The sequence below is a fragment of the Pleurocapsa sp. PCC 7319 genome (assembly GCF_000332195.1).
GTDB lineage: Bacteria > Cyanobacteriota > Cyanobacteriia > Cyanobacteriales > Xenococcaceae > Waterburya.
The window spans coordinates 806,964-1,037,649 of sequence record NZ_KB235922.1 but is presented as its reverse complement, the minus strand read 5'-3'; the positions used below and the strand labels follow the sequence as shown (position 1 = coordinate 1,037,649).

Annotated in this window: 188 protein-coding genes, 2 tRNA genes and 3 pseudogenes (1 of these 193 running past the window's edge); 97 read left to right on the top strand and 96 right to left on the bottom strand. The window is 39.2% G+C overall.

Translation table 11 applies throughout. The annotated features are described in order from the left end of the window. Both PLEUR7319_RS0108770 and PLEUR7319_RS0108765 read right to left on the bottom strand, forming a co-directional pair. On the bottom strand, positions 1-407 hold the beginning of the coding sequence (locus tag PLEUR7319_RS0108770) for an RNA-guided endonuclease TnpB family protein (protein ID WP_019504847.1). It extends 769 nt beyond the left edge of the window; 407 of the gene's 1,176 nt are visible here — the first part of the coding sequence; its start codon is at positions 405-407; its stop codon lies off the left edge, out of view. Positions 408-573: 166 nt separating this feature from the next. After that, positions 574-825 (bottom strand): hypothetical protein, encoded by a 252-nt coding sequence (locus PLEUR7319_RS0108765; protein ID WP_019504846.1) that lies wholly within the window; start codon positions 823-825, stop codon positions 574-576. 291 nt (positions 826-1,116) lie between these two features. On the opposite strand from PLEUR7319_RS0108765, the gene larB reads away from it, so the two are divergent. After that, the gene (gene larB / locus PLEUR7319_RS0108760) at positions 1,117-1,905 is read left to right on the top strand and encodes a nickel pincer cofactor biosynthesis protein LarB (protein ID WP_019504845.1); all 789 of its coding nucleotides are present in this window, start codon (positions 1,117-1,119) and stop codon (positions 1,903-1,905) included. Between the two features lie 854 nt (positions 1,906-2,759). Here larB and PLEUR7319_RS0108750 read toward each other — a convergent pair. Beyond that, on the bottom strand, positions 2,760-3,524 hold the full coding sequence (locus PLEUR7319_RS0108750; RefSeq protein WP_019504843.1) for an SDR family NAD(P)-dependent oxidoreductase: 765 nt from the start codon (positions 3,522-3,524) through the stop codon (positions 2,760-2,762). Positions 3,525-3,644: 120 nt separating this feature from the next. Between PLEUR7319_RS0108750 and PLEUR7319_RS0108745 the strand changes: the two genes are divergently transcribed. Continuing rightward, a complete protein-coding gene (locus PLEUR7319_RS0108745; RefSeq protein WP_019504842.1) occupies positions 3,645-4,400 on the top strand; it encodes an HAD family hydrolase in 756 nt (251 codons plus the stop codon). Between the two features lie 128 nt (positions 4,401-4,528). On the opposite strand, the gene PLEUR7319_RS0108740 is transcribed toward PLEUR7319_RS0108745, so the two are convergent. Continuing rightward, a complete protein-coding gene (locus tag PLEUR7319_RS0108740; protein ID WP_019504841.1) occupies positions 4,529-5,416 on the bottom strand; it encodes a zinc metalloprotease HtpX in 888 nt (295 codons plus the stop codon). 228 nt (positions 5,417-5,644) lie between these two features. Here PLEUR7319_RS0108740 and PLEUR7319_RS0108735 point away from each other — a divergent pair. Continuing rightward, a tRNA-Val gene (locus tag PLEUR7319_RS0108735) sits at positions 5,645-5,716 on the top strand. A gap of 462 nt (positions 5,717-6,178) precedes the next feature. Here PLEUR7319_RS0108735 and PLEUR7319_RS34665 read toward each other — a convergent pair. From PLEUR7319_RS34665 to PLEUR7319_RS34660, 3 genes and pseudogenes are all read right to left on the bottom strand, one after another. Then, positions 6,179-9,832, bottom strand: a complete 3,654-nt coding sequence (locus PLEUR7319_RS34665) for a hypothetical protein (RefSeq protein WP_019504840.1) — start codon at positions 9,830-9,832, stop codon at positions 6,179-6,181. Positions 9,833-9,901: 69 nt separating this feature from the next. Next, positions 9,902-12,295, bottom strand: a complete 2,394-nt coding sequence (locus tag PLEUR7319_RS39975) for a bifunctional serine/threonine-protein kinase/ABC transporter substrate-binding protein (RefSeq protein ID WP_019504839.1) — start codon at positions 12,293-12,295, stop codon at positions 9,902-9,904. Between the two features lie 233 nt (positions 12,296-12,528). Continuing rightward, positions 12,529-13,530 (bottom strand): annotated as a pseudogene (locus tag PLEUR7319_RS34660) (RNA-guided endonuclease InsQ/TnpB family protein); the annotation flags it as partial. Positions 13,531-13,586: 56 nt separating this feature from the next. On the opposite strand from PLEUR7319_RS34660, the gene tnpA (PLEUR7319_RS39245) reads away from it, so the two are divergent. Beyond that, positions 13,587-14,075 (top strand): IS200/IS605 family transposase, encoded by a 489-nt coding sequence (gene tnpA, locus PLEUR7319_RS39245; protein WP_019504823.1) that lies wholly within the window; start codon positions 13,587-13,589, stop codon positions 14,073-14,075. Here the strand turns inward: tnpA (PLEUR7319_RS39245) and PLEUR7319_RS34655 are convergent. The 3 genes from PLEUR7319_RS34655 to PLEUR7319_RS0108705 all read right to left on the bottom strand — a co-directional run bounded on the left by PLEUR7319_RS34655 (position 14,007) and on the right by PLEUR7319_RS0108705 (position 17,339). Next, positions 14,007-15,326: a glycosyltransferase gene (locus tag PLEUR7319_RS34655; protein WP_019504837.1), complete on the bottom strand. Its 1,320-nt coding sequence runs from the start codon at positions 15,324-15,326 to the stop codon at positions 14,007-14,009. The two genes, tnpA (PLEUR7319_RS39245) and PLEUR7319_RS34655, sit on opposite strands and share 69 nt — an antisense overlap. Before the next feature lie 144 nt (positions 15,327-15,470). Beyond that, positions 15,471-16,106 carry a GNAT family N-acetyltransferase gene (locus PLEUR7319_RS0108710; RefSeq protein ID WP_019504836.1) on the bottom strand — a complete coding sequence of 212 codons (636 nt, stop codon included), beginning with the start codon at positions 16,104-16,106 and terminating at the stop codon, positions 15,471-15,473. Positions 16,107-16,190: 84 nt separating this feature from the next. Beyond that, the gene (locus PLEUR7319_RS0108705; protein WP_019504835.1) at positions 16,191-17,339 is read right to left on the bottom strand and encodes a helix-turn-helix transcriptional regulator; all 1,149 of its coding nucleotides are present in this window, start codon (positions 17,337-17,339) and stop codon (positions 16,191-16,193) included. A gap of 162 nt (positions 17,340-17,501) precedes the next feature. On the opposite strand from PLEUR7319_RS0108705, the gene PLEUR7319_RS0108700 reads away from it, so the two are divergent. Then, positions 17,502-18,167 (top strand): DJ-1/PfpI family protein, encoded by a 666-nt coding sequence (locus PLEUR7319_RS0108700; RefSeq protein WP_019504834.1) that lies wholly within the window; start codon positions 17,502-17,504, stop codon positions 18,165-18,167. A gap of 10 nt (positions 18,168-18,177) precedes the next feature. Then, positions 18,178-18,594, top strand: coding sequence for a DUF6220 domain-containing protein (locus tag PLEUR7319_RS0108695; RefSeq protein WP_019504833.1), 417 nt, complete (start codon positions 18,178-18,180; stop codon positions 18,592-18,594). Between the two features lie 158 nt (positions 18,595-18,752). Here PLEUR7319_RS0108695 and PLEUR7319_RS0108690 read toward each other — a convergent pair whose 3' ends face one another. Beyond that, positions 18,753-20,240 (bottom strand): amidase, encoded by a 1,488-nt coding sequence (locus PLEUR7319_RS0108690; protein ID WP_019504832.1) that lies wholly within the window; start codon positions 20,238-20,240, stop codon positions 18,753-18,755. A gap of 40 nt (positions 20,241-20,280) precedes the next feature. Continuing rightward, positions 20,281-21,753 (bottom strand): amidase, encoded by a 1,473-nt coding sequence (locus PLEUR7319_RS0108685; RefSeq protein ID WP_019504831.1) that lies wholly within the window; start codon positions 21,751-21,753, stop codon positions 20,281-20,283. 80 nt (positions 21,754-21,833) lie between these two features. Between PLEUR7319_RS0108685 and PLEUR7319_RS0108680 the strand changes: the two genes are divergently transcribed. Genes PLEUR7319_RS0108680 through mtnA form a run of 3 tightly spaced genes read left to right on the top strand, consistent with a single transcriptional unit; the run spans position 21,834 to position 24,434 of the window. Next, on the top strand, positions 21,834-22,745 hold the full coding sequence (locus PLEUR7319_RS0108680; RefSeq protein WP_019504830.1) for an aminoglycoside phosphotransferase family protein: 912 nt from the start codon (positions 21,834-21,836) through the stop codon (positions 22,743-22,745). A gap of 24 nt (positions 22,746-22,769) precedes the next feature. Beyond that, complete coding sequence (locus PLEUR7319_RS0108675; RefSeq protein WP_019504829.1) at positions 22,770-23,357, top strand: TetR/AcrR family transcriptional regulator; 588 nt, start codon at positions 22,770-22,772, stop codon at positions 23,355-23,357. A gap of 18 nt (positions 23,358-23,375) precedes the next feature. Further along, positions 23,376-24,434, top strand: coding sequence for an S-methyl-5-thioribose-1-phosphate isomerase (mtnA, locus tag PLEUR7319_RS0108670; RefSeq protein WP_019504828.1), 1,059 nt, complete (start codon positions 23,376-23,378; stop codon positions 24,432-24,434). A 136-nt stretch (positions 24,435-24,570) separates the two neighbouring features. On the opposite strand, the gene PLEUR7319_RS0108665 is transcribed toward mtnA, so the two are convergent. After that, complete coding sequence (locus PLEUR7319_RS0108665; RefSeq protein WP_019504827.1) at positions 24,571-25,932, bottom strand: mechanosensitive ion channel family protein; 1,362 nt, start codon at positions 25,930-25,932, stop codon at positions 24,571-24,573. 283 nt (positions 25,933-26,215) lie between these two features. Here PLEUR7319_RS0108665 and PLEUR7319_RS0108660 point away from each other — a divergent pair, with 283 nt between their 5' ends. Continuing rightward, a complete protein-coding gene (locus PLEUR7319_RS0108660; protein WP_019504826.1) occupies positions 26,216-27,679 on the top strand; it encodes a GMC family oxidoreductase in 1,464 nt (487 codons plus the stop codon). A 275-nt stretch (positions 27,680-27,954) separates the two neighbouring features. Here PLEUR7319_RS0108660 and PLEUR7319_RS0108655 read toward each other — a convergent pair whose 3' ends face one another. Both PLEUR7319_RS0108655 and PLEUR7319_RS0108650 read right to left on the bottom strand, forming a co-directional pair. Next, positions 27,955-28,146, bottom strand: a complete 192-nt coding sequence (locus tag PLEUR7319_RS0108655) for a hypothetical protein (protein WP_019504825.1) — start codon at positions 28,144-28,146, stop codon at positions 27,955-27,957. A gap of 26 nt (positions 28,147-28,172) precedes the next feature. Continuing rightward, the gene (locus PLEUR7319_RS0108650) at positions 28,173-29,564 is read right to left on the bottom strand and encodes an RNA-guided endonuclease TnpB family protein (protein ID WP_026102398.1); all 1,392 of its coding nucleotides are present in this window, start codon (positions 29,562-29,564) and stop codon (positions 28,173-28,175) included. Between the two features lie 56 nt (positions 29,565-29,620). Here PLEUR7319_RS0108650 and tnpA (PLEUR7319_RS39240) point away from each other — a divergent pair, with 56 nt between their 5' ends. After that, positions 29,621-30,109 carry an IS200/IS605 family transposase gene (tnpA, locus tag PLEUR7319_RS39240; RefSeq protein WP_019504823.1) on the top strand — a complete coding sequence of 163 codons (489 nt, stop codon included), beginning with the start codon at positions 29,621-29,623 and terminating at the stop codon, positions 30,107-30,109. Here the strand turns inward: tnpA (PLEUR7319_RS39240) and PLEUR7319_RS34650 are convergent. Both PLEUR7319_RS34650 and PLEUR7319_RS34645 read right to left on the bottom strand, forming a co-directional pair. Beyond that, positions 30,041-30,616, bottom strand: coding sequence for a peptidylprolyl isomerase (locus PLEUR7319_RS34650; RefSeq protein WP_051044414.1), 576 nt, complete (start codon positions 30,614-30,616; stop codon positions 30,041-30,043). The genes tnpA (PLEUR7319_RS39240) and PLEUR7319_RS34650 overlap by 69 nt on opposite strands. 168 nt (positions 30,617-30,784) lie before the next feature. Beyond that, positions 30,785-31,606: a hypothetical protein gene (locus tag PLEUR7319_RS34645; protein ID WP_019504821.1), complete on the bottom strand. Its 822-nt coding sequence runs from the start codon at positions 31,604-31,606 to the stop codon at positions 30,785-30,787. Positions 31,607-32,127: 521 nt separating this feature from the next. On the opposite strand from PLEUR7319_RS34645, the gene PLEUR7319_RS0108630 reads away from it, so the two are divergent. Together PLEUR7319_RS0108630 and PLEUR7319_RS43090 are read left to right on the top strand one after the other, a co-directional pair. Next, positions 32,128-33,303: an RNA-guided endonuclease TnpB family protein gene (locus tag PLEUR7319_RS0108630; RefSeq protein WP_019504819.1), complete on the top strand. Its 1,176-nt coding sequence runs from the start codon at positions 32,128-32,130 to the stop codon at positions 33,301-33,303. A gap of 661 nt (positions 33,304-33,964) precedes the next feature. Further along, positions 33,965-34,087, top strand: a complete 123-nt coding sequence (locus tag PLEUR7319_RS43090) for a hypothetical protein (protein ID WP_256380629.1) — start codon at positions 33,965-33,967, stop codon at positions 34,085-34,087. Between the two features lie 114 nt (positions 34,088-34,201). Here PLEUR7319_RS43090 and PLEUR7319_RS41960 read toward each other — a convergent pair whose 3' ends face one another. The 3 genes from PLEUR7319_RS41960 to PLEUR7319_RS0108610 form a co-directional block, all read right to left on the bottom strand. Then, entirely contained in the window at positions 34,202-34,417 is a 216-nt protein-coding gene (locus PLEUR7319_RS41960) for a hypothetical protein (protein WP_019504817.1), read from the bottom strand. A 102-nt stretch (positions 34,418-34,519) separates the two neighbouring features. Continuing rightward, the gene (locus PLEUR7319_RS41955; protein WP_202804224.1) at positions 34,520-34,783 is read right to left on the bottom strand and encodes a hypothetical protein; all 264 of its coding nucleotides are present in this window, start codon (positions 34,781-34,783) and stop codon (positions 34,520-34,522) included. Positions 34,784-34,916: 133 nt separating this feature from the next. Beyond that, positions 34,917-36,323: an aspartate ammonia-lyase gene (locus tag PLEUR7319_RS0108610; protein ID WP_019504815.1), complete on the bottom strand. Its 1,407-nt coding sequence runs from the start codon at positions 36,321-36,323 to the stop codon at positions 34,917-34,919. 333 nt (positions 36,324-36,656) lie between these two features. Here PLEUR7319_RS0108610 and PLEUR7319_RS34640 point away from each other — a divergent pair, with 333 nt between their 5' ends. Both PLEUR7319_RS34640 and PLEUR7319_RS37930 read left to right on the top strand, forming a co-directional pair. Next, positions 36,657-37,832, top strand: a complete 1,176-nt coding sequence (locus PLEUR7319_RS34640; protein ID WP_019504814.1) for an ATP-binding protein — start codon at positions 36,657-36,659, stop codon at positions 37,830-37,832. A gap of 382 nt (positions 37,833-38,214) precedes the next feature. Further along, entirely contained in the window at positions 38,215-38,964 is a 750-nt protein-coding gene (locus tag PLEUR7319_RS37930; protein WP_019504813.1) for a response regulator transcription factor, read from the top strand. A gap of 7 nt (positions 38,965-38,971) precedes the next feature. On the opposite strand, the gene PLEUR7319_RS0108595 is transcribed toward PLEUR7319_RS37930, so the two are convergent. Continuing rightward, a complete protein-coding gene (locus PLEUR7319_RS0108595; RefSeq protein ID WP_019504812.1) occupies positions 38,972-40,693 on the bottom strand; it encodes a TrkA family potassium uptake protein in 1,722 nt (573 codons plus the stop codon). A 308-nt stretch (positions 40,694-41,001) separates the two neighbouring features. Between PLEUR7319_RS0108595 and PLEUR7319_RS0108590 the strand changes: the two genes are divergently transcribed. Then, positions 41,002-41,454, top strand: a complete 453-nt coding sequence (locus PLEUR7319_RS0108590; RefSeq protein WP_019504811.1) for a hypothetical protein — start codon at positions 41,002-41,004, stop codon at positions 41,452-41,454. A gap of 23 nt (positions 41,455-41,477) precedes the next feature. Here the strand turns inward: PLEUR7319_RS0108590 and PLEUR7319_RS0108585 are convergent, their stop codons facing one another. From PLEUR7319_RS0108585 to PLEUR7319_RS0108575, 3 genes are all read right to left on the bottom strand, one after another. Then, on the bottom strand, positions 41,478-42,263 hold the full coding sequence (locus tag PLEUR7319_RS0108585; RefSeq protein WP_019504810.1) for an HAD family hydrolase: 786 nt from the start codon (positions 42,261-42,263) through the stop codon (positions 41,478-41,480). Between the two features lie 223 nt (positions 42,264-42,486). Next, positions 42,487-43,317, bottom strand: coding sequence for an SDR family oxidoreductase (locus PLEUR7319_RS0108580; protein WP_019504809.1), 831 nt, complete (start codon positions 43,315-43,317; stop codon positions 42,487-42,489). A 27-nt stretch (positions 43,318-43,344) separates the two neighbouring features. Continuing rightward, positions 43,345-43,920 carry a hypothetical protein gene (locus tag PLEUR7319_RS0108575; protein WP_019504808.1) on the bottom strand — a complete coding sequence of 192 codons (576 nt, stop codon included), beginning with the start codon at positions 43,918-43,920 and terminating at the stop codon, positions 43,345-43,347. A 164-nt stretch (positions 43,921-44,084) separates the two neighbouring features. Here PLEUR7319_RS0108575 and PLEUR7319_RS0108570 point away from each other — a divergent pair, with 164 nt between their 5' ends. From PLEUR7319_RS0108570 to PLEUR7319_RS0108555, 3 genes are all read left to right on the top strand, one after another. After that, the gene (locus tag PLEUR7319_RS0108570) at positions 44,085-45,416 is read left to right on the top strand and encodes a recombinase family protein (RefSeq protein ID WP_019504807.1); all 1,332 of its coding nucleotides are present in this window, start codon (positions 44,085-44,087) and stop codon (positions 45,414-45,416) included. A gap of 465 nt (positions 45,417-45,881) precedes the next feature. Beyond that, positions 45,882-46,679, top strand: a complete 798-nt coding sequence (locus PLEUR7319_RS0108565) for a histidine phosphatase family protein (RefSeq protein ID WP_019504806.1) — start codon at positions 45,882-45,884, stop codon at positions 46,677-46,679. A 369-nt stretch (positions 46,680-47,048) separates the two neighbouring features. Further along, positions 47,049-48,713 (top strand): iron uptake porin, encoded by a 1,665-nt coding sequence (locus PLEUR7319_RS0108555; RefSeq protein ID WP_019504805.1) that lies wholly within the window; start codon positions 47,049-47,051, stop codon positions 48,711-48,713. Between the two features lie 329 nt (positions 48,714-49,042). Here PLEUR7319_RS0108555 and PLEUR7319_RS0108550 read toward each other — a convergent pair whose 3' ends face one another. The 3 genes from PLEUR7319_RS0108550 to PLEUR7319_RS0108540 form a co-directional block, all read right to left on the bottom strand. Continuing rightward, positions 49,043-49,447, bottom strand: a complete 405-nt coding sequence (locus tag PLEUR7319_RS0108550; protein ID WP_019504804.1) for a DUF2294 domain-containing protein — start codon at positions 49,445-49,447, stop codon at positions 49,043-49,045. Between the two features lie 417 nt (positions 49,448-49,864). Continuing rightward, positions 49,865-50,602: a hypothetical protein gene (locus PLEUR7319_RS0108545; RefSeq protein WP_019504803.1), complete on the bottom strand. Its 738-nt coding sequence runs from the start codon at positions 50,600-50,602 to the stop codon at positions 49,865-49,867. Between the two features lie 85 nt (positions 50,603-50,687). Further along, positions 50,688-56,459 carry a translocation/assembly module TamB domain-containing protein gene (locus PLEUR7319_RS0108540; RefSeq protein WP_019504802.1) on the bottom strand — a complete coding sequence of 1,924 codons (5,772 nt, stop codon included), beginning with the start codon at positions 56,457-56,459 and terminating at the stop codon, positions 50,688-50,690. 365 nt (positions 56,460-56,824) lie between these two features. On the opposite strand from PLEUR7319_RS0108540, the gene gloA reads away from it, so the two are divergent. Beyond that, positions 56,825-57,247, top strand: coding sequence for a lactoylglutathione lyase (gene gloA, locus PLEUR7319_RS0108535; protein WP_026102397.1), 423 nt, complete (start codon positions 56,825-56,827; stop codon positions 57,245-57,247). Between the two features lie 216 nt (positions 57,248-57,463). Here the strand turns inward: gloA and PLEUR7319_RS34630 are convergent, their stop codons facing one another. From PLEUR7319_RS34630 to tig, 5 genes are all read right to left on the bottom strand, one after another. Further along, positions 57,464-57,646 carry a hypothetical protein gene (locus PLEUR7319_RS34630; RefSeq protein WP_019504800.1) on the bottom strand — a complete coding sequence of 61 codons (183 nt, stop codon included), beginning with the start codon at positions 57,644-57,646 and terminating at the stop codon, positions 57,464-57,466. 174 nt (positions 57,647-57,820) lie between these two features. After that, positions 57,821-58,777 (bottom strand): PhoH family protein, encoded by a 957-nt coding sequence (locus PLEUR7319_RS0108525; RefSeq protein WP_019504799.1) that lies wholly within the window; start codon positions 58,775-58,777, stop codon positions 57,821-57,823. 143 nt (positions 58,778-58,920) lie between these two features. Next, positions 58,921-60,261: an ATP-dependent protease ATP-binding subunit ClpX gene (gene clpX / locus PLEUR7319_RS0108520; protein WP_019504798.1), complete on the bottom strand. Its 1,341-nt coding sequence runs from the start codon at positions 60,259-60,261 to the stop codon at positions 58,921-58,923. 26 nt (positions 60,262-60,287) lie between these two features. Beyond that, entirely contained in the window at positions 60,288-60,968 is a 681-nt protein-coding gene (gene clpP / locus PLEUR7319_RS0108515; RefSeq protein ID WP_019504797.1) for an ATP-dependent Clp endopeptidase proteolytic subunit ClpP, read from the bottom strand. A 230-nt stretch (positions 60,969-61,198) separates the two neighbouring features. Continuing rightward, positions 61,199-62,608 carry a trigger factor gene (gene tig, locus PLEUR7319_RS0108510; protein ID WP_019504796.1) on the bottom strand — a complete coding sequence of 470 codons (1,410 nt, stop codon included), beginning with the start codon at positions 62,606-62,608 and terminating at the stop codon, positions 61,199-61,201. A gap of 639 nt (positions 62,609-63,247) precedes the next feature. On the opposite strand from tig, the gene PLEUR7319_RS0108505 reads away from it, so the two are divergent. The 3 genes from PLEUR7319_RS0108505 to PLEUR7319_RS0108495 all read left to right on the top strand — a co-directional run bounded on the left by PLEUR7319_RS0108505 (position 63,248) and on the right by PLEUR7319_RS0108495 (position 67,362). Further along, a complete protein-coding gene (locus PLEUR7319_RS0108505) occupies positions 63,248-64,291 on the top strand; it encodes an aspartate-semialdehyde dehydrogenase (RefSeq protein ID WP_019504795.1) in 1,044 nt (347 codons plus the stop codon). Between the two features lie 50 nt (positions 64,292-64,341). Beyond that, positions 64,342-65,232, top strand: coding sequence for a 4-hydroxy-tetrahydrodipicolinate synthase (gene dapA / locus PLEUR7319_RS0108500; protein ID WP_019504794.1), 891 nt, complete (start codon positions 64,342-64,344; stop codon positions 65,230-65,232). A 345-nt stretch (positions 65,233-65,577) separates the two neighbouring features. Next, positions 65,578-67,362 (top strand): ribonuclease J, encoded by a 1,785-nt coding sequence (locus PLEUR7319_RS0108495; RefSeq protein WP_019504793.1) that lies wholly within the window; start codon positions 65,578-65,580, stop codon positions 67,360-67,362. Between the two features lie 178 nt (positions 67,363-67,540). Here the strand turns inward: PLEUR7319_RS0108495 and PLEUR7319_RS0108490 are convergent, their stop codons facing one another. The 5 genes from PLEUR7319_RS0108490 to PLEUR7319_RS0108470 all read right to left on the bottom strand — a co-directional run bounded on the left by PLEUR7319_RS0108490 (position 67,541) and on the right by PLEUR7319_RS0108470 (position 78,981). Further along, positions 67,541-68,110, bottom strand: coding sequence for an HD domain-containing protein (locus PLEUR7319_RS0108490; protein WP_019504792.1), 570 nt, complete (start codon positions 68,108-68,110; stop codon positions 67,541-67,543). Positions 68,111-68,123: 13 nt separating this feature from the next. Then, complete coding sequence (locus PLEUR7319_RS0108485; protein WP_019504791.1) at positions 68,124-68,372, bottom strand: hypothetical protein; 249 nt, start codon at positions 68,370-68,372, stop codon at positions 68,124-68,126. A 15-nt stretch (positions 68,373-68,387) separates the two neighbouring features. After that, entirely contained in the window at positions 68,388-69,125 is a 738-nt protein-coding gene (locus PLEUR7319_RS34625) for a hypothetical protein (protein ID WP_019504790.1), read from the bottom strand. 113 nt (positions 69,126-69,238) lie between these two features. Then, on the bottom strand, positions 69,239-71,194 hold the full coding sequence (locus tag PLEUR7319_RS34620) for a mechanosensitive ion channel domain-containing protein (RefSeq protein WP_019504789.1): 1,956 nt from the start codon (positions 71,192-71,194) through the stop codon (positions 69,239-69,241). A gap of 125 nt (positions 71,195-71,319) precedes the next feature. Beyond that, complete coding sequence (locus PLEUR7319_RS0108470; protein WP_237743540.1) at positions 71,320-78,981, bottom strand: type I polyketide synthase; 7,662 nt, start codon at positions 78,979-78,981, stop codon at positions 71,320-71,322. Between the two features lie 165 nt (positions 78,982-79,146). Between PLEUR7319_RS0108470 and PLEUR7319_RS37925 the strand changes: the two genes are divergently transcribed. From PLEUR7319_RS37925 to PLEUR7319_RS0108450, 4 genes are all read left to right on the top strand, one after another. Next, positions 79,147-80,976, top strand: coding sequence for a glycosyltransferase family 39 protein (locus tag PLEUR7319_RS37925; RefSeq protein WP_019504787.1), 1,830 nt, complete (start codon positions 79,147-79,149; stop codon positions 80,974-80,976). A 201-nt stretch (positions 80,977-81,177) separates the two neighbouring features. Next, the gene (locus PLEUR7319_RS0108460; RefSeq protein WP_019504786.1) at positions 81,178-81,840 is read left to right on the top strand and encodes an NAD(P)H-dependent oxidoreductase; all 663 of its coding nucleotides are present in this window, start codon (positions 81,178-81,180) and stop codon (positions 81,838-81,840) included. Positions 81,841-82,053: 213 nt separating this feature from the next. Further along, positions 82,054-83,145 carry a class I SAM-dependent methyltransferase gene (locus tag PLEUR7319_RS0108455; protein WP_019504785.1) on the top strand — a complete coding sequence of 364 codons (1,092 nt, stop codon included), beginning with the start codon at positions 82,054-82,056 and terminating at the stop codon, positions 83,143-83,145. 259 nt (positions 83,146-83,404) lie between these two features. Continuing rightward, positions 83,405-83,791, top strand: a complete 387-nt coding sequence (locus PLEUR7319_RS0108450; RefSeq protein WP_026102396.1) for a hypothetical protein — start codon at positions 83,405-83,407, stop codon at positions 83,789-83,791. 11 nt (positions 83,792-83,802) lie between these two features. On the opposite strand, the gene PLEUR7319_RS0108445 is transcribed toward PLEUR7319_RS0108450, so the two are convergent. Continuing rightward, positions 83,803-84,246, bottom strand: a complete 444-nt coding sequence (locus PLEUR7319_RS0108445; RefSeq protein ID WP_026102395.1) for a hypothetical protein — start codon at positions 84,244-84,246, stop codon at positions 83,803-83,805. Positions 84,247-84,795: 549 nt separating this feature from the next. Between PLEUR7319_RS0108445 and PLEUR7319_RS0108440 the strand changes: the two genes are divergently transcribed. The 11 genes from PLEUR7319_RS0108440 to PLEUR7319_RS0108390 all read left to right on the top strand — a co-directional run bounded on the left by PLEUR7319_RS0108440 (position 84,796) and on the right by PLEUR7319_RS0108390 (position 99,926). Continuing rightward, a complete protein-coding gene (locus PLEUR7319_RS0108440) occupies positions 84,796-86,988 on the top strand; it encodes a polysaccharide biosynthesis tyrosine autokinase (protein ID WP_019504782.1) in 2,193 nt (730 codons plus the stop codon). Between the two features lie 82 nt (positions 86,989-87,070). Further along, entirely contained in the window at positions 87,071-88,747 is a 1,677-nt protein-coding gene (locus PLEUR7319_RS0108435) for an alkaline phosphatase family protein (protein ID WP_019504781.1), read from the top strand. A gap of 134 nt (positions 88,748-88,881) precedes the next feature. After that, positions 88,882-89,874: a glycosyltransferase family 2 protein gene (locus PLEUR7319_RS0108430; protein ID WP_019504780.1), complete on the top strand. Its 993-nt coding sequence runs from the start codon at positions 88,882-88,884 to the stop codon at positions 89,872-89,874. A gap of 156 nt (positions 89,875-90,030) precedes the next feature. Beyond that, entirely contained in the window at positions 90,031-91,302 is a 1,272-nt protein-coding gene (locus tag PLEUR7319_RS0108425) for an O-antigen ligase (RefSeq protein ID WP_019504779.1), read from the top strand. A gap of 36 nt (positions 91,303-91,338) precedes the next feature. Continuing rightward, positions 91,339-92,613 (top strand): lipopolysaccharide biosynthesis protein, encoded by a 1,275-nt coding sequence (locus PLEUR7319_RS0108420; RefSeq protein ID WP_019504778.1) that lies wholly within the window; start codon positions 91,339-91,341, stop codon positions 92,611-92,613. Positions 92,614-92,823: 210 nt separating this feature from the next. Next, positions 92,824-94,662: a carbamoyltransferase gene (locus tag PLEUR7319_RS0108415; RefSeq protein WP_019504777.1), complete on the top strand. Its 1,839-nt coding sequence runs from the start codon at positions 92,824-92,826 to the stop codon at positions 94,660-94,662. A 9-nt stretch (positions 94,663-94,671) separates the two neighbouring features. Beyond that, a complete protein-coding gene (locus PLEUR7319_RS0108410; protein WP_026102393.1) occupies positions 94,672-95,079 on the top strand; it encodes an SxtJ family membrane protein in 408 nt (135 codons plus the stop codon). Further along, a complete protein-coding gene (locus tag PLEUR7319_RS41585) occupies positions 95,079-95,243 on the top strand; it encodes a DUF5989 family protein (RefSeq protein ID WP_019504775.1) in 165 nt (54 codons plus the stop codon). Before PLEUR7319_RS0108410 ends, PLEUR7319_RS41585 begins: the two co-directional genes overlap by 1 nt. A gap of 165 nt (positions 95,244-95,408) precedes the next feature. Continuing rightward, complete coding sequence (locus PLEUR7319_RS0108400) at positions 95,409-96,581, top strand: hypothetical protein (protein WP_019504774.1); 1,173 nt, start codon at positions 95,409-95,411, stop codon at positions 96,579-96,581. A gap of 601 nt (positions 96,582-97,182) precedes the next feature. Further along, complete coding sequence (locus PLEUR7319_RS0108395) at positions 97,183-98,766, top strand: MBOAT family protein (RefSeq protein ID WP_019504773.1); 1,584 nt, start codon at positions 97,183-97,185, stop codon at positions 98,764-98,766. A gap of 47 nt (positions 98,767-98,813) precedes the next feature. After that, positions 98,814-99,926, top strand: a complete 1,113-nt coding sequence (locus PLEUR7319_RS0108390) for a hypothetical protein (protein WP_019504772.1) — start codon at positions 98,814-98,816, stop codon at positions 99,924-99,926. A gap of 218 nt (positions 99,927-100,144) precedes the next feature. Here PLEUR7319_RS0108390 and PLEUR7319_RS0108385 read toward each other — a convergent pair whose 3' ends face one another. From PLEUR7319_RS0108385 to PLEUR7319_RS0108375, 3 genes are read right to left on the bottom strand one after another with little or no spacing between them, the layout of a single operon-like run. Continuing rightward, positions 100,145-100,579 (bottom strand): ferredoxin, encoded by a 435-nt coding sequence (locus tag PLEUR7319_RS0108385; protein ID WP_019504771.1) that lies wholly within the window; start codon positions 100,577-100,579, stop codon positions 100,145-100,147. Continuing rightward, on the bottom strand, positions 100,579-100,965 hold the full coding sequence (locus PLEUR7319_RS0108380; RefSeq protein WP_019504770.1) for a DUF1257 domain-containing protein: 387 nt from the start codon (positions 100,963-100,965) through the stop codon (positions 100,579-100,581). The genes PLEUR7319_RS0108385 and PLEUR7319_RS0108380 overlap by 1 nt, the downstream gene beginning before the upstream one ends. Before the next feature lie 60 nt (positions 100,966-101,025). Further along, positions 101,026-101,235, bottom strand: coding sequence for a DUF2997 domain-containing protein (locus PLEUR7319_RS0108375; protein WP_019504769.1), 210 nt, complete (start codon positions 101,233-101,235; stop codon positions 101,026-101,028). Positions 101,236-101,612: 377 nt separating this feature from the next. Between PLEUR7319_RS0108375 and PLEUR7319_RS0108370 the strand changes: the two genes are divergently transcribed. Further along, entirely contained in the window at positions 101,613-102,614 is a 1,002-nt protein-coding gene (locus tag PLEUR7319_RS0108370) for a hypothetical protein (protein WP_019504768.1), read from the top strand. A gap of 424 nt (positions 102,615-103,038) precedes the next feature. Here PLEUR7319_RS0108370 and PLEUR7319_RS34610 read toward each other — a convergent pair whose 3' ends face one another. Beyond that, positions 103,039-103,572: a hypothetical protein gene (locus tag PLEUR7319_RS34610; protein WP_019504767.1), complete on the bottom strand. Its 534-nt coding sequence runs from the start codon at positions 103,570-103,572 to the stop codon at positions 103,039-103,041. 775 nt (positions 103,573-104,347) lie between these two features. Between PLEUR7319_RS34610 and PLEUR7319_RS0108360 the strand changes: the two genes are divergently transcribed. The 3 genes from PLEUR7319_RS0108360 (at position 104,348) to PLEUR7319_RS0108345 (ending at position 110,488) form a co-directional block, all read left to right on the top strand. Then, positions 104,348-107,497 carry an ABC transporter transmembrane domain-containing protein gene (locus PLEUR7319_RS0108360; RefSeq protein WP_019504766.1) on the top strand — a complete coding sequence of 1,050 codons (3,150 nt, stop codon included), beginning with the start codon at positions 104,348-104,350 and terminating at the stop codon, positions 107,495-107,497. A 747-nt stretch (positions 107,498-108,244) separates the two neighbouring features. Beyond that, positions 108,245-109,915, top strand: coding sequence for an HlyD family efflux transporter periplasmic adaptor subunit (locus PLEUR7319_RS0108350; protein ID WP_019504764.1), 1,671 nt, complete (start codon positions 108,245-108,247; stop codon positions 109,913-109,915). 162 nt (positions 109,916-110,077) lie between these two features. After that, a complete protein-coding gene (locus PLEUR7319_RS0108345) occupies positions 110,078-110,488 on the top strand; it encodes a HetP family heterocyst commitment protein (RefSeq protein WP_019504763.1) in 411 nt (136 codons plus the stop codon). 75 nt (positions 110,489-110,563) lie between these two features. Here the strand turns inward: PLEUR7319_RS0108345 and PLEUR7319_RS0108340 are convergent, their stop codons facing one another. Next, positions 110,564-111,331 carry a peptidylprolyl isomerase gene (locus PLEUR7319_RS0108340; protein ID WP_144054273.1) on the bottom strand — a complete coding sequence of 256 codons (768 nt, stop codon included), beginning with the start codon at positions 111,329-111,331 and terminating at the stop codon, positions 110,564-110,566. A 663-nt stretch (positions 111,332-111,994) separates the two neighbouring features. Here PLEUR7319_RS0108340 and PLEUR7319_RS0108335 point away from each other — a divergent pair. The 8 genes from PLEUR7319_RS0108335 to purT all read left to right on the top strand — a co-directional run bounded on the left by PLEUR7319_RS0108335 (position 111,995) and on the right by purT (position 127,417). Continuing rightward, the gene (locus PLEUR7319_RS0108335; protein WP_144054272.1) at positions 111,995-112,294 is read left to right on the top strand and encodes a hypothetical protein; all 300 of its coding nucleotides are present in this window, start codon (positions 111,995-111,997) and stop codon (positions 112,292-112,294) included. A gap of 389 nt (positions 112,295-112,683) precedes the next feature. Continuing rightward, positions 112,684-113,454 carry a calcium-binding protein gene (locus PLEUR7319_RS34605; RefSeq protein WP_019504760.1) on the top strand — a complete coding sequence of 257 codons (771 nt, stop codon included), beginning with the start codon at positions 112,684-112,686 and terminating at the stop codon, positions 113,452-113,454. A gap of 129 nt (positions 113,455-113,583) precedes the next feature. Then, the gene (locus PLEUR7319_RS37920) at positions 113,584-118,422 is read left to right on the top strand and encodes a tetratricopeptide repeat protein (protein WP_019504759.1); all 4,839 of its coding nucleotides are present in this window, start codon (positions 113,584-113,586) and stop codon (positions 118,420-118,422) included. 23 nt (positions 118,423-118,445) lie between these two features. Then, entirely contained in the window at positions 118,446-119,771 is a 1,326-nt protein-coding gene (locus tag PLEUR7319_RS0108315; protein WP_019504758.1) for a hypothetical protein, read from the top strand. A 64-nt stretch (positions 119,772-119,835) separates the two neighbouring features. After that, on the top strand, positions 119,836-121,401 hold the full coding sequence (locus tag PLEUR7319_RS43280) for a tetratricopeptide repeat protein (protein ID WP_019504757.1): 1,566 nt from the start codon (positions 119,836-119,838) through the stop codon (positions 121,399-121,401). Positions 121,402-121,443: 42 nt separating this feature from the next. Next, on the top strand, positions 121,444-123,369 hold the full coding sequence (locus tag PLEUR7319_RS0108305) for a tetratricopeptide repeat protein (RefSeq protein ID WP_019504756.1): 1,926 nt from the start codon (positions 121,444-121,446) through the stop codon (positions 123,367-123,369). A 130-nt stretch (positions 123,370-123,499) separates the two neighbouring features. Then, positions 123,500-125,920 (top strand): NB-ARC domain-containing protein, encoded by a 2,421-nt coding sequence (locus PLEUR7319_RS0108300; RefSeq protein ID WP_019504755.1) that lies wholly within the window; start codon positions 123,500-123,502, stop codon positions 125,918-125,920. 330 nt (positions 125,921-126,250) lie between these two features. After that, positions 126,251-127,417 (top strand): formate-dependent phosphoribosylglycinamide formyltransferase, encoded by a 1,167-nt coding sequence (purT, locus tag PLEUR7319_RS0108295; protein WP_019504754.1) that lies wholly within the window; start codon positions 126,251-126,253, stop codon positions 127,415-127,417. A gap of 14 nt (positions 127,418-127,431) precedes the next feature. Here the strand turns inward: purT and PLEUR7319_RS0108290 are convergent, their stop codons facing one another. Next, entirely contained in the window at positions 127,432-128,598 is a 1,167-nt protein-coding gene (locus PLEUR7319_RS0108290) for an SGNH/GDSL hydrolase family protein (protein ID WP_019504753.1), read from the bottom strand. A gap of 114 nt (positions 128,599-128,712) precedes the next feature. Between PLEUR7319_RS0108290 and PLEUR7319_RS0108285 the strand changes: the two genes are divergently transcribed. Both PLEUR7319_RS0108285 and PLEUR7319_RS0108280 read left to right on the top strand, forming a co-directional pair. Further along, the gene (locus tag PLEUR7319_RS0108285; protein WP_019504752.1) at positions 128,713-128,979 is read left to right on the top strand and encodes a YciI family protein; all 267 of its coding nucleotides are present in this window, start codon (positions 128,713-128,715) and stop codon (positions 128,977-128,979) included. A 216-nt stretch (positions 128,980-129,195) separates the two neighbouring features. Then, entirely contained in the window at positions 129,196-129,729 is a 534-nt protein-coding gene (locus tag PLEUR7319_RS0108280; RefSeq protein ID WP_019504751.1) for a hypothetical protein, read from the top strand. Between the two features lie 23 nt (positions 129,730-129,752). Here PLEUR7319_RS0108280 and panD read toward each other — a convergent pair whose 3' ends face one another. From panD to PLEUR7319_RS0108265, 3 genes are all read right to left on the bottom strand, one after another. Next, positions 129,753-130,172, bottom strand: coding sequence for an aspartate 1-decarboxylase (panD, locus tag PLEUR7319_RS0108275; protein ID WP_019504750.1), 420 nt, complete (start codon positions 130,170-130,172; stop codon positions 129,753-129,755). A 53-nt stretch (positions 130,173-130,225) separates the two neighbouring features. Further along, the gene (locus PLEUR7319_RS0108270; RefSeq protein ID WP_019504749.1) at positions 130,226-131,404 is read right to left on the bottom strand and encodes a pyridoxal phosphate-dependent aminotransferase; all 1,179 of its coding nucleotides are present in this window, start codon (positions 131,402-131,404) and stop codon (positions 130,226-130,228) included. A 397-nt stretch (positions 131,405-131,801) separates the two neighbouring features. Further along, positions 131,802-133,160, bottom strand: a complete 1,359-nt coding sequence (locus PLEUR7319_RS0108265) for an NB-ARC domain-containing protein (protein WP_019504748.1) — start codon at positions 133,158-133,160, stop codon at positions 131,802-131,804. 651 nt (positions 133,161-133,811) lie between these two features. Here PLEUR7319_RS0108265 and hpnH point away from each other — a divergent pair. Further along, on the top strand, positions 133,812-134,828 hold the full coding sequence (gene hpnH / locus PLEUR7319_RS0108260) for an adenosyl-hopene transferase HpnH (protein ID WP_019504747.1): 1,017 nt from the start codon (positions 133,812-133,814) through the stop codon (positions 134,826-134,828). Between the two features lie 76 nt (positions 134,829-134,904). Here hpnH and PLEUR7319_RS0108255 read toward each other — a convergent pair whose 3' ends face one another. Next, a complete protein-coding gene (locus tag PLEUR7319_RS0108255) occupies positions 134,905-135,294 on the bottom strand; it encodes a RidA family protein (RefSeq protein ID WP_019504746.1) in 390 nt (129 codons plus the stop codon). A 251-nt stretch (positions 135,295-135,545) separates the two neighbouring features. Here PLEUR7319_RS0108255 and miaB point away from each other — a divergent pair, with 251 nt between their 5' ends. Beyond that, complete coding sequence (gene miaB, locus PLEUR7319_RS0108250; RefSeq protein ID WP_026102390.1) at positions 135,546-136,907, top strand: tRNA (N6-isopentenyl adenosine(37)-C2)-methylthiotransferase MiaB; 1,362 nt, start codon at positions 135,546-135,548, stop codon at positions 136,905-136,907. Positions 136,908-136,981: 74 nt separating this feature from the next. Here miaB and PLEUR7319_RS0108245 read toward each other — a convergent pair whose 3' ends face one another. Together PLEUR7319_RS0108245 and aspS are read right to left on the bottom strand one after the other, a co-directional pair. After that, positions 136,982-137,539 (bottom strand): DUF3727 domain-containing protein, encoded by a 558-nt coding sequence (locus PLEUR7319_RS0108245; protein WP_019504744.1) that lies wholly within the window; start codon positions 137,537-137,539, stop codon positions 136,982-136,984. 237 nt (positions 137,540-137,776) lie between these two features. Beyond that, entirely contained in the window at positions 137,777-139,573 is a 1,797-nt protein-coding gene (gene aspS / locus PLEUR7319_RS0108240) for an aspartate--tRNA ligase (RefSeq protein ID WP_019504743.1), read from the bottom strand. A gap of 255 nt (positions 139,574-139,828) precedes the next feature. On the opposite strand from aspS, the gene PLEUR7319_RS0108235 reads away from it, so the two are divergent. Both PLEUR7319_RS0108235 and PLEUR7319_RS0108230 read left to right on the top strand, forming a co-directional pair. Next, on the top strand, positions 139,829-140,449 hold the full coding sequence (locus PLEUR7319_RS0108235; protein WP_019504742.1) for a YdcF family protein: 621 nt from the start codon (positions 139,829-139,831) through the stop codon (positions 140,447-140,449). A 101-nt stretch (positions 140,450-140,550) separates the two neighbouring features. After that, complete coding sequence (locus PLEUR7319_RS0108230; RefSeq protein ID WP_019504741.1) at positions 140,551-141,123, top strand: hypothetical protein; 573 nt, start codon at positions 140,551-140,553, stop codon at positions 141,121-141,123. On the opposite strand, the gene PLEUR7319_RS0108225 is transcribed toward PLEUR7319_RS0108230, so the two are convergent. Then, the gene (locus PLEUR7319_RS0108225; RefSeq protein WP_019504740.1) at positions 141,120-141,575 is read right to left on the bottom strand and encodes an ABA4-like family protein; all 456 of its coding nucleotides are present in this window, start codon (positions 141,573-141,575) and stop codon (positions 141,120-141,122) included. The two genes, PLEUR7319_RS0108230 and PLEUR7319_RS0108225, sit on opposite strands and share 4 nt — an antisense overlap. Before the next feature lie 344 nt (positions 141,576-141,919). On the opposite strand from PLEUR7319_RS0108225, the gene PLEUR7319_RS0108220 reads away from it, so the two are divergent. Beyond that, positions 141,920-142,501, top strand: a complete 582-nt coding sequence (locus PLEUR7319_RS0108220) for an Npun_F5749 family FMN-dependent PPOX-type flavoprotein (RefSeq protein WP_019504739.1) — start codon at positions 141,920-141,922, stop codon at positions 142,499-142,501. Between the two features lie 53 nt (positions 142,502-142,554). Here PLEUR7319_RS0108220 and PLEUR7319_RS0108215 read toward each other — a convergent pair whose 3' ends face one another. Next, on the bottom strand, positions 142,555-143,664 hold the full coding sequence (locus tag PLEUR7319_RS0108215) for an ATP-grasp domain-containing protein (protein WP_019504738.1): 1,110 nt from the start codon (positions 143,662-143,664) through the stop codon (positions 142,555-142,557). 135 nt (positions 143,665-143,799) lie between these two features. Here PLEUR7319_RS0108215 and PLEUR7319_RS0108210 point away from each other — a divergent pair, with 135 nt between their 5' ends. Together PLEUR7319_RS0108210 and PLEUR7319_RS0108205 are read left to right on the top strand one after the other, a co-directional pair. After that, positions 143,800-144,246, top strand: coding sequence for a YraN family protein (locus tag PLEUR7319_RS0108210; RefSeq protein WP_019504737.1), 447 nt, complete (start codon positions 143,800-143,802; stop codon positions 144,244-144,246). Between the two features lie 782 nt (positions 144,247-145,028). Further along, positions 145,029-145,274: a helix-turn-helix transcriptional regulator gene (locus tag PLEUR7319_RS0108205; RefSeq protein ID WP_019504736.1), complete on the top strand. Its 246-nt coding sequence runs from the start codon at positions 145,029-145,031 to the stop codon at positions 145,272-145,274. Positions 145,275-145,360: 86 nt separating this feature from the next. Here PLEUR7319_RS0108205 and PLEUR7319_RS0108200 read toward each other — a convergent pair whose 3' ends face one another. Continuing rightward, complete coding sequence (locus PLEUR7319_RS0108200) at positions 145,361-145,753, bottom strand: hypothetical protein (protein WP_019504735.1); 393 nt, start codon at positions 145,751-145,753, stop codon at positions 145,361-145,363. A 126-nt stretch (positions 145,754-145,879) separates the two neighbouring features. Between PLEUR7319_RS0108200 and PLEUR7319_RS0108195 the strand changes: the two genes are divergently transcribed. Then, positions 145,880-147,532 carry an IS1182 family transposase gene (locus PLEUR7319_RS0108195; RefSeq protein ID WP_019504734.1) on the top strand — a complete coding sequence of 551 codons (1,653 nt, stop codon included), beginning with the start codon at positions 145,880-145,882 and terminating at the stop codon, positions 147,530-147,532. A 50-nt stretch (positions 147,533-147,582) separates the two neighbouring features. Here PLEUR7319_RS0108195 and PLEUR7319_RS0108190 read toward each other — a convergent pair whose 3' ends face one another. Both PLEUR7319_RS0108190 and PLEUR7319_RS34585 read right to left on the bottom strand, forming a co-directional pair. Beyond that, positions 147,583-147,945 (bottom strand): hypothetical protein, encoded by a 363-nt coding sequence (locus PLEUR7319_RS0108190; protein WP_019504733.1) that lies wholly within the window; start codon positions 147,943-147,945, stop codon positions 147,583-147,585. Between the two features lie 6 nt (positions 147,946-147,951). Then, positions 147,952-148,752, bottom strand: coding sequence for a tryptophanase (locus PLEUR7319_RS34585; protein ID WP_083892459.1), 801 nt, complete (start codon positions 148,750-148,752; stop codon positions 147,952-147,954). 314 nt (positions 148,753-149,066) lie between these two features. Here PLEUR7319_RS34585 and nblA point away from each other — a divergent pair, with 314 nt between their 5' ends. After that, positions 149,067-149,261 carry a phycobilisome degradation protein NblA gene (gene nblA, locus PLEUR7319_RS0108180; protein WP_026102389.1) on the top strand — a complete coding sequence of 65 codons (195 nt, stop codon included), beginning with the start codon at positions 149,067-149,069 and terminating at the stop codon, positions 149,259-149,261. 46 nt (positions 149,262-149,307) lie between these two features. Here nblA and PLEUR7319_RS0108175 read toward each other — a convergent pair whose 3' ends face one another. The 4 genes and pseudogenes from PLEUR7319_RS0108175 to PLEUR7319_RS39225 all read right to left on the bottom strand — a co-directional run. Then, positions 149,308-151,368: an AMP-binding protein gene (locus PLEUR7319_RS0108175; protein WP_019504730.1), complete on the bottom strand. Its 2,061-nt coding sequence runs from the start codon at positions 151,366-151,368 to the stop codon at positions 149,308-149,310. A 543-nt stretch (positions 151,369-151,911) separates the two neighbouring features. After that, positions 151,912-152,268, bottom strand: a complete 357-nt coding sequence (locus PLEUR7319_RS0108170) for an NAD(P)H-quinone oxidoreductase subunit M (protein ID WP_019504729.1) — start codon at positions 152,266-152,268, stop codon at positions 151,912-151,914. Between the two features lie 93 nt (positions 152,269-152,361). Beyond that, a complete protein-coding gene (locus tag PLEUR7319_RS0108165; RefSeq protein WP_019504728.1) occupies positions 152,362-152,871 on the bottom strand; it encodes an inorganic diphosphatase in 510 nt (169 codons plus the stop codon). 178 nt (positions 152,872-153,049) lie between these two features. Continuing rightward, positions 153,050-153,148: pseudogene (locus PLEUR7319_RS39225) on the bottom strand (DOPA 4,5-dioxygenase family protein); the annotation flags it as partial. A 285-nt stretch (positions 153,149-153,433) separates the two neighbouring features. On the opposite strand from PLEUR7319_RS39225, the gene PLEUR7319_RS0108160 reads away from it, so the two are divergent. The 6 genes from PLEUR7319_RS0108160 (at position 153,434) to PLEUR7319_RS0108135 (ending at position 157,336) form a co-directional block, all read left to right on the top strand. Continuing rightward, positions 153,434-153,820, top strand: coding sequence for a hypothetical protein (locus PLEUR7319_RS0108160; RefSeq protein WP_019504727.1), 387 nt, complete (start codon positions 153,434-153,436; stop codon positions 153,818-153,820). Positions 153,821-153,982: 162 nt separating this feature from the next. Next, positions 153,983-154,483, top strand: a complete 501-nt coding sequence (locus tag PLEUR7319_RS0108155; protein ID WP_019504726.1) for a molybdenum cofactor biosynthesis protein MoaE — start codon at positions 153,983-153,985, stop codon at positions 154,481-154,483. Positions 154,484-154,667: 184 nt separating this feature from the next. Next, positions 154,668-155,951 (top strand): RNA-guided endonuclease TnpB family protein, encoded by a 1,284-nt coding sequence (locus PLEUR7319_RS0108150; RefSeq protein WP_051044412.1) that lies wholly within the window; start codon positions 154,668-154,670, stop codon positions 155,949-155,951. A 203-nt stretch (positions 155,952-156,154) separates the two neighbouring features. Next, the gene (locus PLEUR7319_RS0108145; RefSeq protein ID WP_019504724.1) at positions 156,155-156,643 is read left to right on the top strand and encodes a DUF29 family protein; all 489 of its coding nucleotides are present in this window, start codon (positions 156,155-156,157) and stop codon (positions 156,641-156,643) included. A gap of 106 nt (positions 156,644-156,749) precedes the next feature. After that, positions 156,750-156,986: a DUF433 domain-containing protein gene (locus tag PLEUR7319_RS0108140; protein WP_019504723.1), complete on the top strand. Its 237-nt coding sequence runs from the start codon at positions 156,750-156,752 to the stop codon at positions 156,984-156,986. Beyond that, complete coding sequence (locus PLEUR7319_RS0108135; protein ID WP_019504722.1) at positions 156,983-157,336, top strand: DUF5615 family PIN-like protein; 354 nt, start codon at positions 156,983-156,985, stop codon at positions 157,334-157,336. Before PLEUR7319_RS0108140 ends, PLEUR7319_RS0108135 begins: the two co-directional genes overlap by 4 nt. A gap of 45 nt (positions 157,337-157,381) precedes the next feature. Here PLEUR7319_RS0108135 and PLEUR7319_RS43085 read toward each other — a convergent pair whose 3' ends face one another. Together PLEUR7319_RS43085 and PLEUR7319_RS34580 are read right to left on the bottom strand one after the other, a co-directional pair. Then, positions 157,382-157,504, bottom strand: coding sequence for a hypothetical protein (locus tag PLEUR7319_RS43085; protein WP_256380628.1), 123 nt, complete (start codon positions 157,502-157,504; stop codon positions 157,382-157,384). Then, positions 157,485-157,895, bottom strand: coding sequence for a protein phosphatase 2C domain-containing protein (locus PLEUR7319_RS34580; protein ID WP_019504721.1), 411 nt, complete (start codon positions 157,893-157,895; stop codon positions 157,485-157,487). The genes PLEUR7319_RS43085 and PLEUR7319_RS34580 overlap by 20 nt, the downstream gene beginning before the upstream one ends. 81 nt (positions 157,896-157,976) lie before the next feature. Between PLEUR7319_RS34580 and PLEUR7319_RS0108125 the strand changes: the two genes are divergently transcribed. Further along, entirely contained in the window at positions 157,977-158,846 is an 870-nt protein-coding gene (locus tag PLEUR7319_RS0108125) for a dienelactone hydrolase family protein (protein ID WP_019504720.1), read from the top strand. 56 nt (positions 158,847-158,902) lie between these two features. On the opposite strand, the gene PLEUR7319_RS0108120 is transcribed toward PLEUR7319_RS0108125, so the two are convergent. The 3 genes from PLEUR7319_RS0108120 to PLEUR7319_RS39220 form a co-directional block, all read right to left on the bottom strand. Next, complete coding sequence (locus tag PLEUR7319_RS0108120; protein ID WP_026102387.1) at positions 158,903-159,802, bottom strand: UTP--glucose-1-phosphate uridylyltransferase; 900 nt, start codon at positions 159,800-159,802, stop codon at positions 158,903-158,905. Positions 159,803-160,006: 204 nt separating this feature from the next. Then, entirely contained in the window at positions 160,007-160,957 is a 951-nt protein-coding gene (locus PLEUR7319_RS0108115) for an isoaspartyl peptidase/L-asparaginase (RefSeq protein WP_019504718.1), read from the bottom strand. A gap of 44 nt (positions 160,958-161,001) precedes the next feature. Further along, complete coding sequence (locus tag PLEUR7319_RS39220; RefSeq protein WP_071592907.1) at positions 161,002-161,154, bottom strand: DUF2256 domain-containing protein; 153 nt, start codon at positions 161,152-161,154, stop codon at positions 161,002-161,004. Positions 161,155-161,237: 83 nt separating this feature from the next. On the opposite strand from PLEUR7319_RS39220, the gene PLEUR7319_RS0108110 reads away from it, so the two are divergent. Genes PLEUR7319_RS0108110 through PLEUR7319_RS0108100 form a run of 3 tightly spaced genes read left to right on the top strand, consistent with a single transcriptional unit; the run spans position 161,238 to position 164,296 of the window. Further along, on the top strand, positions 161,238-162,023 hold the full coding sequence (locus PLEUR7319_RS0108110; RefSeq protein ID WP_019504717.1) for an RNA methyltransferase: 786 nt from the start codon (positions 161,238-161,240) through the stop codon (positions 162,021-162,023). A 46-nt stretch (positions 162,024-162,069) separates the two neighbouring features. Beyond that, positions 162,070-163,389 carry a serine hydrolase gene (locus PLEUR7319_RS34575; protein WP_019504716.1) on the top strand — a complete coding sequence of 440 codons (1,320 nt, stop codon included), beginning with the start codon at positions 162,070-162,072 and terminating at the stop codon, positions 163,387-163,389. Further along, positions 163,382-164,296, top strand: coding sequence for an aspartoacylase (locus tag PLEUR7319_RS0108100; protein WP_019504715.1), 915 nt, complete (start codon positions 163,382-163,384; stop codon positions 164,294-164,296). The genes PLEUR7319_RS34575 and PLEUR7319_RS0108100 overlap by 8 nt, the downstream gene beginning before the upstream one ends. A gap of 114 nt (positions 164,297-164,410) precedes the next feature. Here the strand turns inward: PLEUR7319_RS0108100 and PLEUR7319_RS0108095 are convergent, their stop codons facing one another. Further along, complete coding sequence (locus tag PLEUR7319_RS0108095) at positions 164,411-165,736, bottom strand: PhoH family protein (protein WP_019504714.1); 1,326 nt, start codon at positions 165,734-165,736, stop codon at positions 164,411-164,413. A 411-nt stretch (positions 165,737-166,147) separates the two neighbouring features. On the opposite strand from PLEUR7319_RS0108095, the gene PLEUR7319_RS0108090 reads away from it, so the two are divergent. Beyond that, positions 166,148-168,412, top strand: coding sequence for an alkaline phosphatase D family protein (locus PLEUR7319_RS0108090; protein WP_019504713.1), 2,265 nt, complete (start codon positions 166,148-166,150; stop codon positions 168,410-168,412). A gap of 269 nt (positions 168,413-168,681) precedes the next feature. On the opposite strand, the gene PLEUR7319_RS40565 is transcribed toward PLEUR7319_RS0108090, so the two are convergent. Next, entirely contained in the window at positions 168,682-168,882 is a 201-nt protein-coding gene (locus tag PLEUR7319_RS40565) for an ArsR family transcriptional regulator (RefSeq protein WP_144054270.1), read from the bottom strand. 142 nt (positions 168,883-169,024) lie between these two features. Between PLEUR7319_RS40565 and PLEUR7319_RS0108085 the strand changes: the two genes are divergently transcribed. Continuing rightward, positions 169,025-169,097, top strand: a tRNA-Phe gene (locus tag PLEUR7319_RS0108085). A gap of 174 nt (positions 169,098-169,271) precedes the next feature. Beyond that, positions 169,272-170,426, top strand: a complete 1,155-nt coding sequence (locus PLEUR7319_RS0108080; protein ID WP_019504712.1) for a site-specific integrase — start codon at positions 169,272-169,274, stop codon at positions 170,424-170,426. 334 nt (positions 170,427-170,760) lie between these two features. Here the strand turns inward: PLEUR7319_RS0108080 and dnaB are convergent, their stop codons facing one another. The 3 genes from dnaB to xisR form a co-directional block, all read right to left on the bottom strand. Further along, positions 170,761-172,116: a replicative DNA helicase gene (dnaB, locus tag PLEUR7319_RS0108075; RefSeq protein WP_019504711.1), complete on the bottom strand. Its 1,356-nt coding sequence runs from the start codon at positions 172,114-172,116 to the stop codon at positions 170,761-170,763. Next, the gene (locus PLEUR7319_RS0108070) at positions 172,113-173,102 is read right to left on the bottom strand and encodes a MarR family transcriptional regulator (RefSeq protein ID WP_019504710.1); all 990 of its coding nucleotides are present in this window, start codon (positions 173,100-173,102) and stop codon (positions 172,113-172,115) included. Before PLEUR7319_RS0108070 ends, dnaB begins: the two co-directional genes overlap by 4 nt. 117 nt (positions 173,103-173,219) lie before the next feature. After that, complete coding sequence (gene xisR, locus PLEUR7319_RS0108065) at positions 173,220-173,519, bottom strand: excisionase family protein (protein WP_019504709.1); 300 nt, start codon at positions 173,517-173,519, stop codon at positions 173,220-173,222. A gap of 367 nt (positions 173,520-173,886) precedes the next feature. On the opposite strand from xisR, the gene PLEUR7319_RS0108060 reads away from it, so the two are divergent. Next, positions 173,887-175,473: a pentapeptide repeat-containing protein gene (locus PLEUR7319_RS0108060; protein ID WP_019504708.1), complete on the top strand. Its 1,587-nt coding sequence runs from the start codon at positions 173,887-173,889 to the stop codon at positions 175,471-175,473. Positions 175,474-175,638: 165 nt separating this feature from the next. On the opposite strand, the gene PLEUR7319_RS34570 is transcribed toward PLEUR7319_RS0108060, so the two are convergent. The 3 genes from PLEUR7319_RS34570 to mobF all read right to left on the bottom strand — a co-directional run bounded on the left by PLEUR7319_RS34570 (position 175,639) and on the right by mobF (position 180,125). Further along, a complete protein-coding gene (locus PLEUR7319_RS34570; RefSeq protein ID WP_019504707.1) occupies positions 175,639-177,216 on the bottom strand; it encodes a type IV secretion system DNA-binding domain-containing protein in 1,578 nt (525 codons plus the stop codon). Further along, complete coding sequence (locus PLEUR7319_RS37915; protein ID WP_256380657.1) at positions 177,216-178,934, bottom strand: AAA family ATPase; 1,719 nt, start codon at positions 178,932-178,934, stop codon at positions 177,216-177,218. The genes PLEUR7319_RS34570 and PLEUR7319_RS37915 overlap by 1 nt, the downstream gene beginning before the upstream one ends. A gap of 375 nt (positions 178,935-179,309) precedes the next feature. Next, complete coding sequence (gene mobF / locus PLEUR7319_RS37910) at positions 179,310-180,125, bottom strand: MobF family relaxase (protein WP_019504705.1); 816 nt, start codon at positions 180,123-180,125, stop codon at positions 179,310-179,312. A gap of 322 nt (positions 180,126-180,447) precedes the next feature. Between mobF and PLEUR7319_RS0108040 the strand changes: the two genes are divergently transcribed. Genes PLEUR7319_RS0108040 through PLEUR7319_RS0108030 form a run of 3 tightly spaced genes read left to right on the top strand, consistent with a single transcriptional unit; the run spans position 180,448 to position 182,187 of the window. Beyond that, complete coding sequence (locus tag PLEUR7319_RS0108040) at positions 180,448-180,837, top strand: hypothetical protein (protein ID WP_019504704.1); 390 nt, start codon at positions 180,448-180,450, stop codon at positions 180,835-180,837. A gap of 10 nt (positions 180,838-180,847) precedes the next feature. After that, positions 180,848-181,606: a hypothetical protein gene (locus PLEUR7319_RS0108035; RefSeq protein ID WP_019504703.1), complete on the top strand. Its 759-nt coding sequence runs from the start codon at positions 180,848-180,850 to the stop codon at positions 181,604-181,606. After that, positions 181,603-182,187, top strand: a complete 585-nt coding sequence (locus tag PLEUR7319_RS0108030; protein WP_019504702.1) for a hypothetical protein — start codon at positions 181,603-181,605, stop codon at positions 182,185-182,187. The genes PLEUR7319_RS0108035 and PLEUR7319_RS0108030 overlap by 4 nt, the downstream gene beginning before the upstream one ends. Here the strand turns inward: PLEUR7319_RS0108030 and PLEUR7319_RS0108025 are convergent. Both PLEUR7319_RS0108025 and PLEUR7319_RS0108020 read right to left on the bottom strand, forming a co-directional pair. Then, on the bottom strand, positions 182,149-185,367 hold the full coding sequence (locus tag PLEUR7319_RS0108025; RefSeq protein WP_019504701.1) for a helicase-related protein: 3,219 nt from the start codon (positions 185,365-185,367) through the stop codon (positions 182,149-182,151). The two genes, PLEUR7319_RS0108030 and PLEUR7319_RS0108025, sit on opposite strands and share 39 nt — an antisense overlap. 138 nt (positions 185,368-185,505) lie before the next feature. Beyond that, entirely contained in the window at positions 185,506-186,192 is a 687-nt protein-coding gene (locus tag PLEUR7319_RS0108020; protein ID WP_019504700.1) for a hypothetical protein, read from the bottom strand. A gap of 10 nt (positions 186,193-186,202) precedes the next feature. On the opposite strand from PLEUR7319_RS0108020, the gene PLEUR7319_RS0108015 reads away from it, so the two are divergent. Next, complete coding sequence (locus PLEUR7319_RS0108015; RefSeq protein WP_019504699.1) at positions 186,203-186,388, top strand: hypothetical protein; 186 nt, start codon at positions 186,203-186,205, stop codon at positions 186,386-186,388. A 17-nt stretch (positions 186,389-186,405) separates the two neighbouring features. On the opposite strand, the gene PLEUR7319_RS0108010 is transcribed toward PLEUR7319_RS0108015, so the two are convergent. From PLEUR7319_RS0108010 to PLEUR7319_RS0108000, 3 genes are all read right to left on the bottom strand, one after another. Continuing rightward, on the bottom strand, positions 186,406-186,969 hold the full coding sequence (locus PLEUR7319_RS0108010; RefSeq protein ID WP_019504698.1) for a PIN domain-containing protein: 564 nt from the start codon (positions 186,967-186,969) through the stop codon (positions 186,406-186,408). Between the two features lie 3 nt (positions 186,970-186,972). Beyond that, on the bottom strand, positions 186,973-187,446 hold the full coding sequence (locus PLEUR7319_RS0108005) for an excisionase family DNA-binding protein (RefSeq protein WP_019504697.1): 474 nt from the start codon (positions 187,444-187,446) through the stop codon (positions 186,973-186,975). Positions 187,447-187,549: 103 nt separating this feature from the next. Then, the gene (locus PLEUR7319_RS0108000; protein WP_026102384.1) at positions 187,550-190,327 is read right to left on the bottom strand and encodes a DUF1156 domain-containing protein; all 2,778 of its coding nucleotides are present in this window, start codon (positions 190,325-190,327) and stop codon (positions 187,550-187,552) included. 49 nt (positions 190,328-190,376) lie between these two features. On the opposite strand from PLEUR7319_RS0108000, the gene PLEUR7319_RS0107995 reads away from it, so the two are divergent. From PLEUR7319_RS0107995 to PLEUR7319_RS0107980, 4 genes are read left to right on the top strand one after another with little or no spacing between them, the layout of a single operon-like run. Beyond that, entirely contained in the window at positions 190,377-190,643 is a 267-nt protein-coding gene (locus tag PLEUR7319_RS0107995; protein ID WP_019504695.1) for a hypothetical protein, read from the top strand. 3 nt (positions 190,644-190,646) lie between these two features. Beyond that, a complete protein-coding gene (locus PLEUR7319_RS0107990; RefSeq protein WP_019504694.1) occupies positions 190,647-191,000 on the top strand; it encodes a type II toxin-antitoxin system PemK/MazF family toxin in 354 nt (117 codons plus the stop codon). A 33-nt stretch (positions 191,001-191,033) separates the two neighbouring features. Beyond that, the gene (locus PLEUR7319_RS41950; RefSeq protein WP_019504693.1) at positions 191,034-191,420 is read left to right on the top strand and encodes a hypothetical protein; all 387 of its coding nucleotides are present in this window, start codon (positions 191,034-191,036) and stop codon (positions 191,418-191,420) included. Next, positions 191,417-191,884: a hypothetical protein gene (locus tag PLEUR7319_RS0107980; protein WP_019504692.1), complete on the top strand. Its 468-nt coding sequence runs from the start codon at positions 191,417-191,419 to the stop codon at positions 191,882-191,884. Before PLEUR7319_RS41950 ends, PLEUR7319_RS0107980 begins: the two co-directional genes overlap by 4 nt. Positions 191,885-191,886: 2 nt before the next feature. Here the strand turns inward: PLEUR7319_RS0107980 and PLEUR7319_RS0107975 are convergent, their stop codons facing one another. The 3 genes from PLEUR7319_RS0107975 to PLEUR7319_RS0107960 form a co-directional block, all read right to left on the bottom strand. After that, entirely contained in the window at positions 191,887-192,315 is a 429-nt protein-coding gene (locus PLEUR7319_RS0107975) for a hypothetical protein (RefSeq protein ID WP_019504691.1), read from the bottom strand. Next, positions 192,315-195,563 (bottom strand): ATP-binding protein, encoded by a 3,249-nt coding sequence (locus PLEUR7319_RS0107970; protein WP_019504690.1) that lies wholly within the window; start codon positions 195,561-195,563, stop codon positions 192,315-192,317. Before PLEUR7319_RS0107970 ends, PLEUR7319_RS0107975 begins: the two co-directional genes overlap by 1 nt. 151 nt (positions 195,564-195,714) lie before the next feature. Continuing rightward, positions 195,715-195,924, bottom strand: a complete 210-nt coding sequence (locus PLEUR7319_RS0107960; protein WP_019504689.1) for a hypothetical protein — start codon at positions 195,922-195,924, stop codon at positions 195,715-195,717. Between the two features lie 464 nt (positions 195,925-196,388). On the opposite strand from PLEUR7319_RS0107960, the gene PLEUR7319_RS43440 reads away from it, so the two are divergent. Continuing rightward, entirely contained in the window at positions 196,389-196,529 is a 141-nt protein-coding gene (locus tag PLEUR7319_RS43440) for an Arm DNA-binding domain-containing protein (RefSeq protein WP_144054269.1), read from the top strand. 89 nt (positions 196,530-196,618) lie between these two features. On the opposite strand, the gene PLEUR7319_RS0107955 is transcribed toward PLEUR7319_RS43440, so the two are convergent. From PLEUR7319_RS0107955 to PLEUR7319_RS0107920, 8 genes are all read right to left on the bottom strand, one after another. Further along, a complete protein-coding gene (locus PLEUR7319_RS0107955) occupies positions 196,619-198,352 on the bottom strand; it encodes a lipoxygenase family protein (protein ID WP_019504688.1) in 1,734 nt (577 codons plus the stop codon). Between the two features lie 301 nt (positions 198,353-198,653). Further along, entirely contained in the window at positions 198,654-199,556 is a 903-nt protein-coding gene (locus PLEUR7319_RS0107950) for a 3-hydroxyacyl-CoA dehydrogenase (protein WP_019504687.1), read from the bottom strand. Between the two features lie 326 nt (positions 199,557-199,882). Then, on the bottom strand, positions 199,883-200,833 hold the full coding sequence (locus tag PLEUR7319_RS0107945) for a 3-hydroxyacyl-CoA dehydrogenase (protein WP_019504686.1): 951 nt from the start codon (positions 200,831-200,833) through the stop codon (positions 199,883-199,885). 142 nt (positions 200,834-200,975) lie between these two features. Continuing rightward, positions 200,976-202,283, bottom strand: coding sequence for an NAD(P)/FAD-dependent oxidoreductase (locus tag PLEUR7319_RS0107940; RefSeq protein WP_019504685.1), 1,308 nt, complete (start codon positions 202,281-202,283; stop codon positions 200,976-200,978). A 271-nt stretch (positions 202,284-202,554) separates the two neighbouring features. Continuing rightward, positions 202,555-204,003: a hypothetical protein gene (locus tag PLEUR7319_RS0107935; protein ID WP_019504684.1), complete on the bottom strand. Its 1,449-nt coding sequence runs from the start codon at positions 204,001-204,003 to the stop codon at positions 202,555-202,557. 572 nt (positions 204,004-204,575) lie between these two features. Beyond that, positions 204,576-205,571: a catalase gene (locus tag PLEUR7319_RS0107930; RefSeq protein ID WP_019504683.1), complete on the bottom strand. Its 996-nt coding sequence runs from the start codon at positions 205,569-205,571 to the stop codon at positions 204,576-204,578. 436 nt (positions 205,572-206,007) lie between these two features. Continuing rightward, positions 206,008-207,183: an RNA-guided endonuclease TnpB family protein gene (locus tag PLEUR7319_RS0107925; RefSeq protein ID WP_019504682.1), complete on the bottom strand. Its 1,176-nt coding sequence runs from the start codon at positions 207,181-207,183 to the stop codon at positions 206,008-206,010. A 42-nt stretch (positions 207,184-207,225) separates the two neighbouring features. Next, a complete protein-coding gene (locus PLEUR7319_RS0107920) occupies positions 207,226-209,040 on the bottom strand; it encodes a cytochrome c biogenesis protein ResB (protein ID WP_019504681.1) in 1,815 nt (604 codons plus the stop codon). Positions 209,041-209,843: 803 nt separating this feature from the next. Between PLEUR7319_RS0107920 and PLEUR7319_RS0107910 the strand changes: the two genes are divergently transcribed. The 8 genes from PLEUR7319_RS0107910 to PLEUR7319_RS0107875 all read left to right on the top strand — a co-directional run bounded on the left by PLEUR7319_RS0107910 (position 209,844) and on the right by PLEUR7319_RS0107875 (position 217,231). After that, positions 209,844-210,926: a globin family protein gene (locus PLEUR7319_RS0107910; protein WP_019504679.1), complete on the top strand. Its 1,083-nt coding sequence runs from the start codon at positions 209,844-209,846 to the stop codon at positions 210,924-210,926. 9 nt (positions 210,927-210,935) lie between these two features. Next, on the top strand, positions 210,936-211,583 hold the full coding sequence (locus PLEUR7319_RS0107905; RefSeq protein WP_026102382.1) for a cytochrome c3 family protein: 648 nt from the start codon (positions 210,936-210,938) through the stop codon (positions 211,581-211,583). Then, positions 211,580-212,413: a cytochrome c3 family protein gene (locus tag PLEUR7319_RS0107900; protein ID WP_237743537.1), complete on the top strand. Its 834-nt coding sequence runs from the start codon at positions 211,580-211,582 to the stop codon at positions 212,411-212,413. The genes PLEUR7319_RS0107905 and PLEUR7319_RS0107900 overlap by 4 nt, the downstream gene beginning before the upstream one ends. Before the next feature lie 92 nt (positions 212,414-212,505). Beyond that, a complete protein-coding gene (locus tag PLEUR7319_RS0107895; protein WP_019504678.1) occupies positions 212,506-213,162 on the top strand; it encodes a DUF3365 domain-containing protein in 657 nt (218 codons plus the stop codon). 164 nt (positions 213,163-213,326) lie between these two features. Further along, positions 213,327-213,941 (top strand): hypothetical protein, encoded by a 615-nt coding sequence (locus tag PLEUR7319_RS0107890; protein ID WP_019504677.1) that lies wholly within the window; start codon positions 213,327-213,329, stop codon positions 213,939-213,941. A gap of 27 nt (positions 213,942-213,968) precedes the next feature. After that, the gene (locus tag PLEUR7319_RS0107885; protein ID WP_019504676.1) at positions 213,969-214,520 is read left to right on the top strand and encodes a globin family protein; all 552 of its coding nucleotides are present in this window, start codon (positions 213,969-213,971) and stop codon (positions 214,518-214,520) included. A gap of 49 nt (positions 214,521-214,569) precedes the next feature. Next, positions 214,570-215,493: a pentapeptide repeat-containing protein gene (locus tag PLEUR7319_RS0107880; RefSeq protein ID WP_019504675.1), complete on the top strand. Its 924-nt coding sequence runs from the start codon at positions 214,570-214,572 to the stop codon at positions 215,491-215,493. Then, on the top strand, positions 215,483-217,231 hold the full coding sequence (locus PLEUR7319_RS0107875; protein ID WP_019504674.1) for a cytochrome c biogenesis protein: 1,749 nt from the start codon (positions 215,483-215,485) through the stop codon (positions 217,229-217,231). Before PLEUR7319_RS0107880 ends, PLEUR7319_RS0107875 begins: the two co-directional genes overlap by 11 nt. A gap of 292 nt (positions 217,232-217,523) precedes the next feature. Here PLEUR7319_RS0107875 and PLEUR7319_RS0107870 read toward each other — a convergent pair whose 3' ends face one another. Further along, on the bottom strand, positions 217,524-219,317 hold the full coding sequence (locus tag PLEUR7319_RS0107870) for a sodium:solute symporter family protein (protein WP_019504672.1): 1,794 nt from the start codon (positions 219,315-219,317) through the stop codon (positions 217,524-217,526). A 358-nt stretch (positions 219,318-219,675) separates the two neighbouring features. Between PLEUR7319_RS0107870 and PLEUR7319_RS0107865 the strand changes: the two genes are divergently transcribed. After that, positions 219,676-220,860, top strand: coding sequence for a serine/threonine-protein kinase (locus PLEUR7319_RS0107865; RefSeq protein WP_019504671.1), 1,185 nt, complete (start codon positions 219,676-219,678; stop codon positions 220,858-220,860). A 42-nt stretch (positions 220,861-220,902) separates the two neighbouring features. On the opposite strand, the gene PLEUR7319_RS0107860 is transcribed toward PLEUR7319_RS0107865, so the two are convergent. Both PLEUR7319_RS0107860 and PLEUR7319_RS0107855 read right to left on the bottom strand, forming a co-directional pair. Continuing rightward, a complete protein-coding gene (locus tag PLEUR7319_RS0107860) occupies positions 220,903-221,574 on the bottom strand; it encodes a class I SAM-dependent methyltransferase (RefSeq protein WP_019504670.1) in 672 nt (223 codons plus the stop codon). A gap of 244 nt (positions 221,575-221,818) precedes the next feature. Beyond that, the gene (locus tag PLEUR7319_RS0107855; protein WP_019504669.1) at positions 221,819-222,082 is read right to left on the bottom strand and encodes a hypothetical protein; all 264 of its coding nucleotides are present in this window, start codon (positions 222,080-222,082) and stop codon (positions 221,819-221,821) included. 383 nt (positions 222,083-222,465) lie between these two features. Here PLEUR7319_RS0107855 and PLEUR7319_RS43435 point away from each other — a divergent pair. Beyond that, a pseudogene (locus PLEUR7319_RS43435) lies at positions 222,466-222,597 on the top strand (RNA-guided endonuclease TnpB family protein); the annotation flags it as partial. A 121-nt stretch (positions 222,598-222,718) separates the two neighbouring features. Here the strand turns inward: PLEUR7319_RS43435 and PLEUR7319_RS0107845 are convergent. Next, positions 222,719-223,612: a DUF3365 domain-containing protein gene (locus PLEUR7319_RS0107845; RefSeq protein WP_019504667.1), complete on the bottom strand. Its 894-nt coding sequence runs from the start codon at positions 223,610-223,612 to the stop codon at positions 222,719-222,721. 221 nt (positions 223,613-223,833) lie between these two features. Here PLEUR7319_RS0107845 and PLEUR7319_RS0107840 point away from each other — a divergent pair, with 221 nt between their 5' ends. After that, the gene (locus PLEUR7319_RS0107840; protein WP_019504666.1) at positions 223,834-224,679 is read left to right on the top strand and encodes a phosphate/phosphite/phosphonate ABC transporter substrate-binding protein; all 846 of its coding nucleotides are present in this window, start codon (positions 223,834-223,836) and stop codon (positions 224,677-224,679) included. 9 nt (positions 224,680-224,688) lie between these two features. Here the strand turns inward: PLEUR7319_RS0107840 and PLEUR7319_RS0107835 are convergent, their stop codons facing one another. After that, positions 224,689-225,342, bottom strand: coding sequence for an L-threonylcarbamoyladenylate synthase (locus PLEUR7319_RS0107835; protein WP_019504665.1), 654 nt, complete (start codon positions 225,340-225,342; stop codon positions 224,689-224,691). A gap of 118 nt (positions 225,343-225,460) precedes the next feature. On the opposite strand from PLEUR7319_RS0107835, the gene larC reads away from it, so the two are divergent. Then, complete coding sequence (gene larC / locus PLEUR7319_RS0107830) at positions 225,461-226,702, top strand: nickel pincer cofactor biosynthesis protein LarC (RefSeq protein WP_019504664.1); 1,242 nt, start codon at positions 225,461-225,463, stop codon at positions 226,700-226,702. A 55-nt stretch (positions 226,703-226,757) separates the two neighbouring features. After that, entirely contained in the window at positions 226,758-227,102 is a 345-nt protein-coding gene (locus PLEUR7319_RS0107825; RefSeq protein ID WP_019504663.1) for a DUF779 domain-containing protein, read from the top strand. 76 nt (positions 227,103-227,178) lie between these two features. Here PLEUR7319_RS0107825 and PLEUR7319_RS0107820 read toward each other — a convergent pair whose 3' ends face one another. Genes PLEUR7319_RS0107820 through PLEUR7319_RS0107810 form a run of 3 tightly spaced genes read right to left on the bottom strand, consistent with a single transcriptional unit; the run spans position 227,179 to position 230,621 of the window. Then, positions 227,179-228,435, bottom strand: coding sequence for a threonine ammonia-lyase (locus tag PLEUR7319_RS0107820; RefSeq protein WP_036798778.1), 1,257 nt, complete (start codon positions 228,433-228,435; stop codon positions 227,179-227,181). 1 nt (position 228,436) lies between these two features. Beyond that, positions 228,437-229,624, bottom strand: coding sequence for a glycine C-acetyltransferase (kbl, locus tag PLEUR7319_RS0107815; protein ID WP_019504661.1), 1,188 nt, complete (start codon positions 229,622-229,624; stop codon positions 228,437-228,439). A 16-nt stretch (positions 229,625-229,640) separates the two neighbouring features. Further along, positions 229,641-230,621, bottom strand: a complete 981-nt coding sequence (locus PLEUR7319_RS0107810; RefSeq protein ID WP_019504660.1) for an NAD-dependent epimerase/dehydratase family protein — start codon at positions 230,619-230,621, stop codon at positions 229,641-229,643. Positions 230,622-230,686: the final 65 nt, after the last annotated feature.

The window sequence follows — 230,686 nt, the reverse complement described above, 5'->3', positions numbered from 1 at the left end:
GGTTGAGATATCTTGGCTTCAACTAATTTGAGTTTAGGAAATTTGATGTATCCATCTAGCACTTTTACATTCTGAGGATAGCTGATAGATTGCTTATTCCCTTTGGCTTTGAACCGAGGAAATCTACCTCTGCCCTCAAAAAAATTGATAAAAGCATTAGATAAATTAAGTGCTACTACTTGAAGACACTGAGAATAGGGTTCACTTAGCCATTCAAACTCTTTTTTCAAGCCTGGTAAGAGCGACTGTATGGCACCACGACTCAAACCTTTTCCTGTCTCTTGATATGTTTTTTGAGTAAGAGCAAGACTATAGTTCCAATACCAACGAGCGCAACCAAAGCTTTGTGCTAAGTGCCGTTTCTGTTCGCTATTGGGATATAGTCTCACTTTTACTGCTTTAAGCATTATCAGAAGAAAATGAATCTGATAAAAATATAACACATTACGCCTATGTGTCGCTAACTGTTGAACCTTTTAGGGCTAAGTTGTACAGTTCGTTCTCATCCCCCAGTTACTACGTCGAACAGGGGGATTTCTCACTCACACGTTAAATCCAATTCCTAAATCTGGATTAAGAATACATACAAAATTGACTATTATCAATAATTGCTTCTCCGTGATCGGGAACCCAAGCCACCCATGACGATTCGGATTCCTTACACAGAATCAATGCTTCATCATGACTATAGGGATTGGGCAATTTGAGTAGTTTTACCCAGGTATTGGGCAAATGTAGCTCAATTGCTGTATCAAGAGATAAATTGGATTTTACCGAACACCACTGAGGAGTTGTGGAGTTAGAATCTAGAATTGTGTTGCTCATTTTTCTTTTAGGGTTAAGGTGATTAAAATACCCTTCGACAAGATGCTAGATACTTATCTCATAAAATTGCTATTAATGTTATGTTTCTATCCGTCGTATCTTTATCTTTGCCTCCCACAATAATTCACTAGCTAGTTTGAAACGAAACAGCACTTGTTGATGGGCAGTTTTTATATTTATGTATCAAGAATGACAAAAAATATACTTTCTGTATCTAAAGTTACAAAAAAACACTTTTCCCGTCAAGGAAATGTTTGAGAAATTTACACCGAGAAATAAATCTAGATACTTATGACTCAACCCGAAGCACTACAGAATCTGCTCCAGGCGATCGCAAATGGCGAAATTAGCCCCGAAACTGCTTTGGAGAAACTTAAACACTTACCTTTTGAACCTGTAGACGAATTTGCCAAAATAGATCATCATCGAAGACTAAGAACAGGCTTCCCAGAAGTTATTTGGGGAGCAGATAAAACTCCCGAACAAATTATCAAGATCATAACTGCTATGAGACAAGGTGACACAGTAGTTATGGCAACTCGTATCGAAGCAGAAGTTTATCAGCAACTTAAGATTGCCATTCCCGATTTAAAGTATTATCCGACTGCCCGTATCTGCGCCTTATCTGCACCTGAAGCTCCAACCCAAATCGGAACTATTTCTATTCTCACTGCGGGTACTGCCGATATTCCCGTTGCCGAAGAAGCAGCGATTACTGCCGAATTGTCTGGGTTTGCCGTCACTCGCCTCTGGGATGTAGGAGTAGCAGGAATACATCGTCTGCTCAGTCATCGACATGTTGTTAATGATGCAGATGTTTTAATTGTAGTGGCAGGTATGGAAGGGGCATTACCCAGCGTGGTGGCAGGTATGGCAGATTGTCCAGTTATTGGAGTACCCACTAGTATTGGCTATGGAGCAAGCTTTAGTGGAGTTGCACCATTGCTAACTATGCTTAATTCTTGTGCTGCGGGTATTGGAGTCGTCAATATTGACAATGGCTTTGGAGCAGCAATCCTTGCTGGACAGATATTACGTACTGCCAAAAAAATTGGTGCTGTTAGTGATGCAAATAGTTAATTAGATAAAAATCGATAGTGAATCAGCAAAGTGTGGCACTACTTAAGAAACTAGTATGCACATATTGTGAAGTCACTACCAACCCAGCATGCTGTATCTAAATCAGACCTTCTTGCTTCGCCCCACCTTGAGTTAATTCCATTGGTGGTGAGTCCCCTTACCTCCGCAATGCCTGGTTGAATAATAGATACGCTGATTGACGACCTCCCAACAATAAGACCAGATGGTGACTTAATAGAAAAACTGCCATTTCCACCAAATTGTCTAAAGATACAATTTCCCCTAAACTGAATTTCCCTTGAGGCACCTTTAATAACACAAAATGCATCAGCTCCTAGAGCAGACTTCTGTGTTTGTGTCATGATTGACACTGCAATCATAGTAAATAGAAACTTTTTAATCATTACGATGTTGTCCAAGTAATACATTTAAACTCTAACGACCCCATCCTAGCCGATTGACCTCAAAAACCGACACTCGTAACGAAATAATCGCTGATTTCTGCTTTTTTCTACTAGTTTCAATAAATAAGTCCCAACATCTCTGCTAGGACTCTGCTTTTTATACTCGTTTTTATATTCTCCGATTATCCACTACTCAACATGCTGAAGCAGCGATCTCAAGCCGATATTCTCTGTAATGACGATCACTCTCAATGATGATCTGGGTGATGATCGCTGAGCAACAGTCAGAATAGCCCCAATACTTCTCGTTTAAGAATTTTATTTAGGAACTGGAAAAATCTGGAGTTGGGGAATTGGAGAACTGGGGAATTAATTATCTCCCTAAAAAAGAAGTATTGAGAGCAGCCAGAAGTTACATTGCGAGGGAGAACCCGAAGGGAGAACTTAAGTCTACCAAGGTAACTTACTGCCATCCCAAGCAAAAAACTCTCCACTATCTTTCATCTCTAAATTGGATATTACTTTTGATAAGAGATTAACTGTATGTTCCACAGGAAAAAGTTTACCGGGAGGAACATTTTTTTGAAATGGTTGAGAAAGTCTGGTGTCGGTAGTGCCTGGATGTAGAGCGACCACAATAGTTTTAGGGCATCGGCGACTATATTCGATCGCCGTAGTTTTAAGAAACATATTTAATGCTGCTTTAGAAGCCCGATAGCCATACCATCCCCCAAGACGATTATCGCCAATACTACCAACTTTAGCGGAGATACTGGCAAAAATACTGCGATCGCTCTTTTTAAATAGGGGCATCAGATGTTTAGCGAGTAGAACTGCGCCAATACTATTAACCTGGAAGGAATAAATTAAGTTTTCTGATTTGATCTGTCTGAGGCTTTTTTCGGGATTCAAATTGCCTTCGTGGAGAACGCCAACACAATAAATAGCCAGATGTATTTGCTTTACAGATTCTTGGATTTGCTTGATTCCAGCGATAATCTGAGATTCGTCAGTGATATCAACTTGTAAACATTCTAAGCGATCGCGATGCTGCTCTTGTAAAGTTAGTAATTCAACAGCACTTGACTGATTACGATAAGTAGCGAAAATACGCTGAAAATTATCTTTTTGGAGCAAGGCTCGAACAAACCCTAACCCAATCCCCTGACTTGCCCCCACTACCAAAGCATTGGCATGATTAATTTCTGCTAACACGTGTTTATACTATATTTTTGCTAGATCGTACTCCAGTTATAAATTGTAAACGATTGTAAATTATGATTGGTTAAAGTTTAGTCTCCATAGTTTTATTTTTCAGCATTAAAAATCAAGATCATGAATCAATTACAGGCTTTAATCTTTGATGTAGACGGTACTCTTGCCAATACTGAAAGAGATGGACATCGAGTAGCTTTTAATAGTGCTTTTGAAGAGGCAGGATTAGATTGGCAGTGGTCGGTAGATTTTTATGGTGAATTACTGACAGTATCAGGGGGAAAAGAAAGGCTCAAATATTATCTTCGCCAATATCAGCCTAACTTTGAAACTAGCAAAGATACTACTGATTTTGTCGCCTATTTACATAAACTTAAGACCAAACATTACTTACAACTCCTCCGTAGTGGTTCAATCCAGCTTCGTCCAGGAGCAAAAAGATTAATTGAATCAGCGAGAGACGCAGGTGTTCGGCTGGCGATCGCCACTACCACTTCTTTTCCGAACGTTGTTGCTTTACTAGAGAAATATCTCGATCTAGATTGGTTTGAAGTTATTGCTGCTGGGGATATAGTGGCATTCAAAAAGCCAGCACCTGATATTTATGATTATGTTCTGGAGAAGATGAAACTTCCTGCGAGCAACTTTTTGGTATTAGAAGATTCTGATAATGGCTTAGAAGCAGCTATCAAAGCGGGACTTAAAACTATTATTACGGTCAATAACTACACCGAAAAACAGGATTTTAGTCAGGCAGCTTTAGTAGTAAGCGATCTGGGAGAGCCTGACCAACCTTGTAAAGTTATTCAGGGTAATTTTGATGGTGATTATTTAGATATTGCCAATTTGCGATCGCTAATGAATAACTATTTTTAAACCGAACTCGCGTCAAGTTAGCTTGAATATAATCGATGATTTTCTTTAGCGTGGGCGATGAATTTTAAAAAAATTCTATCCTAAAATTAAGATACAAAAACAGATCCCTTGAAAGGGCTGCTCTTAAATTAGTTCAAGGTCATAGTAGTATAATTTTTTTGTTGTTTAGCTATTTCTTGTAGTTGACTCACACGATCTTCAGTTAGGGGATGGGTACGAAATAGAGATTGTAAACTACTTGTCGAGAAAGGATTCATGATTAATACTGGTTCAAAAGCGGGGTTCCCATTCATCGGTACTTGTTTTCCCACGGATTCTAGCTTCTGTAAAGCACTAGCTAAAGCTAAAGGATTACCAGTAATTTCAGCAGCACCACGATCAGCGGAGAATTCACGAGTGCGGGAAATAGCCATCTGAATGATCGATGCAGAGATGGGAGCAAGAACAACTAATATCAATACTCCAATAGGATTACCACCCTGACGATTATCTCGGCTAACAGGACCATATAATGCACCGAAAGTTAACATTCTACCGAGAAATGTTATCGCACCACCTAAAGTACCAGCTACAGCTTGAGTTAACGTATCACGGTTTTTGATATGGGTTAATTCGTGAGCAATTACTCCTGCTAATTCATCTTTGTCTAGTATTTGCATAATCCCTTGGGTTACTGCTACGGTAGCATGGTTGGGATCTCTACCAGTAGCAAAAGCATTAGGAGTTTGAGTAGGAACAACAAATAATTTTGGCATGGGCAAATCAGCTTTCTTGGTTAAATTTGCTACCATGTCGTACAATTCTGATGCATCATCGCGACTGATGGGTTGTGCTCGGTAAGCAGCAAGTGCTGCTTTATCAGAATAAAACCAAGAGCCAAAACTACTTATTGCTGCAAAGATCAGACCTATAATTGCCCCTTGTTCATTACCAGTTGCCCAGTATCCACCCAGAACTAATATCCCACTCAGTAGTCCTAAAAGAGCTGCTGTTTTGATTTGATTACCTCTGTACATATAAATTTATCGGAATTCACTATCGTAAAAGTTTTTTGATGATGGGATACATTAAATATCAGCCAAAAAAGAAATACATCTAGCTAAAGCAATATTTTGTTTGCTCGAACAATAAATGACTGGATATTTGCACAAAAAGCTAAAAGACTGCTATACTTACTGAGTACTAATTTAGGATATATAATTGGTTGGCTTTGTAGATGTTATCCAGAATTAGGTAGTGAACTTGGGCGATTAGCTCAGCGGTAGAGCGCCTGCCTTACAAGCAGGATGCCACTGGTTCAAATCCAGTATCGCCCATAATCTTCAGAAATCTAGGTTTCAGATTTTTGAAGCGATTTAGGAATAAAGTATTCTCTTATATGCTACCCCAAAAATGCCCCAAGTTAGTCGTCTAGCTTTAGGGTATATCTTGTAGAAATGTAAACTAAGCTGCATCTCTACCTGCGGTATCGCGGGTGGCATCTCTATTTGAGCAAGTGGCCCCACCTTTTTCCAGATTTAATATCCTGAACCGTACTTTTAGAAATATTAAACTCTCCTCGTTCGCGTACTAGCTCATCAGAAAAAATATTCAGAACTAATCAAAACTAAAAGGCAAGAAATAATGGTAATTCTGATACATGGTTTTGTTCGTAGCGATTAGCTCTGCCAGTGCGCGAAGCGCAATCGCCTGAATTGACAAATTAAACTTGACATTCAAGAGAACCTAGCTCCGCATTCCGCGCCTTTTCCCAGATACAGTCAATCATTTTGATGGCTTTACCGAGAAGTATTAAGTAGGGATGGGGAGCGAAATTTCTCTGTCAATTTACTTGAGTCTAAACCGGAAACAGGTGAAGCAGTGGTCATAATTTTGGTTCGACTTTGAGATTTCCAATATTGATACTTGAGCAGAGGAAAAGAAGCTACTTTTTGCGCCAACGCCCAGAAAAAAACATAACTAGCTAGCAACCTTTCAAAAGCCCCAAAACAGGATTCTCTCAATGTTTCAATTTGCTCTTTTTGCTCCGCCACAGCAAGATTTCTAAAGTAGATGGAGTCATTATTGCTGCCTAAAAGTAGGGCATTGTGAAAACCTTTACGGGCGATCGCCGGATTATGTCCCATCACCATAATTTCTGGTCCAACATTAATATTTCTCACTCCGTTAGCATGTTTTCCAGTCATTAGCACCGCATTTTCTGCTGCTTGCAGTTGTTGACTACGCCTACCATCGGGTACACCTAACCAGATTAAAGTACCTCGTACGATTCGATGTCCAAAAGTGTGCAGAAAATGATTCTGAGGATTACCTTCGTGTACGTCTATTGAGGCAATGCCATAGCTAAGGGAAAAGAGTTTACTGACATAGGATTGTAATAACTGGTTGACCCAAGACACATCACCAATTACCAGAGTTCTTTTACCCATTCGTGCGAGAAGTTGCCTACCTTGAAAATAACGTATTAATAAAGTCCACAGCCAGGGACCAAAAATATAAATGGCAATATCGGTAATAGTTACCATAGGTGCAGTTAATTCCCATAAACTCTGGGGTAAATTAGCCACAGCCAAAATTATTGCCCATAATGTCTTGACCAAAGGAATGGTGTCACCGACAGGAATTACTGCTCCTACCGTTATCAACACATATAAAGCGTGAATTGCCCAGGCTAGGGGAGTTTCAGTAACATGAAGTCCCCAATAGCGACCGCCTTGAATCAGTTTTTGCCTAATTGTAGATTTAATCGGTTCTCCTTGGGTATTAATGCCCATAATCTGGATGACATTTTTATGCAGAAAATCTTCCTTGATCATGGCTAAAACCATCAAACTTTCCTGGGTTAAGGTCATGCCAAAAGGCTCCGAACGCGGAAAATTCTTCCTCATCTGCTTGGCAAGATACAACAGGAGTTCTGTTAAAGTTTGATTGGCAGCAGCAACTGAAACAGTCCCAGATTCCGCTGTCCTCCGACCACTACCATTGACAAAAATCCGATGATTTTTATTCTTGGAGTTATCAAAAAAAGGGGAAGAAGCAATTGCCGTAAGTCCACCATTACCCTGAGTAGAATTCATAAAACTGCTCAACTCCCCGGTGAGAATAAATAGTTCGCCGATCATCCCTTGACGGCACAAATGGTCAAAGGTATTAATTACCTGTATGGTAGAAAAAGTTTGACCAGACTGAGTTATAGCTAGTACTAAAGAGTCTTTACCTACATAGAGTTGACTAAAGTCTTGACTTAGCTGCTGTAAAACTTCATTTGCAGACAAAGTGACCACATTCAAAAAGGGAAAAATAGTCTTTAAATCCTGAGCAAATCTTTCTCCTAGCCAGAGACTATTTTCTTCCCCAGTAATTAATAAATCGACAGTTGATAGTCGTCTTATCTGACTGATTAATCCGGCATGAAACATCATTCGTTGTCTTCCCTCGAAGCGTTGTACTTTTTCCGTGAGGAGATATGCCATATAATTGGCACTCTGACGATTGAGAGAAGCTGGATTTTGCCATGAAGTTTTAATGTCATTTAGGACGCGGGGAATTGAGCGGATATCGTTGGCAATAGGATCTGGAGAGCTAGAATCGGCGAACTGAATATGTGGTAAATGGGGATGATCTGCCATCGGTATCCATCTATCTTGTAATTCTGAGCCTATCAATTCCTTGTGTTTACTCATTGAGTAGACATTGATATCTACAGCACTGACTTTGGCAATTTCTCCTTCTTTTTGATTTAGATCTAGACGGAAAGACTGAGAAGTTCCTAATAAAACTCGATCTACGGCTACGGGTTCGGAAGCATAAACCATATAACCTTGCTGCCAATTAAAACCAATGGTTATGGGCTGCCCTTTAGCACTGAGAATTAATTGTGAATCTTCTAGGGTAGAAACTGTAACCAAACCGAAACTACCTTGAGCCTTGGACATGAATATTTGAGTGGCACGATATAAATCGTTTTGGACAAAAGCTTTGATTGCAACTTGAATAAAAGCTACTCTTTGTTGCCTGGACCATTGTGCCATTGATTTGACTTTAGCGGTCGCGTATAAAAGATTTTTCTCTAGATAACTTAAGTATTTGGGATAAGAGAGGAAATCAGTTTCGTCAAACCATAATCCTTCTTGAGAGAAAACATTCTCAAAGATTTTTGTCCAACTAGTTAGCTCTTCGATAGAAGGTGCCGTATTAGGTGCATCGGGAGAGGGTTCTTGTCCGCCAAAGGCTGACTCAATTGAAGTTGCGATCGCCTGTTGATAAGCCAGTCGTAGCGAAGGAAACCACATTCCTTTAGTCACTAACAAATCCATCATCCCGGCAATCTTGGGAGAATCTCCTTGAGTAGCGTTGGGGGTATGCAAAACTCGCTCTAACCATAAACCTAACCTAGCAATATCAATCTCTTGACCAAATATTTTCCAACTGTCAAAATCACCATTGTGAGTGATGCAGTGATGGACATTTTTAGTTTTACAGCTCCATTCTCTATCTGTAAACTGCCACACTGCTTCATCTCTTGCCCCCATCCATTCATGCCAATGGGTTTCTAGTTCAGAAGGGGGAGAACCACTGGTACCATAGCGATAATGCCATATTCCCATTGTCGATGATTCTGAAGGTTTGATCCCAGAAGCAAGCGCTTTTTTTCGTATAGGTGCAAAGGCTGCTTCTAGAGATTTAGTTAAATTACCCCTTTTTTTATTAACGATCTTTTTACCGACAAAAACAGGCTGCTCGCCATCACTCGCCATCACTAGCCCACCTCCAGCTTGCTCGCCACGAATTTCGGTTTCCCGTCCCATTTTTTGAGCCATTTCTAGCATTCTGGCAGGTAATAGTCGATCGCCATCATCGGGTTGGCGTTGGACGATAAAGCCAAAGTTACCACAATAAAAGGAATCTGCTACTCCTGTTATAAATGCATCTATGTCTGAAAGAGAAGATATAGCAATTATGAGATTGGTAACGATTAAGGTTTGGCTGACAATATTACTGGGAGCAAAAACCAGAATAATCGTAACCAGTAACAGATTGCCTAATATTCCTCCCACAGCTTTGATTTGTATACCTTTTTTCGTAGAACCTACTCCTAGCCAAAGAACAGATTGAGACTCTAGCCAGGGAATAAATATTCCCTTAAAAGGAAATAAGGACTTGATCGCATCAGCTAGACTTCGATGTTCGAGAATGTTGGTTAAATTAAGAACTGATAATTGCTGATCAACTAAGGCGATCGCTATACTATGCCCTAGTCCATGAATTAAAATTCCACTATTCCAAATAAATCTAAGTATCAGGGTATAAAAGAGCCACAATAAACATGTAACAGATACTGACTGAGTTTCTATGGTGCTAGCAACGAGCGAAAAAGCGATCGCCTCTGGAATTATATTTGCGAATCTTGATAACCAAACAAACTTTTGCATTTGTTTCTCCCAATCTAAATATTTTTCTCGAAATGAATCTAAAAACTGAAAACTAAAAACTAAAAACTGCTAATCAATCGGTACAAATTCGTAACCAAAATTGTTATTACTGGACTGAATTTTTACTAGCTGAATATTACTTAAGCGATCGCCTGAAGGTAGAAAGCTAACTTGACTATTAGCACCAGCAGTAGAAAAGTCAGAATCAGAAAGTGTCTTTTGGATACTGATGCGAGTAGGATTGGGACTGCGATCAATAGCAGTAATCAAAGCTAGGGCTGCATCGTAAGCCATTGCTGTGCGCCAGTTAACTGCTCCTCCCCAAAGTTGGCGAGCATCTTGAACAAACTCAGTATCAGGATTACTTTTGATATGCCAGGGAATTGCCAACACCATATCTTCGGCAAATTCTCCTGCGATCTGCAAAGTTTTAGGAGTATATACATCATCACCACCCAGCAAGGTGAGCTGTTGACGATTAACTTGAACCACCTGTAAAGCCTTGTCGAGAGTGCCAGTATTAGCAGCCAGCATAATTACTTCTGCACCTTCAGCCACTGCTTGCTGAAAGCTGTTGGCAGCATTAAAATTGGCATCAGACAGATCGAAGGTATTAACCACTCTTCCTCCACCAAGAGCAACCGCAGCGTCAAACTCAGATTTGAGAGACTCACTATAGTTGCTTTGAGAATTGTAAAAGACCGCCACATTTTTCTGCTGAAGATTCTCCAACATATATTCTGCTAAACCTCTTCCTGCAAGATAATCACTCGGAACAGTCCGAAATAAATAAGGACTGAGATTAGATAGCTTGACTGAAGTACTAATCGGCGAAATTGCTACTAATTGATCAGCTTGATAAATTTTGGTGGTAGCTAAAGTCACATCACTGGCATAATGACCAACTACCCCTAAAATTTCTCGATCTTGACTTAGGGTTTTAGCTATCTGTTGGGCTATCTCTGGATCATTATCGTCATTAATAATTTGGACTTTTAGAGGAATACCATCAATTCCACCGGCTTGATTTACTCGCTCTTGAGCTTGAGCCACACCCCGTAAAATTTCTTGGGCTGCATTGACATCACTACCAATCGGAATAGAGACAGCAATGCTATAAGATTTTTCTTGACCGATGCGAGAGTTATTGAGATAAATTAGAGCTTCAGGGTCATTAGCAACAGTTTCTAAAGATGCTAAAAGTGAAGACTCAGCGCGCTCATAATCACCTTGTACAAAACTTGCTACAGCCATTTGTTTCTCAGGCGTACTTGTTTGAGAAATTAAAATCTTTTCTCCCTGACTAAATCGCGTTTGTAGTTGGGAGTCTACCCGAACAGAATTATCTAAATTGGAAACCGCAGGAGCAACAAGATCTAAGTCTTGTAATTTTAAACACAACAATCCTCCTAAAAGTAAAACTGTAGCTAAAGAGCCAAAAAAAACCGGTTTGGAGATTGCAGCAGGCATAATATATATTTTGCTTGGTGGTTTTTGCTTGAATAAGTTAGAGACAGCTTTGTTTCTGACGGAGGGGACAGCAGTCTTAGTAAGTTCTATTCGTTTTTGAGTAGGAGTTTCAACTGAGATAGAGTCCAGGATTTGACTGACTTCGACAGCACTACCAAAGCGATCGCTAGGATTGGGAGAGAGCATAGTAGTTAAAATCCACTCCAACTTAGGACTAAGAGTCACTTCTTCTTGCCAATTCCACCGATAACCATTGAGATCAATTAATTGTTTTGGTTCTTTTCCTGTCAGCAGCACTACCGCAGTTGCTGCTAAAGCATATAAATCACTATGAGCAAAGACAATACCTCGTTCAATTTGCTCTGGTGGAGCATATCCCGTCTTGCCTATAGCCGTGCCGACTAGGGACTGTAATTCTAATTGAGTCTTGTTTTCCACTTCTTTAATACAGCCAAAGTCAATCAAGACTGTTAGTTCATCTGCGCTACGTAAAATTAAATTATCAGGAGAAATATCGCGGTGAATCACTCCCATCGAGTGGATATATTCTAGAATAGGTAGAACTTGTCTCAATAATTGACTGATTTTAGCTTCACTAAATTTCTTTCCTTCATTAAGACGATTGTTTAACAGGTCATGATAAGTTTGACCCTCAACATAATCCTGTACGAGGAATAATCTCTCCTCCTTATTCTCGTGCTTATAACGAAATAATTGACGAAATTGAGGGATTTGATCATGTTGCAACCGATAGAGAACACCAGCTTCTCTAGCAAACAACTCTTGCGCTTTTTCTAGGGCAAACGTTCCTTTAAGTTGCGGTGCAAACTCTTTTAGCATGCAGCGTTCTTTAAAACGATTAATATCTTCTGCCAAGTAAGTACGGCTAAAGCCTCCACGACCCAACTGATGTAAAATTCGATAGCGGGATTGTAAAATATCCCCCGAATTGAGCAGCGTTGATCTAGCTCTCGGTTGCTCCGTATCTCTCATTTTCTTTTACCTGTTAATGATTATTTTGAAGGTGAGATAGTGCATGATGGTGCTCAATTGCTGGTTAGCTCTTTCAAAACTGTCTTAATCTTAGGGATTTAACCACATACAAACATCTGAAAAACGTCTCGAATTTACATTCTACGAAAGTGATAAAGACTCTCTAACTTTCGCTGACTTATTGAGTATTTTCCCCTATGACTAAAGTTGTCTTTCTCTATCTGTAATCACACTGACTGTCCATTAGGTAAAAACTTACCCGTCTCATCAGTTTTAACTTTATTCCTCCGACTCAACCCAGCAAGATTGAGTTGTTCATGAAAGAAAACTTTTTTGCCAGTATTAAGGAGAGCCTGGGCAGTATTGTAGGCATGATCTTTTCTAGCTCTCGCTATTTGCTGATGTAGCTTGGCTTCGCGCTTCGCCAGCTTACGACGAGATTTACTACCTCGTTTTTTTGTAGATTTACGCGCCTGAATCTTGGCTAGTTTGCCTTGAGATTTCCGAAATGACTTAAGACTAGGTAATTTAACGCCTTCGCTCGTAGCCAAATAGTCATTTTCATGAAGAACAGCGTCCATGCCCAATGAGTTATCCCAAGTAGGAGTAATATCGGGCTGGAAATCAGGAACAGAATCGTCTTGTAATCTTAGGTTGATGTACCAACCATCGACTTTCTTGATTACCTGAGCTTGCTTTAATGTTGCACCATCAACCAGTTGTCTATGATGTCGCACCTTGACCATACCTATTTTTGGCAAATTAATATGCAGCCATTTACCACCAACAGAGCAAGAATGAAGCTTTACCCCGCTCATAACCATCGATCTGAAACGTACGCTTGTTTTGAATCTTGGTTTGCCCGAACGCTTACCGTTTTTGTCTCCCGATACGAAACGACTGAAAGCTAGTTTCACCCGTTTGCACACCTCTTGCAGAGTCTGTGAGGGAACAGAATTGAAGTCCAACAATTCACCACTCCAGCCAACAGAAACCAAATCTTTTTTGATTATTGGTAGCTGCTTTTTTTGCCCATAATATTCAGGTTTTTCTTTTAACTGTGGCAAATGACAGATTAATGGGCATCGGTCAGTGTAGCTACGATTCTTCGACCACCAATCAAACCTTTCTCTCAGTTGGCGGTTGTACCAGTACCGACAGATACGAAGCCAGTCATTAAGGACAAGCTTTTGTTCTGTAGTTGGTCTTAGTCGGTACTGGTAGTTGTATAGCAAAATTAGAGTTGTTTATTTTGATACACTGATATTAACATATTTATCTCCACCTATTCATGAAGAAAGATTTTGTATCAAGAGGGCGTTCTGTATCTGATTTAAAAGCTCATTTAGTTTTAACAACCAAATACAGACGTAAAGTTTTGACTGCGCCAATGATAGATAGGCTTCATGAAATCTGGGAATCTTTGTTGGATAAATTTGACGGCAAAATCGTTGAGTTCAACGCAGAGAGTGACCACGCACACTTGCTTTTTCAATACCACCCAGAAATACAATTAAGCAAACTGGTTAATAGCCTTAAAAGTATTTCTAGTCGTAAGCTGAGGCAAGAATTTTTACCAGAACTAGAGAAAACATACTATAAAAAGAAAGTGGTTTGGAATAGTAGCTACTTTCTCGCGTCATGTGGTGGAGTTACTATTTCAACACTGAGAAAATATATAGAAAATCAAGATTCTCCTATAGCTAGTCTATTACTGGCGATTCATCCCACACTCATTGCTGTCGTAATAGAGATGTGGGGCTTCTCGCCAACTAGCTAAATATTCATTAATTACTTTGACTGCATTATCAACACCATTTTCTGAGCGAATTTCTTGACCCAAATAGTTGGCGCGATCGCGTAGAGTCTCCTGGGCGATCGCCAGATCAATTGCTGCTGATAAATTTTCTACAGTTAGTTTTTTTCGTTCTATTGGTTCTGTACCCACACCTAAATCTGCTACTCTGTGTCCCCAAAAAGGTTGGTCAGAAAAAAATGGCACAATAATTGTCGGTACACCAGCTTTTAAGCCCGACGCAGTAGTTCCCGCACCACCGTGATGCACCAACGCAGTACATCTGGGAAACAACCAGTCATGAGGCACAGAATCTATTTTGAAGATACTGTCAGGCAAATCTATATTACTAATTCCTCCCCACCCAGTTGAAATAACGCCTCTTTGGTTCGTTTTTTCTAGCGCAGCTATAGCGATTTTTGTTGTAGCTTCTGGATCGCGATTACTCATGCTGCCGAAGCCAATATAGACTGGAGGAGAACCTGCACCAAGAAAATTGATTAAATCGTCTGGTGGTGTCCAATCTGTTGCAGAGTTTAAAAACCAATAACCCGTAACATAATCATCTTTACGCCCATTTTGGGGTTTTGGTAAAACATAATTACTATAAGCATAGAGAAAAGGAACTTTTTGCTTTCTCATACTCAAGAAAGGCGATCGCCACAACGATCGCGATGGCATACTTAAATTAGACTCTAGCCATTGATTAACGGGTTTTTTGTATATCTGCCAAAAAATTATTAAAGATAGAGGATAACTAAGATAATTAAATAAGCCTCCTTGAGATTTACCCGAACCCATCGATACGGGGTATTTCGTTGTTGAAGAAAGCGGCGTAAAACTAGCTAAAAAATAGGGAATGTCTAGCTTGTACGCTAAATCATAAGTCCAAAACAATATACTATGAGCAATAATGGCATCTGTAGATTGACAAACTTGCCATATATCCGACATTAAACTGTCGACAAAGGGACTCATAGAATCGCTCAACAAACGGATAAACTTAATCGGATTACTGCCAGATTCCAGCATTTTTTGACCTTCTTCTGATTCAATAAATCCTTGAGGATCTCCTACTATCTCCGCAAAGTCAAAACCATAACTCCTAATCCAAGATTCAAAGATAGCATGAGTCACTATGGTAACTGTATGACCTATCTGCTTTAGACCTAAACCCAATGCTATGAAAGGTTGAACGTCACCACGAGTGCCGACAGTTAAGATAGTGATTTTCATCTCAATCTTTAGAATAATGGGCTGATTCTCGACTTTAACATTCTAATTGTTTGTAATGGATGGATGCTGAAAATCGCCAGCTACTTAGTTAATCTTTTCGGCAATCCGAAAGCTACCCGTGGGCGTAATCGCAATCTTGTCTTCCTAGCTGTTGACAGTATCTCGCTTCAAATTCCAAAATGAGGGTACATCTTTTGCAACTTGACTTTTTCTAATGATTTCAAAACCATTTTTTTGATAAAACTTTACTGCTTGCTCGGTAAACGTTACCAAATAACATGGTAATTTCTCATCACTAGCTTGATCGAGAATTGGTTTAAGTAAAGCGCTACCAACACCTTGTCCTTGATAGCTAGGATTGACAAACATTAAAGCTAAATACCAGTGAGACTGAGTTCCCATATCTCGCTGATGATTATCTTCAGTAATTTCTAAAAAAGATAGCCAGCGTCCAAGTTTGTTCCAACCACAGTAAAAAGGCAACAAGTATAAACGTAGCTGCATAATTAGCTGTAACCCTTGTATTCCTGTAAAAGAAGATTTTTCTGGTGGTAGCCAAGCTGCAATACCTTTAAGATCGGGTGTGGTGTAAATATGACCGTACTCATAGCAATACTCTAAGCCTTTTTCAGCCAGCCAAGTTAAAGCCTTCAAGCGTGATTGTCGATCTTCGGGTGTGAGATAGCCAAATACGGGATCATCTGCAAATGCCTGTGCTGAAATTGTACTAGCTTGTTCAATTTGCGATCGCTCTAAGCGAACTACTTGATTGTTGTTCATTTTGTAAATAGCTACTGCTAAAGTTTTACCTCCTCAGTATCTAAAATGTTTCCATTAATAGTATTTAAACTTCTTGCTGTATTTTTACAAGTTTTTGCTGCCTGTCAAAAATTGCTTTGGGGTTGCTCCTACTCGACGCTTAAAATGATAGTTAAGATGACTCTGGCTAGAAAATCCTATTGTTTGCGCAACTTTTGCGATCGCCATATCCTGCAATAATAATTCTTTAGCCCGATCTATACGACATTGAAGCTGAAATTGATGAGGTGCTTTCCCAGTAGTTTGTTTAAACAAGTGGGCAAAATGATATTCGCTTAACTGTACTACTGCTGCTAGTTGTTTCAAGCTTAAATTTTGATCTAGATTGCCGTAGATATAATCGGTTACCTGTTCTAGCTGTGGCTGAGATAATTTACTTTTACTAGATTTAAGATCGCGACTGCAATTAGAATATTGAGACAATAAATGTACGCTTAAAGCATTTGCCATGGAATCGGCATATATATTGTTGTCAACTTGATTTTCTAAAGCATTATTGAGTGCTATGGCAATCTGTAGAATCAAAGGATCGAAGCAAGTTTCAATCTGAGGTATTAGTTCTACACTATTACTCTGATACAGTTCGTAGCCTAGCTTAGTGATTAAATCTGCTGACAAATAAATCAGTAAAAAGTCTGCTTCTGAGTTCCAAGCAAACGACTGGCTGATGTGTGCCGGATAAATACCTAAGTCTTCCCGAAAAGAATTAGATGTAATCGTTTGACCGGCAATTTTTTGCTTTAACCTGACGGTTTTACCTGTATTAAGATAAATTCCATGAAAGTCTAAACTATGTTCGGGTATTTCGGCAGCGGGTTGACGATAGTGGGTAATTTGAATATTTTTCCAGCCTAATTCAGAACTAGATTTGATCGGTAAACGAGGCAGTTGAGAAAGTAGGTTTTTCTGGTGGGAAATAGAACTATTTTCAAACTGCTGATTGTTTTTAACATCTTTGGGTATTTGATTCACGATCAAAATATATTTTTGTGCCATAGCGCGATCGCGTTCGGCTAAGATAGCCTTGTATTTAGCCAGACTGGGAGGAAAGGCAAGATTAGTTTTTTTGCTGAAAGGACTACTAGATTTATTATAGGTAGTTTGAGTTCGGGCTGAAAAAGAAGATTGCCGATCGCTGGGCAGCAAAGTACTCGCCAATTTTCGCTCCAAGCTGTGCTTGCAGCTCGGATTCATTTTCTATTTGATTGATGGTTGCAAATAAAAACTGTAGGGAAATTGTCATAGTGTCAAAAAGAGTACCCGATCGAGGACTATGCCAAATCGGTTGCCATCTCTAGTATAAGGATAGATTCAATTGCGATCGTTTGTAGAAAAATAAATTAGAGAGATAAATTTATGACTGATTCACAAAAGTGCATCATTGGTTTAGTTTTTTACCCAGGCATGACTGCCCTAGATGTTATAGGACCACAGCAAGTTTTTATTGGACTACCTGGTGTCGAGCTTCATCGCCTTTGGAAGACGCTAGAACCGATTAAAACCGATGACGGCATGATGGTTGTACCCGACACTACCTTTGAAGATTGTCCCCAACTAGATGTTGTTTGTATTGGCGGTGGCGTAGGACAAGGAGCGGTAGAAGACGATCCAGAGGTGCTGGCATTTTTGAGCAAACAGGGCAGTACAGCTAAATTTGTTACTTCTGTCTGTGGTGGTTCGATATTTTTGGCAAAGGCTGGACTTCTTGAAGGCTATCGAGCAGCGACTCACTGGGCAGCACGGGAAAATCTGGCTCAATTAGGGGTTGAGGTTGGCACAGAGCGGGTAGTTGTTGATCGCAATCGGATTACAGGTGGTGGCGTTACCGCAGGTATTGATTTTGCTTTAACCATCGCCAGCATTATTTACGGCGAGGAAATCGCTAAGATTACTCAATTGATACTAGAGTACAACCCTGCTCCTCCATTCGATGTTGGTTCGCCTGAAAAAGCGGGGACTGAGTTGGTTGATAAGGCAATGTTTTTTGTGCAAGAAATGTCGAATTTAAAAGTAACACAATAAACAAGCTAATATGACTACTAATTCCGAAATTGATTCCAACCCCACTCCTGCAAGTTGGATTCAGATTAGCTTTTATGCTGTGACGATCGTCTTTAATCTCTGCCTCATTGCTCAGTTATTAACGGTTGGAATCGCCTATTTTAATGACTCTAGCTGGTGGAATATTCATGTTTGGCTAGTGCGAAGCTATGGTGGATTGTCATTTATCTTGTGGGTATGGTCGGCAGTAGCTTCCTTTCCCAGCAAAATCAGACATCTTGCTGCTGCTTTACCGATACTACTAGGACTACAGTTTGCTACTATTCATCTGACAACGCCACTTCACTTAGAGATATTTCATCCTCTAATTGGATTCTCGCTTTTCTATACTTCTTCGAGTCTTGTCCATAGAACATCGCGCCTTTTATTTAACGTGAGTTCGGGATAAGAAAAGGCGCAGGTAGTAAGCTGAAAATAACGACAAATTCAGCAAACCTGCCCTATGTTCAGTTTAGAAAAATTGGTAGTCCTAAACAGATAAGCATATAAGATTAAGAAGCAGATTATTTGGTTTCCATGTCAGCAAATATATTACCTGGGGGAAAACTAGCGAGTCTCCTCCAAGTTAGGATCTTGAAAATCGCCCGCTATTTCATCTATCTTTTCCGCGATCGCCAGAAGATTCATATCTTGCCATCTCTTACCAACTATTTGGACTCCGATGGGCAATCCTGATTTACTTTGACTAATCGGAATTACTATTACGGGACTACCTGTAAAATTTAAAGGCATAGTATAACCGCCACAAGCTAAAAGATAGGGAAACTTGACTCCATCAACTTTAATTGGCTGACCAAAATTGCAATGAGCAAATGCTGGAGTAAGAGATACAGGACAGATCCAGGCATCCCATTGAGCCATAAAATTATCCATTTGTGCCATAGCGTGATCGCGTTCAGCTAAGATAGCTTTGTATTTAGCCAGACTCGGAGGAAAGGCAAGATTAGTTTTTTTGCTGAAAGGACTATTATATTTATAAGTAGTTTGAGTCCGGGCTAAGAATTCATTTTTAATGGCAAACTGAAATCCCTGAATTAGATCTCTAAAAGAAAAGGTTGAAGCAAACAGCTCAAAAAATGACAAAATGCCATAGTAAGTTAAAGTTTCTGACCAGTCTAAATCGGTAGGTTGAGATTCAGTTAAATGGCAACCAGCATTCGTTAAACGCTTAACCAAATCTTCGATACAAGAGCGTGTATCCTGGCTTATGGGCAAGAAATCATAGCCATATGTCCAAGCAATTTTCAATTCAGATATTTTCTTATCTGTCGCTCGATCTAAAGATAGGGGTGGAATTTCGGGTTGTCTGCTATCTGCACCAGCAATTAAAGAAAAACATAGTTGTAAATCTGGCACTGAACGAGCTAAAGGACCAATTCTCAACATTTGACGAACGTATCTAGTTTGATTTGGTAAGGGGGGAATATGCCCGGCAGCAGAAACTCGACTATCCGTAGGCATAAAGCCATAGACACCACAAAAATGGGCTGGAAGACGAATCGACCCTCCAATATCACTACCAAGATCTAAAGCTGAGAATCCCGCAGCAACAGCACTTGCCGAGCCACCACTACTTCCGCCAACTGTGCAATTTAAATTCCAAGGATTGTTTGTTTGTCCAAAGACAGGATTTTTACTTTGATAGTCAGCTCCAAATTGCGGAGTATTAGTTTTACCCAAAATAATTGCCCCTGCTGCTTTTAATCTGGCTACTGTAGTCGCATCTTGCTGAGGTATATAATTTTTTAAAGGCGGATAGCCCGCAGTAGTAACCAAACCTCTCGTTTCCAAAAGGTCTTTAACTGTTACAGGAACACCATGCAGTACTCCCCAATTTTCTCCTTTAGCTAAAGCTTCATCAGCTTCAATTGCTCTTTCTATGGCTTTTTCTTTATTTAAGGTAACAACGGCATTTATCTTACCGTTATGCTTTTCAATCTGTTCTAGATAAGCATTTAAAACTTCAACAGCCGAAACTTCTCGATCGCGAATCATCTGCGCTAGTTGGCTGGCTGTAGCAAAGACTATATTCATATTGATTGGTTGTTTAATAACTTTGTTTATATGAATTTGTTTATAAAGATGGATGTTGAAAATCACCAGCTATTTCATCTATCTTTTCAGCGATCGCCAATAATTCCATTTCTCTCCATCTTTTCCCGATAATTTGCATACCAATAGGTAATCCAGCTTCGCTTTGCCCAATGGGAATTACTACTACAGGATGTCCTGTAAGATTAAATAACATTGTGTATCCGCCATTAGCTAAAAAATAAGGAACTTTGCGTCCTTCTATTTCAATTACTGCACCTTTAGAGCGATGAGTAAACGCAGTTGTCATAGCAACGGGACACAACCAAACATCCCAAGGTTCTAATGCTTCATCCATCTGAGCAATAAAGCGATCGCGTTTGGTCAAGAGTTCAAAGTATCCCTTAAGAGTTGGGTTCAAAAGCGCAGGTAAAAATTGGCTTAAGTTACTTAAATCCCTTAGTTCTTTATCCCCTTGAGTTGCTTCTCGAAACATAACGGGCAAATTCTTTTTACTAGCATCAAAATCTACTGGTTGTGAATAGACGAAATTTAATGCGGTTAGTCGATCGCAAACTTTAAATGCTGCTGGTAAATCAAATGGTGGAGATGCCCATTGTTCCATTTCTGCACACTCTGGTTTAAGTCGATCGACAGCTATATTAATTGCCGTTTTAATCTCTAAAGCAGGGGTCATTTTATCCCAACTATCTGACCAAACTATTCTTATATCTTGTAAATCTTTTTCGTCAACTGTATCTAAGGGAACAGGTGGAACATCTGGTTGTCGTGGATCTAGACCTACAGTTAAAGATAAACACAATCGTAAATCTTCAATTGAACGGGCAAATGAGCCAACTGTCATTAACTGACGAATACATTTAGGCATTCCTGGTGCTTCGGGAATATGTCCTGCTGTGGATATACGCCGATCTGTTGGTTTGAGGGCATACACGCCACAAAAATGGGCTGGTTGACGAGTTGAACCAGAAGCATCATTACCCAGTTCTAAAGCCGAAAACCCCGCAGCGATCGCTGCTGCACTGCCACCAGAACTACCTCCAGGAGTATAATCTAAGTTCCAAGGATTATTAACCCGTCCAAACAGATCATTAGTACTTTGAAAATCGCTTGCCATTTCAGCAAGATTGGTTTTACCTAAGATAATTGCTCCTGCTAGCCGTAAGCGAGCCACAACTGTTGCATCTTGGGATGGAATATAATTTTTTAATGGCTTGTAACCTCCGGTAGTAAGCAATCCTGCTGTTTCAAAAGTATCTTTGAGGGTAATTGGTATACCGTGTAAAACTCCCCAGTTTTCCCCCTTAGCTATTGCTTCATCAGCTTCAATTGCTCTTTTTTTGGCTTTTTCTTGATTTAGAGTCGCGATCGCATTTATTTTGCCGTTATGTTTGTCTATCTGTTCTAGATAAGCCTCTAAAACTTCTACCGCAGAAACTTCTTTATTCCGAATCATCTGCGCCAGTTGACTTGCTGTAGCAAACACAATATCCATAGCTGACAACCTAATAGAATATATGCAATTAAGTTAATTATATTCACTATTAGTTAATACTATTAACTAAATTTTTAAAAATGAATCTAATAGGGACACCAATCTCAGAACTTGAGATAGATACAGCTTTAGTCTTCAATTTATTAAAGGAGCAACATCCAGATTTATCGCATCTGCCAATTCAACTGTTTGACAATGGTTGGGACAATGCCATGTTCCGATTGGGCGATCGCCTTTGTGTAAGACTTCCCCGTCGAAAAGTGGCAGCTACACTGATCAATAATGAGCAAACATGGCTACCAATAATCGCTAACAGGTTAACAATACCTGTTCCCAATCCTTATAGGTTTGGTAAACCTACTTCAAACTATCCTTGGCGATGGAGTATATTACCTTGGCTAACTGGGCTAACTGCCGATCGCGAGAAACCTAATCTAAATCAGGCACAACTGTTCGCCTCATTCTTGCGATCGCTACATCTAACCGCACCATCCAATGCACCTTCTAACTCAGTTCGGGGCGTACCATTGAAAGAGCGAGCAATAGTTATAGAAAAACGAATGCGAAGATTAGAGACACAAACTAATCTAATTAGCAAAACAATCAAAAATATTTGGCATGAAGCTTTAAATATACCGATAGATGTTCAACCAAAATGGCTTCATGGAGATCTTCACCCTGGCAACATTTTAGTTAAGAACGGTGAAATTGTGGGGATCATTGATTGGGGAGATATTACTTCTGGGGATATTGCCACAGATCTTGCCTCTATCTGGATGCTGTTCAACAATCAAAATGCTCGTCAAAAAGCAATCGCCCAATACTCAATGTCTGAGCAAACCTTAAAGCGGGCTAAGGGATGGGCAATATATTTTGCCGTAACCTTATTGGAAGTAGGATTGATTGATAATCCAAGACAGGCAATTGTGGGAGAACAAACATTACGTTGTGTTGCCGAAGATGAAACAGCTAATCCAGAGATTAATATTTAACGTTCAATAAATGTTCAATAAATAATGGGTCGTCCAACCAAAGAAAATTCCTTAACCAGACAAGACGTAATCGAAGCTGCGATCGCCTGTATTGAAAAAGAGGGTGCATCGGCTCTTGGCGTTAATCGTGTTGCCAGAGAATTGGGTATAAAACCTCCTGCGATTTATAAACATCTTCAAGGAAATACAGAATTAAAAAAAGCAGTAGCATTAGCGATTTATAAGCTTCTTTTTATCGAACTAAAATCTAAAACTGCGGATCTTAAAAAACCTCGCAATTTTTTGAAGGCAGGTGGCATGATTAGTCGAGATTTTGCGCGATCGCATCCTGGGCTATTTCAAGTAATGATGCAGTTTAAATTACAGCCAGAAGATCCTGAATCAGCTTCAGTAATTCAAGAATTTCAGAGTTTAGTTCAAGTTTTCCTCAATTCTCAGGGCTTAAGCAACAATAAATTAATAGACATCATGCGGATGATCAATTCGGCAATTTTTGGTTTTATTACCTTAGAACAATCTGGATTATTAACTTTACCTCGATCTACAGATGATAGTTTTGAAGTAATGCTCGATGCCCTACTTGAGGCAATAGAATATATAAAAGTCAATTAGACAGTGTACAGCCTCTTTATGAATTCAACTATTAATCAAATTTATCCTGTTATTTGGCAAGATGATCATGTTTATCTAATTGACCAAACTCGTCTTCCAGAAGAATATAATCAAGTTATTATCAGTCGTAGTACTGATATGGCACAAGCGATCAAGACAATGATTGTACGAGGTGCGCCAGCGATTGGAGTTGCAGCTGCCTATGGAATGTACTTAGGGGCAACAGAAATTCAAACAAGCGATCGCAGTCAATTCATTGAACATTTAGAAAAAGTGGCTGATTTATTGCGTCAAACTCGTCCTACTGCCGTAAACTTATTTTGGGCGATCGCCAGAATGTTGAGGACGGCATACGAAGAAACAGGAACTATCGAAGAAATTAAAATTACCCTGCTCAAAAAGGCTCAGTCAATCCAAGCAGAAGACTTAGCGACTTGTCAGGCAATCGGCGATCATGGTTTAGCTATCTTACCTCGCACCCCAGAAAAACTTAGAATTCTAACTCACTGTAATGCTGGTTCTCTAGCAACTGCGGGTTATGGCACTGCTTTAGGCGTAATTCGCTCTGCCTGGAGAGAACAACGTTTAGCGAGAGTATATGCTGATGAAACTCGCCCTCGTTTACAAGGAGCCAGATTAACTGCGTGGGAATGTGTTCAGGAAAATATCCCAGTCACAATAATCACTGACAGTATGGCAGCTCATTGTATGCAGCAGAAGATGATTGACGTCGTTGTAGTCGGGGCGGATAGGATTGCGGGAAATGGTGATACGGCGAATAAGATTGGCACTTATTCCTTGGCGATCGCTGCTCAAGCTCATCAGATTCCTTTTTATGTTGCCGCCCCCTTCTCTACAATTGACTTTAACTTAGCTGATGGTAGCCAAATTCCCATCGAAGAGCGTAATGGTAGAGAAATATCTCATTTTAATCATAATTCTATTTGCGCGGAGGGAGCGGAATTCTATAATCCCGCTTTTGATGTTACCCCTGCCAATTTAATCACGGGACTTATCACTGAAAAAGGAACTATTGAACCAGATTCTCTAATCAAATATAAGATTGGGCAATATTGAGCCTTGCTAAATCTTGTTGACCAAATGATTCACCTCCGAAAAATATAGCAATACAAACTTATTACTTGTTACTCATTACTTATTACTTACCGAATAATCAAATAAACTTGTTTTAATCTAACTATGTACGGCTATATTAGCTTTCTTTAAGCTGAATTTGTGTAGGCATTTCACGTAAAATAAGGGTATAAATATCTGTTGGCATATCAATATTAGCTGCTTCTAGAGCTTCTTTTACTGCTTGAGCCACTTTAGAAGTAGTAGCCAAAAAGCCCGCTCTACGGGAGTCTACCCAAAAGCGAATTTCTAAATTTACTGTGCTAGCAGCAAGTTCGTTCACTAAAACATCTGGTGTGGGCTCGCTTTCAACTTCTTCGATATTTTCTAGTATCCGCATAATTACAGCGATCGCCTGACTAAGATCTTCTCCATAATCAATACCTACCATTACGGAACTTCTCCTTTGTGGAGAAGCAGTATTATTAATTACGCTGGCTTGAAATACTTCTTGATTGGGAATATAAACTACTCGCCCATCATAGGTTTTCATGGTTGTCGCTCTAAGTTGAATTTGCGTAATTGTGCCTTCATATTCTCCGATCACAACTTGATCGTTAATCCGGAACGGGCGAGCGGCTAGTAAAATAACTCCAGAAATATAGTTACTCAACACATCTTTGAGACTAAAACCAATTGCCACACTAGTTAGACCCAATGCCCCCAATAACGCGCCAAAATCCAGTCCCATGACTCCCAAGGCAATTACCAAACCGATGATCCAAACACCACCATAACTAAGTCTACCGATTAAAAGCTCAGTATTGGAATCCCCTTCTGTTTGTTTGGCCCAGGTATATGCACCATAGCGCACAACTTTCGCTACTCCCCAAGTAATTCCAATCACAATAATCGCACCTACCAAAGAAGGTAGATTACCCACGATATCGCGCAATAATTCCCTTGTAGTTGTATAAAGACGTTGAGTAACATCGATCGCTAGCGGTGGTTTTTCAAATGCCGTATCTAGCTGTTTTGCCCACCTCTCAGCTAATTTTTGCGTACTCAAACCGAAATCTTCCGCGTCTTGATGGGTAACGGTCATTAGGATGCGATTTCTCACTCTTAAAGTGGCAATTTTACGGGGATTATCGGGTGTAATTTCTACTTGCTCTGGGTTTTCATTTTGTGACAATAAACTGGCTATACGGCGATTGATAATCTCTGCTCTCGCGCTAGCATCAATTTGGGGTAAACTACCAATTTGAAATATGGGGCGGTTTCTCACTAAGACATCTGCAAAATATAGTCCATCATCGGGAATAACGACTGCTGAAGGGTCGCTAGACAAAGGAATGCTCTCTTCATCTTGTGTTAAGGCAATAGGTGCAATATTTAATGAGAAAGTAATCGCCACTAAAATTGTCAAACCAAAGCGAGATCTCCGAAAAATTCTGATTTTGCCAGCTTGTCTAGAAAATAGAGAAAATAAGTATGACATTATATAAACGCTCCAACACCTTGCGAGTGAGAATTCTAGCATCCTTGCGGGAATCCTACTTCTTGTAATCTTTAATTGATGATAATTAAGTTATGGTGTTTGATAAGGAAAAAGGAGAATGGGAAAAGGGAAACAGGGAATTGACTACTTGCGTAAACCTTTTTATCCTTAACCTGAAAGAAACCCTTTAACTTTTACCCAGCTCTTACTAGATAATTTTCGACTTCATCAAACTGACGTTGGTAAAAGCACAACAAAAACACAAAATTATAAGGCTGAATCCATGTATGATTACATTGTTATTGGTGCTGGTTCTGCTGGGAGTATAGTAGCCTCAAAACTTGCTGCTTCAGACTCAGCTATGAGTATTCTCCTGATAGAGGCTGGGGGATTACCTTATTCAGAGCAAATGTATTTTCCAAGCGATTGGTTTGAAGTCTTACAAAAGTATCCAGAAATTGGTTGGGAGGGATATCAGTCGATACCTCAACCAAATTTAAATAATCGCATTATCAAGCTACACCAAGCAAAAGTTTTAGGTGGATGTGCGCTGCACAATGCCACAGCTTATGTGAGGGGTAGCCGCTCTGACTTTAATGAATGGGGGAAGTTAGCATCCGGCTGGTCATGGAGTGATGTTTTACCATACTTCGAAAATGTAGAACGAACCATGAAAGTTTTGATCGGTGAAGCAGATAATTTCATCAACGACTTGTTTGCTGCGGCTAAGGAGTACGGCTTGCCTGAAAACCCCAACTACAATTATAGTGAGAGTCAATATGGATACGCTTTATTTCAATTTAACAATATTAAGAATTCATCCGACCTTCTTCGAGAAACCACGTTTAATACTTATCTATCAAATCCACCTGATAACATAACTGTATTAAGTCAGGCTTTTGTAACCAGAATCTTATTTGATCAAGATGCTAAAGCAATTGGTATTGAATATTTCCAAGACCAAAATAAACATTGTACCTATGTGCAAAATGAAATTATTTTAAGCGCAGGTGCAATTTCAAGTCCAAAAATCTTGATGCTTTCGGGTATAGGTGACGAGAACGAATTGGCAAAATTTAGTATTCCTATCGTTGCGAATATTTCAGAGGTAGGCCAGAACTTACACGACGATCTTTTTGTCAGTGCCGGATTCTCTATTCCCCAAACCAAAGATGTACCAATTTACCCTTATAGCTTAGCTCCAGCTGTTATTTTCGGTTCTACAGAAAATAGTAGTTCAATAATCGATATAGAATCCTCAGTTGGAGTTGGTACGCTGAAGGGTTTTCTGGGTCCAGAACGTTCTTTTTGGTTATGGCCAAATATTATGCACTTGAAAAGTAAGGGGAAAGTTACCCTACGCTCAAGTGTTCCTATTGATCCTCCTCTGATTGACCCAGGGTATCTGACAGTATCAGAGGATCTTCAGAAGTGTAAAATAGCACTTCAGTTAGGCATTGATATTGGTAATAAGCTAAATCAATGGAGGGAGAGGCAAATTGCTCCCCAACCCAACGAAGATTTGGAAAGCTACATCAAAGAAACAGCCGATACCACCTACCACTATTGCGGGACTTGTAGAATGGGGAATGACGAGAATTCTGTAGTGGATACAGAACTTAGGGTGCGCAACACTTCAGGATTGCGCGTAATTGACGCTTCTGTATTTCCACTTCCAATAACTGCAAATACCGCAGCCGCAACCATGATGATTGCTGATAAGGGGACTGACAAGATATTAGTCTGATTTTAGGCTCGATTGATGGCAAATTTTGTCATATTTTGGTGGTACTGAAGAACTATGGGAATCGGTTTTATCAGCAATTAACTCTATATTTCCGCGATCGTTAATCATCCATCCCTGAGCCTCAACAATCTCTTCTCCATCTTCCTTGCGAGAGTTGGACGCTCACGTTAAATAAGATTATTTCAATTCTACAAACGCATTCAGTTCTTCTCTGTAAAATCTATACAAGAATATAAAAGCTAATTTTGATAGTTATTGCATCTTAAGTTCAATATCTAGACCTTGCAGGGAAGTTGGCTAAGTTGCTTAGAAAGCCAAAGTTCAAATAGTTCGTTCATTAGTCGTTGGCGCATCGCTCGATCCAACTGAGCGGGAATCGCTTTTTCCAGTCGCACAATCATCTGCCATTCTCCATGGGAAACAGGACGAATTTGACCTACTTGGCTCGTAGCCAGAATTTCAGCCAAAGCTGGAGGTAAATTTCGTGATGTACCTACACTGACCCTTCGGGTACAGATGTAGGCTTCTCCAAATCCCGAAGGACAGAGAGAACTTGCTTCAAGGTACTATTAGTAGTAGATGCGACTATTACTGGATTCCCTTTACGCCGTTTTAAAGTTGGAAACACATCCAGTCCAACCCTCTTGGTATTTATTCCAGCCGAGATGTCTCGGTCTACCAAAAGTTGATATTCTTCATCCCAATATTCTCTGATGCTGCAATCGGTAAAAACAAATTCATCTTTGTACGGCAGCAATTGAGATGTGTATTGTGGATTAACAGGTATTACCAAAGCACCAGCTTTCTCGGCTTTGAACTTCAGTATGTTGAAAAACTGACCAAAGGCAGCATCAGCCCAAGACTTATTTAGTCCTGATTTAGCTGACTGTCCATTAGGTAAAAACTTACCCGTCTCATCAGTTTTAACTTTATTCCTCCGACTCAACCCAGCAAGATTGAGTTGTTCATGAAAGAAAACTTTTTTGCCAGTATTAAGGAGAGCCTGGGCAGTATTGTAGGCATGATCTTTTCTAGCTCTCGCTATTTGCTGATGTAGCTTGGCTTCGCGCTTCGCCAGCTTACGACGAGATTTACTACCTCGTTTTTTTGTAGATTTACGCGCCTGAATCTTGGCTAGTTTGCCTTGAGATTTCCGAAATGACTTAAGACTAGGTAATTTAACGCCTTCGCTCGTAGCCAAATAGTCATTTTCATGAAGAACAGCGTCCATGCCCAATGAGTTATCCCAAGTAGGAGTAATATCGGGCTGGAAATCAGGAACAGAATCGTCTTGTAATCTTAGGTTGATGTACCAACCATCGACTTTCTTGATTACCTGAGCTTGCTTTAATGTTGCACCATCAACCAGTTGTCTATGATGTCGCACCTTGACCATACCTATTTTTGGCAAATTAATATGCAGCCATTTACCACCAACAGAGCAAGAATGAAGCTTTACCCCGCTCATAACCATCGATCTGAAACGTACGCTTGTTTTGAATCTTGGTTTGCCCGAACGCTTACCGTTTTTGTCTCCCGATACGAAACGACTGAAAGCTAGTTTCACCCGTTTGCACACCTCTTGCAGAGTCTGTGAGGGAACAGAATTGAAGTCCAACAATTCACCACTCCAGCCAACAGAAACCAAATCTTTTTTGATTATTGGTAGCTGCTTTTTTTGCCCATAATATTCAGGTTTTTCTTTTAACTGTGGCAAATGACAGATTAATGGGCATCGGTCAGTGTAGCTACGATTCTTCGACCACCAATCAAACCTTTCTCTCAGTTGGCGGTTGTACCAGTACCGACAGATACGAAGCCAGTCATTAAGGACAAGCTTTTGTTCTGTAGTTGGTCTTAGTCGGTACTGGTAGTTGTATAGCAAAATTAGAGTTGTTTATTTTGATACACTGATATTAACATATTTATCTCCACCTATTCATGAAGAAAGATTTTGTATCAAGAGGGCGTTCTGTATCTGATTTAAAAGCTCATTTAGTTTTAACAACCAAATACAGACGTAAAGTTTTGACTGCGCCAATGATAGATAGGCTTCATGAAATCTGGGAATCTTTGTTGGATAAATTTGACGGCAAAATCGTTGAGTTCAACGCAGAGAGTGACCACGCACACTTGCTTTTTCAATACCACCCAGAAATACAATTAAGCAAACTGGTTAATAGCCTTAAAAGTATTTCTAGTCGTAAGCTGAGGCAAGAATTTTTACCAGAACTAGAGAAAACATACTATAAAAAGAAAGTGGTTTGGAATAGTAGCTACTTTCTCGCGTCATGTGGTGGAGTTACTATTTCAACACTGAGAAAATATATAGAAAATCAAGATTCTCCTATAGCTAGTCTATTACTGGCGATTCATCCCACACTCATTGCTGTCGTAATAGAGATGTGGGGCTTCTCGCCAACTAGCTAACTCAGTGGGACTGACTAAACCACCAGTTGAAGATTCTGGCCCCTGAGAATATTCTTGAGCTAATTCAGCAAAAGACTGTTCACCTTCTTGAAGTCGAAAATAGAGTTCTTGAGCCAGATCTAAGTCATTGGTTTGGATAAGAGAAAAGACAACTCTATCTAACTGCTTTTTACGATTAACAAAGTAAGATCCTATTTTGGCTCCCCAGGTTGCTTGCTTAAATTTTTCAATTTTTAATTTACGAGTAGTTAACGCTTCTATTTGCTCTGGCGAGAGGCAATGCTTTTTAAGCCAAGCTTTACGGTCTAAATCCAAAGCCAATCCATTTTGCAGATATAACTGCTCTACAACCTGAGCTTTTTCAGAGGTTGTACAGTTTATTGATTCAATAGCTTGGTCGATCAAGACTTCACGGGATAATTTAGCTAACATTTGATAGTCTGTTAACAAAGAAATAATTGCGTCAGCCGTAATCGTTTGGTTGCCAACTTGTAAACATGTAGTCATATATAAAAACTCCTGGGTAAGGGTTGCCACCTTATCTGATGATTTTGCTCATTCTGAGGAAACCCTTACCGTTTTGATGGGTGCATTGAATTTTTTGAGGCTGTTGAGGCATTCTAGCTAGTTTATCCTCCTCAAATAATTCAATGCTTAGTGCAGAATGTGTCAATCTTAGACAACTTCACCACTATCAACTGGCTCCAAACTAGTTTCAGAATCAGATATAGGACTGCTATCGACCGATTCAAAACCATTTAGTCCGAGTACTAAATTAACGCCAGACCCATCAGACTCAACGCCTAATCCCTGAGGACTATCGAAGAGCGCGAGGGGAATTTGTTGAATATTATCAATTATCAATCTAGAGTCAACAATATTATCTTTAACATCTACCACACCAAAGCCTATGGTGTATTCCCCAGCTTCGGCAACGGAAAACGTCAAATTTTGAGTCTCAGTTTGTTCGGCAAATCCTTCTACACCAGGCGCATCAACAAAATCTGATCCAGTGTCTGCTAGTTCTAAGGTAATACCATTGACGGTTAAAAATGCAGTATCGTTAAATGTTAAATCTGGTGTGGACTCATTAGTCAAGAAGTTCCAATCAAAACTGATTACATCACCGGCTTCTGCGATAAATGTTTGTTTTATACCAGAACCTTCAGTAGCATCACCCTCAACAAGACCGTCTAGAGAACCAGGTGCTAAATCGAAATATTCTTCTAGATCTGAATCTACTACTGAACCACCAGAATCACTATAGCCATTAGTCAGTAGTGCTTGGTAAGTTCCATCACTGGGAAAAATCCCGAGATCCTCTGTTTCGACACTGGTGTCACCTATAGTCCTCCAGTTTATAAAATCTCCGGTTTCAAAGCTACCATTATCAATACCGGTTTCCAGGCTATCATTTTCGGTACTGGTAGAACTGGTGAAGGGATTAACCGAATCAGAGCTCTCACGACTTAATGAATCTTGAATTTGGTCTTCCATTTTGGATTTTCCTCCCGAATTACTTTTTTAGTTGCTGTTTTGGACTTTAGACAAAATTTAATTTTTTTTGTCTTTCGTTTTCAATGTTTCAATCAATATTTCGGGAGAATTCATGACTTGGAAAACTCAGTTAAATTCAGGTTAGGACCTTTACTTTAAAGTGTGACGTTCTCCCGACGTTGACACAAAGCCTACAACGCGGGCTTCCCTAGACTCGCGACTAAGTATTCCTGCGTAGTACTTATCTAGATGAACAATGCAAGCACCATACATCCCCGACAGCAAGCTGCGTCCGACATAAACGCCTGGCAAAGCACAGGCGACGCGGACTTGTCAGCAGGCGGTTTCCGTTCCCCAGCGTCCCTGGGTACAGTTTTCAAAATGATTCCTTCCTCGACAGTTGCGTTGCGGTGAAACATTTTACCGATTCGTGCCGTAAAGCCCCTGGCTTCAGACATGGGGATATAAGGCACGGCTAGCACTTGCTGGGTTAGTTTATGCTTATATGATAGCATAAGAATATGTTAGTTCTAGAGATGAAGATACAAGCCAAGCCAACTCAATACGATGCGATGGATGAAGCCATCAGAACGGCACAATTCATACGCAACAAAGCATTGCGATATTGGATGGACAATAAAGGAGTAGGAAAATACCAGCTATCGGCATACTGTAAAGTACTAGCTGCTGAATTCCCCTTTGCTCACAAGCTAAATTCAATGGCCAGACAAAGCAGTGCAGATCGAGCCTGGGCTGCAATATCTCGTTTCTATCAAAACTGTAAACATAAAACTCCTGGAAAAAAGGGATTTCCTAAGTTCCAGAAGCATTCTCGCTCGGTCGAGTATAAGACTACAGGTTGGAAGCTTTCTGAAAACAGAAAACAGATAACCTTCACCGATCAGAATAATATCGGTCGGGTCAAGCTCAAAGGTACAAGAGATTTGAATTGGTACGATATCAAACAATTCAAACGAGTACGAATAGTTAGACGTGCTGATGGTTATTATGGTCAGTTTTTAGTCGATGCCGACAACCGAGAAAGAGTAGAACCATCTTATTCTGAAATTGGTTTAGACGTTGGCTTGAACTATTTCTATACCGACGACAAAGGGAATCAGATTGAGAATCCTCGGTTTTATCGAAGAGGTGAAAAAGCACTCAATCGCTTAAACCGAAGCAAGTCTAAAAAGTACGTCAAAAGTAAAAAACCACAGTCTAAGAACTATCACCAAGCGAGAAAAAGATACGCCCTAAAGCATCTTAAGATAAGTAGGCAACGTAAAGACCATGCCGTGAAATTGGCACGGTGCGTAATCACATCTAACGATGTAGTCGCTTATGAAGACTTAAGAATTGGCAAGATGGTAAAAAATCACAATCTTGCCAAGTCGATAACCGACGCTGGCTGGTATCAATTTAGAGTGTGGTTAGAGTACTTTGGCTATAAGTTTGGCAAAGTAACAGTTGCCGTACCACCGCAGTATACTTCTGTTAACTGCTCTGGTTGCGGAGCTAAAGTAACTAAAACTCTCAGCACCAGAACTCATAAGTGTAAGTGTGGCTGTGTTCTCGACCGAGATGAAAATGCAGCTAGAAACATCCTATCTTTAGGATTAAGTACCGTGGGACACACGGGATCTAAAGCTTGGGGAGACGAAACCTCTATCTTGGCTGATGAGAATTTGTCAGGGTAAGTTTTTTCTACGAACCAAGAATCTCCCGCATTCATGCGTGGGGAGTGTCAAGCAACCACCGAGACTTCAAATTGAGACTATTTCTTGGCTGCAACTTCCTATATTTGATTGTCAAGGTTCTGCCAATTTTAGGCGGGACGCAAGCTTGAATGCATTCAAGCTGTGCGCCGTCCGCTGCGTTCCGCAGTTTTTGTTTTACTACCGATGTTCGGATATTGGCATCCCATTCATACGCTCTGAATCGATTGTACAACACTCGAAATCCTTGTTATATAAAGATTACATGAATATCAAGTTAACTACTCAAAACAAAATGCCAACCCACGATTCATGCGGCAAAGCGTTGGCGGTGAAGCAGTTCGTTGGCAAGCCAGTCCGTTGCGGTGAAGTAGTTGCGTTGGGGGGGTTTCCCCCGTTATAGCGACTGCCGCCGACTTGAGCAAAGTGCTGAACCCAAAGGGGTTCCCCGGCATAAGCAAACTGTCGAGGGCGGGGGTTTCCAAGGGGCTGTTGCCGTGGGTGCGGCATTTATAAGCCCCGCCCCATGAGCAACCGTAAGAACTGCTGAACCCGAAGGGAGGTTCCTACAACGGGCGCCCCTCGTTTAAATACAAGAATTTTGTTTCAATAGCTCTAGCCAGAAATGAGTTAGAGGAACAGTATGGCTAAAGTCCCTGCTGTTCACCGAGAAGCACGGTTTTCTGGGATACGAGTAGCTGTCTCAATCGAGAAGAGTGTCTTACCAGATACTCAGTCCTCGTCACAAGACAAGGCTGAGAGCTGACTGCCTGACACATTTATCAAAAAACTAACTAGTAGCGCACTTAATTTCGTGAATACGACTGAACCAAATAGCATCATAGTATTGCTTCTTAGCTTTTTTGGAAGCCCTAAAGGATTAGCTTCGCGTCACAAAGCAAAGTTGAGGAATATGAGAACATAACGCAACAGGAGTCAGCAAAACGCGACCCTTATGCAAAACTCCATTGAGCCACCTAATACCAATTTTTAAATAGCTAATTCCACGCTTCCAATGAGGATCTACTTGAGTCCTAAGTCCTTTTAGTTGAACCGCCATCCCCTGAGAGGTAGCAAATAAAAGAGCTAGTGCCACAACTAGATACAGACGTTCAAGGGCTCTGCGATTGCCTTCGGCACTGGCGTAGCCAATCGCGAATTTTTGAACTTTCTAATTGAAAAACTCCAGATTTAGAATCTAAAAATAATTCAAAGGTATGTAGATCGATTTGAATTTGATTCGATTGTTGTGGACAAACCGCTGCCATCTCCGTTCGGTACTCTGTGCTTGAGTGGCTCGACTAATCACATAAGATTCCCATTCACTCAAGTTGATCTTACTGCTACAGATGAGAGCATTTATCATCCAAGCTAACGCTTTGAGATGACGAAAATCTTGGTAATTACTGTATTGACTCAGCAAACTCATTAGCCGATCATAAAGAGGGGTAGATTTTGACATGGATATGAAGCTTAAAACTATTCATTTTCAGCTTCTCATGAATGCTCTACCTTTTCTTTCTTTCTACCCTATCTCAATACTTTCAGGCGCTTGTGTCAGGCAATCAGGGCTGAGAGACTTCATAAGATCATATCTAATTATTGGATTCTGGCAGGTTACTCATTTTTTCGAGATCGAGAACTGCTGCCAATTGATTTTCATCCATTAAACCCTCTTCCAAAACGATCGCTCTAATCGATTTGTCTGTTTCTAATGACTTTTTCGCCACCTCTGCTGCTTTAAGATAACCAATATGAGTATTGAGAGCTGTGACCAAAGCAAGACTTCCTTCAGCATAAGCCAAACAGCGATCGCGACGAGCCGTAATTCCTGCCAAACAGCGTTTACTGAGACTATCAATAGTATTTCCCAAGATCTCGATACTATGGATCAGATCATAAGCAATCAAGGGCATCATCACGTTTAACTCTAGCTGTCCTGCTTGTGCGGCAAAAGCGATCGCTGTATCGTAACCCATAACTTGAAAACAGACCATGGAGGTCATTTCCGCCATTACAGGGTTGTATTTACCAGGCATAATGGATGATCCTGGTTGCACTGCTGGTAACTGTATTTCTTTAAATCCTGTTTGAGGACCTGAATCCATCAAACGTAAATCATGGGAAATTTTAACTAAGTCTTGAGCTAAATTGCGTAAGCTTCCAGAAACGCTGACAAAAGGACTCATACTCTGCATGGCTGCCATGAGATGGGGTGCAGGTTGTAAAGGTTTGCCGATTGACTCTGCCAGTAATTCTGCTACCCGATGACGATAGTTAGGATGAGTATTTAATCCAGTCCCGGTAGCACTACCACCCAAACCCAATTGATAGAGATCTTGAGCAGCAGCTTCAATTCTCCGTTTATGCTCCATTAAAATTTGCGACCAAGCTTTAAAGCCTTCTCCTAGGCGAACAGGAACGGCATCTTGCATATGGGTTCGACCAGATTTGACAATGTCTTGAAATTCCTCAGCTTTTTGCTGTACTGAAGCGATCGCCTTATCCAATGCGGGATAAAGAGTTTGATCTAAAGCTAACAAAGCTCCAATCCGAATCGCAGTGGGAATGACATCATTAGTAGACTGACCATAATTGACATGGTCGTTAGGGCTAACTCTTTTGTAGTTACCTTTTTCCTCCCCTAAAATTTCTAATGCCCGATTGGCCAACACTTCATTAACGTTCATGTGGTGGGATGTGCCTGCCCCTGCCTGATAAACATCGACCACAAACTGATCTCGAAGACTTCCCTCTAAAATTTCATCTGCGGCTTGAACAATTGCCTGACTAATATCTTGATTGATACAACCAAGTTCTCTATTAGCGATCGCGGTAGCTTTTTTGATGAGAATACAAGCGTCAACATAAGTTGCCAAAGGCTTGATACCGCTAATCGGAAAATTTTCTGTCGCTCTTAAGGTTTGAATCCCGTAATATACACTGGCTGGAATCTCCTTTGATCCCATCGAATCTTGTTCAATACGATAATTGTTGACCATCTTCAGTTTTCTTCAGCTATTCTTTTCCCAAATCAAGATACAACACTATTAAAACTTACGCAGAGAAACGGAAAATTAATTGTCAATTCTGGAAATTATAGTCAACTATAACGACAAAAACCAGCAAAATTACTGTATTATTACCGATAAAAATCTGATTACAATTATTTTTGTTGCAAGTTAATTGCTTGAGATCAGTATAATAACTGATTTGGAATTGTACAAAGTTAATTATACTAGTTGGGATTTTATATTTTACTTAGACTAAGTCGTTCAAAATGGATATCAAAAAATTCTAAGCGGTATTTAGAGTTTTATTCACTACTAACTACTATGAATAATGGCAGTATTAGCGATAAATTAATTTTAGTTGTCAAAGATGCTAGACAAGATTTATCCAAGTTATTAAATGCTCTCCAGTTAGCAGAATACATTGTTTTAGTAGTTCAAAATGAGCTAGATAGTTGGACATTTGCCAAATCAACTCAACCAAGCTTTATTATTTTGGATATTATGATGTCCAAAATGAAAGGATGGGAAATTTGTCAAAGATTAAAAAATAGTCCCGAAACAAAGCAAATATCTTTGATTTTAATCAATTCCTCAGTAGATATTATCAATAAAGTGGCACAATTGAATTGGAAAAACGTTGACTGTATTGCTCAAGTTAGTGAACCAGCAGATGTTATTAATCTTATTAAAACACGTTCACAATTAATAGCCGAGACAACAAGTTCTAATAATCAAGATTCGCTCATCTCAAATTATCAGTTAGAAGTAGCAAATTCTCATCTACCTGACTCGGAGCGAGATTTAGAGAGTTTTGCGGCATTAGTCTCTCATGATCTACAAGCACCATTACGCTCTTTGACTATGTTTACGGAGTTATTGGTTCGAGAATACCAAGATGACTTAAACGAAGGTGCCAAAAAGTATCTTGAGCGGATCAGCAAGAGTGGATCACGAATGCAAACATTAATTGCCAACTTACTTGCTTATTCTCGTGCAGGTAAAAGTGAACAAACCTGGGTAATGGTCGATCTCAACCAAGTGTTGCATCAAGTCACTGAAAACTTACATTCGGCGATCGCCAAATCTCACGCCAAGATAACAGCAGGAAGTTTACCCGAATTACTAATTAATCCCACTGAAATTACCCAGTTGTTGCAAAATTTACTGGAAAATGCGATCAAGTTTTGTGGCGATCGCTCACCGGAGATCGCTATTTCTGTAAGTAAACAGCAACAAAAATGGTTGTTCGCTATAGCGGATAATGGCATTGGTATTGCAGCAGAATTTCAATTACAAATTTTTCAAGTTTTCAAAAAACTTCACCCTGAAGACATCTATTCGGGTACAGGTATCGGTTTATCGATATGTCAGAAAATTGTGGAACGTTATGGAGGGGAAATCTGGGTAGAATCGACTTTAGGTAAAGGCTCTACATTCTATTTCACTATACCTATTAATGCTTTCTCGCCACAGACAAATGCTGGAATGAAACGATAGATATTTTCAACCTACTATGGAAGATAGTTTAATTACTAACTGACGTTACGCAGTACAACGAGAAATCAATGATTTTAATAATCGATAAAATACAGAACAATGTTCCCTTTAACCCTTCCCCTTTAACTTTTTCCCAGCCTTGACAGATTAATTAGTGCGTAACATCAGTTACTAAAGATTTCACTTATCAATGAGTAGAAGACCATTTCATCCCGATCAAAGATACATGAGAGATAGGGAAATAGGGAGATAGGGTTTTTTTAGGTATACTAAATCATTGACACTTCTCTACCTGAAGGAAGGAGTCTTCTCGCTCACACAGGATAAAATTAAACCTAATTAAATTAAGCGATATCGATTATTATATTGTGACGTAATTTGCATGATTAACGTTCTTGTTGCTGACGATCAAAATCTGATTCATAGATTGGTAGAAGGATATTTGAAACCTGAAAATGAAATTAAGATAGTCGGTTTTGCTGAAAATGGTCAGGAAGCGATTGAGAAAACTGCTAATCTACAGCCTGATATAGTGTTAATGGACGTTGAGATGCCTAAGATAGATGGTTTAGCAGCCACAAAAATTATCACTGAAAAATTTCTGACGACTAAGGTTTTAATTTTAACTGTTCATGATAACGAACATCATTTGAGTCAAGCATTAAAAAATGGAGCTAAGGGATATTTGCTCAAAACGACTACGGCTCAAGAACTTAAAAATGCAATTTTCAACGTTAACCAAGGCTATTTTCAACTCAGTATAGAGTTAACTGAAAAATATCTCCAAAAAATTATTAGATCCAACCCAGATTCTAATTCTCTTTTCGAGATAGGTAAAAAAGTTAATTATTTATATAAATCATATAAAAAGCTAGGGCATAAACTGGAAAACATTCAGATTAATGATGATGATCTTGAGGAAAAAATTATACAAAAAGTAGATCAATTATTACAGAAGGAAATGACATTAATAGGCGAACACGATTCCAATTTGCAGTATAAAGTTGATCGCATGAAACATAATCAAGAGCGATTAGAGCAAAGTGTTCAATACTTATTTACAATTCAATTAGCTAGTATTCTGGTTTTATTAGGAATAATTATCTTCGTTGCTTTTTCCAAATTAATATAAGTGATAATTAAGTAGTAAAACTATCCTCTAAACGATCTAGAATCAAATCATCTGGAGAAGAATTGCGCCACAACTGCTCTAAACCACTAGCAGGCATAGTAAGATATAAAATATCTTGGGGCTGAAGCCGAGTTTCTAGTAACTGCCAGCCGTGTAGAGTTTGATTGTGTCTCTCGATATAGAGAGGAACGAAATCTGCCTTGATAGCTGCTTTCTGAACAGAATGACCACAAAAAGGATGCTTAGGAGTAATCATGGTTGCCAATGCGACCCACAATAAATCCTGAGTCATACCATTTCCCAAAATACGACCACCCAAGGCAGCAGCAACGAAAGAATGAGTTGCTAATTCCACTGGAGATAAAACTCGATCAAACTCAAATACTTCTTGCATTGATTGAGCAAATTGGGGATCGCTACTACGAACTATCGTTTTTAAGTAGGGTGACAAAGCCTTGGCAGTTAAGGTGATTTCTAGATTAGCTGTATCTTGACTAGTAACGGCAATTAAACTTGCAGCTCGTTTAATATTTACCGCTTTGAGGGTAGAAGACATACTAGCATCTTCAACAATAATAGGAATTCCCCGAGAACGGGTAGAGTGCAAAAATCGATTATTGGGATCGGATTCAATAACTACTACTTCGTAGCCCTGAGAATGCAACTGTCGAGCTATTTGCATCCCAACACCACCCAAACCACAAACTACATGATGATTCTGTCTGGGTATTCTAGCCGCGTCTATTGTTTGCCGAAAGCGACTACCTAGTACAAAGTCATTGATTAGTGCATAACAAATACCGATAACCCCTGCGCCAACGATCATCATTACAGCAGTAAATATCTTTATCTGATCGGGAGCTGCCTCTGCTACCTCCTCTTTTCCGCCTGCACCAGTAATCATACCCACGGAAAAATAAAGTGCATCGGCGATCGAAGTCTGGAGATTAATACTGACATAAATGAGAGTTGCCAGACTGATGACCCCTAATAAAGCCAGACTGACTAAAGTTACAGGACGAGCATATCGCTGATAACGCGGAATATTGTAAATCGCTTTCAGTAATTTCTGTCGCCAAGAATGACGCTTAGTATAAACCTTCGGTTTAGTTCCGACAATGAGGCGGTCTCCAAGTTGTAAACAACTGTGTTGCACAATTGCTGAAACCAGATCAATTTCACCCGTAGCTGGCAGATAGTAAATTAACATTCGGTTGGGATCGTCCCATAATTCCTTAAGACGCATGCCCATCCAGGGATGCTCAGAATCGATAACTTCTTCCTGTATTGGCCAAGTACGATTAAATAGTTCTAATTGCCCGATCGCTTTATTACCCAAAGCTGCAAAGGTAAACAGTGGCGCTGAAAGAGCTGCCACGCTCATGGAAAAGTGATCGGGTAATGTGAGATCTAGACGTTCACCTAGGGTTCGATTAAGCAAACGGTTAATAATTCTAATTCGTGGATTTAAGATTCTTGCTTGAGTCAAAATAGCTAGGTTTAGAGCATCATCATCATGAACTAAAACTAAGGTTTTAGCACGTCTAATTCCGGCTTGAATTAATGTTGTATTTGCTCGTGGATCGCCTATTATGATTTGTTCACTGGCTGGCAGATTATTTAAGGGACAGTGACTAATTCCTACTACCTCTGCTCCCTGTTGTTTCAGTAAGCTATAAATTTTTGCCCCAGTGCGTCCTAAGCCACAAACAATAATTTTGGATTGCATAAAACTTTCATCGGGGTTTTAAAAGACATCAGCCATAGAATATTTATCATGACGTAATGGATATAGTATTTGCTGTATAAAAGCATACTAGTTTTTAAGTATTTTTTGTTGTAACTAAAATATTTCAAGATCCAGGATATTTTGTCTGGTCACTATGGCATCAAAAAATATTTGTGTATTTAGATACTAAAATCTTTTTGTTGTCAATATTTATTTGCCATAATTAGCCAGATTCGTTACCTTTATTTACAGAACGGTAAATAGACTTTTGATTATTAATCATTTAGTTGGACATAGCTAGAAAAATTATGGGACTCATCAAAGGTGTAACTCTCAAAGCTATTGAATCTATTCAGGGAGGGATGGCAGAATTTTATACGCCTCAATCCAGTGATGAAACTATGTTAGTCAAGGTACCAGCTCACTCTGTAGACGATCTATTTGTTCACAAACATCAGACCGATCAACTATTGATAGTTAGGGGAAGTTTTGTTTTAGTAGTTTTATATGATAGAAAATATCAATATATTCCTCTGAGCGAGAAAGTACCTCAAGTTGCAACTATTCCGCCAGGAGTTTTACACGGTTCAATCAATTTTGATGACCAAGATTGTTTGCTAGTCAATGCTGTCTTGCGTCATGGCGAACCTCATCCCAGAGATTATCAGCCAGTAGGTAAACCTTTCCCCTATGACCTGGAAAAAGCCAAATTAAGTTTGAAAAATCTGGAAGAAAAAGCAGCAGCGATCGCAATTAAATAAATTATTTGATTAATCTATTGTTTTTATCCCCAAGCTATAAAACCTTGGCTAAACTGTTCCAAAGATAGTAGCTGTATTCTTTGGTCTTTTCGTGCTAGGTTGCGATCGCCTTCTAGATTGTAACCCCAGTCAGCTAAAAACAAGTTAACCAACTCTAAGTCAGTCTGTTGGGCAACCTGCTGTAAAGCTTTAATGCGATCTTCAACAAAGAAAATACTCAGATCTGCTCCTATTTTTTGATGTTTATCTCTAATAATTCTTAGAGTTTCATATTTAGACCGTTTACTTTCCTTGCCAATAATTTGAGCTATGGGTAAATCGATTCCTTGTTGTTGCAGTAGTTGTCTGACAAAACGACCTTCTTTAGTGGTGACGATATATATTTCTACTACAGAATTAATAATTTGTTGTAGCCGTTCAATTACACCAGGATAAAAACGATGCAAGCTTAACCATTCATCCAAATCATTATTGATCCAGCTATCTCTAACTCCATCAAGCTTCTGGACTACAAAAGACTTATCTAAACCTTCCGATTCCAATATCTGGAAAGCGATCGCCTTCCAAGCGTTTAAGATTTCAGTTTCAGTAATCCCTAAAATCAATGCCCTCAGCAATATAGGCATTTCCCAGCCCGTCTCAATTACCGGACGCAATCGATAAAAAATTGGCGCCAGGCGATCATCAATCTGTTCTTGTTGCCATATTTGTTGATAAGCTCTTTTGGTACTGGCAAAATACTCAATCAAGCCATCACAAATTACACCATCAAAGTCTAATGCCAAAATATTAGGCGATGTTAAATTCATAAATAATTAAGAGGATTTTTCAAAAAAGCTCTAAGCTCTAAGCCTTTAGCTCTAAGCTTTAAAATTTATCTCGTAGCGAAGCCATGCCGAAGGCTTATACCGCTTGATGTTACATTGTGCCCTTGTCCTAAAGGATATATCGAAGTGTATCCCCTTAGGGACACTTTCAGATATGGTACAGGATTTAAGTAAATAAATAGCTTATAGCTGCGGCTTTGCCGCTTTATTGGAATTGAATTTGAGGATAAGTTAGTTTAAATCCAGCATCTTTTAGTTTTTGGTTAGAAAGTATCATATTATAGGGGCGAGTTGAAGCTTGAGAGCTATCCCATGTAATCGGAGATAAATTATGAACTTGAAATAAATTCTGGAAAAATTCTTTGGTAGTTAGAACTTGATCGCTATTCAGATTGTAAATTCCTTGTAGCTGCTGCTCTCGGGCAAAAGCGATCGCCTGTACAATATCATCTAAATTAACCCAGTTGGTATAATCTGCTCCTGTTCCTGGTTGGGTTGTTCCAGCTCTACGCTTAAATATTTTAATTAGCTCTCTTCCTCTGCCATAAATACCTGATAAGCGAAAAACACAGGTCTTAAATTCTGACTCTGGAACCGACAATAAAACCTGCTCAGTCTGATACATAATTTTGCTACCCTCAGTAATGGGGTTGACCGAAGTGGTTTCATCAATTACTGCTCCACTTTTATTGCCTAAAATGCCATAACTACTAGTGTATATCAGCTGTTGAACACTATTAGTAGCACGAATAGCACTCACAACATTTTGAGCAGTTTCCAGATATGCTCGGCGATAAGCTTCTGGAGTGCGTTGTTTGGCTCCAACGCTTAGAAGTACTAGATCGCGGTCTGCCAGCACCTGTTTTAAACCAACGAGATCGTTTCCGCTTAATATAGCAACTTCAGAAGCGATCGCCTTGAGCTGTTCTTTTTTATCTGGACTAGTTGTCGTAACGGTGACATCATCACCTGCTTCGTGCCACAAACGAGCAACTGCGCTGCCAACATATCCACAGCCAATAATTGTAATTTTCATTGTTTGTTTGGAGTTATTATAATCATCTTAAGATTGATATGATTTATCAATAATCCAGTCTTCTTGAGCAGACTTGAATTCAGCTTTAGTAATCACATTTTGTTCCAATAACCATTTGAGTCGCTCTGTTTGTTGGGTAAGGTCGTGATTATGATTAATATAAAAGTATTTATCTCTTAAGTATTTTTTGCGATGTAACCAAAGCTGATTCAAAAATACCTCTAATGTTCGTCGATTTGGTCGATCTTTGAGAAAAATAACTTTTCTACGGTCGAAAGTTTCTACTATAATATAGTTTTGTTTCTTAATTTGGTAGAAAGTAGCCAATAACGTTGCCGCGATCATCGGAATGAAAACATAGTCGCATCTTTGATTGACTAGCAGGCAATGAAAAAAAACACCAACAGCAAAGCTAGCTGCTGATATTGCGAGAAAAAGCAATTGAGGATTTCTACGAGAGTGAATTTGTACCTCTCCTCTGAGGTTTTCGTAGGAGATATGATTTTCATGTTCGCCCTCAGGATCTTTGAGATAAAGTTTGATCTTATTAGGTAATAGAAAAAAACTTCTTTTTTCCAATAATGTCCTTTGATGTAATTCCATTAGATGTACTCCTCGTTTATCAACTAAATTTAACAGTAGATCAACACAAAAAATTAAATTTAATTATTACTTAAAACCATAATTTCCAGATAAACATCATTAAATTATAGATTTGAATCTATTTCATCTTAATTAGGCAACTAATTAAATCAATATTTAAAAACATGAAAATCATTGCCTACTTATATAGTGATCCTTTATTAGAAGTAGCCCCAAATCAGGAAATATGGGGCTTAGAAATAAACCAGGTTTATCAAGATTTTGGTAAGCATGAACAGTTGGAACAATTGATTGCAGACTGCCAACAAGACAAGCCCGATTTTTTATTAATTCGTCGTTTAGATGAATTGGGTAAAAATATTAGTATAATTAGCGATCGCCTTGCTCAACTAGAGTCTTTAGGAATTAAAATTATCGCCACAGAACAAGATTACAATTCTTTTCAATGGGAGCAAGCTAGTAACTTCGATTTTACTTATAATAACGATCTTAAGCTTAATTTAAGCAGATTACTGCAGCAAATACAAGTCAGTAGTCAGAGTATTCGTTTGAAACAAGGACATGCTCGCAATCGTCTCAAGATCCTTCCCCCCCCAGGAAAAGCTCCTTATGGATATCGAAGGGGTCAGGATAAATATATCATTGATAAAAGTACTGCTCCTGTGGTCAAAGACTTTTTTGAAAGATTTTTATTGTTTGGTTCTTTACGAGGTGCAGTCAGATATTTAGAGAAACGATATGGGAAAAAAATCTCTCCTTCTACTGGTCGTAATTGGTTAATTAATCCTGTATATCGAGGAGATTTAAAGTACAAAAATAAAGACTTAATTTCTAATACCCACACACCGATTATTAACCGAGAAGAAGCAGCACAAATAGATCGTCTGTTACGACGCAATAGTCTTCTACCACCGAGAACGGCTAGTGCTCCACGCTCTCTAGCAGGTTTAGTTATTTGTCAACAATGCCAGTTAACTATGAATATTACTCGTGTAACCAGATATAAAAAGAATACTGAATATTTATACTTGCGTTGTCATAGTTGTCCTCAAAATCCTAAATGCAAAGCAATTGCTTACCCTGAAGTTTTAACCCAGACTATTGAAAAGATCTGTGCAGAGCTTCCTCTAGCTGTTGCTCAACTAAATTTACCTGATAAAACTGCTCTTGAAGGTGCATTAAAAACCAAAGTAAAACAGAAACAGGACATTATTAATCAGCTACCAACACTACTTAAAACTGGAATTTTAGACCAAGAAACCGCCGCTATTCGTAACTATAAATTGCGCACTGAAATATCCCAATTAGAAAAAAAAATTGCTCAACTTCCTCCTGGTAATTTACAAGCGATCGCCAAGGATGTTTCTCTACCGCAATTTTGGTTGGATTTATCAGAATCAGAAAGACGTTTTTATTTTCGGGAATTTATTAAACAAGTTGAGATTATTCGTGAAAATTCTCAATTGTGGAAGTTGAATTTAAGGTTCATTTTTTAAACCTTGTCGACTTAAAAGAATATATAATTAGAAATTAGTCACGATCATTAACTTTCACCAACAAGCTGAAAGTTAGATAATACAAAAAGTAATGTTGCCTTGTTTATATCTTTGATTGTATTACCCCGCTCCGAAGGCAGCTATATTACTTGCTACTTCCTACTTGTTACTTGTGAACCCTTCTGGTTCTAACTTGTAAAATCATTTAATATCGCAGCTATATGCCCTTTTAATATCAAGTACGGATAATTAATTGAAATAAACAGGCTTATTGCAGACCTAAAAAACTTATTACTTGTTACTTATTACTTGACCTCATTCTTAATTTAAGTATTCAACCGAACTTGATATAACACAGACTTGCTTGGTCTAATTTAACACTCTACTAGTTGACTTTTCTTCTCATTAAATGTATTCTCAATAATCGCCGTATTAATTAAATTTCTTAATTGCGATCAAAATAGAATGAAATCAGTAGAATTATTTTTAGCACTTGGTTTAGCTACTGCCATAGGTGTGACAGGAACAGTATCAGTCAATGCTAATGGCTACGAAGTTGCGAGCGACGAACCAGTAGATGCCAATTCTTATCTGCTCGCAGAAGGTGGTGAAGGTGGTGAAGGCGGCGAAGGTGGCGAAGGCGGAGCAGGCGGCACCAGTAGCGAAGGTGGCGAAGGCGGCGAAACTCTAAGCCCTGGAGAACAAGCTAATGCCGACTTTTTGGACAAAATAAGTAGCTCAGAACTTTTGAGCGAACTCCAGCAAGGTGGATATGTAATCTATTTCCGGCATGCTCAGACCGAAAAGGATTATGCAGATCAAGTTACCGCAGATGTCAACAATTGCTCCACTCAACGAGTACTTAGTGAAGAAGGTTGGGAACAAGCAAATATGATTGGGGATGCTTTTGAAGCAGCGGAAATACCTATCGGCAAAGTCACTACCAGCGAATATTGTCGTGCTTGGAAAACTGCTGGTTTAGCCTTTGGTCAATATGAGAAAGATCCTGCTCTCAACTTTCTTCCGTTTGAAGACTATACCGATGAGCAGGTAGAGCAAATGAAAACCAGCGTTACACCTCTATTAACTGCTGTTCCTGAAAGTGGTACTAACGACATCATTGTTGGTCATGATGACATTTTTGAGTCGGCTACTGGAATCTATCCCGCTCCGCAAGGAATGGCTTATGTAGTTAAACCTGATGGTAACGGTGGTTTTGAACTCATCGCCAATATGCTGCCTGAGGAATGGGCTGAACTTTAATGTTCAAAATAGTAGATGTGGGTCAAACATACTTTCAAAAATAAGTTGTAAAATTATAGCCTAGCTTTTGTTTGAAGTATTGGTAACAGCGATCGCTAGTAGAGACTTAGAACCAGCTAAAAAAGTTTTTTTTTAGATCTTATCCTCTCTATGAGCAAATATAAGGTTTTAGACCTTAATTTTGAACAGAATGACGAGGGTCGAGAGCACCAAACCTATATAGGCTTGATGCTACTTAGGAAGGAGAAATTGTCAAAGTAGCTTTTCGTTTTCGCGATAGCTTTGATTAACGCTAAGAGCAAGCTATGTATTGCTTAAGAGCCAGATTTATTATCGATTTCGTAATTTTATTGGTGTGTGAGGAATATTATGAATAGTATTGTAGGCAAAACTGCCCCAATTTTTTTGGCTGCGCTAGCAACGGGTGTTTATAGCAACTCAGTTCAGGCTCAAGTAGAACCCAATGAGCTTATGAATCAAGTTGAGCAGTACGGACAGGAAGGACAGGGTAAAAGTATTGGTCAAGTAACTAATGTCAATCAACTGCGAGATGTATCCCCCACAGACTGGGCTTATGAAGCCCTAAGAAGTTTAGTAGATCGTTACGGTTGTATTGCCGGATTTCCTAACCAGACTTATCGCGGCAGTCAGGCTCTAACCCGCTATGAATTTGCTGCGGGCTTAAACTCTTGTTTAAATCAAATTGAGCGTCTAATTGCTTCTTCAGAAGCTGTGAGTCAAGAGGATTTGGATACTATTAATCGTTTGACCCAAGAGTTTGAGGCAGAATTAGCTACTTTAGGGGGCAGAGTAGATGAGCTTGAAAGCCGTACTGCTCTCTTGGAAGACACCCAATTTTCTACTACTACTAAGTTAGCTGGGGAAGTTATTTTTGGACTTGCTAGCGTTGTTGCCGGTTCCAATGATGATGGTATCGATGGCAATGATGATGATATTGATCGAGTACCCGTATTTGGTAATCGTACTCGTTTAGAATTAGAAACCAGTTTTTCCGGGGAAGATTTACTGTTTACTCGTCTTTCTACGGGTAACTTCCCTTCGTTTGCTGATGAAACAGGTACTTTCCAAGGAGATTTAGCCTTTGCAGAACCTGCTGATAACGATCTAGGGTTAGAAGTTTTATTCTACGATCGCCCAATTGGGGAGAATACCAACGTCATTATTGGTGCAGCAGGATTGGCAGCTGATGATATTGCCAATACTGTCAGTGTTCTAGATGGCGATGGTGGTTCGGGGGCAGTTTCTGCTTTTGGTACTCGTGCTCCTATTTATTTTCCACCAGGAGAAACAGGAGTGGGTGTAATTCATAATTTTGGCGAAAAATTAGAGTTTAGTGCCGGTTATTTAGCTGGCGAAGCCAGCGATCCGAGTGATGATAGTGGCTTGTTTGATGGTTCCTATAGTGCCCTCGGTCAACTTCTGTTTACTCCTTTTGAAAAGTTGAATGTGGCTCTAACCTATGTTCATGCTCAAGATCAAAGTGATACTGGAGTTGGTAGTGATTTAGCAAATATTCAATCTCTAACCGCAGCAGGTGAAGATGCCGATCCTCTCGATCCAGAAGTTTTTGACGCTGGAATCCCTACTGCCAGTAATTCTTATGGGGCACAGTTCTCTTTTGCCCTGAGCGATCGCATTATCATTGGTGGCTGGGGTGGTCTAAGTAAGGTTAGGACTCTGGAAAACTTTGTATCGGATGGACAGAATGTTGGGCGAGGTTCTCAAGACATTTGGAACTGGGCTGCTACTTTGGCATTTCCCGATTTAGGTAAAGAGGGAAGTTTGGCTGGTATTATTGTCGGGATGGAACCTTGGGTAGCCAAATCTAGTATTGATGTTCAAGGATTTGATGATGATGAGGAAACCTCCTTACACGCAGAAGCCTTTTATCAATATCAATTTAATGACAATATTGCCATTACCCCTGGGGTAGTTTACATTAATAACCCTGACAACAATGAAGATAACGATGATTTGGTCATCACTACTATTCGTACTACCTTTAGCTTTTAGGAAAGAAACTAAATATATTTGACCATATATTTGACCCACTTTGGTCTGAAACTTTTGATTAGTTTCTGATGATGCAAGGTGGGATTTTTCTTAGATTAGTTGTCCACGAAGATATTGTTAATCTATCTTTAGATAAATGTAATGTAAGTTTAAAATAAATTAAGCTTATAACTAGGCTAAGATTATATCTACTAAGCTTCAGACTACTAGAGTAAACTTTAGCTTGTGTACATTTTGCTGAGGTTGCTTCTACCAGAAATATTGGTTTAATTATCAATTTTGCTAAAGTCGATCTCATCAAGATGTTTAACTTCAACTTTAGCTATTTTTCATTTTTGAGTTTTTATTTTGGGAATTGATTCTGGGTTCCGCACTTCAGGGGGCTGGTTGAGAGTAATAATCGCACCAGTACGACTTGTTTCTAAAGTAGTATCGAACAAGATGTCGTTTACTTGAACTGCTAACATCTCTTCAATTAAATCTTTTAGTTTAGATTCAATAACATCATTAATAGCTGAATTTAACTTTTTCACCTTCTGATTTTTCGGTTCGATATCAGCTAAAGTTTTTTCGACAGCTGTTAGAGCATTTTCAATTACAATTGCTAGCTGATTACCAAAAAGCTGGCAGGTTACTTTCCCTGGTGAGTGTTCTAGTTCTTGTCGATATAATTTTTGAACTTTTTGAGAAAGTTCACGCTCAATTTGTCCACTAGTTGGTAAATTTTGATTCATTGTCTTAATGTTTTACAGATCATCTAGATTTCTTACATAATTTCTTTGATCGATACTTCGGGCAGCTTTTGGACGACAACGAAAAATAAGGGTTTGACATATCCCAATTAATTTTATCTATGACGGAAAATCCAGGCTTTCAAGCTCTAGATGAAAAAGTGTCCGAACCATTTTTTATAAAAGAATAACTATGAAAGCATAAAAGGTGGTTTTCAGTGACAAATATGCCGGATAAATAGACTCAAATGAAGATGGAGAATTAACAGATTATCAAAAAGTTTTTAGTTTTTAGTTTAAATTAAATACTAAAAACAATTGGGTTTAAGACCCCATAGTCTTACTGTGTCCCCGTTCAGGTATAGTTTAAGACTATATTTGAACGACTAATAACTAATTACTAACGACTAACGACTTTTTTTATTTTTTGATTTTAGAATGAAAGGGTTTCGGCTGAGGATTAAGGATGTCTATTTGTAAATTAAGGGTATCTGACCACTGGCTCAAATAATAGAGTAATCCGTAGATAAACATAATTATGCCCGACATTTCCATCACTTCTTCGACAGTAGCAATCAAAGCATAGGGTAAATATTGTTGTCCTTGTGCTTCTGCCAAATGGCTGCCAATCATTTCCATAATTAATGCACCACCCACGTAGATACAAGCCGCAGTAATAAAATGTTGTTGAGATTTTAGAGGTAGATGACGGCTAAATCTCCAGTAACGCTTGACAAACCATAAGACAAAAACTGTACCAGGAATAACCCACATAGAATGTAGAAACCAAGGTAATTTTAGAGCTTCACTCACTTCTGGAATAATGAGAATTTCGTGGATACTTACTACTTCATCGATCGCCATCAACATGAAAATAAACGATAATAACTTCCAATCAGCAGTATAGCGATCGCCCTGTTGTTTTTTACCAATGGCAATGACACGAAGTAAAATGGCACAAAATCCAATCATAAATGCAGAATACCAAGTAGGGAAATTCAATTCGCGATCAAGATTAAACAGTTTCATCCAGTCGTCTCGATAGTCAAAAACATACTTGCAAATTTGAATTCCCGTACTAACAACTGTAAAAAATATCGCTACAATTACTAAATATTTAACAACTGCACGGGGAGAAATAGAAATCTTGATCTGCATTCGGCTATTTTAGAAATTGAGCTAATCGATCTTAAAGCATTTCCTCTTTTGATTGAGAATCCAATTTGATTGGGAAAGATTTTATTTAAAAATTTCTTTGGTATTCTATTCTGGCTTCATTAAGAACATAGTCATAGGTTGAACGCACCGATGAATCTTGGTTGATTTCATAAATTCCTTCTAAATCGGGATATACAGTTAGATAATCTAAACCAATTTTCTTACCAAAACTAACCGTTGTATCTTCCACTTTATAAAGTACGCTATCTATTATCGGGTCGACTATAAACCTGTTAACCCCTAAACTGAACAATTCAGATTGACTTTTGTTACTTACATCTTGAGCAAAAGCGACGAATTGACCACTCAATAAGTTTAAAATTTCTCCCTGATCGAGAGAAGGAATACTAGTTAATTCTACTGCCGAAGAATTAATTAAGTCACGATTCCCTCCTGTTTCTAGTGATAATTGATTAAAACATTGAGTTAATCGATTTAATTCTGCTTGAGTATAATATTTTTTGTTTTCAACTATCGGTTCATTAATCGGACGAATATTACAACTAAAGTTGTCCTGCGCTAAGTTAGGTAATATTTCTGCGGTTTCTCCATTGACCGCCAAATTGATGCGGACAGTTCGACTATTATTGATTGCTGAGATGGGATCGTCAATTTCGTTAGAATTAGATTCTACAGTACGAAAATTATTCAATTCTTGCTCATCAAGATCCTCAACTTCAGTTCTTAAAACAATGTCAAGGGCGGGATTGAATACACCTGCCTCCGGAGTAAAGACTATAGTATTTTCTCGATTACGCGCTAGATTAAATCTACTACTAAACAAGTCTACATCGGCACGAGTAAGCATCAAAGTACCCTGAGGAATAATGTTATCAGGTTTGTCGACCGTTCCATTGAGAGTTAAATTACCATTGAGTTTAAATTGGTAGAGAGGAGCTTGCTCAAAGTCAAAATCTTTTAAATTGACCTTAAAGTTATTCAAGGTAGTTACAAAAGATGAATTAGATGTACTCGCTTTGGGCGTGGTAGGCTGAGCTTTAGTCAGTGCTTTGGCTCTAGAAGATATATTGGTAGTTTTGTTTTTAGCAATTTGGACGGAATCTTCAGTGGGGGTAGTTTCAGTTTTAGGGATCGATACTCTGCCATTTTCTAAGCTTACTTCCCCGCCAATAAAGGGTTCCATTGCTGCTCCAGTGACGTTAACTTTTCCTGCTATTCCACCTTTATAGAGTTGATCGATATTAATCTGACCTTCAGAGATATCTACAGTCAAAGGATTATCTAAGTTTTGGACTGCGGTGAGGAGGGGCAATTTACCAGCAACAGATAAGTCTTTTTGAGCAAAGGTAGCATCTAAAGCTTCAACATTAACAATTTGGTTGTTGAGGGTGATTTTGCCCGTGCCAACAAATGGTTCTGTGAAAAAGGGCGTTTCCACGCTGATGGCAGCATCTTCCAGATTCACAACCCCGTTGGCAGCTAAATCGTAGATTACTCCTTCTCTGGCTAAATCTAAACGGGCACTAGCTTGTAATTGAGCATCCCCTTCGCCATTAATCCAGTTTAAATAATTTTGACTTAAGGCACTCAAGAAAACAAAGGCTTCTTTTTCTAAATTGACCTTGGCATTCAGGCGATCGCTTTTACCGGGGATTATGGGATAGGGAACGGTAGCATCTACCTTAATTGCCTCAGGAGCAGTAGTGTTAAATGCTAATTGACTGCCGTCATAGTCAAATTTTCCCGCAATTTTAGCAGGTAAGATATTGCCGTTAAATGCTCCATTAGAAAATGCTACTTTTCCTGCCAATTTCGGCTCAGTTGGTGTTCCTTTAATTGTACCGATCGCGTTTATTTCTCCTGCCAGATCCACAGGAATATCGACAAAATTACCAATATTATCAACAGTCAAGTTGGCGATCGCAAACTTAAGATCTTCTTGTTCGGGAGATAGTTTGCCCTCTAAGGATAAAACTGCTTCTTGAACCTGTAACTCAGCTTTTTCTAGATCTACCGTTGTTCCCTGAAGCTCTCCGGCAATCGACAGTTTGGGCAGAGCAATAAACTGTGCTTCTTCTTTCACTAGACCCAAAGGCTCAACAATATCGGGATAAGCAGGTTCAGGTTGCCATTGCCAGTTTTTGCCTTCTACTTTAAAGTCTGCTTCTGGTGTTTGGATTGTTCCCCCTAAAAGGATTTCTCCTACATACTTACCCCGAATGTCTAATTCTGTAGGAACACCACCAGTTTCTCTAGCTGCTGCCTTAGCCTGAATTTGGCGATTGACTTGACGCAACTTATTGAGTTTTCGGGCGATCGATTGGTCTACGGTGTCTTTTTCTGGTGCTGGCTTAATGGCAGCAGGTTCAGCATAATCGGGAATATTAAATAAATCAGTAACGTCTTCGACTGTAAACCAACGTAAAGTAGTTAATACATCTTGAATATAAGCTTCAGGAATAGCTAATTTGCCGTCTATTGCTCCTGATTGAAGATCTAATGCTGCATTAAGCTGATATTTACTATTTTTCAAGTCTAGAGAAGAGCTGGTAATCTCAGCAATGTTGTCTGCTGGATCGTAGTTAAAACTGGCGTCAAGCTGATTAGCTTCGATGTAGCCCACTCCTGGGTTAGCAATATTAATATCTCCTTCGGCTGCTAGAGTATAAAGGTTGAGATCGACATTACCTGTGGTTTTTCCTTTCAATGCGCCTTCAATTCCTGCTGTTTTAGCGGGGGCAAGATTAAGTAATGCCAGAGGAAAATTCTGAATATCCAAGGAAAAAAGATCGCCAGTGCGATCGCCTGTGGCAATTACTGGCTGTTCAGTGTCTTCTCCCTGACGTAATTCGAGATTAGTGGGTAGATAGGGAAGTTGACAATTGCTATCAGTGCAAGGAACGGCACGAGCGGCAATGACATCCTGTTCTCCCTTAAGATTGAGGGCGATTTCCTCTCCTGGCTGAATGTTAACTTTTCCCGTCATTATCGGGTCAAAGGCAATATCATTGTAAGCAAAATCTAGCAGACGTAAATCTCCAGTTAAATTTACGTTGCCTGGTTCATTGGGTTCAGTAAGTAACTGTTTTCCCTGAAATTGACCATCAAAAGCTGCTTGACCCGAGATATTGACGCTTTCGGCAATTAATTGGTTATCCTGAGTGGAAGCAGCAATAACTTGGTCTATAGGTAAGCGATCAAAGTCCAGGTTGGCAGCAACATCGAGATTAGTATCGGTAACATCTAAGTTACTGGTAATGTCTGCAAGGGTTAAATCACCTTGAGCATTGACATTTTGCGCACCAGAATTGACTGTAAATTGATTAATCGCAATAGGAATATTAACTTCGTTATTAATTAACGGATTGATATCCCCGGTTAAATCTGCTTGAGCATTAATATCATCTAGTTCTACTGAGGCTAAGTTACTAGGGGCAAATTGATCCAAGAGTAACTGGGAACTAACATTGTTAGCGTCCACGTTAGCCTGCCATTGATTATTATTAAGATTGGCGATCGCTTGAACATTTCCCTCGGCAACTTCTAAATCGGCATCTACCCTAGCTTCTACAGTACTTAAATTGGGATTTTCTACGAAGCTCAACAGTTGTTTCAATTCTCCAGAGGCAGTTACCTGGCTAGATTGAACACTCGCAGGAATAGGTAAATCGGGGAGAACGCGATTTAAGTTAATTTGGCTAGTATTAGCACTTGCCTGAACTCGACCAGAATTGAGCCGACTACTAACGGCTACAGCTTCTCCATCGACATTCAAATCTAGGTTGGCATTAGCGTCAATGCTATTAAAGTCAGGATTATCTTTCAATGCCAGTATTTGTTTTAATTTTCCTGAAGCATTAATTTCTCCTGATTGCAAAGATGTCGCTACAGGCAAGCTAGTGACAAAATTATCTAGCTGAATATTATTGGTAACTGCTTTTGCTTGGAGATTACCAGAGTTTAGCTGACTATCAAGGATAACATTTCCCCCATCAACACTTAAGTTTAAGTCAGCAGTACCTTGAATTTGATTTAAATCGAGTTGATCTAACCTGCCATTAAATTTAGCTTGAGCAGTATTAACAGCAACAGGTCGATTTAAATTTAAGTTAGGGTTATTAAATTGCTTGAGAAAAGGAGTGAGGTTAAGAGAATTAGCATCTAAGTTGGCTTGCCACTGTTGATTATCCAAATTAGCTTCTGCTTCGAGATCGGCTTGACCATCACCATAAGTAATTTCGGTATCTCGCAGAAATAAGTTGTTGTTCATGAACACAACTTCTCCTGAACCAGCAATATCTTCTTGATTATTAGTACTTGTTTCCGGTATATTCCAATTAACTAGAGCTTCGGGGTTTTCTACTGTACCGTCAATTTTCCCCTCTGCCTGAAAATTACCTACTGCCACATTTTGCGGTAACTGATAATAGGGTGAAACTAGTTTTTGAGTAGGTAAATTTGCCTGAAAACTAAAATCTAGGGGCATTTGATTGATATTTATCCCCTGCTTACTATTTAAAGCCTGTTGTAAATTAGTGTCTATGCTGCCTTCAGCAGTAACCTCTCCCCCCGCCAGGGGAATAATCTGTACATTCTCCAGCACAACCCGATTTAAATCAGCCTTAAACTTAGCGTCGATCTCTTTAAAGGTCGTTTTATCAATGATTACCGTCCGAGTATTATTAATCCTGCCTATTAATTGTGGCTCTTTGATGGCACCTTGTAACTGAACCTGAGCTTCTACCACTCCCTTCACGGGCACGGGTAATTGCTGAATTATATTTTTTGGTAAACTGCTCAAGGCAAATGGCAGTATATCCAAGTCTAAATCGTAGCCACTGTCTAAATTAACTTGACCGTCTACCCGAGCAGTAATATCTCCTAAACTTGCTTGAGTTTCTTTAACTTCTGCATTGCGACCACTAAAACTTAATTTAGATTTTGCTGTTACGGCAGAATTTAAATCGGTTGCTTCTCCTGTAACGTTTTGCAGATTAACTATTCCTTTGATATTGGCGGCAGTAATTTCTTCAAAAGAGGGAATATTAATGTCTAAATCGGCATTAAGTTGACCACTATCGAGATTGACAGGAGAGTTAGGCAATAGGGTGGCCACATCAGTTAAAGCTAAATCTTTAACCAGCAGCTTGGTATCTGTCGTACCAGTTTGTAGCTTGGTTTCTCCCTGTATCGTTGCCTTTGCCTGTTCGATAGCAGCATCTAAATCATAATCAAGGAACTCTTCTTTTTGATTAAATCTTCCACTACCGTCTACTTTGACTTGAAGCGGATTTTGTTCATAGGGTACGGCAGTGATATCGGCTTGTTCAATATCTAAATTGACATCAAAATAAATAAGAGGATCTTTTTTTTCTTTATTGGGGTCACTCTGTAAAAAATCGAGGTTAACCCATTCTCCATCCTTTTCCTGTTCTAAATAAACGTCCGGTTGAATTAAGGTGACATCTAAAGGTAAAGTACGTCGAAATAAAACCGGAATCAAATTAAACCCAACTTTTAATCCTTCTACTATTACTTTGTCGGTGTCGGTATCAGTAGGATGAATAACCGTTTTACCAAACTCAATTCCACTCAAGGAAAAGCTTTGTACCTCTCCTAAATCTAGAGGACGTTCAATAAATTTACCTATCTGATCTTCGAGAAATGGCGGTAGCTTCTTTCTAACTAGTACTTGTACTCCCCAATAACCCAAACTACCAAAAGTGGCGATCGCAATTGCACCTGTTGCCAGTGTTTTAGGGGAAGAAAATACTTTGGTTATTCGTCCCTTCTCAGATTTTAGTTGCTCTGGTTTGGTATTTGGGGCCTTATTCATGAGATAGATAGGTTGTGTAGTTTTGGATTAGCTAAGCTACACCACGGTAGATAAGAATAATTAATATAAAATAGGATCTTAGCCTTATTCACAAATACTAACTTCCCTCTCTGGAAAGAGAAAGGGATCAGTAAAGAAATGAGGAATAAAGAAATTTTAGATAGTTAAGTATTACTCCAAAGTAGAACCTAACTAATATTCGCTCCTACGAAATATTATGTATCTCACGTATTTCCCCAATCGATATTAATTAACATTGGGCTGATTCCCTTTACCATTAACTATTATTGCTTCAGGTAATTTAAGCTATAAACTAACAGCTAACGAAATAAGAATTTTTTCATTGAGAGAGGAGAATTAGAAATATGCGTATGTTACATACTATGTTACGTGTTGGTAACTTAGAAAAATCTCTTGCCTTTTATTGTGATATTTTGGGCATGAAGCTTTTGCGCCAAAAAGACTATCCTGGGGGTGAATTCACCTTGGCTTTTGTTGGTTATGGTGATGAAAAAGATAATACGGTAATTGAACTCACTTATAATTGGGGCGTGGACAAGTACGATCTTGGCTCGGGATACGGACATATTGCCCTAGGAGTTGATGATATTTACGGTACCTGCGATCGCATTAAAGCTCAAGGGGGTAAAGTAAGCAGAGAACCTGGTCCGATGAAACACGGTACTACGGTTATTGCTTTTGTCGAAGATCCCGATGGCTATAAGATCGAATTGATTCAGCTAGGTACCCAAGGCTCGGCACCAAAAGAAGCTGCCGCAACAGCTTAAAAATTATCTGGGCAAAATTAATTTGATTTTGAATGACTCAGAGAAAGTAATAGAAAAAAATTAAAAATAAAAAACGCCTCGTCTTTCAAACTGATGTAAAAAGGGCGTTTTTTTCTTGTTGATAAAATAGAGCTTTTTATTTTTCATTACTCCTAGTTAATTTGTACTTCGGAGTTATATTTTAGACTTGTTATACATTCTCTAAAGGTTAGGACTTCAGTTATACCAAGTACTTAACCAAATGGCGATCGTACTTAAGCTAACTCCAATTACAACTGCCACCGGTAAAATAATGCCCGTTTGAGTCATTTTAACTATGGGAATAGAAATAGCCATCATTCCTGTAGCCAAACTCCAAATAATAGCTGTACTACCAATTTTTGCACCTTGTCCTTCCATTGATTATTTTTTCCTAAACTAAGTTCTCTTTCTTAATTTAGTCATAACTTGACTGAAAAACCTTAGTTTTCACCTAAAATTTCAGAATATTTTTTTGGCTAATAGAAGTAGCAGTATCCTGATGTTGACTAAAGCTAAATTTTTATTTATAAATCAATCCTTAAATTAGCAGCATTACTTATCATACCGCTCATAAGCAGCCACGATTTTCTGTACTAGAGGATGACGAACTACATCAGCTTGAGTTAATTCACAAAAAGCAATTCCATCGACATTACGCAATATTTTTCTTGAGACAACCAAGCCTGAATCTTGATAAACAGGTAAATCAGTTTGGGTAATGTCTCCCGTCACCACCATTTTAGAACCAAATCCTAAACGGGTTAATACCATTTTTAACTGAGCAGGGGTGGTATTTTGAGCCTCATCTACAATCACAAATGCATTAGATAAGGTTCGTCCTCGCATATATGCCAAAGGAGCGACCTCAATTTTACCTCTTTCCATTAAGTCAGGTATCTTTTCCGCATCGATAAACTCATACAAAGCGTCGTATAGAGGACGTAAAAAAGGATTGACTTTTTCTTGCAAATCTCCAGGCAAAAACCCCAGCTTTTCTCCTGCCTCTACAGCAGGACGAGTCAAGATAATTCTTTCGCATTCATCACTTAGCAAAGCTTGAACAGCTAATACTGCAGCTAAAAAAGTTTTACCCGTCCCGGCAGGACCAATGCCAAAAGTTATATCATGCTTTTGAATGGCTTTAATATATTGTTTTTGTTTAAATGTTTTAGCTCTAATAACCTCCCCTTTTTTTGTTCGAGCTAGAACATTTTTTTGCAGCTCACTATATTCCTCTGTTCTCCCTGTATCGATCGCCTGAAATGCTGTAAGAATATCTGGCTCATATAGAGATTTCCCCACTGACCACAATGGCTTAAGAGTATTAATTGCCGTGGCACAGCGTGTAACGGCTTTATCCTGACCTCTTACTAATAAATCCTGCCCCCGTAGGATCAGCTGCACTCCCGTATGACGAGATAATAGTTTCAGGTTTTGTTCATTTGTTCCCGCTAAAGCGATCGCACTTTCGTTACTGGGCAATTGGATAGTTTGGGACTTTTCTGTCATTCCTGATTTTAGACTTTAGCCTTTCTCTTACAAGTTAGGGTAAGTTAAGGTTTCAAAATTAAAAACTAGATTGAAATTTATTCTTAGTTACAATTATTACTGAATTTTCTTAGTTACAATTATTACTGAATTTTTTGGTGTAACTAAGCTGATTCTGGTTTACGGTAAGAAGTAGGATGGAGAATTAAATCTGCGGTAGAACGTTTTTCTACCATTTCTTCAGTAATAGTACATTTACAGACATCTTTACGAGAAGGAATTTCATACATTACATCCAGCATTAATTCCTCAACAATTCCTCGTAAAGCTCTGGCTCCAGTTTTACGGCGATAAGCTTCTTTTGCCAGTGCTTTGATTGCTCCTTCGGTAAATTCCAGTTCAATGTTATCCATCCCCAGGAGTTTTTGGTACTGCTTGACAATAGCATTGCGCGGTTGAGTTAATATTTGAATTAAAGCTTCTTCATCTAAAGGTTCCAAAGCTGCCGTCACAGGAATTCGACCCACAAATTCAGGAATCATACCAAATTTGACTAGGTCATCCAATTCGAGTTTCTGTAAAATATCAGCAGTACGTTTCTCCTTTGAGGCTGGATTTTCGCCTTTTTGAATAAAGCCGATCGATTTCTTACCTAATCGACGTTCAACTACTTTGTCTAAACCAACAAACGCACCACCACAGATAAAGAGAATATTCTTAGTATCAATTTGAATACAGTCTTGATAAGGATGCTTACGACCCCCTTGGGGCGGTACATTAGCTACTGTTCCCTCTAACATTTTTAATAATGCTTGCTGTACACCTTCTCCAGAAACATCACGAGTGATCGAAGCATTTTCGCTTTTGCGGGCAATTTTGTCGATTTCATCGATGTAAATAATACCTCTTTGAGCTTCATCAACATCTAAATCCGCCACTTGCAATAAGCGTAATAAAATATTCTCAACGTCTTCGCCGACATATCCAGCTTCAGTTAGCGTAGTGGCATCAGCAACGGCAAAAGGTACTTGCAAAACTTTGGCTAGTGTTTGAGCTAATAACGTTTTACCACAACCCGTAGGACCAATTAGTAATACATTCGACTTTTGTAGCTCTACTCGGTCGTCAGTATCATCAAGGTCATTAGCTAAACTTAAGCGCTTATAATGATTATATACACCAACAGAAAGAACTTTTTTGGCTTCTTCTTGTCCGATGACATGTTCATCTAAACAACTTTTAATTTCTATTGGTTTGGGAATATTACCAAAAGAAATACCACCCGTTTTCTTTCTCTTCTTGGGTGGTTTCGCATCGGGGTTACTAGTTACCGCTGACGAAGAGACAACAGCGCCCTCTTCTATCAACTCCTCATCTAGAATTTCGTTACACAGTTCGACACATTCGTCACATATATACACCCCAGGACCAGCGATAAGTTTTCTTACTTGTTCTTGAGATTTTCCGCAAAACGAACATTTTAGATGGGAGTCGTATTTAGACATATATACCTCGTACTAATAGAACTATGTTATGTAGTAGGTGAATCTGTCGCTTCCGACTTGGTGATGACCTTATCAATTAAGCCATATTCCACAGCGTCTTCTGAAGACATATAGAAATCTCTCTCCGTATCGGCAGCTATCTTATCAAATGGTTGACCGGTATGTCCTGCGATCAGTTCATTAAGTCTTTGTTTGATATAAAGAATTTCTTTAGCTTGTATTTCAATATCTGTTGCTTGTCCTTGCGCTCCTCCCAAAGGTTGATGGATCATCATTCGCGAACTGGGCAAGGCCATCCGCTTCCCTTTTGTACCACCAGATAACAAAAAAGCCCCCATACTAGCAGCAATTCCATAACAAATTGTTACAACGTCGGGTTGAATTTGCTGCATAGTATCGTAGATTGCCATTCCTGAATAAACCGAGCCACCAGGAGAATTAACATAAATTTGGATATCTTTTTCGGGGTCTTCTGCCTCTAAATATAACAGCTGAGCGACAATAGAATCGGCAACTTTATCATCAATCGGAGTCCCCAAAAAAATAATTCGCTCTCTTAGAAGACGGGAATAGATATCAAAGGCTCGTTCACCGATACCTGATTGTTCAACCACCATTGGCACAACATTGCCAACAGGTCGGGCAGACCTTATTTCAGGACTACTATTACTAACCAAAAAACCGTAAGGCGAAAGCGATTCCAGCATAGATTTTTGACAAAAATTTATCACTAATTATTATGATCTTGATTAACCTTGCATAACCATGCTTAGTTGAGAGTAGTGTTTCACTCTATTATTATTTATTATGCCTCAACTAACCTCGTAATGCTTTCAATGCGGACTCTGGAGAAAATGTAATTTGCCAATCAGGAATGAAAATTAATCAAGAATAATAGGAGCTTTCTGTTCCACTTCCTTGAAAGCAAGACATTAAATTACTCAGGATCGGTAATCACTTCTACTTCAGCAGTTTCTACCTCTTCTTCAGATTCCTCTTCTTCAGATTCCTCTTCTTCATCAGATAACGAACCTTCAGGAACAAGTTCTACCTGAACCTTGTCACGCAACCAATTGTAGGTATTTTCGCTCAGCAAATCTTCCGTAACCATTTTCTGCAAACGGTCTTCGTCAACTTCTTGCCCAGCTAATTCTGAATGTATCTCCGCTTTCTTGGCATTAATTGCCTCCTCCTCAGGTGATAAACCTTCTTTTTGGGCAATTTCCTTAATAATCAAAGACTTTTGGAGATTGGTTACTGCTTCAGGACGAGCATTATCCCGCAACATCGGTACGTTATCCGAATTAAATAGCTGTCTAACGTCTACCCCCATCTGTTGCATTTGCATGAGAGTTTTAGTTAAAACGTTAGTCACTTCTTCTTGAACTAAAGACTCAGGCAATTCAATCGTGTTTTGTTCTAATAGCGCTGCTGCGATCGCCTCATTGATATTATTTTTGGTTTGATTTTCAGCTTGCTCTTGAAACTGCTTAGTCAAAGATTCCCTGTAAGCTTCCATCGTCTCAAATTCGTCATCGCTGACTTCTTGAGCAAAATCATCATCTAAATCTGGTAATTCCTTCGTCTTTAATTCATTTAAAGTGATGCTAAAAACTGCTGGTTTACCTGCTAAATCCTCTTGAGGGTAGTCATCAGGGAATGTTACCGCCACTTCCTTGGTTTCTTCGGGCTTCATTCCAGCAATTCCCTCTACCATGCCAGGAATTAGCTTACCTTCGGCTAATTCAACTTGAAAATTGGTGGCACTACCACCTTCAATTTCTTGTCCTTCTTCTCCTTCTGCGGTAAGAGTTCCCTTAAAGTCAACAAAAGCTATATCTCCCATTTCAGCAGGACGATCTTCGACAGGAACTAAATCAGCCTTTTGCAGACGACGTTGTTCAATAAAATCATCTACTTTTTCGGGTTTAAAAAGTACTTCTTCAGCTTTGACACTGAGCTGAGTATAATCAGCAAGTTCTATTGTTGGGGAGACATCTACGGCAATAGAAAAAGTAATTGTATCTCCTGGGTTATATTGCCCTAACAACTCTTCAAAATTAGAACGTAAATTGGGTTGACCGAGAGCTTCAATTGATTCTTGTTCAATCGCCTCTTGTAAAGATTTCTGAATTAGTTCTTCTAAAGCAGCAGCCTTGATACGTTCATTACCAATTCTTTGAAGCAAGACCTGGCGCGGTACTTTGCCTTTACGAAACCCAGGAATATTGCTGGAACGGGAAAGGTTTTGCACCATTTTTTCATAGGCATTACGAGATGCTTCGGGGGCAATTTCTATATTTAAGCCTACTTGACTTTCAGGAAGTCTCTCCTGGGTTACTTTCATCGATGCTTATATCTCAAAACTACTTTTTGGTTTATTGGTTTGATTTGGTATTTGGGTAGTTAGGGGTTAACCTAAGATTGATAGATACAACTATCGAGCCTAATACTTATAACTCCGCTGTGATTTAGAGAAATAAGACTATTCATCTGAATCCCTAAATCGAAGTTTTGTACAACAATCTTTAACGTACCTATTTAGCCAATAGTCATCATAGTATATCAATCGAACGAGCTACACTTTTTATCAGAATATGTTCCCTACTTTAAATGATCGAGCTAGGAAGACTGTGAATAGCTTCTCATCTTGGATGAGACATTATGATACGATTAACCGATACTTAATAGATATTTAATTAAGTTAATCTGTAAAAATAAAGATGAATTCATTCAAGTTGATGATTTGCAAAACAAAGGGCTCAGGCAATAGACAACTGTGTTTTACTTAAAGTAGTGTACTTCATTAATTTTTAAGAACTGCCAACTATTATTTCGATTTATTCGGTTCGTCTTGACAAATCATTTAAGCTCAACAGTCAATAGCGGTATCATCGAGTAAGCAAAACATAAAGAATTTTTATTAAGTCTCAATTTAAATTTATCAAGTAAATTACTTAAAAAATAGTCATGGAGGTTTTAATAATTGTCTAGAGATGTAAATGTAGCCATCTTAGGAGCAACTGGAGCAGTAGGGAAAGAACTGTTAGAATTGCTTGCCGAGCGCAATTTTCCCCTTAAACAATTGAAGTTGTTAGCATCCCCGCGCTCTGCTGGCAGTAAAATTGTCTTTAACGACCAAGAAATAACTGTACAGGCTGCTAGCGAAAGTTCTTTTGAGGGAGTCGATATAGTTTTGGCTTCTGCTGGTGGTTCTACTTCCAGAACCTGGGCTAAACAAGCTGTAGAAGCAGGTGCAGTCGTTATCGATAATTCTAGTGCTTTTCGGATGGACGAAAATGTTCCCTTAGTCGTACCTGAAATTAATCCTGAAGCTGCTGCTGCCCACCAGGGAATTATTGCTAATCCTAATTGCACAACTATTCTTATGGGAGTGGCGATCTACCCTCTACATCAGGTACAACCAATCAAGCGGGTAGTTGTTTCGACTTACCAATCTGCATCTGGTGCAGGAGCAAGAGCTATGGAAGAGGCTCAAACTCAAGCTAGAGATATTTTAAATGGTAAACAGCCTCAAGCCGAAGTATTACCTTATCCCATTGCCTTTAACCTGTTTCCTCATAATTCTCCCCTTAACGATCAAGGGTATTGCGAAGAAGAAATGAAAATGGTTAATGAAACGCGCAAGATTTTTGATGAGCCAGAATTAAAAGTAACCGCAACCTGTGTTAGAGTACCTATTCTACGCGCTCATTCTGAGGCGATAAACTTAGAGTTCGAGCGACCTTTTGACGTTCAGCGGGCAAGAGAATTGTTAGGAGTAGCACCAGGAGTAAAATTAGTAGAGGATTGGCAGACAAATTATTTTCCGATGCCAATAGATGCTACAGGACAAGATCCTGTATTGGTGGGAAGAATCCGTCAAGATATCTCTCAAGATTGCAATTTAGAATTGTGGCTCTGTGGAGACCAAATTCGTAAGGGGGCCGCTTTAAACGCAATTCAGATAGCAGAATTATTGCTAGAAAAAAACTTACTAACAGTATCAAACTCGGCAGTTAGTATTTGAAGGTTGGGTTTTTTAACCCAAATATAGTGATTATTACACGGCAGAAATCTATGAGCGACGAACCTTTCGGTAGAGTAATTACGGCGATGGTAACGCCTTTTGCTGAGGATGGTAGTGTTAACTATGAAGTAGCAGAAAAGCTGGCGGTTCATTTGGTCGAAAATGGGAGCGATGGACTAGTACTTTGCGGTACAACAGGGGAGTCCCCAACCTTGAGTTGGTCTGAAGAATATGAGCTGTTCAAAGTAGTCAAACAATCAGTAGGCGATAAAGCTAAGATTATTGCTGGTACTGGCTCTAACTCTACGACTGAAGCGATCGCTGCTACAGAAAAAGCTGCTAAACTTAATCTTGATGGTTCATTACAAGTTGTGCCATATTATAATAAGCCGCCCCAGTTGGGATTGTATCATCACTTTAAGGCGATCGCTGAAGCTTGCCCCAATCTGCCGATGATGTTATATAATATACCAGGTAGGACTGGCAGCAACCTGAAGCCAGAAACAGTGGCTAATCTCGCTCAGATCAGTAACATAGTTGCGATTAAGGAAGCTAGTGGCGATTTAGAGCAGGCTTGCAAAATTAGGTGTTTAACTCCTCCTTCTTTTGCTATTTATTCAGGAGAAGATGCTTTAACATTACCTTTGCTTACAGTGGGAAGTGTGGGTGTAGTTAGTGTTGTTTCTCACTTAATAGGCAACCAAATGCAAGAAATGATCGACGCTTTTATTAAAGGCAATAACCAGAAAGCTACAGCAATTCAAGTCAAGTTTTTTCCCTTATTTCAGGCTTTATTTATGACTACCAATCCCATTCCTGTTAAAGCTGCTTTAAATCTACAAGGTTGGGATGTAGGTAAGTTGCGAACTCCATTATGTGAGCTACAATTAGACTTATTAGAAAAATTAAAAATAGTATTAAAAGAGTTGGAATTGCTCTGATTTAGTTATTTTAAACCTAGTTATTTTGACATAAACTATTTAAGCTAAAAGAAATAATTGTAAGTAACAGTTGTAGTCAGAAAAATCTTTGTTATAAATAGAAATTTTACTATCGTTTTTACTTTAATTCCTTAAATATAATTAATTATTAATATGAATAAAATGATGTATCGATATAGATGATTACTCTAATTGATATTCTCTATTATTAGAAATTAAAAAAATTTATACTATTCCCTTTTTTAAAGACTTAGAAAGAACTTCAACAGATTAATTCTAAGACAGATTTACAGTTTTTATTGATTCAAATAGATACGTACCACAAACCAAATACACGGAAACCATATGAGTAAAGTAAACAAAAAAGTTAGCGTACCAACTGTGAAAATCATTCCTTTAGGTGGATTACACGAAATTGGCAAAAATACCTGTGTTTTTGAATATGAAGATGACATTATCTTGCTTGATGCTGGATTAGGTTTTCCTTCAGATCAGATGCACGGTATCAATATTGTCCTGCCTGATATGACATATCTCAGAGAAAATTCTCACCGTATTAAGGGCATGATTGTCACTCACGGTCATGAAGATCACATCGGCGGCATTGCTTATCACCTCAAGCAGTTTGATATACCTGTAATTTATGGTCCAAGGCTGGCAATGTCTCTATTGAGTGACAAATTAGAAGAAGCGGGAGTTAGCGATCGCACTACGCTTAAAAGTGTTATCCCGAGAGAGATTGTCCGCATTGGGAAGCATTTCTCTGCTGAGTTTATTCGTAACACCCACTCAATTGCGGATAGTTTTAGTGTCGCTATTCATACTCCCATTGGCGTGATTATTCACACAGGAGATTTTAAAATCGATCATACTCCTGTTGATGGGGAACATTACGACCTACAAAAGCTAGCAGAACACGGCGAAAAAGGTGTCCTGTGCTTGCTGAGTGACTCCACTAATGCTGAAGTTCCAGGACATACGCCATCAGAACGTTCAGTCTATCCGAATCTCAACCGCATCTTTGGTCAGGCAGAAGGAAGGATTATGGTGACAACTTTTTCTTCTTCAGTGCATCGAGTAAACATGGTTCTCGATTTAGCCCAAAAGCACGGTCGCAAAGTAGCAGTGGTAGGGCGTTCCATGCTTAACGTGATCGCTCATGCACGAAAGTTGGGTTATATTCAATGCCGTGACGATCTTTTTGAACCCTTGCGCTCCGTCAATCGTTTACCAGACGATAAAGTTTTAATTCTGACTACTGGTTCTCAAGGAGAGACTTTAGCCGCGATGACTCGTATTTCCAGGGGTGAACATCGACAAATTAGAGTCCAAGAAGGAGATACGATTGTATTTTCTGCCAACCCCATTCCTGGTAACACTATTGCAGTAGTTAACACGATTGATCGTCTGATGATGCAGGGAGCAAAAGTCATTTATGGTCGCCGAGAAGGAATCCATGTTTCCGGTCATGGTTCTAGAGAAGATCATAAGTTAATGCTCAATTTGACTAGACCTAAGTTCTTTGTGCCTGTTCATGGTGAACATCGGATGCTAGTGGAACACTCAGGAATGGCTCGGGCGATGGGTATTCCTGAAGAAAATATTGTGGTGATCAAAAACGGTAATATTATTGAACTTACGGAAAATAGTATTGGCGTAAACGGAGAAGTTCCTTCTGGTATTGAACTAGTAGATCGTGCAGGTATTGTCCGAGATGATGTCATGAAAGAAAGACAGCAGTTAGCTGAAGATGGAGTAGTTACTGTTGCCGCCGTGATCGATTGGTCTGGTAATTTAGTTGCACCTCCTGCACTACATTTACGCGGAGTCGCTACATCAATTGAAACATCTTTGCTACAGCAACTAGTTGTAAGAACAATGGAGCGAATTTTAGGCGATCGCTGGAGCGACTTTAGTACCAACAACGGCGGTGAACCCGAAGTTAACTGGTCAGAAGTACGTCTCGAAATAGAAGGCGGCTTGCAGCGTTTAATGAAGCGAGAACTACGTAGTCGTCCCCTCGTAGTGTTTTTATTGCAAACTCCTGAAAAACAACCTGCTAAGCTGACGAGAAGAAGAAGGCGTTCTACTGCCACCACCCCGGCTCCTGTAATCTCTCGCCGTTCCTAGTTAGAAATAAAATACTTCTCCTTGTGGTCGAAGTATTTTTCTCTCGAAATCTAATAAAAGTGTTGCCTGTCTTTAGAGAAAGCAACACTTTGTTAGTCAATAAGCTCATTGGAAATTATCTTGAATCTCAATCAAAGATTCGAGAGTGGGGATTGTACACCACCTAACCTTTGTTGGTTCATTCAACTTGCGAAATACGTTCGATTTCCCTTACGACTCGATCTAATTCTTCAGCCAATGCACCGTTATTCAATTCTTTAAAAGTATTTGCCAAGCTCTTATAATACCAAAGAGTGCCCTCTCGCCCTCCACTAAAACGCTGCCAAAGAGGTTCTCCACATACTCGTAAATCATTTAAAATAGCACGAGCATTGTGTAGCTTATCGGCGTTGGAAACCAAGCGTACCGAAGCAGAAGTTTTGGCTAAACGCTTGATATAATTTTCCTTACGGGATCGCCATGCAGGTTTGGGTGTCTCATAACTATCAGTACATCCTTGGACAATAGCAGCCACATTAGCTCCAAACTGACTTTCAATTCGTGCTAGCGTTTCCCAGCCTCCTTGGTCTTCAACCGCATCATGGAGCATCGCTGCAATAGCTTCATCTTCATGACCACCATGTTCTAATACCAAACTGGTAACTCCTAATAAATGGGAAATATAAGGAATATTTGTCCCTTTACGTAATTGAGATGAATGGAGTTCTGCTGCTAATTTGATGGCATTAGTAAAACGATCGCTTAACATTTGTGTTTTTACGTTAATTTTTCTCGTCAATTTCACGTCTTAGTTCAGTGACATATTGATCGAACATTGTTTCAGAAAGTCGCTCAACATCTTGTTCGGGGTTATAACATCGTGATAAATAACTCATATCTGGTTCAAACTCACCTGTATCCAAGTTCATAACTAAAACTCTTCCTCCCCCATCGGTCGTTGACACCATTTTGACAGGGCGATCGTTAACCGTATAGTATTCTACTTCAGGTAATTTAGATTGTTCGCACATTATTCTAAATTTATTTTATTGAGATTGAGATTTTTCAAATGCCTCATTGTATAGCTTTTCAGCTTGAGAGCTTAGCTGTTCGATTCGCTTGGTTTCATCTGAGGTTAAATCTCGCTGTTCTTGTATGGCGTCGGCTTCAATAGTTCTAATTTCTTGATATAGTTGATCGCCAAATTTGTATTTTACGTCTAATATGCTGCGTAGGTGTAGCTGCATTTCGACAATGTGTCCGTTGGGCATTTGTATATTAAGCAGAACGTCTCGATAGCCGTTGACAGGATTTTGAAAGCGATTTTTGATTCGTATCACATCCATGTCATGTTGCAAGATGTCTAGAGCTTGTAGCACTTGTTTTTCAGTCTCAAAAATTACTGAACTACGAGCCAAATCGGTAATTCTAGATACCTCTCCACCGTAGTCAGCAGCTATTTTTTTCCTTGCTCTTTCCCTCGCTTTTAAAGTCTCAGGAATTAATGCTTCTCCACCTAGCTGACTAGCAACTTTTTGGGTTACTTGATCGAGATATGGTTGTGCTTCTGCTGCTTGTTGATATAGTTCGTCTAGGTCATTACTAGTTTGTTTTAAAGGATTAGAGACTTGCGGCGATCGCTCTGGCAAATCCGAACTGGCAATGGTAGTTGGTTCATGATCGCGATTAAGATCAATATTTACGACTACTTTTGATACCCAAAAAGAACATAGCAAAAGAAAAGCAATAAAAAGTAAGATAGTTCGATATTTGATGTTACCCATGAAATCTAATTACGATGATCAAATATAAAATAGTGACTTTAAAAATCTCATGTCATAACTATTAACCAAATAATATGCAGTCTAAATGATAAACAGCTTCAAATATGAATCCATCAATCATCAAGCTTTGATCTATGGTTATTTTCATCTAGATAAAAGCGATAAAATAGCGGTTCGTTTTTAAAATTGTGTTCGTCTAATATATGGTGAATAATATTTTGTTCGATCATCAATTGTCCGATGGCTATCGCTTCGGCTAAAGTAGCTTTTTCGTACTGTATTAACCAAGATACGGCTTCTGAACCCAAGAAAACTTTAGAATAGGTTTTTAAGCCATAACGACGATCGGTAATGGATACGCCATGTTCCCCTCGCATGGCTGCTACCAAAGAATCCCAGTCATATTCATCACGAATAGTTAATTCTTCTACTGATGATAATTGGCGATCGCTTGAATCTGTTTTTGTTTGAGGGTAATACAATTTAGGTTGAGAAGGGGCATAGATTTTAACTAAGTTAGCGACTAACTCATCGAGCTGAGGAATATTAAAATTGAGATCTCGCTGGGGAAACGGAATTTCAATGCCATACTTGCGAAAATTAAGATCGATATGCTTTTGTAGATGGTTTCTAACTTTTGGTTCTTTAAAAGGATCCTTAATAAAAACTACTACGCGGAATAGTAAAGAGCGATCGCCAAAATTACGAAATTTGGCTTTTGGTGGTGGATGTTTGAGAATATCTGGGTGATAGACTTGGGCTGCTGCTAACAAAGCTTTATATACCAAATCGCGATCGGAGTCATAAGCCACATCTACATAAACTTTTACCCTAGTTAAACCGCTGCGATGCCAATTTCTGACAGTTTCCTCGATAAAACGCGAGTTAGGAATAGTCATAATATGGCGATCTATATGGGAAATTTCGGTAGTACGCGCACCAATATGCAACACTAAGCCCTTGTCTTCGCCTACTTCTACTAAATCACCAATTTTTATGGGGCGAGTCAAAGTCAAAATTATACCGCTAACAAAGTCTTTGGCTATATTTTGTAACCCAAAGCCAATTCCTACGCCTAAGGCACTGATGACGATAGTTAGAGAACGAAAATCAATACCTCCAGCATTCAAGATTAACAATATACCCAGGAATAATAATCCATAACGAGTCAAAAAAGCGATCGAATTTTGCAAGGTACTTTCAAACCCTGTCAGGGGGAGAATATTTAACTTAAGCACCTGCGAAAACCACCTGACAAATATCCACCAGCCAATACCCAGAAAGATTAAGATGATTATGCGCCGTAGAGATATAGCCATCTCTCCACCAAAATCAAAGATTTCAGTATTAAAAGTATCGTTAACAGACTGCCACAGATTGTACTGCCAAGTTCTAGTCTGGGGAAACAAATAAGTACAGTAATAGACGAATATCAGCCAAATTAAAGTTTGTAAGCCCAAAATAGCTAAAATAGCCCAAGAAATCCACCGCTGAGGTGATTCTAAACGTTTGCGACTATAGTGGCGTTTAAGACAAAATAAACCAAATTGAATTCCTGCAACTAGAGTAAAAGCGATCGCCATCATTTTAATAGTCCATTGGAGATGAGCAGGCGATCTTTCTTTGATTGCTCGCTCTAAAGCTGACTCTAATTGCTCTTGCCAGATTTCAGCCTGTTCTTGAGCCATCATTCCAGGAATCAAGTCATTTTTGCTAACTGTTAGCAAGTGACGATTATTTACGCGAATTACTGTCCAATCAGACTGTTTAGCTACAGTTAAATCTAAAGCTTGTCGGGAATTGGAGTAGTGTTTAAGTTTGGTTTGCAGTAGAGAATTGATTTTTTCGGCTCGTTGCGTAGCCGAAAAATTACCAGAACTACTAATTTCAAATAACTTCCGACCATCTAAGACGATATCAGCTTTGCGATCTAGCGAGGCGCTCGAGGATTTTACCTCGGCCGCAGTTGGGACTAAGAACAAATAAAGGCAAAAGCACCAAGTAATTAAAATAATGACAATTTTTTTGATTTTATGAGACTTATAAAAAAACTCTAAAATGACATTCATTTGTTTTAACTACTAAGTTTCAGTTTTATATTGTCTATGTTGTCTAGTCAACAAAAATTTGCTCGACGTATATTTATTAATGCTCTAATAAAATGTTTTATCTTTAGCGAATAACTGAATCTGATTTAAAATTCTTGAACAGCTTTCACTATTTTGCATAAAGTCTCTGTAATCTGTGATTCAGTGTGCAAACAAGTAATAAACAAGCGCAATCTAGCAGCATCATAAGGAACTGAAGGATAAACCATCGGGTTAACGTTAATACCCTGTTGACCAAGAATTTGAGATAAGGTGACAGCTTTTTGTGGTTCGCCGACGATAATAGGAATAATAGGAGAATCGGCACTAGAACCTGTATTGAGGTTGTAACTTTTGGCTAAATCTAAACAGAATTTAGCTCTGCTTTGTAATTGAATCGTTCGTTCTGGTTCTTCTTGGAGTAATTGAATTGCGGCTAGTGCAGCAGCAGTGTTTGCTGGAGACATCCCAACACTAAACACAAAGCCAGGAGCAGTATATTTAAGATACTCGATAAGTTCTCTACATCCTGCGATATAGCCACCGCAGCTAGCAAAAGATTTACTTAGTGTTCCCATCCAGAAGTCCACATCGGTGGGTTGGACACAAAAGTGTTCCCCGATGCCTCTACCAGACAAGCCAAGAGTACCAATGGAATGAGCCTCATCTACTAGTAAAAAGGTCTTGTATTGATGTTTGAGCTTAATTATTTCGGGTAATGGTGCTAGATCTCCATCAGTACTATAAACACCTTCGATCGCAATTAATACTTTTTGATATTGTTCTCGCTCCTGATTTAGGATTTCCTCTAAAGCCTGATAGTCATTATGAGGAAACTCAATAATAGTTGCGCCAGATAGATGACATCCTTCCTGAATACTATTGTGGCTCAAAGAATCACAAATAATTAAGTCATTGGGATTAAACAAATGTCCAATCGTGGTTACGTTAGTTGCATGACCGCCAACATAAACAATACAGTCTTCTGTACCCAGAAAATCAGCTATTTCTTGTTCTAGTTCCCGATGTAATGGTCGTTCCCCAGATAATAGGCGACTGGCTGAAACCGATGTTCCGTATTTGGCGATCGCATTTTGGGCTGCTTGACTAACTACTGGATCGCCAGACATCCCCAAATAATTGTAGCTAGAAAAATTAATTAGCTGGCGATCGCCAATCTGAGTTGTATCTCCCGCAATTCCCTGATGGACAGAAAAGAAAGGATTACCCAATTTTTCGACCCGTTCTAAGTCTTTTTTGAGATTAATATATTCGGGGGTGAGTTGAAACTGATAGAAAGCAGGATTTATTTTGGGGGATTGGGTGTTGGGTTTTAGGGGTTGGGTTTTAGGTGTGGGATTTTGCTGCTGTGCGGGTGAATATTCCTGTTTTTGAGCGGGCAAACAGCCTTTTGCCTTTACAAGTATCTCTTCAGTTAATTCCCCTGCTATATATTCCGTTAATAGTTCTACAGTGGGGTAATCAAAGGCTGCTGTAAGAGATACCGCATTACCTAAACTAGCTTGAAGGCTATTTTTAAACTCTACTGCCATGAGAGAATCCATACCCAAGTCGGCAAACTTCTCTTGGGTGTCAATGGCTTCAGGATCGTTAAAGCCAAGAATTGTCGCAAACTGACTGCGTATGTGTTCTTGTAATACTAAATGGCGATCGCCCGTTGGAGTAGTGGCTAGTTGCTGTAAAAAAGTGGAGACTGGTGCTGCTGATTGATCTTCTACTTCTGGTCGTAGTTGCTCAAAGAAAGGATCGTTGACATTTTCGAGGAATTTTGACCAATCTACGGGAAAAACGATCGCTTGCTCAGACTGCTTTTGTAATAGCTCTTGCAGAATATCTACACCCTGTTCGGGTGCGATCGCTTTCAATCCTTGTTGGCTTAACCGTTTTTGCTGAGAAGTGTTTAGCTGCTGTGCCATTCCCGTTTCCCAGATACTCCAATTAATACTTAAGCCTGGTAAACCCAAACCACGTCGATATTGCATCAGACTATCCATAAACCCGTTTGCAGCAGCATAGTTGCTTTGACCAATTGAACCAAATGCTGAAGCAATGGAAGAAAAGCAGACGAACCATTCTAGAGGTTGCGATCGCGTTACTTGATGTAAATTCCAACTCCCTTGTACTTTGGGCGCTAAAACAGCTTGAAAGCTTTCCCAGTCAAGGGTTTCTAATAAACCATCATTAATAATCCCTGCTGCATGAATCACACCCCGCAACGGAAACTCTAAATCTTGAACTACAGCTTCTAGCTGTTGGTAATTAGTAATATCTACTGATTGAGTCTGAATGACAACACCAGTTTTTTCCAGCTCAGAAATTTTTATTTGAGCCTCTGCTGATGGCTGATTACGACCTAGTAAAACTAAATGCTTTGCCCCTTGTTCTACTAACCAACCAGCTACCTGTAAGCCTAATGCTCCTAATCCTCCCGTAATTAGATAGCTAGCATCGGGTTTGGCGATGGCTAAATTCCCGTTACTAGGCATGGAAATAACTACCTTACCAATATGCTTCGCCTGTGCCATGTAACGAAAGGCATTTGCTGCTTCGGCGACTGGAAAAACTTTATGAGGTAATGGTTTTAATTTACCTGTAATAAACTGCTGGCGTAATTCATTAAATAGGGTTTCGATTAAATCAGGGTTACTATTAGATACCTCTAATAAATCAAAGGGGAAATAACTAACATCTGCCCGTTTTGCGGCTACTTCTTCTTTGCTCCAAATACCCACCTTGCCGATTTCCACAAATCTACCTTTAGGAGATAGTATTTCGAGATTTTTCGGAATAAAATCGCCATTAAAGCAATTGAGAATTAAATCAACTCCTTCCCCTTTAGTTAACTCCATAATTTCCTGGGCAAAATCGAGGTTACGGGAATTCATCACATATTGAATTCCCGTAGCTTTGAGAAAATCCCATTTACCAGGAGATGCCGTAGCGTATATTTCTACTCCTGCCTGTTGTGCTAACTGAATCGCTGCTTGTCCGACTCCTCCTGCTGCGGAATGAATTAAAATGCGGTCGCCTGGTTGAATTTTGACTAAATAATTTAAGCCGTAATAGGCTGTCAAAAAAGTGGTGGGAATCGTAGCTGCTTCCGTAAAACTAAGATTTCTGGGTTTACTAATCACAAATTTAGCGGGCACAGTCAGATGACTACTCAAGCTACCTACTGCCTGTGCTGCAATTACCTCATCGCCGACTTTAAAATCAGTTACTCCTTCTCCTACCGCTACCACAACCCCTGCACATTCGCCACCAAAAGGCACTTGGGTCGAGTCGGTAAAGCCCATTTGCTCTAAATATTCTTTGAGCATTCCCAAGGCATTCAGTACATCACGGAAGTTAACACCACTGGCGCATACTTGAATTTCTACTTCTCCAGGTGCGGGAACTTTACGTTGTAATGGTGCCAGATTGAGATTAGTTAAAGTGCCATAATCAGATAGCTGAAGACGAAAACTATCTGTTACATTGTTGTGTTGTTCTACTAATCTGGCTACGTGGCGTTGTTGATTATGATAGGCAATTTGAGTTTCTGAACTATCTGACTGTATTTCTCTGATTAAGATATCTACATCCAGAGTTTCTAAATCGAGACATACAGAGCGTAAGTTGGGATATTCCTGATTTATAGTTTTACCCAAACCCCAAACTGAGCCTGAAAAATTAGGATTGGATTGTAATTGGCTTCCATAAGTTACTAACCACAGTTGTTTAAACCGTCTTGGCTCTATTGACTGCATCAAGTGCAACAAACTGGCACAACTTTTAGTTTGTTTTGCTTTTATATCTTCTAGTGTATTTTCAAACAGCGTTTGATTTTCTTCTATTGCCCAAAGATGAATTACTCCCCAGATTGCTGAGCGATCAAGATTTGCCCATAATTGTCGAAAGTGTTCAATTTTAACAGGATTAACCTGATATTTTCTCTCGCCTAAAGTTTGATACTGTTCACCAGGAAAAACCAAAATACAATTCTCAGTTCCTAAATTTGCGCTCAACTGTTCGGCAAATTCATTTTGTTCGGCAAAAATCAACCATTTGTTTGATAAAGACTCAGTACGCTGGCTAATATCATCTAGTTTTTGCTCTTGCCATTTAATTTCATAGACATGTTTATCTACTTTATCTGCTGACTCAGTAGAAGTAATAGAAAGTAATTTACTGAGGGATTGACGACTAAGATATTGTAGAGCCAACCCAGCGATCGCCCCGACTATTTCTCCTGATTCGTTAATTAACTGAAAATCGGCTTTAATAATTTGATTACCTGGCTTTACTTGCACATAAGCCCAGACAGCATCCTCTGGACATTGATAAAACTGAAAAGACTCAATACCTACAGGTAAATACAGACCCGCATCGTCATTTGACCAAGCCGCACCAACCAGTTGTAAACAGGAATCTAATAAAGCTGGGTGTAGTTGATAGCCTTGGGTAACTAAAGTTTCTGGTAACTTAATCTTTCCTAACGCTCTGTTTGCTCCCTGCCAGATCTGCTGAATCCCCTGAAAGCTGTTACCATAGCTTAATCCTTGTTGGCGTAACTGCTCATAGTAATCAGCGATCGCTTGGGGATAAGAGGTTAACTGTTGTTGTAATTCCTGTATATTTAGCTGTTCAATTGCTGTCGATTCTGGCTGACTTAGGGCAACTTCAGCTTGCAGAACAAAATCAGCTTGCTCGCAGCTAAAAATCTGCACGCCATAACCAGATTCATCAGGGGTTAGCAACACCTGTAATTTAGTTACCTTGTCTGATAATAATAGTGGTCGATGAATTGTAAACTGTTCTAGTTTTAGATGGCTAGTTTCATATATCTGACTGCCTGCTGCCAGAGCTATTTCCAAGTAGGCTGTGGCAGGAAAGACAACTTGAGATTCTAGACAATGATCCTTCAGGTAGAAGGGATTATTAGCACTAATTTGACTTTGAAAGCGAATTTCCGAACTATCAGCTAAATCCAGGCGATCGCCGAGTAAAGGATGAAACTTACTGCGATAATTAAATTCAGTACTGGCAGATAAATCCTCTGGTTCCCACCAATATCGCTGACGTTGGAAAGGATAGGTAGGAAGCCTTAAGCTAGGAGTTGATTTTCTATCATCCAGATTCCAATTAACTTTAATTCCTTGGTGGTAAAGTTGGACCAGACTATTGAGCATTATCTGCCAGTTATCCTGTTTCGGAGACAAACTCGGCAGAAATAAAGGTTGTTTTATGGTGTCGGAAATAATTGCCTTACCCAAACTTAATAAGCTCGGTTTGGCACCAATTTCTAAGCAAATATCAGTCCCTTGCTGAGACAGAAATTTAAACCCATCAGCAAATTTAACTGGTTGCAAGATATGGTCTACCCAATAATCAGGAGTGGAGATCGCTTTATCTGCAAGTTGTCCTGTAACGTTGGAGATAATCGGGATTTGGGGAAGGGAATAGGAAATCTCTGCTGCGATCGCTTGAAACTTTTCCAGCATCGGTTTCATCAGGGGAGAATGAAAAGCATGAGATACTTTCAGAGGTGTATATTTAATTTCTGCTGCAATTAAATCACCCTGAATTAAATCTAAAGTATTTTGATTTCCTGAAATGACGATATTTTCAGGGCTATTAATTGCTGCGATTGAAGCTTGCTCAAGATAAGGTTGAATTAGTTGTTCTACGTCATCTTTACTGGCAAATACAGCTAACATTCCGCCCCCAGATGGTAAAGCTTGCATCAGCTTGCCCCTTTTCGCCACCAGTTTGAGGGCATCCTCTAAGCTAAAAATCCCCGCAATAGTTGCAGCTACATATTCTCCGATACTATGCCCCATGACGAAATTAGGCTGGATGCCCCAGGACATCCATAGTTGAGTTAAGGCATATTCGATGGTGAAAATAGCAGGTTGAGTATACTGGGTTTGATTGATCTGGGGCGTTGGGTTCTGAGGATCAAACTTTGAGGGATACAGAATTTCTAATAAAGATCGATCTAGGTATTGTTCGAGGATTTCAGCACAGCGATCGACTGCCTGTTTAAATACTGCTTGAGTCTGATAAAGCTGTTTACCCATATCTGGGTATTGTGAGCCTTGTCCCGTAAAGAGAAAAGCGATCTGTGGATTAGGGCGATCGCTAGGAATGATATTTGACCGTAATCCTGCTATTTCATTATCGGAGAGGTAAGCAGTTAATTGCTGCTGTAACTGCTGCGGAGATTGAGTAACGCAGGTAAGACGATGATTAAAGTGACTGCGCTGGTTATTAGCAGTAAAACAGAGCTGATCTACATTTATACTGCTATTATCCAGTAAATTAAGATATTGCTTGGCTAATTCCCGTAATGCGGGCTGATTTTTCGCTGAGAGACTAAGTATATAAGGAATATCATTATTATTTTCCTCTTGAGATTTAATTTCTAGAGGTACTTCTCCCATAACCACATGAGCATTCGTACCACCAAAACCAAAAGAATTGACTCCTGCTATGGCGGGCGTATCAGTTTGCCAAGGTGTCAATTCAGTTGATACTTGCAAATGTAATTCTTCAAAATTAATCTCTGGATTGGGGTTATGAAAGTGCAGACTGGGAGGAATTTGTTTATGTTTTAATGCCAAGGCTACCTTGATCACTCCTGCTACCCCTGCGGCGGTTTCTACGTGACCAATATTAGTTTTTACTGAGCCAAGCTGGCAGTAATCTCCTGGCTGGCGATTTTTTCCTAAAACTGCTCCTAAGGCGCTAGCTTCAATCGGATCGCCTACTTTTGTTCCTGTACCATGTGCTTCAACATAATCCACTGCACTCGGATTAATTCCCGAACGACGATAAGCCTCTCTTAAAACCTCTTCCTGAGCTTTAGGATTAGGTGCGGCTAATCCCTTACTATAACCATCTTGATTAACTGCTGTACTGTGAATTACAGCATATATGCGATCGCCGTCTCTCTGGGCTTCTGCCAGAGGCTTTAATAAAATCAAACCAGCTCCTTCACTGCGAACATAACCATTAGCCTCAGCGTCAAAGCTCTTGCACTGTCCGTCTGGAGAGATAAAGCCCCCTTTAGTAAAGCCCACCATAATCGTTGGCAATAGCAGCATATTTACCCCACCAGCCAAAGCCATAGTCGATTCACCAGACCAAATACTCTGACAAGCCAGATGGACTGCTACCAAAGAGGAGGAACAGGCTGTGTCGATCGCCAAACTTGCCCCTTTAAAATCAAAAGTATAGGAAATGCGGTTAGCAGCAATACAATTGCCAGTGCCCGTCGTTGCGTAAGGTTCATTTACAGGTTGCTGCCACATCATAATTGAGTAATCGTGAGTGCCAACTCCAATAAATACTCCTGTGTTGCTACCCCGTAAATCTTCAGGAATTTGTCCGGCATCTTCCAGAGTTTCCCAAGTAACTTCCAACAACAGACGTTGTTGCGGATCCATGGTCACAGCTTCTCTTGGAGCAATACCAAAAAATTGAGCGTCAAAACAGTCAATATCATCTACAAAACCACCCCAGCGACTATGGGTTTTACCTGGTTTGTTGGAATCTGGATCGTAGTATTTTTCGAGATTCCAGCGTGATGGTGGCACTTCTGAAATTGCATCTACTCCATCTCGAATAAGTTGCCAAAAGGCTTCTGGATTGTTCGCGCCAGGAAAACGGCAGCCAATGCCAATAATTGCAATAGGCTCTAATTGCATAGCTGATAAAGGTTGGATCGAAATCATTTGACTGTGGTGTAGAGTAGCACAGTTCATTCGCTTTCTACCATTGGTCTTCTTACGGAAGTCGATTGGGCTTAAGCTAATTTATGGAAAAAGAGTTCAGGAAAAATGGTAAACTTCAAGGCGATCGCTTGCTAATTTTGTCAATCGCCAGTTTAATTAATTTCTGGTAAGTAGCTCAATCAAGCATAGAATTTAATGGGTCTTTTGACTAAAAGCGATCGTTTTGGTAATCGCCATCATTTTTATCAATTTTCATTAATATTTTTAATCACCGTTTTATTAGGGCTGGGTGTATTTTTTCGATTTGCCAATCTAGAAACTAAAGTATTTTGGGTCGATGAAGCAGCCACAATCACGAGAGTAGCTGGTTACACTCAAGCCGAAATTATTGATGATTTAATTAGCCAAGATATTGTAGATATTGATACCCTTTTAAGCTATCAGCGAATAACTCCTGAAAGAACAATTCAGGATACCTTTAATGCTTTATTAAAAAGCCCCGAACACGCTCCTTTATATTTTATACTGACTCGTATTTTGGTTCAGTTAACAAGTAGTTCAATAGCCAATATTAGGATTCTATCGGCTATATTCAGCTTGTTAATTTTTCCCTGTTTGTATTGGTTAGCCAGAGAGTTATTTGCCAGTTATACAGTTAGCTGGATAGCGGTAAGTTTAATGTCTGTTTCACCGTTTTTTGTTGCTTATGCTCAGGAAGCTCGACCTTACAGTCTATGGACAATCGGCTTATTGTTAATGAGTGCTAGTTTTCTCAAAGCTTTGCGGAGCAATAGCTGGCAGCCTTGGATAGGTTACATTTTTAGTACAATTTTTGCTTTTTATACTTCTTTATTTTCTATTTTTGTCGCGATCGCTCAAGGAGTATATTTACTATTACTAAGAAAAAATTTTAAATTTCAAGTGATGAAAAAGTATTTGCTAGCAATGGTAATTATCATCTTGGCTTTTTCACCTTGGTTAATAGTAATTTTCAATAGTACTCACTTGGTACATGAAAATACCACCTGGATGCGTAATTACTTTGATTTCGCAACAGTAATCGCTGTTTGGATTGGTAGTATTTTACTTATCTTTGGGGATTTGCCTCTAGATCCTAATACAAACCCGATTCAGATTGGGATTATTTTAGTTGGTAGTTTATTCTTGTTTAGCAGTTTGTTTCTAATTGTATCTCTGTGGAACAAATTCTCTATAAACACACACAAAATCATCAGTTATTCAGGTGTATTTTGTTTTTTTATTGTCAGTATTTTGATATTTAATTATCCATCAATACTAGTAAACCACGATTATTTCAATCCAGTGGTAATTATTGGTACGATAGTGGCTTTATTTATTCTGATGTTATCAGCATATTCAAGCTATTATCTTAAAAATAAATCAAATACAAATACATGGATGTTTATCGCCAGTTTAATTCTGGCAATACCAATACCCTTATTTATTCTTGACTTAATAAATCAAGGACTAAGTTCAGCTACTCCCCGCTATTTAATGCCCTCCAAAATAGGTATCCAGTTAGCTGTTGCTTATACATTTAATAAATATCTTTTTTTACATTATGATTTTCAATCGATTAAAACTAAAACTTTTTGGCGAGCGATCGCTTTATTATTATTGACCGTTGGGATTGTTTCTTGTACTTTAAACCTCAATAAATCGCCAATATATCAAAAAAACCGCAATATTCACAATATTCCGATTGCCCAGATTATTAATCAACAAGATTCCCCTTTAATATTTGCAGAAGCAGATTCTTTGATGGATATGTTGTCTCTTAGTCATTATTTATCTGCTCAAGTAAAATTTAAACTGATTAATCCGGCAGAAAATTATTTGTCTTACACAAATCAATTTGAGAATATCTTTATACTTAGACCTTCTCGGCAATTAAAACAATATTTGCAAGCAGACCAAAATATTAAACTTGAATCGGCATACATTCCAGAAATATTTAGCTTAAATGATATTTTTATTGAACTTCTAGCCATAGACCTAAAATAAATAAGCTGTCACGCGTGATATCAAGTACGGATAATTAATTGAAATAAACAGGCTTATTGCAGACCTGAAAAACTTATTACTTGTTACTTATTACTTGACCTCATTCTTAATTTAAGTATTCAACCGAACTTGATATGACACCTGACATACAAAATTGAATTGTTTTATCTTATAGACTAAACAAAATTTAGTTTTTTCCCTATGAGCAACGCAGTTTTGACTCCCGAACAAGTCCTTCAACAACTTCAGTGGCGTTATGCTACTAAGAAATTTGATCCGACAAGGAAAATTCCCGAGTCAGTCTGGAAAATCCTAGAACAGAGCCTCGTATTATCTCCTTCTTCTTTTGGATTGCAACCTTGGAAATTTTTTGTGGTTCGTAACCCAGAAATACGTCAAAAACTCTTAGAGTATTCTTGGGGGCAAACCCCAGTAGTAGAAGCTTCTCATCTAGTCGTATTGGCAATTAAGAAAGACCTCAATGCATCAGATGTAGATCATTACATCCAGAGAATGGCAGAAGTGCAGCAAGTAGCTGTTGAAGATCTAGAAGGGTTTGCCAATGTCATTAAAGGTTTTTTAAAGCAGCCTATTGATTCAGGCTTTGATGTCAATCATTGGGCGGCAAAACAAACCTATATTGCTCTAGGATTTTTTATGACCTGTGCAGCGATGCTGGGAATTGACACCTTGCCGATGGAAGGCTTTGTCCCTGGACAATACGATAAAGTCTTGGGATTAGCAGCCAAGGGATATAGTTCAGTTGTTCTCTGTCCAGCAGGTTATCGTGCTGCCGATGATAAATATGCTGATAAACCTAAAGTTCGTTTTGCTACTGAAGATGTAGTGGAATATGTGGATTAATATTCTTAGTCTGGCTTCTTAAATGACCAAGGGACTTACCATAATTATGGAGTCCCTATTTTTTATTCTAAATTCTCAAAATTATCCTGTGCTGTGGAGATTTGATTGATTATACTTAAGATAATATTTTTACAAAAACAAACAAAACTTCATTTTTCTTAGCCAGTAAATCCAATTAACTCTGGCAAAGTGCCATTATCTTAATCGACATCCATGCAATCAACACCGAACTTTGAGCAATTTATCCCCGACCCTTTAAATAAGTTGGCCTACCAAGGCTTTCAAGAAAGTAAAAAAATATTTGCTTTTCTTCACAAGCAGGCAAGCGATCGCCTTACCCATACCGTAATTCCTGAACAGAAAAGTAAAAGTCAACCCCTTCTGCCTGAAGTATTGACGAAGCTCCAGACAAAGCTCAAAAAGCTAGAAGAGCAAGATTGGCAAGATGCCCGACGAAAAATTTACCCTAGTAGTTTGCTGTTTGATAATCCTTGGTCAGATTTCTTCCGGTATTATCCAGAAATGTGGCTAGATCTGCTGAAAATTTGGGAAAGAATACAACAAAAAGACTATCAAAGATTTGATGATGCAATAGACAAATCTGGTTATCCTGACTATTATTTACAAAATTTCCATTATCAAACTGACGGCTATCTCAGCGATATGTCAGCTAATCTCTATGATTTACAGGTGGAAATTCTCTTTAATGGTGCTGCTGATGCCATGCGTCGCCGAATCCTAGCACCGCTTAAGCAAGGATTAGAAACTTTTGCTAGTCTACCCTCCCAGCAGTTAAAGGTACTCGATGTAGCTTGCGGAACAGGGCGAACCTTAAGGATGATTCGCGGTACTTTACCAAAAGTATCTTTATTCGGTACCGACTTATCTCCAGCCTATCTGCGCAAAGCCAATCAGTTGTTATCGGAAATATCAGGAGAATTACCTCAGCTACTTCAAGCTAACGCTGAAGCATTGCCTTATTTAGATAACTATTTTCATGGTTTGACTTCGGTCTTCCTTTTCCATGAATTACCTGCGGCAGCTAGACAACAGGTGATTAACGAGGCATTCCGTGTTCTACAGCCAGGGGGAGTATTTATCATTTGTGATTCGATGCAGGCGATCGATTCCCCTGATTTTCAAACTATAATGAATAACTTCCCTGCTATTTTCCACGAACCCTATTACCGACATTACACGACAGACAATCTGGAAGAGCGTTTAGAAGTTGCTGGATTTAAGAATATTCAAGTAGAAAATCACTTTGTGAGTAAGTACTGGATTGGTCATAAACCAGCAGTATAAGAACTTATTTATCTTTTAAAGCTGTCAGCTATCAGCTATTAGCTTTCAGCTCTAAAGTTTAGTTAAGTAAAAGGCTGGGACTGACAGTTAGGAGCGAAGCTTCGTTTATTTCTGAGCATCAAACCAGAAATATTTTGGAGAATTACAGTTACACTATGTTGCCAATATAGTGTAGCTGTGATTGCTTGGTTGAGGTCAAGTTAAACTAAAATTAGAAAACAAAATCCTCAAACTCTCAATGAAAGAGGGTCTAATCACAGTGAATGAACGGTTTAATAAATTACTTCAATACAATACATCTGGTCTTGGTTGTTGGCTAAGTCTGATTCTCTTTGCTTTCCTATTAACTAGTGTTGGTCTTGGTTGGGTGCTCAACGGCTTTTTAATTTTATTAGCTTTACTTTTTATTGCCCCTGTGATTGCTTTTTGGGGGTTTCAGTGGTGGTTAAAGCGAAAATTGATTCAAGATAAATGTCCCGTATGTAACTATGAATTTACGGGATTTAAAAATACAGAATTTAACTGTCCGAGCTGTGGAGAGAGATTACACATAGAAGCAGGCCATTTTAGTAGACTGACTCCCCCTGGAACGATTGACGTAGATGCAATAGAGGTCTCTGTTAAGAGTATCGATCAAGGAGATTAAGTAATTATCATTTAGTTATCAGTAGAAATATCCAAAGTAAATTGGTGTTGTTCTCCAAGGAGATCGCCAACAAATATTTGGTAGTTTCCTACTTCCCAAACACCTGAAATTTCAGGTTTTAATCCCGAAACTTCATCTCCTAATACACAAAAACGATCCCCCAAATTAGGTCCTAAGACCAACAAAGTAGGCTGACCACCTGTTGCTTGTACCGTCAATCGCATATAACCTATTCTTTCCTCAACATTCATTTGATGGTTAGGTGTAACGGCGATAAAACCACAACCTTGACTATCAACTGAGCCTCCAGATTGACCTTTGATCGCCTGATTGGACTTAACTGATATTTTTTTTACATCAATAGTCTCGGCGACAACCATTTCGTAATTTGTAGGTAAACTAACTACGCTTAAAATTAAACAGTGGAATATATTGATTTTTAGTAATTTATTCATTTGTGAAGCTAAAAAATGAAATCTTGCCATTGTGATCCAAAACCTGCCGAGCGTAACGAAAATGAATATAGAATATAAAATATAATTTAGAATTAGCTAAAGACTCTAATAAATCAAATCACTGTTAAATCTTATTAGATAAAAAGACGTAATTATATATTTGTTGTTCCACTTCAACAATAGTCATAACTAAGTGTTTTCATCTAAAATAGTTTTCTAATAGTAAAACTTGATTGAGATTCGGTTCTCATGAGTCTAACTATAAACATTTATCTGATAAGGCCTATAAAGCTAAATTAAAATTTTTAAGTAAACCGTAATTAATTGTTAATTGATCCTAAGAATATAATCAAAGCTAACCTGTTAACTAATATTGTATGTCAAGTTACTTTTTAATATTTTTATATTATTTGACCTTAACTTCACTAAAACTTTAAGATTCTCACCTGTCTTATCGCCTATAAATTTTTTATAACAGTAAATACTATGGGATTAATTAATTTAAAGTAAAGGTGCGAAATAGTTTAAATTATATAAGGAAAAACACTTATGGCTAATTTTCAAAAAGATAAAGGAGCTTATCTTAACAAGCGAGAAGAGCTTGACATCAATATAGGAGAATATTTATTAAAACTAAAACGACGTTGGGTTCCAGCCTTTGCTGTTTTTGTTTTCACGGTTGGTACAACGGCTTTTCTGAGTAGTTTCTTAGAAAAAACGTACAAGTCAGAAGGAAAAATTCTTTTCAAAAAGAACCCAGTAGGATCTTTAGTTGATATTGGCGAAGATACAAACCAGTTTAGTTCATTATTAAACGATCAAACGCCTCTAAGTACAGAGGAGTTGCGCATAACTTCTCAGCCAGTTTTGCAACAAACTATCGATCAGCTTAAGTTAGAAGATGAAGAAGGAAATCCTCTCAATACTAAAGAGTTAGAGAAACGATTGAATGTAGAAATTGTAGGTGGAACTGATGTTATTTCCTTAAGCTATCGAGATCAAGACCCTGTTACTGCTTCTAAAGTTGTAAACGCCTTGATGGATATATATATTAAAGAACAGGCGATTAGTAATCAATCTGCTACTGTTAATGCCGACAGTTTTATTACTAATACTATTCCTAAAATAGAGGGTAAACTTCAATCTTTAGAATCTCGCTTACAGGATTTTTATGAAAAAAATCAAGTTGTAGATCTCAAAGAGGAAAAAAGAATTTTAGTCACGGAACTGGGAAATCTCAACCGTCAGATTTCCTCTGTCGGAGCTGATCTTCAGGGTAAGAAGGCTCAGACTAGTAGTTTGCAAAACCAATTAGGCTTAGATTTAAAACAAGCGATCGCTGCTAATCAACTAGGTAGTACTCCCCAAGTACAAAGTATTCTGGAGCAGTTAGGTGCTACAGAAACGCAATTATCTCAAGAACGCCAGAGGTTTAAAGATAACCACCCAGCCGTTGCTAGCCTAAATGAGAAAAAAGAAAATTTAAATGCTCAACTGCAACAATTGATTCGTCAATATGTAGGAGCTCAAGTTTCTGAGGGGTTACTCCAAAGCGGAAATCTTAAGGAAAATCAGTTAGAAAAATTTATTGGTCTCAAGATAGAGGAGTTAAGTTTACAGACAGAACTAGCTTCTCTATATCAATATCAGCAAGTCTATCTAGATCGAGCCAAAGACATACCTAGATTGGAGAAACAGGAGCAATCATTATTACGTGAGGTTGACAGTGCCCGTTCTACCTACAGCACTTTGTTGGGTAACAAGCAAGAACTGGAATTATTGATCAATCAACAAACAGGTAATGCTGAGGTCATAGAATTGGGTAAAGTTCCCGAAGAAGGTAGTACGGGAAGAATGGCATTAATGGCTTTAGGAGTATTGATGGGACTCTTCCTCTCTAATCTGACAGCAATTTTGCTTGAGATGCAGGATCGCACTCTTAAAACTATTCCCGAAGTCAAGCAAAAGTTTACTTATCAAGTTCTAGGTATTATTCCCTTAGACTCCCTTCAAGATAGTCAAAGAGGAATTGTCGTTCAAAGGGAGCCGGATTCCTTTGCCAGCGAAATTTATCGTATGATTCAAACTAACTTGAAATTTTTGTCTATAAAACGACAACCTAAAGTTATTTTGATGACTAGCTCAGTTCCAGGAGAAGGAAAATCAACGGTTACCGCCAATTTAGCAGCAGCAATGGCTCAGTTAGGTCGTAAAGTTATGATTATTGACGGTGATTTAAGAAAAGCTTCACAACATGAACTATGGCAAGTGAGTAATCGAGCGGGAGTCAAAGATATAGTAGCGCACAAGAAATCCATATCTCAGGTGGTGGTTCAGCCAATGAAGCAACTAGACTTACTAACCTCAGGAACAATTGCCCCTAATCCTCTGGCATTGTTAGATTCACTAGAAATGAGCGAATTAGTTGCAATGGCTAGAAAAGAATATGATCTGGTGGTTATTGATGCCCCTCCATTATCTGTAACAGCAGATGTCTTAACCCTCAGTAAACTAGCCGATGGGATTTTATTTGTAACTAGACCAGGCATAGTCGAAACTGAAAGTGCTGAATTGGCGCAGGAAACTATAACTAATGCCAACCTATCCCAAAAGGTTTTAGGGATGGTTATCAATGGTGTCAAACCGAATGAGTTTGATCGCTATTCTTATCATGCGAAATATAGTAAAAACTATTTTTCTAAACCCTCAGAAAGCACCCATTCCAAGACAGCGACTGCTTAAAATTACATAATATAATTTTGCTATTTTATTCGTATCCCTTAGGAATTAACAATTACTTGGAGCTGCTCTCATACATCATAAAATGAAACAATCAACAATCGTGCTTGGTTTAGATGCTGCTGAACCTAGATTAATTGAAGACTGGATGGCGGCAGGACACCTACCTAATCTAAGCAGGATTTGTCAAGCAGGAATTTATGGACGTTTAGATAATACAGTAAATTACTGCGGTGTCCCGACAGAATATTCGACCACAGAGCCTCTGTGGGCAACTTTTTCTACAGGATGTCGTGCTGATACTTTAGGCTATTGGGATACTGTTAGCTACAATCCAGACAATTACAAAATAGTCTGTGATATTGTTACCAGCGGTTATGACTATCAAGAATATCCTCCTTTTTATGCTCTGGGAGAAAATTACAAAGTAGCAGTCTTGGATGTTCCCGTTACAACTCTTACTAATAATCTTAATGGAGTGCAAATTTTAGGTTGGGGAGGACATTATCCCTATACTGTGAGCGCTTCTAATCCCCCCGAAATTTTCGACCAGATTATTCAAAAATACGGCAAAAATCCAGTTTTACATAATGATAATGGTTTATGGTGGAACCCTAAATATGTCACTTGGATTCAAGAAGCTTTGACACAAAGCATCGAGGGACACTGCGCGATCGCCTGTGAACTACTAAAACAGGAACAATGGGATTTGTTTTTGATGGTATTTGGGGAAACTCATACTGTAGGTCATGACTTATACAACCATAGCCAGGCAGATCACCCTGTATATAACTTTCTCAGTAACAAAGGAACTAAACCCGATCCAGTATTAAATGTCTATCAGCAAGTTGATACTGCTATTGGCGAGATTTTAGAGTCTGCTCCCCAAGATGTTAATGTATTATGTTTTTCCGTTCATGGTATGGCAGCCAATTTTACCGATCTATTAAGTATGGCTGTATTACCAGAGTTACTATATCGCTTTCACTTTGGTAAAGCGGCGATCGCTCCTGGTAAAGTTGGCTCTACTCCAGATCCGATTGTAACTAAACCGATTAGGAACTCTTGGCCGGGAGAGATTTGGAGTCAAGTTTACGAACCCAATCCCCTGAAAAAATTATTCCGTACTTGGACTCATAAAAAATTTTTGAGAGGTTCAAAACATGGTTTGCTTTCTCCTTATAGCTTATTAGATGAGCCAATAGAGCAGGAATTAGCTATGGGCTGGATGCCCAGTATGTGGTATTCTCCTCTGTGGCCAGAAATGAAAGCATTTGCTTTACCAGCATTTACCAATGGTCATATTCGGATTAACCTCAAGGGAAGAGATCGTGATGGAGTTGTTGAGGCTTCTGAGTATGATGCTTTATGTACAGAATTAACCGAAATTCTCCATGACCTTGTAGACGGTAGAAACGGACATCGAGTAGTTAAACAAGTAGTTAAAACTCATTCCACGCCCCTAGACGACAATCCTAAGCTACCAGATGCAGACCTAGTTGTAATATGGCAAGAACCAATTACAGATGTAGTTGACAGTTCAAGATTGGGACGGGTTGGTCCGTTAACTCACTGCCGTGCCGGTGGTCATAAAGGTCAAGGTTTTCTACTGGCAAAAGGACCCGATGTTCCTGCTGGGACGGGTTTTTCTTCAGGTGAGACCGTAGATTTAGCTCCCACCATTTTAAATTTAATGAACGCAGAAATCCCCCAGTATTTTGATGGAAAAACCTTGTTTCAAAATGCTTCTGGTTCAGTATAGTTGGCATGACTTCATAAAAATGTCTTAAATTTTAATGAATATTTAATATTTGAGCGATAAGCAAAGTAACAAAATATTAAATAATTATTTGGATTGTAAGTTACAAGCATGCTTTATTTGGACAATCAAGATTGATGAAACCAGTAGTATCAGTTGTAATACCTGCGTATAACAGTGAAGATTATATCGCTCAAGCTCTAAAATCAGTTTTTGCGCAAACTTACCACAATTTTGAAATTATTTTAGTTGATGATGCTTCAACCGATTCAACTCTAAAAATTGCTCGAAGCTTTAATGATCATCGACTCACAATTATTGAGAATTTGCAAAATAGAGGCGTAAGTTGCGCTCGCAATTTGGGAATTAGAAGAGCACAGGGAAACTGGATTGCTCTTCTCGATTCAGACGATTGGTATGCACCTAGACGGTTAGAAAATTTGCTAAAAGTTGCATTAGAACAAAATGCCGATCTGGTTGCCGATGATTTATTTTTAGTTCGAGAACAAGAAAAATCTCCTTGGAGTACTTTGCTACAAGAAAATCAACAACAGATTATCTCTTGGGAATTAATCGACGCTGCTAGATTCGTGCAAACCGATCGCCCTGCTCCGATAAATGCTCCCAAAAAATGGAGTTATGGCTATACTAAACCCTTGATCAAACGAGAATTTTTGCACAAACACAATCTTGAGTACAACGAATTAATTAGTGTCGGGGAAGATTTTGTGCTTTATTTACAATGTTTGCTCAAGAAAGCGCGTTTTTTACTAATAGCTCATCCCTATTATTATTATCGAATTCGTGACCTGTCTCTTTCTAGCAGAAAGCCAACCGAGTATTTAGCCCAGTCTTGGGAAATAACTCAAAGCTTTATAAATTTTGAAAACGTTTCTGAAGCAAATCCTGAACTACTTAAAGTAATATATCAAAATCTCAAAACTTTTAAAAACAGGCTAGCTTACTATCGTACAGTAGAATACTTTAAACAAAAAAAACTTTTGAGTGCTTTAAGACAGATACTTATCTGTCCTTATGTTTTGATTGATTTTATAAATAAGCTGATTACTGTTTTCGATAACCAAATATTATCTATTTTTTTCTCCAAGCGATTAAGTATATTAATTTGACTTTTGATTGCTTACATTAAAAAGTAGAGTTTAAAAGATATTTTGCTGGCGTTAAAAATAAAGATTTAGCCGACCAAAAACTATCTATAAAACTAAAGTTCAGAAAATATTTTAGATTTATTTTTAAATTTGTTTCAATTTGATAGTATTTAGATTATGGCAAAAAGCACAAATAATATACTCAGAATATTTGAAATAGTTTTTTCAATCTGCACTTTAATTCATATATCTCAAGCTATTACACCTCTATTTTTAATTAAAGGAGCAAATGAGGGAGACGGCATTATCATTGCGAACTTCGATCTTTCTCTCCATGCAAAAATATCGGTCTTGATCTATTTTGTGACCTTCATCTTATTAGCCTTACGCTGGAAAAAAGTACTGGCAACCATTTCTAGTAATAAACTTCTTTGGATTCTCATCGGAATCGTTTGTTTCTCTTATTTTTGGTCAATTAATCCCAGCCAAACTATGAGGTTTACTGTGTATGCGATTGGTACCACAGGTTTTGGTCTTTATTTGGCAACTCGCTACACTCTAGAGGAACAATTGAAACTTATTGGCTGGACTTACGGTATATTGCTAATTTTGAGCTTATTATTTGTAATCGCCATACCCTATTACGGGATAATGGGTGGAATTCATGAAGGTGCGATGCGGGGAGTTTTTACTCATAAAAACCAATTTGGAGCCTTTATGGCACCTGGAGGAGTAATCTTTTGGTTAAATGCTCTTCGAGGAGGTAAATATAGTTGGATCTATTGGTGTCTACTCGTCCTTAGCTGCGCCACCATGGTTATGTCTAAATCAACAACAGCTTTAGCTACTTTTGCCGTCATGCTGATGTTGTGCCTGGTTTATCGTATTTTTCGTTGGCGATATGAAGTAATGGTTTCAGCCGTCTTAGCTGTGACCATTGTGGGTATTGCCAGTTTAATTTGGATTGCTGGATACATAGGTTCAGATACTCTGTTTAGTTCTGTAGGCAAAGATGCCACGTTGTCAGGTAGAATTTTTATCTGGCAAGCTGTATGGGAACAAATTCAGCTTCGTCCTTGGTTGGGTTATGGATTAGCTGCATTTTGGAATGGTTTAAGCGGTCCTTCTGCCTATATACAGTTGGCAGTGAGAATACCAGTCATTTATTCTCACAATGGATTTCTGGATCTTTGGCTATCAATAGGATTTGTAGGTTTAGCTGTTTTTGTTGCCAGTTTTTTAAGTACTACAACACAGTCGCTAGCATTGTTGAGAAAAACTAACAGTCCTGAGGGATTCTGGCCTCTCCTCATTTTGACGTATATCTTTTTATCAAATTTAACGGAAGGAACATTTTCAGATCTGAGTAGCTCCTTTTGGGCGATTTATGTCGCAGTATCCTACTCTTTAGTCATAGCTAAAAATAATCAATATGCAATTTCTGAATAATTTGAGTTTGAATATTCAGGAAATACCAAATAAATCATGAATCTAGCGGAGATTAGGTTAAAAACTACAAATTTATTGCAGAGTAGTTTGGCAAGGGATACATTTTGGCTATTATTGTCTAAATTATTCACCGTAATCATTCAAGCAGGGTATTTTATTATTGTTGCCCGCCTATTAGGAAAAGAAAATTATGGTTCTTTTCTCGTCATCACTGCCGCAGCTAACATTGTTTTTCCTTTTGTTGCTCTAGGTAGCGATCATGTTTTGGTCAAAAATGTTGCTACCAATAGAAGCTCTTTTCAGACATTTTGGGGCAATACTTTGGTTCTATTAACTGCTAATGGAGCTGCTATAACTATTATTTTGTTGTTGCTTTCTCCTGTCATTTTCCCTACAGAACTTGCTTGGGGGACAATTCTGCTAATTTTGTTGGCAGATTTGCTTTGCTTGGGATTATTTGATATCAGCCTCAAAGCATTAATTGCCGGTGATTTAGTAAAAAAGACAGCCCAACTGGGAATATTCAGCAATTGTGGCAAATTACTGGCTGCTTTATCTTTGTCGGTATTTGTTGCTCAACCAAATATTACTAATTGGAGTTACTTATATCTTACTAGTTCGGTAATTACTGCTGCGATCGCTATTTTACTAGTTAATAAGATGCTAGGTTCTCCCCGTCCTATATGGTCTCATTTAAAATCTAATGTTGAAGAGGGATTATATTTTTCCATTAGTGCTTCGGCAAATAACATCAATGCGAATCTAGATAAATCTATGTTGGGAAAATTATCTAGTGTTGCCGCAACAGGTATCTATGGCTCAGCCTATCGTTTTATTGATGTGGGTAACGTGCCCTTATTTGCCTTGTCTGGCGCTACTTATACTAGATTTTTTCAGCATGGGGCTTCTGGAATCAAAGGTAGTTTGGGTTTTGCTAGACGTTTATTACCTATGATTGCCTTTTATGCGATCGCCAGCATTATTGGCTATTGGGTTCTGGCTCCGTATATTCCTGTAATTTTAGGGGAGGAATATCGAGAAGCGATTGAAGCTTTATTATGGTTGTCACCCTTACCGGCGATCGCCGCTTTTCAGTATCTGGCTGCTGATACCCTGACTGGTTCAGGACATCAAAAAGCCCGCAGCATAGTACAAGTAGCAGCCGCTATCATCAACGTGATCTTAAACATAGTACTTATTCCACAATTTTCCTGGCAAGGTGCAGCCTGGGCAACTCTCATTTCAGATTCTCTCAGGTTAGTTTGCCTCTGGTCGATCGTTTTTATTTTGTTGCGTCGTGAACAGCCATAGGTCATTTTTGCAGTTTTTTTGCATTTTTACAGTTTTTTTGCAATTTTTTGCAGCCTAGATATTCCCCATAAACCTCATGAAAGCTCATATAAACTACTTAAAGTAGTACATCGCTAAGTTGTTTCATGTAAAGGTTTCAAGAAGTTTGTCTCGATCAAATATTAATCACTACACTTTGCTCTATAATTTTGGGCAAAGCATAACAAAGTCATGAAAATACTAGGAATATCTGCATACTACCATGATAGTGCAGCAGCTTTAGTCATTGATGGCGAAATTGTAGCTGCCGCTCAAGAAGAGCGTTTTTCTCGGAAGAAACATGATGCTAGATTTCCCTATAAAGCGATCTCTTACTGTCTCCAAGAAGTAGGGATTAGACTTAAAGATCTAGACAATATTGTTTTCTATGAAAAGCCTTTTATCACTTTTGAACGTTTGTTAGAGACCTATCTAGCTTACGCGCCAAAGGGTTTTAACTCTTTTCTGATGGCGATGCCAGTATGGCTTAAAGAAAAACTCTATCTCAAAGCAGTCCTGAAAAGAGAACTAGCTTCTCTAGGGGATTGTAAACAATCTCAATTGCCCAAATTACTATTTACCGAACACCATCAATCCCATGCTGCTGCTGCTTTTTTCCCTAGTCCCTTCCCACGGGCAGCAGTTCTCTGTCTTGATGCTGTTGGTGAATGGGCGACTTCGTCCGTTTGGTTGGGGGATGGTAATCAGTTAACACCTAAATGGCAGCTTAACTTTCCCCATTCTTTGGGTATGCTTTACTCAGCTTTCACTTACTATACGGGATTTAAAGTTAATTCGGGTGAATACAAGCTCATGGGGTTAGCACCCTATGGAGAACCAAAATATGAAAATTTAATCTTGGATAATCTTCTGGAATTAAAAGGAGATGGTACATTTCGGCTGAATATGAATTATTTCAATTACGCTACAGGTGTTACCATGACTAACCGTAAGTTTGACCGGTTATTTGGTGCTCCTCCCCGTAAACCAGAAAGCAAGCTAACTCAGCGTGAGATGGATATTGCCGCTTCGATCCAAAAAGTAACAGAAAAAATTGTGTTGGACTTATGTCGCACAGTCAAACAAGAGTTACAACAAGATTATTTATGTCTGGCTGGTGGGGTAGGACTCAACTGTGTTGCCAATGGCAAGATTTTACGAGCAGGAATCTTTAAGGACATTTGGATTCAACCAGCAGCAGGAGATGCTGGTAGTGCGATCGGTGCAGCCCTAGCAATTTGGCATCAATATCATGACCAACAGCGTTCAGTTAACGGCAAGGATAAAATGTGCGGTTCTTACCTAGGACCCAGGTTTAGTAAAACAGAAATTAGCAGTTATTTAGATCGAGTTGAAGCCAAATATCACTATCTCGAAGATGAACAACTATTGCCGAAACTAGCCGAGATACTGGCGGCAGAAAATGTGGTGGGATGGTTTCAAGGCAGGATGGAATTTGGACCGAGAGCTTTAGGAGGTCGTTCTATTATAGGCGATCCACGCAGTCCCAAGATGCAATCAGTGATGAACCTGAAAATTAAATATCGAGAGTCTTTTAGACCTTTTGCTCCTTCAGTATTAATTGATCGAGTTACAGACTATTTTCAGATCGATCGCTCCAGTCCTTATATGTTGATGGTAGCCCCAGTGCAAGAAGATGTACGCCTCTCGATGACACCACAACAGCAAGAATTATTTGGCATCGACCAGTTAAAAGTTCCTCGTTCTAAAATTCCTGCTGTCACTCATGTAGATTATTCTGCTCGCATTCAAACAGTTCATCAAGAGACCAATCCGCGCTATTACGAATTAATTCGTCAGTTTGAAACTAAAACGGGTTGTGGTGCGATTGTCAATACTTCTTTTAATGTTCGTGGAGAGCCGATCGTTTGTACACCAGAAGATGCTTATCGTTGCTTCATGCGGACAGAAATGGACTATTTAGTACTGGAAAATTTTCTACTAGCCAAAACTGACCAACCTGCCTGGCAGAAAGATGATTCTTGGCAAGAGGAATTTGAGTTAGATTAAGACACTATTATGATGCATGAAATACCGACACTTAACCGACAGCAATTACGCAATTTTGGCTTAATTACCGGAGCAATTTTTGTGGTGTTGTTTAGCTTATTATTACCTTTAATTAGAGGTCATAGTATGGCTATTTGGCCTTGGATAATTGCTTTACCCTTATGGTTTGTAGGAATTTTAAGTCCAAATAGTCTGAAGCCGGTCTATAACGTTTGGATGCGTATTGGTCTGGTATTGGGTTGGATTAATACCAGAATTATTCTGGGTATAGTTTATTATCTTGTTTTGTTTCCTATGGGAATCATAATGCGTCTTTTAAATGACGATCCCTTAGAACAAAAACTGAATCACAAGCTCATAACATATCGGATTGATAGCACCCCGATTAAACAATCGAATATGGAGAAGCCTTATTAATGTTTGCAAATACTTGGGAATTTGTTAGCGATCTTTGGGGATACATTTACGAAAGGAAAAAGTTTTGGCTTGCCCCACTCATTATTTGTTTAGTTCTTTTAGGAGCTTTAATTGTTTTGACTCAAGGTTCGGCGATCGCACCTTTTATTTACACTATATTTTAACTATCTAAATCATAAGTTAGGAGTCAGATCGAAAATCTTTTGACTCCTAACAATTATCTTATTTTGATTTAAATTTGCTACATTAGACTGACGCTTCAGACGCGAATATTGTTAATTAGCAATCAAATTTTACATGAAGTAGTGCTTGATTTTCTAACTTAATTTATGTTGCGTTATCTACTAATTTTAATCGCTACAGTAACCTCTATAGCGTCCCTGGAGTTTTTTATAATTCCTTTTGCTTGGATTTTTCTTTTATGGTTTATGGTCTTTTTTTATGCAGCCAGAACCAGTAAAAAAAGTAGTTCAGCGCAATTAATTTACTTCAACATTAGCCTAGTATTGATGATCTTAGGAATTTATGAAATTTATTTGGGTACTAGAGAAATTGAGCGTTACGGTATTACCGAATATAATCGCGATCGGGCTGGTAATCCCATTCTTTGGTATACAGAAAATGATCTTCTTGGTTATGCTCCTAAGAAAAATATAGCTGTAAATACAACTAAGAAATTTTTTGATGAATTGGTTTTTGATGTAGTTTATACTATTGATAAAAATGGATTACGGGCTACTCCTCCTCCTCAAGACCCTAACGAACAAGAATGTATCCTATTCTTGGGTGATTCCCTAACCTTTGGAGAAGGAGTTAATGATCAAGAAACTTTACCGCACATTACTAGTTTAAAAACCAATCAACAGTTTCAGTTCTATAACTTTGCATTCCGTGGGTATGGTCCTCATCAAATGCTAGCCTCTTTAGAGCAAGGAAGAATTGCTGAAATTGCCAAATGTCAACCAAAATATGCCATTTTTCAGGTTATTAGCGATCATGTACCTCGTGTAGCAGGCTTATCTGCTTGGGATCCTAATGGACCCAGGTTTATCTTGAATGAAAATGGAGAAGTTGTTAGAGATGGTAATTTCGGCGATCATAGCCTGATTCCTAGCAATTTTATAACTATAAAAATCCAGAAAAACTTACAAAAATCTCTAATTTTAGAAAAAATTTTTTTCAAGCCACGACCTATTAAGCAAGATGATATAGATTTATTAGTTGGAATAGTTGATAGTTTCAGTGATACTTTTAAAACTGATTATCCAGATAGCGAACTTCATGTGATTTTTTGGAATACAAGTGATGCTACCAACAAACAAGAAATTATTGAAGGTTTGAAAGCTCATAATCTTAAAATACATTTAATCAATGATATTATTCCTGATTATGATAATAATCCTTCTAGATATCAAATAAGTAAATATGATTCGCATCCCAATGCATTAGCCAATAAAAAAATAGCAGATTATATAACTAAAAATATCTTAGAATACAAATAAAAAACTATGGTTAAAATTCACAATTGATTAAATATAGTAGTAATTTACTAGATTTGTACATATTATATTTGAGTTACTAAATAATTTATGTGAGCAAGTAACGAGAAATAGAGTATAAAAATCATCTTATATTATTTTAAAATACTATTTACCATCGTTCTGGGTTTAAAGCCTCTTTCTTCTAGGAAGACTTCTTTTAGTAATTAGTAATTAGTAATTAGTAGTCAATTTGAACTAAAAACTAAAAACTAACAACCAGAATCACCGACTCTTTAGGACGGTGAGGAGTCAAAGAGTATTAATTGAGATATTCTATCTGCTAATGTTTGCTTATAATTATAATCTTTTTTCTAACTTCATACTGAAGTAATACTTATTGGGTAAAAAGTATTTTTAAATACTCTTCCGGAGGATAATCGAGCAGCTTCTCACTAATAGAGAAAATGAATAGATAATGTAGATAATGTGCTAGATAAACAGCTAAAAAATCTAAGAAACGTTATGGTTATTATTGATTTTTCAACATGATTGTTATCAATCTGGCATATATAAAGCAAATCATTGATAACAAATGACTATCTATTAACTTAAAGTCGAAATCATGCTATTTAATTCTTTTGAATTTGTTTTTCTGTTTCTACCTATTACCTTGGTAGTTTTTTTCTGGATAGGCAGGAAAGTAAAACAAGTTAAACAGCAATTGCCGCTCTTGTGGCTGGTACTTGCTTCTTTATTTTTTTACGCTTGGTGGAAGCCGCTCAACTTACCCTTGATTATCGTATCTATCCTTGTCAACTACGGATTAGGATACTTATTGGGTAATGTGTTGGCGAAAGGAGCAGCCAAAAAAGCAGTACTTACTCTCGGTATTATTTTCAATTTAGGATTAATTTGCTACTTTAAATATTCTGGCTTTCTTATTAGTAACGTTAACCAGTTTATCGGTACTGATTTTTATGTACCTTCTGTAGTAATTCCCTTAGCAATTTCTTTTTTTACTTTTCAACAAATAGCTTACTTAGTTGATGCTTATAAAGGAGAAACTAAAGAATACAGTATTCTCAGATACATGTTGTTCGTTTGCTTTTTCCCGCAACTAATTGCTGGACCAATTGTACATCATAAAGAAGTACTACCACAATTTGACAAGGCATCGACTTACAGTTTTTCTCAAAGAACCTTAGCCATCGGTTTAACAGTTTTTGTAGCTGGCTTATTTAAGAAAGTGATCTTTGCCGATCGCATTGCTGAATATTCTAATTTGGCTTTTGCTGCTGCTGCTCAAGGAATCGACCTTACCTTCTCCGAGTCTTGGGTTGGTGCATTAGGCTATACTATGCAACTATATTTTGATTTTTCTGGTTACTCTGATATGGCGATCGGGGCAGCCTATATGTTTGGCATTAGACTGCCCTTAAATTTTAATTCACCCTACAAAGCGATCAGTATTGTTGATTTCTGGCGAAGGTGGCATATTACCCTCTCTCATTTTTTACGTGACTATATCTACATTCCTCTTGGGGGCAGTAGAAAAGGAGAGTTAAGGCGCTACTCTAACTTACTAATTACAATGCTCCTGGGAGGATTATGGCATGGTGCAGGGTGGACATTTATTTTTTGGGGTGGTTTACATGGTATCTATTTAGTTATCAATCATCTATACCGTTCTCTGCGTCAAGCTTTAGGTCATAATTTGAAAAATGATAATTGGTTGCTACGAGGTATGGGCTGGTTAGCTACCTTTATGGCAGTAGTTATTTCCTGGGTATTTTTTCGTGCTAATAGTTTTGAGACGGCAACTGCGATCCTCAAGTCCATGTTTGGCTTTAATGGCATCGAGTTACCAATCTTTCTTGAACCTTATTTAGGATTTTTAAGAAATCTAGGAATTGGCTTTCTAGGTTTCACAGTTAATGTGGGTATTAGTCAAAAATATGCCACTTTTGGTATTGTGATTTTATTATTTATTGCTTGGTTTACTCCTAATACCCAACAATGGATGAGTATATACAATCCAACTTTGACTGAACCAGTTGAATCTTATCAACCACAGTGGCAAAAGCAATTCTGGAAATACTTATCCTGGAGACCAAATAAAATTTGGACAGTAATTGTTGCGGGGCTAACATCAATTTCACTACTTTGTTTTGCTCGAGTTAGTGAATTTTTGTACTTCCAATTTTAATTTCTCAAGTAGACAAAATACATATTATTTACTTACTAATCTAGAAAATGGATCTTAAGAGTGCGGCCACAGAATTATTTAGTTTTAATAAAGATAAACCCCTAGACTTGTCAGTATCTCAAGATTCCCCACAAAATAAAAATTCAGGATTTAGCTTTAAGCTATATGGGCTAGTAACTTTTTTATTATTAGGGTCTGTTACAGCCATAAACTGGGCGATCGATCCTCTTTGGTATAGCCATGGCAATATACTGACTGGTAAGAATTTTGCTTTTAACGAAAGAATTACCAAAACTAATTTATTCCTCAGAACTAAAGATAAGTCAAACTATGACTGCATTATTCTGGGTAGTTCTAGAGCGATCGCCTTAAGAGTGTCCAATTTCCCAGATAGCAAATGTTTCAACTATGCTCTTAAAGGTGCGGAAATACCTGATTTTGTTAATTATGCTGATTTTTTACAAGCACAAGGTTTAAAACCTAAAATTGTCTACATAGGGGTAGATGGTCTCAATTTTGTGGCTCAAGACAGAACAGAAAAAGAGCCACTTAATGTGGAGAACCTAGCAACGAAATCCCCTCTAGAAGCTTATTTATCGGCTGATGTATTATTATTTTCTGCTATGACTCTTCTGGGATTGAGTCCCGATCCTGGAAATTATTATGATCGAAATTTTGAACCATTAGATTTTGCTCATCCACCAGTTTACAATCCAGAATTTTATAAACCCGCCCCGCCGCAACAATGCGATCTTTCTGCAGTAGAAACTTTTGCTAATCTCAGAAAGTTTTTTCCTGAAGCCAAGTTTGTGGGCTATGTACCATCAAGATCTGCCTGGAGTATGATCAATGACACCTATGGCAGAGGTTTAATGGACTGTTATTTAAAGGGATTTCATCAGCTAGCTCAAAGTTATGATGCGATGTATGATTTTTCAGCTCCTTCAACAATTACTAAAAATCCTGACCATACTTTTGATGGCAGCCATTATTCAGTCATAGTAAATAATAAAATAGCCAAAATTATACAGGGAAAAGCCGATCCTAATTTTGGGATTAGGGTTGACCAGTATCAGTTTGAAGAGTATCGAAATCTTTATCGGCAAAAACTGCGCAGTTTTTTGTCCGAGAATAATGAGTTAAAACATTGGCAAGAATAAATAAGTAGGTGGGTGTAATTAAATATAAAATGCCTACGGCAAGGGAATAGGGAATAGGGAAATAGCTTAATAGTATGGTTTTATAAATTATTCTGCCTACCTACTTAGACCATGTAACTAAAGCTAGTAGCCAATAGCTAATGGACAAAAAAACTAGATAAAAGTAGTCTCCCATCGCAATTTGCAATCGGAGACTCAATTCTACTAGATTTTAGGTTTTAGGACTTATTGGTTGTGTGGTTTATTTTGCCTATTTTACTTAACTGCGATCGCCTCATTTCAGGAGGAATTGCCAGACTTTGAATTACTTGATACTTTCTTTCAGCTTCCATTTGCTTGAGCTTTGTATAATCAAGCCAATGAATACAGTTAACAGGACAAGTATCAATCGCTTCGTCAATTAATTCTTCCGTATCTCCATTTTGATTAAACACTCTGGATCTACCGTAGTCTGGTTCGATGTAAAAGGTATTAGAAGCAACATGAGCACAGTGTTTGCAGCCAATACAGATGTTTTCATCTACATAGACCCCTTTTTGGCGGTTGATTCCACCTAGTTCCGGCTCAAAGCCGCTTCTTTCGACCGTATCTCTAAGAATTCCACCTAATTCTGGTTCTAAACCACTTTTTTGCTCAGATGAAAAATCGGCCATTACGCACTCCAGCGTTGAACAACTAAGCGAATTGAACCATCTTGATTTTTTTCTTGTTCAGTAATGGCAAACCCTTGATTTGCAGTTTCATTAACTACTGTGTGATAAGCATAGCGTTGCGTAACTTGACGCAAGAACCCTTCTACGGTTAATGGATTTTGCCAATACTGTAAATCAGCTACAAGCTCATACTCCTTGCCATTCCAGCTAAATCCTACATCGTAGTTATTATCTTGCTCTACGATCACATCTGCTTTTACGGTTTGCTCTTGATATCCTCGGACAATTCCTGGTCCATTTTTCCAATCTATATCTAGATCGCTTAAAGCGGCTTTCAAAGAATCTAAATTACGAATTTTAGTTTTGATATTGCTGAAATGTGACATAAATTTCCTCTATGAAATCGAAATAAATTTACGAAAGCTGTTTTATTAAACTATCTAAAATTACCAGTCGCTGTAGTTGCTTTGAGTAGCTACGGTCGCCGACTGAGTTGCTTTTTGAGCGTAGAAGTCAGAGGTTGTTTTCTGGTCAACAACAACACCTAACTGCGCTTCAATTGCTGCTGTCACCTCTTGACAAGATGAGCCAACAATACCTGTAACTGTTTCTTTAACCCGACCATCTGGATAAATAATGAACTCTAGTGTTTCCATGTAAGTGCGATCGCTTATTTGGCATTTACTCTGACTTCTAGAAAACAAAAATTTTCAGCTAACAGAGTCGCTAGTTTTCGTTATATCGTTCTCAAGATAAATATTTTGAGTAATTGCCTTAATACTATGAGAATCTTATCAAATATTAATAAAGTGTGCTTAGTTTACTTCTACATATTTTAAGTTTTCCGTATATCAAGTTTAGAGTCAAGAGGATAAAGGTCACAAAAAATATTTTGTTAATAAAAATATACAATTATTTAATTTGGTCAATAATATATTTTTGGGAAGTAACAATAATTTTTTAATTATTTGGTCTCATTGAAGCCACAAACTCAGATAATAAAATCTGTTATGTGTTGAGGTTAGAGTTAGAAATGATTATTGAAAAAACTACCAGTCCCATCAAAGTTGGCGTTTTAGGTTTTGGAGGTTTAGGACAAGCCGCCGCCAAAGTATTAGCCCCCAAGGCAGAGATGAAATTGGTAGTCGTAGCAGATCATCAAGGGTATGTTTACGATTCGGCAGGATTAAATATTGATGCCGCGATTTCCATCTATCGCGATCGCCATTCGGTCGGATATTTAGCTCAAAATGGCACTCTGAGTAGTAACAGTATTCAAGATGTCATTAAAAATGCTGCGGTAGATGGATATTTTTTGGCTTTGCCTAATTTACCCAATACCTTCATGGCAGATGTAGCTAAGCAGTTTATTCAGTCTGGATGGCAAGGTGTCTTAGTAGATGCGTTAAAACGTACTAGTGCAGTAGAACAACTATTAGAATTGCAATCAGATCTACAACAAGCTGGTATTACATATTTAACAGGTTGTGGTGCAACTCCAGGTTTGCTAACTGCAGCAGCAGCGGTCGCTGCTCAAAGCTATGCTGAAATACACAGCGTTAAAATTACTTTTGGAGTAGGAATTGCCAATTGGGAAGCTTACCGCGCTACTATCCGAGAAGATATTGCTCATATGCCTGGATATAACGTAGAGACAGCCAGAGCAATGACCGATCAAGAAGTAGCTATGTTATTAGACAAAACTGACGGTATTATTTCTCTAGAAAATATGGAACACGCCGACGATATCATGCTGGAGTTAGCTGGTATTTGTAGTCGCGATCGCGTAACTGTTGGAGGGGTAGTAGATACTCGCAACCCCAAAAAACCCCTTAGCACCAACGTTAAGATCACAGGACGTACTTTTGAAGGGAAGATTTCGACCCATACTTTTACCTTGGGAGATGAAACTAGTATGGCAGCCAATGTTTGTGGTCCTGCTTTTGGCTATCTTAAAGCAGGTATGGCTTTAAACTGTCGTGGAATTACCGGTTTGTTTACCGCCGCAGAAATTATGCCTCAATTTGTTAAATAACCTCAGTTAGGGTCAGGGCATTTTTAAGAGTGAGGTCAGCTATCAGCTCTAAGCTTTTTGAACATCCGTTCGATACTCAAGTTATAGCATTACGCTTTAAGCTTAGGACATAACATATTTGTTCAAAGGGAATAGGGAATAGGGAATAGGGAATAGAAAATGTCCTAATGTTTTCTCGTAGTGCTATAAATAACCATTGGTTTGCAACTAAAAAAGGCGATCGCCAGAGGCGATCGCCTTAATAACCAAATAAAGAAACGGCTACGCCGTAGCTATTAGCTATTAGCTTCAATCAAATAGAGTCTTAAACTCTACCTGATTGTCGACGACCTAAGAGGTCGGAGTCTTAAACTCAATTACGCTTTTAGCAGTCAAACCAAGGCTAAAAGCTAAAGGCTAAAGGCTAAAAGCTTTAAGATCAAAATTAGTCGGGTAATTGAGTAGTGGGTAGTACTGGATTGTTATCTACCACCAAAACCACATCTTGTAAATCATAATAACTACTAGATGTATTAGTGGTCCCAAGTTCGACTAAAAAAAGTTCTTCATAACTATTCAAATTATTGACCATATCTTGAATAGATGTTTGGGCATAAGCTCCAGGAAGATTAGGTACTGTATCTTGGGGACCTAATAATTGATTGATATTGGCATTGAAATTACATTCTGTTGAATCATATTCAAAGTTCAAGTCATTTACCGAGTCGACATCGTCTAATAAAAGACGCTCTCCTTTGGACATGGATTGAATTAACTGACCATTTTTATAAACTTTTACATCTATATCAATCTCACCAGCACCACATTGATAGGCAGATTCAAAGTAATGTAATTCTAGTCCAAAGTTATCATTATTATCTTGATTAGTAGTGCTGATTGCTGCTGTAGGAAATATGGCAAAAGCAAAACTAGTCAAAGCTGTTGTGAAAATAATTCCCTTAAATTTTTTATTATTCATTGTTTATTATTTTTTTAGATAAATAAGTAATAAATACGCATTAAAACTTACAAATCCAGTTTTTTAATAGTGAATGTATTTCTCAATATATCCATGAATGAAATGATTAACATCAGGTTAAATACCTGTTTTTTTTCTGAAAATAATATGAAGTTTTTAAGTTTAATTAAAGTTTTGATGAAGAGATGATTATAGCCGTACAAAGTTACATTAAGACAAGTTTATTTGATTACTCGTAAGTAATAAGTAATAAGTGTCCTAATAAAAGTCTGTATGGGAGCATCCTATCTTTGTCCACTCTCTTAGGTAATTGACCATCAGCTAATTAAGCTTAGAGCTGGAGCAAAGCTCTTTTATTAAATTTCATTAAATAAGTTTTCTTTATATCTTGCCCGGTGAAATCACCTTGTTGAGAACTTTATAAAACTGATTTAGCATCTCATCTGGTAATCTGAAACCTTGCTGCTTCTTGGTTTTAGTATTATGTCAATCGATATTGAGCCAATACTGCTTATATTGTTAACTTATTAAATTTTTTGAGTCTCACGCAGACTATTTTTGCCTAAAAAAATCTCAAATTAGGTTCTTTTGACCCACTCGGTTAATCGGCATAATTTACGATTAGCGATCGCTATAAATCCATTGGCTACTGTTGACTACATCTGTAAATCTTCATCAAATCTTTAATGACATTTCAGAATAATTGTAGGTTAATGAAGGCAGTTAAATCCGAAGTTATCAATCGAGAAAGGGGTATCTAGTAAAACTTTTGACGATGAAGAACAATTCGCCAGCGCTGAGCAACGGTTTCCAGGCTTCTCTGCGGAAAGATGATTCTTTGATTTTAGAATGTCTTTCAATGCAAATAAAGTTGACTCCTCATAACAAATCGCTTATCAAAGAATTTAGCCACTCTTTTGAAATGTTTGAGGGTCAAATCGGCGATTCTCTGGGTGATTTCCTTTCTGCTTCAGCAAATAATACTCAACAAGAACAAAATTCTCAGTATTTCTATTTAATTTGCCAGGGAAGACTAAGATTGCTGAGCTTTGACGCAGAAAAGCAAAGAGAAGTCTCGGTTCAGTTGCTCACTGAAGGGGACACTTTTGGTATTGATGCTCTTTTTTGTGAAGTCTCCTTAACTTATAGAGCGATCGCTGCAAGTAAGGTTCGAGTAGCCAGAATTTCCCAAGAAAAACTCCAGCCTTTTTTAGCCAGAGAACCGGAACTGCAAAAAAAATGTCTGACTGTTGCTCAACATCGCCAACGCTTAATCTTTTTTAAAACTGCTACTGTTTTACGCTCTCTGCCAAGTCATCGACTACAGCAAATCTGTCCTTATCTATTAGAAAAACGAATTGCTAAAGGGGAATCCCTCGCTCAAGCTGCTACTCCAGAGACAGGTCGATTCTGGTTACGTCGCGGTAAGATTCAGAATCACCCCTCCCCCAGAGGTTTGGACTGGGGTTATCCCGTGCTTACTCCTGTAGATTGGGTTACTCAGACGGATTTATTAGTCTATCAGCTACCCCAACAAAATTGGGAAGCTGTAACAGCGATCGCTCCAATTTTAGATAGTAGTAAATCTGAGTCAGGAGTCGAAGCTCTTAACGGACATAAAACTGATGCGATAGTTCTCCGTCACAAACCAACTCCTCCTACTCCTAGTCGAATTTCTCAGACGGGAAATCCTCCCAACTCATTACTGCCCAAAGTCGAAGAAGAGCCAAAATCTCCAGAGATTGAGTTTCCCAAGCCCTTGAAACGTAAACTGGATTTATGGAGAAACTATCCTTTTATCGAGCAACAAAGTTCATCAGACTGCGGTGCTACCTGTTTAGCAATGATCAGTCAGTACTGGGGCAAGCGATTTAGTATTAACACCTTACGCGATCTGTCCGGGGTTGGTCGTTCTGGAGCCTCTCTCCAAAGATTATCCAAAGCAGCAGAAAGTTTGGGATATCAAGCAAGACCTGTACGAGCTAGCTTGAGTCGTCTCGTTGATCGTAAAAATCCTTGGATAGCCCATTGGCAAGGCGATCACTACGTCGTAGTATATTGGATCAAGGGCGATAAAGTTTTGGTCGCCGACCCAGCTAAGGGAAAATATCGGCTCTCGCGCCAAGATTTTGTGGCTGGCTGGACCGGATATGCTCTGCTGCCAGAACCGACAGAACGTTTATACGAAACTCCTAACGAAAAACGCTCTCTAAGTAGATTTATCCATTTGCTGTGGCCTTATCGCTCTTTGGGGTTGCAGATTATCTTGGCTTCTATACTAATCCAAGTTTTTGGGCTGATTTCTCCCCTATTTACCCAGATTATTGTTGACCAAGTAATGGTCAATAAAAGTCAGAGTACCCTCAATGTATTCGTTTTGGGAGCTTTGATGTTTGGCATTGGGGCTATGCTCCTATCTTCGATTCGGAAGTATCTACTGAGTTATTTTTCTAACCGCCTCGATTTGACTATGATCGGCGGCTTCATCAACTATGCTCTGAAACTACCTCTCAATTTTTTTGAATCTCGCCGAGTGGGAGATATTACTACCAGAGTTCAGGAAAACCAAAAGATCCAGCGTTTTCTGATTGGACAGGTGCTTCTTTCTTGGTTAAATTTCCTGACGGGGTTTGTCTATTTGGGGCTGATGCTCTATTACAATTGGCAGCTTACCGTACTGGTGCTAGCATTAATTCCCCCGATAGTGATTTTGACCCTTGGGGCAACACCCTTGCTACGCAAGATATCTCGAGAGCGGTTTAACGCCGCAGCGGATCAAAACTCCTCGCTGGTTGAGATGATGACGGGAGTATCCACGGTGAAAGCAGCTGCGGCAGAGCAAGAGTTGCGTTGGCGTTGGGAAGATAGCTTAACCCATCAGTTAAATGTGCGATTTAAAGGTCAGAAACTGGCAATTAACTTGGGACTTCTCAGTGGACTAATTAATTCTATTGGTGGCACTGCTTTACTGTGGTACGGAGCAACTCTCGTGATTCAAGGGCAGCTAACGATTGGTCAATATGTGGCTTTCAATATGATGAAAGGTCATATTATCAGCCCAGTGATTGCCTTGGTTGGTCTTTGGGATGAACTTCAAGAAGTGCTAATCTCCGTAGAGCGACTCAATGATGTCTTTGATACTGAGCCAGAAGAAACTTCTGCTAACCAAATGCTAACGCTACCACCTATACGGGGAGATGTGCGGTTGCAAGATGTTGTTTTCCGCTATGAAACTGATGAACAACGCAACGTTCTCCAAAATATTTCCTTTGAGGTGAAAGCGGGACAAACTGTTGCCATAGTCGGTCGTAGTGGTTCGGGGAAGACGACCTTGGTTAAGCTACTTCAGAGTTTATATTATCCAACTAATGGCAACATCTGGATTGACGACCACGATCTGCAGCATGTCTCTCCGCAATCTTTGCGATCGCAACTTGGAGTTGTGCCTCAGGAGTGTTTTTTGTTCTCTGGCACTATTCTCGAAAATATTACTCTTTATCGACCTGAATTTAGCCTCGATCGAGTCATCGAAGTAGCTAAACTCGCTGAAGCTCATGCATTTATTCAAGGGATGCCTTTAGGTTACAACACCAAAGTTGGAGAGCGGGGTACTAACCTCTCTGGGGGACAGCGACAACGAATTGCGATCGCTCGTGCTCTATTAGGAGAACCGCGAATTTTGATTTTGGATGAGGCTACTAGCTCTCTCGATACCGAGTCTGAACGAAGATTTCAACAAAATCTGGCTCGCTTGGCTCGCGATCGCACCACTTTTATCATTGCTCATCGTCTTTCGACTGTACACAATGCCGACTGCATTCTGGTACTAGATCGAGGACTTCTGGTTGAAAAGGGCACCCATGAAGAACTCATGTCTCAGCAGGGACTTTACTACTATCTGGCTCAGCAGCAACTTGATCTCTAGAAAAGCTTAATATTACGTAATTAAAAATCTGCCAATTTGGCATTGACACTCCCACAAAAAAACATGAGAATGCTTATTATGAATGCTTAATATGTATGGATATAAGAGACTAATTGTTAATCATAATTGAGCGGTTTCGGCTCACAACTAATTTTTAGTGATTTCTATTGTAGTTTTAAGAACATATCTGAAAAGTAATTTTTGTTACTCATTTAGTAAAATTTTTTCGTAGAGTAAAAGTTTAGAACTTTAATTATTTAGTTTGGTTTCTAATCTCTCAACTCACATCCTGAGGACTTTTCAGACATTTTCAAACTCCTAAACACTGATTTAGTAAGGAAAATAAAGCGATTTTAGCAAAAGTAAAGATAATTAGCAGATCATCACCTGCAAAATTTCCTTGGTCCTCAGGGGACTTTCCTACTTTCAATTGACAACCTAATTTAGACTCTTGTTATCTAAATTAACACTTTGGCGGTTTCTAGCCTTAAGTATCGTGAGAACTAATGCTTCTAGATTAACTATTTATTCTCGCTTTTGATTGCTGGAGCTACTGGCACCCCAAAAGTCTACTTTTTCTTTAAAAAAACTCATATTGAAATTATGTATAAAGCAACTGGTTGCTCACTGTCTATAGTCTTGGCAGCGTTTGTCTGAGCCCCAAATAACTTTCGATGAACAGTCCTTTGATATGTATTAAGACTATAGATTAAGGCTATGAAATTCTTTAAACAGACTAAGACTATCATGCCACGTAAATTAAATACCGAGGTATCTAATGATACAGATAATTCTTATAATGTTGATTCATCAAATCATGCGGTGCCCAATCGGTCTGATTTATCGGAGAACAGCAGTGCTTTAAGACCGCCTCGAAAATCATCAGCTGAAATAACTTCGGTCGCTCAGGATCGAGCCATAACATTAGCCTCGGATTCTTGGAATCTCAACCCCTCAAAAGCTTCCTCTACTGAGATCGTGCGTTGGTCTACCTCGGTGCATACCTTGTTAGATCAACCACCATCAGTACTCCCGCAACGTATCATCCTGGGGGGAACGGTTTTTTTCTTTGCCTTTGTTGCCTGGGCTTGGTTTGGTCAAATTGAACAAATAGGAAAAGCTTATGGAAAATTAATCCCAGAAGGAGAAACATATAAAATTCAGCCCGTTGAGTTAGGTAAAGTAATTGAGGTTACTGTCGAGGAGGGGCAAGAAGTCAAGGCAGGACAAGTGTTGGTGGAATTAGATACGGAATTAGCTAATAAGGAAGTTGAGCGAATTGAGCAAATGCTTCACGCTTACCGAATGGAATTAAGTCAAAAACAAGATTTACTCGCTAAAGCAACCTTAGAATCTCAAACTAATGCGACCATAGCGGCGGCGGCTTCCTCAGCTCATCGTTCGGCGATCGCCCTAGAACGGGAAAAAGCCCAAACTATTCGCCGCTTACTTGCCCAACAAGACATAGAAGGAGAAGCTTATCGACAAAGACAAACTAGGTTAAGCCCCACTTCCCAAATTGCCCAAGAAAGACTTAACCAACTTCAAGCTCAAATCGGCTATTATCAAGAGCGAGTTGAACGAATAAAACCTTTAGTAGAACAGGGAGCAATTTCCCAAGAATTTCTGTTCCAAGCCGAGCAAGAATTGCGCCAGACGCAACAGCAAATCCCTCAAAGCCAATTACAAGATGTAAATAATGTTAGCGAACAAATATTTCAAGCCGATCAGGCACTGCGAGATATAGAAGCTCGCATAACTCAACAGCAAGGAGAACTTGCTTCAACTGTCCAAGAAATCGGACGTCTTCAGATAGAGTTAGCCCAAAAACAAGCAGAAGAACAAAGGGTTAAACTAGAAGCTCAACAGAGAATTAAGCAATTTGAACTGGAGATCGCCGAACTAAAAGGGAAAATTGCCGAGACTCAAACTTTGCTCGCTAGTGCCCAAACCAAAGTCAATCAAAAATATTTTAAAGCTCCAGTAAATGGTATTGTCTCATCCCTAGAAATCAAACAACCCGGCAGAGTCGTTCAAGCTGGTGAAACTGTAGCTGAAATAGCTCCCCAAGAATCTTCCCTAATTCTTTCAGCAATGTTACCTAACGAAAAAGCAGGATTGGTGAAGGAAGGAATGCCAGTACAAGTGAAATTAGATGCTTATCCCTTTCAAGATTATGGCATTATCCCCGGCAAAGTAACTTTTATCTCTGCCGATTCTAAATCTGACCAGCAGTTAGGAGAAGTTTATCAGGTAGAAATTATGCTTGAAAAAGATCATGTAATTGATAATCAGCAACCAATTAAGTTTAAAGCGGGTCAAACAGCTACTGCCGACATCATTATTCGCCGTCGTCGTATTCTAGACGTTGTGCTAGACCCGATCAGGCAGCTCAAAGACGATGGAATCAATATGTAAACATTTAGATGAATCGAATTATGCCAAACTTGCGTCACATAAATTCCTCACAATCTTGGTCTAGTTTAAAAAAAGTAGTTAAATCAACAAAAAAATGTAATTGAGAGTATTTCTTTAGATAGCAGATTCCGAAGAGAAGTTAATCAAAATAAGGAAAGAATTATGAATCAGCAGTTTTCTTACTCTAATAGTAAACTTGATAAAGCAATGACTACCGAACAATTTAATCAAGTTGTCGAGGCAATTTTAGCTGGGAAGTATTCTTGGGCTTGTGTCTTAATTCTCCGCTTTGCCGGATATAATCCACTACACTACATTCCCTACCGAACTTATAACCGATTGGTAAAAGACAACCGTCCAGCTAATCAGTCAAATCAGACTGATAAACGTTCTTTAGTTCGAGAAAGTTCATCTGTTCAATCTAGCCGCTCTCGTCCACGAAAGAATTGCCCCCAAATAAGCGACCTCAGCTATTTAGAGGTAGTCGATCAACAGCAATTAGCAGAAGAAGTACGTGGCTCAAGGGGAAACTGGTTTTATCCCTCCTATATCACTGTCGGAGAATTAGACTAAAGGAATCTCAAGATAGAACCGCTAAAAGTCATGTTGTAAAATAGCCCTTGAACAAACAAATTTAGAGACATTATTTCAGTTTTGCTGCTGATTGTAAAGCAGGTAATTTGATTCACTTTCTAACCATTCTTTAAATAACTTATTAATAATTTCCTGACGTTTTTCAGGGGTTAATTCAGCATGAATAAAGTCTTTTACTAAAAAGAGATGATACCCCAGGTCTGTTTGTAGCGGACCAAATACTTTTCTGACACTGGCACCAAAGACAGATGCTGCTACTTCTGGTTTAAGACTCCAGCGAGGAAGCTTGCCTTCATAGCCGCAGCGAAACCGACGTTCCTCATCGATATCATATAAGTGAGCTGCTTCGTAAAAACTAATTTCCTCTTCTTCAATTTGATAAAAGATTTCCTGAGCCAGTTGCTTATAGGGAACAACAATTTGATAGAGGATTACTCGATCAAAATCAAATCGAGTCTGAGCAAAATATTTTGCTACTTCTTTGTCGAATAAATGCGCAGCTAATTTTTTAGCTAGCAATCGAGAAGCAATACCTTGCTCCCACTCATCTACAGTTACCATCTGTTCCTCCAACCAGACTAAGGTGTCAGAGGCTTTTTCTAAACGCTTTTTGTGACGTATGTTTTCTGCTTCAGTTTGAACTTCTTCTGGTGTGACTGCAATTCCTCTTTCCGCTGCAGCTTTTTCAATTACTTTTCGATATATAACCTTCTGACAGATACTTTTGAGGAGCATCTCTTGTTTCAACAAATCAATAATTTCTTCTGGCATCATCGATGAGAAATTGCCTGTCAAGTAGGTCGGTCGGGGGTATACAAACATTGTGTGTTCATCTAAATAAGTGGCTTAGGGCAAAAATCCCTTTTCCGAGAGAATAGAAAGCTCTTGTGCCATTAGGAGTTGTCCAACAACAAGCTGCAATTCCCGTTTTAAGTTTTGCTAGATTGAACCAAAAAACTGAAGTTAATTTTGGGCAAGTCCTAAGGTCTGCGAGAGTATGTAAACATCATGCCATAACCTGTTTGAGTAGAAGTTGCCAAAATGGCAAGTAAGTTCTGCCAAATTCTGTTTTAGGTTATTACACTATGACAGTAGAGATGCCTAGATATTGAAAAGAAATAGGTTTTTTCTCCTTACCAATTAAAAGAACTTTACATAACGAGATTATCAACAAAATCTTAGGCGATCGCCTGATTATGGGCTCCTTTTACTAACATTTGTTACTTTTGTTGGTTTTCTTGTATGGGGAATTACTTGATTGATAAAAATCTGCCAAAATGGCAACATTTTTCAGAATCAACTCTAATTTAATCAAGCAAATTGTGCAGGCTTTTAGGTATTAATGATTAATTTTAGATTCTATTTTTTCTTTTTAATAAATCTGCCAAAATGGCAACCAGTTACTAATGTATTTGATTAAATTAATAAGTAAGCAAATAAACAAGATTGCTTAAAGCAACCAACTACAAACAAGAGGAAAAAACAATGATTATTTCCGATCTTAACTATTTGGAATCTGTAGAAGAAGAAATCTTTGGTGGTCAAGGAATTAACATCAATAGCAATTTCAACTTAGATAAAGATGTTGATGCTAACGTTGATGTCGACGAAACATTCAATAAAACAGTTGATCTTGACTTAGATGGTTTAGATGGAAACGGTGCTGAAGTACTTGGTACTGCCGATGCTCAAGGTAACAATACCTTCACTAGCATCATATTTGGTGTTCAAACCGAAGATGATGTGTCAGAATCCTTCGTAAATGCCAGTGCTTTTACTGCCTAAATAAGATTTCTAGTATGACCCCCGTAACCTCCAGTTTTTAGGAGGTTACAAATTATATTTTTGAGTTTTCGATGTAGTCAACTAGGAACTTGATTATTACTTCCTGTTAGGGTGAGTAACCGATACGAAAAGCATTTAAAAATCTTAGGGTTCAACAAATAGATATTTTATGCTCAATATTTTTAATTATGTTTACTATTAGTTTGTCACAAAAATTTTGACAGCTAATTATTTTCATGACACCCTATATTCTATGCCAAATTGTCAACATCATTCTGGCTAAGTACTAGGGTGTAGTTGCTGTTTTAGGATTCAAGAATATGAGTCTAGATGTTTATGAGCGATAAATTTTAAAATTTGAGAAAATAGCTTTTAAAAAATTAATTAAGATGGCTACTACACAAGAAATCTTAGACGAAATTAACGCCAAAATAGCTGATGTCCAAGCGAGAATAGGAGCTATCGGCAGCGATTTTCAAACTGGAACTGATGAAGGGGATGTTCTCTTTGGTTCGACGTTCAGTGATAGTTTTCTAGATGGTCTTGGTGAAGATGACCGACTTTTTGGGCGGTTTGGCGATGATGTCCTCAACGGAGGTGATGGCGATGACCTCATCGATGGCGGAAATGGTGACGACATTCTGGAGGGAAATGGCGGAGAAGACAATATCTTTGGGAAGTTAGGTGATGATTTCCTCGCTGGAGGGGCAGACAATGACCTTCTGGATGGGGGTTTAGGTGATGACCAACTCGATGGGGGGGATGGTGATGACCAATTAACTGGAGGTCCCGATAATGACGTTCTGCTTGGTGGCAACGGTCTTGACAGCCTTACAGGGGCTGGTGGTAATCAAACCGAGGGGTCCCCTCAACAAGATATCTTAATTGGTGGTTTACTTGATGATGCAGGTAATCCTGTGCCCGATGGTAGCTCCGATTTATTTGTGCTGGGAAATGACAATGGTTCTTTTTATACCAGTGCTGGCGATGAAGATTTTGCACTTATTTTGGGTTTTGAGGCTGGAGTGGATCAGCTCCAACTAAGTCCAGTAGGTAATTTTTCTCTATCGACCGCCGCCGCTTTTAGCCCAGTAGACACAATTATTTTTGATGGTGGCGATCGAGTGGCAATCATAGTTGGAGTAGATCTTACAGTGTAAGAAACTGACTAAAAAACCAACCTTTTAGGGGGGAACAGAAATAGGAATTTGACAGGAACTTCCCCTTAGAAAGCTTGTAAACGAGAAGTACAACTATTAAAGATAGGCTGTACTCAAAAAGAGATAGCCATGAATCAAAAAGAATTTTCAGAATCTAATCTTAAATCCTTGATCGAGATCGCGGTGCAAAAACATCAGCTAGGTCAATTGGATGAAGCTGAGTTGTTATATAAACAGGTATTACAAGTTCTAGCCCAATCTGTAAGCGAGCAAGATTCATTTCGTAGCCAATATCTGCCAATAGTAATTAGCAATTTGGGCAATATATTTGAGCAACAGGGTAAGTTAGAGTCCGCCGAAGAGTATTATCAACAAGCTTTAAAATTAAAACCTGACTATGCTGAAGCCTTTTACAACTTAGGTAATGTACTTGATAAGCAAGGTAAGTTAGAAGCAGCGAGCGCATCTTATCAGCAAGCTCTAAAGCTCAATCCCCAACTTGCTGAAGCTCATCACAACTTAGGTAATGTATTAAAACAACAGGGTAAGTTAGAAGCAGCGATCGCATCCTACCAGCAAGCCTTAAGGCTTAAACCAGACTATGCCCAGGCTCATCACAATTTGGGCAATATTTTCTTCAACCAAGGCAAACTAGAAGCAGCCTTAGAATCATATCAACAAGCCTTAAGGCTTAAACCAAACTATGCCCAGTCTCTTCACCAATCTGGCAATATCTATCTCCAACGGGGTAAGCCAGACACCGCTTTAAAATTCTACCAGCAAGTTTTAAAAATCAAACCTAACCATGCTGAGGCTCTTCACCAATCTGGCAATGCTCTCAAGCAATTGAAAAAGCTAGAGGCAGCCATCAAATGCTATCAGCAAGCTCTAGAAATTGAACCTGACCCTAACACTTACTTTAACTTAGGAAATATTTTCTTCAACCAAGGCAAACTAGAAGCAGCCATCGAATGCTATCAGCAAGCTTTAACCATCAATCCTGATTTTCCTCCAGCCAAATTAGGAATTGCGATCAATCAATTACCAATCATCTATTCAAGTGCTGCTGAAATAAACATTAGGCGAAATAGTTATCAGCAACATCTTCAGGAATTAGCTAACAACTATAAATCAGCCAATCCTCAACAACTAAAAAAAGCAGTGAAATCTGTCGGAGCATTACAGCCTTTTTTTCTAGCTTATCAAGGCTTAAATGATCGAGATTTACAACAAACCTATGGGGAAATGATGGTTCAGATTATGTCTAGTAGCTATCCCCAATGGAGCCAGCCTCTGACTATTCCCAATTTACAAGTCAATGAAAAAATTCGGCTTGGTTTTGTTTCCCGATTTTTCTGCAATCATTCTAATTGGAAAATCCCCATTAAAGGGTGGATCGAAAATCTGGATCGGAGTGAATTTGAACTATTTGCTTATCATACACACTTTAATCGAGATCGAAATACCTCAACGGCTGCGCAAGAGTTTGACCGATTTACTCAAGGTCCACACTCCCTCGAAGAATGGTGTCAATTAATTCGCCAAGATAATTTACATATCCTAATTTTTCCGGAATTTGGCATGGATCCGATGACGGTTAAACTAGGTTGTTTAAGACTTGCTCCGATTCAAATCACCTCTTGGGGACATCCTCAAACAAGTGGCTTGTCCACAATAGACTATTATTTGAGCAGCGACTTAATGGAGCCAGAAAATGCTCAAGAACACTATACAGAGAAGCTAGTTAGATTACCTAATTTATCTATTTATTACCAGCCTCTAGAGATTGAAATTGCGGCTATTGGCAAACAAGACATTGGCATTGCAGAGGACGAAATTATGTTCTGGTGTTGTCAATCGTTATTCAAATATTTACCGCAACATGATGATGTCTTTCCCAGAATTGCTCAGGATCTAGATCAATGCAAATTTGTCTTTATCCAAAATGAAAGTGAATCTATAACGGAAGTCTTTCGCCAAAGATTGAGCGATATTTTTCAGGAATTCGGTCTAAATTACCAAGACTACTGTCTATTTTTATCCCGTATGGACAGCAAGACATTTGCTAGCACAGCAGCCATCGCCGATGTTTTCCTCGATAGCATCGGTTGGTCGGGATGCAATTCCACCCTGGAAGCGATCGCTCATAATGTTCCTGTAGTCACTCTTCCAGGGGAATTGATGCGAGGTAGACATTCCCTGGCAATCCTGAAAATGATGGGCATTGAAGAAACTATTGCTGCGACGAAAGAAGATTATCTGCAAATTGCTGTCCGTCTGGGGCGAGATGCAGAATATCGCCGGCAAATATCCCAACAAGTCGCTGAGAATAAATACAAGTTATATCGTGACTTAAAACCAGTTAGAGCGCTGGAAGATTTTCTTTTGTGTAGATTGGGCAAAGAATCTAGAGTCAATCAATCCCAAAGTGATAATGGTATTGCATTAGAGGTACAATTTCTGCTCAACGAGGCTTTTGAGGAATGTAAGTTAGGTAAATTGTATGCAGCTGAATCTCTCTACAAACAAGTATTACAAATTCAGCCCGATAATATTAACGCTCAAGTCTCTTTAGCAGAGATATTTCAAAAGCAAAATAGATTAGATGCAACAATCGAAGCTTATCAAAAAGTTTTAACCCTAGCTCCAAATCGCTTAATAGCTAGCGCAGCTCACAACAGTTTAGGAAATTCCTTTCATACACTGGGTAACTTAGAAGCTGCTGTAGAATCTTACCAACAAGCCTCAGAAATAACACCAGACTTAGTTGATACCTACTACAATTTGGCAAATGTACTGGCTAAACAACTTAAATTAGAAGCTGCTATAGAGTCCTATCAAAAAGCCTTAGAAATCGCACCAGACTTAGTTGAGGCTAAATTCGGTATTTGTATGGCTCAGTTGCCTATTATTTATAAAAATTTTGCCGAAATAAATATTAGGCGCAATAATTATCAACAACATCTACAAGATTTATCAGCATATTACAAGCTAGCTAAGATCCAAGAATTAAAAAACGCGTCGGATGCGGTAGGTTCATTGCAGCCTTTTTATCTGGCTTATCAAGGCTTAAATGACCGAGGGCTACAGAAAACTTACGGGGAAATGCTGGTTCAGATCATGTCGAATTGCTATCCTCAATGGAGTCAAAACATTCCCCTACCAGATTTACAAGCGAACGAAAAGATTCGCATCGGTTTTGTTTCCAGATATTTTTACGAGCATTCTGTTTGGAAAATCCCCATGAAGGGTTGGGTAGAAAACCTGAATCGCAGTGAGTTTGAATTGTTTGGATATCACACTGACTTCCAAAGGGATCGAGAGACTTCCAGAATAGCAAAAGTATTCGACAAATTTATTCAAGGTCCCCAAACACTGAAAAAATGGGCTGATATCATTCAGAAAGACAAGTTACACATCCTAATTTTTCCTGAATTCGGGATGGATACTGCAACAGTGCGGTTGGGATGCCTCAAACTGGCTCCCGTTCAAATTGCCTTTGGAGGACACCCAGAAACGAGTGGACTACCAACCATTGATTATCACTTGAGCAGTGACTTAATGGAACCAGAAAATGCTCAGGAACATTATACAGAGAAGTTAGTAAGATTACCGAATCTGGCAATTCATTACACACCTTTAGCAATTGAACCGCAACCAACTAGTAAAAATGATATTGGCATTGCAGAAGACGAAATTATGTTCTGGAGTTGCCAATCCTTGTACAAATATTTACCGCAACATGATGATGTTTTTCCCAGAATTGCTCGAGATTTAGATAAATGCAAATTTGTCTTCATTCAACATCAAAATGAGGATGTAACGCAAGTCTTTCGCCAGCGCTTAAGCCGTGCTTTTGACCAATTCGGACTTAATTATCAAGATTACTGCATATTTTTACCTCGCTTAAATAGCAGTAAATTTGCGGGAATTACAGCCATAGCGGATGTCTTTCTAGATAACATTGGTTGGTCGGGAAATAACACAACGATGGAATCGACTGCATTCAATGTACCAATTGTCACCTATCCAGGGGAATTGATGCGAGGACGGCATGCCATGGCTATCCTGAAAATGATGGGGATTGAAGAGACGATCGCATCTAGTAAAGAAGATTACGTACAACTAGCTATTCGTCTGGGAAGAGATGCTCCATATCGTCAATACCTTTCCCAGCTAATTGCCCAAAACAAGCATAAATTATATGGCGACCTAGAGCCAATTCAAGCCTTAGAGGAGTTTTTACTACAAGCAGTTGGTAGAGAAAGAACCCCGGCAATCACTAACGTTGCCGAAACCTTACGGCTGGCAATCCAAGAACATCGAGCCAATCGTCTAGATCAAGCTAAACAAAGTTACCAGCAGGTTTTGTCAATCCAGCCAAACCATTCCGAGGCTTTGTATGGGTTAGGAATGCTGACACAGCAGCAAGGTAATTTCTCAGAGGCTGAGAAATTCTTAAGTACAGCCGCACAAGTGCAACCAGACTCAGTCAAAGTATGGTTTACTTTGGGTAATCTGCGTCAACTTCAGGGAAATTTCGCGGCAGCTCAGGCTGCTTATAAACGAGCCCTGATTCTGCGACCAGATGCAGCTTCAATTTACAATAATCTTGGCTATACCCTTCAGGAACAAAGTAAGTGGGAAGAGGCTATAACCTGCTATCAAAAGGCATTAAAGGTACAGCACAACTGCGTTGAAGCTGATGTCAACTTAGGTAATGCACTCCATGCCCAAGGTAAGCTCTCCCCAGAAAAACAAGCTCATTATGCAGAATTAAACCACAAATTGGGACTTAGCCGGATAAAAGCAGGAGATCTCGAAACTGCCGAGGTTTACTTGCAAAAAGCCTTAGAACTTAATCCCAATCACGCTCTAGCTTACAAAAGTTTGGGAGAGATTTACGAAAGTCAGCACAAGCTAAAGGAGGCAGAAGCAGTTTATCTGCAAAGTAATAAAAATATTTGAAAATTGAAGGAAGATAATTTGTTATGATTAGCGAGTTTATTGGCTTAAATAGAGTAGAGTTTACCAATGATTCTGATGTAATCAATCCTGGTAAAACAATCTTCAATCCCCGTTTTTCTGGTGTTCAAACATTAGAAGGTGACGATAAAATCATTGGTAATGACGAAATAAATGGTGATTTCGTTTTAGGAGTTTTCGTCGAGATTCCAGGTCAAAACTCCAACCCGACTGCCTCTGTCGATCTTAGTTCACAAGTCACTCTCCATGTCGATGGGATTCGGAATCAAGGAAGTATTCTGACCAATGGAGGGAGCGATGTCTTAGCAGGTACTGCAACAGCAAAAGTTTCTGCCGTTGCCGAGACTATGTCAGAAGCGATAGTTTATGCGAATACCTTAGATACCAGTGCGATCTCCAATATTGTTAATGCCGTTGACATTAAGGCTATTGCTAACGGCATTAACAACTCTGGCAGAATTGCCACGGGTGATGACAGTGACACCGTTGATGGCGATCTCGATGGTTCAATTGCCGCAGTTGCTACAGCTACAGTAGATGTCACAGCCATTATCGAAGAGATCTCTCAAGCACCCGTTTCTGACGGTCTCACAGCTTTTGTAGATGTCATAGCTGTCAGTATAGCCCAGGCAGAGATCATCGCCCGAGGTATTAATAATCAACAAGGCACAATTATTACCGGCGAAGGTGGAGATACTATTGGTGCTACCGCCACTTCTAGTTCGGCGACCTTGTCAGAAGCTAGCGCTTCCACTGTAGCCAGCGCCCCCGAGGAAAATCAAGCTTTAGCCGGGGCGATCGTCAATGCTTTAGCTGAAGCTTCTGACGAAGCGATCGCCATTGACAATAGTAACGGTTTGATTCTCATGGGAAAAATAGACGATGAGGATGAGGATAGAATAGAGGCTACCGCAGAAGCTTCTGGCAAAGCGATCGCGATCAAAAATATTGGCGGTGAGATTCGTACTGGAGACGGAAAAGATTTAATCACAGGTTTCGCTACAGGCAGCGAATCTTACGGAATTTTTGGTGGCGATATCCTGACTGGAGCAGGAGATGATCGGGTAGAAGCCTCTAGTTTTGGAGGTGGCGTCACCATCAATATGGGTCACGGAGCAGACTACGTTCAAGGTTTTGGTGACAGTACAGTGTATGGTGGTGCAGGTTTCGATACCCTCAGCCTTGGTGCTTACAGCAAAAGCGACTTTAGTATATATACTGAACATAATTTTACTGTTTTTAAGCTCGGTGACACCACCATGCAAACCAATGGATTTGATAATTACGTCTTTGCAGATGGAAATTATAGTAACGATCTGTTGATCAGTTAATGCTTTTTCTGTGACATTTTGCTTGGCTGATAGCTTTGTGGCAACTTTAAAGTAAAGATTGAAGATGACAGCAAATTCTCATCCCCTCCAACTTGCAGTTAAATATCATCAAGCCAATCGCCTAGCTCAAGCTGAGCAAATTTACAGTAAGATTCTGGAAGCCCAACCCAACCAACCAGATGCCTTATATGGCTTAGGCTTACTGGCACAGCAGCGAGGTAAGCATTCTGACGCTCTGAAGATTTTCCAAACCGTCCTTGGCATCCAGCCCAAGTCTTTCAAGACTTGGTTCAGCTTGGGTAATTTGCGTCAAGCTCAAGGGCAGTGGTCTGAAGCGGTATCAGCTTACCAACAAGCCTTAGCAATTCGTCCTCAGGAGGCAGCTATTTACAATAACCTGGGCTATGCTCTGAAGCAACAAGATCAATTAGATGAGGCGATCGCCTGCTATCAGAAAGCTTTAGAAATTCAGCCCAATTTAATTGAGGCAGAGGTAAATTTGGCAAACGCTCTTTACGCCCAAGGAAAGCTCGCTCCAGAAAAACAAACCCATTACGCCGAGGCTAACTACAACCTAGGTCAGACCCAGAAAAAAACCGGGAATTTAAATACTGCTATAGCTTACTATCGGCAGGCAATTTCTTTGCAGCCCAACTTAGCAGAAGCTCATTACAACTTGGGGATTGCTCTCCAAGAACAAGGCAAATTAGAGCAAGCTGTAGAGTCCTACCAGCAATCCCTAAGTCTCAAACCAGATTATGTTGAGGCTCATAACAGTTTAGGCAAAATACTTCAAGAACAGGGCAAGTTAGAAGAAGCAGTACATTACTATCAAGAAGCCTTAAAGCTCAAACCTGACTACGCTCAAGCTTATTCTAATTGGGTCAGCGCTCTCCACAAGATGAACTCCATAGGTATTTGGCAGCGGTTGAGCAATATTTGGCACAAGTCTGGTTTTTGGGGTGTCTTCTCTGAGGCTTGGAAGTTCTTTTGGATGCGTTTTGCTGGACTTAGTTACCTGGGACGAGTAGCTACGTGGCTGGCGACGTGGTTTGCTCGACCTTACTGGGGTCGCTGTCACTTAGCTTATTACCATCCACAAGGCTATATCGCTCCTAGTGCCCAGATCTGCCATCGAAATTTGCAATTCGGTGCTAATGTTTTCATTGACGAGAGGGTGACTATTTTTCAAGATCGCCATGGTGGTCAAGTAGAGCTAGGCGATCGCGTCTATCTATATGGCTATACTTATATACAAACTGGAAAGAACGGTACCGTGAAAATTGGTGCTGACACCCATATTCATCCTCGCTGTCAATTTTCCGCCTATAAGGCTTCGATTAAGATCGGCTGTAATGTTCATATTGCTACCAATTGCGCTTTCTATCCCTTCGATCACGGCATGGTACCAGGAAAACTGATGCACTTACAACCTTTAAAGACTAAGGGAGATATCATCGTGGACGACGGAGCTTGGATAGGATGTGGGGTAATCGTGTTAAATGGAGTACGAATTGGCAAGGGAGCTGTTGTTGGTGCAGGGGCTGTCGTGACTGAGGATATTCCTGATGGAGCGATCGCCGTAGGAGTTCCAGCTCGCGTTGTGAAATTACGTGCTGATTTAGCCTGAATTATTAGCCTGACTTAATTCAATAGGAAGGACATTAATAACATGACAACTCTTTCTGAAGCTCTCCAGCTTGCTTCTCAACATCATCGAGCAAATCGCTTAGACCAAGCCGAGCAAGTTTATCGTCAGATTCTCGAAACTCAGCCTGAACGAGTAGAGGTCTTGTATGGGTTAGGTGTGCTAGAGCGGCAGAGAGGAAAAGAGTCTGAGGCAGAAAAGATGTTCCAAGCCGTCCTCCGCATCCAGCCAGAGTCGTTCAAGACTTGGTTTAGTTTGGGCAATTTACGTCAAGCTCAAGAGCATTGGTCCGAGGCTGTGTCAGCTTACCAGCGAGCCTTAGCAATTCGTCCTCAAGAGGCAGCAATCTACAATAACTTGGGTTACGCTCTGCAACAACAAGGTAATTTAGAGAAGGCGATCGCCTACTATCAGAAAGCCTTAGAAATTAATCCTAACTGCACTGAGGCTGAGATAAATTGGAACAACGCTCTTCCCTCCCAAGGAAATATCAATTCTTTTGATATTTTCGATACGTTGATCGCCCGTTTTTGCATCGATCCAGACGAAATATTCCTTCAGGTCGAAAAGAAAACTAACTTCCAGAATTTTGCCTCTTATCGCAAGAAGGCGGAGCATTATCTCTTAAAAAATACTGAGAATTATAATTTAGAAGATATTTATCAGAGATTAGCTCAAGATTTAAATTTAGATAGGTGCGACATCGAAGATCTCAAAGAGGCAGAAGTTGAAACAGAAATTCAAAACGTTATTGGAATTAAAGAGAATTTAGACAAGGTAAAAGATGGGGATCTGCTGGTATCTGACATGTATCTTCCAGAAAGTGTCCTCCGCCAGATGTTGCACCAGGCAGGTTTGAAAAAACAGGTTGACCTAATTGTATCCGCCAAAGGAAAGCATAGTGGTAGAGCTTGGGACAAAATCATTAATGACACCAAGATTGCCCAACACCTTGGAGATAATCGTCATTCAGACGTGCATATGGCACTAAGATCTGGAATCAGAGCCGAATTATATCAGTCAGCTCAACCATCATCTGTAGAAAAAGCCCTCATCAAAATTGGAGCCAAGAGTCTGGCAAGAGTTATCAGAAAAACTCGTTTAGCCAATCATTTTGAAAATCCTGGACAGCAGAATTTTTATAATTGTTTTATACAAGGTAATCTGGTTATTTTGGTGGCTTTCTCAGCTTTTCTCCTGCAAATAGCCAAGCAAAATAATATCCGACGATATTGGTTTTCCAGTCGTGATTGTTATCATTTACATAAGATATTTCGTCAGATTACCAGAAATTGTGAATCTCCCGTCGATTGCGAATATTTCTTCACCAGTCGTTTGGCACGGGTTAAATGTAGCGATGATTATTTGAGTTATCTCTTGCATCTTCTGAACCAGGAGAAAAATTCTGCCGTTGTAGATTTAGCTGGTACAGGGTTGTCTTTGTCTTATTTATTCAAAAAAATAGACCAAAATTTTTCCTTGCCAATCGTCTTTTTTCACCATACTAATCTCGGTAGAGTCAAAAAAATCTATCAAGACAATTTACTCAATGACACCATATTTTCCCTGATTCCTCAGCAAAGTCAGAATCTCAATATTGATGCCCTGGAAATATTAAATTACATTAAGCAACCCATGATTCAAGACGTTCTCAAACAAGATGAGAATGAATATTCACCTGTGTTTTACCCGAGTTCGACATCAGTCGAAATCCTCGAACTAATTGATGGTACAGAAAAAATAATTGATGATTTCTCAGCTCACCTTAACTCAGGAATTGTCGAGGAGATAATTCATGGTGTAGATTTAGAAGATCTGACCAAGTTATCTGTTGCTATTTATCAGCAGCTTTGCCAAAATAAGGATTTTTTTTCATATTTCATGACTTTCCATCTTAAAGAGAATAAAAAGGTTGAACATGAATTGGCTACGCTATTAGCATCGACTTAGGTTGGTCATAGTCTGGTTGATTGACATAACTCAAGTCACATTGTTGAGGGACTTTTAAGGCTAAGATTATTGTAATCTTACTACGAATTAGGTTGTATTCCAGAATCTAAAATCTGGAATAGCTGGAGTTATGAATGTTGAAGCAGCAATAGCCTTAGTGAATAGGTTGGTTTATCAACAAACTCAAAAACACCTCAGTGACTTACAACAGATAATTATTATCAGAGTTTGTCAACGCAAAACCTATTTAGAAATTGCTGATGAATATGGCTGTACTGAAGGACATGCCAAAGATACTGGTTCATTGCTATGGCAATTATTATCAGAAGCTTGGGGCAAAAAGGTATCCAAAGGTAATTTTCGCAGTTTAATTGAAGAACAATTACAGTCACAAGTTAGTGGAGAGAGTAATGTTATTCAAAATATTGATTCTGTCTTCAGTGATTTAGATATTCCTAAAGTTGCAGGCTTTCTTGGCAGACAAACAGCGATCGCAACTATCAAAAATTTAATTAGTCAGGGTAACAAGATTATTGTCATCCAAGGAGAGGGCGGAATTGGCAAAACTACTTTAGCCCAAAGATTTTTGGCAGATCAGGGTTTTGAGGTGGTGTTAGAAGTCTTGATGGCGAAAGAGACCGTAAATATTGTTTCCGCTGCCAGTGTGAGTGAAGAATGGTTGCAGCGAGATTTACATCAGGAGTCAGGAAAAGAATTCGGTGTCACCCTCGCTAGGTTGAAAAGATATTTAGAACAACATCGAGTAGGTATTTTAATTGATAATTTAGAACCGGCACTAGATCTGAACGGTAGATTGATTTCTGCGCATCGTGATTATCTTGAACTATTACGAATCTTAGCTGATAGCCAAGTAAAGTCACTAACCATAATTACTAGTCGCGATCGCCTGTGCGAAGCGGAGATTAATTTAGAACATTATCGTCTATCGGGGCTAGATCTTGCTGCTTGGCAACAGTTTTTTGTCGCCCATCAAATTCAGATAGAAAACAAAGCGATTGCGCGGAGCGCACCAGCAGAGCTGATCGCCCAAATTCATCAGACTTATGGTGGCAATCCTAAGGCTATGGGTCTTCTATGTGGCATTATTCGAGAAGATTATGGTGGAGATATTGAGCAATATTGGCTAGAAAATCGTCACGATCCACTAGTCGAAACAGACCTTAAAAACTTAGTTGCTAGCCAATTTAATCGTCTTCAGCAGCTAGATTCCCAAGCATATTTATTGTTGTGTCGTTTGGGTTGTTATCGCTATCAAGATGTACCTCAAGTTACTCAGCCAGGATTGTTATGCCTCTTATGGGATGTGGATCGTAAAAAGCAAAGACGAGTAATTAAATCCTTACGCAATCGTTCCTTGCTGGAATATAGCCAAGGTAAATATTGGATACACCCAGTGGTGAAAGCAGAGGCCGGAGCAAGATTACAGTTATTACCATCCGAATGGCAACAAGCTCATCGTCAGATTGCTACTTATTTAACCTCAAGTATTAGCAGAATCTATAATATTCAAGATGGTTTAACTGCTTTTGAAGCCTACTATCATTACCTAGCAATCAAAGACTATGCTGCCGCAGCCCAAGTAATTCTTCAGAGCCGAGATAATCAATGGGGGCAGTTTTTGACTCTAGGAACAACTTTATATCGTTTAGGTATCATTCAACCTCTCATGACTGGAATTAATCAGATTATTGAGAAAGTTAAGCACGATCGCCATCGTAGTGAACTCAATAATATTCTGGGGGATTTATATTGGACTATAGGTAAAGTTCATCAAGCGATCGCTTGTCAGCAAGCAACTATTGTTACTAGTCAGAGATGTCTGCAATTAATCCCGCCAATTCCCGAAAACAGGCATGATTTGTACTATTGGAGAATGCTAGAAGTAGACTCTCTACTTAGTCAAGGTTTATACCATATCGATCTCTGGGAACTAGCCACAGCAGCTCATCTATTTCAACAAGTAATTGAGCTAGCTTATCATACTAAACACCATGCCTGGTCAGAAAAAGCAGCTTTAGGATTAGCCTTGGTAAATTCTGATCTAGAATCGGTTCAATCGCCTGCCAGTATAGTTTCCCAGCTATATCGATTAATTGTGGATTTAGAAGATTCTAGTTATAACACAGGACGTTTTGCTTACTTTATACAACTCTTGGGGCAAATATTGTTTAATCATCAAGATACTGCATCGGCAAAAATTATGTGGCAGCGGGCGATCGCTTTTTCTCAATCAAGTCATTACACTCAGATCAAGGCTAAATCTCTAACTGGTTTAGCTGCTATTGAACGTCAGGGAAAAAATTTCGACTTAGCTAATGGGTATCATCAACAAGCAACGGAATTATTAGAAAATATCGGTGCCAAATGTGACCTTGCCGAAGCTTATTTTCAGTGGGGTATTACCCTGAAAACTAATCATCAGATGGATGCCAGCCAAGATTATTTTAAACGAGCGATCGCTCTCTTCCAGCAAATTAAAGCTCCCAAGCAGGTAGATAGAGTACGCTTGATGTGGATTAATAATGTCTAGTTCTGAACTATAGCATTCCTATTTGAGTCATGAACGCCCCTGGTGAGGAAAGGCAGGAGGCAGGGGGCAGGAGGCAGGAGAGATTTTTACAAATCATTTAGGATTGCTATATCTTGTTGTTAATTTATTCTTCAAAACTAGATTTATCTCTGGGGGAACTTTCCCCCAGACCCCCAGTTGGGGAAGTGACGGCTTCCCCAAGCCCCTTCGTAACTAAAGTTTAGTCAAAATATCTGCTTTGCTAGCTGATTCGTACTTGAAATGACGAGTTTAATTCACACCAGACGTAGAGTATTATCAATAAGCAAAATAATAGAATAGTTTTACGTAATGAAAAATCTGCAATTACCCCAAAAAATCATGCTACTTGGTTCAGGAGAACTAGGTAAAGAATTTGTAATCGCTGCGCAACGTCTGGGGAATTTTGTAGTAGCCGTAGATCGTTATGCTGGTGCACCAGCTATGCAGGTAGCCGATGCCTCCGAAGTGATTTCCATGCTCGACGGAGAGCAGTTAGAAGAGATCGTGAAAAAATACCAACCAGATTTTATTGTGCCTGAAATTGAGGCGATTCGTACGGAAAAACTGAGTGAATTTGAACAACGGGGAATCACGGTTATTCCTACCGCTGCAGCGACTAACTACACCATGAATCGCGATCGCATTCGGGAATTGGCAGCCCAAAAATTAGGTGTTCGTACCGCTAAATATGCCTACGCCACCAGTTTAGAAGAATTAACTCAGGCAACAGCAACGATTGGTTTTCCCAATGTCATCAAACCCGTTATGTCTTCTTCGGGCAAAGGACAATCAGTGGTCAAGTCACCCGAAGAAGTGGCAGCAGCTTGGGAATATGCGATCGCTGGTGCGAGGGGCGATACGCAAAAAATTATTGTCGAAGAATTTATTGATTTTGAAATAGAAATTACTTTGATGACAGTTAAGCAATGGGATGGACCGACTATCTTTTGTCCTCCCATTGGTCATCGCCAAGAAAGAGGTGACTATCAAGAATCGTGGCAACCCGCAGGCATATCTCCCACTCAAACTCAACAGGCTGAGGCGATCGCCACTAAAGTGACTGATGCTTTAGGGGGTGCAGGTATTTTCGGAGTCGAGTTTTTTATTACCCCAGATGAAGTGATTTTTTCTGAGCTTTCACCTCGTCCCCATGATACAGGGATGGTAACTTTAATATCTCAGAACTTGAATGAGTTTGAATTACATCTGCGGGCAATTCTCAGTTTACCAATTCCCAAAATTGAACTATTTTCTGCTGCTGCCAGCGCAGTCATTTTAGCCGAGGGACATTCAAAGCAAATTAGCTTTGCTAATGTAGCAGAAGCCTTAAAAGTGCCAGATACAGATATTAAACTTTTTGGCAAACCAAATTCTCGTCCCTATCGTCGTATGGGAGTAGCTTTAGCTAAAGGAAATAACACTCAAGAAGCCAGATCTAAAGCAACAATAGCAGCTAAGACAGTTAAGATTTTATAGCTTAATATAAAAGCCTAATATATACTTTTTATTTCTCCTGTATAAGCAACGCCAATGATGCTGAGCTTCCATTTACGAGGATCTTTTTTACTGGGAATTGTCTTATTGAATCCTAAATCAAATTCAGTGGGATATTCCGGACAAAGAGCAATGGATACTGGAGAAAAGTCTTGTGATTCAGAAAACTTACGTAAAGGTAATGTAACTAAGTTAATCACATTTTGTGGCTTGATCTTATGCACCCAGGAAGAATAGGAACTAGTAACAATCCGTTGGGAATTAAAATCTATAGAGAAAAAACCATCATTGAAATCTGATTTAATAAAAATTGCCATCAATCTTCCCTTGAGCAGAAAGTCTAAGGACATTCCCTGGTAGATCGTGAAATTTTTCTCTCTAAATACTGTATTTTGGTAGACAGATATTCTTGGTTGACTGGAGAAAAACTTGCCAGTTTCAAAGTTTTCCAAAAAAGCTAGATTTTTAAAATTGTCTGGATATATTTCTGAAGTATCTGCTATTTTGAACTTTTCTCTTGTACTTATGATGGTAGATTTTAAACTATCAATTACTCCTAGATTATGTAGTTGATTGACAATTTTTTGAGAAACAACTTTTACTCCATGAGGTCGACTATAATGAGCATGATCTTTAGTATCATATAAAGATTTTACATAGTCAATTTCTTGATATTCAGCTAGTAGTTTAGTTAGATTTAGAACAGGTAAATTATATCGCTTACCAATTAACTCATAAAGTTCGGAAAGATAACAATGATTATTATAAAAACACTCTAGATTTATACCAAAAATCAGAATCACAATTATACAATTGGGATTAGATTTTTGAGCTTTTTTAATAAACCCTTCTAAAGACTTTCCAGCTAGTTCTAATGAGTATTGATTAACTTCAATAGCGTGCCTATCATTTACACAGTATTCAAAAAAAATAATATCACTGTTAGCTGCTATGTTATATCTCTCATGTTGAATCGTGCCGAAAATACTAGGTACACCACCCAAAGAGTAATATTTTAATATAGTAGGCTTAGTGGTTATTTTGCCCAAATAATTGTTTAAAGATTTAACATAACCTTGACGAATGACAGAATTAGAGCCGCCAACAACAGAAATATTTACAGTTGATACCTTGCTCCTAGTCGCAAATTTCTGAATAAGCATTATGATCAGACTAATTAATACGAGAAGACTCTTATTGATAGCTTAAAGAGATTTCCGAATTATATTTCCAAAATTAAATAACTGCCACCGAAATATCTAATCTTCATATTAACTATGCCCATTTTTGTCAAAATTGAAACAGGAATAGTATCCAAGAATACTTTTGATCAGTATGTTCCTGCTCATAAAGATTATGTTCGTCAACTAATAACTCAGGGACATAAAGCTCGAAGCGGTTACTGGAAAGAATTGGGTGGAGGAATGTTGATTTTTGAGGCAGATTCCCTCGAACAAGCTCGTCAAATTGTCGCCCAAGATCCTTTAATCCTCAATAATTGTGTTAACTATGAGTTACATGAATGGTGTATCGTAGTTGAATGATCTGTTATTTCAGTTCAAGCTTTTGCAAATTCGATCTGTTGGTGCTGACTGCTTAAGAGAATCTAATTAAATCTTCTATATCTCGTCACTTTGGTTTATCCTTACTCAAAAGCGACAGTAATTTACTGCATCAATTTATAAATTAAAACATATTCACTGGATAACGAGTTAAATCATTATTTGTCAATCTATAAGGTAATTTAAGAGGTTACTTAAATGAACAGTATAAAAAAAGGTATATCAATAAAACTGGCAGTTGCCTCAGCTGTTGCCGTTAGTAGTCTTACTTATGCTCCGCCAGCTTCAGCGCAATTGTTTGAGTTGGCTGCGGGAGCTTTAAGTATTTTCAATAACTTAACCAGGAAGTCTGGTCCTCAACAAACACCCCAGCAAGCACCTCCAGTGGTTATTCCTCAACGACCATTGCCACCTCCAAGCCCTAAATATAATGTTGGTGCAGGAAATTTGAATGGCAATACGATCAATCTTTGTATATCGGGATGTTTGCCCAGTGGTTCTCAGGCTCTGCCTCCTAGACCACAGTCTTTCCCTGTTTTTCCTCCTGCCAGAATCACTCAATCTGGAGCGCCAATTCCTCCCCAAGCAGTTCCTCCCAGACCAGGCACAGTTAATACAGTACCTCCTGGTGCAACAACTCAACCCAGAACCACGGTTCCACCTCAACCTGCTCCCAATCGTCCAGTGCTAACTATTCCTCCGATTCCATTGCCGGTTAATATACCAAATTAGATCTCTAAAATTAGATCTCTAAATTAATAGGATGAAGTTTGAAATCCCAAACGATCTCCTTGAGGAATTAGTTTTTGTTCAATAAATTCGATGCAGTAGTTGTGTTCATCAGCGACAACTACTTTTGCTTGGTGTCCTTGATGCATCACCTCAGCGCGATCGCGAATTTCATAGGCAATAATGATCAAAATATCTCCTGGTTGGCATAGTAAGGCTGCACCACCATTGGGACAGATTCCTCCAGCTCCTGCTTCTCCGGCGATCGCATAGGTAGACCAACGTTTGCCGTTGTTGAGGTTAATAACATCCACCTCTTCTAAAGGAAGAATACCGACTTTATCCATTAAGTCTTGATCGATAGTAATACTACCTACATAATTAACATTAGCTTCTGTAACTCTTACGCGATGAAGCTTAGCGTGCATTAACTTAATTTGAGTCATCTATTTCCTTTAAACTTGATACTTATATCATAAACTGCCGAGGAAGTCAGATGTTATTTACAAATATTTTTCAGACTGTCAATTAGTCTTTGCATTCCTATCTCAGCATCAGATAACTGCAAGCTACCATAAGCAACTCGGAGGTAACAGTCATTTTCCATACCAAAAGTACTACCAGGAATTACTGCTACCTGATACTTTTCCACTAGTTGCGTAACTAATTCTAGATCGTTGAGATGAGTATGGACTTTTAAAAAGAAATAAAATGCCCCCGAACCAGGGACAATAGTACAGATTTCAGCAAGTGATCGTAATTTTGCCAAAACTAAAGCACGTACTTTGGCAATTTCTTGAAGATATTTTTTACAATAGCTAGCTCCTACTTGTAATGCACCCAGCGCAGCATACTGACAAATCACAGGAGGACAAATTAAATTAGTATCTTGTATTTTTTTGATCGGCATTAGTAGATGTTGAGGAATAACCATATAGCCAATCCGCCAGCTAGCAAAACCATAGGCTTTAGAGAGGCTAAATAGAGAAATGGTATGAGCTTGGCTCTTGGGAAAAGAACCAGGAGAGGTATGCTGGATGCCATCATAGGTAAAATACTCATAGGCTTCGTCGCTAATATGATAGATACCGCGATCGCGACAGAGATCGTTAACTGCTTTTAAGCTCGTCTCAGGATACACAGCCCCCGTGGGATTATTGGGTGAAATAGTTACAATCGCTCTAGTTCTGGGTGTAATTGCTTGAGCGATCGCCTGCAAATCTAACTGATATTGATTGTCGGTGTGAACTAAGACTGGGTGGCAATTAGCCATTGTAATCGCCATCTCATGATTGAAGTAATAAGGAGTATTGAGAATAATTTCATCTCCTGCTTGAGTAATCGCCAGGATCGCATTCATAAAACCCATATTGCTCCCAGCAGTGACCACAATACAGTTTTGCTGATTAACCTCAATCTGGTTGTCCGTAATTAGCTTAGTTTTAATTACCTCTACTAAAGGTTCAATTCCTGTGACGGCTTTATATAAATGATTGTCTGGTTGCGCGAGAAATGATTGCAGAGATGCGATCGCCTGTTCTGGTGGTGGATAAGATACAACCCCTTGTCCTAAAGATATTGTCCCTGGATTATGGCGAATTAATTCCCCAATATATGGAATCAATGGTGACTGAACCTGCTCCATACGAGAGTTGAAATTTTTGACAGTTAAAGACATTTATGAATATTTTTGGCTTATTTTGTCCGATGCCTAGCACTAAGTAAATCCACTTTATTAAACATAGAATGGTTAAGATCGGGGGTAGGTATTAGGGGTTAGGGATTAGGGAGAATCATCTTTAATTTCTTCAATGTTCTATTAGATGTTTTTTTAAGTGAAGCTACTTATCGCCATACAAAGTTGTATTGAGACAAGTTTATTTGATTACCCGTAAGTAATCAGTAATCAGTAATCAGTAATCAGTGTCCTAATGTAAGTTCGTATTGCTATACTAGTCTGCCAATTTGGAAATGATGGATGCCAAAAAAGTTCGGAGTTATAGGTTATAGATTAGTTCAGAGTCAGAAAATTTGCCCCTCAATTTAAACTTGTTAGAGTACTAGTAGTCTTAATATCATATATTTACCCTGCTCTTTTCTGCTCTGTGAGTAAATATTAGATATTTCATGATCATTGGTTGGAGAGTAAAACTAATTTGATTTTCTGCGGCCAACACCACAATTAGCGATCGCTTTTTTAAAGAGGTCAGAGTAGGAAGCAATTTTGATAAACTCACTTGAGACTCGAAGTGCATTTGTATTTGTTTTAAATTCATTGGTTGACGATTTGTTGCTAAAGTACTCACAATCTGCTTTTCCAAGTCGGATAAACGCTTAAATTGCTCTTTCAAAAGTTTTTGGAAAGGAGTTGGTACGATAACTTCCAATTCTGTATTAGCCCCTAAAAACAGAGCTACACTCCCGTCAAATAGATCTTTTATGGTTGTTGAAACTAGATTTAAGGCTAGAGGATTGCCACCATAACGCTCGATCATTTTTTGCCAACAGTTGGAGTCTGATAACCCTTTTTCTCTGAATATTTCCTTGGCTGCATCCCCTAAGCTGCCTAGTTGTATTGAGTCAGCTTTATTTCCTCGAACAAAATACATATTCATCGGTTCATCCTGACTAGTCAGCAACAAACAGCTTTGATGAGATTCTTCTGATATCCGTTTAATAAAATGACTATAGTTACTATATTTCTCTTGATAAAAGCCAGCCAGATGATTAACACCTAAGAGTGCTTCTAAACCATCAAAAATTAGTAGACATCTTGATGAGCGCAAGTATTCTATCAGCAGAGAAATTTGCTCATTAATGTCCGTGGGTAAATTGTTGCAGTTTAAAAATCCCAGTATACCTGGCAATAGATCCTCAAGCATTGGAGCATGAGCTAAGTTGCGCCAGATAATATACTTAAATTCGTACAGATTTTGTTGCGCAAACTTTATCCCCAGAGTGGTTTTACCTATTCCTCCCATACCCAGCAGGGTTATAACATGATACTTATTCTGTATAATCTTTTTTTCTAACTGTGCTAGTTCTGTTTCTCGACCGTAAAAACTGGAAATTTCTGGTGCTTCCTGCCAATCGCATCTTGGCTGAAGAATCTTATATCCTGCTGCTTCTAGCCACTGGGCGATATTGCGCCAGCTTTTAATTGCATTAAGATCGTGAGCGGTTAAAGTTTCGACATAGCGGTACAATCCTCTAGTTAGCTCAACTCTCAAAGAGTTTAATGCCCAATGAAGATGTTTAGCTATATCTTTAGGTGAATAATTACATAGCAAGCCACGAAGAATTGCTTTTTCAATCGCTGTAAGTTGCGCCGAACTAAACGTATGTAATTGTTTGGCTTGGGTTAGCTTTAGATATAGTTTTTCTAGATCCCAATTAACTCCTGCTTCCTGAAACAATTGGTCTTCAAATTTCATAACTTCAAAAACCCTTGGAAATAAACATTTAAAGTAAACATACGTTTCACTGTACATTTAGATGCATCATTGTCTACAGATAAAAGCCATATGTTATGTGATTAACTACGCAGCCCAAGCCAATTTATAATCTGCTTGCTATGTAATAATTGTAGGGCTTAAAGTAGTTGATCTTAGATAGTGCGATCGCGCCGACGCTCTTTATCATGTTCTAACTTGAATACTGTGAGCTTACGTTTAAATCGGGAAAAACTAGGGAAGACTTATTACCTTTCGGTCATGGGTCAAAAGCCCAGTCTTTTATGACGATAGGGTAAGGAGTAATATTAAGTTCGGTTGAATACTTAAATTAAGAATGAGGTCAAGTAACAAGTAACAAGTAATAAGTTTTTCAGGTCTGCAATAAGCCTGTTTATTTCAATTAATTATCCGTACTTGATATAAGGGGTAAAGGAGCGATTAATTGGCTACGTAGTCAGGTAACTCCACCCTTTAACCTTTTTTCCTTTAACCTTTTACCCAAAAAAGCTTTTAGCTTTTAAAGGTAAATTAACGCTCAGAATCCTAATAAATCCCGAAGTTTCCTGAAATTATTGTTCAAATCTCATTACAATAAGCCGAAAGAGATCTGGTGTCAGAGGAGACAAAAAAATGGCGATTCAAATTCAACAAGCAATTACAGTTGGCAAGTATTTGGTAAGTCAGCGCCTGATGGGGCGAAAACACTTTCCTTTGGTACTAATGTTAGAGCCTTTATTTCGTTGTAATCTAGCGTGTTCTGGCTGCGGTAAAATTCAGCATCCCACAGAAATATTAAAACAAAATTTGACTCCAGAACAGTGTTTTGCAGCAGTTGAAGAGTGTGGCGCACCAGTAGTTTCGATTCCTGGGGGAGAGCCTTTATTACATCCTCAAATTGATGAGATTGTTCGAGGCTTAGTTAAACGGAGGAAATTTGTCTATCTCTGTACTAATGGCATTTTGTTGGAGAAAAGCTTGAGTAAGTTTGAACCTTCTCCTTATCTGACTTTTAGCGTACATTTAGATGGCTTGCGGGAACAACATGATAAATGTGTCGATCGTGATGGGGTATTTGATAAAGCGATCGCTGCGATTAAAGCTGCCAAACAAAAAGGATTTAGGGTAACTACTAACACCACAGTGTTTGAAGGAGCTGACCCCAGAGAAATGCAAGAATTTTTTGATTTTCTGGAAACACTGAATTTGGATGGAATGATGATTTCCCCTGGTTATAGTTACGAGTGGGCACCAGATCAGGAAAACTTTTTAAAGAGGGAGCAAACCAAAGCCTTGTTTAGACAGATACTTTCCCCTTGGAAATCCGGTCATAAAAATTGGAATTTTAATCATAATCCTTTATTTTTAGAGTTTCTTATGGGAGATCAAGACTTTGATTGTACTCCTTGGGGTAGCCCTAGCTATAGCGTTTTAGGTTGGCAAAAGCCCTGTTATCTCCTTAATGAAGGACACTTCTCCAGTTACCAAGAACTAATTGAGAATACTCAATGGAGTAATTACGGCAAAAAGAGCGGCAATCCCAAATGTACCGATTGTATGGTGCATTGTGGTTACGAACCTACCGCAGCAACCGCAGCATTACAGCCAGAAAACATGGGTAAAGCGATCGGAGCTTTGTTTGGAGGATAATATTTAAGGGATGAAGGCAGAAGGATGAAGGATGAATGAATCATTCATTATTATCTTTTTCCTTTACCCTTTATTGTTAATGATTAATTATGGCATCAGCTTCAATTTCTACTAGTATTTCTGGTGCGATTAATCGACTAACTTCTACCATGCTGGTAGCAGGGCGAATGTGGGCAAAATATTCTTGATGCGCCTGACCGATCATTTTCCAGCGGTCAATGTTAGTTACGTAAATTCTGGTGCGTACGACATCTCCGAGGGAAGCTCCTGCCATGGCTAAAGCTGACTCAATGTTTTTGATAATTTGTTTGGTTTGAACATAGGGGTCGCCTAAACCAACAATTTTTCCACGCTCATTGGTGGCAGTAGTTCCTGAAACATGAACATAGTTACCAATTTTGACTGCTCTTGAATATCCCACCTCTAATTCCCAGGGAGAGTTGGTACTAATATTTTGTCGTTTCACGATTATAAAAATGTTCAATCCAAAATAATATTATTATTAGCTAAACTTTACTGTGTTTGAAGCCGAGATAAACATAATATTTTTGATGTAATGTCTGGAAAAAATCATATTTTAAGGATGAAAACTCTTTTCTCTCTTAGCTTAATCAATTTTTTGAACTTACTTTTTCAGAGGATAGATTAAGCTTGTTATGTAGCGTTCTAAACTAGTATAGTAGTTCTATTCCATTTTCTAGTTATTGTTGATTTCTTATGAATAATACCAGCAAAAAATACAATATCATTACCTTTGGTTGCCAGATGAATAAGGCTGATTCTGAGCGCATGGCTGGTGTACTAGAAAATATGGGTTTTGAAGCTTCTGAAGACCCTAATTTAGCCGATTTAGTTCTCTACAATACCTGTACGATTCGTGATAATGCAGAACAGAAAGTTTATTCTTATCTGGGTAGACAGGCAAAACGTAAACACAAGGAGCCAGATTTAACTTTAGTCGTAGCTGGTTGTGTCGCCCAACAAGAAGGAGAAAAGTTATTGCGTCGTGTACCAGAGTTAGATTTGGTCATGGGACCTCAGCATGCCAATCGCTTGGAAGATCTTTTGCAACAGGTGTTTGACGGCAATCAGGTAGTTGCTACTGAGCCAATTCATATTGTTGAAGATATCACCAAACCCCGTCGCGATAGTAATGTTACTGCTTGGGTCAATATTATCTATGGTTGTAATGAACGGTGTAGCTACTGTGTTGTGCCTAATGTTAGAGGAACAGAACAATCTCGCACTCCTGAGGCAATTAGAGCTGAAATGGAAGAGTTAGGCAGACAAGGCTATCGAGAAATTACTTTACTGGGACAAAATATTGATGCCTACGGTAGAGATTTACCAGGAAGCACTCCTGAGGGTAGACACAAGCATACTCTAACAGATTTACTGTATTATGTTCACGATATACCTGGAATTGAGCGCATTCGGTTTGCTACTAGTCATCCCCGCTATTTTACAGAAAGATTAATCAAAGCTTGCAAAGAGTTACCAAGGGTCTGCGAACATTTTCATATTCCTTTTCAGTCGGGAGATAATGAGATTCTCAAGGCAATGAAGCGAGGTTACACCCATGAGAAATATCGTCGCATCATTCAGACTATCCGAGAATATATGCCCGATGCTTCCATTAGTGCTGATGCCATTGTCGGTTTTCCTGGGGAAACAGAACAACAGTTTGAGAATACTCTACAACTAGTTGAAGATATTGAGTTTGATCTGATTAATACTGCGGCCTATTCTCCCCGTCCTGGTACTCCAGCAGCATTATGGGACAATCAGTTAAGTGAAGAGGTTAAAAGCGATCGCCTTCAACGGTTAAATCGTTTAGTGGCGGTTTCAGCCGAAGCTCGTTCTCAGCGTTATTTAGGAAGGGTAGAAGAAATTTTAGTTGAAGGACAAAATACTAAAGAACCTAATCAAGTAATGGGTCGAACTAGAGGTAATCGATTAACTTTCTTCCCAGGAGACATTGAAGAGTTAAAGGGCAAAACAGTGAAAGTAAAAATTACTGAGATTCGTTCTTTTAGTCTTACCGGAGAGGCAGTTCGGGTAGTGGCGATGGCTGGATAAAAATTCATAGGGAACAGGGAACAGGGAATAGGGAACATCAAGAAAATATTCCTCATCCCTCATCCCTCATCCTTTTATTCTTCCGATAATAATTCTTCTAAAATTGGCAGTAAATTTTCTTGATCTGGAGAAACTAATTCTAAGCGATTTTCTAAGTCATATCGTGCAAAGAATAACAGAGGGGTTAAAGGAGTATAAATACCGTATTTTTGGTTGGCGTGAAAAAAGTAAGATAGAGATTGTAACTCTTCGGAGTCAGCATCTTCATCATCAGCATCTAGTGTTAGAATTTGATCCTCTTCAATGGGAGGTAGTTCTCCTGTAGCAGTTAAGGTATAGGCTGTGTGGTGGAGAAAAAGATTTTGTTCCGCCAAAACTGCTTTGGCATTGCTAAAAATTTCAGCAATCTCTGCATCATCATCTAACATTGCTGCTTCTACTTCATCTTCACTGTCATTATCAATGGTCATTATTACCACAGGGATATCCACTGGTATCAAAAGCAGATAGGTCATGCTATCAATTTCTAGAGACTGCTCAATATAACAAGGAAGCGATCGCCCGTTCTCATCGACGATCGTCAAAGTTTCTTCATCATATTGTTCATCCTGATTAAACTGAGATGACGACATAGTTCTGATCTAGCTAATTCCTACTTTTACCACCAATACTTTAAGACTGACAAAAAAACCCTCAAATATAAGATTTGTCTAGGTTTACTTTAAACCTCAGGATATCATGACCGAGAACCAATTTTCGAAGGATCAGTGATGATATATGAAGATCGGGAATATAACAGTACAAGCTAACTATTTTTTGGTGCTTATTGCGATAATCCCTAATCCTCAAATCAGCAAAAAGTAATTTACTTAACATTGATCTTTTTTGGGTTTGTAAGTAGAAACCACTTCTAATTCTTTTAACTGCTTAGAATCTACCATAGCAGGGGCATCTGTCAGTAAACAACTAGCTTGCTGTGTTTTCGGGAAGGCGATGACATCTCGAATTGATTCTTCTCCCGCCATTAACATCACTAGGCGATCCAAACCATAAGCAATTCCACCATGGGGTGGGGTTCCGTATTCAAATGCTTCTAGCAGAAAACCAAATTTATTGTCAGCTTCTTCAGTCGATAAGCCGATCGCTTGAAAGACTTGTTCTTGAATCTCTTTCTGATAAATCCTTAAGCTCCCACCGCCAATTTCGATGCCGTTATAAACTAAGTCATAAGCTTGGGCTCTAGCGGTAGTTAAATCATCAATATCTTCGGGATAAGGGGCCGTAAAGGGATGGTGCAATGCCTCATAGCGTTTTTCTTCAGCATTCCACTCAAACATAGGAAATTCAGTTACCCAGATTAAGTTAATTTGCTCGTTATCGATTAACCCCATTTCTTGAGCAATAAATAAACGAAGGCGGTCTAAAGATTTATTGACAGTGGCAGTGTCTCCAGCACCAAATAGCAGCAGATGCCCTGGTTTAGCCCCAGTTCGTCTTAAAAGCTCTTGTTTCTGCTCCTCGCTCAAATTGTCTTTAATTGCCCCAATGGTATCGATTTCGTTATTTTCTCTAACCCGAATGTAAGCAATTCCCTTGGCTCCTGCGGCTACAGCTTCATTAAAAATATCGCCCTTGGGTTTAATGCGAACATTGGAAATACTATCATTGCCGTTGGGGATCGGCAGAACTTTGACTTGCCCGCCATTGGCGATCGCTCCGGAGAAAACTTTAAACCCAGAATTTTTCACGATATCTGAAACATCTACCAATTCCATCTCAAAGCGGGTATCTGGTCGATCTGTTCCATAGCGTTCCATCGACTTAGCATAGGTAATACGGGGAAAGGGACGAGGAATTTCCATATCTTTAACAGTTTTAAAAATATGACAGATCAAAGTCTCATTGAGTTCGATAATCTCATCTTGAGATAGAAAGCTCATCTCCATATCTAGCTGGGTAAATTCTGGCTGTCTGTCGGCGCGTAAGTCTTCATCACGAAAGCAACGGGCAATTTGATAGTAGCGATCGCATCCTGAAACCATCAATAGCTGTTTAAATAATTGAGGAGATTGGGGTAAAGCATACCAATTACCGGGATTAACACGGGAAGGTACCAGATAATCCCTTGCTCCTTCAGGGGTAGAGCGAGTCAAAATTGGAGTTTCAATCTCAATAAAGTTTTCTGTATCTTCCAGAAAACGGCGCATTGCCTTAACTACCTGATGACGCAATTGAAGGTTTTTTGCCATGCGATCGCGTCTGAGGTCAAGATAACGATGTTGCAGGCGGAGTTTTTCCCCTACAGGCTCTGTATCAGCGGTAGAAACTTGGAACGGGAGTTGTTTACTTACTGCGTTTAGCACTTCAATCGATTCGGCATAAATTTCCACCTGACCTGTAGGTAACTTATCGTTGAGAGATTCAGGAGGACGCTGGCTTACTTTTCCTACTGCTTTAACCACATATTCACTACGCAAAGATTCAGCATCACTGTATGATTGAGGCGTACGTTGAGGATCGCTGACAATTTGGACTGTTCCTGTGCGATCGCGCAAGTCAATAAAAATCACGCCGCCATGATCGCGACGGCGATCAACCCAGCCATAGATAGTAACGGTTTGGTCTATGTGTTCGGTTCGTAATTCGCCACAGTAGTTAGTTCTCATGCCCAGTAGCTAAGTAATAATATTTAAAATACAGCGTCTTCAAGAGTAACAAAATCTGCACCCCTGTTGTCTATTATTTATTAATACTCACTAGAGACGTTTCCGAAAATGCTATCTACAATAAGTTGAGTTCGACCAAAAAATATCCCAAGATCAATATTGACAATAACAATTACTCCATCAATTTTTTTAATATTTATAACTTTTTAGCATCCTCTGCTGCCATAAATTAGAGCTTATCGGAGCATTGCGTCTATGTTTTTTAGTCTTCAACCCAGAGATGAATCGAAATTAATTATTGTTAATCCTGTTAGCAAACTCAGACTGTTGTTGTTGTTTTCTGCTGTCGCTGCAACTCTCTGTGTAGGATTTAAACCGATCAATAATTCTGTTACTACTACTCCCGAAGCTTTACTTGTCCTTGGCGGACACGAGGAACGAGAGCATTTTGCTGCCAAGTTAGCACAACAATATCCCCAGTTGCCAATTTGGATTTCTTCTGGTAGCCCTCAAGACTATGCCCAAAGAATTTTTACTAAAGCTGGAATATCTCGCGATCGCCTACACCTAGATTATCGTGCCAGTGATACTGTAACTAACTTCACTACCTTAGTCGATCAACTCAAAGCTGAGGGTATTGATAGCGTTTACCTAATTACTTCCGAAAATCACATGACAAGAGCCAAAGTAATTGGTGATATTGTCTTTGGTAGTCGTGGAATTGATTTTCAACCCATTGCCGTTCCTTCAGATAATCCCCCAGAACCTATTGAAAAGTGCTGGCGTGATGGCGCAAGATCGATTTTTTGGTTGTTGACAGGTCATACAGGTGCGATTCTAGTAAAATACGGCGGAAAAGGTCTTAAATTTCTTTAGATATTCATCTAAAGACTAGTTCACAGAATATATGAGCAATATTAGCCAGGCAATCAAGCGATCGCTGTTAAATAATGATTAATTTCAATGAGGTTTAGTTAGTGAATACTCCAAGTCACTACATTCTTAATTTAGCTTTACTGGGAAAAACCATCGCTCCCAAAAGTAATGTAGCGATCGCTATTGGCGGAATCTTACCCGATCTGCCCATTTTTCTATTTTACTTTGTCGCCAAATTTATCTATAAAATGCCCGAAGGCAAAATTTGGTCAGAAGCTTATTATGAGCCTTTCTGGCAGAATCTTGTCGCTCTATTCCACTCCATTCCGTTAGCGATAATTGGCGCAGTAATTTTCTACTATTTGGATTGGAAACCAGGAATAATTCTTTGTCTGAGTATGGTTTGCCATTCCCTATTAGATCTACCTGTGCATAATGATGATGCCCATCGTCACTTTTTTCCCTTTAGTGATTATCGTTTTATCAGTCCTTTTTCTTATTGGGATACAAATCACTATGGCAGAATCGTGGCTTTTATCGAAATGGCTTTGGTAATTAGTGTCAATCCGATTGTTATTGGTTTGCTTAATTCACCTTGGACTAAAGGAATAGTGATTGCGATCGATTTATTTTATTTACTTGGTTATTACCGTTTTTATTTGCTCTCAGGCTAGGAAACAGCAGTATCGGTAGTAGTTTCTGCCAAATTATTATTTCGGTTAAAAATAGCGGCAGTAATAATATGGGAAAGTAAGCCCACAGGACCAAAAAATAGACAGAAGATTAAAGAATGAATTGTCCAAATTTGCTTTTCTTGTCCTTGCCAATAAATCCATCTTCCTACAAATAAATCCATGACTAAAAAGTGAACCCAGCCAGCACCAGCAGCACCCTCCTGAGAGAAAAAACGAGCAATATCTGCTAATTGAGGATTGGCTAAAGCAGCAGCCGATTCTGGGTCAACTGTAGCTACTAAATAATAAATATATAAACCAATTAAAGGTAAAAAAATCAAGTAAGACCCCATGACTTTTTTGGTAACGCCCCAATTTGGGAATAAAATCATAACCGTCCAAAAAGGCAAAACATATGTATTAGCAATATCAAATAGTAGAGCAGGAGTCATAATTTACAAGATAAAAGATGCGGTATGAAATATTAAGCACAATTTGCATTATATGTATTTATTCCATCTCTCGCCGATATTAATTATTATCAATTACGTCTGATGTGAATTGAACTCGTCATTTTAAGTATTAATTAGCTAGTAAAGCAGATATTTTGACTAATACTTTAGTTACGAAGGGGTTTGGGGAAGCCGTCACTTCCCCAACTGGGGGTCTCCTAAAGGATACCGCTTCGCATATGGGGGAAAGTTCCCCCAGAGATAAATATAGTTTTGAAAGATAAATTAACAACAAGACAGTTCACAATTAAGCATTATTAATCCACATCAAGCGTTAATTACTTATGTTAGCTCCATGGAGATCGCTATTATCCAGTGCCATTCATCGCAATCGCTCTAAACCCTATTCCCGTTATTTTCAGTTAGCCACCGTAACATCAGAAGGCTATCCTGCTAACCGTACAGTTGTTTTTCGAGGTTTCTTAGATGACGAACAGAATAGTCTCAAGATTATTACTGATGCTCGCAGCGCGAAAATTCAGGATATTGAGCATCAGGCGATCGCTGAAGTCTGTTGGTATTTTACGAAAACTCGCGAACAGTTTCGAATTACTGGTAATCTGCAATTAATAACTTCAGCGGAAACAAACTCCGACTTAAAACAAGCCCGTCAAACCACTTGGCAGCATCTTTCTGATGCAGCGCGATCGCAATTTGCTTGGCCAGATCCAGGAAAACCTCAAAGCGATAAAGCTTTATTTAAGGTGAATCCTCCTGATGCCAACCTTCCTCTAAATAATTTTGGCTTATTACTATTAATCCCTAATAAAGTCGATCATCTACAACTTCGAGGCGATCCTCAGCAACGATGTTTGTATACTTTACAAAGCGATCAAACTTGGTCAACCGACCCTGTAAATCCTTAAGTCAGTAAAGGGCTGATAGCTGTTTAAGGTAATCAGTAATCAGTAATCAGTAATCAATTTCCCAGTCTTTGCTTAAGTTGTTTTCGAAGTTCATCCTGTTGGCTAATGGAACCTGCTAGTAAAATGCCTAATTTGCCGACTAGTATACTACCCCAATTCACTATAATTATTCCTATCCCAGTGGTGTGGTCGTATTCTAGACCGCTTAGATCAAGTTCATCTAGAGAGTGATATTTAGTGGTGAAATTTTCGCTAGACCAGCTATTGATGTTCAGTTTCTGAGCTATTCCCGTAGGATAAGAAGCACCGTTAAATCGAGGATTACACTCAATAGCAAAGTAATCTACTCCAGTTTCTTTTTCTACAACAGCCACATCAAAAGCAAAAATCCCCTTCATGCCTTTTTGGGTCATCCATTTTGCCATTGGCTCGATTAATTCCCAAGGTTGATAGGCGGTGGGGTAACGATTACCTTGATGAGCAAAACCATCTAGTATTTGTTCGGTAGCAGCTAGAGGTTCAACCGTTTCGTTTTTAACCTGATACTGTAAATTGAGAAATTTATCAGCTATTACTTCTTGTTGTAGCTGTAGAGGAGTATCTTCATCCAAATTAGCGATCGCACTATCTAATTCATCTGGGGTGGCACAGCGATAAATACCAACGCCATCTACTGAAATAGCGGGTTTGAGATAACAGGGATAAGGAACATTACTAAAATCTTTTAATTGCGTTTGGTTATTAGCGCATAGAGTTAAAGGAACAGTCACGTCTAACTCTTCTGCCAAACTTATAAAATTGTTTTTGGAGTTGATATATTCAACCACATCTTGCCAGTCTTGATTGCGATCGCGAAACCAATCATCATCTTGGCTAGATTCATGAAGAGCATCGCCAAAGATAAATACTGATGGTTCGTAATCTGGATACTGTCTTAATTGCTGAAAAGAGACATCCCAAATTGGATTTTGGCTGTGACTCAAACCAATATTGCGGTAGTGGGAGGTAATTGCCGTCCACTGAGATTTCAAATCGGGATGTAATTGAATTAGGTCATCTGGTTCGGTCATACCTAATACTCTGCCAGAATATAGATAATTACCAACCACAGCATCATGAGTACAGTGCATGATGTCGTGATTAAAAATTCTGTTCCCAGTCATGGTTAGCTCTGAGTCAAAACTGTTAAGTTACTACTTTAACTTCTCTTAAAATGCTCTTCTTAAACTGTAGCGAAATAGACAATTTATGATGGTTCTAGTTATAAATAACTATTATTTATATTTAAAAGCTGATTGATGAAAGAAATTGGAACATTAGGAGAAAAACTAATAGCGCGATGGTTACAGCTACAGAATTATGACCTTTTACAGCGAAATTGGCATTGTCGTTGGGGAGAAATTGATTTAATTTCCCAAGATAAACTAACAAAAGCGATCGCTTTTGTGGAAGTTAAAACTCGCAGTAAAAATAACTGGGATGAAAATGGCTTGCTAGCAGTTAACCGCTCCAAACAGCAGAAACTCTTGAAAACTGCATCTTTATTTCTAGCCAAACATCCCCAATTAGCAGAATTACCCTGTCGCTTTGATGTAGCTTTAGTTGGTTATCAAACTCTTAAGGAGGGATTTAATAATTCTACTTTTAATTTTGAGCAAATTACCCAACTCAAAATTGGTCAGCCAGTTACTTTAGCGAACTACCAATTAACTATTGAAAACTATATAAAATCAGCTTTTGATTAATACCTACGATCTACTCCTTACTTGAAAAAAGCTTCTGACTTATTACTTCAGCCTGAAGGGCGTTGGTAACTTTTTTATTATCTTAATCCCCTCCCGTGTTACTCGTTAAATCCACGGAGATGAGCGCCAAGTATCTTAAATCGAGACATCTTTCAAAACGAGATTTCTAGATAGAGCGTCTAAATATAAGCGTAACTTAGATAAAAAAAACTGGAAAATAATTCAGCCTAAAGTATTGCCAATAAGCTATTTTGACTCCGTCAAATGTACTAATTTGATAAACTAAATTAGGTATTTATAATGAACAGCGAATAAACGAGTAACAAAATATACGCTTCTCAAGTTGGCAAACAAAAAAAGTCGCCAGAGTTTCATCTACTCTTTTTTTGTGAACTAACACGACTCACAATCAAAGATCAGAGAGAGGATGTCGCTTTACTTAACCTTTTATTTTACTTTGCATTTTCGATAATAAATCTCTATCAACTCTTTATCTGGCAGGACTTTTCATTGTTTTACTATAGTTAGTGTATGAAACAATTCTAATTTAGCTTATCGTTACTGGGTATTGGCTTTTCTTGATGCCATCTGATTTAGGTCTTAAGCTCGATAATTAGCACAGCATAGCAGACTTAAGTTTTTCCCAACAGTCGCACTATTCCCCCTTATTTCTCGCTAATTTGAGTAGTCTTAGACATCTTAGAACCGGAAAATTACTAATTTCAGCTTCTCTCCCTCCTTCAAATATTTCTACTCCTAATTAAGCCTTTGATTTATTTCTTATGCGTCCTCCTAAAAACACCATCTATCGAGTCAAAAATACTGATAATAAGATTACTCAGCTCCGAAAAAAAGCTCATTTAACTCAGGAAGCACTAGCCCATCAAATTGGAATGGCTGTGTCCACCGTTAGACGTTGGGAACAAGGACAATGTGAGCCCACCATGCAAGTCTGGCAAATGAAAGCTTTCTGTGAAGCGGTTCATGTCAAATTTGAGCACTTGCCTCCATTATTGGCAAGGCTTTAAAATGATATCAGCATTAACTGATACTGTTGATGAACTTAACAAAAGGAAACTATTCGCGTAATTTGTTCGCGAATACTAATCCCTAATTATTTCTTTTGTGGTTCATCATCATAACCAACATCTAATAAGCCTTGAGTCAGAGTATCAATAGTACGTTGAATTTCATCAATTTGAGACCTTCTGACCACCTGCATAACTGCGGTAATATGAGCTTCACTACCAGCTTTTCCTAAATGCTTGTACTTACTCAAAGCCGATTCATCCTGGGCTTTAGGGAAAGTAGGTTCTTGTGCTTGAAGTTTGTAATACCAATAAATTTTCTGCTGCTGTCGTACCTGATAACGAGAAACCACGCAACCAACAGGAGCAACTTCTCCTTCGGTTTCGAGCCGTTGTTTTTGTTGTTCCAGAGCAGCGAGCGCTGTGGTGATTCGGTCAATACGCTCTAATTGATCTTGTGATGATTGATTTTTCTTCATCTCCAAAAAACTGAGGAGAAATATTAATAAAATGGAAGTATAATTCGCGTAATTTGTTCGCGAAGAATGAGCTAAGTTTAACAAATAACAGCAAATTTTATATGATTACAGGAGTGGTTAAAGATCATGGCTCTACATCCTCAGTCAATTAAACCGATCCCACCTCTTACCAAAGAAATAGCACACCAAGCCTTCCCCAAAGGAAATATTTACATGAGCTTAAGAGATGAATTGGGGACATTTTATGTAGATGAGGATTTTGTTGAACTTTATTCCACAGAAGGTCAACCAGCTTTACGTCCTGAGGGTTTAGCCTTGGTGTGCGTGATGCAGTATCTGTCGGGATTGTCTGACAGAGGAGCAGCAGAAGCACTAGCTACCCGTATCGATTGGAAATATGCTTTAGGCTTGGAATTGAATGATGCAGGTTTTGATTTTTCGGTTTTGAGTTTATTTCGCTCTCGATTACTGAGTGGAGGCCAAGAAAAGCTTTTATTAGATAAACTCTTAGAACGCTGCCAACAACTAGAACTATTGAAAGATAGAGGAAAAGCTCGAACCGACTCGACTCATATTTTAGCTGCAATTCGTAATCTTAATAGACTTGAATGTGTAGGAGAAACTTTAAGAGCTGCTTTAAATGCTTTAGCAGTAGTTGTCCCAGATTGGTTATCAGATGTCGTAGAAAAGGACTGGTTTGACCGCTATAGTAAACCCGTTGAAGAATCCCGTCTACCCAGAGGTACAGAGGCTCGCAATGATTATGGGGAAACCATTGGAAGGGATGGAATGAGAATTTTAAAGGTTATTTACGACGATCCTAATACACCTTTATGGTTACGAGAAATTCCTGCGATAGAGAATCTGCGAATAACCTGGATACACCAATATTGGATTGACAACGGAGAACTTCATTGGCGCAGCCACAAGGATTTGCCTCCTGCGGGACTAAGAAGTAATTCTCCTTATGATACTGAAGCTCGTTATGGTAACAAGCGACATACCACTTGGATGGGTTACAAGGTGCATCTGACGGAAACTTGTGAAACAGATCGAGTTCATTTAATTACCAATGTCCAAACTACAGAAGCTCATCTAACTGATGTAGACCAAACTGATTCAATTCATCAATCTTTAGCTGACAAAGATTTATTACCCAAAGAGCATCTGGTTGATGCTGGTTATGTGGATGGCACTTTGTTAGTTGAGAGCAAGCAACAACATGATCTCGAACTGATTGGGCCAGTCCGTGACAACGTGAGTTGGCAGTCAAAAAATCCCGATGCTTACGATTTGAGTCGGTTCAAAATCAACTGGAAAACCAAACAAGCTACTTGTCCTCAAGGAGTCAAAAGTACGAAAAAATGGACTGTTCGCTTAGATAAATGGGACAATACAGTTATTGGAATTAAATTTCCCAGAGCTGCTTGTCGCGACTGTCAGTTTCGTCATTTATGTACCCGCTCTAAAACCGAACCGAGAGAAATTACTCTACGTCCAAAAGACGAACATCTAGCTATTGTCAAAAGAAGAAAACAGCAAGAAACCAAAGAATGGTCAAAACAGTACAATCAACGTGCTGGGGTTGAAGGAACAATTTCTCAAGCTGTTCGTGGTTTTGGTTTGCGTTCTGCTCGTTATACGGGTTTAAGCAAGGTTCATCTACAACACATCCTAACGGCAACTGCAATGAATGCGATTCGTCTCTTTGCCTGGTTTGAGGGTGTGCCATTAGCTAAAACTCGCGTATCTTCTTTTGCTAAGCTAGCTCCTGATTAGCTGAGACAAATGGAAACTTATTTCGCGAACAAAAAACGCGAATTTATCTCTTATGTTAAGTTCATCAACAGTATCAGCTGTCGTGCAATTTGATAGAATGGCACAGCAATGTTGTGCGGTAATACCTCGATCGCTGTAGGTTCACCCCAGATATAGCCATGAGTCAAGTAGGAATATACTTGCATCAGCCGACGTAACTGCATCTCGTCAATAGTTTCTCTCTCAAAGTTGACGGAGGGAAGATTGGCGATCACTCGGCGAATTTTACCTGTAGTCAATAACTTAGGTAGCAAGGTCGCAGTCTGTTGCAGTTGTTGGCAGCTCTGGGGCAATTGAGCTTTGGCAGGAGATCTCGCCGGTAAAAAGCCTAATTCCTGGCTCAGATCGTAATCTTCAAGTTTGAAGGGAATCATAATTAATTAATTTATTTGGAGTTTGGAGTTTGGAGTTTGGAGTTCGAAGCTCAGAGGAATATTACTTACTGGTTGGATTGGTTCTAACCGGGCAGTGAAATGACGTAATAATTGGGGAGCATAGGTTAGCCGATAGCCAGGAATTTGTTCCCGTCGGGCAGCAGTTTCTTCAACGATCTCAACCACATAATCTAAGTGGCTCTGAGTGTATACTCGTCGTGGCAATGCTAAACGCACTAACTCTAATTGCGGATAAATTGTTTGACCTGTATCTGGATCGGGATGGGCAAACATCAATGAGCCGAGTTCCACGCTACGGATTCCCCCTTCCAAGTACAAATTGATTGCTAAAGCTTGACCCGGAAATTGTTCGTGAGGGATATGGGGTAATAAAGAACCAGCATCAATGTACACTGCATGGGCTCCGGGTGGTTCAATAATGGAAATTTTTGATTCCAATAGACGCTCAGTCAAATAAGTCGTTTGTCCTAAGCGATAATGTAAATAATCTTCCTCTAGGACTTCTCGCAAACCAATGGCGATCGCTTCTAAATCCCGACCCGCCAATCCACCATAGGTGGGAAATCCCTCCCGCAAAATTAACTCATTGCGAGCTTGCTCATACAGAGCGCGATCGTTCATAGCAATAAAACCACCAATATTCACCAGACCATCCTTTTTGGCACTGACGATTATGCCATCAGCTAAGGCAAACATTTCACGGCAAATTTCTAAGGGACTTTTATCTCCATAGCCTGACTCCCTTAACTTAATCAAGTAGGCATTTTCAGCTCTTAGGGAATCGATTTATAGTCAAATTTTGGCAGCTTGGCAATTCATCGGATTCATAAATTGTCGCCTTTGTCAAGGATATATTAACATCTCTTATATAAGCAGTTCTTGACTGTTCATTCAACAACATAAACTTTTCCCTAAGTAATTTAGAAAGTTTAATGCAATGTGAACTGACCCATCCGCAGTCAGAAGTAGCTGATAGTTTAGCTCAAGTCTTGTTGGTAACTCCTCTTGTCTTGTAATGAGATTGGTTGAGAAATTTTGCCTAAAGACTCTGACTCTGGCAAACTTCAAGACCTGATTGACATTAATAAAGAGGTCTAGCCATGTTACCGAAACTTCCTGATTTCTCGTTAAGCTTAGAGCAGCAGTTTGATCTGCATATGTATCAGCAGCTAGTTAAGGATCTTCCACGTGATGAATTGGAAAGCTTATTTATTGAAATAATTCGTCTCAAAATGGCTCAAGAAAATTTAGCTAAAGGGGTGATCAAAGACTGCTTGATGAAAGAAGCTGCCTAAAAGCTTGGGCACAATTTGATTTGATCTAAGATCGGAGATTACCCTGTCAGACGGTAGATAAATATTTGATGTGGTATTGATCGCGTAACACTCTTCGCATGACTTTATTAGAGGAGGTGCGGGGTAATGACTCGACGAGCTCGAGATCGCTAATCTTAAATAAGGGATTCAGATGTTCCTTAATGGCTGTCTGAAGAGAGACCATTAGAGTATCTCGATCCGTTTGCCATTGGGGTGCAACTACTGCATAGATTATTAGTTGGCTGGGACCTCCTTGAGTAGGAGATATGGCGATCGCTGCTGTTTCACTAATTCCTTTTACGGTACTAAGTACCCGTTCAATTTCCGCTGAACTAACTTTGATACCTCCCAGATTCATCGTGTCATCAGCACGACCTTGAGCGCGGTAGTAAGAGTTAGGTAGACGTTCTAGGCGATCGCCATGACGACGGAGGGTAATAGAAGAGTTGGCGATAGAGGGAGTATCGGCAAAATAGACCTGATGATGATCTTTATTCAACAACTCGGTAGAAAGTCCAATCGAAGGAGGAATAATAAAGGCTTCTCCTCGATCGGCAGCATGACCATTTTCGTCAACGATAGCTAAATCCAGCCCCAAGGCAGGAGTAGTAAAGGTCGAGGGAGAGCAGGGGTGCACCAGCGTACTAGTAAGATATCCACCACCAATTTCTGTACCGCCGCAGTATTCGATAATGGGTTTATATCCAGCCAAAGACATCAGAAAGAGCATATCTTGGGGGGTAGAACACTCCCCTGTGGAACTAAATGCTCTAATCGCGCTCCAATCTAGTCCTTGCATACATTGAGTTACTTTCCAAGTGTTGACTAAACTGGGTACGACACCCAATATATTAACTCGCCCATCTTGTACAAATCGACCAAATTCTCTTTCTGTTGGTGTTCCATAATAGAGAGCTATAGTTGCGTGATTGATCAGACTAGCATAAATGAGCCATGGTCCCATCATCCATCCTAGATTAGTCGGCCAAGCTACTACGTCTGGAGGATGAATGTCGTGATGCAGATATCCGTCAACCCCACACTTAATAGGGGTAGTGTGAGTCCAAGGAATAGCTTTTGGTTCTCCTGTCGTACCTGAAGAGAAAAGAATATTAGTATAAGCATCGGGATGAACAGGAATGGCATCAAACTGCTCTTGCGGACTGAGAAACTCATCCCAAGATAAATCTTGCTGACGCAATTTAACTGTTAGAGAAGAATTATTTGCCAGAACAATCGCTTTAGGTGCATTAGCATCGATGATTTTGGCGTAAAGAGGCAAATGTTTGCCAGCGCGTAAGATGTAGTCTTGGGTAAAGATTGCCTTCGCTTGAGATAGTTGTAACCGGATTGCAATTTCCTCACCGGCCAAACTATCGGCGATCGATACCACCACACAACCAGCTTTAATAATTCCCAAATAAATAGCCACAGATTCCGCAGTCATTGGCATGGCAATAGCAAGGCGATCGCCAGGAGCAAAGCCAACATTTAGTAAACTATTGGCAACTCGGTTGGTTAAAGCCTCCAGTTCTCCATAAGTTAGAGTCGATAAAGAGCCTCCCTCCGGTTGCCAAATAATGGCAGTATTATTTCGAGGAGCTTGAAAACAGCTTTCAGCAATATTTAGACGCGCATTTACTAACCATTGGGGTGATTCTACACCGTGGGAAAGATCGACAATTTGAGTATATTTTGCTTGAAAACAAATATTGAGTCTTTCAATCATCACCTCCCAAAACTGGGCACAATTCTGTACTGACCAGGCATGAAGTTCTGAATGGGAAGCTATGTCCAGCTCTTTCATTAAAGCAGCAATATTGGTAGCTTGAATCTGCTCCTTAGAGGGAATCCAGGCTGGCGGAAAACCTTTACTGGATTCCCAGTCAGAAAATACAGTGTGGTAAAGCAGTTCGTGTAAAGGAAAAGGATAATTAGGTTTAAGTACTCCTTTAATAAGATACTGCCAACAATCAACAGGAATAAGCGAAGCTAGAGACTGATTAATCTGCGGCAATATCGCAGCGGCTATTGTTTGGTCTACGCCACACTGGGAGATCTGTTCGAGAGACAGTTGCTTTGCCATAGCTATCAACCCCCCTGAGATATTTAATGGGGTATATCTTTATGATAGCTAACCACAAAATCGGCTAATAATACTTTTGGCAACTTATCGTAATCAAAATAATATTGTTGAGTTAGAGAGTTGGAGTGTTACATGTTAACGTAATCCCTAAGCATAGACTCAAGAGAGAAACTTCCTGACTCTTGCATTAGAAGCGATCTCGCTGACAGCGATTCAAGAATCTCAAGCAAAGTTTTGGCAGAAATCTAAGATTTAAGCCCCTTCCTTTGATAATGTTGCCGTGGGACTACTGTTTGCAGGCTCTAATGTGGCAACTATTGTCAACCAAATTGAAAACGCGCGATCGCTACTAAGGATAGAAGTAGCAGAAGAAATTTTCTAATAAATTTCAATGAGACTTAAAGTACATAAACCTACCCCACGAAGGTAAAACAAAGGCATGTAGTTCACCGCATATTGCCCGCTCTCTATTTCCCCTAGGAAATGAGAGTCGGGTATTTCTCTACAAGACATACATGAGAATTAGCATTGACCTGAGAGTGCTTAACGGTACTTTCCTTCTGTATCAGGGCTTTCCATTCTGGGTAGTCCCATACTGTAATTACGAACTCTGGCACCCAAATTATAATTAATTTCGCCTGCCATCAACAAAGAGCGTATAAAGTGTTCAAGATCGGAACCAATTCGACGTAGATTGTATTCACTTAAATCCTCGCCATTATTCTGTTCGATCAATTCATCAAAATGGCGATAAACTTTTTGCAGAGTATCTTCACTCCAATTGAATTCATTGTCTGGATCAACATCTAAAGTTAGAACGTTATCACTGGGTACTAACTGATTATCTTTTACTTCTGCACCATAGATACGAACGTGACGGGTAGTTGATTTAACAAGCATATTGATACTTTTTTAGAGATTATTTTATAAATTCTATAAGGTTATATGGTAGGAAAATGGTGTTGTTCTAGCCTACCAATATAACCATGTTAATTACTTATAGGCTTTAATGCACTGTTCAACCAAAGGGTTAACGGCATCTACATCCTTCCATCCTTGAATTTCAGTTACTTTCTTTTCTAGATTTTTATAAGTTCTAAAAAATTCTGCTATCTCTTCTAAACGATGTGGAGCGATATCTTTAAGAGATTTCACTTCGTTATACCTTGGGTCTTCAGCAGGTACACAGAGGATTTTCTCGTCGCGATCGCCACCATCGATCATTTCCAGCATCCCAATTGGTCTAGCAGCTATTACACATCCAGGAAAAGTAGGCTCATCCATAATCACCATTCCATCCAAAGGATCACCATCATCAGCTAGGGTATTAGGCACAAAACCATAGTCATAAGGATATTTTACTGATGCAAATAGAACGCGATCCAAGGCAAAAGCGTTCATATCTTTATCAAATTCATACTTGTTTTTGCTACCACCAGCAATTTCGATTAACACATTGATTACACCAGGTTCAGGCTGTGCTGGAATAAGGGATAAGTCCATGAAATTCTCCGAATACTAATTTATCAACTTAAAACAATGATTTATGCCAAGAAGAATACTCTTCTGTGGCTAATGATTATTTAGTCCAATAAGACTTAATAAAACCGCCACCAAGCATTCTACCTGATTAAGAAACCAAATCTAGATCCAATTGGTTACTTGAGTTAATTTTGAAAGCTTAGCTGAGTATTTCTAGTTTTAAAGGTTGTGGAACGCCCATCCATAAAGCGTAATCGGTGTGGTCTTGAAGATCGTTTCCCGTTAAAGGATGAATTAAGCAAAAATACAATCTAATTTTACACAGAAGCAAGATTTGATAAGCCTTTCAGAACTAAACTCAATAGCAATTCTGCAACTTAAGGTGCATAAAAAATTTCTCGGTAACGTATCCAATTATCAAGGATGACACTATAGTTTAAGATTACTTAGATACAGTTGCCATATAGCAATTAGCTACTCTAAGAAAATACTATTAACGACTGATATATTACTTAATTTCGAATTATTTCTATCTAAATTCATCCCTAAAGCTCAAATACAATTAAACATTTAGGAGACGACCATGAAATTTACAGCCCCTTTAGCTTTATTCTCTTTAACTACTTTATTGCCTCTATTTCCCTCTTTCACTCCAGCAGTCAAAGCTTGTACTATTGTTGATGCTACTACTCAAGTAGCAATTCACGGCTCCCGCACTCCAGCACAGCAATCTAACGACATTACTACTGATAATGAAGGTGATTGCTTTAACAATACAGTGGTCGGAAATACGACTCAATTAGGAATTAGTCCCGGTCAAGTAGTTCAATCTAATCAAGGAGACTATACTGTTGGTGGTGGAGCTGTTAATGGTCTAACAACGCCTAATATTACGGTAACTCCTGAAACTCAAGTCGATGTCTACAGTCCTGCTCACGATCCTGAGTTTCTCAACCATCTTCGTCCATAATCTCTATGTCGATGCTTGAGAACTTATCAGAACTTATCTAATAGATCACCCATATTTTAAGGCGGATTCAAGATCCGTCTTTCTTAATATTTTTATAGAATATTTGAGTCAGCTAATTTTGCCTATTTAAAGCGCCCAAAAATGAGCAATCAAATCTAAAATATGGTCAATCTAAGTTCATCGTCTGTTTCGCCATCTACTAAGACTCATCCCCATGATAGTTTTGCTATTACCATAGCGCCTTTGTCTTTAGAGGAAGCCTATAGTTTAGCGGATGATCAAGCGAACGGGGCAATAGTACTAATGAGTGGTACTGTACGTAATCAAACTGATGGTATTCCCGTGGAATATTTAGAATATCAGGCTTATCAACCCATGGCGATCGCTATTTTTAATTCTATTGCCGCTGAAATACGTCGCCAATGGCAAGATGTAAATCGGATTGTAATTCATCATCGTGTAGGCAAGCTAAAAATTGGGGAAATTAGCGTCATAGTTGCCGTAGGATGTCCTCATCGTGGCGAAGCTTTTGCTGCCTGTCGTTACGCGATCGACACCTTGAAACACAATGCGCCTATTTGGAAAAAAGAATGGTTTGAAGACGGTGCTAGTACTTGGGTTTCGATTGGTGCGTGCGAACAAGATGATAGTAATAATTGCTAATCAAATGCAGCTTGAGATATAAACATGGCTTTGTATGTTCCCAAAACGATCGCCTCTTAGCATTGTCGGTGGGAAGCCCCAGGTCTGTACCGTGATAGCCTGTCAGCGTGGGATGGGAGCCGAGGCTAGGTTTTTGATTATTACAAGTTTTATCGCCGGTCATGTTCTATGCTAAAATGTCCTGATGTTGACTCTGAATTACACCTATCGAATTGAACCAACTGTTGAGCAACAGGGGATGATGCTTGATTGGCTGGAGACGTGTCGACATTTGTATAACCGATGTTTGCGCGACCTCAAAGATTGGATTGCTTCGAGAAAATGTAGTTTGTACTCTTGCTCAATTAATCGAGAATATATTATGTCTGCTGACATTTCTTTTCCGAGCTATTTGGAGCAGAAACGACAACTGACTCAATGGAAAAAGACTAATCCTCGGTACAAACAAGTTCATTCTCAAGTAACTCAGGATGTTGTTAAGCGAATGCATAACACCTGGGAAGCTTTTAAGAATAGAGGTTTTGGTTTCCCTCGCTATAAGAAGTACGGAAGATATCAATCTTTTCTGTTTCCTCAATTTAAGTTAAATCCCATCGAAAATGGGATAGTAAAACTGCCGAAGATTGGTGAAATCAAAATCAATCAGCATCGACCCATACCCGATGGATTTAAGGTCAAAGGAGTCAGGATTGTAGCCAGAGCAAGAGGAACTATTTGGTATGCAGTAGTAACTATTCAATGCGATGTCAAAGTACCCGACCCGTTGCCTTTTGGGCGTGGGATTGGGATTGACATTGGACTGGAATCTTTTTTGGTAACTAGCGATAACTTCCGAGTTGAACCGGCACTTTTTTTTCGAGAACTCCAAAGTAGGCTTAAAGTGCTGCAACGGAAGGTATCTCGTAAGAAAAAACGGTCTAAAAACTGGGAAAAAGCACAGCTTAAAGTAGCTAGAGTTCACCATCAAATATCTAATACTCGTAAAAACTTTCACTTTCAAACTAGCCATCTTCTGTGTGACATGGCAGACATGATTTTTGTGGAGGACATCAACTTTAAAATGACTGCTAGAGGATTTTTAGGCAAGCAAATGCTTGATGGTGGCTTCGGTCAATTTCGAGATTTGTTGTCCTGGATATGCTGGAAACGTGGCAAATACTTTCAGCAAGTAGACCATAAATACACCAGTCAAATTTGTCCTGAGTGTAATGCTCACACAGGGAAAAAACAACTGACTCAACGAGTTCACAATTGTCCTGAATGTGGCTACTCTACTACAAGAGATCATGCTAGCGGGAGAGTGATTTTACAACGAGGATTGAAATCAGTACCGACGGACTGTCGGGAATGGAAACTGTCTGGTAGTGGCGTACTGTCGGGGATCTCGTATCTAGATAAGTGCCGATCCAGAAATGCCAACTTGCGAGAGTTGGAAGCCTACGTCTGTACTGCCAAGCAGTCAGCGTAGGAGGATGTCACCAATTAGGATAAAAGTGTGTTTCAAGCCAGAAAGATATCAAACAATGAACGATAAACGGTAGTCCTAAAAAAGCAAGTATAAAGTCAGCTATTATTGGCGATCGCATTACCAAGAAAAAATAGAGTCAAAGTAACATATACAATATATTAAGTACAAGGATACTCTCTATTGAGTTCTAGGATAGATACGCAATGGAAGAACTCGCAGAATTGAGACAATTGTTAGTTTCTGGCAATACTACCGAAGCGATCGCTCTGATAGATGAATTGGAAGAAATGGGCAGAAAAGCAATTATTAGAAATATTGAATCTTATCTAATAATATTGCTAGCTCATTTGATTAAGCATCAGGCAGAACAGAGAATGACTAATTCTTGGTTGGCATCTATTGTCAATGCCATAGTGAGGATCAAAAAACTAAATCAAAGAGAGAGAAATTCTTACTATATAAAAGCTACTGATTGGGATGATTATTTAGAAGAGGCTGTAGAGTTAGCTAGCTTGGAAGCAGCAAAAGAAGCTTTTGGTGGTATTTACTCTGTAGAACAATTATCAGAGAGATTCGATCGCGATCGCGTTTTAAAGATAGCTTGGCAAATGTTGGAATTGACCTATCAGAATAACTCTAAGGATTTACCACGGGCAATTAGAAAATTCATCGAACGACTTAATATTTTGTAGCTATCTATATTAATATGGCGATCGCTTAACCCGAAAATCAAAAGTGCGATCGCAACACAGCATATAAAATATTAAAAACAACAGTAAAGTAGCCTAAGTCAAAATTATGGCAAATCAGCTTCTACAAAGAATTACGCTGCATCAAGATATCTGTCATGGCAAACCTTGTATTAGAGGATTAAGGTATCCTGTTGAATTTATTCTAGAGCTTCTGAGTTCAGGAATGACAACAGAGGAAATTCTAGCAGATTATGATGATTTGGAAGTGGAAGATATCCAGGCAGTTTTGCTATTTGCTGCACGATTAAGTCAAGTCAAAAGTATCTATAAAATCGCTTCATGAAGTTTTTGGTTGATGCCCAATTGCCAGTACGTTTGGCTAAATTTCTACAAGCCAATGGCTATGATACTTTGCATACAAGGGATTTACCTCAACAAAATGCTACTTCTGATACCGCAATTAATAATATTTCTATAGAGCAAGAACGAATTGTTATTACTAAAGATGCGGATTTTGTAGATTCTTTTTTTACTATTCAAAAGCCCTCAAAGCTGCTATTGGTTTCTACAGGAAATATTAGAAATAGCGAACTAGAAGAAATTTTTAAGAATAATTTATCCACTATAGTAAATTTGTTGCAGAATAATGATTACATTGAGATAAATCGCGAAGAAATTATCGTGCATCAATAGTGTGCTTTGCGATCGCTTAACCCGAAAATCAAAAGTGCGATCGCACTACATTAATACTTGTAAATCAAAATAAAAGATATTCGATCGCATTAGGGCTTCAGGAAGATGTAAATTTTGCTGTATATAACTCAGTAAGAAAGCGATCGCTCTAGCTGAGATTATATTCATTTTTGTCTGGGGCAAAAAGTAATTCTGGGTCTTTCTCTGAATAACGGACGGTAATAAAACCATCGCCAATCTGCATTGCAGCTATTCCTTCAGAAGTTGCGATCGCAATTAGTAAAGTACAGGCGAGATCGTTGATCGCATAATTGTTAGTTTCGGCTTGTTTCTCTAAAGCAATCGTTACTTGTTTGACTATGTTGTTAAAGAACCGTTTTACTTTATATTCGGAGTCGGATCTTACAACAGCTACAGCAGCATCGCTATTTTTATTGCTTCTGGAAAATAAGCTCAAAGGCTTCAAAACAGAAGACTCAGATTTTTCTACTTCGTTAATGCGATCACTACTGCATAACTCAGTAATTTTTTGAATATCTCCCTCGGTAACTGTTTCCAAAACCGTATTAATAGGATTTAGTATTAGAGTTAAAGATTATAGAAATACCTAAAATAGTTTTATTTAGCACTGGGGAAGATTATGAACATAATTAATCGGCAAAAGCTAGTTATTGGATTCGTATTTTTGGCTAGTTTATTATTTAGCCTGGGATTATCTTTGATTCAGCCAGAAACAGGAACACTCCTGGCAGCTCATCGTTATGATTATCCCAGCCCCACAGCGATCGCTTTAATCGAGCCTAAAGTACCTGTAACTACAGAATCTGTAGAATACGTCACTATCGACGGGCAAGCTATTAATGGTTATTATGCTTATCCTCAAGATGCCACGGAACCTTTACCAGGAATTCTGGCTATTCATGAGTGGTGGGGATTAAATGACAATATTAAATCTATGACACAGAGGTTAGCAGGCGAAGGCTATCAAGTGTTAGCAGTTGATTTGTATAACGGACAAATAGCTGAAACTCCTGAACAAGCCAGTCAATTAGTACAGGAGGTAGCCAATAATCCTTTCGGTGCAGAAGCGAATATTACTAAAGCATACGACTATTTAGCAGAAGAAAAACAAGCACCAAAGGTAGCGACTATTGGGTGGTGCTTTGGTGGTAGTTGGTCCCTCGAAACTGCATTGCTATTTCCCCAAGAGCTAGATGCGGCAGTAATTTACTATGGCGGTCAAGTTGGAGAAGCAACTACAGAAGAATTAAGTACTTTAGAAATGCCGATTTTAGGTATATTTGGCGCTGAAGATAGTTCTATCCCCGTAGAAACAGTAGAAAATTTAGAATCAACTCTCAATGAACTAGGTAAAGAGGCAGAAATTGAGATCTATGAAAATGCAGGACACGCATTTGCCAATCCTTCTGGTCAAAATTATGTGCCAGAAGCAGCCGAGCAAGCTTGGGCAAAAACTACTGAATTCTTAGATGAGCATTTAGCCAGTTGAGGGTCATCTTGTACTAAATCCAACAGGATTACTGATTACTGATTACTGGTTACTGATTACTGATTAACGGTATTGCTATAGTAATCAATCATAGTTTGGCGATAGAACAAAGGCATTCCTGTATCGTAGTATTTTCCCTGGACTAAATAGGCGATCGCTCCTTTTTCTTTCCGTAATTTATCTAAGCAAGTAGTTAACTGAAATTCTCCTTTATAGCGTTGATTATGATTGATATCTGTGGCTAACAAATCAAAGATTTCCGGCTCTAAAATATACATGCCAAAGATGCCCAAAAATTCATCATCAGCCATTGATGACACTCGTAGATGCTCTCTAGCGTATTCGACAGTTGGCTTTTCATAAATTTGCTCTATTTCCAAAATAGATTTTTCAGTTTTCCAGGAGCCACTGACACAACCAGCTTTGTGAATAATATCGGCATTCATTACGGTGATGCCGATGACACTTGTACCCGTTTTTTGATAAGTCTTTACCATTTGTTGGGCACAGGAAATATCAAGTTTAGAAGTATAGACGTGATCCCCTAGTAAGAGTAAAAATGGCTCATCGTTTACCCAATCTTGAGCGCAAAAAACCGCGTGACCATATCCTTCCTGCTCAGTTTGGGTCAAGATAGTGATGCGATCGCCAATAGTCTGAAGATATTCACTATATTCCTTATTTTCCGCTGATAGTTTCTGCCATAATTCAGGTTTGGGTGGAGATTTAAACAGATCATAAAATAAATCGCGATCGCTTTCTTGGACCACAATCCCCACTTGTTCAATACCAGCACTAATCGCCTCTTCCACAATCGCCAAAATAATCGGTTTAGCTCTGCCATCTGAACCAATAATCGGCAACAATTCTTTTTTCAAGACTTTCGTCGCGGGATACATTCGAGTACCAAAACCCGCTGCCGGGATCACTGCTTTCCGTAATTGCTTCTGGGACATAAGACAGATGAAGGATGAGGGATGAGGGATGAGGCAACTAAACCGAATCTAGTTTGAAACCTGTAGTTTTAAATGTAACTGTTCGAGAAAGTAACAAGTAACAAGTAGCAAATAACAAGTTGTTCTTGATTCTTTTAACTCAAACTTTATTTAACCAGCAAAACTCCAGTTTTCAATGTGGACGGGGTTTAGCTAGAAAAAATTCTAGTGATGCCCAACTAATTCTTGGTTATTCCAGTTGAGAGTATCGCCGATTTTTTCGCCATTATGATAAGCAGCTAACAATACTTCACTAGTTTTACCCCAGGAGATTGTCCCATCATTAGCGATCGCAATTGCCCCTACATCTCGATGGCGACCGCGGCAATCGGTCATGGATTTCTGCATCGCATCTACCAAAGTCATGCCATCAGTAACGCGAATCACTATTTTGGCAGCTAAACATTCTTCCATGATGTCTTCGCCAATGCCCGTACAGCTAACCCCAGCAGAGGCATCAGCATAATTTCCTGCGGGCATTGCTGAATCACTAACTCGACCAATTCTTTCTAAACCTTTGCCCCCTGTAGATGTTCCCGCAGCGATTTTACCGTTGCAGTCAAGGGCAACGACACCAATTGTACCTTTGCGGGGTTCATGAACTAGCTCTTGCTCGGCAACTACGCCCGCCATATGCTTATCAAAGTTTTCTTCCCGCTCTTGAATCCATTCTTTGAGCCTGATATCAATCAAGGGATCGTACCTAGGTATATTTAATTCCCTTAACAGCTCGGTTGCTCCATAGTCTGAGAGTACGCGATCTTCTTCTCCCTGCAAAAACTTAGCCAGTTCAATGGGATGTCTGACACGGGAAACATTAATTACACCACTAAAACGCTGTCTAGCACCATCCATCAAAGCAGCACTCATCCTTATCTGTCCATCAGACTGTAGTACGGAACCAGTACCTGCATTGAAAATCGGCTGATTTTCTAATAGCTGACACCCCAGAATCACGGCATCAAGGGCGCTACTACCAAAATCTAGCAAAGCATAAACTTCTTCAATAATGGAATGAAGAGTTTTACGGACGATGGCTTCTCCTTTTGCACTCTTAAGATGCCCTCCTGCACCACCATGAATAATTAATTTGGGTTTTACTGCTTTATTGGACATAATTGGTTTTAGTTAGTGGTTAGTATTTAATTGCTTACGGTGGACTAATTATTAGATTGCTTGCGACGGCGACAGCGATCTGAACAATATTTAACTTCATCCCAACATTGTGACCATTTTTTGCGCCAAGTAAAAGGGCGATCGCATACTGGACAAACTTTAGTCGGAAGATCGGATTTTTTACGCTGACGAGCCATTGGTTAAAGAATAAGGGAGCAGGTGATGAAGAATATAAAGCATAACAATATATTATTCCTTATAATTTGCTACTTTTTTTAAGATGAATCACAACCTGTTAGCGAACATAAAAATTGTTTTGGTTGAACCTGCGGGGGCATTAAATCTGGGTTCAATTGCCCGAATCATGAAAAACATGGGATTAACTCGGTTAGTTTTAGTCAATCCTCGATGTGATCCCAGTTCGGAAGATGCCCGAATTATGGCAGTACACGCTGTAGATATCTTGGAAAATGCCCAAATTGTTGATAGTTTACCTGCTGCCTTAACTGGATGCCAAAGAGCGATCGCCACTACGGTTCGTTCTCGTAGTGTGCCAATTAAGCTTGAACCACCATCAGTCGCTCTTCCCTGGCTGATGTCACCCCATATTCAATCTGCCTTATTATTTGGGGCAGAGGATCGAGGTTTGAGTAATGATGAATTAAAGTATGCCCAAAGGTTTGTCTGTATTCAGTCCAGCCCTATTTATCCTTCACTGAATTTAGCTCAAGCGATCGCCATCTGTAGCTATGAACTTTATCAAACTTGGTTAAAGCTGAGTAATAGTCCCCAAGCAACTCCTAGATCTCAATCAGAGCAAGTTACAGGAGAGTTAGCATCTACTAATGTACCAATAGACGTATTAGAAGGATACTATCAGCATCTTGAAGCAGTATTACTGGAAATTGGCTATCTTTATCCCCATACTGCTGCGGTTAAGATGGAAAAATTTCGTCGTTTGTATAATAAAGCTAATCTGCAACCAGAAGAGGTGGCAATGTTGAGGGGTATACTGCGTCAAGTTCGCTGGGCAACCCAAAATAAATCTAAGTCACTGGATAATTAGACTGATACTATGCCATCATGTTCTGACCATTGGTTGATTTTAAATTATGTTTCCCATGGAGTTAGGAGTGAATCGCAAAGGCAACCCCCCCCATTTTTCACCAGCGCAGGCTAACAAGGTTAGCCACAATCATCAGGCTACTCTCCCAAAAAAATCCAGCTTAAATAGAAGGAAGAGAAAAAACTCCTCGTTCAAAAATCAAGCATCGAAAATAGGTAAACGAAAACTCTCTCAAGATAATAACGCTAAACAAAACCTCCAGTTGAAACGTAATTTGTCAGCCAAAAAATCTACTAATTTCAAATCCAAGAGCAAGAGAAAAAATCATCAGCATCAAAGGAAAAACCCGTTACGAAATTTTTTCTGGTTAACCATTTACGCCCTGACAATCATCGTTGCTACTAGCACGATTTTGGGTACAGCGATCGCCATTACTAAATCTTTGAACATTACGAGTCCTGAATCCAATTCAGCTAACCTAACTGTCCCAGAAAATGCCCAAAATAAAGCGGAATTGGAAAAGTTATTTAAAGTTTCTTCCTTGGGCAAAGAAATAAGTCTACTCAAGGTGGAGTTAGAAAAGCTAGCTGAACAGTATCCTCAGCTCGAACCAGAAATGTTTCTAGTAGACCTTGATACGAAAGGATTTGTGAGTCTGCAAGGCAATAAGGCAATAGCTTCTGCTAGCACGATTAAATTACCTATCTTAGTTGCTTTCTTTCAGGATCTAGATCGAGGAAAAATCCACCTGGAAGAGCAACTAACTTTGACTGAAGAAATTATTGGTAGTGGTTCTGGTAACATGCAGTACCAAGAGCCTGGTACAAAATTTTCTGCCCTAGAAGTTGCGGATAAAATGATCACTATTAGTGATAACACTGCCACTAATATGTTGATTCAACGTCTTGGAGGACAAGAAGCGTTAAACCAAAGATTTATGGATATGGGTTTAACTGCAACTCGGTTACAGAATCCTTTACCAGATTTAGAAGGAACTAATACTACTTCTCCTGAAGACTTAGGTAATTTGTTAGTCAAGATTGATAGTGGAGAATTAATTTCTTTGCGATCGCGAGATCGTCTGCTACACATTATGAACAATGTGGTTAGAGATACTCTTCTACCCCAAGGCTTAGAATCAGGGGCAATTATTGCTCACAAAACAGGAGATATCAAATCGGTATTAGGCGACGCAGGAATTATTGATATGCCCAACGGTAAACGTTATATTGCGTCAGTCTTAGTTAAACGTCCTGATAACGATCCTCAAGCCAAAGAGTTTATTCAAAAAGCATCGCAGACTGCCTATCAGTACTTTAAAAAGCATTCTCAAACAAGCTCTTTTTCCTTAGATAAGGATGATTAAGTCCAACCATAAGTCGAAGCAGATTAGGCACGTCGCAATTGTCGGTGGAACTCATGGTAATGAAATCACGGGGATTAAATTAGCCGAAAAATTTCTCGAATCTCCTCAGCTGATTAAACGTTCTAGTTTTAGTGCTAAAGCCTATCTTGCCAACCCTCAAGCGATTAGGCTCAATACCCGCTATATTGAGCAAGATCTCAACCGGCAATTTTTACTCGAAGATCTGAAAAATCTCCATCTAAACGGATACGAAGAATTACTGGCAAAATCAATTTATCGTGATTTACAGCAGAATCAAACAGATTTAGTCATCGATTTACATAGTACTACCGCAGCTATGGACTTGACCTTGATTTTATCTCAAGCAGATCCTTGGCTATTCCATCTAGCAGCTTATCTTACTGCTATAAATCCCCTGGTAAAAGTTGTTTTGCCTTCGGCATCTGAAAATAGTCAACGCTTGAGAAGTTGCTGTGATTTAGGGATGACGATTGAAGTAGGGGCGATCGCTCATGGAACTTTCGATCCTGGCTTGGTTGAGAAAACTGAAGCTTTGATTCATAATATTCTCGATTATATAGAGTACTGGAACAATAATCAGACTATTGACTATCCTGAAACTTTTACTTTATTCAATTCTTTTAAAGCAGTTGGATATCCCAAAAACTTATCAGGAGAAATTTGCGCAAATGTTCATCCTCAACTCCTAGCCCAAGACTACTTACCTTTAAAACCCTATTCCCCTCTTTTTTTAAGCCTCGATCGCACTAATATTACTGTTGATTCAGGTAATTGTACTGTTTATCCCATCTTTATTGCTGAAGAAAGTTATGTCGAACAAGATATCGCCATGGTGTTAACTAATAAACAAACAATTTCTTTAAGCACTTATAGTCATTCGAATTAATTTCTGTGTTTTAGTCAGTTAGAAGCAGCAGGTAAGGAGCGATCGCTATTATTTACTCATTATTTTCTAAGCTTTGTTAGCTTTACTAGAATCATAGCCAAGAATTTTACTAGTTCATAGTAATGCTGCTGCTCGTTCAGCTAAACTCGATCGCTCCCCTTTAGTGAGGGTAATATGACCGGCCAAAGGTTCATACTTAAATCTTTCTACCAAATAAGTTAGCCCATTACTAGCAGCATCAATATAAGGATTGTCTATCTGATCCGGATCGCCTGTTAATACTATTTTTGTTCCTTCCCCTGCACGGGTAATAATGGTTTTTACCTCATGGGGAGTCAGGTTTTGGGCTTCGTCAATAATCATAAATTGCTGGGGAATAGTGCGACCACGGATGTAGGTTAAGGGTTCAATTTGCAACAGTCCCATCTCGATCAATTCTTCATGTCCTCTGCGCCAATGTCCTGGCTTTTCTTTGGTATCTTGAGTGCCAAAGATCAAATCGAAATTATCATAGAGAGGTTGCATCCAGGGAGTTAGCTTTTCGTTAATATCTCCTGGAAGAAAACCGATGTCTTTGCCCATTGGTACTACTGGACGAGAAATGAGGAGCCTTGTGTATATCTTTTCATCAGCTACCTTTTGTAATCCTGCGGCGATCGCTAATAAAGTTTTACCAGTTCCGGCTTTTCCTACTAGAGTCACTAGCTTGATCGAATCCTGTAATAGCAAATTGAGCGCAAAACGTTGTTCTCGGTTGCGGGGTTGAATTCGAGACACTCCCAATTTAGGTAGGGTAATCAGAGGAACAATTTTATTACTCTTACCCTCTACCATTGCTAATGCTGTATGAGATGGTTTAGCTTGATCTACTAAAGTAAGATCTTGATTAGGTAAGAATTCTTGTTCGAGAGTAATAGAACCATGTTTAAAAAATTCAGTAATCTTGTCTGCGTCAACTAATACCTCTTTAGTGCCAGTATAGAGATCTTTTACGTCCACTTTGTCGGTTTCATAGTCTTGGGCATTAAGTCCTAAGGCATCAGCTTTAATCCGTAGGTTAGTATCCTTACTGATCACAATTACAGGACATTGGCACTGTTGTTTACACTGTATACCCACTGCCAAAATAGAATTATCAGCAAAGTCACCGCTTAATTCGGGGGGAAGTTTTTTAAGAGTTTCGCGATCGCTTAGAGCAACTCGTAATGTACCACCGCTATCCAAAGTTACTCCTGTAGTTAGATGACCTGCTTGGCGCAGCTTATCTAGGATTCGGGCTACTTCTCGCGCATTACGACCAGTCATTTCTGGTTGTTTTTTAAAGCGGTCTAATTCTTCGACCACGGCGATCGGTAAGACTATTTCATTGTCTTCAAACCTTAAAATGGCTGTGGGATCGTGAAGTATTACATTGGTATCAATAACAAAGATTTTTTTCATTAATGAATTTACTTAATATTCCTTGGCAATATACAGTGGTTTTTGATGCGGTATCAGAGTAATAGCTATAGCCGTACAAAGTTACGTTAGGACAAGTTTATTTGATTGCTCGTAAGTAATGAGTAACGAGTAACGAGTAATGAGTGTCCTAATAAAAGTTCGTAGTGCTATAGTTCGAGGTTTTCTTAGTATCTACTATCTGCTTCAAATAATCAAAATAATTCTAAATTTTGATCCTGTCTAAGCTTAGAGGTGTTTGCTCCGTCAAGAGAAATTAGTAAGATAACTTTGAGGGAATTATTTTCTCTTAACCAATAATTTAATAACTTGGCTATTTTGACTGCTAATTCTGCTAATATCGCAGTGAAGACAATTTCAGAGACTTTTCAATAAACAATCTTATCAAGCCCCTTGCCTGCATTAAAATCTGCTACTCAATATTTACCCGATTTGGAGCAACTTCCCTTAATCATTGCTGGTCCAATGTTGCGCCATATACAAGCCGACTCGGTTACTGTTTGGCTCGCGTTAATCAAGCCCAGTACAGTCACTTTAAAGATCTACAGCACTGAAGATGGTCGAGGAGCAATTCTAGATAAATTATTGTTTCAAGGACAGCGTAAGACCGTTGCCTTAGGTAAAAATTTTCATGTAGTAGCAGTAACCGCTAAACCCGACGAAGAAGAGCAGTTATCACCGGGGCAAATATATGCTTACGATTTATATTGCGACTGCGATCAAGTTGATTTAAATACAGCCATTAAGGCTCAAAACAATGATTACAGCCTGAGTTATTTTCCCCATCAATTACCTACCTTTGCTCTACCACCAAAAGACTTAAATTGTCTAAATATTATTCATGGATCTTGTCGTAAACCCCACGGTGGCGGTAGAGATACCCTGTCCTGTTTAGATAACTTAATTCAAGATTCAGCACCCATAGCCGATAAAAGACCACACCAGCTATTTTTAACAGGAGATCAAATATACGGTGATGATGTAGCGAATCCAATGCTGTGGCTTACCCAAGGAGTAAACAAGCTATTGTTTGGTTGGTCAGAAGAGCTACCGCTACAAGAAGGAACAATGTTAGCTGATGAATTTCCCCCAAGCAAGCGCTCGGCAATTTCTCGTATCGAGGGGGGGATGACAGCAATGTTGTCTGGCAAATCAGAAAAAGCCAAAAGCCATCTCTTTAGTTTTGGAGAATACGCTGCTGCTTACTTATTAGCATGGTCTCCAGTTTTTATGCCCGATCATCTTCCTCTAGGGGAAAGTCTTTTGCTAGACCGCCAGCAAGCCAAAGTCTGGAATCAAGAAATTAAAGACACAGAAAGCTTTATTGAGGATCTAGCCTCAGTGAGGCGGGCTTTAGCTAATGTTCCGGTATATACTATTTGCGACGATCATGATGTAAGCGATGATTGGTATCTGAATCGTGAATGGTGCGATCGCGTTTTGGGCAAACCTTTAGGCAAAAGAATTGTACAAAATGCCTTGCTGGCATATGCTATTTTTCAGGCTTGGGGTAATACACCACAATATTTTGCACCAGGCACAGGGGGAGAAAAATTACTGCAACTAGCTTCTCGATGGTTGCAATCGGCAGGTCAAGATATGTCTGCAAAGATAGAGTGCGATCGTTATTTAGGTATTCCTGAAAACGACGAGACAACTGGATTACCTCAAATGCAACCAGACGAAGACGTAGTGATTCTCTCGCGGAAGAAGGAAACTATTCCTTGGCATTATACGGTTTACGGCAGTAGTCACGAAGTAATTGTTCTTGATACTCGTACTTGGCGTGGTTATGACCCAGATCCAGATAAAAAACTGGAACCACCGATGCTGTTATCGCACCATGCCTTTGAACAGCAGCTGCTGATTCCTTTAGAGACTCAACCTCCACACATCCAAGCAACCATCGTTGTTTTGCCGACTAATTTAGTAGCATTAGGCATTATCGATCACATCCAGCAGTTTGAATTGAGCCGCAACCGAGTTTTTAGTAACGATGTCGGAGATTCCTGGAATTTTCATCAAGAAGCATTTACCATTTTGTTACTTAATCTTTGCCAACAACGCGATCGCGTTGTTATTTTGTCAGGCGATATTCATTATAGTTGTGCTGTGCGTATAGTTCATTGGGATAATAATTCCCTCGAAACTACTGTTTTGGTTCAGCTAACTTCTAGCGCCATTAAAAACTCAGAACTAGCAACTCGTTTAATACATACTAAGCTAAAATCTCTGTTACCAGAAACAACCGAACGCTGGTTAGGATGGAATCAACCTCTCAAATTAGTTAAACTACTTCAACCTAGCTGGTGGCGAACTAAACAGTCCTTAAATAATCAAAGCCCACCTCCAGACTGGCAATATCGAATTGAATGGTTCAAACGGCAACCCTCCCAGTCGTTGCCTTGGAAACAAACTTCTTTAAAAACTCAAAAGTCTAATCCTTGGCATAAGTTAATTACTCAGATCATCTCGTGGGTGTGGCGTAATCGCTGGGTTCAGGAGGGGAGAGAAGTAGTCGGCAGAAATAATCTGAGCTTAGTCAAATTTCGCTGGTCAAGAACCAAGACCGTAGTTCAAGAAACCTATTGGCATCCTCCTTGGAATGATCGAGGTACAGTTAAAAGTAGCTACGAAATTCCTTTGGAATCTGATTAGAACCATTGACATTCCCCATCAGCAAAATATCTAATTATAGTAGTGTGCAGATAAAATTGTACTCAACAAGTCTGCACACCGCTACAGCCCTGTTCTGTCACTTTCCGAAAATTGAAGCAAAATAACAAAAGTGCTCAAGGGATGTAAGCCAGACATAACGATAGATGTAGAGTTACAGATTCTTAAACATTTAAAAAGGGATGCCAGACAATCAGAAGGTGAGAGCTAATAAGTGGTGTAAGTTCGAGCGAATTTTTAGTAATCAAAAATCAGAACAGGGATAGTTCAAGTGCTTGATGATTAAATAGAAGATAGTAACCCTTTTTACCACGTTTTTCGTAACTTACTAGACTTAGCGATCGCAATGTGCGTGATTGATGAGAAATAGCCGATTCACATACTTCTAGAAGAGTTGCAAAATCACAAACACATAAATCTCGATTTCCCACCGGGACAAAATTGGCAAACAATTAGCAACTTCTAATCTTAGATCCTATCTCTAGTATCAATAAATAAATATTCTTCAGGTTTTAAATTATACAAAATTAATTTTACACAAGGGTTGCAAGATGAACATTAAGTTTGCTACATTAGTTTAGCGGTAAAAAACAAGCCAGGATAGCTCAGGTGGTAGAGCAGAGGACTGAAAATCCTCGTGTCGGCAGTTCAAGTCTGCCTCCCGGCATTTAGATATATTAACTAATACGCCCTAATAGTAAAGGTTTTCGAGGTTTAGCTTGAGGAAGATAGTTGTGCCTCTAACTTTTTTTTGGGTATTTTTAGATATGTTTAGACTAAAAATTGGTGTAAAATTGGTGTAAAATCATAGAGCAGAGGGGTACTTACACCACATCAACTTATGTATTCTCAAACTCCAACAGGACAAGCATCTAAAGGCTCTGTAGTAATTATCAATTCTAATGGTCGATTACAGTTACGATTTAGCTACGGTGGCAAGCGACATTATATTTCTATTGGGTTGCCCGATAGTCCTACTAATCGCAAGCTAGCGGAGTTGAGAGCATCTGAGATTGAGAAAGATATTTTTTATGAAAGGTTTGACGCAACTCTTCAAAAGTACAAGCCCAATAAGAGCTTAAGTTCGATTACACCAGTTACACCAATTTCAAAATTTAAACCAAAGTTAGATGAACTCTGGAAAAGTTATAGCGAATTCAAGAAGCCCCAAGTGAGTCCTAGTACTTATGCCAAAGATTTTACGAGACATCGAAACCACATCGCCAAACTGCCTACGCGATCGCTCAATGAAGCATCAGCTATTAGGGATTGGCTGCTAGGAAATTTAACCCCTAACGCTGCTAAACGCTGTTTAACCCAAATTAAAGCTTGCTGTAATTGGTCAATGGAGGAAGGGTTAATTGATACTAATCCATTTAGTTACATGAAAATCAAGCTACCAAAAGGAGCTTATGAGGAACAAGACATCAATCCATTCACCAAAGAAGAGAGAGATTTAATTATTAAAACCTTTGCCAGCGATCGTTATTATTCTCACTACACATCCTATATTCGATTTCTTTTCTTTACAGGGTGTAGACCTTCAGAAGCAATTGCTCTGAAATGGAAGCATATTACTAATAGTGTTATTCAGTTTAGAGGCTCTGTTGTTATTTCTGAAGATGGTTTAGTGCTGAAAGAAGGACTAAAAACGCAGAAAAAACGAAATTTTCCTCTTACCCCAGAGGTAAAGACAATTTTAAAGGATATTCGTCCTGAAACAGTTAATCCAGAATCACTTATTTTTGTTAGTCCAAAAGGAAAGTTTATAGATCACCATAATTTCTCTAATCGAGCCTGGAAATCAATCTTAGCCAAATGTAACATTCCTTATCGGAAAAGTTATCAGACTAGACACACCTTCATTAGTTTGTGTGTGGAGGCAAATATTAATAGTACGGCGATTGGAAGATGGACGGGAACTTCAGCCAAGATGATCGATAAGCATTATGGAGCTACTAACTTTGCTAATCTTGAACCACCAAATCTTCTTTAGACGTAATTTTCTTAGACACTCTTTTCCGAGGAGCGAGATAGATTCCTTTTTCATTTTTCTAGCTGGCTGGAGAATGAGGAGCGCAGCTTGTCATTCGGAAGGCAGCAACCCGAAGCGTTAGCGGAATTAGTTTATCCATTTATAGCTATAATTGATACGTAAAATTTTTCAATTGGTCAACAGGTAAGAAGATTACTAAAGTTAGTAGCTGCTCTCCCTGCTGAAGATATGATCAATCAATTGATATTTTTAAATTCTTATTTGAGAGGTTAGTTGTTTAAAAAAAGCGATCACACTCCGAAGACAATTATCAGAAATGAGATCGCCCTAATCTTCAAGCAAATTCTTTAAGAGAACGAATCATGCCAGAAGACTTATCAAATAAAACTTCTGCTTTTCCTGTATTTCCATGTCTTGCTTTAGCCAAAATTAACTCTAGAATTCCAGGCTGGGAAGTACCAGAATCGTAATATTCATCGCGATAGGCAAAGATGATATTATCTGCCACCATCTCCAGAATCCCAGACTGAGAAAGATCTGACATCATCGGACGCTTATTCTGTCTGCCCTCTACTGCCCTGTTAACTTGAGAGAGAGCTAAAACTGGGACATTCAATTCTCCTGCTAATTGATACAATCCTCTACCCACATCTCCCAATTCATAACTGCGATTACCACCGTTATCAGATGCCATCATTTGTAGATAGTCTACGATTACTAAACCAAGTCTCCCTTCTCGTGCTTTAACCTGACGACATTCTGAAGCAATCCCAGCTACATTTATTCCCCGATTATCATTCATGTATAGAGGTAACTCTACGGCAACCTGAACAATTTTAGAGATACTGTCCATTTCTTCTTCATTGAGAGAAGACAATCCTGCGCGATGTTGACGAATGCGCTCGACGTGAATCGGGGTCAAACCTAAATGCTGATAACAATCCATCCGACTCATTAAACTCCAAAGTCGATACTCTAACTGACTCTTATACATCTCCAAGGAAAAGATAATTACAGGTAACTGATGCTGAATCATCTGCTGAAGAGCCAGATAGAGAGAAATTGCGCTCTTGCCCATTGATGGTCTAGCAGCCAGAATAGTCAGGGTTCCTGGCTCAAATCCCATCATCAGTCGATCCAGTTCTGGTATTCCTGTAGGATAAATAGGATTATTTTCTTCCAGCTGATTAAAAGCAGACATTGCAATCTCGCTATTGTTATCAGTATCTGATTTTATCCTTTGCTGAGTGACACTGAATATTTCTTGTTCGGATTCGTTTAATAGCTGCTCTAGTTCAAGACTTAAATCATATCCAAGGTTGACGATTTTATTTCCTGCTTCAATAATTTTACGTCGTTGGTATTTATCCATGACCAAATCGACATAGCGCTCGATGTTTACCGCTGAAACTATGCGATTTAATAATTGAGCTAATTTAGCTGTTCCGCCAACTCGATCTAATCTGTCTCTATCATGCAGATATGTACTGAGTGCCATAAAATCGGTGGGATTGCCTTGATGATGGAGTTTCAACGCGGTTTGATAAATTTCTTGATGGGAAGAAACAAAAAAAGCTTTGGGATTTAGTTTAGCTTCAATGTAAGAAATTGCTTTGGGGTCAAATAAAATTCCGCCTAAAATTGCTTCTTCTGCTTCAATATTGGCTGGAGGTAAGTTGGGTTCTGTCATGCTACACCTCCCTGGACTGCTTGATTAGCAAAATGGCTTTTCATTCTCAGGTTTCGCAATTGTTCGTAGCCTTCAGTAATTTGTTTCCCTAGAGATTTAGAAATTGGTTTCGATTGACTTTCAAGTTGATTGATTCTTTTGAGCTTGTGCTCGGGATTATTCAGGAATCGGTCAAATTTCTCTTTATCTTGTCTATTCCCAATCTTGCCCCACCCTGACCTTTGCTGTTTTAACTGTTCTTGAAATTTAGTGATCGCCTTTTGTTTGTCTTCATCAGGAATTGAACTTGAATGAGAGTCGAGTTTACGAGCTTTTTTTCCCTCTTGATACTTCTGATAATAAACTTCCCAGCGATTCTGCCCAGCTTTTGTCTTACTGGCTAACCAAGCTTCAAGATCATTTACTGGTTGACTGAAGTTTTGAATTGCCTCTTTGACAAACTTGAAAAAATTCTCTCCCTCGCTTTCTGAGAGAGTCTTTTTAAAGTCTATATAAGTCTTAGAGATCTTAGGAGTTTGAAACTTCCTCTCTGAGATAGTTTCAGTCTTTGATTGTTGTATCGGCGCACTTTCTGTTGTCTGGCTACACTCGATGTTGTGTTGAGGCACATTCTTTTGTGGTGTCACAACTTTGGTTGTCTTGTCGCAACTTGGTTGTGTGACAACAACATCTTCTGTTTCTGCTTTTGAAAGAAAACCTTGAGGATTAACTTTAATCCGAACTTGAAGTAGTTCCATCTGAATAAAACCTTTGTTCTCCAGAGACTTTAAAGCTCTTCCTACAGTAGAACGGTGCATTTTAGATTTTTCTGTAGATAAATTTTTGGCTATTTGTGTCGGCGTAAGAGAAATACCTTTGTTGTATGGGTCGAGAGAACGCACATAGTAAAGGATTTTTAGCTCTGAATAAGTTAGCTGTTTAATGGTTTCGAGCCATTCTTCACTTTTCAGGGGGTAAAATTTTCCTTGAATTCTATTTAGTGTCATGATTTTTAATTGAAGCGAAAATGAATAACATGAAATTGCCTTCTAAGGTGAAGATAAAAGGCATCAAGCTTGATTTCAAAACGCAGAAGCCTTAGTAGGAAGAAGTTTGGCAATTGATTATCTGGATTGGCGACGCTTTTTAGTCTGATTAGAAAGCAGAGAGGCTAGATATATTTCGATAGCTCTCTGATGAGCTGTTGGATCGGAAATATTAGCAAACCAATCTCGCAAAAGCCCCTCATGATATCGGATTGTTCTGGAGCTGAGATATTGGAAATGAATTCCTAATGTCCAGTGTCTTTTGCGATAAATCTTCAACGTGTGTGTAGAAATTCCTAGTATTTGAGCAGCAACATTTTTGTTGACCCAATTTTGACTTACTTTAGATAATAATATTTGCGCTTTGTCAGTTGTCATGATGTTCTCCTATTTGTGGTGTGCCGAGATACAAAACACCTGACTCTCTGAAGAAAGCTATTACTAAACTAAACTACATTCCACTACGGTCAAGTAAAATATAAATTGCACAGCAATAGCTGTCACTAGAGAGTCGAGCTTTAATGGGCCTTTTCACTTTGCACGGTGGACCCTATTTGTCTCGGCTCTTTTTATTATCTAATAATCAGATTAACACGTAATTAATCTAAAAAGCTCGAATATTATTCGTTTTTTATAAAAAAAATATTCTCTCAATGGAAAATACTATTGTTTTTTGTCTACAATGTATTTAAATTCAATCTATCTATTAAGATAGACGTTTGCTAACTTTGGCATTCAAAAACCTGTGTCAAACTTTTTTTCATCTCCTCAAACTTCATCTAATAAGTCTTTGGGAGAACTAATTAAGAAAATTAGAACTACCAATAATCTGACTCAGACTGCTTTTGGGAAGCTGTTTGAACCTTCTGTTACCCAATCTACAGTTGCTCGTTGGGAAAAAGGAATTCAAACCCCAGACAGAATACACTTTCCTAAAATCGCTTCGCTGCTTAATATTTCTTTTGAAAAGCTTCTTGAACTAGTCGAAGAACCTGTATTTAATACGGACAATTTTTATCCAGATATAGAAAACAAAACTTTGACGCACAACAAACGTCATCTAGCTATGTTTAAAAAAGGGGTAAGAGCTTGGAATAATTGGAGGGAAAAAAATCTGCATATTATCCCTCAGTTGTCAGGTATACATATCTGTCTTGGAAAATACAGTAAATTAGATGGTTATAATTTGAACGATGCTAATTTAGCTGGCTTTCGAGGCACAGCTGTTTCACTTGATAAAGCTAGCTTACGAAGAGCAAACTTAGAAAAAGCATGCTTCAGCGAATGTAGTTTTGAGGGGGCCGACCTAACGGAAGCTAATCTTAAAAAGATTGATATTAGTAGTTGTAGTTTGAATCGAGCCATACTTAGAAAAGCCAACTTGAGTGAGGCTTCAATTAAGTATTCAACGTTAATTAAAGGAGATTTAGAAGAATCAGAAATTGAAAAAGCGGAATTTATAAATCTTGACCTGTCAAGAGCAATTTTAAAAAAATCTAAAATTAGAGACACTAAATTAATCAATGTTAATCTAACTGAAGCAAATCTAAATGAGACATTTATAGATAAAACTACTATCAGAAAATGTTCTGTTTATGGAGCTTCATTTTTACAGGCTAATTTTAATGATATAGACAATCAAGAAGTATATATATCTCCATCTGAAAGTAAAGGTCTCTCCATAAATAATTTAGCTTTGTCTCAATGCATATATATGCAACGTTATAATCGCTCAGAAATCAAGAAATTTATTGAACAGTTTAATCTAGAAGAAGAAATTATTAAATTAGGTAGCATACTTTCCGATAAATATGGAGAATATAGCCAAACTGAGAATTTTTATATATTTAACAATCGTAACTATTATAATGATGTCAATTCACTATACATAGATATTCGTAGACATAATAACTATTTTCAAATAGATTTTTATCCAAATTATTCAAATGCAAATTTCTTATCAGGAAAAGATAAGCACAGAAGAATATTACAGATAATTGATGACACAATTGAAAGTAACTTTGAATTTAAAGATGTAGAGTATTTAAGAGAGTTAGTTGAAGTACATCAAGAAATACAAAATAATTTGGTAGAGCAGTTCCTATCGCTTGCTCTTAAAGTTTTAGAAATAAAAGAAGAAAATAAGTTTGTATTTGAGGAGTACATTCTTGAAAGAGTCAATCAAGAAATTGTTCTCTATACTAATACTGATTTAAAAATTGAGTTTGCAAGAATAATAAATCGTGGAAGCAAATGGGAAATAATTAGGTCTAGTCTAACGAAAAAGCACATGATAGATTTACAACGAGAATTAAATAACTTAAAAATATAGGGTATGATTCCCGCTTTTTATAGTCGCTATTCTAACTAATGGATCGAATCTGATCCTCTCTTACTTTAAAAGTCAGTCGGCGAAGCGAATCGGGCGTGCGACGAAATTTTATACCTCTCCAGCATTTTCTGAGCGAGTCATCGCAGCCCGAAGACTGGCAACTATTTACTCTTTCAAATCAGACCACTGCTCTTGAATACTTTGTTGTTCATGGCTTCGTAATGGAACATATCTTCTCGCACAAGGCGGAAAACTTTGATGTTTTAGCTCAACAGGGGCACAGTATCGACCGAGTTTAAGATAGCCAAATAAATTTGGAAGGCTTTTAATCTCATCGGGCATCACAGCATATCTCTCTCGAAATTGCTCATTATATCCATCAGTTCTACCATTGCCATTTCTTCCAGCACGACGAGAACGACTATGATTTTGAGCTATATCAATTAACTCCTGTTTGCCGATGGTATCTGCCATTGATTCTGCTGTCTCATGGTCAACAGATCTCAAAATTAATTTAGTTTGTATTCCCTGCAAAATAGTACTAGTATCTTCCTTACCGTAAACTTTGGTAATTTGAGACTTAGTTTGAGTACCTAGAATGGGGCATCCTCCAAATTTACGACTCTCACTCATGAGCCGAGAGAGACTGGGTAATCTACCTAATGCCCCCAATTCATCAATAATAATCGCTGTTTTTATCTCTCGATTTCTATTAGATAGCAACCCTTTAAGCATCAACTCAAAAATCAAGCTATGCAAAGGCTTAAGTAAGTCAGAATCATTTTCTTCTAAGGTAATGAAAATCCAGCCAGAACAATCTCTTCTTGCCCAATCAAAGAAACTAATACTTTGACTATAGTTTTTCTGCTCGGTCATATACTGGTAAAACTGACAATAGTTGGAGACAGTAGAAAGCACAGAAGCAGCCGATTTTTCTTCTCCAGTATATCTAGCAGCCAAGGTTTCAGATATAAATGAGTGTATAGTTTGGGTATCGCTTACCAGCAATGACCATAACTCTTGATTGCTCTTAGTTTGGCGAAATAATTCTGCCATTATTACCCTGGCTGCATTAGAGAAAAAAGGCTCTTTCTCAGACTCAGTAGGAATTAAAGCTGCTGCTATATTCTCAGGTCTAGCTGATTCATAAATGTGACTCCAGCCGATAGAGCGAGCATCAAAAGGATTGAAGATAATATCAAGAGTCGGATCGTAGAATTTCTCTAACATTTCCCCACCACGGTCAAAGATGATGGCACGGAAATCACTCCGCTGTCTCATGGAGGCTGCCATTTGACTTATAGCTTGAGTTTTACCAGTGCCAGGAGAGCCAAACATAAAGAAACCAAGTTGTTCATACTCAGCAGGAATCGGTATACCTGCTATTGTTAGCTGTGGTTGATTTTTTGGTCTTTGCTCTTTTTTCTGTATAGCTTTAAGTTGACGGGTAGGTATTACCTTTGCTCCTCGCACTACATTTTGATTGTGATGGCTGAGTTTATCATTCGGCTTCATCAACAGATATGTCAAGGTAAAAGTCATGATTAATCCGCTAGAGATCAGCTTGAAATAGCCAAATTTATCCACTAATTTTTCTAAAAGGTAGGGCCAAATTAAAACTGGATGCTCAATCAAAAACAAAGCAACCTCTGTGTTATTCATGACCCACAAAACTAACAAAAGTACAGCAATGAAGATCAGCATTGCTATCAAAGAAGAATTGTCATTATTTTTTGGTTTCATTATCTGCTAATCGATCTTGAGTGAGTTTGAGTACGAGTAAGATCAAGGTGTTGCTGCATCTGCTTGGTTCTAGCTTTGATTTGACGATCTATTTCCCTAGCAGTAAAAGTGTTTCGGACTGTGGCGTTATTTTGATTGAAGATCAGTTCTTTACCTTGATGAGTAATAGTTAAAGAATTTTGATCTCGTTTAATTTCTGTTCCATCTGATGATTTGTAGCTTTTGAACCATCGATTTTGAAGATTTAATTCTCCATGACTTTCTACTAGATATTGAGCTGAAACAAGTAATTTGAATTCTTGTTCTCTCGATGGAGTTGATATTTTTTGATTGAATTGCTGTTGCTTGATAATTAGATTGAGAGCATTCTCCTGAGATCGTGATTTTCCAATTGATAGTCCCAAAGCTTTGGTGCTAGAGGTGTAGACTTTGAATTCATGTTTGGCTCTTGAGGCAGCTACATAAAAACTTTCTTTTCCTACAGTGAGAGATTTACCAGAACCCGCAGCATAAATGCAGTGGTAAGCTGTCTTACCCTGGCTGCTGTGAACTGTATCAACGTAGCGATAATCAGAATAAAAAAGGGCATCGGGGTTAACGGTTTGAGTTTTCCCCTTGGTCTGAATAGTTATTTGTCCATTGTCATCAAAGCCCAAGACTGTAAACTGTTGACCATTTATTTGCTTCTGCTGATTCCGATAATGGTTGCGGGTAAACTTCATCTTTTCTCCAAAATGAAGTTCGCGGGTTTGGGATTGGAATACCGAGCGGTCCTTGTAGCTATTGAGCTTTAACCTCTGTCGATCGCCAAAGCTATCTCTGAGGGTTAAGGTTTTTGTGCTGCTATCTACAGCATCAACTCGGTAATAAAGATCTTTATTAAACTTGACTGTGGTATGACCGAACTTAATTATGTCTCCCACCTCGTAGCTGCTGGCTTGAGTCAGACTGAATTGATCTAAATCTTTGGGTTTGAGTATATTAATTTGCTGAGATTCCTGACTCAGTTGACCCTGCTCAATTAGCCCCTGGCGTATCTGGTTGGTAATAGCTGATTTTTCTTTGTTTGTACCTGCCAGAATAAGAGTCTGTGCCTGGGTTTTAGCATCCCGTTCTAAGTAGTCATTGACCACTGCTTTTAGTCTCAGACTATCAATGGGTATCTGCTTGATGCTGCCTTGTTCGTTGAGCTTTTCATATCCCTGCTTGATCTCTCCTTGGGACAATAGATCTACCACTTCCTTTAGTTGAAGATTTTGCTGTCTAACATTTTTATTGATTCTGATTGTTGGTAATTTGGCTTGATCCTGAAGCAGTTTGAAAGGGGAGCCTGCCTGTACCGCTGCTAGTTGTTTGGTATCGCCAATTAGAAGTATACGGGAGTTTGTTTGTTTGCCTTTTTCTAGCAGGTTTTTCATTTGGGTAGTGCTAATCATCCCTGCTTCATCCACCACAATCAGTTCATTTTTCGGCAGAGACTTGATCGGGATATTTAAATAAGCATCAAGGGTTTGACAGTTAATACCTGCCCCCTTATTGAGTTCTCCCGCAGCAGAAGCACTAGGAGCTAAACCTCTGATCTTAGTCTCAGAAGAAATAGTTTCTTTTAAAGCTTTAACAGTATAGGTTTTACCAACTCCCGCATCACCCTGACAAAGCATTACACCATCTCGATTATTGGCAAAATGATTCAGAGCAGAAGCTTGAGCTTTATTCAGCCCTAATTTCTTAGCTTGTTGATGGGCGATTTCTTTATTAGCTAGAGGAGGATAGTTGTATTTGCTATTTCTTGCTAAATGTAGAATCTGTTTTTCTCTTTTGATAGCAGTTACCGTAGTCAGTCTTCCATCTTGAGTTTTAAGTAAGCTCTTACTTTGATCTATTTCTTGTTCTAAGTCTTCAAGGCTATAGTTTCCTTGAGATTGTCGCAGAGCTTCTTTGAGCAGTATATGTCTGGGAAAAGCTACTTGTCTCTCGCATACTACCTCCGTAGCCTCAATTACCAGCTTGCTTTTGTCTTTTGAATTAGTAACCTGCTGATGTTGATGATTGGCTTCAGGATGTTTGATATCTAACTGCTCGGCTCTCTGTTGTCATATTTGCCCTATTTCTTTTCTCTCCTCCGCAGCTTGATGTACTTTATCTCTACGAGTAGCCGTACAAGCTTTGGCTTTAGTTGCTGCACTAGCTTCATGACCTACAGCATTTTCTATCTCCTGTTTGCGAGTGCTAAACTCCTTTAACTGTGACTGACTATAACCCCGAACATCAAATGTGCCATCCCGATTCCAGTCCAATTCATATCCTAGAGTTTGTAGCCTTCTACCAAGATCATGATGATAGACCATACCAAGAGTCATCTTCTGCTGGTATAGTTGGCGGTTATCCATCGATCGCCATTTGCCATCTGCTCCTTGTGTCTGATTAAAAATCACACAATGGCTATGGAGTTGAGGATCTTGATTGCGATTATCATCATGTTGGAAGACAGCAAATAAAGCATTATCTGTCTGAAGATGATTAGCCCCACCTTTACCCGTTCGCGTGAAGATACAGTTTTGCTCTATGTAAGAGAGAGTCGTTTTTACTGCTTCTTGATGAGCCTCTATGACTCCTTTGTCTTCTTTGACTAAACCCAATAGCGAAATCGATTTAGGAGCAGAAAGGGTAATATCTCTGCCTGGATTATATTTTTTTCCTGACTGTCTTTGACGTAAAGGATTTCCTTGAGTATCTAATCCCTGATAGGCATTGTTATATTCCTCTATTGAAACTTGACCATTAAGACTAAGTATTTCTGAACCTTGCCCATACCACTGACTATTCTCTAATCCTTGGTTTTTAGTATAGTAATTGTCTTGAGCATAGTCGTTTACCTTGGCGTAGAGTCTACCAATCGAGCAAACCATTTTGAATTGTTTTGTTTGATTTATCTATTTTGATAGTGACATTTTTCATTGTTTAAAACTACTATTTAAAAACGAGTTTACATATCTTATTGTTGATGTTTAAAAATAGCCAAAAATACCTTATCTATATTTATTTGAAAAATAAGCGGAATTTATTTTATTCTCACTAAGGGTGCATCAGGTGTGGGATTTTAATCAGTATATGATTAGCGATATCTAAGATAATCTATCTCACTGAAGGTGAATTTTTTCTTGAAAATAAATTGCTTAATAGGCAAAAAACTTGGCACAATCAATAAAGAGATAAAACAAAAAATGAGAAATGAATCAGTCTGAACTAAGTCCTTTGGAAAAAGCGATCGCCAAAAAGATTGATAGGACTAAAGATAAGGCATCGCAACCAGGATATTTGAGGAAGTTAGTTGCCAAACTTCATTTGAGAATTGAAGCAGCCTTAGCTAGAGGATGTGAATATGATGACTTGGCTCAGTCGATTACAGAAATGGGAGTGAAGATTAGTACCGCGACTCTCAAGCAATACCATACAGAACATCGTCGTCAGTTAGAGAAAGAAGCGGGAGAGATTTCTGAAACTGTTGATTCGGTTTTGCCTCCAGAGCAACCAAAAGAAATAAAACCGAAAATCAACACTCAATCGAATCAACCTGATAGAAAACAATCAGCGGTAGATAAGTTATTCGCGAGTAAGTAATTAACCAAACATGAAAGTCAAAACTGAACCAGAACAATCAACATCTGAGATAATTTCCACTCGTCCAGGTATTCAAATTGCTAACTGTAAGAAGGGTGGTGTTGGTAAGACATTACTATCCAAACTAAAGGCTGCTTACTGTTTAGAATCAGGCTTAGATTTTTATGCCTTAGATGCGGATAGGCAGGAGAGTTTTCTCAAGGCTTATCCTGATTTTGCCTTACCGACTCGCTTTAGTGAGTTGGATAAAAATCTGAAGATACCCGATCGCATTCTGGATTTAGCTCTAGAGAAATTGGTATTGGTAGACTTGCCAGGGAATGTGGAAGAAGCGTTTAATCATTGGCTGACAGCAAGCGATATTTTAGAAGCGTCAAAAGATTTAGATGTTGAGATTCAGAATTGGTATGTCCTGGATGATTCAACTGAATGCTATGAGGGGTTTTTAAGAACGCTGGAGTTTGTTAAAAATAATGCAATTCATATATTAGTTAGGAATTTAGGCAGATGTGAAGACTGGGAGAGCTTTGACCAGTTTGTAACTCCTGAGTTAATCGCTGAATATAAGTTAAAGATAATTGACCTGCCAAAATTAAGGCTTGATACAGCGACGACAGTTTATAAGAATGCTCTCAGTTTTACTGAAGCAAGAAGATATTCAGAGTTTAGTACGGCTCAGTTAGCAGGGTTGCGGGGATATATGCGACGAGTATACGCTGTGCTTGATGATGCTGGGTTTAATGTTGAGAAGCTGAGGTTAGAAATGTGAGGGGTTTGAAGAAGTCAACTTTGCCTCAGCAGCAGAATGAGCTACGAGAATTAATCGAGCAAAGACTTAGCAGCGAAAAGTCACAAGTCAAAGAAAGGGTATATCAATGGCTCAGTGATAATCAGTATTTTTTTGATAACGAGTTGTTTGATTTCTACTTCTGTGTGGCTCAGAATATTGCTGCGGTTGAGGTGTTGGGTGGTTCTGGGGAGAAGATAGTCAAGGCAAAAACAGAGCTTGAGGAATCGGTACAAGTCTATACAAATCAAATAGTTGATACTTCTAACTGGATTAATGAGCAGTTAAAAGGTCAACTGCAAAATATTCAGAAGAATCAACAGAAATTGGATACCAAACTGATTCAAGTCTTGGAAGTATTAGCCAGAGAACAGCAGAATCTTAAAACTATCTCAAATGGCTTAGTCAAATCTACTTCGGTTTTATTGAAGAAGCAGAAACAATTAGTAATTCAAACAGAAGCAGCAAGAAGGTATGCCCATCAAACCGTTCTGTTTGCTTGGATTATTCCAGCCCTAACATTATTAGGTTGCATGGCTATATTGTTGATGAGTAGAGCATAATTGATTCTGTTCGGTGATTATTGTCTCTAGTAGCTTTTGAAATAGAGGTTCTCCATAATTCATTAATCGTAAAGATGGCTTTTCGTCAAATACTTCAGGATAAAAAGTAATCAGATAATTTTTATTTTTGTAAGTCATTTCCCAGATACGTTGCGAAGCCATGCCGTTAGGCTTATCGCCTTGTAACTCAAAAAAGATATTTTTAGCTAGTAATATTTGTGAATTAGTAAATAGTGCTTCTATTTGTTCTGAAGTTACAGGACTAGAAACCAGTGGTTTACGAATTTCTTTTAAGTCAGCTTGGACATCCATTGCTACCATTTCTTCCAAGCCTGGGCGTAAAGGAGGAGTATCTAACACTTGCTCAAATTCTGCTAGTAATACCTCTTCTTCTTCAGGATCGGCACTCATAACAGCTTGCTCAATAAAGGTTGGCACTTGAGCCAAAATAGGCTGTAAATTACCGACTACACTTTGAAAAGCATCGATACGATCGCGCAATCTTCGATATACTTTTGCCTCTACAGTACCGTCATAGTAAAAGTTATGGATATTGACGGTAGAGTGAATTTGACCAATACGATCAATTCTGCCGATCCTTTGTTCTACTCGCATGGGATTCCAAGGAAGATCGTAGTTAATTAAGACACCGCAGGTTTGAAGGTTCAATCCTTCGCTGGCAGATTCGGTACAGAGTAAAATTTTAATTTTCCCCTCACGAAACTGTTTTTTTATTTCCTCTTTTGGTAGTTTTTGCCATTCGCCTTCTTGATAAAGTTCTCCACCTCTGCCTGAGTAACAAGCAACAAGAGAACCATATAATTGCAGCAGATTTTCTCGGAGATAATCCATCGTATCTGTATATTGAGTGAAGACGATCGCACTTTCTCTTTGAGTTAGTTCTTTACCCAAAATTGTCAGAAAATGGGATAGTTTACTGTCTTCTCCAGTATTTTCAAATTGTCTAAGTAAATCTTCTAAATGTTCGATTTCTTTAGGATCTACTGGTTCTTTGAGATAGGATTCTAAACCTGTAATTACAGCATCATCTGCATCGTCTAGATCGCTCAAATCGTCTTGTGGTAGTTCCTGAATACCTTCTAATCTTCTTTCTAAGGATTGTTGAATTGCATAGAAGGAACTTGTTAGACGTTTACGATACAAAGTCATTAGAAAGCCCAAAGCCTTACGGTTTTCTTTTTGGGCTAAATTATAGAAATGGCGAACATAATTGCTAACAGCTTGATAAAGGGGTATTTCTCGCTGAGATTCAAGGGAGATAGCATTATCAATTACAATCCTTTGGGGGATATCTTTGTCTAGAAGACCTAATTTGTAATATTGACGGAGAGTGTCGCGGGTATGGCGAAACATCAAATCTTTCAGGGGTGTATTAACTGTTAGGTATTGACGAGAAAGATCGATAAACTCTGTATCTTTGGCTAGTTTTTTGCCATTAACAATGTTTCTACCATCTTGCCAAATGTTCTGTAGTCTACCAGCAAGTAATCTCTGATTGTTTTTGTTCAGATGTTGTTTCAGGCGATCGCATTCAGATCCGCCATAGCGAAAATAATCTGTTGCCATATATTGCCAAAATTCCAGAGTTCGATCATCTGGTTTACTGGATAGAGATGAGAAGTAGTCACAGAAATTTTCGCCAAAACTCCAATGTCCTTCTAAACCCAGTAAATTAAGCAAGTCGAATACTTCAATCGGATCGATTTGCATTGGTGTAGCGGAAAGAAGAATCAAAGATTGAGTTTTATCTTTTAGCTGCTGTAATAGCTGTAGCAAACGATTAGGAGTATCTTTACGTTGCTGAGGGCTTTTCCGACGGGCGTGGTGGGCTTCATCAACGATGACTAAATCCCAAGGTTCAGCATCTAATAATTCAGTCATTCTCTCGGCGCGACGTACTAAATGAGATGAAGCTAAAACTAAGTCTTTCGCATTCCAGGGGTTGAGGGTTGGAAAGGTAGTTTTACCGTAGCAGTCTTTAAACTTTCCTTGACTGTAGCTAGAAAAATGTAGATTGAATTTCTCTCGTAATTCTTCTTGCCATTGGGGTTGAACGCTAGCAGGAGCAAGTACTAAAACTCGTTTAACTTTTTGGCTAACGATTAAATAACGCAGAATTAAGCCAGTCTCAATTGTTTTACCCAAGCCAACTTCATCAGCAATGAGGAAGCTACAGGGAAACTTATCAGCAACCCGTCGTAGGATTTTTAGTTGGTGCGCCCAAGGCTGGATCGGAATGGATTTAAGGCAGAAGTCTAAACAACCTGGATGTTGATGGAGATTGGAAAGTTGGCTAAATGCTTCTCGTTGTCGTTGAATTTCAGAAGGGCTTAAAGGCTTTGGACTGATTGCTTTTGGAGTTATAGAATCTTTTTTCTCGGTAAATTGCTGAGTTTCCAACCCTTTATCTTCTTCTGGCTTTAACTCATCCTCTCTGTTCCAAATGGGCTTGGTGTTTGGGGTATAGCGTAACAGCTTTTGCTTAACTGCTTCGGGAATATCAAAGATTTTGACGTTGGGGGAAAGATCGTTCCATAGTTGTTCAAAACGATAAGCTTCTTCATTAACTCTTTCTAAATCGCGATCTCCTTCCCAACCACAGTAAACATGAAAGGACTCAACATTTTTCTCCCATCCGCCTAAAGATTCATTGTTTGAGCCACTAAAGACAATGCGATCGCCATTAGCATCAAGAAAAATACCAACCTTCTCATGAAAGATATGGTGTGGATCGAGTAGGCGATCGCTTTCTATCGGAATTCCTTTATCCTTAGTAGGAACAGCTATTTTAATATCTAAATACTCGTATTTAATCAACCAGCTAAGTATCTCAAAGTGTTTTAGCTGGACAAAGTTCTCTGGTGCTTGCAAGTCAGCATCTAAACGAAAAGCTAAAGCCTCTCTCAGTTCGTAACCCTTTTCAATTGCTGCTATATCCTGGGGGCTAAACTGACAACCCATAATCAAGCGCATTTTTCCTTGATTGTGTAGCATTGCCCCAATTCCTCTAGCTACTTTACTGAGGATGGCACTACCAAAGAATCCAGACTTGCGATCGTACTGCACGGCGCATTCCAATGCTGGGATGTAAAAATCGGCGATCGGATTGTTTTCGTTACTGGAGTAGCTAATACGCCAAGAGCGATCTTGTAAGTGCATAAATTGAGAATGTTGGAGGGCTGTTTCTCAATTCAATTGCTTAAAGCTTTCTAGGTCAGTGATTTAGATTAGGCATTTGTCCTGATATCTATCAGTGTGAAGTTTGAAATGTGTCTATCATTTTGAATTTAACTGGTGCTAATTTCCAATATAGGTTGCGCGACAGTAATTATTTATAGCTTGACCAATGTACAATGTACAATCAACTATCTTTGGATGATAATCTATCAGTATTTCTTTTAAACTTACTGAAGTAAAATTATCACCATCTTTTGAAAAAGCATCAATTTTCCAGCCTGAGTCAATTATTTTACTTTGGTTCATTTGAAATTTATATTCCGTTTCAATTAATTGACGATGTTTTACAGTATTGAAAAAAGCTGCAATGTATAAATATTCAGATAAATTTATTAGATCGTTTATTCTATCGATTAACTTATTTAAATATTGTTGTTGCCATTGAATATTGTTTTGATTTTTCAAGTGTTCGAGTTTGTCTACAACTTTATTTATATTTATCTGTTTTTCTTTAATCGTTAAGCTTTTAGGTTTCAATATTAGATAGTAAATTATGTGAGAGCAAACATCAGCTAATGAATGCAAATTAAAAGCCAAAGATTCTATATATATCTCTGTCTGAATTTTAATCTTGTAAATTTTATTTGTATTACCCAATGGAATATCTTCTTTTGACAACTTATTAAATATAAAAGAAATACGTTCAATTTCTTTTCTGATAGATTTAACATAAATCTCAGCATCTTTAAGTATTAGTGGCGAACAGTAATTACGTATCTCTTCAGTTTTCCAAGTAGTTGAATACATATTTCTTTAAATGAATAAAATAAATTTTACTGATTCCCAACAAATAGACGCAATATTTCAAGAAGCGATAGATAAAGCGATCGCCAAACATAAAGAACGGGGTGAATCTATTGCGATCGCAGATAAAAATGGCAAAGTTCTTATTATTGCAGCAGAAGACATCGATCGCCTTCAATTACAGAAGATCCAGAAGTAAAGAATCTGGAATAGTTTTTAAATCAAATCTTTAATCATAGAAACAGTGTTGGGAAGCTCTTGTTTCTGAAGTCTCATTAAATACTCTTCAAAGGAACAGGGTGGCTTCTTGCGTCTTTGATGACATTTCTCTACTGCCTCAATTACCTGCACTGGATGAAGATCGATTAGATTTGTAATAAAGGTATCCTGATGCTGTGCCTCTACATCGTATTTATCTAGTTCTGATTTGGGAAAATCTTTTAGGTTAGTGGTAACAATTACTTCGGCTTTGGCTTTAATGGCTGCTGCCAGAACATGACGGTCATTAGCATCTGGCAGTTTTAAACTATCGATTAACCACTGATAATCAGTAACTAGACAATCGCGGACATTTTCGTTCATCAAATCTCTAAGACAGTGAAGCTTAACAAGAGTCAACTGGGGTTTATTCTTGTTAAGATTTCTAATCCATTCATCATGAATTTCTTCTGTCCACCTTGCTCGATAGAGATCTCTGACAGCCAGTTCCATCAATAAATCCCTAAGAGTATTGGGATAGAGAACGCAGGCATCATAAACTACCGTGAAATTGGGAATCATTATTTAATCGTCTTCGTATAGATCCAATTCCTCAGTCAAAGCGGTAAGTTCATCTAATGACTGGCTGCGCTTTGCGTCAATTTCAGCTTTATATTCGTATAAATCCTTGGCTAATATTCGTCTGTGCTTGCCTACTTTGCGATGGGGTATTGCTTCAGATTCCAGCAGCTTTATCAAATATGGTCGAGAAACATTTAACAAGTTTGCTGCTTGTTGGGTGCTTAACTCAGCCTGAACTGGAACTATAGTAACTGCATTACCTTGAGATATTTGAGACAGAATATCAATTAAAAGCTCATAGGCTACAGAAGGAATCATCAACGATTCTTCTTTTCCGCTTTCCGATTCAACTGTGATTTTTTGAGTATGGCTATGAGAATTGGTTAGGGAGGCTAAGACACGACTACCTTCTGTAGATAGTTCTATATCTGCTTCCGTTGGTATGGGTGTTTTTCTTTGTCTATCTAGTACTGCCATGATAATTAAATTGGTCTAAATGACTGATTATTAAATCAATCGAGTTTTGTTCTATCAGTTTATAGTCTATGTGAAATAAACGCAACGAAGTTTTTTAAGCGTTCTACAGAGATAATTTTGTTTGCTCGTAAACAACTTTCTCTTTAATTTCATCCATTGATAACCAGAGAGAAGTTAGGGTTTTGTGTTCGTTGGTGTTTTTGGGCATTACTTTGAATGCTATTTCGATAGTTTTCATCAGCATCTCTTGATTAATTAATCCTGTCTGCTTTAAGAAGTTTCTGACTAACTGTGGGTTTTGTTCCTCTTCGTATATAGCCATAATTGCGTGTAAGCCATCGATTAGATAAGCAGGGTTAAAATTATGCGTGTCAACGGTAAAGGCTCGTTTTTTATGTCTCTGTTTGGGAGTGAGGATGGTACAGCTACCGCTTTTGGAAGCAAGCAGCTTATAGACTTTGGCTAAATCGTTAACGTCAAAACCACCAACGGCTAGGGCTAACTGTCTGGCTTCATCGAATGGGAATTCACGGGCTTTGAAGGCATCCCAGGCTAACAGATACCATTGAGTCAGAGGATCGAAACCTGCGGTGTCGGTTTGTACCAGCTTGCGGAAACGATAGTTTGCTATGGCTTTTCTGGCTTCGGCAAAAGCAACTTCGGGGCGTACTTCTGCACCGCTACTGTCTAAGATGGGATAAGAACGAGAGAAGACATTTAAAGCCGAACCAAATGCACTGAGATACAAGTCAATACCTGTAATATCATTCTCTTCAAATTCAGGGGCGCGTTGTTCGACGAGGTTAGCCACTTCAGGGCGCAAGTCATCCCACCAGGCTTGTTCGGCATCAGGATCGCGTTTGCGACAGACTAACAGTACGGTACTAGAAACAGAGTTTTTCTTAGCTTGGTGTAAATTCTGCGGGTTTTCGGTACTGACAGCCCAAGATGCCGTAATCTCAAAGCCAGCATCAATCAGGGATTTAGTCAGCACATCCCACGCCCCAGACTCTTTATGGTTAAACTGTACCGTCATTACTCCGTCATCCCTTAACACGCGATAGTATTCGCTAAAGGCTAGCTGCATCTTTGCTTCATAGTCTTGTTTAGCTAGTTCTTCTGGAGATGTACCCATGTTACGGAAGCGAGAAGGATTAGCAACCGCTTCTCGATCTTTATCTGTAAGTTCCGACCAAAATAAATCGGGAAATACATCCCCTAACGTGCGTTTTTGCCAAACATAGAAAAAGTCTGATAAATCTGCATAAGGAACTGTTCCATAGTAAGGAGGATCGGTAACTATTGAATCTACTGAGTTGTCAGGAATGTGGAAAAGGCTATCGGCTGATGCTGCATCTATTTGGATGGATTTAAAGTCGAATTGTTCTAATCCAGGTATACTCGATGAATTAGATTTAGTTCCAAAATAGAAACAAAGTTCGGAAAGTTCACCAGCAACTGTTTTAGAGCAGGACTTCCATAATCTTTCATTACCAGCATTTTCTGGATAACTCCACATCAAATTTAATGAATGCTGTGCAGATGCTCTAGCAATATTGGTTCTAGAAGAATCATAATTACTCAGACGTGAATTCTTATCAATACATCTATCTAAAACTAAGGCTAAGTAAGTCGCTATGGCTTCTGCTTTTTCTGGTTCGTATTCAAACTCTGACTTTGATTTTGCTTCGTTGATAATTTCTACATAAGTGATGAGTGTCAAAAGCTGACGGATATTAAAGCATTGCGACCATTCTATAATTCCATAATTACGAATCATTGAATATTGTGGATTAATTGGTGTAGCTTCATGGCTTATTAAGTTGAGACATTCCCACTCGCTAAATTTCTCAGCTATTTCTTTTTCAGCTAAAGTAACACCCCGTAAATCAATTGCAGAAGGAATCCTAAATTTCAAACTACTTTTACCTTCTTTATAGGCAACTGCATACAATTGATGACCTAATTTACTTTCTTGACTTGGCGAACAAATATAATCATTTTCGATCACATCGTTACAATTTGAACATTTGCCAACACCTCTACTAATAGTAGTTGTGGTACTGGGATCGTATTCACCATCATCAGTTTCTATCGTTGTTCCCTTGCCTTTTTTGCCTACAACTAATTCAAAATCAATACGCTTGTTTTCAGGATTTGGAATAGGTTTTACTGCACACCATTTACCTTTCTTCGCTGCACCTGGAGAACGATCTACCCACCAATTAGGACTAAGAGGAACAACCGACTCACAATGAGGACAAACAACCGTATGCGCCCAAAGATAATTCTGTACCTTCTCTCCCTCTTTAGAAGGAAAAAACTCGGCTAACCTTTTCTCTGCTTCATCGCCAACAAACTTGACCCATTTATCAATATCCTGCTGTAAATCCACCCCAAACTTGAGGGGATATTCCATTGCTGCTTTCATCGTCACCACAGCCACAGGATTTAAGTCAGAAGCCAGGACATTTAAACCATATCTGGCAGCTTCAAAAGGGATACTTCCACCACCAGCAAAGGCATCTAAAACTACAGGCTTTCTTTTGCCCCAAACCTTGTCGCAATACTCTTCTAATTTCTCAATAATCCTACTGGTAGGAGGAGTTTTATATAATTTAATTGCCTCTTTTTTCTTAACTAAAATACCGTCTTTTTCTGGATGCAAACCTAACAAGTATTCAAACTCTTCCATTGAAATATCTGCGGGCAAAAGAGAAGCTAAAACCGAAGCGCGAGAAAAGGATAACGGCTTGCGGGAATACCAACGATGTAAACCCTTAAAAGGATTTCCCCCATGTTCGTAATACACCTGCTGATTGAGAAGTTTTACAGGCATGATTTTCTCAATGAACACCTGGGGACGTTGGGATTTAGTCATAAGTAATATAAAAAGTATTATTATTTATATAGAGATTACATAAGCTCCTATGATTAATAATTCCCAGAAACAACGGATATCAATCACCGTAGATTCACAGTTACTCGAAGAAGTAGACCAAATGACTAAAAACCGTTCGGCTGCGGTGGAAGAGGGTTTACGTCTGTGGCGCAAACAACAAATCGAGGAACAGTTACGAAACTTCTATCAAAATCGTTCTCAAGCTGATATTGAATTTGAAAAAGAATGGGTAGAGGAAACGCAGGAACAAGCGATCGCAGCTTGGGAGGAATTTCCTTGGGAAGAATCCAAATAAAATATGAGTAGTGAAGACTTTCCCCGTCAAAGACAGGTTTATTTATCTAAAGCGTTAAAACAGTCTGGAGATACCAAAAAACGTCCTGTAGTAGTGGTGTCAATCAATATCCGCAATCAGTATAGTTCTACTGTATTAGTTGTTCCTTTTTCTAGTGATACTTCCGATGCAGCTAATCCTAGCCGTGTCCTGATTAAAAAAGGTGAAGGAGGGCTAAATGCCAAATCAGTAGCGATGTGCGATGTAATGACTAATATTGAGAAACGCTATCTCGAACGTGGACCTTATGGAGAAATAACCTCTGAATCATTTTCCCGTATTCAACGAGCGATTCAAATTGCGATCGGTATTTATTAATTCAGCAACCAATTAGTAAAGGAGATAAAAAATATGACTACTACTATAGAATTACCCAGCGGTAAGATTATCGATCTGAATCGCTTTGTGGCTTTAGTACCTGATGAGAAGACAGAAAACCAGGAATATCATTTAATTTTAGAAGGCTGTGAAAAAGCGATCGCTTTAGATTCCCAAGAAGCAACATCAGTTAAGGAACATCTCAAAGTGAAGTCAAATCAAAACGGTAACGGTGTGTGGGATAGAGAAGAGCAATTACGCAAAAATCAACCTGCGATCGAGTTGCTCAAAAAACGGATTGCCAGAAATCAGCTTATGAGTGAAGAGGAATCTAATCAGAGGTCAGAATTCTTGACTGATTTCCAAAAAACAGTTGACGAGCAAAGAGTTTCAGAACGAAAATTATATACTCCAGAATGATTATTTTTATTGATACTGGTATTCTAGGCTTGCTGGCGAATCCCAACAAAAAAGGCGAGGCTGCTGACTGCGAACAATGGCTTTTAGGTCTTCTATCAAAAGGCGTATCTGTTTTAACTTCAGATATTTGTGACTATGAAGTTAGAAGAAATTTAATATTGGAATCTTTGAGAAAGCCTAATATCAATAGTATTGATAGTTTAGATGAACTTAAAGACTTAATAGCTTTTTTGCCTATAAGCAACGAGGTAATGATGAAGGCTGCTAACCTTTGGGCGGAAGCACGTATACAGGGAATACCGACGGCTGACGATAAAAGCCTTGATGCCGATATAATCATCTGCGCTCAGTACAAGATACTAGAACAAGAATATCCAGGTAGATATATCGTTATTGCTACCACCAATGTTAAACATCTAAGTCGCTTCACTGAAGCAAAAGAATGGCAGAAAATAGAGTTTTAATTTCAATCTCCAAACAAAACCCTCAAAGCTTTCAAAGCATTACTTCTTCTGCCATTGGCAATCATAGCAAACCAATAATGAGCCTCTTCATTACTCATCGCTGAAATTCCCGTAGCAATCTTATTTATTTTCTCTGGTTGAGAAAGAGGTTGTAGAACCTGAAACATAATTGCTGTTTGAACTCCCGATTCTTCCGATAAAGTATAGGAGCTTTGTCTTTTTGAAGAAAGAGTTTGCGGATCGTAGTTATTGGTTTTTAGTACCTGATAAATACTTTGCTTGACTAGATTCAAAGTACTACCTTTAAGACAACCAATCTTCTCCGCAGCAGGACGCTTTTTCTCTCCCGCTTTCTTATAAGCACATTGGTAAAGTTCTAAGGCAAAATTATTATTGTCGGTAGAGATGACTCGTAATTGAAATTCTTGCATTAGTATTCAACCTCCGCATTAAGGCTTATTCTTTCTACAGGATTACGACTAAGATGCTGCTGAATAGTCTTAAGTTCCGAACCTTCTACCGCAATAGGTTCATCGCCAAAATTGATAATCAGTTTTAGGTTTACATTCGCTTGAGTTGCTGGATTGTTTAGTAAACTATGAATAGTGCTGAAGAAACTTTGAAATCCTTTGACTTTCCCCTGATATTCCAGTTTCACAAACTGATCGTTGCCAGTTTGTAGCATTGCAGTTTGTTCGATACTGATTGGAAATTTTCCAAGTAAATGAATTGTGGTACCTAGCTTACGGTAATCAATTACTTGGTCTACCGACATTTCTAAGGACTTAATTGTCTTGATTTTGCGATCGCTAATTAGATCGGCTAGATCGTTAAAAACTTTGTTAATCGTCCCGTCTAGTTCGATAGTGGGTGATTTATGTTCAAAAATGCTCCCAGTCGTTCCGTTGCTGTCACTCGGATCGTAAGTTCCCCTACTTGCTTTTGCCCTGCCAGGTTGAGCGATAATAGCTCTGGTTTCTTGCTCTGCGGTTTCTCCATTACCGTAGTCGGCAATTACTCGAAAAACAGTTGTTTCCGTGATTTTGGCGACCTGCTCATCCGAAGGACGAAACTCATCTGAAATTAGCTCTGAACCATTGTAGAGACTAACTTTTAATGCGCCTTTAGCTCGCCAACGCACTCGAACAGGATTCTCTTTACTTTCCCCTGCATAAGCCATTACCTGAGCATTGAGTTCGATGATTCTTGGTTCGGATGGTTGCAGAATTCCTCGACGATACAAAACCATGCGATCGGAAAACTCAATAGTCTCTGGTATTGAAGTGCGAGCATCTTGCTCGCTTTTAATGTAAACCTTGTCTCCAACCTTCATATCCCACTGACCATCTCGTAAGCCATTGCGGATAGTTTCCCGTAAAGTGTTCAATTCTCCTGGTAGCAGAATATTAAGCCTTACATCTTTGGCGAAAGCATCTCTTAAAGCCTTAGTTGACCAATTCTCTAATCCTTTCGACCAAACCTTTTGCAGAATATAGGCTGGGGCAAATGGCTGACTAGCTTTATCTCCCGATCTAACTTTTTCGCAGTCTTTAAGAGCCTTGAGAATGACATCTTGTTGATTGTTCTTGCCCTTAACCGTACTGGAATCTTGAGCAGGTAAAGTATAGTGCATCAATCCATTGGGGGCTTTGACCTCATCTTTAGCTGGATAAAACAGATGACGATAGGCATTAGTTAGAGAAATTCTTACTTCTAAGTCTTTTGCGCCCTTTCTCTCTTTAAGCTGTTTCTGCTGAGTTTCAGATAAATCTTCTAACCGTGTCTGACTCCCCAAGATATTTTGAATCGCCTGATATTCTCTGGCATTATCTATAGCTCGGTCTAATTCCTGTTGATTAGCCACCAAAAATAAAAGACGATTACGATAAAGTCTAAATTTCCCTGACTCTCCAGTATTCTCAAAAATCTGCTGTACCAAATCTGGCGGACTATCAGTAGAAGATTTAACCGTAGCTTCGTTAAAGTCAATTAGGCACAAAGCAATCTCATCAGGAATATCATCCACGTCTCCAGAACTTTCGGGAGCAAATACAGGAGTGAAAATTTTCTTGGCAAAGATACTATCTCGACGACTTCTGAGATAATCCTTTGCCTCTGTACGTCCTACCTGTTCTTTTTCTTCGGTAACAATTTTATTGATGGAAGGTTCTTCTTTAAACCTAGCAAGAGTAGTAATCGGGTCATTATCTAAATACCAAGCCACTTGAGACAATTTATCTAGTGCTTGGTCGATAAAGCTTGCTTCTAAACCAGGAGTCAAAAGGGATAAATTCAACTCTGTTCGACGAATTCCTGACGAAGTACCTTGAGTTAAGGAATTTAAAAATATTGTCCGCGCTACCCAACTAGAAAACGGTGGTTTATCTGCTGCTTGCCATTGACGATCGTGAACTTGAGCATAAGCCTGTTTGCCACTGGGGTTATAAATATCAGCACCAATGGGCGATCGCATTAAAGGACGCTGTAAACGAGAAGTTAAATCGTCGGTTATCTGCTTCTCTTTGCCTACAGGAATATGGTGCGGGTGAATGATAGGCGTGTTTTCCGTCTGATTCCTCCAGAGATGCTGAACCACCTGGGCTAGTAATCTTAATGCACCTCTAGTTCTCTGGAACTCTGGTATGGAAGCAATTTTTTTGGTTAAAAGATTAAATAGTTCGGGATGAAAAGGGTAGCTTTGGGCGATCGCCTGAGAATAACTGGCATCTTTACAACCATCAGGAAGGTTAACCCGACTACCACGATAAACATTCAAATATTCTGATGCAGCTTTTGATGCAGCTTGAGCATCTACACTTTTAAACAGCCTTTGTTTGACAATATTGTAGACTTCAACATCAGTAGAAGGACTCAATACCCTCTCTTGTCTAGCAGAAGCACGAATCAACTCTTGCAATTCTGTTGTCTCATCAGCAAAAGTATCGGAAGCTGAAGCCAAAGAATAAACAAAAACTAAGTTATTACCAGCCCCTGCTAAATCCATCAGAGAAAAAAGAAACGCTACTACCTGTTCTGCAAGATCGCTTCTACCAATCTGTTTTGCCTTCGCAGCACGGAGATATCTGGCAATTTCATCTAAGATAATTACCGTTGGTTCGCCATTCAACAACCTTTCTAAAACGTCTGTCCCAGGACTGATTCCACTGCGATCGCTCCCCTGTAACAAACGATACCCTTCAACTCCCCCAACCTGGTAAGCAATCTCACCCCAGAGGGTTTTAGTTACGATGCCATTACGATGATGTATCCCATTTTCAGGATCTAAATCTCGCCCATCAACTGCTGCTACCTGTACAGTGCGATCGGGAATTAAACCGAGTTCGGCAAACCTTTCTAAGCCTTGAATTCTGTTTCCTTCTTTACAGATATGCCATAAAGCAATCTCATCGTGAGTTTTACCACCACCAAAACTAGTTTCTAGTCTAATTACAGGTGAACCTGATGACTTGCCAGTTAGCCTACTAAAAACCTCTCTAATCAGAGTTTTAATACCATCTGTAGCAAAGGTATTAGCAAAGAAACTTTCGCTATTCTGATATATCTGAGGAGCTTTTCCTTCTACTACCGATCGTAGTTTAGCTGCGAAAAGATCTACAGAAAGTTCTCCTGCTAGTATTTCCTCTCTAGGAATACAGGTTTTAAAAATTGAAGGCAACATATACAAGTGTATTAAAATAGGAACTTGTTTTTATAATGCCCATTTCCTTACCGCGATCTTTGTATGCTACAAAAACTGTAATTCCTCTTCTAACATCGATGAGGATATCTGTATCAACTAATAGCTTCTGTTTCACTTAACTCGTCCATTCTTACTGTCTTACCTGACGTACCCACTGACTACTATCCTCCATATCCTCTCGCTCTTTCCACATACCCACAAAGGGTTCTTCTTGTAGGTTAGATTGATCTATTTCCGTAGATAAATTTTGAACGTGCAGCTTGTGTTCGAGATTTATTCTCTCCTCTGTAGTTAAGGAATTGATTATCTGTACTAGAGAATCAATCAATTTTGTGTTCATCTTTATTTCTCGCTTATCAAAGCTTACTTAATTCCTATTATTTATTATAAAAATTATAAGTAGGGATATTTAGAATAGCTCGGGTATTCCTTAAGGCAAAATAGTTTTTCTTGGATAATTTTTGTAACTTTTGTAGTTTGGCAAATTGTTGTGCAGGAATTCGTCATATTATTTTCTACTCAAATTGGTGTAAAGATGGTGTAATGTCATGTCAAATCACCTAAAAGCATTGTGGTTAAGGTATTCTTTAGAGGACTGAAAATCCTCGTGTCGGCAGTTCAAGTCTGCCTCCCGGCATTTTAGATTTAGTAATAAACTCAGTATCCTACAAGGGTTTTAAGGGTTAGCTAAAATATATAAGTAGCTCCAAGTAATTCATTTTTTGGGACATTTTTTGGTGAGTTTGAGTAAAAATTGGGTGTAATTTTTATTAGAGTAAAAATGTAATTACACCAACCCCTGTGATGCAATCGAAGACTTATCCCCACAAATCAGCGAAAGGATCGGTAGTCGTTTTTATTTCCCATAATCGACTTCAATTACGCTTTCGCTTTGGTGGTAAGCGTCGCTATATTTCTTTGGGACTATCCGATACAAGGAACTAATGAGTATGCTGACATTTTGACGTGCTTAAAAAAGATAGTTACTATCAGCCCAGATTTAGGCGATCGCAATTTTGGGAAATGCGATCCTGTTAGATACAAATACTGTTTAAAACTAAGGAAGGCTTTAGAAACGGATAGGGAATAGTACGATCTTTATTCTTATTATCAATCTCTACTTCTATTTGATTCAAATCTTGTTTGAATTTGGCAACTATCGGTTCAATGTCTGTACCTTTAACCGTATTTTCAAACTCTTCGTCATAATAACCCAGGCGATCGTAATGATAAGTTGAAAGGTTATACATCGTCAGTAATTGAGTCGCTGTTTGTTTTAGAGGAGGTAAAAGTTGTAGCAGATCTCGTTCCTCTTTAAATTGATCTTCTGCTCCAGTAATTTCTTGATAAGCAGCTAGAGGCATATTAGGTATAAAACCAATATATTCATATTGGGGAAAATTCACCGCCGAATGTTGAGGACCACAAATAAAAATAATAGTGGTAATAATTTCGATTAGTTCCTCAATATCACTAATTTTTTCGGGCATTTTGGCAACTTTTCCACCATCGGCAGATGCTAATTCTGCTGCCCATTGTTGTAATTCTCGATCGCTTTGAATATCCTCAGGTTTGGGATAAAAGATCTTAAGATAACCAGTTACAAAATCCTCGATCGCATTCCAAAGCATTAAACCATCATCGCGGTAGGGATAGTGGGGTAATTTGTAATTATCTCGATCGTCTTTTTCATCCATACCACGATTTTTGAGCTCCGTGGGAAAGGCAAAATCTTTAATATTCCAACTAACACAAGCATTTTTAACAATTCGTAGAGATTCTGGCAATGTTCCTGCAAGTGCTGCTTCTACAAAACCACCTGGATTAATCAACTCTCTGCGAGCCATATCATTAATCGCTATCATAAAGCGAAAGTGTTGGCGCAAAAGCAATCCTAAAGGATGATTTTTAGCTAATTGTCTGGCAGTACTGACCGCAAAAGGTTCCATTACAAGATGCGTACGCCCTAAATGAGTACTCATTTCATGATGATTGGCATCAGCAATTTGCACGCAAAGTTTGGCAGCTGTCCAGTGCAAATCTTTGTCCCTGGGTATCAAGATTTTCCATTTTTTATCCGCAGTATTTAACTCGATCGCAATAGCAATGGGGACTAATTCACCGCGATCTTTAATGCCATCTTTACGCCACCAGAAAAAAGCGATTGGTTTTGGTAAATACTTACGTCCTTTTTCGTAAGTTCCACCTTCAACAAAAGACAAACTTTCTGTATAGTCGGCAACGAAGATATGTCCTCGTTGAATTTCTGCTTGCAAATTAGTTGCGCTGGAGCTGAATAAAACTTGAGTTTCTTGACCTAAATCTTGTAAAGAAATATCAACACCAGCAGGCATTTCGGTAAATTTTTTAATGACCAAGGGATTAACCCCAGACAATCTTTGTTCGGCAAAAGCACGATCTGTTTGATAAATGTTGGCAACACCAGGTTTTCGGATAATCTTATAAAAATTTTCGTAATCTCCTAATGTTTCCAAAGGGTCAAGAAAAGGACGTGGTTCGACTGCTAACATATTGATTGATATCGCTGATAGCTGGAATTCTCTATCGGCAAGATAAGCAGTTGAAAAGCCTTCTTGAACAGGAACTTCTTTAAATAAACTTAGACCTTCTACGTATTCATGAGTAAACTCATATTCCTGTTGTTGAAATTTTAAGTATTGAGTGCGTTGTGCTAATTCGTCTTCGCTTAATGCGGGAGAAAAAATAGCCATTTTTTCTCCGACATTTGTTTTTGACTTATTCTTCATTATTCAATTACTTCTTATTAATCCTAAAAATAACGGTATGATCCTACGAAGGGTTAAGGGACTGTGTGCCGAACCTGCGTCCGCACCTTGTAAGCCCCGTCCTCCGATAGGGAACGTGCACCAAGACTTTATGTAATATCCAATCATGATGTCATCGGGTAGAACCTAACCCTAGTTATCATTTCACCTTCTAGCGTAATTGCTAGATTAATTGCCCTTCGGGAGCGGAGCGTTCCCATATCGAGGAAACTTCGACGAGGTCTTCGCTCTACTTGCTACTTGCTACTTAAGCGCAGCGGTACTAAGTAGTCTTGAGAAAATCTTCATCTTCAAAGCTAGGGTTGGGGTAGCTGTAAAAACCTTGTCCTGATTCTACGCCAAGATGCCCTTTATCAATAAATTCAGATTGAATGTACTCTGCTGCATCAAGAGCTTTTTGGTCATTCTTAGTTTCTCCCCATGACTTCAGTACGTGATAGTTAACATTCATACCCGTCATATCTATCATCTGACATGGACCAATGTCAGATTTATTACAAATGCGCCATACTTTGTCGATACTTTCGTGATCTGCCACGCCTCTGCGCACCAAATCTACGGTTGCCAAACCAAATGGAATCAGCAAAGAATTTAATATGTAGCCAGGCTGTTCTTTTTTGACTGCAATAGGAACAAGCCCCATCTTCTCTGCGTATTCAAGCATAATATCGTAATATTTATCTTCCGTTTTCGATTGGGCCATCACCTCACCAATATTTGCATCCCAGACAGGAACACAGAAATGCAAGGTAAGAAATTTCTCTGGTCTGTCTACAAATTGAACCATATCGCTAGGAAGAAGCGAAGACGTATTGGTCGTAAAAATTGTTTTCTCTGGCGAGTATTTGGAAGCATCTTCCCAAAATTTTTGTTTGATCTCTAAATCTTCTGGCACTTGTTCAATAATCAGGTCGGCATCTTTTGCTGCTTCTTCCAGATTAGTTGTATAACTCAAATGCTGTTTTGCTTGATTTACTCTTCCTTCAGATGCACCGCGTTTATCGATAAATTCTTTGCTGTATGTCTCGTGAAATTTTTTGCATCGCTCAATGCCTTTGTCAAATGCATCATAAACGGTGACATTAAAGTCGTGCCATGCGGTTTGCCACGCTACCTGCGATCCCATAACACCGCCACCTGCGACTACTACATTTTTGATTTCCATAACTGACTCCAAAACTTGTTTGTTAATGATTTAGGTGATTTGAATATGTATTGCACGGTACGTATATAGCAGTCCTAAATCATTCCTGAAAAAATAGTTAACTTAACTTCTGCCTTCTGACGATAACTTACAGCCGTTTTCAGTTGAATAGACTCCGTTGAAGATTAACTAGTTTGTAGCTATTAGCTGTTAGCTATTAGATACCCGCTTTTCTAAAATTTAATTACCGTGGTCTACTCATATGAAAAGCGCAGTATGTTCACAAGTCAAATAGGATTGCTATATTACTCTTTAGTTAAGTGCAGTACCAGCTTGAATAACACTCCCTATTTAGGCGCAACCAGATCAACAATTCCTTCAACTGCTGATTTATCAGGCACAGCCAAAAAATCGTCAGCTTCAAAAGCAGGATCGGGATATTTGTAAAACCCTTCTCCATCAAGTAATCCAGTTTTGCCTTGATCGAGATATTGAGTTTTCAGATATTTGGCATTTTCTGACATTTGCTCATTATTTTTCTCTTTTCCCCAATTTTCTAAAATATTAGCCATCGTTTGAATACCGATGACATCGAAAATACCAAATGGCCCTAATTTACAGCCCTGGTTGGCTATCAAATAAGTTCTATCTACATCCTCCGGCGTTCCTACACCTTGTGTTACCAGCGTTAGTGCCTCGTTTAACATGAAATCAAGCCACGAATTTAAAATATATCCACTCTGTTCTTTTCGTACGGGAATTGGTACTTGCCCAATATCAATGGCATATTCAGTCGCTGCTGCGAGTGTTTCACGGGACGACTGTGGTTGTGCCATAATTTCAACTAGATTAAGTTTCCAGATCAAATTGGCAAAATGCATGGCACAAAATTTATCAGGTCGTCCTGTATGTTGAACAAAACTGCTTGGTAAAAGCGATGAGGAGTTTGTGGCAAGGATAGTATGCTCTGGCAATAGTGGTGCAAGATCTTTATATACGCTCTCTTTAATCTTGAGAACTTCGGGTACTGCTTCAATGACGAGGTCGACATTCTTGGTGGCAACTTCTAAATCAGTTGTAAACATTAATCGTTTTTTTGTTGCCTCTATGTCTTTAGCACTGGCATTCATTTCATCAGAGTAAATTTTCGCATATCTCTCATGGGCTTTTTTGCATTTGGCGAGGGGCTCTTCTTCAATATCTCTCACGGTTACGTTTTTACCGTGATATGCACTATGCCAGGCAATTTGACCGCCCAACACACCTGAACCCAATACCAGTACATTTTGAATCACCATAAAATTTCCTCCGAACAATTTCAACTCTGAACTACGAACTAAAAACTCAAGGGGAAGTAGTCTGAGGCTTCCTCAGACCTTTATACGCCCCGCCGAACTAGAGCGAAGCGACTTTGACATATATTTCTCGCCTTAAGGAGAATTAACTCACTCTGATGGGCGGACGGACGACTGAACCGAACAGATCCGACAGCCAAATCGCAACAGCTTTCAGCAAGCCATACAACTCTATCTGATGCCGACGGTAGAGCAACTCATGGGTAAACCGAGCGAACGATCCCCTGATGACCGATTTGCTTAATATCTTGCCATTGGTGAATGACCCGTAGGCGTTTTTTTGCCCGAGGGTAACTATCCTGCCTGCTGACTTAAACTTAAAAGTTCGTAGCGGATCTTCGTTACCGCGCAAACGCGACAGTTGAGCCGCTAGATGCAATGCTTGCTTGCGAGCTACCTCAGCCGTCGGTGGCAAGGGACGCTCCGCTCCTTCAGGCTTATAGCTGGAGCAGTCGCCAATGGCAAAAATGCGCTCGTCATCAACTGACTGAAGTGTCGGTCCAACGATTATCTGCCCACCTCTGGACTTCTCTAGTCCCTCGATTTCAGCAACCGCATCCCGTGCTGCTATACCAGCTGACCACACCGCGATCGTCGTGTCAATGCGATCGCCGTTTTTGAGTTTAAGACCGTCCGCGTCAGCTTCAACCACCATAGAGTCCACCAAGATTTTAACTCCCTGCTGCTGCAAATCTTTTTTCACTGCATCGACAACAGGCTGATCCACACCCTTGAGTATTTCTGGACCAGCCTCTATTAGTGTTGTCTCCATGAGAGATCTGATGTCGTACTCCGAGTAGGTGGAGGCAAGCTCGGCAACCTCGATAATCTCCGCTATTAGCTCCACACCAGTTGACCCACCCCCAACCACAGCCACGTGGAAGGGTTTTCCAAAGGACGCTGTTCGGACAATCTGGTTAAAAATTCTGTTGTTGAAGGCTTCCGCTGAGGGCAGGTCGTCAACAAACCAGCAGTGTTCAGCAACGCCAGGTGTCCCGAAATCTTGCGCTTTACTGCCCAACGCTAGAACGAGGTAGTCGTACGGAACTGTCCGTTCGGGAACCAATTCACGACCTTCATCGTCTTTGATTGAGCCGACTCGAACCGTCTGCGCCTGGCGATCAACCCCCACAAGCGGTCCAGGGACAAAGCCAAAGCCGTTTTTTGCCCCGTGTTGCAGAAACGGAATCTGCTGATACTTTGAGCTAATAGAGCCAGCTGCAAAGGCAGGGATCATCGGCTTCCAAATATGTACGGTACTCTGGTCAATCAGCGTTACGGAAACCTGTTCGTAGCGTGAAAGTTGTCGACCAGCCTTCGATGCTAGGAGAAGACCAGCGATCCCCCCTCCGACAATAACGACTGAGGTTTGAGCTTTAGTATTATTGTTCATTGCATTACTCACATACTTCTATTCGTTTGTTCGAGCTGATATTCGTATTTGACTCTTGAGCGATGTATTAAACTATCAGAAACCCTGATTGACTGACAAAAGATTATCAGTACACATCTGAATTACTTGCCAGTCCAAAAATTGGATCGGTTTCAGTAACAATTTTTGTCGGAAACAAGTTTGTTGAGTTGTGCTACCCCTAACCTAAGCTAGGAAATATCAGCTGTTTTAGCAGTTGTCAGTCAACCAGCCAGAAACCTCCTGGCAGGGATTAGCCTCTGTGGAAAACCAAGTCGTCATCAAGGACGACTCGTGGCGCAGCTGGGATTTTTTGGCGATCGCTCGATGGATTTTCTTCAAAAACAAGACCTTCTCGATGCACCGTTTTGAGTAGTAGCTTGACAGCGTCGATCGTCAGTAGCTCACCAGGACAGCGCCGATAGCCGAATCCAAAGGAGCCATAGCCGGCTGTATCGCACACTGGTGCGGGGGTGCCGTCGGTGATACCGTAAACCGTACCGAAGACGCTCTCGGTTAACTCGGTGTCGCGACCGTCTTTTACCTTCATCGGCGCAGCATGGAACGGGCATTTATTAAGCCCCAGCCCTGCTAGCTTTGATTCGTCGTTCTCGTGGCTGGTCGCTGCTTGCTTGTATCGGTCGGGGTTAAAGGCATCGGGATCGGACCAGTGCTTCTCGTCACGATTGACCTGTGGATGCGGGTGGGAAATGGCATTGTAGCCAGAGGTGAGCAACCGTTGCTGACTCTGCAATGTGGAATAGCTGCCACCGTTAGGAGCGATGACTCGCATGAGTTCCATAGCGAAGCGGTCGAGCGGGCTGAAAGCACCCCCATCCTTCGCGTCTGGATCCTCCCCGCTCATCATCTTGTCAAAGCTTTCGCGGATTGCTTGGTCGCCCCGATCCTTGCTTAACCGAAGTAAAACTTGGTAGAACAAATTACCCCACTGGCTAAGCGCCAGGAAATTGTGGAAGCACTCAAAGACAATATCCTTACGTCGGAAGTTCTCCCCTAGCTCGCCATTCTTAACCCAGTAGTGGACAAAAGTTCCCTCGAATCCTTCGACCTTCTCGTCCATAATGTCTTGCACGCGCTCGTCAAGCCACTCTTTCAGGGGAGCGCGAAGTTCGCGGACTTTCATATAGTTTTCACAGACGATGTCACTGGTCGGATACCAGTAACCAAGTACAGTATTAAAGCTGTAACCGAACTGGCGCACCTCATCAGGCACGTCCTCGCCTGTTGCTGCTACATGGAGATCCCAATACATATCTGGATAATTTTCAAGATACCGCGACATGAGTGGCTTACCTTCTGCTTCGGGTGCCAAGAGTGTGTCGAAGAATCGCTGGAGCTTGTCCGCGTAGTACTTGTCGCACAAGTCACGGGTCATCGCCGAGTAGTAAATTTTCTTACGTGCATTGTTTTCACCACGGTTTTCGTAGCCTTGTATGAAGACTGTCGCGCCGTCTTCCTCCAGACTTGGCGTCCACGAGTCATAGAGCATCCCCCAGACGTGTGGGTTAACAGCTGCTTCCTTGCTGTAAGCCAGATCGATCATCGGTAGCATCAGCGGTTCTCCCACCGCGATATTATTCACGAAGTGAGGCTTAACTGCACCCTCTACGTAGTCTGCGGGAAAGTTGGGTGGCATCAGACCTTTGGCGAGATCTTTTTCATTACTTGGAGGTTCAATCATAATTCTTCTGCTAAAAAGTGTTAAACAATGTAATAGCAATACAATTAGTCTTCTTTGGTCGAGTAGTGTTGCCGAGCAATGAAGAGAATGTAATAGCAATATAATTAGTCTTCTTTAGTCAGGTAGAGTCGCCGACCAATAAAGAGTAGGATTTTTCTGAAAAGAATGAAGAGAATGTAATAGCAATACACTAGTCTCCCCTAGTCAGGTAGAGTCGCCGACCAAAGAAGAGTAGGATTTTTCTGAAAAGCAGGATTTTTTGAAAAGTAGGGTTTTTTACCTTAAAAAGCTTTAAGCTCTAAAGTTTACTTAGGTAAACGGCTAACAGCTTATAGCTATCGGGTTTAATGCCCCCAGCAAACGAAGTTTGGTGGTCTACAATTAGGAGAGGTTAAAGCCTCTTATAATTGGCTTACAGCTTACAGCTTACAGCTTACAGCTTATAGCTGCGGCTCTGCCGCTTTACTATCCCTAGCCATCTTAATATATGGGCAAAAGTTCATTTTTTACAATCCTTCACTATGGATCAGATCATCAACTCACTTCTTATTTTCCAATAAGTCTAATAATCTTTAGAGAAACGATCCAAGTTGATCGTAATCAGCTTTTGTTGGTTCACTATTTTGGGCATTATTAAGTTCGTGTCGCAGCCGTGCACCTTCTTCATACACAAGCTTACGGCAACGCTGGATGCCTCCTAAAGGTTGATGATCTGATGTACAGTGCCAAGGATTGTAGGAAAGGTTTTCGCAAAACTCAAATTGCTCTGGCGCAGTGAAGTCTTGAGCTGGGATTGTTAGGGTTGCAATATTCTCAAATGGACTTGACCAGGTGGATGTAGCATCCTCAATTGGAGTTGTTTTTTCATCAATATAGCCCTGGGCTGCAAATAAAAACTTAGCAGACTTACGATTTTTAACAAAGTAATCTTCAAGAACTTCTCGGAGACCATCGGGGGTAGTTACAGGAGGGAGCTCCGAGACGTTACCTGGATCGGGAATTAAGGTAAACCTTGCTGCATTATTTTTTCCCATTGCAGAAGGAACTGTAGACCAGTATTGACGTTCGAGATGGCTTGTGATTACGACATTAAACGTCATAACCAAGCCAAATTCACGGGGATGGTTCTTAAAGTAGGAGGCTCCTTTATCTTCTTGTACAGAATTGAAGAAAGTTACGTATTCAGCCATGTCGCGGATAAAGAATGTGGGCTGATCTAAAAAAATAAAATCCTGCGTGTTAGTTGAAGAGCCAGGGACATCAAGTAGTTTAATCGAAAAACCGTGGGAATTGGGGTCAGAGTCTTTTGGCTTCGTTCCCGTTGATAAACGTAAAAGAGCATCAAATTTCTTTGGTTCGGCGAATATGCCAACGCGCATAGATTCTGGAACTGAATCTGAGATCTCGAATATGCCTCGTAAAAGAGCCTGTTGTTTAGGATGCTGTCCGCGTTTTTGCGGATCTTCATTTTTCATCATTTCGAGCTGTATCTTGGTGACGCGCTCGATCATTTCTGCTTCTCCCTTAGGAATGATTTCAAGGGGATGGTGTGATATCTGGACACTCATAGATTACTCCTCAGTAATTCTTTAGAGCAAGACTGTACCAAGCTTGAATGCAAATAGCAAAGAAATTCGCTTTTCCTTGAATGACCACAAATAGGCAAATATTAAACAGGAAAGGTCTCTTGGTATTAGAAACATTGAACTGATCTCTATTGAACAATAGCAGTTCTAATCAGAGCTATTGCGAAATAAGAGAAAAAGTAGCTTAAACCCTTGAGCATCAATCGATTAAGTTTTGTAACACAAAATCGCCTGAGTTCTTGATTTGTAAATACTTTTGGCTTGGTTAGGTTCTTGTTCCAAACAAGCTTATTTTAAGATATAAGGATACTAAAACTCTTATTTCAAGGAAAGATTAATAGTTCTTCACAATAACCTGTTGGAGTGGTTGACACTCCCCACGCATGAATGCGGGAGATTCTTGGTTCGTAGAAAAAACTTACCCTGACAAATTCTCATCAGCCAAGATAGAGGTTTCGTCTCCCCAAGCTTTAGATCCCGTGTGTCCCACGGTACTTAATCCTAAAGAGAGGATGTTTCTGGCTGCATTTTCATCTCGGTCGAGAACACAGCCACACTTACACTTATGAGTTCTGGTGCTGAGAGTTTTAGTTACTTTAGCTCCGCAACCAGAGCAGTTAACAGAAGTATACTGCGGTGGTACGGCAACTGTTACTTTGCCAAACTTATAGCCAAAGTACTCTAACCACACTCTAAATTGATACCAGCCAGCGTCGGTTATCGACTTGGCAAGATTGTGATTTTTTACCATCTTGGCAATTCTTAAGTCTTCATAAGCGACTACATCGTTAGATGTGATTACGCACCGTGCCAATTTCACGGCATGGTCTTTACGTTGCCTACTTATCTTAAGATGCTTTAGGGCGTATCTTTTTCTCGCTTGGTGATAGTTCTTAGACTGTGGTTTTTTACTTTTGACGTACTTTTTAGACTTGCTTCGGTTTAAGCGATTGAGTGCTTTTTCACCTCTTCGATAAAACCGAGGATTCTCAATCTGATTCCCTTTGTCGTCGGTACAGAAATAGTTCAAGCCAACGTCTAAACCAATTTCAGAATAAGATGGTTCTACTCTTTCTCGGTTGTCGGCATCGACTAAAAACTGACTATAATAACCATCAGCACGTCTAACTATTCGTACTCGTTTGAATTGTTTGATATCGTACCAATTCAAATCTCTTGTACCTTTGAGCTTGACCCGACCGATATTATTGTGATCGGTGAAGGTTATCTGTTTTCTGTTTTCAGAAAGCTTCCAACCTGTAGTCTTATACTCGACCGAGCGAGAATGCTTCTTGAACTTAGGAAATCCCTTTTTTCCAGGAGTTTTATGTTTACAGTTTTGATAGAAACGAGATATTGCAGCCCAGGCTCGATCTGCACTGCTTTGTCTGGCCATTGAATTTAGCTTGTGAGCAAAGGGGAATTCAGCAGCTAGTACTTTACAGTATGCCGATAGCTGGTATTTTCCTACTCCTTTATTGTCCATCCAATATCGCAATGCTTTGTTGCGTATGAATTGTGCCGTTCTGATGGCTTCATCCATCGCATCGTATTGAGTTGGCTTGGCTTGTATCTTCATCTCTAGAACTAACATATTCTTATGCTATCATATAAGCATAAACTAACCCAGCAAGTGCTAGCCGTGCCTTATATCCCCATATCTGAAGCCAGGGGCTTTACGGCACGAATCGGTAAATTCTCGTTCTAGATTTTCGCTATTCTCTTCAATCTCCGATTCTGTAGCAGTCATCGCTGCTGACTGGCGTAGTTTTTTATGAATTGCGGGGGCATAAAACATGATTCCAATCCCCAGAATAACCAATGCCGAACCAATCCAGGTTAAAGCCGTTACCCAAGCGGGTTCCCGTTTTACCTGGAGGGTGGACTGTTGCAGATCCCCAGGATTCCAGGAGGCTTGAGCGATTTTCCAGCCTTTATACCAGGTAGGGTGATTCATCCAGACCTTACGTTGTTCACTGATGTCGTTACTGGGATCTTCGATACGAATCTGACTCGTCCACATGGCTACCGACTCCGAACCTTCATTGCGATCGACAATAAAGTCTTCAAGCTTAATGCCAAAGGGTATTTGATATAGCTTGGGGCTAAAAGCTGCGTAGATCGTATTTTCGCCATCGGCAATCGCGCTAGCTTCTCCCCAAGGGAGCCAAGTTTTTTGTCCCGACTGTGTAGTTACTAGCAATGCAGGCTTACCCTGTATCTGTTTGTCTGTTGCGGGCATAATTTGACGTTGTACCTGGGTGTGGGGTAAGTATTCATCGAGGGTAATTCTAAAATCTGCCCAGCCAGGAGTAACGGTTTGTCCTGGTGCTAGACTACCCGACTTAAACTGGGTCGAAGACTTGGCAGCGTAATAAAGTTTATCTGCGCTAGCAATTACTCGGAAGTAATCTTTAGTCGCTGGAGGCTGTACCCGATAGTTAAAGCTGAGATCGCTAATAGCTTCTCCCGATATTAGGGTACGTACAGGGGGAAAATCTAGTTTGCCAAAAATATACCAGCGTTCTTTACCTTGAGGGGAAGAAACCTCTAAAGCTACAGCAGGGTTATCATAATTCTCTGAAGCGGTAGCGGGTTGTTTGTTACGGTTTAAACGGAAGTCGGGGTAAAAGTCTTCAACTGCAACTTTCAGATCTCCTACTCGTAACGTTTTGGATTTATTTGCCTTCACATCGACAGTGTATTGTTTAGTAGCAGTAGCAATCTCTAATTCTCCCCAAGGGTGTTGGTTTTTCTGAGAATGTAATAAACGGTTTAAGTCCGCTTCGTCTTCAGTAACTATTAACTCCAATTCCGCAGGACCTAAACTCACCTTACTGTAAACATCAGGAAAAGCCACCAAAGTACGTTCTATAGTTTGTCCCATGCGATCGCTTGCTAAACTCAATCTCACTCCAGGGTTAGCCACAGTTCCCCCTTCGGCAAAACTAATTTCTTCTACTGCATTATCGGTATAAGCTGTTAGTTCTAAATCCCCAATACGTCTAGGAATTACCGAACCGTCTTGTTTAATAAAAATGCTTGCTTGTTCTAATTCCCCATCTCTCACTATTTCTAGTAAATCTCCCTGGACTCTCAGGCGATCGCCCGCACCTCCATCTGTCCTTAATAACAGCATCCCTTCCATCCCCAGATGAATTACCGCAGCCGATCCCGCAATAATTACTACCAGTCCCAAATGGGTTAAAGCAAAGCCGATTTTTCTTCCCCCGCGCCAGGGATAGCGAGACATTGCAGATACTGTTAGGTTTAACGCCAACACAAACATCAACGCACCAAACCAAGGACTTTTATAAATCTCTTGCTGTACCGTAGCAGAACCCACTTGGGATTCATAGAAAGTAGCCCAGATCAAAATGCCAATGATAGTAGTGAGTAAGGGGACTGCTAGTTTTATCGAACCAACAAAGCGAATGAGGCGATCAAACATAAAATATTTTCCCGTGAGTCGTGTAATGGTTTAAACAAGTAGAAAGAGATGCAGAATAAAGGTTCAAGTCCTATCCACTACTGAGTTAATCTAAATTAATATTTAATTAATATTTAATACGAGTTATCTAAATTGCTAAGCCCAAGGAAATTCTTTGATTATCTACTGTTTCTTGGCTATTCAAGTTTAAAAATATCAGGAGACAAGTAAAATAATCAGCAAACAGTATAATCTTTTTTGTAATACCATCTGCTGTCAGCCACAATCAAAAAGTATTAAAAGAATTATTTTGATCTTTTTTTTGAAAAATTCATATTTTAGATATTACAAATAAAACAACTGTTGAAAACAGTAACAATTGCTACTGAAATCTTATAATTTCTGCCAGGTTTATAAAAAAATCATTTATTTTTATAGCTATAAATACCTTTAAATAATCTATAAAAGGCTGAATAAATATAGAGTATCAGACTCTATGAAGGTTGTTTTAGATATATTTATCTAAAATTATTTCTATAATAATGCGAAAAAAGCATCAATTGTATTCGCAAAATAAATACAAAGCTTGTGATCGTATATTTGGTAACAAAATACGATTTGAAGCTGAACTATAAATCTATCTAGAGTTATAAATTGCTGTAGTTTGACTAGCTCTAATATCAGAGTTCATAAGTAAACAAAATTGTATTTGTTATTAGTTTGACTAAATAATTTGCTAATCGAAGTTCGATCAAAGTTAGCAATAAACTAGATCGAATCAATAGTAGTTGATCGCATATTTAAAAGGGGAGAAGAATCAGGAAATGTCTTTACAGGTAGAATTACTAGAAGATAGTTTTGAGGCAGTCAAGCCCCAAGCCAACGAATTCGTTGAAAGTTTTTACGACAATCTGTTTACCGCTAACCCAGAAGCCAAACCTTTGTTCGAGCATACTGACATGGCATCCCAGAAAAAGAAATTACTCGACTCCTTGGTGCTGGTGGTAGACAATCTTCGCAGTCCCGATATGTTGGATAAAGCCTTACGCGGTTTGGGTGCACGTCACGTTAAATACGGTGCGTTGCCCGAACACTATCCTTTAGTTGGTGGTGCTTTACTAACTACTTTCCAACAATATCTCGGTGAAAAATGGACTCCTGAAGTAAAGCAAGCCTGGACGGATGCTTATGGGGCGATAACCGAGATTATGCTTGACGGTGCGGATTATTCTGAAGCTGAAATTACCCTGGCAGAGGAAACAGCCGAAGAGGGTTTGCAGGTAAAACTATTAGAGCAAAGCTTTGAAGAAGTAAAACCCCAAGCCGACGAATTCGTTGAAAGTTTTTACGACAATCTGTTTACCGCCAACCCAGAAGCCAAACCTTTGTTCGAGCATACCGACATGGCATCCCAGAAAAAGAAATTACTCGCCTCCTTGGTAATGGTGGTAGACAATCTCCGCAGTCCCGATGTGTTGGATAAAACCTTGCGCGGTTTGGGTGCCCGTCACGTTAAATACGGTGCGTTGCCAGAACACTATCCTTTGGTAGGAGGTGCTCTACTAACTACTTTCCAACAATATCTCGGTGAGAAATGGACTCCCGAAGTAAAGCAAGCTTGGACGGATGCTTACGGAGCGATTAGCGAAATTATGCTCGATGGTGCAGACTATTCTCAGGCAGATATCGCCCTCAAATCCGAACCTAGCAAAAACCAGAGCAATACGGAAATAGCGATTCCCGAAGCTTTTCCTCTAAACTATGCGATGGCTAACGCCAACCCCGTGAGTGCTTCAGCAGGTGTGGAAGAATCTTTCTCTCACGACTCTGGAAAAGCAATAGTGGGTGCCTTTGCTGGTGGGGGAATTATGGGAATTGTTGCCACTATTTTGGCATTGCTATTTTAGAGAAAGAAAATGGCAAGAAGTTTTCCACGTGGTATTAAACCATTTGCCTTACTAAGTTCTAAGTTTGCCATCATTGGGGCGATAATTATCTTGTTACTATGGCTGGGTTCGGCATTTGCTCTAGATAGTAAGAGGGTATTTTTACCAGGAGAAACCTCAAACGGTCATCTTTTATTTGAAGCCTCTTGTAAGTCTTGTCACGAGGGTTTTAAACCTGTAAGTAACGAAACTTGTAATCGCTGCCACGAAGCCGAAATGGCCGAAGATATTCACGGGGCGAAGAAGTTTCGCGATCCTCGGTGGGCGGAGTTACGGGAAAACATAGACGTATTAACCTGTACCGCCTGTCACCGCGAACACGAACATATGTTCGGTCGTGGTGTCAACTTACCTCCCGATCTTTGTATGGCGTGTCACCAAGGGGTAATTGAAGGAGAACTCGCTAGCCACGAAGGCTTTGAAGCTGATGGCTGTTGGACGGCTGGTTGTCATAACTTCCACGATCATCGTTCCATTTCTACGGGTTTCTTACGGAACAACCTCGATCAACCGATGATGCTGCCCAAACCTGCCTTACCAGATCGGATTATCGAAGCCAAATTAGATAAACCTCCCCAAGCGGATCTGAGTAAAGAGTTTTTGGGGGGCAAAGTATGAAAGAGATGAAATTTACCGTAAGGGCAAATAGTCATTCGTCCTCACAATGGACGGGAATAACGATCTCTCTAACATTGGCACTATTCACGTTTACCTGGTGTATCCCCGATGTAGCCCTGGCAGATGGAGTTAGCAAGGCACAGTTGCAGAAAATTGAACAGCAGTGGCAAACCAGCGCCCATGCCTTGGCAGACGTAAACTGTTCTAGCTGTCACCAAAACCAAGAAACCAAGAAGTTTGTGGCAATGCCAACAGAAGAAAGCTGTCAAAGTTGCCATGAAAATAGCGTCGATACTTTCTTGTTAGGCAAACACGGCATTCGTACCTTAGAAGGTATGTCGCCCCTAACGCCTGGGATGGCACATTTACCGATGAAAGATGGGGTTGCGGACAAGCAGATGAACTGCAACACCTGTCACAACGTCCATACAGTCAATACCTACCAAGCCTCGGTAGACTCTTGTTTGACTTGTCACAGTGACAATCATTCTCTCAATTACAAAAATTCTCCCCACGCTCAGATCTTCCAGAAAATTGGGACGCTACCCCGCCCCGACAACAATTCCGTTACTTGTGCTACCTGTCACCTACCTAGAGAAAATTCTGGCGACAGTGTTTTAGTCAATCACAATAACACTTATACGCTTAAACCACGCGATCGCATGGTGAAGGAGGTTTGTATGAATTGTCACGGCGTAGAACACGCCTACAACAGTATCTTTGATGATGAGCTAGTTGAAGCCAACTTTGCTCGTCCGCCCAATCAAAAAATGCCTACCTTTCAACTGGTACGCGATCTTGAGAAAAAAAGATCGAGCAAAAGGAATTAATTTTCGGTGCACTTACTCTTGCGTATTTAAATTCCGCGAGGTCGCACTGATTCCACATTACTCAATCACTAATACCTAAATCCATACTAACAATGAACAACCTAATTCAAGATCTAAAAACCCGAACCATCGGCTTAATTGCTCTAGCGGTAACGGTTTGCTTTACGGCGATCGCCTGTAGCGGTGGCGGTTCAACCCAAGCTGCTGATGGCATCGCTCCCGAAGTAGTTGTCGACTACGTTCACACCGTCTTACTGGCAGATCGGACTGCTTACACTAAGCACGTCGTCAATCGACTCAAAACTCTGGAAGGTAAAGAAAAAGCAGACGGTGTAGTCCCCGCAGAAGCGACAGAAGGCTGGGATCAAACTGGAGGCGTACCCCTACCGGCACAAATGTTCCGCTTGGGTTCGGAAGTAGCAGCAGAAACCGCTGACGAGAAAGGCATTGGTTTTACCTATAACTTAATCTCTACCTGGAACATCAACGACAGCCACGCCCCCAAATCTGAATTTGAGAAAAAGGCGATGGAAGAAGTTAACAAAACAGGCGAACCCTACAAGGAATACCAAGAAATTGGCGGACAAAAATACTTCTCTGCCCTCTATCCCGATAAAGCCGTAGCAGAAGCTTGCGTAACTTGCCACAATACTCACCCAGTTCATCTTGAACGTTATCCCGATAAGAAATTCGAGATGGATGAAGTTATGGGCGGAGTTATTATCAATCTTCCCATTGAGGAAACCTAACAATACTAACAAGATATGTAGAGTGGGGATTGCCCACCCTACATTTTGATTAAGTATGCGATCAAATAATTTTTGCCAGGTAATACAAAGTTCTTAAATTTATTTGTGAGTAAATCTTGAGTTGCCCACACTACAAGCAATAAATGATCAATGCCCAATGATAAATGAAGCCTAAATTCTCTACCCTGATTATTCTGACCTTAATTACCGCAGCGCTTCTCGCGCCCTTTGCGGTTAGCCCGATTTATATACCTATTTTAAGAGAGCAAGCTTTTGATGTTTTATATTTTCTGCAAGGCAATCTCTTTAAACAAATTACAGGCTATATATCTTTAGTATTTGTCATTATTGAAATGCTTTTAGTTGCTCGCAAGCGGGGCAGGGGTTGGAAAATCAAGCTTTCCGTACCTGGTTCGATGCAACTATGGCGCAGCATTCATATTTTCTTGGGTGTGGGTTTATTAGCAGTGGTCTTAATTCATACCATTGGCGTTACAGGAATTAATTTTAACGCCATCTTTCTCTGGGTGTTCTTTGCCGTCAGTCTTTCTGCTTTGGTAGGAGTAGTGGCAGAAACGGGAGTTATCGAATCATCCCAAAAACGCTTTTTCCCGATGTTAACAACCGCAACTACGGATGGGAAAAAAGTCTCTGGTATTTCTAAAGGCAATATGATTCGGGGAATGCGTGCCTTCTGGTTGAGTAGTCACATTATTTTAGTGGCACTATTTTCAGTAATGCTACTATTTCATATCTTTCTTGCTTATTACTATGCCTAGTTCATTAGTCAAGCTATTCAGAGCAATATGACCTTAAATATTAAACTCTTAGAGACTAGTTTTGAAAAAATTAAACCGAACACTATCGAATTTTCTGCTAGCTTTTATCAAAAACTATTTACTTATCATCCTGAATTAAAATCATTATTTGCCAACACTGATTTGGTTGCTCAAGAGAAAAAGTTAATTGCTTCTTTGGCTTTGATTGTGGAAAATTTACACAATCCTGAAGAATTGACTAATGCTCTTAAAAGTTTGGGGGCGTATCATCATCAAATTGGAGCATTGCCAGAGCATTATCCTTATATCGGACAAGCTTTAATCGAAACTTTTGCTGAATATCTCGATCACGACTGGAATCGAGAAGTCGAAAGGGCTTGGATAGATGCTTATAATTTAATTTCTGAAATTATGTTGGCAGGAGCTAAAAATCCTGGTGATTATTTAGGAGGAGAATTAACTTTTTATGATTGGCTCGATCTCTATGGAGAATCTAGCTCTACAGTCAAGGAAATGATTATTAATACGACTCATTTTGAATATCGTAATTCTCAAGTTATCCATAAATCTTTTGAATAAAATTATTATGCTCTTTTTTCCATAATTATGGAAAAGTAATCAACAATCAATGACCTTATTAAAACCAGAAGAAGTATTAGCCAAAATTCAGACTGGCGAGGAATTGCGAGAAGCAGAACTAAGCCGATTAAAATTAGATTCTGTGGCGATCGCCCGCGCTACTATAATTAATTGCTATCTGCGAGGGGCGATTTTTAGTAACTTAGAGGCTCAGGAAGTTAACCTCAAACAAACTAATTTAACTTTTGCCAAACTAAATCGCGTAAATTTCCAACAAGCAAATTTAGAGCGAACCGAATTTAATTCCGCTACTTTTGAGGATGTGGTTTTAGATGATGCGAATGCTTATAAAGCAAAATTTTATGGTGCAAGTTTAAATGATTTTAAAGCAGCTAGAGCTAACTTTTCCCATGCTGACTGGCGACAGGCTACTGGAGAAAATATATATTTAGGTAGTGCCAATCTCAACCAAGTTTTTGCTAGTAAAACAAAGTTTAAGCAAATTTTTCTCGAACGAGCTACGGTAACTAATGCGGGATTTCAGGGAACGGAAATAATTAATTCTCGCTGGCATAAGACTAACCTACAAAACAGTAATTTTAATCGAGCAAAAATTGCTCAGGCTCAATTTAATGATGCAACTTTAGTTAATGCTAAATTTACCGAGTCAGAACTAACAAAAATAGATTTTATTGCAGCAGAATTACTAGAAACTAGTTTTACTAATGCTCGGCTAGCAGAGATTAATTTCACCAACAGTATTCTGTTATCGGCAAATTTTGAAGGAGCAACATTAACCAATATTGAATTTACAAATGCCAATTTACAAGATGTCAATTTGGAAAATACGAGCTGGCACAATGTTAGCTTTTCTAACTGCGAGGTAGGCGGTGCAGTCTTCTCCGACGCTCAAGGTTTAACCGACGAACAAAAACAATATTTACGCAATCATGGTGCTTTAAATGTTAATTAATTTCTCTGACGAGGCAATTTCACAATCAAAAGAAGCTAATTTTGGGGCAACTTCCACTAAGAATAATATTATTAAATTTATAATTGGTTTAATTCTCGGAATTACCATTTTTGTTTTACCTCTGACTCAATTCCAGCCTTCTCCTACTGCATCTTTACAAAACCTAGCAGTACAGTTAGACGGACGCAAAAAGCCTTTAGATACGGTAGCTAGAGAAACTGTAGCTCAAATTCACGGCAAAACTAACTACACTTCTGCGGATGGCACGAAGTTAAACTATTTAGATACCTATCTTTCTATGTGGTTTAACGATCGCGACTGGAATCAAGAAGAGTTTATTCTCTTTAGCTATCGCCCATTAAAAGAACAACTGGGACTAGACCCCGAGCGCAAATATTTTTCTTTTGCCGAATTAATACAGTCGGATCTGGGGACGGTAATTATGCAGGTGCGGGAAAAACAGGCAGATAATATCGACTTAGAAAGAAGCGATCGCGAAGCTTCAATCATCGAAGAGCGACTGGCACTAACTATTGCTACCGTCGGCGATACTCAATTACCCCTCGTCCCCCACCCGACAGATCTTAAAGGTACTTGGGCGAGTGTAGATAATGCAGAACAATACTACTCTGCTGCGGAGATTGCACCCATTCAAGCCAACTATCAACAGCTTAAAAAAACCTATCGCAACCATCCCGAAGATCAAGGCGGTATTGAAATAGTTGCTCGGGAATTACAAGCAAAATTAGCTAACCTCTCCCCTGATATATATCCCGACACTGCTACCCTGGCTAGAGAAACCCGTTTTTATAACTTACATCCCTTTGCCAAAGCCTGGATGCTCTATGCCCTGGCGTTTACCGTGATGTTGTTGGTTACTCTATTCAAATCCTTTAATTTCTATTGGGGTGCATTGGGAATCTTCAGCACTGGCTTGTTAATTCACGGCTACGGCTTCCTCGAAAGAATGCAAATAGCCAGTAGACCTCCCGTTACCAATATGTATGAGTCGGTAATTTGGGTTGGTTTTGGCATTGCGGCGATCGCCTTATTATTTGAATTTATCTATCGAGCAAAATACTATCTCCTAGCTGCTGCCCCTCTAGCAGTAGTCTGTCTCTTACTAGCAGATAGTTTACCCACCATTCTCGACCCTACTATTAAACCCCTCGTCCCCGTTTTGCGGGATAACTTCTGGTTGAGCGTCCACGTACCCACTATCACTCTCAGCTACGCTAGTTTTGCCCTAGCTTTTGGTTTGGGTCATATCATCCTGGCAAATTATCTCTTTGCTTCTAACAACAAACTTCTCCGCAGCCTCTCTAAATGGAATTATGGGGTGTTGCAGGTAGGGGTATTATTACTTACTACAGGTATTATCCTCGGCGGTATCTGGGCGCACTTCTCCTGGGGACGTTTCTGGGGCTGGGACCCGAAAGAAACCTGGGCGTTAATTGCATTAATGTGCTATGTTGTTCCCCTTCACGGACGCTTAGTAGGTTGGCTCAAAGACTTTGGTATGGCAGTTACCAGCGTAGTCGCCTTCAACGCAGTATTGATGGCATGGTATGGCGTTAACTTCGTCCTCGGTACGGGGTTACACAGCTACGGCTTTGGTACGGGGGGATCACAATTATATATTGCTACTTTTGTCGTTCTAGATTTATTATTCGTCGGTATCGCAGCAGCCAAACAACAAGGCTGGTTAATGGGCAAACAACTGGCAGAAACGGATTAGATAACCTTAGTTCGGGTTAAGGCAATTTAAGGGTGAGGTCAGCTATAAACTATAAGCTACAAGCTATAAGCTTTCAAAACAATTTTCTAGTGTATTATCTCAAGTTAGAAACTTGTTTAAATAATGAAGCTAAACAGATAAATATGGAACAAGAAAGTCAAAATATCATCATCAAGACTATTCACCCAACAGGCTTAAAGCTTAAAGCTTAAAGCTTAGAGCTCAAAACCGTTCAATACGAGCAAAGCTAATTCACATCAGGCGTAAAAATGAATTGGAGTAGGTAATACTATCAATCTACATCTAGACCTGGTCGCGGCATGGAAAGAGGCTTGTGCTTATTTAACTGCCGTAGCCAAAAACCACCGAGAACTGCCACGATTAGAGAGAGCCATCCAGTTAAGGATTGTAATAGTAAAAACCCACCGATGGCAAACATGGAACCAAATAGTAGTAAGGTGGCGGCAATTACTTTTTGTATATCCTGGATTAAATCCTGTGCGGCAGGAACTCCTGTTCTGTCTCTCTGCCGTTTCCAACCTATTCCCCCTGGTTGTACCCGTCGATAAAACTCATCTAGAGTGGCATCGGATTCGGGAGCAGTTAAGTACATGACGCTAATCCACAGTACAGCGGTTGTGCCAGAGATAAATAATAGTCTGTAACCAAAGTCAGGAAATAACTGATTAAAATCGGGGTTGATGCTGGTAATTAATCCAATAATAAACCCTCCTACCATGGCTGCTAATTCTGCTGCGGCATTAATCCGCCACCAAAACCAACGCAAAATTAACACTAAGCCTGGACCCGTACCGATCGCAATTACTAAACGAAAAACCGTGGTGATGTCAGTAGAATAGAGAGCGGCGATCGCCCCAAAAAATGTCACGAGAATAGATGTAAGTCTACCGACTGCGACTAATTCGGCTTGAGTGGCATCTGGTTTGAGAAAACGGCGATAGATATCGTTGGTTAAATAAGATGCACCCCAGTTAATGGAAGTAGAAACCGTACTCATAAAAGCTGCAATCAGGGACGTAACTACCAACCCCAACATTACCGGAGGCAAAAATTCCAGCATCAATTTAGGATAGCCCAGTTCTTTGTCTTCTAAGTCAGGATAAATAACCATTGCCACTAAAGCCACCAAAATCCAAGGCCAAGTACGGATGATGTAGTGCAGAATATTAAATAGCCAAGAGGATTTTTCGGCTTCGGCTTCGTCTTTGGCTGCTGCTAAACGTTGGATAAATTCTCCTCCGCCATCACTGCGACGGAAAGACCACCACTGAAGGAATAAATAAGCAGAAAAAGTAGTGGCGGTAATTCCAGCGGCATCACTCCACCCAAAACTACCATTACTAAAATGCAGCGGAAAAAAGGACAAAACATCGATATCACTTGTCTGTTGAACTTGGGGGATAAGTTCATGAATCCCTCCGACATGATTGACTGACACAATGGCAACGGCGATCGCGCCTAGCAACGCCAGAAAAAATTGGAAGAAATCTGTTGTCACCACTCCCCAAAGACCAGAAAAACCCGAATAAACTAGGACGATAATACTAACACCGACTACACTCCAGATTTTGATATTTTCCCCAGGTTCAATCCCTAAACTTTGCCACAGTTCCAAAGCATCGACAACTTTAACCATGGCTAACATGGCATAACCAATGGCAATACAGTTAATAGGAACAGCAAACAGGAAAGCCTTAGTTCCCCGTAAAATCGCGGCAGTATTACCGCCATAACGAATTTCCGTTAGTTCCGCATCGGTAACAATTTCTGAGCGCCGCCATAAACGGGAAAAGATATAAATTAAAATTACATGGGAGATGCCAAAACTCCACCATTCCCAATTGCCTGCAATACCTCGACTAGCTACGACACCACAGATATACAGAGGGGTATCAATGGAAAATGTAGTCGCTGCCATACTGGTTCCCGCTAACCACCAAGGGAGCGATCGTCCAGAGACAAAAAAGTCTTCTAGACTTTGAGAAGCTTTACGAGAAAGGAACAATCCTAAACTAATTGTGAGGACAAAATACAGCAGGACAATTAGCCAATCAATCAGTGTCATGAGTTTGAATTCGACTGTTTAAAATGCCTCATTATACAAGCTAAAAGCCGTAATTTTATAGTTAAATAAATGCTTGCCAATAAGCAGAATAATAATGAAGTAAGTCAGAGAATTTACGAAAAATCATTGACCATGATAACCATTTCCGCATAATTTTTGGCTCTGATGTATATATTGAAATATATATTCCAGTTCGATCACAACTGATAATAATTATGTAGGCTCAAAAGAATCAATTTGATAAAATAAAGATCTATCTCAACTCTATTTTCTAATATTAATAATTCATAAATTAATTAATTGTTAAGAAAATATATCGTTTTATTTTTAATTTTACATAAATAAACTAATCAAGTTAATGAGTCTTTGTATCAATCCTGAATGTCCCAAACCTCAGAACTCTGATACCACAATTTTTTGTATGGGTTGTGGCTCAGAGTTACTATTAGATGGAAGGTATCGTGTAGTTCGAGAACTGGGTCACGGGGGATTTGGTACGACATACGAAATAATAGATGTCAATTCTCGTTCTTGGTTACTTAAAGTTCTCACGGATAACCACCCTAAATACGTAGAGCTATTTCAACAAGAAGCTAGAATTTTAGGTGTTTTCAATCATCCTGGTATACCTAAGATAGATTTAGATGGTTATTTTCTATACTTTGCTAATCAGCAACAAGAACCTCTACACTGTCTGGTAATGGAAAAAATTGAGGGCTTAAATCTCCATGAATATATTCATCAGAGAGGCAACCGCCCAGTTAAACCAAAAAGAGTTTTGCGCTGGTTAGCTGAATTGACTCTTATTCTGGAACAAGTTCACGATCGTAATTTTTTTCACAGAGACATTAAACCAGCTAATATAATGCTGCGCAGCAACGGTTGTTTAGTTCTGATCGATTTTGGAACAGCTAGAAAAGTAGATCAAAGTTATATTGCCAAGCAGGCATTAGGACAGATTACAGGAGTTGTTACTCAAGGGTATACTCCCATAGAACAGATGAGAGGAAAAGCCGTTCTGCAATCAGATTTTTACTCTCTTAGCGGCACGATGATTTTTCTTTTGACTGCTAAAAATCCCACTTATTTTTATAATTTTTCGCAAAATAGACTGGATTGGCAACAAGCTGTTGAGGGAGTTTCACCTCAATTCGCCGATTTATTAAATCGGATGATGGCATTTTGTCCGTCCCAACGTCCCAGCACTGCCAGAGAAATTTTTAATCAAATTATTGCCCTAGAACCTAGCTTGCAAATTCTTGATGAGCACTTTAAATCATCTTCATCTGAGCCAAAACCTACATCTATTGTCAAGCAAAATTCTATTAGTACTAGTTCCTTGAATAATTCTCCAATAGCTCCAGAGTTTGTCAAACGTTGCTGCCAGGAATTAGCTGAGTTTATCGGGCCCATAGCAACTATTGTTTGCGATCGCATTATTAAACAAAATCCTACTATTTCTCAAGAGGAGCTATGTTTGGCTCTCGCCAAAACTATCAATAACCCAGAGCAAGCAAGAGATTTTCAACAGCGATTTTTATAACAGCTTTTTATTAAAAACGCCTGATGTTAATTATTCGAGACATTATTTTTCATAAGCGATGAAAGATTTGGTCAAACCCAAAAACTTCTCTTCAAAAATACTTGCTTTGGGAAATAGTTTGATAAATTCTTTTTTGGTAAGTAAATTTATTCCATTAACAACATTTTTGGCTTGTTCTTGACTATCAATTTTTTTACGTCTTCTACCGATATGCATTAGTATCCAGACTTTTATCTGTAAAGGAAGAAACTGAAAGAAAGGATATACAAAATGAGGTTCAATCGGAAAATAGAAATTTGGTGTCTGAACAAAATATTTTTTGCCTACACGTTGAATTTCCTTAGCCATCTGCATTTTGTTCTTATAATCGCCAACATGTTCGATTACAGAATTAGAAAAAACTATGTCAAATTCTCCATCAGCAAATTGACTCATATTTCTGGCATCACCAACAATTGATTTTATATTGGGAAAATTTGTCTTTTCTTGATAGATGTTGAGAATTGTAATTTGGTATTTATAAACTGCACTTGGATTACAAAATCCCTCTCTAGACCAAATTGTCTCTCTACCACCTACATCAAGAATTTTTAAAGGATAAGATGTCGAGGTCAAGAGACTTTTAAAAAGAACAAATCTTTTGGCTCTTAATTTTGCCGATACTGAAGATTTATTATGTGGAGTTGCCATATCAATTAGCCATTGTCTTAACATAAATTCCTCTACTTCCTAAAATGTTTCAACCTCTTGTAAAGCCTCTCCCGTATTAATGAGGTATAACTTAGTTCTGACTGTGACTGTGACTAGGGTCTGAAAAGATGTACGAGAAGTATAATTAATCACCTAAGAGAATGAAGGATGATTTTGAGATCAAGAAAAAAGTGCAACTCAAATAATTCTCATTGGTTAATTTGAAATTGCATAAGTTGTTGAGCAAGCTCTGATGTATTGCTCAATCTCACTTGACTGGTATCATCTTTTCTAGTTTTACAATCATCTGTTGATTAGCGAATTCAAGATCTGCTACACCTGTAGTATCAAACTGATGCCAGTCTGCCCAACTGCCAAAATCAGAATTGAAATCGTTGTTAAAGAAAGCAGCATTACTAGTAAATTCACCCGACACCTCAGAGTCATTATTAAATGACTTAGGTTGTAGAGTTAAATCTTCAAAATCAACTACTTTAAAAGCATTGTCAATCATCGGTAACGCTTTCTCCATTAGCCAAAATAATTACTTTAAGCCATGATTATACATTTATTTTAAGCAGTTTAAATGCAACCTATTATACTGAAACAAAAATGTAATTTATAATACTGATTTGACCAAATTTTTCTTGTGCTTACCCTGCATATTCGTCATAGAAGGAAGGTAATGTTTTAGATGTCTTAAACTTTGCTGCCAAGGTACAGATGAAGCAGCTTGTAACGGATATTTAGCAGGTTGAGTATTAAAATGTAGAGTATTAAAATGTAGAGTATTAAAATGATCTTTTTCAAAACAAAAACAGACAGCCCATTGCCTTGATGTTGCGACGTTTTTGAATCAAGATATCTAAAATTCTTCTTTTATCATCTACTGCTCGCCAAAGCCAGTAAAAACTTAAGAAAGATTCAGAAAAACTTTGGCTTAAGCAAGTTTCATCTGTACCACTACAACAAGGGTTAAGACATCTAAACACAGCATTGATCAACTTCTTTGCTGGCAGAAACAAGTATCCCAAGTTTAATCCTAAATTGGGTAAATTAGGGACGACAAAAGTTTTCGCTCCTGCCTCTGCTAGTTAGCCCCTCATAAATCGCCAGTAATAAACCTACAAGGAGTCGCGCTCGTGGGTTTTCACCTTCTATAATTTAATCACTTTTTATCTAACATTTCCATTGCCATTTTCATACTGACTTTAAGACGATTGAGAGAAGCTGCCAAAATACCAATTTCATCATTAGTATTTTGTTCAAATTCCGTATCCATATCTCCCATACTAAGCTGCTTAGATAAATAAGACATTTTTTTAATAGGTTCTGTAACAGTAAATTTGAGAAAAAGATTCAATAAAAAGCTGGTAATGACTAAAAGAATAAAAATTCTCCCAATTACTAAAAAACCAAGTTGGCGAGCAGCTTCAAAAACTTTACTAGCTGGAACTGAAATAATTTGCGCTCCCACTATTTCATTGAGTTGCCAACCAAAACCATTACTATTTCCATAGGTAGTAATCAAGCTTTTTGGAGCTTGTTGAGGACTACCATGACATCGCAAGCAACTCTCTTTTTCGATCTTGAGAGGACGAGCTATGTAGAAAAAATCTCCCCCTGGAATTGAGCGAAAACCCTGTGTTTGTTCTCTTGATTGTTCTTGAAAAGATTTGATGATTTTTGTTTCAAATTCATCTGCTTTGTCTCTAATATTTGTCGGGTTTAATGTGGCTTCTTTATAGAAAAACTGGCTATATTTGTCGTTAGTCCGTAAATGCTCGAAGACTTCCCTCGCAGAATAGGCAGGAACAGTTTGAGATAAAAATATTTGTTCCGTTTCTAACCGAGATGATAATTCGGGATTAATTTGAGTGCTAGTATAATTGCGAATCGAGTTCATGGTTTCGATTAATATTGATGCTCGTTCTGCAACTACTTGTTCGGCATAACTTTGCAAAACTTTTGACAAAATAAAGCCAATAGTACCAATTAAAAATATTAAAATTATTGCTAAGATAATATTGAGTTTTGCACTTAATTTAAGATTTTTATACATTGTAACTATTAATTCTCTTGTAGTATTCTACTATATTTCTTATAGGCTATATCCTGTTTTTTAATGCCGATCTACAATTAGAAATAATATAAACTTTTTTTTCTTTTTATAAAGTTTTTTGTTTGAGAAGGTTTCTAATTTTTTGTTTGTCTATTTGACTGACATTGTCTATATCTATATTTTTTATTGTCTCAATAGTCAACTAAATATTTAAAAAAAATATGATTCTACAACGTATTTTATTAATAACAACTATTTTTTCCCTAACAGCTTGTAAACCGACCTCAGAAACTATCATCAGCAAGCTAAATGTTGGAGTTGTCAGCTACGGTAAAAGCGAGGTTTCTTTAAGACAATACGCTGATTTTGAAAAGTATATGGGAGAACAATTGAATAGCGTGATCGAGATTGAACCAGTCTATAACGAAGTTAAAGCACTAGAGCAGGTAACTAAGAAAAAATGGGATGTGGTATTTGCACCACCAGGTTTAGCAGCGATCGCAATTTCTCAATACAATTACTTACCAATAGCACCTTTAGAAGGTAGAAACAAAACTCGCTCAGTAATAATAGTTAAAAACAATTCTAAGTTTGAGCAGCGTCGTGATTTAGTGGGTCAGACTATTGCTCTAGGACAAAAAGGTTCAGCAACAGGATATTATTTGCCAATCTACAACTTATATGGAGTAAAGTTTTCCCGAATTTTGTATGCACCGACTCCACAACACATTTTGCAGTGGATTGATGAAGATAAAGTAGTTGTAGGAGCTTTATCTGTGCAAGAATATAATCTCTACCGTCGCAACTTCAGCCCCAATCGATTTAAAGTTATTCACCTTGACGAGCATCCAGTTCCTTCAGGAGCAGTTTTAATTAGCGATCGCCTTGAAAAAGAGCAGGAAGACAAAATTACAGTAGCTCTAATTCAAACTCCGTCGTTTATATCTTCCTCTGTTGGTTTTTTACCTAAAGAAAAGCTACCAGATTATAACTATCTAAACCAAGTAATCAATAGAGTGCAAGAAATTTCTGAAGATGCCCTACCCACTAGTGATTTAACTAACTAAGTATTGATATCAATGTACAACACCGATCCAATTTTCTACCTCTTGCCAGCCTAAACCTTGACGAACTACTTCGGGTTCATCAGTAGTAAAGTCGAGGATGGTGGATACTTTAATACCTGGATCGACGCTATTGTCAATAATCAAATCTACTTGATTTTCTAAAGAATCAAATAGCCGTGCTTTTTCCACATACTTGGTAGGATACTCACCATCGTCATCTGCCAGGTGAGCAGAGGTCGAAACTACAGGGTTTCCCAAACTTTTTAATAATGCTTGACACAATACATTGTCGGGAACTCGGATACCTGTGGTTTTACGTTTAGGACTCATAACCATCTTGGGAACTTGCTTAGTAGCAGGTAAGAGAAAAGTATATGGACCTGGAATGAGATGTTTCATGATCCGATAGGCGCGATCGCTCACAGTAGCGTATTGAGAAATATTTGAAAGAGAAGAACACAAAAAAGTCAGAGGTTTATCGTTAGACATCTGCTTAATTCTCCTAACTTTTTCTACGGCGGATTTGACCCTAAGATCGCAGCCAATAGCGTAAACTGTATCGGTGGGATAAAGCATCACCGCACCTTTTTTTAGCTCTGTAACAATTTGCTCGATAGATCTTTGTTGGGGATTATGGGGGTGTAATTCGTATAAAATCGCCATGATGCTAAATAATTAATAGTGAACAATTAGTAGTGATAATAGTGAATTTTTTTAATGCTGGAGCTATCAAAAGCTAAGATCGTTTCAATGTTGAGCAAGATACTGTTGATTTTGTTTTATGGGCAAGATTGGTTATTTAGAGTGTCCGACGGGAATTGCCGGAGATATGTGCTTGGGGGCATTGGTTGATTATGGTCTACCCTGGCAATATTTAGTTACTCAGCTCAAAAGTTTGGGTATTGAGTCAGAATATCAATTAAGAACAGAGAAAGTTATCCGCAACGGGCAATCAGCTACCAAAGTTCATGTCGATTTACGACCCGAACCCGAGGTTACTGATACCAGCCATCATCATTCCCATTATCCTGCTAGACATTTACCAGAAATTGAAAATTTAATTAAATCTGCAACTTTACCAGACAGAGCTAAACAATGGAGTTTAGAAGTATTTAAGCAGTTGGCGATCGCCGAAAGCGCAGTCCATGGTATTCCGCCAGAAAAAGTCCATTTTCATGAAGTGGGAGCAACCGATGCGATTGTAGATATTGTCGGGACTTGCATCGGCTTAGACTGGTTGAATCTTGAGCAATTATATTGTTCAGCGATGCCTACAGGGGGAGGTACGGTCAAGGCTGCTCATGGTAAATTGCCTGTACCTGTTCCAGCAGTAGTCAAGCTTTGGGAGACCAGAGAAGTACCAATTTATAGTAATGGGATCAACAAAGAGCTAGTTACACCTACGGGCGCAGCGATCGCTACTACTTTAGCAGCTGGTTTTGGTGAACCTCCAGCTATGAGACTAGGAAAAATTGGCTTAGGGGCTGGTTCAATAGACCTGGAAATTCCCAATACTCTGCGCTTGTGGATTGGGGAAAAGATTGATGCAGAAGCAGAACAGCCACAGGTAATGCTTAAGCAAGAAACGGTTACAATCTTAGAAACTCAAATCGATGACCTCAGCCCTCAAGCGATCGCCTACACTTTAGAAGAACTACTAGCAGCAGGAGCCCTCGATGTCTTTACTCAGAGTATTGGCATGAAAAAATCTCGCACTGGAATTCTATTAACGGTTGTTTGTCTTCCTGAACTAGCCAACAGCTGTAAAACTATCATTTTTCGCGAGACTACTACCTTGGGAATTCGAGAACGTAACCAACAAAGAAGTATTCTCAATCGCCAGATAGAATCTGTAGAAACCGAGTACGGTAGAGTGAGAGTTAAGATCGCTAGTTGGGGCACAGAAGAAAATAAGCAAGTTATTAATGTGCAGCCAGAATATGAAGATTGCGCTACCTTGGCTCGTCAGCACAATGTGCCCTGGAGAGAAATAGCTCAAAGAGCGATCGCCGATTGGGAATAATAATTAGCCAAGTTAGTTTGGCGCAGTATGAGGATTAATTTTTGAGGCAAAAATAATGACTACAACAAAAAACGTCGCCAAAGTAATTGCTACTGAAGCAGCATTAGCTTTAATCGCACAGTTAAAAGCTGAGCATGGTTCATTAATGTTTCATCAATCTGGAGGTTGTTGTGACGGTAGTACACCGATGTGTTTTCCTGAGGGAGAATTGATTATTGGTGACGGGGATGTCTTACTGGGAGAAATTGGAGAATGCCCTTTTTATATAAGTGCGAGTCAATACGAATACTGGAAACACACCCAGCTAATTATTGATGTCGCTTCTGGTCCAGGAAATGATTTTTCCCTAGAAAGTGCTGATGGAGTTCGTTTTCTGAGTCGCTCCCGTTTGTTACCTTAAAAAGCTTTAAGCTCTATGCCTTAAGCTTTAAGCTCTAAAGTTTACTGTACCTCGTTTAAACAAGGACTGGTGTATACTAAGTGTCTACAAAATCCGAATTTGCCTCACAAATTGACCGCAATCGGGTTTTATATCCTGCCTTGTTTAGAGCTTCTATAATTTGCTGTATATGAGCCTGTCCTCGTGTCATTAGGACCAATTCCACATCCGCTGAATGCAAGGGCAGACAAGAAAATTCTCGTTGATGATGAACCTCGACAATATTGGCACCAGTCTCACCAATATAACGTGTAACGTCTGCCAAAACTCCAGGCACATCTCTAATTTCAACTTCCAATCTCACCAAGCGTCCCGAACGAACCATACTCCGTTGCACAATCTCGGTCAAAATAGGTAGGTCAATGTTACCTCCACTAAGAACGATACCTACCTTGTGTTTAGCAAAGCGCTGCTCATACTTAATTAAAGCTGCTAATCCTGCTGCACCTGCTCCTTCTACGACTGTTTTTTCTCTCTCTAGTAGTAGCTGGACTGCTTCTTCAATCTCTGTTTCTTCTACCAGTAGTAGGTCATCGACTAACTCTCGGATAATCGGTAGGGTCAGTTTCCCTGGGGTTTTAACTGCAATCCCCTCAGCCATCGTTGCTCTGCCGCAAACAATTGGCTCACCTTTTAAAGCTTGCACCATAGAAGGAAAACGCTTAGTTTGCACACCAATAAGCTTAATCTGAGGACGAAGGCTTTTTGCAGCGATCGCATTACCTGCGATTAAGCCCCCTCCACCAACGGGTACTATTAGAATTTCTAGATCGGGATGAGTTGTTAGCATTTCTAAGGCGATCGTTCCTTGTCCCGCAATAATCTGCTCATCATCATAGGGGTGAACGATATTTAGGTTGCGTTCTTTGGCAATCTGTCTGCCTAAGATAATCGAATCATCTAAGGTCTCACCATGAAAAATGATCTCTGCCCCAAAGGAACGTGTGCGTTCTACTTTGACATTCGGTGTAAAAGTCGGCATGACAATGGTTGTGGGAATATCTAACTGTTGCGCCTGATAAGCAACTGCCTGGGCATGATTACCTGCTGACATGGCAATAATTCCCTGTTTTCTCTGAGTATCTGTTAAGGAAAGTAATTTAACTAAAGCACCACGTTCTTTAAATGAACCTGTATATTGCAGGTTTTCATATTTAAGAATTACCGTTGCTCCAGTCATTTCTGATAGCTGTCGGGAATAACGACAAGGGGTATTAGCTGCGAGCTTGTCGATTATCTCAGCTGCTTGATAGATATTTTCTAAGTTAGGTGATTTAGAAGTTGCAAGTTTCATCTTAGATTGCCCCATATTGTTTGCCAACACGAGAAAAAGCCTCAATACAGCTATCGAGTTGGGCGCGAGTATGAGCCGCAGAAACCTGAACCCGAATCCGAGCTTGCCCCAAAGGAACCACAGGATAGCTAAAGCCAATTACATAAATTCCCTCTTCTAATAAATCCCTTGCCATATCTTGGGCTAATTGCGCCTCATAGAGCATAATCGGCACAATGGGATGAATACCTGGTTTAATCTGGAAACCGCAGTTAGTCATTTGTTGGCGGAAATAGCTTGTATTTTCCAGTAGGCGATCGCGCAACTCCCTATTTTGGCTTAATAAATCCAGCACTTTTAAACTGGTGTAAACTACCACTGGGGCGACAGAGTTAGAAAATAAATAAGGTCGCGAGCGCTGTCTTAACAATTCAATAATCTCTTTTCGTCCGCTAGTAAATCCGCCTGTAGCACCTCCCAAAGCTTTGCCTAAGGTGCTGGTAATAATATCTAACCGCCCCATTACTCCACAATGTTCAATTGAACCTCGTCCTGTCTCACCCAAAATGCCAGTGCCATGGCTGTCATCTACCATTACCAGGGCATTATACTTGTCGGCAAGATTGCAGATTGTCTCTAACCTGGCAATCTCCCCATCCATACTGAATACTCCATCAGTAGCAATCAGGCGAATTTTAGCTGTTTGTGTATCTCGCAGTGACTGTTCTAGTTCTTCCATGTCACTATGAGCAAAACGATACCGCTTAGCTTTAGACATACGAATACCGTCAATGATACTGGCATGATTTAGAGCATCACTCAAGACTACACATCTATCATCTAAAATTGTTTCAAATAGTCCACCATTGGCATCGAAACAAGAACTATACAAAATCGTGTCTTCCGTGCTGAGAAACGCCGAAATCTTCGCCTCTAATTCCTTGTGAATGCTTTGCGTACCACAGATAAAACGCACCGAAGATAAGCCAAAACCATATTTACTCAAACCTTCTTGAGCAGCAGCAATTACTTCAGGATGATTCGCTAGTCCTAGATAGTTATTGGCACAGAAATTAAGGACTTCTTGACCTCCCTGAACTGCGATCGCTGCATTTTGAGGAGAAATCAGAATCCGTTCCTCTTTATAAAGTCCAGATTGACGGATTTCATCAAGAATAGACTGAAAACTATCATTAGCGGTAGCAAACATGATTTAATCTCCGAAACTAATTAAATACAAACTCCGAATTCAGAACTCCGAACTCCGAACTCTTAAGAGAAAGATGTTCGAGCATATCAGTAACAATGGCAGTTAAATCGTAGCTATGCTGCCATCCCCAATCTTGCCGAGCTTGGGCATCATCAATTACCGCAGGCCAAGTATCGGCGATCGCCTGGCGGAAATCGGGTTGATAGTCGCAAGTAAAATTGGGAAAATACTTTTGAATTTCAGCAACTAATTCTGCTGCTGAGAAGCTAATGGCAGCGAGATTGTAACTGGAACGTACTGTTATCGATGTTGGTTCAACTTCCATTAGCTGGAGAATTGCGGCGATCGCATCGGGCATATAGATCATCGGCAAGCGAGTGTCAGGACGCACAAAGCAAGTGTAGTGACCATGCTGAAGAGCTTGATAAAATATCTCCACCGCAAAATCGGTTGTACCTCCTCCTGGAGGGGTTTTATAACTAATAATTCCTGGAAAGCGGAGGCTACGGACATCAACTCCAAAGCGATCGGCATAATATTGGCAGAGTAGTTCTCCCGTAACTTTAGTAATCCCATAAATTGTTGAGGGACTTTCAATCGTTACTTGAGGAGTTTGAAATTTAGGAGTGTTGGCACCGAATACAGCAATAGAACTAGGGCAAAAGACTTTGAGTTGATAAGATCTAGCTGCCTCTAAGATATTCCTCAGTCCATTGACATTGACATTCCAGCAGAGTTGGGGATTCTGCTCACCTTTTGCTGACAGTACTCCGGCTAAGTGATAAATCGTATCTACCTGATATTGTTCGATAATCTTACTCAGACGTTTACTATCCGTTACGTCCAAAACTTCATAGATGAATTCTTGGTTTATTGTGTCAGAAAAATTTCGACGACCACTCTCGACTACTCGAATCTCTCTATATTGCTGTCGCAAGGTTGCAACCAGGTCACTGCCAACTTGACCTCTAGAACCAGTAACTAGGATCTTTTTCATGCAAAGTAGCACCTCCAGAGTTCAATTTGCTCCAGGATGCTGCTGATAATTGTCTTAAAACTATT

Coding starts and splice junctions, on each gene's coding strand:
- PLEUR7319_RS0108765 (WP_019504846.1), bottom strand. CDS start 825: ATGAGCAACACAATTCTAGATTCTAACTCCACAACTCCTCAGTGGTGT.
- larB (WP_019504845.1), top strand. CDS start 1,117: ATGACTCAACCCGAAGCACTACAGAATCTGCTCCAGGCGATCGCAAAT.
- PLEUR7319_RS0108745 (WP_019504842.1), top strand. CDS start 3,645: ATGAATCAATTACAGGCTTTAATCTTTGATGTAGACGGTACTCTTGCC.
- PLEUR7319_RS0108740 (WP_019504841.1), bottom strand. CDS start 5,416: ATGTACAGAGGTAATCAAATCAAAACAGCAGCTCTTTTAGGACTACTG.
- PLEUR7319_RS34665 (WP_019504840.1), bottom strand. CDS start 9,832: ATGCAAAAGTTTGTTTGGTTATCAAGATTCGCAAATATAATTCCAGAG.
- PLEUR7319_RS39975 (WP_019504839.1), bottom strand. CDS start 12,295: ATGAGAGATACGGAGCAACCGAGAGCTAGATCAACGCTGCTCAATTCG.
- tnpA (WP_019504823.1), top strand. CDS start 13,587: ATGAAGAAAGATTTTGTATCAAGAGGGCGTTCTGTATCTGATTTAAAA.
- PLEUR7319_RS34655 (WP_019504837.1), bottom strand. CDS start 15,326: ATGAAAATCACTATCTTAACTGTCGGCACTCGTGGTGACGTTCAACCT.
- PLEUR7319_RS0108710 (WP_019504836.1), bottom strand. CDS start 16,106: ATGAACAACAATCAAGTAGTTCGCTTAGAGCGATCGCAAATTGAACAA.
- PLEUR7319_RS0108705 (WP_019504835.1), bottom strand. CDS start 17,339: ATGAATCCGAGCTGCAAGCACAGCTTGGAGCGAAAATTGGCGAGTACT.
- PLEUR7319_RS0108700 (WP_019504834.1), top strand. CDS start 17,502: ATGACTGATTCACAAAAGTGCATCATTGGTTTAGTTTTTTACCCAGGC.
- PLEUR7319_RS0108695 (WP_019504833.1), top strand. CDS start 18,178: ATGACTACTAATTCCGAAATTGATTCCAACCCCACTCCTGCAAGTTGG.
- PLEUR7319_RS0108690 (WP_019504832.1), bottom strand. CDS start 20,240: ATGAATATAGTCTTTGCTACAGCCAGCCAACTAGCGCAGATGATTCGC.
- PLEUR7319_RS0108685 (WP_019504831.1), bottom strand. CDS start 21,753: ATGGATATTGTGTTTGCTACAGCAAGTCAACTGGCGCAGATGATTCGG.
- PLEUR7319_RS0108680 (WP_019504830.1), top strand. CDS start 21,834: ATGAATCTAATAGGGACACCAATCTCAGAACTTGAGATAGATACAGCT.
- PLEUR7319_RS0108675 (WP_019504829.1), top strand. CDS start 22,770: ATGGGTCGTCCAACCAAAGAAAATTCCTTAACCAGACAAGACGTAATC.
- mtnA (WP_019504828.1), top strand. CDS start 23,376: ATGAATTCAACTATTAATCAAATTTATCCTGTTATTTGGCAAGATGAT.
- PLEUR7319_RS0108665 (WP_019504827.1), bottom strand. CDS start 25,932: ATGTCATACTTATTTTCTCTATTTTCTAGACAAGCTGGCAAAATCAGA.
- PLEUR7319_RS0108660 (WP_019504826.1), top strand. CDS start 26,216: ATGTATGATTACATTGTTATTGGTGCTGGTTCTGCTGGGAGTATAGTA.
- tnpA (WP_019504823.1), top strand. CDS start 29,621: ATGAAGAAAGATTTTGTATCAAGAGGGCGTTCTGTATCTGATTTAAAA.
- PLEUR7319_RS34650 (WP_051044414.1), bottom strand. CDS start 30,616: ATGACTACATGTTTACAAGTTGGCAACCAAACGATTACGGCTGACGCA.
- PLEUR7319_RS34645 (WP_019504821.1), bottom strand. CDS start 31,606: ATGGAAGACCAAATTCAAGATTCATTAAGTCGTGAGAGCTCTGATTCG.
- PLEUR7319_RS0108630 (WP_019504819.1), top strand. CDS start 32,128: ATGTTAGTTCTAGAGATGAAGATACAAGCCAAGCCAACTCAATACGAT.
- PLEUR7319_RS43090 (WP_256380629.1), top strand. CDS start 33,965: ATGGCTAAAGTCCCTGCTGTTCACCGAGAAGCACGGTTTTCTGGGATA.
- PLEUR7319_RS41955 (WP_202804224.1), bottom strand. CDS start 34,783: ATGTCAAAATCTACCCCTCTTTATGATCGGCTAATGAGTTTGCTGAGT.
- PLEUR7319_RS0108610 (WP_019504815.1), bottom strand. CDS start 36,323: ATGGTCAACAATTATCGTATTGAACAAGATTCGATGGGATCAAAGGAG.
- PLEUR7319_RS34640 (WP_019504814.1), top strand. CDS start 36,657: ATGAATAATGGCAGTATTAGCGATAAATTAATTTTAGTTGTCAAAGAT.
- PLEUR7319_RS37930 (WP_019504813.1), top strand. CDS start 38,215: ATGATTAACGTTCTTGTTGCTGACGATCAAAATCTGATTCATAGATTG.
- PLEUR7319_RS0108595 (WP_019504812.1), bottom strand. CDS start 40,693: ATGCAATCCAAAATTATTGTTTGTGGCTTAGGACGCACTGGGGCAAAA.
- PLEUR7319_RS0108590 (WP_019504811.1), top strand. CDS start 41,002: ATGGGACTCATCAAAGGTGTAACTCTCAAAGCTATTGAATCTATTCAG.
- PLEUR7319_RS0108585 (WP_019504810.1), bottom strand. CDS start 42,263: ATGAATTTAACATCGCCTAATATTTTGGCATTAGACTTTGATGGTGTA.
- PLEUR7319_RS0108580 (WP_019504809.1), bottom strand. CDS start 43,317: ATGAAAATTACAATTATTGGCTGTGGATATGTTGGCAGCGCAGTTGCT.
- PLEUR7319_RS0108575 (WP_019504808.1), bottom strand. CDS start 43,920: ATGGAATTACATCAAAGGACATTATTGGAAAAAAGAAGTTTTTTTCTA.
- PLEUR7319_RS0108570 (WP_019504807.1), top strand. CDS start 44,085: ATGAAAATCATTGCCTACTTATATAGTGATCCTTTATTAGAAGTAGCC.
- PLEUR7319_RS0108565 (WP_019504806.1), top strand. CDS start 45,882: ATGAAATCAGTAGAATTATTTTTAGCACTTGGTTTAGCTACTGCCATA.
- PLEUR7319_RS0108555 (WP_019504805.1), top strand. CDS start 47,049: ATGAATAGTATTGTAGGCAAAACTGCCCCAATTTTTTTGGCTGCGCTA.
- PLEUR7319_RS0108550 (WP_019504804.1), bottom strand. CDS start 49,447: ATGAATCAAAATTTACCAACTAGTGGACAAATTGAGCGTGAACTTTCT.
- PLEUR7319_RS0108545 (WP_019504803.1), bottom strand. CDS start 50,602: ATGCAGATCAAGATTTCTATTTCTCCCCGTGCAGTTGTTAAATATTTA.
- PLEUR7319_RS0108540 (WP_019504802.1), bottom strand. CDS start 56,459: ATGAATAAGGCCCCAAATACCAAACCAGAGCAACTAAAATCTGAGAAG.
- gloA (WP_026102397.1), top strand. CDS start 56,825: ATGCGTATGTTACATACTATGTTACGTGTTGGTAACTTAGAAAAATCT.
- PLEUR7319_RS34630 (WP_019504800.1), bottom strand. CDS start 57,646: ATGGAAGGACAAGGTGCAAAAATTGGTAGTACAGCTATTATTTGGAGT.
- PLEUR7319_RS0108525 (WP_019504799.1), bottom strand. CDS start 58,777: ATGACAGAAAAGTCCCAAACTATCCAATTGCCCAGTAACGAAAGTGCG.
- clpX (WP_019504798.1), bottom strand. CDS start 60,261: ATGTCTAAATACGACTCCCATCTAAAATGTTCGTTTTGCGGAAAATCT.
- clpP (WP_019504797.1), bottom strand. CDS start 60,968: ATGCTGGAATCGCTTTCGCCTTACGGTTTTTTGGTTAGTAATAGTAGT.
- tig (WP_019504796.1), bottom strand. CDS start 62,608: ATGAAAGTAACCCAGGAGAGACTTCCTGAAAGTCAAGTAGGCTTAAAT.
- dapA (WP_019504794.1), top strand. CDS start 64,342: ATGAGCGACGAACCTTTCGGTAGAGTAATTACGGCGATGGTAACGCCT.
- PLEUR7319_RS0108495 (WP_019504793.1), top strand. CDS start 65,578: ATGAGTAAAGTAAACAAAAAAGTTAGCGTACCAACTGTGAAAATCATT.
- PLEUR7319_RS0108490 (WP_019504792.1), bottom strand. CDS start 68,110: ATGTTAAGCGATCGTTTTACTAATGCCATCAAATTAGCAGCAGAACTC.
- PLEUR7319_RS0108485 (WP_019504791.1), bottom strand. CDS start 68,372: ATGTGCGAACAATCTAAATTACCTGAAGTAGAATACTATACGGTTAAC.
- PLEUR7319_RS34625 (WP_019504790.1), bottom strand. CDS start 69,125: ATGGGTAACATCAAATATCGAACTATCTTACTTTTTATTGCTTTTCTT.
- PLEUR7319_RS34620 (WP_019504789.1), bottom strand. CDS start 71,194: ATGAATGTCATTTTAGAGTTTTTTTATAAGTCTCATAAAATCAAAAAA.
- PLEUR7319_RS0108470 (WP_237743540.1), bottom strand. CDS start 78,981: ATGAACTGTGCTACTCTACACCACAGTCAAATGATTTCGATCCAACCT.
- PLEUR7319_RS37925 (WP_019504787.1), top strand. CDS start 79,147: ATGGGTCTTTTGACTAAAAGCGATCGTTTTGGTAATCGCCATCATTTT.
- PLEUR7319_RS0108460 (WP_019504786.1), top strand. CDS start 81,178: ATGAGCAACGCAGTTTTGACTCCCGAACAAGTCCTTCAACAACTTCAG.
- PLEUR7319_RS0108455 (WP_019504785.1), top strand. CDS start 82,054: ATGCAATCAACACCGAACTTTGAGCAATTTATCCCCGACCCTTTAAAT.
- PLEUR7319_RS0108445 (WP_026102395.1), bottom strand. CDS start 84,246: ATGAATAAATTACTAAAAATCAATATATTCCACTGTTTAATTTTAAGC.
- PLEUR7319_RS0108440 (WP_019504782.1), top strand. CDS start 84,796: ATGGCTAATTTTCAAAAAGATAAAGGAGCTTATCTTAACAAGCGAGAA.
- PLEUR7319_RS0108435 (WP_019504781.1), top strand. CDS start 87,071: ATGAAACAATCAACAATCGTGCTTGGTTTAGATGCTGCTGAACCTAGA.
- PLEUR7319_RS0108430 (WP_019504780.1), top strand. CDS start 88,882: ATGAAACCAGTAGTATCAGTTGTAATACCTGCGTATAACAGTGAAGAT.
- PLEUR7319_RS0108425 (WP_019504779.1), top strand. CDS start 90,031: ATGGCAAAAAGCACAAATAATATACTCAGAATATTTGAAATAGTTTTT.
- PLEUR7319_RS0108420 (WP_019504778.1), top strand. CDS start 91,339: ATGAATCTAGCGGAGATTAGGTTAAAAACTACAAATTTATTGCAGAGT.
- PLEUR7319_RS0108415 (WP_019504777.1), top strand. CDS start 92,824: ATGAAAATACTAGGAATATCTGCATACTACCATGATAGTGCAGCAGCT.
- PLEUR7319_RS0108410 (WP_026102393.1), top strand. CDS start 94,672: ATGATGCATGAAATACCGACACTTAACCGACAGCAATTACGCAATTTT.
- PLEUR7319_RS41585 (WP_019504775.1), top strand. CDS start 95,079: ATGTTTGCAAATACTTGGGAATTTGTTAGCGATCTTTGGGGATACATT.
- PLEUR7319_RS0108400 (WP_019504774.1), top strand. CDS start 95,409: ATGTTGCGTTATCTACTAATTTTAATCGCTACAGTAACCTCTATAGCG.
- PLEUR7319_RS0108395 (WP_019504773.1), top strand. CDS start 97,183: ATGCTATTTAATTCTTTTGAATTTGTTTTTCTGTTTCTACCTATTACC.
- PLEUR7319_RS0108390 (WP_019504772.1), top strand. CDS start 98,814: ATGGATCTTAAGAGTGCGGCCACAGAATTATTTAGTTTTAATAAAGAT.
- PLEUR7319_RS0108385 (WP_019504771.1), bottom strand. CDS start 100,579: ATGGCCGATTTTTCATCTGAGCAAAAAAGTGGTTTAGAACCAGAATTA.
- PLEUR7319_RS0108380 (WP_019504770.1), bottom strand. CDS start 100,965: ATGTCACATTTCAGCAATATCAAAACTAAAATTCGTAATTTAGATTCT.
- PLEUR7319_RS0108375 (WP_019504769.1), bottom strand. CDS start 101,235: ATGGAAACACTAGAGTTCATTATTTATCCAGATGGTCGGGTTAAAGAA.
- PLEUR7319_RS0108370 (WP_019504768.1), top strand. CDS start 101,613: ATGATTATTGAAAAAACTACCAGTCCCATCAAAGTTGGCGTTTTAGGT.
- PLEUR7319_RS34610 (WP_019504767.1), bottom strand. CDS start 103,572: ATGAATAATAAAAAATTTAAGGGAATTATTTTCACAACAGCTTTGACT.
- PLEUR7319_RS0108360 (WP_019504766.1), top strand. CDS start 104,348: ATGAAGAACAATTCGCCAGCGCTGAGCAACGGTTTCCAGGCTTCTCTG.
- PLEUR7319_RS0108350 (WP_019504764.1), top strand. CDS start 108,245: ATGCCACGTAAATTAAATACCGAGGTATCTAATGATACAGATAATTCT.
- PLEUR7319_RS0108345 (WP_019504763.1), top strand. CDS start 110,078: ATGAATCAGCAGTTTTCTTACTCTAATAGTAAACTTGATAAAGCAATG.
- PLEUR7319_RS0108340 (WP_144054273.1), bottom strand. CDS start 111,331: ATGTTTGTATACCCCCGACCGACCTACTTGACAGGCAATTTCTCATCG.
- PLEUR7319_RS0108335 (WP_144054272.1), top strand. CDS start 111,995: ATGATTATTTCCGATCTTAACTATTTGGAATCTGTAGAAGAAGAAATC.
- PLEUR7319_RS34605 (WP_019504760.1), top strand. CDS start 112,684: ATGGCTACTACACAAGAAATCTTAGACGAAATTAACGCCAAAATAGCT.
- PLEUR7319_RS37920 (WP_019504759.1), top strand. CDS start 113,584: ATGAATCAAAAAGAATTTTCAGAATCTAATCTTAAATCCTTGATCGAG.
- PLEUR7319_RS0108315 (WP_019504758.1), top strand. CDS start 118,446: ATGATTAGCGAGTTTATTGGCTTAAATAGAGTAGAGTTTACCAATGAT.
- PLEUR7319_RS43280 (WP_019504757.1), top strand. CDS start 119,836: ATGACAGCAAATTCTCATCCCCTCCAACTTGCAGTTAAATATCATCAA.
- PLEUR7319_RS0108305 (WP_019504756.1), top strand. CDS start 121,444: ATGACAACTCTTTCTGAAGCTCTCCAGCTTGCTTCTCAACATCATCGA.
- PLEUR7319_RS0108300 (WP_019504755.1), top strand. CDS start 123,500: ATGAATGTTGAAGCAGCAATAGCCTTAGTGAATAGGTTGGTTTATCAA.
- purT (WP_019504754.1), top strand. CDS start 126,251: ATGAAAAATCTGCAATTACCCCAAAAAATCATGCTACTTGGTTCAGGA.
- PLEUR7319_RS0108290 (WP_019504753.1), bottom strand. CDS start 128,598: ATGCTTATTCAGAAATTTGCGACTAGGAGCAAGGTATCAACTGTAAAT.
- PLEUR7319_RS0108285 (WP_019504752.1), top strand. CDS start 128,713: ATGCCCATTTTTGTCAAAATTGAAACAGGAATAGTATCCAAGAATACT.
- PLEUR7319_RS0108280 (WP_019504751.1), top strand. CDS start 129,196: ATGAACAGTATAAAAAAAGGTATATCAATAAAACTGGCAGTTGCCTCA.
- panD (WP_019504750.1), bottom strand. CDS start 130,172: ATGACTCAAATTAAGTTAATGCACGCTAAGCTTCATCGCGTAAGAGTT.
- PLEUR7319_RS0108270 (WP_019504749.1), bottom strand. CDS start 131,404: ATGTCTTTAACTGTCAAAAATTTCAACTCTCGTATGGAGCAGGTTCAG.
- PLEUR7319_RS0108265 (WP_019504748.1), bottom strand. CDS start 133,160: ATGAAATTTGAAGACCAATTGTTTCAGGAAGCAGGAGTTAATTGGGAT.
- hpnH (WP_019504747.1), top strand. CDS start 133,812: ATGGCGATTCAAATTCAACAAGCAATTACAGTTGGCAAGTATTTGGTA.
- miaB (WP_026102390.1), top strand. CDS start 135,546: ATGAATAATACCAGCAAAAAATACAATATCATTACCTTTGGTTGCCAG.
- PLEUR7319_RS0108245 (WP_019504744.1), bottom strand. CDS start 137,539: ATGTCGTCATCTCAGTTTAATCAGGATGAACAATATGATGAAGAAACT.
- aspS (WP_019504743.1), bottom strand. CDS start 139,573: ATGAGAACTAACTACTGTGGCGAATTACGAACCGAACACATAGACCAA.
- PLEUR7319_RS0108235 (WP_019504742.1), top strand. CDS start 139,829: ATGTTTTTTAGTCTTCAACCCAGAGATGAATCGAAATTAATTATTGTT.
- PLEUR7319_RS0108225 (WP_019504740.1), bottom strand. CDS start 141,575: ATGACTCCTGCTCTACTATTTGATATTGCTAATACATATGTTTTGCCT.
- PLEUR7319_RS0108220 (WP_019504739.1), top strand. CDS start 141,920: ATGTTAGCTCCATGGAGATCGCTATTATCCAGTGCCATTCATCGCAAT.
- PLEUR7319_RS0108215 (WP_019504738.1), bottom strand. CDS start 143,664: ATGACTGGGAACAGAATTTTTAATCACGACATCATGCACTGTACTCAT.
- PLEUR7319_RS0108210 (WP_019504737.1), top strand. CDS start 143,800: ATGAAAGAAATTGGAACATTAGGAGAAAAACTAATAGCGCGATGGTTA.
- PLEUR7319_RS0108205 (WP_019504736.1), top strand. CDS start 145,029: ATGCGTCCTCCTAAAAACACCATCTATCGAGTCAAAAATACTGATAAT.
- PLEUR7319_RS0108200 (WP_019504735.1), bottom strand. CDS start 145,753: ATGAAGAAAAATCAATCATCACAAGATCAATTAGAGCGTATTGACCGA.
- PLEUR7319_RS0108195 (WP_019504734.1), top strand. CDS start 145,880: ATGGCTCTACATCCTCAGTCAATTAAACCGATCCCACCTCTTACCAAA.
- PLEUR7319_RS0108190 (WP_019504733.1), bottom strand. CDS start 147,945: ATGATTCCCTTCAAACTTGAAGATTACGATCTGAGCCAGGAATTAGGC.
- nblA (WP_026102389.1), top strand. CDS start 149,067: ATGTTACCGAAACTTCCTGATTTCTCGTTAAGCTTAGAGCAGCAGTTT.
- PLEUR7319_RS0108175 (WP_019504730.1), bottom strand. CDS start 151,368: ATGGCAAAGCAACTGTCTCTCGAACAGATCTCCCAGTGTGGCGTAGAC.
- PLEUR7319_RS0108170 (WP_019504729.1), bottom strand. CDS start 152,268: ATGCTTGTTAAATCAACTACCCGTCACGTTCGTATCTATGGTGCAGAA.
- PLEUR7319_RS0108165 (WP_019504728.1), bottom strand. CDS start 152,871: ATGGACTTATCCCTTATTCCAGCACAGCCTGAACCTGGTGTAATCAAT.
- PLEUR7319_RS0108160 (WP_019504727.1), top strand. CDS start 153,434: ATGAAATTTACAGCCCCTTTAGCTTTATTCTCTTTAACTACTTTATTG.
- PLEUR7319_RS0108155 (WP_019504726.1), top strand. CDS start 153,983: ATGGTCAATCTAAGTTCATCGTCTGTTTCGCCATCTACTAAGACTCAT.
- PLEUR7319_RS0108150 (WP_051044412.1), top strand. CDS start 154,668: ATGTTGACTCTGAATTACACCTATCGAATTGAACCAACTGTTGAGCAA.
- PLEUR7319_RS0108145 (WP_019504724.1), top strand. CDS start 156,155: ATGGAAGAACTCGCAGAATTGAGACAATTGTTAGTTTCTGGCAATACT.
- PLEUR7319_RS0108140 (WP_019504723.1), top strand. CDS start 156,750: ATGGCAAATCAGCTTCTACAAAGAATTACGCTGCATCAAGATATCTGT.
- PLEUR7319_RS0108135 (WP_019504722.1), top strand. CDS start 156,983: ATGAAGTTTTTGGTTGATGCCCAATTGCCAGTACGTTTGGCTAAATTT.
- PLEUR7319_RS43085 (WP_256380628.1), bottom strand. CDS start 157,504: ATGAATATAATCTCAGCTAGAGCGATCGCTTTCTTACTGAGTTATATA.
- PLEUR7319_RS0108125 (WP_019504720.1), top strand. CDS start 157,977: ATGAACATAATTAATCGGCAAAAGCTAGTTATTGGATTCGTATTTTTG.
- PLEUR7319_RS0108120 (WP_026102387.1), bottom strand. CDS start 159,802: ATGTCCCAGAAGCAATTACGGAAAGCAGTGATCCCGGCAGCGGGTTTT.
- PLEUR7319_RS0108115 (WP_019504718.1), bottom strand. CDS start 160,957: ATGTCCAATAAAGCAGTAAAACCCAAATTAATTATTCATGGTGGTGCA.
- PLEUR7319_RS39220 (WP_071592907.1), bottom strand. CDS start 161,154: ATGGCTCGTCAGCGTAAAAAATCCGATCTTCCGACTAAAGTTTGTCCA.
- PLEUR7319_RS0108110 (WP_019504717.1), top strand. CDS start 161,238: ATGAATCACAACCTGTTAGCGAACATAAAAATTGTTTTGGTTGAACCT.
- PLEUR7319_RS34575 (WP_019504716.1), top strand. CDS start 162,070: ATGTTTCCCATGGAGTTAGGAGTGAATCGCAAAGGCAACCCCCCCCAT.
- PLEUR7319_RS0108100 (WP_019504715.1), top strand. CDS start 163,382: ATGATTAAGTCCAACCATAAGTCGAAGCAGATTAGGCACGTCGCAATT.
- PLEUR7319_RS0108095 (WP_019504714.1), bottom strand. CDS start 165,736: ATGAAAAAAATCTTTGTTATTGATACCAATGTAATACTTCACGATCCC.
- PLEUR7319_RS0108080 (WP_019504712.1), top strand. CDS start 169,272: ATGTATTCTCAAACTCCAACAGGACAAGCATCTAAAGGCTCTGTAGTA.
- dnaB (WP_019504711.1), bottom strand. CDS start 172,116: ATGACAGAACCCAACTTACCTCCAGCCAATATTGAAGCAGAAGAAGCA.
- PLEUR7319_RS0108070 (WP_019504710.1), bottom strand. CDS start 173,102: ATGACACTAAATAGAATTCAAGGAAAATTTTACCCCCTGAAAAGTGAA.
- xisR (WP_019504709.1), bottom strand. CDS start 173,519: ATGACAACTGACAAAGCGCAAATATTATTATCTAAAGTAAGTCAAAAT.
- PLEUR7319_RS34570 (WP_019504707.1), bottom strand. CDS start 177,216: ATGAAACCAAAAAATAATGACAATTCTTCTTTGATAGCAATGCTGATC.
- mobF (WP_019504705.1), bottom strand. CDS start 180,125: ATGGTTTGCTCGATTGGTAGACTCTACGCCAAGGTAAACGACTATGCT.
- PLEUR7319_RS0108040 (WP_019504704.1), top strand. CDS start 180,448: ATGAATCAGTCTGAACTAAGTCCTTTGGAAAAAGCGATCGCCAAAAAG.
- PLEUR7319_RS0108035 (WP_019504703.1), top strand. CDS start 180,848: ATGAAAGTCAAAACTGAACCAGAACAATCAACATCTGAGATAATTTCC.
- PLEUR7319_RS0108025 (WP_019504701.1), bottom strand. CDS start 185,367: ATGCACTTACAAGATCGCTCTTGGCGTATTAGCTACTCCAGTAACGAA.
- PLEUR7319_RS0108020 (WP_019504700.1), bottom strand. CDS start 186,192: ATGTATTCAACTACTTGGAAAACTGAAGAGATACGTAATTACTGTTCG.
- PLEUR7319_RS0108015 (WP_019504699.1), top strand. CDS start 186,203: ATGAATAAAATAAATTTTACTGATTCCCAACAAATAGACGCAATATTT.
- PLEUR7319_RS0108010 (WP_019504698.1), bottom strand. CDS start 186,969: ATGATTCCCAATTTCACGGTAGTTTATGATGCCTGCGTTCTCTATCCC.
- PLEUR7319_RS0108005 (WP_019504697.1), bottom strand. CDS start 187,446: ATGGCAGTACTAGATAGACAAAGAAAAACACCCATACCAACGGAAGCA.
- PLEUR7319_RS0108000 (WP_026102384.1), bottom strand. CDS start 190,327: ATGACTAAATCCCAACGTCCCCAGGTGTTCATTGAGAAAATCATGCCT.
- PLEUR7319_RS0107995 (WP_019504695.1), top strand. CDS start 190,377: ATGATTAATAATTCCCAGAAACAACGGATATCAATCACCGTAGATTCA.
- PLEUR7319_RS0107990 (WP_019504694.1), top strand. CDS start 190,647: ATGAGTAGTGAAGACTTTCCCCGTCAAAGACAGGTTTATTTATCTAAA.
- PLEUR7319_RS41950 (WP_019504693.1), top strand. CDS start 191,034: ATGACTACTACTATAGAATTACCCAGCGGTAAGATTATCGATCTGAAT.
- PLEUR7319_RS0107980 (WP_019504692.1), top strand. CDS start 191,417: ATGATTATTTTTATTGATACTGGTATTCTAGGCTTGCTGGCGAATCCC.
- PLEUR7319_RS0107975 (WP_019504691.1), bottom strand. CDS start 192,315: ATGCAAGAATTTCAATTACGAGTCATCTCTACCGACAATAATAATTTT.
- PLEUR7319_RS0107970 (WP_019504690.1), bottom strand. CDS start 195,563: ATGTTGCCTTCAATTTTTAAAACCTGTATTCCTAGAGAGGAAATACTA.
- PLEUR7319_RS0107960 (WP_019504689.1), bottom strand. CDS start 195,924: ATGAACACAAAATTGATTGATTCTCTAGTACAGATAATCAATTCCTTA.
- PLEUR7319_RS43440 (WP_144054269.1), top strand. CDS start 196,389: ATGCAATCGAAGACTTATCCCCACAAATCAGCGAAAGGATCGGTAGTC.
- PLEUR7319_RS0107955 (WP_019504688.1), bottom strand. CDS start 198,352: ATGAAGAATAAGTCAAAAACAAATGTCGGAGAAAAAATGGCTATTTTT.
- PLEUR7319_RS0107950 (WP_019504687.1), bottom strand. CDS start 199,556: ATGGAAATCAAAAATGTAGTAGTCGCAGGTGGCGGTGTTATGGGATCG.
- PLEUR7319_RS0107945 (WP_019504686.1), bottom strand. CDS start 200,833: ATGGTGATTCAAAATGTACTGGTATTGGGTTCAGGTGTGTTGGGCGGT.
- PLEUR7319_RS0107940 (WP_019504685.1), bottom strand. CDS start 202,283: ATGAACAATAATACTAAAGCTCAAACCTCAGTCGTTATTGTCGGAGGG.
- PLEUR7319_RS0107935 (WP_019504684.1), bottom strand. CDS start 204,003: ATGATTGAACCTCCAAGTAATGAAAAAGATCTCGCCAAAGGTCTGATG.
- PLEUR7319_RS0107930 (WP_019504683.1), bottom strand. CDS start 205,571: ATGAGTGTCCAGATATCACACCATCCCCTTGAAATCATTCCTAAGGGA.
- PLEUR7319_RS0107925 (WP_019504682.1), bottom strand. CDS start 207,183: ATGTTAGTTCTAGAGATGAAGATACAAGCCAAGCCAACTCAATACGAT.
- PLEUR7319_RS0107920 (WP_019504681.1), bottom strand. CDS start 209,040: ATGTTTGATCGCCTCATTCGCTTTGTTGGTTCGATAAAACTAGCAGTC.
- PLEUR7319_RS0107910 (WP_019504679.1), top strand. CDS start 209,844: ATGTCTTTACAGGTAGAATTACTAGAAGATAGTTTTGAGGCAGTCAAG.
- PLEUR7319_RS0107905 (WP_026102382.1), top strand. CDS start 210,936: ATGGCAAGAAGTTTTCCACGTGGTATTAAACCATTTGCCTTACTAAGT.
- PLEUR7319_RS0107900 (WP_237743537.1), top strand. CDS start 211,580: ATGAAAGAGATGAAATTTACCGTAAGGGCAAATAGTCATTCGTCCTCA.
- PLEUR7319_RS0107895 (WP_019504678.1), top strand. CDS start 212,506: ATGAACAACCTAATTCAAGATCTAAAAACCCGAACCATCGGCTTAATT.
- PLEUR7319_RS0107890 (WP_019504677.1), top strand. CDS start 213,327: ATGAAGCCTAAATTCTCTACCCTGATTATTCTGACCTTAATTACCGCA.
- PLEUR7319_RS0107885 (WP_019504676.1), top strand. CDS start 213,969: ATGACCTTAAATATTAAACTCTTAGAGACTAGTTTTGAAAAAATTAAA.
- PLEUR7319_RS0107880 (WP_019504675.1), top strand. CDS start 214,570: ATGACCTTATTAAAACCAGAAGAAGTATTAGCCAAAATTCAGACTGGC.
- PLEUR7319_RS0107875 (WP_019504674.1), top strand. CDS start 215,483: ATGTTAATTAATTTCTCTGACGAGGCAATTTCACAATCAAAAGAAGCT.
- PLEUR7319_RS0107870 (WP_019504672.1), bottom strand. CDS start 219,317: ATGACACTGATTGATTGGCTAATTGTCCTGCTGTATTTTGTCCTCACA.
- PLEUR7319_RS0107865 (WP_019504671.1), top strand. CDS start 219,676: ATGAGTCTTTGTATCAATCCTGAATGTCCCAAACCTCAGAACTCTGAT.
- PLEUR7319_RS0107860 (WP_019504670.1), bottom strand. CDS start 221,574: ATGTTAAGACAATGGCTAATTGATATGGCAACTCCACATAATAAATCT.
- PLEUR7319_RS0107855 (WP_019504669.1), bottom strand. CDS start 222,082: ATGGAGAAAGCGTTACCGATGATTGACAATGCTTTTAAAGTAGTTGAT.
- PLEUR7319_RS0107845 (WP_019504667.1), bottom strand. CDS start 223,612: ATGTATAAAAATCTTAAATTAAGTGCAAAACTCAATATTATCTTAGCA.
- PLEUR7319_RS0107840 (WP_019504666.1), top strand. CDS start 223,834: ATGATTCTACAACGTATTTTATTAATAACAACTATTTTTTCCCTAACA.
- PLEUR7319_RS0107835 (WP_019504665.1), bottom strand. CDS start 225,342: ATGGCGATTTTATACGAATTACACCCCCATAATCCCCAACAAAGATCT.
- larC (WP_019504664.1), top strand. CDS start 225,461: ATGGGCAAGATTGGTTATTTAGAGTGTCCGACGGGAATTGCCGGAGAT.
- PLEUR7319_RS0107825 (WP_019504663.1), top strand. CDS start 226,758: ATGACTACAACAAAAAACGTCGCCAAAGTAATTGCTACTGAAGCAGCA.
- PLEUR7319_RS0107820 (WP_036798778.1), bottom strand. CDS start 228,435: ATGAAACTTGCAACTTCTAAATCACCTAACTTAGAAAATATCTATCAA.
- kbl (WP_019504661.1), bottom strand. CDS start 229,624: ATGTTTGCTACCGCTAATGATAGTTTTCAGTCTATTCTTGATGAAATC.
- PLEUR7319_RS0107810 (WP_019504660.1), bottom strand. CDS start 230,621: ATGAAAAAGATCCTAGTTACTGGTTCTAGAGGTCAAGTTGGCAGTGAC.